The sequence below is a fragment of the Lysobacter sp. Root983 genome (assembly GCF_001429345.1).
GTDB lineage: Bacteria > Pseudomonadota > Gammaproteobacteria > Xanthomonadales > Xanthomonadaceae > Lysobacter.
In genome coordinates this window covers 57,489-286,976 of the sequence record NZ_LMJO01000012.1, presented here as the reverse complement: position 1 = coordinate 286,976, position 229,488 = coordinate 57,489, and the positions used below count along the sequence as shown (strand labels likewise).

Genomic DNA, 229,488 nt, shown 5'->3' with positions numbered 1-229,488 from the left:
TCGGCAAGGTCCAGTGCAGGCCCTCGGCCATATAGCGCATGCAGAAGAACAGGGTCAGCGCGAACACGCCCCAGCGGATGCCGTGCAGGAAGTCGCGCGCGCCCGGAATGATCTCCGGCGCCATGCCCATCGGCGCCAGCGCGTGCGGGATGAAGGTCAGGAAGGCGAACAGCAGCACGCCCAGGCCCAAGGCCAGCCATAGCGCCTGACGGAACAGCGCGCCGATTTCGCCGCGGCGGCCGGCGCCGTCGAGCTGCGACACCGACGGCGGCACCGACAGCAGGGTGCCGATCGGAATCATCATCGGCAGCCACCACAGCGCGGTGCCGATGGTGACCGACGCGAGCGTGGTCGTGCTGTGGTGCCCGGCCAGGACGTTGTCGATGAAGCCGATCAGGCCGGTGGACACGTGGCCGGCGACCAGCGGCGCGGCGAGCAGGGCGGTGGTGCGGATTTCGCCCGACAATCCGGGGCGCACGGAAGAGGAAAGAGACGACATGACGCGGAACCAGAACCACGACTTCGGCCGCGCAACCGCAAAGGGCGCTGGCGCCGGGCCATAGCAGCCCGCTATCTTACGCGCTCGCCCATGAACGGCCTGGGAGCCGCGAGCGATCGGACCTATGAGCGAAGCCCAAGACCACCCCACGCCGACCCACTGCGAAAACTGCGCGGCGCCACTGCAGGGTCACTACTGCCACCAGTGCGGGCAGTCGATCGTCAATCCGCTGCGCCATGCCGGGCATGCGCTGGAGGAAGTGTTCGAGTCGTTCTGGCATCTCGACGGCCGCATCTTCCGCACCGTGCGCGACCTGCTGTCGCCGGGCCGGGTCGCGCTCAATTACCTGCGCGGTCATCGCGTGCGCTACGTGCCGCCGCTGCGGCTGTTCGTGATCCTGAGCGTGCTGACCTTCTTCATCGCCCAGTTCACGGTGCATTTCGGCGAGGACGATGGCGGCAGCTACAAGGGCAACGGCCCTATGGTCATCGACGGCAAGAAGGTACGCCTGGGCCGCACCGGCGAACGCATCGAGAACGCGCGCAGCGTGTCCGAAGTCGAGAGCGAACGCGCGCAGGCCCTGAAGGAACTCGAAAAGGCGCGCGCCGCGATCCCGGTCGGCCTGCCTGGCGGCGCGCAGGTCGGCATCGCCGCCGGCATCAAGCAGGTCAACGCGATCGCCGACAAGCGCGTGGCCGAACTGCGCGAGCGCGCACGGCCTGACGCCGCCGCCGAGGCCGCCGGCATCGTCGCGCCCTCCCGAGAGGAAGAGAACGCCGCGCTCCCGGCCACGATCGAGAACGCCGACTCGCTGGCCGAGCTGGAAGCCCTGCGCGACGAAAGGCTCAAGCCGCTGCAGGCCGAACGCGCCGGCATCGCCGCCGGCAACGCCACGGCGCTGGCGCGCAACGCCAACGCGATCCGCGATATCAACCGCCGTGCCGGCTGCCGCGCCGCGCAGTTGCAGATCGACCACGCCGTCGACACCGAGGGCGCGCTCAAGCGCAAGGCCGCGACCGACGCGCAAACCTATGGCGACGGCGAATGCAACGAAGGCCTGACCTTCTTCGGCAACGCGCCCTGGGACGCGGAAACCAATCCGGTGGTGATGGCCGGCGCGCCGGAGTTCTTCAACCGCTGGCTCAACAAGCAGATCGGCCGCGGCTACGCCAACTTCAAGCGCGCCACCCAGGACCCCTCGCTGTACGAGCATGCCGCGCTGAGCGCGGTGCCCTCGGCGCTGTTCCTGCTGGTGCCGATGTTCGCGCTGCTGCTCAAGCTGACCTACCTGGGCTCGGGCCGCGGTTACCTGGAGCACCTGGTGGTGGCCTTGTACAGCCACGCCTACCTGTGTCTGAGCCTGCTGGCGATGTTCCTGATGTTCGGCCTGGACGCCTGGATCTCGCCGCATTGGTCCGGCTTCGGCTGGGTCGCCGGCATCGTCGAGGCCGGGCTCTGGCTGTGGATGCCGATCTATCTGCTGCTGATGCAAAAACGCGTGTACGGCAACGGCTGGTTGGTGACCCTGCTGCGCTATCTGGTGGTCGGCGGCTGCTACTTCTTCATGCTGGCGTTCGCGGTGGGCTTCCTGATGATCGCCAGCCTGGTGCGCATGTGAGCGCGGGCGTGGTCTACGAGGTCAACCTCGATCTCGACGCGGCCATCGCCGACGACTACCGCGCCTGGCTGGGGCCGCATACGCGCGAGATCCTGGCCCTGCCCGGCTTTCTCGACGCGCGCATCCACACCCAGCTGGACCCGCCGGCCGAGCCCGGACGGGTGCGCCTGAGCGTGCGCTACCGGCTCGATCGCCAGGAATCGCTGGATGCCTATGTGCGCGATCACGCGCCGCGCATGCGAGCCGACGCAGTGGCGCGGTTCGGCGATCGGTTCAGCGCGACGCGGCGGGTGTTGAGCGAGGATTAAGCGCGGCGCGCGGGCTGGAGCGCGCGAGTACGCACGCAGAACGTCTGCCTTCCCTACTCCCGCTTGCGGGAGAAGGCGCCCGCCAGGGCGGATGAGGGCAGCGCATGCGGTTGCAGTTGCACACGCCCCCCTTCCTCCGCTCGCGGGAGACGGTGCCCGCCAGGGCGGATGAGGGCAGCGCACATGGTTGCATGTTGCACACGCCCCCTTCTCCCGCTTGCGGGAGAAGGTGCCCGCCAGGGCGGATGAGGGCAGCGCATGTGGTTGCAGTTGCACACGCCCCCCTTCTCCCGCTTGCGGGAGAAGGTGCCCGCCAGGGCGGATGAGGGCAGCGCATGTGGTTGCAGCTGCGCACGCGCCTCGGCCCACACCCCAACCCACACCCCGGCCCGCACAGCGGTCGCGCGTTCGCTGCAGCGCGAGCCCATGGCTCGCAAGCGCGGCCCCTCACCCCATGAATGGAAGAGGGACTTGAAGACGGGAGAGGGCTACAGCCCTACTGCCCCAGCTTGTGCCAGAACCACCCCTCGCGCTCGTCCCAACGCGTCGCCAGCAGTTCCCGCCGCAGCGCGTCGCGCGCCTGCGGGGGCGTGCGCTGCACCAGCACCGCCAGGTCCTTGCGCTGCTGCGCACTGAGCTCGCGCAGCACGCGCAGCATCGGCTCGTGCTGCTCCGGCGGCAGCTGCGCCAGCAGGGGCTGCAACGCCGCGTAGTCGAGGCCCAGGCTCGGCCCCAGCAGCCAGCCGCGCTGCAGGCTGCCGTCGAGCGCGTCGTAGCGCGCGCGCAAGGCCTGTTGTTGCTCCGGCGGCAGCGCCGCATAGCGAGCGGCCGCGGCCTGGGCCAGCGCGCGCTCGTCCGCGGGCAGGGCCAGCCAGGCGGCGTAGCGTTCGCGCGCGTTTGCGCGTTCGCGCGCGGGCAGCGCGCTCCAGCGCGCGGCACGGGTGGCGAAGGCGGCGCGTTGCTCGGCGTTCCAGGCCGCCCATTGCGCCGCGTTGGCCTGCAGGCGCGCGCGCGCGTCGGCGGGCAGGCGCTGAGCGAGTTTTTCGTACTCCGGCGGCAAGCTCTGCGCCGCGACCGCGCCCAGCAGCAGGCTCAGGCCCAGGAGGGCAACGGCGCGCAGACAGGCGCGCGGGCGGGCCGCGTCAGCCCGGGACATCGGCGCTCTCCGTTTCGGATTCGGTCGAGGTTTCCGCGCCCGGCGCGGTCGCCGCGTCGGACTCGGCGGGGACCGGCTCGGCGTTCTCGCCGGGCAGGCCCTCGGGGCCGGCGCGCTCGCGCGCAGCCAGCCAACTGTGGAAGGCGAGCTCGCGCGCACCGGCCTCGCCCTCGGGATCGGCCAGCAGGGCGAAGTCGCGGTCGCCGATCAGGCCGGCTTCGTGGCTGTAGCGCGCGGCGGGGGCCTCGGCCTCGGGCAGGGCCTCCACCTGGATGGGCGGGCCGCCCAGCCAGTCGGCGACACCGCCCAGCGGCCACCACCAAGTCGCCGCGAACGCGAGCGCGCACAGCGCCAGCAAGGTCCACAGCAGGGCCATGAGCCAGCGCGGCCGTCGCCCGGCAGCGACGACGGGCGCGTCGCCGCGCTGGCCCTCGGCCGCGACCGGCGCGCCGCGCAAGGCGGCTTCGCGCGCCGCGGTCAGCCGCGTCAGCCGTTCCGGCGGCAGGGTCTTGATGCGGCGATGGATCTGCTCGCGCAGCTGCTGCCAGGCCGCCGGATCGGCGCTGCCGTCGGCGTGGTGCGGCAGCGCGCGCTGCAGGGCCAGGCGGTAGGTCGGCTGGGCCACGCCCAGGGCCGCGGCCGCGTCGGGCTCGGACAGCCCGGCCGCCAGGCGCAGCAGCAGGGCCGCGCGCGGGCCATGGCCGAGTTCGCCGAGGCGGTCGGTGGCGTCCAAGGGGATCGCGACGCGGGTGCGCTGGTGCAGCCCGGGCTGGGCCAGCAGCTGCGACCAGAAGCGGCGCGGCCAGTCGGCCATGGGCGCGGCCTCGATGCCGGCGCGGAAGGCCTGCATCGCCGCCGCCAGGGCCGCGTCGCCGGCGCCGGCGTCGCCCGCCTGCAGCTCGGCCAGGACCGCGCCGCGGCGCTCGACGCCGCGCAGAAATGCGGCCAGCGCGGCCGGCGCGTCGTTCGTGTGCCCGGCGGGACCGGAGGGTGTGGAGCCCGTTGCGGCGGGGCTCATCGCGTACGCATCAGCATGGCCGCATCATAGCGAGGCGGCCGTCGCATAAAACCGCTTGACACGGCGCCAATACCTGCTCCGCGAAGCAGGACGCGGCCTGCAGGAAAAAACGGTTGTGCACAGCGGTAACGGAACCGTCATGGGGCTGAGGAAGAACCCCCAAAAGCCCTGCATTACAACGATGTTTCACGATCAAGCCTTTGATTATCAAAGAGATATACGCATTGGCGATTTTTTCACCAACCTGGCTGCAGAGCTTATTCCAGCGTCATCGCGCAGCCCTGCCGACACGGCATGCACAGATTTATCCACAGCTCGTGTGGATAAGGGTGAATTTTCTTTAAGCACCGCCACTTGCGTGCGCTTTGTCACGGCGGGGGCAGCAATAGGTCGCAACTGCGTCGGCGCCGATTCGCGACCGCGCTCGCTAGACTGAGCGCATGTCCGACGGCTCCGCTCAGTCACTTACACACGTCTGGCGGGTCGCCCTGCCCGTGCCCCTGCCGCGCCTGTTCGATTACCGCCCCGCCGACGGCCTCGAGGCGACGCCTGCCGACGTCGGCATGCGGGTGCGCGTGCCCTTCGGTAGCCGCGAGCTGGTCGGGGTGGTCGCCGACACCGGCGCCGCCGACGCCAGCGCGCCGGAACCCAAATCCGCGCTGAGCCGGCTCGACCCGCAGCCGCTGTTCCACGGCGAGCTGCTGGAGTCGCTGCGCTGGCTGGCCCGCTACACCCATGCCCCGCTGGGCGAAGTGTTCGCGACCGCGCTGCCGGCGCCGCTGCGCCACGGCGAACCGTTGGCCGACACCCACGCCTGGGCCTGGCGGCTCACCGAGACCGGGGCGACCGCGCGGCCGGGCCTGCGCGCGGGCCGCCCGCGCCGCCTCGCCGACCGCCTCGCGGCCGGCCCCTGCGACGAGGACGCGCTGGAACTGGTCGACGCCGCCCACGATCCCGACTGGCGCGCCGCCGCGCGCGCGCTGGCCAAGCGCGGCCTGGCCGAGCGCATCGCGGTGCCGGCCAACACCCTGGCCGCCGCGCCCCAGCCCGGCCCCGCCCTCAACGACGAACAGCAGGCCGCCGTCGACGCCATCCTGGGGGTGCGCGACGGCTTCGCGCCGCTGCTGCTGGACGGCGTCACCGGCAGCGGCAAGACCGAGGTTTATCTGCGCGCGATCGCCGACTGCCTGGCGCGCGGCCGCCAAGCCTTGGTGTTGGTGCCGGAGATCGGCCTGACCCCGCAGACCCTGGCGCGCTTCCGCGCGCGTCTGGGCGTGCCGGTGCATGCGCTGCATTCCGGCCTGGGCGACGGCGAACGCGCGCGCACCTGGGCCGCCTGCCTGCGCGGCGAGGCGCGGGTGATCGTGGGCACGCGCTCGGCGATTTTCCTGCCCCTGCCCGAGGCCGGCCTGATCGTGATCGACGAGGAGCACGACGGCAGCTTCAAGCAGCTCGACGGCATCCGTTACCACGCCCGCGACTTCGCCCTGGTGCGCGCCAAGGCGCTGAACGTGCCGGTGCTGCTGGGCAGCGCGACGCCGTCGCTGGAATCGCTGCGCAACGCCCAGGCCGGCCGCTACGCGCACCTGCGCCTACTGCAACGCGCCGGCGACGCCAAGCCGCCGCGGGTGCGCGTGGTCGACGTGCGCAAGCGCCCGCTCGAGGCCGGCCTATCGCCGGAATTGATCGACACCATCGCGCGCGCGCTCGACGCCGACGGCCAGGTGCTGGTGTTCAAGAACCGCCGCGGCTACGCGCCGGTGCTGATCTGCCACGACTGCGGCTGGAGCGCGCACTGCCACCGTTGCAGCACGCCGACTTCGCCCACGCCGATGACCGTGCACGCGGCCGGACGCCGCCTGCAATGCCACCACTGCGGCGCGCGGCGACCGGCGCCCAACGCCTGCCCGGACTGCGGCGGGCTGGCGCTGCAATCGCAGGGCGCCGGCACCGAGCGCATCGAGGAGGCCTTGGCCGCGCGCTTCCCGGACGTACCGGTGCTGCGCATCGATCGCGGGACCACCCAGCGCCGCGACGCCCTGGAGCAGCACCTGGCCGAGTTCGGCACCGCGCGCGGCATCCTGGTCGGCACCCAGATGCTGGCCAAGGGCCACGACCTGCCGCACCTGACCCTGGTCGCGGTGGTCGGCATCGACGAAGGCTTGTTCAGCGCCGACTTCCGCGCGCCGGAAAAGCTCGCGCAGCTGCTGATCCAGGTCGCCGGCCGCGCCGGCCGCGCGCACAAGCCCGGCGAAGTGGTGCTGCAGACCCATCATCCCGAGCACCCGCTGCTGAGCACCCTGCTGGCCGGCGGCTATGCCGCCTTCGCCGAGCTGGAACTGGCGCAGCGCGAACTGGCCGGGTTCCCGCCTTACGCGCACATGGCCTTGCTGCGCGCCGAGGCCAAGGAAACCGAGATCGCCAACGCCTTCCTGCAGGCCGCGCGCATGGCACTGCGCGAGGTCGGCGACGACAGCCTCGAACTCAACGGCCCGGTGCCGGCGCCGATGCCGCGCCGGGCCGGCTATCAGCGCGCGCAGTTGATCCTGTCGGCGCCGGAGCGGCGCGCGCTGCACGCCGCGCTGGATCGCGCGCTGCCGACGATCCACGCCCTGCCCGAGGCGCGCAAGGTGCGCTGGTCCTTGGACGTGGACCCGGCGGACTTGTACTGAGACGGCCGCGCTGTCGGCCTCAGGCTGGCAGCGGAAAGTCCAGGCGCAGGCCGGTGCCGTGGGGGCCGGACTCGATCCGCAGCTCGCCGCCCAAACGCTGCGCGCGCAAGCGCATGCTGGCCACGCCGGCGCCGCCGTCGGCGGCCTTCGGCGCGGATGCGATGCCTTCGCCGTCGTCGTCGATGCGCAGCTGCAGGCGGTCGTCGACGCGGCGCAGCTGCACCTCCACGCGTCGCGCGCGGCTGTGCTTGAACACGTTGGTCAACGCTTCCTGCAACAGCCGCAGCAGGTCCAGGCTGCGCGCGCTGCCCAGCTCGATCCCATCCAGCCCATCCAACTGCCAGCGGCTGTCGATGTCGGCCGTCTCCAGCAATCGGCCCAGGCGATGCCGCAGCGGCGCCAGTTGCGCGCTCAGATCGGCGTGTTCGCGCGCGGTGCTGTCGATCACCAGGCGCAGGTCGTCGCGCAGGTCCTTGAGGGTAGCGATCACCGCCGCCTTGGGCATGTCGTCCGGCGCCTGCTGCAACTGCGCGATCGCGCCGACCAGGGTGCCGCCAAACCCGTCGTGCAGATCGCGCACCAGTTGCAGGCGCTCGCCGGCGCGGCTGTGCGCAAGCTCCAGCGCGTGCTGGCGCGACAGCGTGGTCGCCAGCTCGGACGTCGCCGTATCGACCTCGCGCTTGAGCTCCAGGTTGAAGCCTTCCACGCGCCGCATCGCGCTCACGAAGCGATAGGACAGCACGAAGCCGATGCCGACCAGGGTCAGTACCGAGGTCAGGCTGAGCCAGTAGGTGGTGCCCTGCACCCAGCCGAAGAACAGCGCGAAATCGCGGAACGAGACCAGCACCGGCAGCAGCAGACAAGCCGCCAGCACCAGCGCGTCGGGGCGCCGGCTGCGCCAGGCCTGGATCAGGAACCAGCCGATGCTGATGTAGTAGAACAAGCCGCCCAGCGCGAACCACAGGTTGCGATGGTGGCCCATCCAGGTCGGCGCCAGCGCGGCCACCAGCAGCGCCAGCGCCGACAGCGCGGCCAGCACGCGCTCCAGGCGCGGATGGCGGCGCTCGCAGTAGCGCAGCAGGAACAGCGCGTAGCAGGCGCCGGCGGCCACGTAGAACGCGGCGTTGAAGGCCTGCCAGGCATCGGTGCCGGACAGCGGCCAAATCTCGGTGGCGATGTGGTTGTAGGCGTACAGCGAGCCGGTCAGTTCGGTCAGGGCGAACCAGCCGTACACGCTGTCCTTGCGCCGCAGCAGCCACATCAGCAGGAACACCCCGCCCAGCACCACCGCCATGGCCAGGTTGATCAGCTTGATGTCGTAACGCAGGAAACGCTCGCTGCGATAACGCTGCTGCAGGGTCTGCGGATCGCCGACCCGCACCGGCCCGGCGCCGGGTTGGTAGGCCGACAGGCCGGACACGCGCAGCCACACGACGTTGTCGCCGGCGCGCAGCAGCGAAGGCGGCAGCAGCACGTAGTGAGGCGTGTTCCAGGTACGCGACAGCGGTTCGAGCAGGTGCGGATCGCGCGCCACCGCTTCGCCGTTGACGTAGATCGCGCCGCTCAGGCTCATGTAGTCGGCCAGCAGCGCGGTCGGCCGCCGCGGATCGTCCTGTTGCCAATGCAGGCGGTACCAGACCACGCCGTCGTGGCCAGGCCAGCGCTGCTGCCACAAGTCCAGCAATCGCACCGGCGTCCAGCCCGAGGCCGGCGGCGCGGCGGCGTTCCAATCCGAACGCACCGCCTCGCCGCGATCGAGCAACCGCACGCCGGCCTCGTCGGCCGCGCGCGTCGACAGCGGCGCCAGCGCCAGAGCCAATACGATCAGCAGCCAGCCCGCGCACGCGCGCGCGCTGTCCGCGCCGGCGCGCCACGGCTTCAGTTGAGCAATCCCAGCGCGCGCGCCTCGAACACCGCCGCCGTGCGCGAACCCACCGCGAGTTTGCGGTAGATGTTCTTGGTGTGGCATTCGATGGTGAGCTTGGACAGCGCCACCAGTTGGGCGATCTCGCGGTTGCTGAAGCCTTGCGCGACCAGACGCAGGATTTCGCGCTCGCGCTCGGACAAGTGCGCCGCGAGCTCGGGTTGCGGCGGCACCGGCGGCGCGGCGCGCGCCGGCGCCTGCTGCACCAGCGCCAGGATCCTGCGCGCGATCAAGGGGTCGATAGGCGCGCCGCCGCGCTGCAGGCTGTGCAGGCACAAGCGCAACTCGTCGTCGTCGCGGTCCTTGAGCAGGTAGCCGATCGCGCCGGCCTGCACCGCCGCCAGTATCGTTTCTTCCTCGGCATAGGCCGACACGATCACCGCCGCGGTCTGCGGCCGCTGCGCGCTCATCCACGCGATCAACTCGATGCCGCTGCCGTCGGGCAATTGCACGTCGACCAGGGCCAGGGCGTAGCGATCCTGTTGCAGCCGCGCATGCGCCTGCGCCAGATCGGCAGCGGTGTCGATGCGCGCCTGCGGACCGGCCAAGGCGCGCATCAGGCCGAGCATGCGCGTGCGTGCGGCAGCCTCGTCCTCGACGATCAGCACCGTACTCAGATCGATGGGCTGCGGTTCCATGCTCTGTCTCGCGCGAGCGGGCGTAACGACCGCGTCAGTGTAGCGCCCGCGCGCGCGCGCGGGACCGGACGGCGCCGCCGTACCGCGGCGCATGCGCGCGGCACGGGCCGCGCTTCAGTGCGGCAAGGCGTCGAGCACCGCCGCACGCAGCGCCGCGACGTCGCCGGCGTCGACCTGGCGCCAACCGCCCATGCGCGAGTCCAGGCCACAGGCCGCGGTCGCGATCACCGGCACGCCGCTGGCCAGCGCGCTCAACAAGGCGCGCGGTTGATGCTCGACCCAGGCGGGCAACGCGACCGCATCGGCTTCGAGCAACCCCTGTCGGTACGAGGCGACACGACGCAGGCTCGCGCGTCCCGGGTCCAGACCGCGCTCGCTATCGCCGGGCGGGAGCAGGATCTCGACCTCCTGATCGCCCAACGCGGCCAACAATTCGAGGATGCCCTTGCGCGCCAACGGCGACGCCGGGAAGAACACGCGCGCGCGGCCGCTGCGGGGCAAGCGCGCATCGACGGGCAAAGCCTCAGGCAGGGCCCAGGCCAGCGGCTGCGCGCGCGCGCCGGCCAGATCGAGAATCTGCGCGTGCGGGCTCCACCAGGCCTCCGCCGCCAGCAAGCCGTTCCACTCGGCCTCGATCAGCGCCGGATCGGCGCGGAAATCGCGCAGCGACAGCACCTGCGGATGCCGCTGCGAGGCGCGATCGAGTTCGGCCTGCAGGGTGCGCATCGGCAGCGCGCTCATCATCACCGCGTAGCGGCGGCCGGCCAGTTCGCCTTCGCGCCACAGGAAGGGCAGCAGGCTCTGCGGCAGCACCAGGTCCAGATCGTTGGGCCGCAACTGCCGCGCCAGATCGCGCGCATGCGCGCGCAACTGCGCCAGGCGCACCTGCGGCAGGGCCTGGCCGCGCCAGCGGCCATAGCGCCAGGCCAGCGATTGCAGCACGCGCCGCGGCAGCGCCTGAGCCGGAAAGCGACGGCCGCCCGGACCGAACACGCGGTCGCCGTCGCCACGCTGCTCCTTCAGCGCGGCGCGGAACTCGGGCCAGGCGTCCTCCATCCACCACAGCCGACGCAGTCCGTCCGCGCTGGGGCCGGTGTGCCGATGGCATTCGTGCTGTTCGCAACTGCCGCAGTCGTTGCTGGCTTCGGGCGGACGCCGCGGCGATACCGCCAGCGGCCAGCCGTGCTCGCTCGCGTTGCGATGGCCGCGAATGCGCAGCCGCAAGCGCTGCGCATCCATGCTCACCTCCAGCCGCCAGGCGAACGGCGCGCGCAGGCGCAGGTCCAGGTAGTTCCAGAACACGGTGGCGTCGCGATCCTGCTCGGCCAGCGAGCCGGGCAGCACGCGCGAATGACGATGACGCTCGACGATCTCCAGCCCGGCGCGCACCGCGCCGTCGTAGAGCGCATTGCTGAGCTGGCACAGGCCGCCGCCCACCGCGGGAATCACGCAGCCCTCGCGCAGTTCGCGGCCGACCGCATAGCCGCGGCGGCGGGTGGCGCGGCCGACCTGCTTCCAGAAACCGAAGGTGGCGCCGGCCGCCACTTCCACGCCGTGCAACCGCTTCAGCGCCAGACGCAGGTTCTGCAATTTGCCGGCGACCAGCAGCGGATCGGCCTCGTCCAGCGGCCACAGCGGGCTTTCGAATTCGGCCAGCACCGGCGCGGCGCGCAATGCGTCGGCGCGCGCGTGCCGGCGCGGGCGCTGCCGATCCAAGGCGTCGCGCCACCAGCGCAGCCCGCGCAGGCCCCAGGCCTTGCACTCGAACACGACCGCCTGCCGCCGTGTCGGCAAGGCGGTGCCGGCCGTCTCGATCGCTGCGACATTCATGCTGCTTTCGGTCCCCTGTCGAAACTCAAGCGATCGCCGTACGACCGCCGCATCCGTAGCGCAAGCGATCGCTAGCCGCCGGCCTTGCCTGTGCCGGACTTCGTGCCCGCCTTGGCGACGCTCGGTTTTCCTGCGCCCGACTTGGCGACGGCCGGCTTCGCGCCGCCCTTGGGCTTCTCGCGGACCCATACGATTTTGTTGTCGCGGCGCACCTCGAACAAGCCGATGGCCTCGATCAAGTCGCTGAGCTTGCGATAGCCGTAGTTGCGCGAATCGAACGAGGCCTGGTTGCCGATCTGTTGTCCGACCGCCGCCAGCGGCGACCAGCCGTCGTCGCCGTTGACCGCATCGACGGCGCTGCGCAGCATCTGCAGCAGCTTGGTGTCGCCTCGCAGCTCCTTGGCGCTGCGTAGCGGCGTGGTCGCGAGCTCGGCCGCCGGCACGTCGGTGCCCGCCGGTTGACCCAGCGCTTCGACATAGGTGAACTTGGAGCAGGCGTTGACGAAAGGCTCGGGCGTTTTCTTCTCACCGAAGCCGTAGACCTTGACGCCATCGGTGAGCAAACGCATCACCAGCGGCGTGAAATCGGCATCGCTGGACACGATCGCGAAGCCGTCCAGATTGCGCGCGTACAGCAGGTCCATGGCATCGATCACCATCGCCATGTCCGAGGCGTTCTTGCCCTTGCTGTAGGCGAACTGCTGGATCGGCCGGATCGCGTACTCGTGCAATACCGCTTCCCAACTCTGTAGATTGGAACTCTTCCAGTTGCCATAAGCGCGGCGCACGTTGGCGGCGCCGTAGCGCGCCACCTCCGCCAGAATCACATCGATCTTGGCGGCCGGCGCGTTGTCCGCGTCGATCAGTAGCGCGATACGCTTTTCTTCCGTGGCGACGGCCATGCTATCGGTCTCCGAGGCCGCGGCCGGCCCCTTGCCGCCAGCCTAGCGCAACCGCACCTGCGGCGCGTGTCAGAAGATAGGCCGGCTTCATCACCGCCCCGCCGCGATAGGCGAGAATGGCGGCGAATCCGACGACCAAAGAAACCCACCCATGACCAGCCAACTCGAACACCTGCGGACGCTGTCCTCGGTGGTCGCCGACACCGGCGACATCGAGGCGATCGCGCGCTTCCGCCCGCTCGACGCCACCACCAACCCCTCCCTGCTGCTGAAGGCGGCCTCGCTGCCGGCGTACGCGCCGCTGATCGACGCCGCGCTCGCCCGCAGCCGCTACGAATTCAGCGACGACCGCATCGCCGACGCCAGCGACCGCCTGGCCGTGGCCATCGGCGGCGAGATCCTCAAACTGATTCCCGGCCGCGTCTCCACCGAAGTCGACGCGCGCCTGAGCTTCGACACCGAGGCCACCCTGGCCAAGGCGCGCCGGCTGGTCCAGCTGTACGCCGAGGCCGGCATCCACCGCGACCGCCTGCTGATCAAGATCGCCTCGACCTGGGAAGGCATCCGCGCCGCCGAGCAGCTCGAACGCGAAGGCATCCACTGCAACCTCACCCTGCTGTTCTCCTTCGCCCAGGCCATCGCCTGCGCCGAGGCCGGCGTCTATCTGATTTCGCCCTTCGTCGGCCGCATCCTCGACTGGCATCTGGCCAACGGCATGAGCCCGCCGGCCACGCCGCAGGACGATCCCGGCGTGCAGTCGGTGACCCAGATCTGGCGCTACTACAAGGCCCTGGGCTACAAGACCGTGGTCATGGGCGCGAGCTTCCGCAACGTCGGCCAGGTGTTGGCGCTGGCCGGCTGCGACCGCCTGACGATCTCGCCGGACCTGCTGGGCGAACTCGAAAAGCGCGACGGCGAGGTGCCGCGCGCCCTCATCGACGACGGCGAACGCTACGAAGGCCCGCGCCCGATGAGCGAGGCCGAGTTCCGCTGGCTGCACAACCAGGATGCGATGGCCACCGACAAGCTCGCCGACGGCATCCGTCGCTTCGCCGCCGACCAGCACACCCTGGAAGACCTGCTGCGGCAGCGTCTGGAAGACTGAGGACGCGCGCATGAGCCATGAACCTCCGGGAGGCGGCAAGCGCGTCGCCCATATCGTGATCGTGGGCGGCGGCTTCGGCGGCCTGTGGACCACGCGCGCGTTGGCCTCGGCCGACGTGCGCATCACCCTGATCGACCGCCGCAACCACCACCTGTTCCAGCCGCTGCTGTACCAGGTGGCCACCGCCGGCCTGTCCTCGCCCGACATCGCCGCGCCGCTGCGCCACATCCTGCGCGGCCAACGCAACGTCGAGGTGCGGCTGGGCGAGGTCGTCGGCCTGGATGCGGCCGCGCGCGAGGTCGAACTCGCCGACGGCGACCGCATCGGCTACGACATGCTGCTGCTCGCCAGCGGCGCCTCCCATGCTTATTTCGGCCACGACGACTGGGCGCAGGACGCGCCCGGCCTGAAGACCCTGGACGACGCCCTGCACATCCGGCGTCGCCTGTTGCTCGCGTTCGAACGCGCCGAGGCCGCGCAGGACGAAGCCGAACGCGCGGCCTGGCTGAGTTTCGCCGTGGTCGGCGGCGGCCCCACCGGCGTCGAACTGGCCGGCACCCTGGCCGAGATCGCGCGCAAGACCCTGCGCCGCGAGTTCCGCCGCATCGACCCGGCCCAGGCCAAGGTGCGTCTGATCGAAGCCGGCCCGCGCGTGCTGTCCAGCTTTCCCGAGGAACTGTCGGAGAAGGCGCGCAAGCAGCTGCAGAAGCTCGGCGTCGAAGTCGTCACCGGCACGCCGGTCAACGCGATCGACGAGCACGGCTACACCCTGGGCAACACCGTCGTGCCCGCGCGCACGGTGATCTGGGCCGCCGGCGTGGCCGCGTCCAAGCTGGGCGCCTTGCTGGATGCGCCGCGCGACCGCGCCGGCCGGGTCCAGGTGCGGCCCGACCTCAGCGTGCCCGGCCATCCGGAGATCTTCGTCGCCGGCGACCTGGCCAGCGTGCAGCAGGACGGCAAGCCGGTGCCCGGCGTCGCGCCCGCGGCCAAGCAGATGGGCGCGTACGTCGCGCGCGCGATCCTCGACCGCCTCGCAGGCCGGCCGACCGCACCGTTCCGCTACAAGGACTACGGCAACCTGGCCACGATCGGGCGCATGGCGGCGGTGGTCGACGTGCACGGCTTCAAACTCTCGGGCCTGCTGGCCTGGTGGTTCTGGCTGGCCGCGCACGTGTTCTTCCTGATCGGCTTCCGCAACCGCGTGATCGTGCTGATCAACTGGGCCTGGGCGTATTGGAGCTATCAGCGCCACGCCCGCATCATCCTCGGCGATCGCGACGACTAGCCGCGGCGCGGCGGACGCGCGCCGCGTCCGCCGCGCACTCGGATTCGAGGATCAGTCCACGCGCGCGGCCGCCGGCCGCGCGCACCGACGATGCGTTAGCATCGCCCGGACCGAGGCCCGCCTCCTCTCATCGCAGGGACGCCATGAGCGACGCACCGCACCCCAACGCCATCGCGGACCGGCCGCGCGCTAGCGCGCTCGCCCCCCTGCTGCTGGCGCTGGCCGCCTGCTCCCCCGGCGACGCACCCAGCGCGCCCGCCAGCGCGGCGCGCGCGCCGTTCGCGGACGCGGCCAAAGCCCAGGCAGCGCCCGCCAGCGCCGACGCGGTCGAGGAGTTCCTGCAGCAGGTCCGCGTCGAAAGCGACGCCGCCGACGCCCGCGACAAGCAGCAAGGCAACATGGGCTACACCGGCCGTCTGGCCGAAGCCATCGCCAGCGAAGTCGCCTATGCCGAAAAAGGCGGCGCCGCACGCCGCTTCGTGGTCGCCAACCGGCTATGGGCGCTGGCGCCGGCGACTTCGGAGCGACTGCATCGCAGCGCCGACGAACTGCTGCCAGACCAGCCGCTGATCGTCTATGAGCTGGCCTTGCACTACACCCGCAACGACGACTGCCCGCGCGCGCTGCCGCTATGGAAGCGACTGAAGACCGTTGGCGCGTTGCCGCCGCAGGCGACCTTCCTGTACGCCTACTGCCAACTCGCCACCGGCGACGAGCGCGGCGCCTACGACCTGGTGCAGGCCTCCAAGGTGCGCGAGTCGCATGTCGGCGCCGAGAAAATGTCCTACGCCGTGTTCGGCGGCACCGACTACCTGACGCTGCACGACGAGGACTACCGCAAAGCCGAAGCCGGCGACCGCGTCGCTCTGGACCGCGCGCTGGCGCGCGCCTTCGACTGGCGCAGCGACTGGTGGAACTACGGACAGAACGCGGCCGCGCGCGACGCGCTGCACGACCTGATGGCGCGCCTGTGGTCCGCGCAGAAGCGCGAACGCGCCGAATGGGACTGCCTGTGGCCGCTGTTGATCGACAGCGAGCGCAAACTCGGCGTCGCCGACCTCGATCGCTGCCAGCTCCTGGTCGGCGCGCACTCCTATCCGGCGAGTTCGGCGCTGGGCCGGATCGTGCTCGGGCGTCTGGCCGCGGACGCGGAGGACGAACTCGACTTCTCGGCGTTCCACGCCCGCCACGCCGCGACCCTGCGCGAACGCGCCTACAGCAGCGCCGGCGATTTCGAGGCCCTGCGCGTGCTGGCCTTCCTGCAGCAGAGCGTCGGCGACGAAGCCGGCCTGGCGCAGACGGACGAACTGGGCTGGAAACGCTACCGCGACGAAACCTTCGCGCGCAGCCGCATCGAACATGCCCACCCCGCCCCGGGGCAAACGCCGGACGCCGCGTTCCGCGCCATGCTGCAACAGGCGATGCGCGACTTTCCGCAGGTGCCGCGCTTCATCCTGATCGATGCGGTCTACCGGCATCCGGATGGGGAACTGCCGGTCGCGGATCTGAGCCGTCTGCTGCAGGCCGAAACCCGCGACCTCAACCTCAGTCAGGGCCAGGCCGGCGTCCGCTCGTCCACGCAGTTGCTGTCGATGTACCGCCGCCTGGGACAGGCCTTGAACGCGACGCCCTGAGGCGGCGCCCAAAACGAAACGGCCCGGTTTCCCGGGCCGTTTTGGTTGCGTTGGCTACCGCGGATCAGGCCGCGAACAGCGCCCGCATCTTCTTCAGCGCGTTGGCTTCGATCTGGCGGATGCGCTCGGCGCTGACGCCATATTCGTCGGCCAGTTCCTGCAGCGTGATCTTGCTGTCGGCGTCCAGCCAGCGGCGCTTGACGATGTCGCGCGAACGCTCGTCCAGGCCCGACAGGCCTTCGCGCAGCAGAGCGAGCTGGTTGTCTTCCTCGTCCTCGCGCTCGTAGCTCTGCGACGGGTCCTCGTCGTGCGCGCGCAGGTACGCGGCCGGCGACGGCGGCGCGTGGTCGTCGTCCTCGTCGGCCGGCGCATCGAAACCGACGTCGCGGCCGGACAGGCGCGACTCCATCTCCAGCACTTCGCGCTCGGAGACGTTGAGGTCCTTGGCGACCTGGCTGACTTCCTCGGCGTTCATCCAACCCAGGCGCTTCTTGCTCTTGCGCAGGTTGAAGAACAGCTTGCGCTGCGCCTTGGTCGTGGCGACCTTGACGATGCGCCAGTTCTTGAGGATGAACTCGTGCATCTCGGCGCGGATCCAATGGACCGCGAACGAGACCAGGCGCACGCCCTGTTCCGGGTCGAAGCGCTTCACCGCCTTCATCAGGCCGATGTTGCCTTCCTGGATCAGGTCGCCGATCTGCAGGCCGTAACCGTTATAGCCACGGGCGACGTGCACCACGAAGCGCAGGTGCGAATGCACCAGCTCGCGGGCGGCGTCGAGGTCTTCTTCGTCGCGGAAGCGGCGCGCCAAGTCCTGCTCGTCCTCGGCGGTCAGCACCGGGATGCGGTGCACCGCGCCGATATACGCGTCCAGCGAACCGAGCGCGCTGGGCACAGGCAGGTTGTTGGCGACTAGGGCGTTCGAGAGGGGGATCTGGGTCATGGCAGCCATCTTAGCAGTCGGGGTCTATGACTGCTAAAGACCCCGGAAGTTCCGCAGTGTTGCGTGGATAGAACGAACGCCGATCCGGTCCGGGCCCGGCACCAAGCCGCCCCCTTTCCTGGAAAGACAAGAAATTAACATTTAAAATCAATTACTTATGAAAACACATTCCGGGTGTCCAAGGACTGAACCGAGCGGCCCGGCCGCAACCGCACGGTCATCGCGCCCCTGTAAACGACGTGGGGCCGCACTAGGCGGCCCCAAGCCCTGACCTTCGGCAGGGGGCCGGCGCCGCTTCGGCGCCACGGTTTCAGAGCCGCAGGCTCAGGCCACCGCCAGCGCGCCCGCCGCAAGGCGCTTGGCCGCGCGCCGCGTTCGCCCAGCGCCTCCCCGAAAACGCAGCGGCCTCAAGATCGGCCGCCCCCCCAGCCCGCGCGAGCGATGCGCGACAGCGCCGTGCGCAGCCGCCGCCAACCGTGTTCCCACAGGCCGCTCAGCGCGCGCTTCGTGGGCGGCCGCGCATTCGCCGCCACCTGCTTGGCCAGCACATGCAGGCTACCGGTCGCGAGCTGGAGCATGGTGATCCTGGCGCCGGTCGCGGCTTCGATCCGTGCGACCGCCCGCATCGCCAACAGGGAATGGCCGCCCAGCTCGAAGAAGTTGTCGTGGCGGCCGACCCGCTCCACGCCGATCAGCGCCTGCCAGATGGCGGCGATCGTCTGTTCGATCTCGCCGCGCGGCGGCTCGAAACCGGAACCGGCCTGCGCGGCTTCGGGCGCCGGCAGGGCGGCGCGGTCGAGCTTGCCGTTGGGCGCCAAGGGCAGGCTCGACAGGCACTGGATGTGGCTGGGCAGCATGTACTCGGGCAGCGCCTCGCGCAGATGCGCACGCAGCGCGTTCGCGTCCGGCGCGTCCGCCGTCGGGACCACATAGGCCACCAGCCGCGGATCGTCCACGGCGTCCTTGCGCACCACCACGACCGCATGCGCCACCTGCGGATGGCTGAGCAGCCGGGCTTCGATCTCTCCGGGCTCGATGCGATGCCCACGCAGCTTGACCTGGAAGTCCAGCCGACCCAGATGCTCGAGCAGGCCGTCGGCGCACCAGCGCCCGCGGTCGCCGGTTCGATACAGGCGCGCGCCGACCCGGCTGTCGAAGGGATCGTCCACGAATCGTTGCGCGGTCAGCTCGGGGCGGTCGTGATAACCCAGGCTGAGCCCGGCGCCGCCGATGTAGATCTCGCCCGCCACGTCGAGCGGGCACGGACGCAGATGGGCATCGAGCACGTGAATGCTGGTATTGGCGATGGGACCGCCGATCGACATGGCGCGCTCGGGCCTGACCTGCCAGCAGGTCGACCACACCGTGGTCTCGGTCGGGCCATACAGGTTCCAGGTTTCCGCGCCGCGCGCGAGCAAGGCCAGCGACAGATCGTCGGCCAGGGCTTCGCCGCCGACCAGAATCTTGAAGCGGGCGTCGCCCTGCCAGCCGGCCTCGATCAGCATCCGCCAGGTCGCCGGCGTGGCCTGCATCACGGTGGCCTGGCTGGATTCCAACAGGGCGCGCAGGGCGACGCCGTCGGATGCGATCTCGCGGCTGGCGATGACCACCTCCGCGCCGACGCACAAGGGCAGCAGCAACTCCAGCGCGGCGATGTCGAAACTCAGGGTGGTGACCGCCATCAGGCGGTTGGACGCGCTCAGCCCAGGCGCCGACGCCATGCTGGCGAGAAAGTTCTCCAGCGCGCGATGCGGCACCACCACGCCCTTGGGCGTTCCGGTCGAACCGGAGGTGTAGATCACGTAGGCGGGGTCTTGCGCGCGCGCGTCGCGCTGCGGGTCCGCGCTCCATTCGATGTCGGCCCCGTCGTCCGACTCGGCGATCAAGTCGGCCAGATCCAGCCCGCGCTCCGGGGGCAGGATCGCCTGCCATCGTTCCGCGGCGCCCACCATCAGATCCAGGCCCGCGTCGCCGGCCATATAGGCCAGACGCGACCACGGATACTCGGGGTCGAGCGGCACATAGGCGGCGCCCGCCCGCAGGATCGCCAGCAGCGTCACCACCATCCCGGTGCCGCGCGGCAGGCAGACGCCGACCCGCGAGCCGCGCGCCACGCCGCGCGCGCGCAACCGATGCGCGGCGCGGTGCACCCGCGCGCAGAGCTCGCGATAGCTCAAGCGTTCGTCGCCGTAGCGCAGTGCCGGCGCATCGGGGCGATGGGCCATGCGCGCGGCCAGTTGGTCCACGACCCGACCGTCCTGCCCCAGCGGGCGAGCGGTCGCATTGCCGTCGATTACGAGCCGCCGATATTCCTCGCCTGGCAGCACGTCGAGGGTGGCGATGTCGTCGTCGCCGCCGGCTTCCAAGGCCGACACCAAGGCGGCGATCGCGGTGGACGCATAGGCGGCGATGCGCGCCGGATCGGCGCCGGCGATGCATTGGGCGGTGAGGACGAAGCCGTCGCCGCACTGGTCGACCGTCAGCGAGATCGGATAGTTGGTGCGTTCCTCGTCGGACAGCAGGGTGATGCCGGACAGGCGCGGATCGCGAGCGGCGCCGCTACCGGCGTGGAAATGCCCCGCGTCGCCATGGCGGTAGTTGAGCAGGGAGTTGAACAGCGGCGCAGGCGCCGGCACGGCGCTGCACGATCGCGCCAGCACCAGCGAGGCGTGTTCGTGTTCCAGCAACTCCGCCAACTGCGCATGCACCGCCGCGACGGTCCGGCGCACGCTGCCCTGCGTCAGTCTGACCCGCAGCGGCAAGGTATTCATCAACAGGCCCACGCATCCGTTGGTCTCGTCGCCGGTGGCGAGGCGGCCGGAAAGCACGGTGCCGAACACGACGTCGTCGCGGCCGTCGCAGCGCGCGAGCACCATCGCCCAGGCCACATGGAACAGCACGGCCGCACTGACGCCCGCCGCGCGCGCCGACGCGGACAACCGCGCGCACATCGCCGGGTCCAGCCGGATCCGGCTTTCCGTCGCCTGGTGGCCATCGTTGCGGACATCGACCAGGCCGAACGGGGTCGTGGGTTCACACAGGTCGCCGAGCTCGCGTTCGAAATAGGCTTTCGCGCCGGCCTGGTCGCGCGACAAGGTCTGGCCGACGAAAGTGCGGAACGACGGCACCGGCCCGGACAGGCGCTCCGGCGCGCCCGCCAGGATCGCCGCGACTTCGTCCCACAGCACATCCTCGGACACGTTGTCGTTGATGATGTGGTGCGACAGCAAGGCGAGCGTGCAGCCCTCGCCCTTCGCATCGCCCAGCATCACCGCGGAGAACAGCGGCGCCTGGTCCAGGGCCATGCGTCGCATCAGCGGATCGGTGCACGCCAGCAGGCGCGCGCGGCCATCGCGCCGACCGCGCAGCTTGAGCACCGGCAGCTGCGCGCGCCGCAATACCACCTGCACCGGTCGCGACAGGCCGCGCCAGAGTATCGCCGTGCGGAACGCATCGTGGCGATCGATGACCTGTTGCAGCGCGGCCAGGAACCGCTGCGCGCGCGCTCTCGAATCGAAGCCGAGCAAGCGTCGCGACAGATAGGCATCGCCCTGCTGCTGCAAACGGTGATGGAACAGCATCCCCTCCTGCAGCGGCAGCAGCGGATAGATGTTCTGGATGTTGCCCGCCCCGCCCGGCACCTCGGCCGCGATCCGCGCCAGTTCCCGCGCATCGAGATCGAGCAAGGGAAACATCTCCGGGGTGATGACGATCGCGTCTTCCGGCACGTGCGACACGGGCAGCGCGACGACGGCGGGTGGCCGCGTGGCGGTCATCGCGGCGCACAGGCCCGCGAGCGTGGGATGGGCGAACACCATGTGCGCGTCCACCGTCCACCCGTGTTGGCGCAGCCGGTGCAGCATCGCGACCAGTAGCAGCGAATGGCCGCCGAGTTCGAAGAAGTGGTCGTCGCGGCCGACCTGCTCCAGACCCAGCAGCGACCGCCAGAGGCCGGCGACCTCCTGCTCGAGCTCGCCGCGCGGCGCATCGAAGGCCTGCTGGGCGAGGGACGCGCGCGACGGCGCCGGCAGCCGCGCGCGATCGATCTTGCCGCTGGCCAGCATCGGCAGCCGCGCAAGCAGCACGAAGGCGGAGGGCAGCATGTGCCCGGGCAAGCGCAGCCGCAGCGCCACACGCAGCGCGTCGGCCTTCAGATCCGCGCCCGAGGCATAGGCCACCAGCCGCGGCTCGCCGCGCGCATCCTCGCGCAGCACCACCGCGCAGTCCACGACCCCGTCGATCGCGGCCAAGGCCGACTCCACCTCTCCCAGTTCGATCCGATAGCCGCGCACCTTCACCTGCGTGTCGGTGCGGCCGATGAAGTCGAAGTTGCCGTCCGCGCGCTGGCGCACCCGGTCGCCGGTGCGGAACATGCGCGCGCCGGGACGCGAGGGATGCTCGATGAAGCGCTCGGCCGTCAGCCGCGGCTGGTTGCGGTAGCCGCGCGCCACGCCCGCGCCGCCCACGTGCAATTCGCCGACCGCTCCCGGCGGCACCTGCCGTTGCTGCGCGTCCAGCACTTCGCACCAGACGCGGTCGATCGGTCGGCCGATCGGCACCGCCGCATCGCCCGCCAGCTCGGCGGGGACTTCGTAGTGGGTCGCGTCGATGGTGGTCTCGGTCGGCCCGTAAAAGTTGCCCAGCCGCGCGCCGGGCGCGATCTCGCGCAACCGGCGCGCCAGTTCCGCGGTCAGCGCGTCGCCGCCGCAGGCCACGTAACGCAAGCTGGCCGGGGCCAGCGAGGGCTCGCCGAGCAGGCCGCGCAGAAGCGAGGGCACGCAGTTCAACAAGCTCACTTGCCGCCCCGCGATCAAGGCGGCTAGGTAGGGCATGTCCAATTGCCGCGAGGGATGGGCCAGCACCAGCGCGGCGCCGCTTTGCAGGGGCGCGAAGAATTCCACCAGCGTGGCATCGAAACTGATCGAATTGCACTGCAGGATGCGGTCGTCGGGAACGATGGCGACGACCTCGCGCAACCATGCCGCATGACTGGCCAGTCCCCGGTGCAGCAACTCCACGCCCTTGGGCGGCCCGGTCGAGCCGGAGGTATAGATAACGTAGGCGAGTTGTTCTTCCGCTATCTCGATGTCCAGATCGCTCGCCGCCCACTGCGACAGCGCATCCCAGGCCGTATCCACGCATACGCATTCGACGCCATGGCTATTCGCAGGCAGTCGCTCGCGCAGCCACGACTGGGTCAGGACCACGGGCGCGGCGGTGTCGGCGAGCATGAACGCCAGCCGGTCCGCCGGGTAGTTGGGATCCAGCGGTACGAACGCGCCCCCCGCCTTCAGGACCGCCAACAGCGCCACGGGCAGATCCAGCGAGCGCTCCATCAGAACGCCGACGCAGACCTCCTCCCGGACGCCCAACGCGCGCAGGTGCCGGGCCAGGCTATTGGCGCGGGCGTTGAGTTCGGCGTAGCGCAGCGATTGTTCGCCGCAGAGCGCGGCGACTGCATCCGGCGAACACGCGGCCTGACGCTCGATCGGTCCGTGCACAGGATCGAAGCGCATTCTTTCACGCGCGAGCGCGACCTGTACTGTCGCCAACATGAGCCCGATGCCCCCTTCGTCGCACGCGGGACAGAGGAGACGATGGCGATCCGCCCACGGCGAGGCCTGTTAGATCGGTCACGCCCAACCACCCGAGACGGCGACTCAATAAGCCTAACGACGGCCTTCGGGGAATCCGGTCAAATCGTCAGGCGAGACTCGGCGTGTTGCCGGTTGCGCCACCGGCAAAGCAGGTGGGGCCGCTCTCGGCGGCCCCAGACCCTGGCCCTCGGCAGGCGGCCAGCCCCTAGGGACCGGCGCGCCCTTTGCTCAGACCTTCCACGGCAGGACGTTCCAGAACCACAGGCCCCAGGCCGCCGCCAGGAACACCAGCAGGGCCAGGCTGTGGCGGAGCTTGCGCCAGAAGCCGAAGTCCGGCGCGCGCCAGGCCGACCACAGCCGCATCAGGCTGAGCAGGCTCAGCGCCAGCGGCAGCAGCGCCGACCACAGGGCCAAGCGCAGCAGCGGCGCGGGATAGCTGAAGACGGCGTCGTTGCCGGCCGCAGCGATCTGGGCGAAGGCCACGCCGAACAGCACCGCGAACAGCAGCCAGGCCACGGCGGTCCAGGCCAGCAGGCGCGCGCTGCCCTGCCCGGCCGCCTTGCGATCGGCGGCCGGACGCTTGCGCCGCAGCCAGGCGCCGGTCAGCACGCCCAACGCGGCCAGCACCGCCAAGCCCAGCGCCACGTACAACAGATTGGGATCGTTGAAGGCGCCGACCCGGTCGAGCACGTCGTGGCCGTAGGGCGAGACGAAGCCGACCACCGCCCCGCCCTCGCGCAGGAACGCGAGCCGGCCGGGGCCGTCGACCGCGCGGAACACGTCCGGCTTCTCCAGCACCCAGCGCGAAGTCTCGCCGCCCGCGCTCAGGGTCAGATAGCCCTCGTCGGTGACGCCGACCTCGGCATTGGACGCGGTCAACAGCTTTTCGAACGCGCGGTAGTTGCGGCGCTCGCCCTGGTACTTGCCCGCGTAGGGCTGGGCCAGCTTGGCCGCGTCCTTGGACAGTGCCGGCAAGGGCCCGGGCCGCGCGCGTTCGAAGTAGCGCTGCAGCAGCAGCGCGGGCAGCTCCGCGGCCAGGCGCACGCCGGTGTCGGTGTTGGTGGACACGAACACGCCGAAACCCAGCTCCGGCACCGCGACCATATTGGAGTGGAAGTACAGGGTGGCGCCGCCGTGCTCCAGGCTGTGCACCTGTCCGTACTGGCGACGGAAATAGCCGTAGGCGAAGCCGGTCGCATCCGGCGCGGTGCGGAACAGCGGCGCGCCCTCCAGCTTGGCGAAAGCCGCCGCCGGCACGATGCGCTGGCCGTCGAGTTCGCCGCGGTTGAGCAGCATGCGCAGGTAGCGCGCCATGTCGGCGGCATCGCTGGACACCGCGCCGGCCGGGCCGACCTGGGCGATGTACTCGAAGCCCTCGGTCTTGTAGCCGCCCTGGCTGCGCAGGTGGCCGTCGGACCACAGGCCCTTGAAGGCCGGCCCGGCGTTGCGCGGATCCTGCGCGCCCAGCGGCTCGCGGAAGGTGGTGCGGTGCATGCCCATGGGCTGGAACAGGTCGCGCTCGATCAGGCTCTCGAACGGCACCCCGGCCACGCGCGACAGCACCAGACCCAGCAGGGTCACGCTGTAGTTGGAATAGACCGCGTGCTGGCCGGCCTCGCGCACGCGCTGCGGGCGATGGCGCAGCACGTAGTCGTGCAGGCTGAGCGCGGCCTTGGGCTCCTTGGCGAACAGGTGGCCGAACGCGGAGTCCTCGTAGCCGGCGGTGTGGGTGAGCAGGTGGCGCACCAGCACCGGGCGGTAGCCGTCGTCGGGCAGCTTGAGCTCGTCGGGCAGATAGTCGTTAACCGGCGCGTCCAGCTTGAGCTTGCCGGCCTCGATCAGCTTCAGCGCTTCCAGATAGGTGAAGGTCTTGGACACCGAGCCGATCCGGAACAGGCTGGCCTCGGCGGTGACCGGCCGCGCCGGGTTCTGCCCGGCCAGGCCATAGCCCTTCAACAGCAGCGGGCCCTGCGCATCGACCACCGCCACGGTGACGCCGGCGATGCCGTAGCGACGGCGGTAGGCATCGACGACGCCGTCGACATAGGCGGCGACGTCCTGCGCGTCCAGGCGCGCGGGCGCGACCTCGGCGGACGCCGTTGGCGGCGCCGGCGTTGGCGCGGGATCGGCATGGGCAATGCCGATGCCGACGACCAGCGCGGCGGTGGCGAGCAGATGGGTGCAGCGCGGGAACCTCATGCTTGTTCTCCGGTATCGATCGATGGATAAGGTTTTGGGATTGGCCGCAAACGTCCGTACAGCAACAGCCACAGCCCCCAGCTCAGCAGCGGCAGCACGTACACCGCCAGCAGCACGTAGGACAGGCCGCGATAGCCTTGTGCGATCAGCGCCACCAGGCCCACGTGGTCGGCCAGGAAGATCGAACCGGCCAACAAGGCCGTCGCGATCAAACCGCGTCCGCCGCGCGACAGATCGCTACCGCGACGCGCATGCCAGGCGGTGGCGACGCGTTCGTTGATGGCGTGAACGGCGCCCGCGCCGCTCTCCAGCAGAGCGGACAAGATCATCAGCTGGAACAGGCTGTGAAACAGCGGCCAGCGCAATCGTTGCAGCAGGAAATCGGAAGGCAGCGCTTCGTCGGCGATCTGCGGGTAGTAGGCGATCATGCAGACGAAGAACGCGATCGCCGGCAGCATCGCCAACGGCCCGGCGATCAACCCCGCCACCGCCGCTTCGCGACGGCTACGGAAGTGGCGCACGATCGGCAGGATCACCACCGCGCCGATGATGTTGTAGCCGGCGTAGGTCAGACCGTTCAGCGCCCAGTCCTCGGCGGCCGGGGCGCTGGCGAAATTGGCCGCGATGCGATCGCCGAAGCGCGATAACGCGAGCAGCAGAAACAGCGCGTAGATGCCGTAGAGGAAGAACGACACCCACTTGAACAAGCGCTCCACGGCGTCGTTGCCGAAGCTGACCACCGCGGCGATGGCCAGCATCAGGCCGAGGGTGCCCAGCAGCGGCGGCCACCCGAACATGGCCTGGCCGATGGCCCCGGCGGCGGCGCCGAACACCGCCAACAACACGATCAGCAGCGCCAGATAGGCGAGTTCGAACAGGCCCCAGAACGGCCCCAGCAAGGCGCGGAAGAAACTGCGGTAGTCGTAGGTGCGCGCGGCATAGGCGAACGCGAACGTCGCCATGCAGATCGCGCTCCACAATGCCATCGCCAACAGCATGCCGGCGATGCCGCCCCAGGGGCCGCCGGGCAGGAAGAACTCCGCCAACTCGCGCCCGGTAGCGTAGCCGCCGCCTATGACCACCGCCTTGAAAGCGAAGCCGGGCAGCAGATAGCGCTGGAACCACGACGCACGCGCGGTGTCGGTCATCGCCGGCCTAGCCCGAACGTGCGAGGCAGGAATGCACCAGCGCCTGCAAGGCGGGGCCGCCGCGGATCGGATCGGCCACCGGCAGACCCAGCCGCAGGCTCTCGCTGGCGATCAGCGCCTGCGCGGCGGCATCGTCCAGATGCGCGGTGTTGAGGCTGATGCCGGCGCAGCGGATCGCCGGATTGGTGCGTCGGCCCAGCAACAGATTGAGTTCGATGGTCTCCTCGATCGACGGCAGCGCATAGCCCGGGTAGCCGAGCACCTCGCGCCGCCCCGGCTCGTGGCAAACCACGATCGCGTCGGGCTGGCTGCCGTGCAGCAAGGCCAACGCCACGCCCGCATAGGCCGGATGCGACAGCGAGCCCTGTCCTTCGATCACGTCCCAATGCGCGGGATCGGCGTCGGGACTGAGCCACTCGGCGGCGCCGGCGGCGAAGTCCGACACCACCGCATCCATCGGCAGGCCGCGTCCGGCGATCAGGATGCCGGTCTGGCCGCTGGCGCGGAAATCGGCGTCGACGCCCAGCGCGCGCATCGCCCGCGCCAGGCTCAGCGCGGTGTACTTCTTGCCCAGCGCGCAGTCGGTGCCGACGGTGAGCAGGCGCTGGCCGCCGCGCTTGCGGCCGCTGGCCACCGGCAGGCCCCGTGGCGGCTCGCGCACGTCGATCAGGCGCCGCCCATGCCGCGAGGCCTGTTCGCGCAAGGCCGGGATATCGGCCAGGCGCGCGTGCATGCCGGCGACCAGGTCCAAGCCCTGCGCCAGCGCCTCCAGCAACGCCGGTAACCAGTGCGCGGGGATCACGCCGCCGACATTGGCCACGCCGATCACCATCGCGCGCGCACCGGCCGCGCGCGCCTGCGCCGGCGTGAGCGCGCTCATGCCCAGGCTGACGCCGCCGGGCAAGGCGTACTCGCCCAGACAGCGCTCGCTGGCCCAATCGCGCAGGCCGAACGCGGTCTTGGCGTACGCCGGCGCGGCGGTATCGCCGAGAAACAGCAGATAGGGCTGCGGCAGATCCAGCATCGGCAGGGCATCGTTCGAACAGGCGTTAGCTAGCGACATGCGGGCATTCCGTTGCGAGACATTCCACGGGAGCGTGCCGCGCGGCGACGCGCGGCACCGGTGCGGGCGGGCTCAGAACCAGACATCGAATTCCAGGCCCACGGTGCGCGGTTGCAGGCGGACGGCCTGCCATTCGCGCAGGTCGCCGGTGATACCGTTGAAGACCGGCGATATCGCGCTGTAGTCGCGGTTGTCGGTCAGGTTGCGCACGTACAGGCGCAGGGTCCAGCGGCCCTTGGACACATCGGCGTTGAGATTGAGTTGGCCGCTGCTGGCCAGGCTCACCGCCTGCGGATTGCTGTCGACGTTGCTCTTGCGCTCGCCGAGCCAGTGGTAGCTGCCGCCGACGTGGCCGGACATGCCCGCGGGCAATGCGAAGTTGTAGTCGGCGGTCGCGGCCATCGTCCATTTGGGAATGCCGGGCAATCGGTCCCCGGCCGCACCGCCCAGTGAATCGGCCTGGTCGCGGAGCTTCGCATCGGTATAGGACGCGTTGAAGCCGACCAGCAAGTTGGGAGTAAGCTTGAACGCAGACGTCAGCTCAATGCCCTCACTGCGCGCGCTTCCGGCGTTGGCGAAATAGCTCAGCCCATTAGGCGTCGACGCCGAGAGCTGCATGTCCTCCCAGTCGATCCGATACGCGGCCAGATCGATCGACGCACGCCCATCCAGCAACAGGGATTTCCAACCCAGTTCGTAGTTCACTAGGCTGTCGGCGTCCACAGTCGGCGGAACGCCCGGCAAGGCGATATTGGGCCCACCCGGCCGATAGCCGCTGGCTACGCGCAGGTACAGCATGTCGTCGTCGCTCAGATGCCAGCGCGAACCAAGCAAGTAGGTGACGACCTCCTCGGACGAGGCGCCCGGCGTGACCCCGACGTCGGCCAGGCTGCCGGCGCTGATGATTTGCTTGAAGCTCTGATCGTTGCTCGCATAGCGCAGGCCGGCGGTGACGTCGAAGCGCTCGCTGAACTTGTAGGTCAGATTGCCGAACAGTGCGTGCTCGCGATAGCTCGACGGCAGGTCGGCGACCAGCAACGGGTCCAAGGCGGTTGGTACGCCGGCCAGGGATTCGGAGCTCGCGCTTTGATGATTGGTGGAACGCTCGTGGGTATAGAACGCGCCCAACAGCCACTCCACCGGCCCCTCGGACTTGGACGCCAGGCGGAATTCCTGGGTCCATTTCTTCAGCCCCAGCGTCAGCGGGAAGACCGACCGTCCCTCGGGCTCGCCAAGAATTGCCGGAATGACCGGGCCGTAGGTCTTGCTCAGATCGTTGACCTGGAGCAAATCGGTTTTGGAGTAGCTGGTGGCCGACACGAAGTCCGCCCATTGCAGATCCCAGTTGAGCGTGGCGGCGAGATAATCCACCTGCTTCTCGAAACGCTCGCGCACCGGCTTGCCGGTGGCATCGCGGCCGAAGCTGGGCTGCAGGGTCAGGGCATCGAGCGTGACCAGACTGTTGTCGTCGGCATCGATGCGCTGATGCAGCGCGGTCACCTTCAAACGCACATCGTCGTTGGGCTGCCACAGCACAGACGCCAACCCGCTGCGTTGGTGCGTGTCGTTGATGCCCTGGCGACCGCTGAAGTGGTTATCGACCCAGCCGGGGGTGAATTCGTTGGCGAACGACGCGCGCAAGGCGAGCTTGCCGGGAATCAACGGCGCATTGACGCTGGCCCGCGCGTTCCAGCCGGTGCCGTCGGCGCCCTTGACGTTGGACACGCCCACGCCGGCACGGCCCTCGTGGGCGTCCAGATCGGGATCCTTGAGCACGTACTTGAGCAAGCCGCCCATCGCGCTGGCGCCGTACAGCGTGCCTTGCGGGCCGCGCAGCACTTCCACGCGCTCGATGTCGTAGGGCAGCAGATCGAGCAGGAAGGCGCCCGAACGCGCGAGGTTGCCGCTGGAGCCCAGCGGGGTATCGTCGATGTAGGCCGCGACCACCGCGCTCGGGCCCAAGGTAGGAATGCCGCGCAACGACACGCTGGTCTGCCCGGGCGTGCCGCCGTCGTCGATAGTCATCGCCGGCAGGTAGCCGTTGAGGTCGGACAGCTGGGTGACGTGCTGGCTCTCCAGTTGCTGCTCGCCCACCACGCTGATCGCCGCCGGCACCTTGCGCTCGTCCTCGACGCGCTTCTGCGCGGTGACGGTGACGGTTTCCAAGGTCGCCGAGGGTTTGCGCTGGTCCGGTTCGGCGGCGGCGTCCTGCGCCAGGGCGATGCCCGGCGCCGCGGATAAGGCCAGGGCGATGCACCAGCCCAGGGCATTGGGGTCGAGACGACGGCGATCTTGGTTGTGCATGAGTTCCCCCCCGGGAATGGAATGCGACTGCGGATGAAACACGGATGTTGCGGATCGATCGCTCAACGCCAGACCTGGCCGAGCAAGCGACGGAAATTGCCGCCGAGCACGGCTTCGATGTCGGCGTCGGCGTAGCCGCGCTTGATCAGCGCTTCGGTCAGCTCGTAGATCTTGGTCGGGCGGTCGAAGCCCTCGATATCGATGCGCTCGCGGAAGCCGTAGCTGGCCTTGTAAGCCGCGCGCAGTGCCTTGAGCTGGTCGGCCGGCATGGCGTCGTAGCCGTACAGGTCGGCGTCGGAGCCGATGCCCACATGCTCGATGCCTACCAACTTGGCGACGTGGTCGATGTGATCGACGATGCCGTCGATGGTGGTCGGCTCCTTGGCGCCGACGAACATGCGCACGCCGGTGATGCCCATCACGCCGCCTTTGGCCGCGAGCTTGCGGATCGCCTCGTCGGTCTTCAGACGCGGATGGTCGTTGAGCGCGCGGCAATTGGAATGGGTGATCGCGATCGGCCCCTTGGCCAGCTCGATCGCATCCAGGGTGGTGCGCGCGCCGCAGTGCGACACGTCGACCAGTACGCCGACGCGCTCCATCTCCTGCACGATCGCCACGCCGTAATCGCTGAGGCCGCCGTCCTCGCGCTCGGTGCTGCCCGAACCGATCAGGGTCTGGGAGTTGTAGGTCAGCTGGGCACAGCGCAGGCCCAGGCCGTGGAAGAACTTGACGTCGTCCTTGCTGCGGAACTGCTCGGCGTTCTGCACGCCGGCGATCACCGCGATCTTGCCGTCGCGCTTGGCGCGGTCCAGGTCGACGGCGCGGTCGACCAGCAGGAACAGGTCGCTGTGGCGGGCCAGGAATCCGTGCCAGCCCGCCAGGTACTCGGCCACGCGCTCGCGCGCATCGGCGCCCTCCAGGCCCCAGGCGTTGTGGAACACGTCGATGCCGCTGGCGCGGAAATCGGCGATCTCGGCTTCGCTGAGCGTGCGCGTATAGACGTCGGGCCGCAGGTCCAGGCGCAGCGGCGCCAGCATGTCGATCACCAGCGCGCGTTCGACGACGGCACGGGCGCGCGCCGAGTAACGCCCGGGATCGGCGCGACGCGGCCGCTTCGCAGCGGCGGCGCCGCGCAAATTCAGGGCCAGGGCGGCGCCGGCCGACGCCAGCAGCAGCGCGCGCCGGCTCAGGCGCGGGGACAGATCGTCGCTCATGCGATGGACTCCGTGGAGATCGGGGATAGGCGGGACGCGACGCCGTCGCCCCAGACGGACGCCGGGCAATGGATGCGCCCGTCGCGGTAGAACACCGCCTCGGCGCGGTCCTGGGCGATGAAGCTGGGGCCGTCGAGATCGACGTAGTCGCAGCGCTGCGCGAGCACGAACGCGGGCGCCGCCGCCCAACTGCTGCCGAGCATGTTGCCGACCATGGTCTTCAGGCCCAGCGCGCGCGCGCGCTCGACCATCAGCAGGGCTTCGGTGAGGCCGCCGCATTTGTCCAGCTTGATGTTGACCACGCGATAGCGGCCGACCAACGCCTCGATGTCGTCCAGGCCCTGCACGCTTTCGTCGGCGATCAGTTCCAGGCCGCTGTCCAGCGCGTCCAAGTCGGCGTCGCTGCCGCGCGCGAACGGCTGCTCGAGCAAACGCACGCCTTGCTCATGCAACACCGCGATCAGCGGCGCGATGCTGTCCAGGCGATAGCCCTGATTGGCATCCACCGCCAAGGTCGCATCGGGTCGGGCCGCGCGGGCGGCGCGCACGCGCGCGCAATCGGCATCGGCGTCGCCGTCCAACTTGAGTTTCAGCACCCGCGCTTGCGCATACGCGCGCGCACCGGCGGCCACGGTGGCGGGGTCGTCCGCGCCCAGGGTGAACATCGTGGTCAGCGGCTGCGGCGCGTCGATGCCGGCCAGCGCCCACACCGGCCGGCCGCTCAACTGCGCCTCCAGTTCCCACAGCGCGCAATCGATCGCGTTGCGCGCGCCGCCCGGCGGCAGCAGTGCGCGCAAGGCCTCGCGATCGATGCCGGACTCGATCGCCTCGCGTTGCGCAAGCACACTCGCCTGCATCGTGGGCGGGTCGTCGCCGAAGTAATAGACGCCGCTGGCCTCGCCGCGGCCGCGACAGCCGTCCTGCTGCAACTGCGCGACCAGGGCCGGCATCGCCGCGAAGGCGTGACCGGCGATGCGCAGCGGCGTGCGCAGCGGCAGTGGTTCGATCGCGAGCTGCAGGCGGCGGGACGGTTGAGGCATGCGCGCTGCGGCTCCGGTGGCGGTTACAACCACGCGGACCGTGGTTATTTTCTATATTGGAAAGCTATTTTTTCCATTTCGTCAAGTTCCGCCCAGAACCGCTCGTCGACACAGGCTTGCGCCGACCGCCAAAACCCAAATATGATTGAGTACGCACTCAATTACTGCCCGACCATGGCCCGCCCCAAAAGCGAAGACAAGCGCAACGCCATCCTCGCCGCCGCGATCCAGGTGATCGCCGAGCTGGGCGCGAGCGCGCCGACGGCGAAGATCGCCCAGCGCGCGGGCGTGGCCGAGGGCACCTTGTTCACGTACTTCAGCACCAAGGACGAGCTGTTCAATCAGCTCTATCTGGAGATCAAGACCGAGATGCACGAGGCGATGCTGTCGACCTATCCGCGCGACGCCGCGCTGAAGGAACGCGCGCGCCACATCTTCACCGGCTACGTGGCCTGGGGCGTGCGCCATCCGGCCAAGCGCAAGACCATCGCCCAATTGGGCGTGAGCGAGCGCGTGACCGCCGAGAGCCGCGCCGAGGGCATGCGCATGTTCGCCGAGTTCGGCGCCCTGCTCGACGAGAGCATCGCCGCCGGCGCGCTGCGCGATCTGCCGCAGCAGTTCGTGGCTTCGATCATGGCGGCTTTGGCCGACACCACGATGGAATTCGTGGGACGCGAGCCCGAGCGCGCCCAGCGCTACACCGACTCCGGTTTCGAAGCGTTCTGGAACGCGATCACCCACTGAAACGCGGCGGCGACGCCGTGTTCGCTTGCTCGATTTAATGAGTGATTAAGCACTCACAAACAGCCCATCCACCTCACCGCCCAGGTCCCCGCCCATGTCCTCCCAAGTCTGGTTAGTCACCGGTAGTTCCCGCGGCCTCGGCCGTCAGATCGTCGAAGCCGCGCTTGCCGCCGGCGAACGCGTGGTCGCCACCGCACGCGATCCCGACACCCTCGCCGACCTGGTCGCGCGCTACCCTGGGCAAGTGCGCGCGGTCGCGCTGGACGTCACCGATGCGATCGCCGCGCGCGCGGCGGTGCAGACGGCGATCGACGTCTACGGCCGCCTCGACGTGCTGGTCAACAATGCCGGCTACGGCGAGCTGGCGCCGTTCGAACAAACCGACGAAGCCGCGTTCCGCGCCCAGATCGACACCAACTTCTACGGCGTGGTCAACCTGACCCGCGCCGCCCTGCCGGTGATGCGTTCGCAGCGCGGCGGCCGCATCCTGCAGATCTCCTCGGTCGGCGGCCGCATCGGCGCGCCCGGCCTCAGCGCCTACCAGGCCGCGAAGTGGGCGGTCGGCGGCTTCAGCGAGGCCTTGAGCCAGGAAGTCGCGCCCTTCGGCGTGCGCATCAGCGTGCTCGAACCCGGCGGCATGCGCACCGGCTGGGGCGAGATCGCCGGCCGCAACCTGCCCGAGATCTGGCCCGACTACCGGCCCTCGGTCGGCGCCTTGGCCGAGCTGCTGAGCCAGTACCTGGGCAACGAGAACGGCGATCCGGCCAAGGTCGCGCTGGCGGTGCTCACGGTCGCGCGCATGGAGGATCCGCCGCTGCACCTGCTGCTGGGCAGCGATGCGCTGCACTTCGTCGACGCCGCCGAAACCGCGCGCACGGCGCAGGCGCAACGCTGGCGCGAGTTGAGCGTGTCCATCGATCATGGCGCGCCGGCGATCCCGTCGCTGCCGCAAGCCTGAGGGCGCCGTCATGAACGTGTTGATCTTCGGCGCCACCGGCATGGTCGGCCAGGGCGTGCTGCGCGAATGCCTGCTCGCCGACGACGTGAGCCGGGTGACTACGGTCGGGCGCAGCGCCAGCGGCCGGCGCGATCCGAAACTGCAGGAAATCGTGCACGCGAATCTGTACGACTACCGCGCGATCGAAGACCGCCTGCACGGCTACGACGCCTGCTACTTCTGCCTGGGCGTGTCCGCCGGCGGCATGAACGAGGCCGACTACAGCCGCATCACCTACGAGCTCACCCTGGCGGCCGCGCAAACCCTGGCGCGCCTGAATCCGGACATGCGCTTCGTCTACGTCTCCGGTGCCGGCACCGACAGCAGCGAGCGCGGCCGCAGCATGTGGGCGCGGGTCAAGGGACGCACCGAGAACGCGCTGCGGCGCCTGCCGTTTCAGGCGGTGTATCTGTTCCGGCCCGGCGTGATTCAGCCGCTGCACGGCGCGCGTTCGAGCACGCCGGCCTACCGCTGGTTCTACGCCCTGACCCGGCCGCTGCTGTCGCCGCTGCGCGCGCTGCTGCCGAACCAGATCCTCAGCACCGAGAGCATCGGCCTGGCCATGCTGGAGGCCGCGCGCCACGGCGCGCCGAAAGCGGTGCTGGAAGCGCGCGATATCCGCGCCCTGGCCGAGCGGGCGCACGCGCATGGCTAGGCGCGGACCGCATTCGCGCCGGCGCGGCATGCGCGGCGGCCTGGGCGGACACGCGCTGCGCTGGAGCGCGACGATGCCGGCGCTGGGCCTGATCGGCGCGATGCTGGGCGCGCTGCTGCGCTAGCGCCGCCAGCCCAGCACCAACACGCCCGCGCCGACCATCGCGATGCCCAGCCACTCGCGCGGACTCGGCCGCTCGCCCAGGAACACGACCGCGAATACCGCGACCAGCAGCAGGCTGAGCTTGTCCACCGGCGCGACCTGCGAGGCCTGACCGATCTGCAAGGCGCGGAAATAGCACAGCCAGGAAGCGCCGGTGGCCAGGCCCGACAGGATCAGAAAGGTCCAGGTCTTGGCCGACAGCTGGCTGGGATCGCTCCACTTGCCGGCATAGACGACGAACATCGTCAGCGCCAGCACGATCACCCAGGTGCGGATGAGGGTGGCGTAGTCCGAATCCACGCCGCGCAAACCGAGCTTGGCGAAGATCGCGGTCAGCGCGGCGAATGCCGCCGAGCCCAAGGCCCACAAGAACCAGGTCGGTAAGGTGTTCATGCGCGGCCTCGCGGCGAGCGGTCTCGTCCCGATTCTGCGCCCGTCGCGACGAACGCGCAGCGGCTCAGGCGGGTCGCCCGCAACGCCCGAACAGATCCAGCTTGGGGTCGTAGACCGAGCTGCGCACCTGCATCAGGCCCAGCACCGAATGGAACAGGTTGTCGTGGCTGGCCGGTTGCCCGGCCTCGCGACGCAGGCAGGCGGTGTCGATGCCGCGGCTGGCGGCGAAGCCCGGCGACAGCCACATCACCATCGGCACGTGCAGTTGGGTCTTCGGCGCGATCGCGTAAGGCACGCCATGCAGGAACAGGCCGTTCTCGCCCAGCGATTCGCCGTGATCGGACACATAGATCATCGCGGTGTCGCGCCCGCTCATCTCGGACAGCTGGCGGATGGTGCGGGCCAGGAAATCGTCGGTGCCCAGCACCGCGTTGTCGTAGGCGTTGACGATCTCGGCCAGGCTGCACTGGCCCAGGTCCGAGGTCTCGCACACCGGCGTGAATTTCTTCAGCCGCTGCGGATAGCGCTTGTAGTAGGCCGGGCCGTGGTTGCCCAACTGATGCAGCACCACCACCGCATCGCCTGGGCGCTTGGCCAACTCGGCGTCCAGGCCCTGCAGCATGACTTCGTCCATGCAGCCTTCGGCATTGCAGTACGGCGTTTGCGTACCGTGTTCGAAGGACTCGAAGGCCAGACCGTCGCAGACGCCCTTGCAACCGGTCTGGTTGTCGCGCCACAGGGTCTTCAGGCCGGCGTATTCGAGCACGTGCAGCAGGGACTGCGAATGCTTGATCCGGTCCTTGTCGTAATGGCCGCGCCCCCAGGGCGAGAACATGCACGGCACCGAGACCTCGGTGGCCGACCCGCAGGCGGTGACGTCGGGGAAATTGATCGGGCCGATCTTGGCCAGTTCGGGCGTGGTCTGGCGCGCGTAACCGTTCAAGCCCCAGTTCTGCGCGCGCACGGTCTCGCCGACCACGATCACCAGCAGACGCGGCTTCGCGCCGACGGGCCGGCCCACGAGCTTGGCGTCCTGGCCGACCGGTTCGCGCGCGCGGTTGCCGCCGCTGCGGTCCTCGAACGCGACCCGCGCCAGCGACATCACATAATTGCCCGGCGTGATCAGGTGCCGCACCTCGCGGTGGTTGCGCATCAACGACGACAGGTTCTGGAACGACAGCAGCGCCGCGCCGCAGGCGATCGCGAGCGCGCCGACCACGCAGGCGACGCGGATCAGCGCCGCGCGCTTGAACGAGCGCGGCTTCAGGCGCACGCGCCAGACCATCAGGGACGGCAGCACGCCGTACAGGAGCAGCGACGGCAGCAACCGCCAGGAGATCAGCTCGCTCGACTCCTTGGTGTCGGTGTGCAGGATGTTGCGGATCATGTCGGTGTCCAGGTACACCGTGTACTGGCTCATGTAGCGCACCGCCATCGCGGTGGTCAGCAGCAGCACGATCAGCACCGGCTTGGCGATCGGCCGGTACAGTACCAGGCACAGCAGCAGCATGTTCAGCGCCGCGACCATCGCGAACAGACTCAAGGCGGTCAGCCAGCCGCCGGGCCCATGCAACACGCCGGTCTGGGCCACGGCGGTGAAGAAAGAGCCGTTGCAGAACACGGTGAAGAACAGGCTGGCGATCAGCGCCAGCGTTTCCAGGCTCAGCTGCGGGCGATAGGTCAGCAGCGCGCTGGTGCGATCGGGCTGGGCGACCTGCGGCCGCGCGATCGCGCTCATGCGAGGTCCTGCCGGCGGGCGGCGGGCGAGCCGGCGGCGATGTCCGCGGCGTAATCGAAGGCCGCGACGTCGGCGCGCTCGCGCGCTCCGGCCCGTCCCCAGAACAGGCGGTACATGCCCAGCGCGCTCATCCAGCAGATCGTCACGGTCCACAGATCGTGCGAAAGGAAGTGCGCGCCGCGCAGCTGCTGGGAAACGCCGAACAGCAAGCCCGTGCCCACGCCGATCGCCAGGCCCAGCCAACGCAGCCGCGGACGCACCGCCAGGAAGAAGAAGTACAGCGCCATCCAGGCGTAGCCGCCGCTGGCATGGCCGGCCGGAAAGCAGACCCCGCGCGACAGGCCGATCGGGCGCAGCCCGAGCAGGCCGATGTAGGGCCGGTCGCCACCGTAGCGCAGCAGGTCCCAGGGGCAATCCATGTTCGTCCAGGACTTGATCCAGGCCACCACCGCCGTCGCCAACAGGGTCGACAGCACCAGATACGCCAGCGGCTTGCGCAGCGGCGCCAGATCCGTGCGCAAGCGCGCCACCAGCCAGGCCACGACGACCGCCAGCCAGGCCGCGGTGCTGAGGTCGCGACCGCCGATATGGATCAGGGTCTGGGTGGCGAACGCGTTCTTCAGCGCCCAGCGATGGCCCTGCCAGGCGTACAGGCGGTCCGCCAGCCAGACGTCGCCGTGCAGCAGCATCAGGCCGACGGCGAGGATCGCGAAGGCCAATAGGGGCAGCCAGAAGTGGCTGAAATAGAAGGACTCGTCGCGCGCGGCGGCGCCCGCGATGCGGTCCAGGCCGGGATGGTGGGCCGGCCAGGACGGGCCGCTGTGCATGCTGTGCTTGGGTGCCGCGGGAGATTTCATCGAATGCGGCCGGTCCGAGCCGGCACGAAGTGGAAGCTGCGGCGATGATCGGAACGCGCGTGTCGGAGAGCGGTAGGAGCCGAATTCGGGCTTCGTTAAAAGCCGACTCCGCGGCGGCCCGCAGCTAAACGCCGGCTGACCGCGGGCGCCGCGCCGGGCGCGCGGGCGTAGGAGTATCGTTTCCGCCGTTCCTACGTCGTTCCGACGTGGCGGCGCGAATACTGGTCAGTCGGGCGCGCCTGGCGACTGGCGGGCAGGGAGAATCCGGACGTATGCGTGTGTTGGTGGTGGAAGACAACCGGAGCCTGGTGGCGAACCTGTTCGAATACTTCGAGGCGCGCGGCTACACCCTGGACGCCGCGCCCGACGGCGCCACCGGCCTGCATCTGGCCGTGACCCAGCGCTACGACGCGATCGTGCTGGACTGGATGCTGCCGCGCCTGGACGGCCATGGCGTGCTGCGTGCCTTGCGCGACGCCGGCAACGAAGTGCCGGTGCTGATGCTGACCGCACGCGACGAACTGCCCGACAAGATCGCCGGCTTCCGCGCCGGCGCCGACGACTACCTGACCAAGCCGTTCGCGCTGCCGGAGCTGGAAGTGCGCCTGGAGGCGCTGATCGCGCGCGCCAGCGGACGCGGGCGCAGCCGCGTGCTGCAGATCGCCGACCTGCGTTACGACCTGACCACACTGGAGGTCAGCCGCGGCGGCCGCGCCCTGCACCTGTATCCGGCCTGCCGCAAGCTGCTGGAGGTGCTGATGCAATCCAGTCCGGCCGCGGTCACGCGCGAACGCCTGGAGCACGCGCTGTGGGGCGATAGCCCGCCCGACGGCGACATGCTGCGCTCGCATATCTACGAACTGCGTCGCAGCGTCGACGGGCCCTACCCGAACAAGCTGATCCAGACCCTGCCGCGGGTCGGCTACCGCCTGGCCGAAGTCGCCGCCGCGGACATGATCGAGGGCGCCCATGGCGGATAAGCGAAGCAGCCTGCGCCGGCGCATCCTGCTGGGCCTGCTCGCCTTCACCGCGCTGCTGACGGTGGCGGTGGTCGCGCAGGGCATCATCGTCAACGAGCATGTCGAGCGCCTGGTCTGGCAGACCCTGCTGGAATCCGAGCTCGACCATTTCGGCGAACGCAGCCGCGTCGACCCGAACTACCACTGGACCGACACCGCCAGCATCAAGCTCTACGACAGTCGCGAATCCGCGCGGGTGCCGGTCGAATTGCGCGGGCTGCCGCCCGGGGTGCACGACGAGGTGCTGGTCGGCGGCGTGGAGCACGTTGCGCTGGTGCGCGATATCGACGGCCGCCGGGTCGTGCTGTCGCTGGACATCAGCGACCTGGAGGCGCGCGAGTTCGACATGACGCTGACCATCGCCGGCGCGGCGATCACGACCCTGGTGATGCTGTCGCTGCTGATCGCGCTGGGCGTGGATCGGCTGATGCAGCCCTTGAGCACCTTGGCCGAGCGCATCGCGCGCCTGCGCCCCGATCAGTCCGGCCAACGCATCGACGTGCCGCACGCGGCCAGCGCCGAGCTGGTGGTGATCGCCGACTCGCTCAACGACTACCTGCAGCGCAACGAACGCTTCGTCGAACGCGAACGCGCCTTCATCGACAGCGCCAGCCACGAGCTGCGCACCCCGATCGCGGTGATCGTGGGCGCCACCGAGCTGGCCCTGGATCAGCCCGACCTGCCCGCGCCCGTACGCCATCAGCTAGGCCGCATCCGCCGCACCTCGCAGGACGTGGAGCGGCTAATCTCGCTGCTGCTGGCCCTGGCCAAGGATCCCGCGCGCCTGGCCCGCGCCAGCGACCGCGTCGCCCTGGACCAGTTGCTGCCGGAGATCGTCGACGACCATCGCCAGCTCACCCGCGACAAGCACCTGCGCCTGACCCTGGCGCCGTTGCCGGCCTGCGAGATCGTCGCGCCGCTGCCCATCGTGCAGGCCGCGATCGGCAACCTGCTGCGCAACGCGATCGAACACAGCGACCGCGGCGAAATCCTGATCCGGCTGCAGGCGCCGGCCACGGTGATCATCGACGACCCCGGCCACGGCATGAGCCCGGAAGAAATCAGCGCGATCTATGCGCGCATCGCGCGCGGCGGCGGCGACCGCGACGGCGGCGGCATCGGCCTGGACCTGATCTCGCGCCTGTGCGAACACCTGGGCTGGACCCTGAGCTTCGAGTCCGACGTCGGTCGCGGCACCCGCACTACCCTGGTGCTGGGCGGCCAAGGCGACGCGACCCGCGCCTGAGCGACGCGACGCGCGTCAGCGCGCCTGCGGCGCGATCGGACGCACCATGCGCGCGAGCAGATGATCGAGGATGCCCTCGGGTTGCAGGCAACGCCCGGTGTGCACGGGCGACATCTGGATGATGGAACTGCGCCGCGCGGTCAGCCAGTGGAAGCGCGCGCGCGCCGGCAGTTCGCCGATCGGCCCGGAGCCCGGACCGCCGCGGCAAATGCGTTCGATCGCGGCCAGGTGCGCGCGCAGCGATTCCAGATCCAGGTTCGGGTCCAGCGCCAGCACGCGCGCTTCGTCCAGCTCGATCCCGGCCTGGAGCAGGCTGGCGCCCGGGCACGACACCAGCACGCCGGCATTGACGAACTCGCCGCGCTCCACGCGCGGCACCACCCGCACCACGGCGTAGTCATAGGTAGCGCGATTGGGCACGCACGGCCTCCTCGACGAAACCGGCGCGCTCGGCGACCCGGCGTTGGAGATAGTCGGCATAGCCGCGACGCAGGGCGTCGGCATCGGCGAAGCCGGGTTCGTCGCCCAACCAGGCATCGGGCAGCAGGCCGACGACGCGCTCGATCAGCGCCGGCGTGAGCTGCGGCGCGAGCTCGGCGTCGGCGGCACGCAACTCGCGCGCCAGCGGCAGCAGCACGTGGTCCTGCACCTGCGCGAACGTACCCGCGCTGGCGCGTTGCGCGCTGTCCCAGTCATGGTGGAAATACAGCGCGGCGCCGTGGTCGATCAGATGCAGGCGGCGATGCCAGATCAGCAGATTGGTGTTGCGGGCGGTGCGGTCGACATTGCTCAGGTAGGCGTCGAACCAGACCACGCGCGAGGCCAACGCCGCATCGGGCTGGTCCACCAGCGGGTCGTAATTGACCGCGCCGGGCAGGTAGTCGAGCGCCAGGTTGAGGCCGGCGCTTTCGCGGATCAGGTGCTGGATCTCGGGATCGGGCTCGGTGCGCGCCAGTTCTGGGTCGAGCTCGGCCAGCACGATCTCCGGCATCGGCAGACCGAGCGCGCGCGCGAGCTCGCCGCCGATCAACTCGGCGATCAAGGCCTTGCGGCCCTGGCCGGCGCCGCGGAACTTGAGCACGTACAGGCCGTCGTCGTCGCCCTCGACCACGGCCGGCAGCGAACCGCCTTCGCGCAGCGGCGTGACATAGCGGGTGGCGGAAACGGTTCTCAAGGTCGCGCGAGGTTCGATCGGCCGCGGGCGGCGGCGTGGGCCGCCCACATTAGGTGGCGCGCGCGGAAAATCAAAGCGCCCTGCGCGCGGGCCCGGCTCAGGCCGCGTCGCGCAGGCTGCGGGCCGCCACCAAGTCCTCGACCAGCGCATCCACGCGCGCTTCCGCGTCGGCGATCGATGCGGCCAGACGCGCGTCGGCGAACTCGTCGTACTCGATCGCCACGCCGTGCGCGTCGACGATGCCCAGATAGCCGAACGCGGTGCGCACGCTGGCTTCGCCGTGGTTGAGATGGCCCAGGCGTTCGCCGTCGTAGCCGTAGTCGCCGCGCGAGCCCAGCAGCACCAGGGTCTTGCCGGCTTCGGCCAACAGCGGCCAGTAGGGCTCGGCGCCGCGGCTGCGGTCGAAGCCGAAGGTGCGGCCGACCCGCACCACGTTGTCGATGTAGGCCTTGAACTGGGCCGGGACGTTGAAGTTGTACATGGGCAGGCCGACCGCGATCACGTCGGCGGCGATCAGCTCATCGACCAGGGCGTCGCTCTCGGCCAGGGTCTCGCGCATCCACGGCTCGCGCTGGGCGGCTGGGGTGAACGCGGCATGGATCCAGGCCCCGCTGACCGGCGCCGGCGGCGACTGGCCGACATCGCGATAGACCACCGGATCCTGCGGCCGCAGCGCCTGCCAGCGCCGCACGAAGCGCGCGCTGAGGCGGCGCGTGTGCGAACCGTGGGCGTGGGTGTCGGAACCGTGGGGACGGGCACTGGCATCGAGGTGGAGCAATCGGGTCATGGTGGCAGTCTCGGAGTGGCGCCGGAATGCATGAGCGATCCTCATCAATAAGCATCGCGATTCCCGGCTTTGGCGCCCATTTGACGCGCACTATTGCAGGACGACAAACTCCGATTCCTCAGGCATCAGATGAATTTTTCGCATCCATGAACCCCCGTCGCCTGCCCCCGCTGGGCGCCCTGCGCGCATTCGAGGCCGCCGCGCGCCTGGCCAGCTTCAAGCGCGCCGCCGACGAGCTCGCGGTCACCCCGACCGCGATCAGCCATCAGATCCGCCTGCTCGAGGAATACCTGGGCGTGCGCCTGTTCGAACGCCGCACCCGCCAGGTCGCGCTGACCGCCGATGCCCTGCGCCTGTACCCGGTGCTGCGCGAAGGCTTCGACGCCTTCGCGGCCGCGATCGCGGCGATCGCCGCGCGCCGCGCCCGTCGCGCGATCACCCTGTCGGCGACGGTGTCGTTCACCGCCAAGTGGCTGGTGCCGCGCGTGGCGGCGTTCCGCGCCGCCTACCCGGAATTCGATCTGCGCCTGCACGCGTCCGACGATCCGGTCGACCTGCTGGCCGGCGTCGCCGACGCGGCGATCCGCTACGGCCAAGGCCCCTACCCCGGCCTGGTCTGCCTGCCGCTGATCGAGGACCGTTTCGCACCGGTGTGCAGCCCGCGCCTGGGGCTGCACGCGCCGCAGGACCTGCGCGCCCTGCCCTTGCTGCATGTGGAATGGCGGCATCCCGCCGCGCGCACGCCGAGTTGGCGCGGCTGGTGCGAACGCGCGGGCCTGCAAGGCGTCGCGGTCGACGCCGGCCTGCGCTTCACCGACGACAGCCACGCCATCCAGGCCGCGATCGCCGGTCAGGGCGTGGCCCTGCTGAGTCTGTCCCTGGTCGCCGACGACCTGGCCAGCGGCCTGTTGGTGCAGCCGTTCGGGCCCACGCTGGAAGGCTATCGCCACAACCTGGTCTACGCCGACAACGGGCCGCCCAGCGCCGAGGTCGCGGCGCTGCGCGACTGGCTGCTGGCGCAGATCGCGGGCGAGACCGGCTAACGCGCGGCCAGCTGGTAACGCCGCTCCTGGGTCAGGCCGCCGTAGCCGTAGGCGGCGGCGCGGGCGTCGATCACGTGGATGTAGGAAGTCGGGTGCAGGTTGCCGATCAGTTCCTCCATGCGCGCATACACCTGAGCCAGGTAACGCGCCTTCTCGGCCTTGGTGTTGGTCTCGTCGGTGATGCTGATATCCAGCTGGAACGCGTTGCGGCCGGAGTCGCTGAGCGGATGGCCGTCGATGATCCACTGCGCGGGATCGAGGTACTGCAGGGTCAGCGCGATCAGCTCGCGCGGCTTGCCCAGCACCTCGACGGTGAGGTCGGCGATCGCGGCCGCGACCGCACGCGTGAGCGCGGCGTCGGGCTGTCCGGAAATCAGCAGGGCGATGTGCGGCATGGGCTTGTTCCTGTGGCGGGTGTGGGATCACACTAGCGCCGCCGCTATTATCGGAATAGCGGGATTATTGAATGTCATCCATCGGATATTCCGATGGATGGTGCCTCGTTGGGAGCCGCCGCATTGCGCAGCCTGGACCTGGAACAGCTCCGCTCCTTCGTCGCCGTGGTCGACGCGCGCAGCATTTCCGGCGGCGCCGCGGTGGTGTTCCGCTCGCAATCGGCGATCAGCGAGCAACTGCAGAAACTCGAAGCCGTGGCCGGCGCGCCCCTGCTGCTGCGCTCGCGCGCCGGCGTGCGCCCGACCCCGGCCGGCGAACGCCTGCTCGCGCATGCGCGCCAACTGCTGGCGATAGGCGAACTGGCCCTGCGCGACGTGCAGGACCACGCGCCCGCCACCGAAGTGCGCCTGGCGATCAGCGACTACTTCCGCCCGTCCGAGGTCGCCGCGCTGCTGCGCCATGTCGCGCGCGCCTGCCCGCAGTTGCGCCTGCAGGTGACGGTGGGCCAGAGCGCGGCCCTGGTCGAAGGCCATGCCCGGCGCGACTACGATCTGGCCCTGGTGATGGAGATCAAACCCGGCCGCGCCGGCGGTCGCGCGCTGCGCCGCGAAGCGCTGTCCTGGCTGGCGGCGCCGCATTTCCGTCCGCGCCCGGGCGAACCGCTGGCGCTGGTGCTGTTGCCGGACAGCTGCGCCGTGCATCGCAGCGCGGTGCGCGCACTCGAACAGCGCGGCATCGCCCACACCGTCGCGCACACCTGCAGCGGCGTGGCCGGTCTGCAGTCGGCGATCGCGGCCGGGCTGGGCGTGGGCTGCCTCAACGCCTCGGCCATCGTCGACGGCCTGGTGCCGGCGCCACGCGCGCTGCGCTTACCGGCCCTGCCGCCGGTCGCGTTCCGCCTGCTGGCGCCGCCGCGCGGCGCGCCGGCCGCCCTGCTCGAAGCCGACGCGGTGCTGCGCGCCCACTTCCGCTGAGCGCGGCGGGTGCGGCGTTTTGCCGCATCGGCAGCGCGAGGCGCGCTGCCTAGCATGGTCGGCTTCCGCGCTTCAGGAACGCCACCGCATGCCTCGCGTCGCCCACCCAGCCCTGCTCGCCCTCGCGATCGGCCTCGCCCTGCCCGCGCATGCCGAGGACGGCGATGCGCCGACCCTGCCCCGGGTCGAAGTGCATGGCGTGGCCGCGCGGCCGGACACGGTGGACGACATCGAACGCGCCCGACGCCGGCTGGACGAGCGCCCCGGCGCGACCGCGCTGGTCGATGCCGAGCGCTATCGCGAAGGCCGCGTCGGCACCCTCAGCGATGCGCTGTCCTACGCGCCCGGCGTGTTCGTGCAACCGCGCTTCGGCGCCGACGAAGCGCGGCTGTCGATTCGCGGTTCCGGCCTGCAGCGCAGCTTCCACGGCCGCGGCCTGGAACTGCTGCAGGACGGCAGCCCGCTCAACCTCGCCGATGGCGGCTACGACTTCCAGGCGGTGGAGCCGCTGTCGGCGCGCTACATCGAGATCCATCGCGGCGCCAACGCGCTCGAGTACGGCGCGGCGACGTTGGGCGGCGCGATCAACTTCGTCTCGCCCACAGGCTATGACGCGCCACCGATCGTGCTGCGCGCCGAGACCGGCAGCGACGGCTATCGCCGCGGCCAGGTCGCGGTGGCCGGCGTATCCGGGCGCGCCGACGGCTACCTCAGCCTCAGCGGCGTGCATCAGGACGGTTATCGCGACCACGCCCGGCAGGAGAACTACCGGCTGTTCGGCAACGCCGGCTGGCGCATCAACGACGAGCTGGATGCACGCGTCTACCTCACCCATGTCGATACGCGCTCGCAACTGCCCGGCAACCTGACCCTGGCCGAAGCGCGGCGCGATCCGCGACTGGCCGCGCCCGCCAACCTCGCCCTGGACCAGCGTCGCGACTATCGCCTGGACCGGCTCGGCGCACGCCTGGCCTGGACACCGTCGCAAGGCCGCAGCCTCAGCGTGTCGGTCTACTACGCCGACAAGGCGCTGGACCATCCGATCTTCCAGGTACTGCGGCAGCGCTCGCAGGATTACGGCCTGGACCTGCGCTGGCGCGCCGAAGGCGAGCTCGCGGGCCGCCGCAACCTGTTCGTGGCCGGCTTGGGCTGGGCGCAGGGCGATACCGACGACGATCGCTACTTCAATCTGAGTGGACGAGCGGGTGCGCGCAGCAACCGCTTCGACCAGCGCGCCCGCAATCGCCGCCTGTACATCGAAAACCAGACCTGGCTGGATCCGCGCTGGGTGCTGGCGCTGGGCGTGCAGGCCATGGACGCGCAGCGGCGTTCGCGCGATCGCTACATCAGCGGCGGCCGCGACGAGAGTTTCGATGTCGACTACGACGGCCTCAGCCCCAAGCTCGGCCTGCGCTATCTGATCGACGAGCGCGCGCAGGTCTACGCCAACCTCAGCCGCAGCCTGGAGCCGCCCAGCTTCGGCGAGCTCACCGGCGGCCCGGGCGTGAGTCAGGTCGATCGTCAACGCGCAAGCTCGGCCGAACTCGGCCTGCGTCTGCAGCGCGAGGCGCTGTCGCTGGACGCGGCGTTGTACCGCGCCCGCGTCGACGGCGAATTGCTGTCCTTGAACGACGAGGCCGGCAATCCGCTGGGCACGATCAACGCCGACCGCACCCTGCATCAGGGCCTGGAACTGGGCCTGAGCTGGCGCCCGCATCCGACCTGGCTGCTGTCGACCCACTACCTCTATAACGACTTCCGTTTCGACGCCGATCCGGTTTACGGCAACCGCCGCCTGGCCGGCATTCCGCGCCAACAGCTGCGCACGCAATTGCGCTGGTCCGCCCATGAGCGCCTCTATCTCGAGCCCAACCTGGAATGGGTTCCGCAAGGCGCTTACGTCGATCACGCCAACAGCTATCGCGCGCCCGGTTACACCCTGCTCGGCCTGCGCGTCGGCGGCCAGATCGACGGCGCCTGGCGTTGGTTCCTCGACGCCCGCAATCTGCAGGACCGGCGCTGGATCGCCAGCACCAACGTGATCGCCGACGCGCGCGGCCAGGACGGACGCAACTTCCTGCCGGGCGACGGCCGCTCGTTCTACGTCGGCCTGGAATGGCGCCCGCAATGACGGGCCACTCAGCTACCTCGGGAGAATCGCATGCACGCATTGCTCGCCTTCGTCGGCGCCTGGCTGATCCTATGGGGCGCCTTGCTGGCGCTGTTGATCGCACGCGGCCGCGTCGGCGCCGCGCGCACGCTGACCCTGCTGGACCGGATCGAGGTGGCGTTGTGAGGCGCTGGGGTCTGGCGCTGGCGGCGCTGCTCGCCGCCGGCTTGCTCATCGGCTGGGTCGGCGAAGGCCAGCCCGTGGGCGCGCTGCGCGTCGCCGACGCCTGGTCGCGCGCGACGCCGCCCGGCGCCGGTGTCGCGGTCGGTTTCATGCGCGTGATCAATGCGGGCAAACGCGACGACCGCCTGCTCGAGGTGAGCAGCGACGCGGCCGAGCGCGTTGAGATCCACGAAGTCAGCCACGATGGCGGCGTGATGCGCATGCGCCAGCTACGCGACGGCCTGCCGCTGCCGGCGGGCGCGACGGTGCGGCTGCAGCCGGGCGGCTACCACCTGATGTTCATCGCCCCGAAACGTCCGTTCAAGCAAGGCGACACGGTGAGCGCGCGACTGCGCTTCGAACATGCGGGCAGCGCGACGGTGCGTTTCCAGGTGCGCGCGCTGGGGGCTAAGACGCACGACGGTCCTTGAAGATTTTTTCGCTGGTAGGGTGGGAGGACACAACCAAAGCAAATCCCCCCTAGCCCCCCTTTTCAAAGGGGGGAATCGCTTGCGTTGTTTCGTGGGGCCGCGTGGCGGGGCCTTAGAGTCGGGCCTGGTCGTCCTACGTTGCTGCTCTGTTCGTCGCAGTTGGCACGACGAGCGCAGAAGGGTTTTAGCTGGTGGGGCGGAAGGGCACAGCCAAAGCAAATCCCCCCTAGCCCCCCTTTTTCAAAGGGGGGAATCGTTTGCGTTGTTTCGTGGGGCCGCCTGGCGGGGCCTTAGAGTCGGGTCCTGGTCGTCCTACGTTGCTGCTCTGTTCGTCGCAGTTGGCACGACGAGCGCAGAAGGGTTTTCGCTGGCAGGGCGGAAGGGCACAGCCAAAGCAAATCCCCCCTAGCCCCCCTTTTTCAAAGGGGGGAATCGCTGCGTTGTTTCGTGGGGCAGCGTGGCGGGGCTTTCGAATCGGGGCCTGATCGTCTTACGTCGATGCGCTGTTCGCCGCCGTTGGAACGAACCTAAGGCGATAGCCGCGCGCCCTCGAATACCCCAAAAGCGACCGCTCTAATCCCCCCCTTTGAAAAAGGGGGGCTAGGGGGGATTTGCTGTTACCGCACCCATCCAAGCCCCACCCTCAAAGCCGCTCACGCACCGGCCGCTTCGCCAGCCGCCGTTGCAAGGTGCGCCGGTCCACCCCCAGCACCCGCGCCGCCGCGGACACGTTGCCGCCGCATTCGGCCAACACCCGCTGCACATGCTCCCAGCCCTGACGCCGCAGCGATGGCGCCTCGGCGGGCGGCGGCGCCTGCTCGGGCGCGTGCTCGAACGCGCGCGCCAACGCGTCGATGTCGAAGGGCTTGGGCAGATAGTTCCAGGCGCCGCGTCGCATCGCATCGACCGCGGTGGCGATGCTGGCGTAGCCGGTGGCGAGCACGATGCGCGCGTGTGGACAGCATTCGCGCAGGGCCTGGATCAGCAGCAGGCCGTTGTCGGCGCCCAGCTTCAGATCCAGCAGCACGCCGTCGGGCCTGAAGGCCTCGGCCGCTCGCAACGCCGTGCCCGCGTCGTGGGCGAGGCAGGTATCGACCTCGCAGCGCTGCAGATGCCGCACCAGGATGCGGCAGAACGCCGCATCGTCGTCGATGACCAGCAAGCGCGCGGGCAGACTCAAGCGCATTCCTCCGCCGGATCCAGCAGCGGCAGCTCGATCTCGGTGATGCAACCGCCGCCCACGCGCGCGATCCGGCGCACCCGGCCGCGACTGCGCTCGATGCTGGCGTTGGAAATCAGCAGACCCAGCCCCAAGCCCGGTCCATGGCGGTCGATCGAAACCGCGTCGGTGGCGCGCTCGGGACCGTGGCCGCGATCGGCGATGGCGATGCGCAGCCAGTCGCCGTCGCATTGCGTGCTCACTTCGATGCGCGCCGGCGCGCCCGCGGCCTCGTTGGCGTCGGCGGCGTTGTTGAGCAGATTGAGCAAGGCCTGCGGCAGGCCCGGATCCACGCGCAGGCGCCGCCCGCCCGCATCCAGCGCCGTCGTCACCTCGACGCCGGGGCGCAGCAGCAGCCAGCGCTCCAGGCCGTCGCGCACGAACGCGTCGGCGTCCTCGATGGTGGCCTCGCCCAGGGCGCCGCGTCGCGCCAGCGCGGCCAAGGCGCGCACGTGCTCGCGACAGTGAGTGAGCTGGTCGCGCATGCTGGCCAGGTCCTCGGTGCTGGGCGCCTGCGGATGCCGCGACCAGTCGTCCAACAGCAGGCCCATCGTGGTCAGCGGGGTATTGAGTTCGTGCGCGGTGCCCGCGGCCAGCGAGCCCAAGGCCAGTAGCGATTCGTCTCGCATCGCGCGTTCGCGCGCGGCCGCCAGGCGCCGACGCTGATCGCGCACGATCGCCATGAAGCGTCCCAGCACCACCGCCATGATCGCGGCGCTGAGCAGGAAGTTCACCCACATGCCGGTCACGTGCAGGCCGAACCCGTCCTCGCCATGCGCGTGCGGCAGCGGCTGATGGTGGCCGAGCAGCCAGGTGTAAAGCGCGGCGGTCAGCACGGTCAGGCCGATCATCGGCCCGATCTCCAGCGCGATCGCGGCCAACGCCACCGGCACCAGGTACAGCGACACGAAAGGGTTGGCCGGGCCGCCGGACCAGTACAGCAAGGCGGTCAGCGCCAGGGTATCGATCAGCAGTTGCAGCGCGAGCGCACGCGCGCCGCCTTCGCCATGCCGCCTCAGCCAAAGATGGCTGGCCAGATTGAACGCCAGCAAGCCCAGCGATATGCCCAGCAGCGGCGCCACCGGCAGGGCCAGGCCCAGGCGTTGAACCACGAACGCGATCGCCAGACACTGACCGGCCACGGCCAGATAGCGCAGGTAGACCAGGATTTGGATCACAGCGGGACTTGGATCACGGCGAGGCGGCGATCACGGCCGGATGCGCGCTAGCGGGATGCGCAGGATACGGCACCGTGGCCCGCGGCGGCCCCGACGACGCGCACGCAGCGGTTGCGGCACAGGGGGTTGTCGTAGAACCCGCTGCGTCCGCCAGCCCGACGCCGTCGCCGGCCGGCTGTAAAACCCGGCCGTAGCGGCCGGTCCAACGCTTCCGCGACCGGGCCCGCGATCGGGCCTGGTCTGCTTGCTCCGCGAGCGGCCGCCGTGAGCGACGTCCGCCGCCGCGTATCCCTATCGGTACGCGCTCGTCGATCGATGGGCTGGCTCCGCGGCCGTGGATCGACGTGCGACGGGAACCGACGAGTATCCCTGTCGCACGCCTCGCGAAGCGCGCTCATAAGCACACTAGAGCAGCATCAGCTCGGATCGCTCCTTGGTGGCGCCGTCGACGAAATAGAGCTTCTTGCCCGAATCGACTCGGTCTTCGACTACTTGGTACAGGCGCAAGGCCTGGCGGATCGCGGCCGTCTTGCTGACGCCCTTGCGCACGCACAGATCCTCCAGGAACTGCATCTCGGTCCCGGCGAGATTCAGCGTCATCCTACGTCTGGTTTCCTTCATATCGCACCTCGAATGGAAAGTTGATTACGAATGGAGCAAACGACGCGCTTTCGCTTTGTAGTTGTCGCGCGTCGAATCACTTGCAGCGATCCTTGTTGTTGTTTGACGTTCCTGTCGGTGTTGCTTGTAGCCGCTGTGTAGCCATCCCATGGTTCGCGCCGTACCGGCCGCATCCACCGGGCGCCACGGCCGGTCCTGGCCGTGTTGCCCTTCCGAAAACCCGGCCGCTAGGGGGCGGTCGGGTCGCGGTATCGCTGCATTCGCATTCGGTGAGCTAGCGCCGAATACAACGCAATATCGTCAATAACTCCCCACTAGGTTAAGAAACCAGCCTTTGTGGTCGTAATCGAAGTCGGTCAGGTCGTCGCTGAACTCGGTGAAGTTGTAGCCGACGCCGACGCGGAAGTTCCGGCCCACGTCGCGGTCCACGCCCAGCAGGACGCCCTGGCGGTCGCCGCCGTCCTTCACGCCCAACCAGCGGTACTCGGCCAGGCCGTGCCAGACCTCATCGAGTTCGTAACGAACCTGAACGGCACCGAAGGTCGCCGAGGAATCGGCCCACTCGCCTTGCAGACGTCCGTAACGCACGCTGCCCTCACGGCGCGCCAGCTTGCCGGCGAACTCCCAGTGATGGTCCGGGTTGTAGACGCCTTCCAGCGCCAGCACCTGGCTGCGCTGGTCGTAGCTGGCCACATTGGGGCCCACCTGCGGCAGCGAGGACACGTCGTAGAGGTAGGTGTACTTGCCCAGTAGCGCCCAGCGCGTGCTGTCGTAGGGGCGCCAGGCGAAGCCGGCATTGCCCTCGACGAACTTGGCCCCGGCCTCGGCGTTCAGCTGATCCTTGGTCTCCGAATAATTGAAACGGCCGGCGACGCGGAAGCTCTCGTTGAACTTGTGCAGGTAGCGGTTGGTGGTCACCCACTGCTCGCGGCGCTCGGCCCCGGTATCGCGGCGCCATTCCAGCTTGCTCTGCCACTGGGTGTCGACCGAGCTGCGCCCGCCGTTCAGGCTGATCGCGCGGCGGTCGACCTGGCCCAGGTTGAGCTCGCGGTCCAGGGTCGCGTTCTGCAGGGTGAAGCCCAGGTTCCAGCCCTCGCCGGGATAGAAATCCATGCCGAAGGTGTGGGCCAGGCCGGACTCGTCGGGCTGCTTCAGGAACTGGCTTTCGTTGAACATGTTGACCTGGTTCGACAGGCGCCAGCGCTGGCCCAGGGTCCAGCCGCCGTTGACGCGGTCGCCGAACAAGGGGTCGTAGTCGCTGCGGTCGGTCGAATAGGTGTAGCTGCCGTAGACCGTGTGCTCCGGATTGATGCGGTACTCGGCGTCGATCTTGGCCGCGTCGCCGCGGTCGCCGGTGGTCAGCTCCGCGCCGATGCTGGACAGGTCGCCGAACAGGTACTTCGCGCCCAGCGAGTAGGCGTTGTTGTCGGCGTACTTGCCGCCGTCGTCGTCCAGGGTGAGCTGGGCGGTGCCGAACAGCTCCAGCTGGGTGCCGATGCGCTGCTTGTACTGCAGCGCGGCGAGCGTGCCCACGGCGTCGCCGCTCAGGCGCTGCTCGTCGACGCGACGCAGTTCGGCGCTGAGGGTGGCATCGTCGTTGAGCCGCCACTCGCCGGTGAGCTGGGCCTGGGTCAGCGACTCCGGCCCGCGCTCGGCGATCGAGTAGCGGCCGAACAGACGCACCGCCGGACCGAGCTGGCCCTGGAACTCGGCGCCGCGTTCCTCGATGTCCTCGCCCGTGCTCAGGCGCGAGATCGAATAGCCGTCGCTGACCCGACGCCACCAGGCGCCGACCGTCCAGTCGTCCTGGCTCCAGCCCAGTTCCTTGAAGTTGACCCGCGCCTCGACCGACTTGGCCTCGCCCGAATGCGCGCCCAGGCCGGAGGTGATCTCGGTGAAGCTCAGGCCGCCGTTGTCGGAACGGAAGATCGGTGCGCTGTTGGCTTCGGTGCGGCTCTGCTCGAGCTTGAGGTAGGTGCCGCGACCGGCTTGCAGGGTCAGATCGGCGCCGCGCAGCGAATAATCTTCGCCGGCGCGGTTCTCGTCGACATAGGTCGCGCCGACGGCGACGTGCTCGCCGAACCAGTGCTTGCCGCGGAAGCCGAGGGTGAGCTCGTCGGCATCGAAACCGCTGGGCACGAATTCGTAGTCGACCAGCAGCATCTGCGCATAGCTGTCCAGCGGCGTGTCGCGGGTCAGGGTGCGCACGTTCTCGCGCGTGACCTGGGCCAGCGGACGCGAGAGCAGCAGTCGGCCCTGCAGCTCGTCGATCTCGTAATCGGCGCCGCGCACCAGCTCGACCCGGTTCTCGACCCGGCCGGTGGTGAGGTCGCGAATTTCCAGCACGACCTTGTCCGAGCCCGGCAGCACGTCGGTGTGCTTGAGGTAATACAGGCTGCCGCCGGTGCCGACGAACTCGCTGTGCCCGGGCGCGGACTGCGCCTGCGAGCCGAACGCACGCAACTCGGTGCCGGGTTCGCCGACCTCGGTGGTGCGGCGGCTGCGCCAGGACACGGCACCGCCGTACAGCGAACGGCTGTACTGGCCGTACTCGGTGCCGGTGATGCCGGTGTTGAAGTTACCCCACAGCGCCTGGTTCTTGTCCCAGTCCACGCGCAGATAGAGCCGGCCCTGCGTGTCGACGTCGCGATAGGTGGTCGAATCGTCGCCGTAGACCGGGTAGTACTGGTCCGGATCCAGGCGGCGGAACACGTCCTGCGGATCGGCGTCCCAGAAGCCGTTGAACAGCTCGCTGACTTCGCGTTCCTGGGTGTCCGCCTGCGCGGTCACCAGATACTTGCCCTTGATCTTGCCCTTCAGATAGAACGCGAGGCGGCCCTCGAGCAGGAAGCCGTCGTCGAAGCGATCGTCGGCGGCCAGCGGCTCGATCGAGCCGGACACGCTGGTCTTGGACGCGGTCAGGTCCGCCAGCGCGACCGCGAACATGTAGCGGCCGGTGACGTCGATATCCAGTTCCTGGTGCGAGGCCTTGCCCGCACCGCCGCCGACTTCGACGTCGAAGCGATGCTTGCCGACCGGCACCAGGTACTCGGCCACCATCTTGCGCTCGAGATCGATCGGATGGCTCTGGCCGTTGATCTTGAGCGTGTAGCCGGTGGGGATGTTGCGGCCCTGGATGCGGATGCGCGAGCCGTACACCGCGATGTTCTGCTGGCGCAGGCTGTTCTCGCCGAACACGCCGTCCAGCAGACTGCGCTGTTCGGCTTCCTCGGCATCGAAGCTGCTGCCCAGTTTCTTCTCGACCGAATCGCGCAACAGTTGCAGGCCGCGCTCGGCTTCTTCCGGGCGCACCAGCTGGAAGCGGCGCGGATAGGTCTCGTCGTAGCTGCCATCGGCGCCATGCGCGCGCACGATGTAGATCAGTTCGTCGCCGGTGCGCAGTTCCAGCCCGGACGGCAAGGCGCCGTCCCAGGTCGCCTCACTGACCGAAGCGGTCGGCAGTTCGACGGTGGCCAGCGGCGTCACCAGGTCGCTGTCGCTGGCGCGGTAGATCAGCACCTGCGCGCGCTGGATGAAGGCCGCGTAATTGCTGTAGGCGTAGAAGCGCACCGGCTTGACCACGCGGGTGCCGTCGTAGGCCAGCAGCGAGGGCGCGGAGACGTTGAACTGCGGCTGGCCGAGATTGGGATCCTCGGTCGCCCAGACCACGCCGCCGCCGGGCAGCTGCAGGGACCACTTGCCGATCGCGACCGCCTGGCCGGGCGCCAAGGCGTCCTTCCAGGTCGAGCGCGAGTCCTCCACCTCCACCGACACGCGACGGTCCGGCTGCAGGGTCTGCGAGCTGGAACCGTCGGTGGTGCCCTGGGTGACCGGCTGCCGCTCGCCGCGCGTGCGCAGCTCGAACAGCATGCCGTCTTCGCTGCGGCAACCTTGGTCGCCGCAATCCAGACTGGCCGCCTTCGCCGGTTCCGGCGCCTTCGCTTCCTGTGCGGAAGCGACCGACGCCAGGCCGGCGAGGATGCCGATGAGGGTGTAATCGAGCAGTTTCATCTTCATGGCATCCCCCTTCACTTCTCGGTATCGCCGGCAGGGGCGGCCGGATCGTTGCTGAGATCGACGCGGAACGTGCGCCGCAGCTCCGGACTGATCTTGGCTGCGATAGCGTCGTAGACCGCCTTGGCGCGGCGCATGCCGAGGGCGACGTTGTAGTCGTCCGAAGCGCGCTTGTCGGTGTGACCGGTGATGACGATCCGGGTCGAGCGCATCTGCTCGATCGCGACAGCCATCTTGTCGATCAGCGGCAGGTACTGCGGCTTGATCGTGCTGCGGTCGGTGTCGAACAGGACCTCGCCCAACAGCGGCCACTCGGCGAAGCCGACCACGATCGACTCCGGCCGCTCGGCCTCGGTGCGCACGCTGACCGTCAGCGCCTTGAACTGCTCGGGCGTCAACATGTCTTCCAGCGCCTTGCGCACCGCCAGCGCACGATCCATCGCCAGGGTCTCGTACTCGCCCTGGGCGACGATCACGACTTCGCCGCTGCCGTACTCGCGCACCTTCTCGGCCATCTTCTCCACCGCGGGCAGGTACTGCGGCGTGACCGCCGCACTGCCCGGGGCGAAGAAGACCTCCCCTATCCGCATCTCGACCTGCTCCTTGGCGCCCGGGATCTCGCCCGGGGGCAGGCGCACGCCGAAGTCGAAGCGCACCGGCAGGCCCGGAGTCACACGGCGCACCACCGGGTTGTCGGTGGTGAACACGCTGCCCGGAGGCAGGGTGGCCGGATCGACCTTGAGGATGAAGTTGCGCCCGCGCTCCCACGGCCCGCCGGCCACGCCCTCGAGGTGGTAGCGACCGAACTGATCGGTTTCGATCAGCAGGCCTTCCACTGACGCGACTCGCACGCCCGGGATGCCACGTTCGTCGACACCGGCATTGCTGACGATGTAGTCGACCCGATAGCCGCCCTCGACCTGGGCCACGCGGCGCTCGACCTTGGGATCGGCACCGGTCAGACCCTTGGCGGCGTCGCCGCTGCGCTCGACGCGGCTGTTGCCTGCCTTGTCCATGCGCACCGTCAAGCCCTCGGCGGTGGTCAGCGCGAAGCCGTCGTCGAAGTCCAGCGCGTTGAGCGTCTGGCTGATCACCACGCGGTGCGCGGCGATCGGATCGGCGTCGGACTGACGGGCGGAGATCGTGCCCAGCTCGATGCCATGCAGCAGCGGCGAGCTCGCGTCGGCTTCCGGCGCAGGGCCGGTACCGCGATCGACCGTGGTCGAGTTGGCGACGTAGGCGCCCGGGGCGAAACCGCCCTGGATGCGGATGCCGCTGAGCCCGGCCGGATCCTGCCAGCCGTCCTGGTCGCGGTCGTCGAACACGGTGCCGATGATCAGAGACTCATCCAGCAGCGGATCGGCGACCAGTTGCACCTGCGCGGTGGCCACGTTCGAGCGCACGCCGTTGTCCTCGGCGAACACGCTGTTGACGTGCACGCCCGGCCGCACGCCGGCGCCGACCTTCAGCAGGTACACCAGGGTGGCGCGCCCGCCCGCGACGATGTCGACCTGATCGACCCGCACCGGGAAGGTACCCACCAGGCGACCGGCACCGTCGGTGTCGGCGACCTGCAGGCTGTTGGCGACGTAGCTGAAGCCGGCCGGCGGCGTATCGATCACCGTGACATCGGTCGCGTCGACCCGACCTGTGTTCTCGATCGTCACCGTGTAGCGGACCAGGTCGCCGATCTTCACGTCGCGCGGATTGGCCTGCTTGCTCACGCGCAGGGTGGTCGCCAGCGGCTCCACGGTCACGACCGCGGTGCTGGTGGCGGTAACCGTGGCAGTCTGGCTGGTCGAGGCGTGGGTGCCGGTGGCGACCACGACGTTGTCCAGGGTGCCGCCCGCGTTGGCTTCGGCCTCGGTGATGGTGTGCGTGTAGCTGTTGCAGGTGGCCATGGCCCCCGGCGTCAGCGTGGTCGGCGCACACGTCAGCGTGGTCGGCGTGCCGTTCTCGTAGGTGTCCAGCGCGGTCAGGTTGGTCAGGGTGACATTGCCGGTATTGGTGACCGTCACCGCGTAGGTGATCACGTCGCCGGCATTGCCCGTCCCGACCGTACCCAGGTCGGTGGTCAGCGTCGCGGTCTTGGTCGCGGCGATGGCCGGACGGCCCTGGATCACGACCGTGAACGTCGGGTTGCACTCCGGCGCGGTCGAACCCACCGGGCAGGCGCCCGGCGTGCTGGTGGTGACCACGGCGGCGTTGAACACGCTACCCGCGTCGACGTCGGCCTGGGTCACGCGGTAGGTACCGGTCAGCACGCAGGTGCCGGCCGGCGCCACGCTGGCGCATGTGACGGTGTTCGGCACGATCTTGCTGTCCGTCACCACCACATCGGTCAGGGTCACGTTGCCCGTATTGGTCGTCGTCACGGTGTAGGTCAGGGTGTCGCCCGCGCTCACCGCACCGTTGCGGTCCTCGTCGGCGTTGCCGGTCATGGCCTTGACCGAGTTCAGCGCAGGCGTCTGGATCACCGGCACGGTCACGGTCGGGTTGCACTCCGGCGCGGTCGAGCCCGGCGGGCAGGTGCCCGGCGTGCTGGTGGTGACCACGGCGGCGTTGACCACGTTGCCGGCATTCGCGTCGGCCAAGGTGACCCGGTACGTGCCGGTCAGCACGCAGGTGTTACCCGGCACGACGCTGGCGCAGGTGATCGAAGCCGGGGTGATCTTGTTATCGGTCACCACCACATCGGCCAGGCTCACGTTGCCCGTGTTGGTCATCGTCACGCTGTAGGTCAGCGTGTCGCCCACCGTCACCGTGCCGCTGCCGTCTTCGTCGGCGTTGGTCGTCATGGCCTTGGTCGAGGTCAGCTGCGCCGTGTCACGGTCGGGTTGCACTCCGCCGCGGTCGAGCCGACCGGGCACACACCCGGGGTGGTCGTGGTGATCACGGCCGCATTGACCACGTTGCCGGCATCGGCATCGGTCTGGGTCACGCGATAGGTACCGGTCAGCACGCAGGTGCCGGCCGGCGCCACGCTGGCGCAGGTGATGGTGTTCGGCGTGATCTTGCTATCCGTCACCACCACATCGGCCAGGGTCACGTTGCCCGTGTTGGTCGTCGTCACGCTGTAGGTCAGCGTGTCGCCCACCGTCACCGTGCCGCTGCCGTCTTCGTCGGCATTGGCCGTCATGGCCTTGACCGAGGTCAGCGCAGGCGTCTGGGTCACAACCACCGTCACGGTCGGGTTGCACTCCGCCGCGGTCGAGCCGACCGGGCACACACCCGGGGTGGTCGTGGTGATCACGGCCGCATTGACCACGTTGCCGGCATCGGCATCGGTCTGGGTCACGCGTATGCCGTCTTCGTCGGCATTGGCCGTCATGGCCTTGACCGAGGTCAGCGCAGGCGTCTGGGTCACAACCACCGTCACGGTCGGGTTGCACTCCGGCGCGGTCGAGCCCACCGGGCAGGCGCCCGGCGTGGTCGTGGTGATCACGGCCGCATTGACCACGTTGCCAGCATCGGCATCGGTCTGGGTCACGCGATAGGTACCGGTCAGCACACAGGTGCCGGCCGGCGCCACGCTGGCGCAGGTGATGGTGTTCGGGGTGATCTTGTTATCGGTCACCACCACATCGGCCAAGCTCACATTGCCCGTGTTGGTCATCGTCACGGCATAGGTCAGCGTGTCGCCCACCGTCACCGTGCCGCTGCCGTCTTCGTCGGCGTTGGCCGTCATGGCCTTGACCGAGGTCAGCGCAGGCGTCTGCGTCGCGTTCACCGTCACCTGATCGGTCGGCGACGTCGTGCCGTCCGCCGTCGCGCTGGCGATGTTGGTCACGCTGCCGCTGTTCAGATCGGCCAGGGTCACCGTGTACGTCGCCGTACAGGTCACCGACTCACTCGGATCCAGTTCGCCGTCCAGGTTGCCGACCGTCGTCACCGCCGGGCAGCTCACCGTCGTCTTGTCGTCCGCCACCGTCACCGGGCCCGTCAGCGACACGTTGCCGCTGTTGGTCACCAGGTAGCTGTAGCTGATCGTGTCGCCCACGGCGGCGTAGTTCGCCGTTGTAGTGGTCTTATCGATCGTCAGCCTCGGATCCGGCGCCAGCGGCGTCGTCGTCGTGTCCGGCGGACTCGTCACAGGCGGCTGGCCGCCCGGCGGGGTGCCGGTCGCCGTCGCGCTGTTGTTCGACGTACCCGCGTTCAGGGCAACCTGGTCACCTGCCGCGACTGGGGCCCCTTATCGATCGTCAGCCTCGGATCCGGCGCCAGCGGCGTCGTCGTCGTGTCCGGCGGACTCGTCACAGGCGGCTGGCCGCCCGGCGGGGTGCCGGTCGCCGTCGCGCTGTTGTTCGACGTACCCGCGTTCACTTCGGCCTGCGTGATCGTGTGCGTGCCCGTGCACGTCGCCACCTCGGTCGGCGCCAGCGTCGTCACGTCGCAGGTCGCAGGAGCGTCCAGCTGCGCGTCGGTCACCGACACATTCGTCAGCGTCACGTTGCCCGTGTTCGTCACCGTGAACGTGTACGGGATCGTGCTGCCCGCCGTCGCACCCGTAGGCGCACCGGCGACCTTATCGATCGTCAGCCTCGGATCCGGGATCACGGTGCCGTCGCCGCGCTCGCGTTCGTGCAGATACGACACATTCGTCAGCGTCACGTTGCCCGTGTTCGTCACCGTGAACGTGTACGGGATCGTGCTGCCCGCCGTCGCACCCGTAGGCGCACCGGCGACCTTATCGATCGTCAGCGAAGGCGCAGGCGCGAAGGTATTGGTGATCGTACAAGTGGCGGCATCGCCCAGCGCCAAGGTGATCTGGTTGCCACCGGTGACGGTGGCGCCCGTGCACACCCAGCTCGAAGCGGTGTAACCCGCGGGGCCACCGGCTTCCGTCAGGAGGTAGTTGCCCGGATTGACCTGGGCATTGGTGACGGTCGCCGCGCCTTCGGTGCCGGTGATCGTGGTCGGACCGGTTGCCGTCAGTGTCCAGTTGGTGTCGATGGCGGTGCCGCCACCGGTGTTCACCACGGTCTTCTGCAGGGTCAGCGTCGCGGGAACCGGCGTGTTGGAATACGTACACGTGGTCGCAGTGGCGCTGGCGCCGATCGTGAGGCTACGACCGGTGGCGCCGCTGGCCAGGGTGCTGCCGCCGGCGCAAGCCACGGTAGTGGTGTATCCGGCCGCGGTGGCACCGCCGCCGAAGGTTTCGGCCGGCAGGGTGGCGACGTCGCCCGCGAACACGGTCACAGCCGTGCCGGTGGTGTTGGTCGGCGCGGTCGCGCTGAAGGTCGGGTTGGCGGTGCCGCCGGTGGTGGTGGCCGAGGCGGTGTGGCCGCTCACGCTGCCCGCCGCCCAGCTCTTGGCCAGGTTCAGCTGCTGGGCGATGCGCGCATTGGTGTAGGTACAGGTGACCGCACTGCCCGGCATGGTGATGGTGCGGCTCAGGCCGGTCCCGGTCACTGTCACCGGGTTGCTGCTGGCGTCCGTACACACCAGGGTGGTGGTGTAGTTGGTGGCGGCGCCCGTGGTGAAGGCTTCGGCCAGGGTTACCGTGGAGCCGGTGGTCGCCTGCGCGGTCGCATTGGTGGTGGTCGACGGCGCGGTCGACGTGCCACCAGTGGCGCCGGTCACGCTGGCGCCGCTGACGGTCAGGCTGACCGCATTGCCGGCGAGCGCGTTGGTCCAGGTCTTGGACAGCGTCACGCCGAAGNCCACCAGTGGCGCCGGTCACGCTGGCGCCGCTGACGGTCAGGCTGACCGCATTGCCGGCGAGCGCGTTGGTCCAGGTCTTGGACAGCGTCACGCCGAAGTTGTTCGGCGTATTGGTGTAGGTACAGGTGGTCGCCGTGGCGCTGGCGCCGATCGTGAGGGTACGACCGGTGGCGCCGCTGGCCAGGGTGCTGCCGCCGGCGCAGGCCACGGTGCTGGTGTAGGTGGATGCAGTCGCGCCGCCGCCGAAGGTTTCAGCCGGCAGGGTGACGACGTCGCCCGCGAACACGGTCACGGCCGTGCCGGTGGTGTTGGTCGGCGCGGTCGCGCTGAAGGTCGGGTTGTTGGTACCGCCAGTGGTGGTGGCCGACGCGGTGTGGCCGCTCACGCTGCCCGCTGCCCAGCTCTTGGCCAGGTTCAGCTGCTGGGCGATACGCGCATTGGTGTAGGTACAGGTGACCGCGCTGCCCGGCATGGTGATGGTGCGGCTCAGGCCGGTCCCGGTCACGGTCACCGGGTTGCTGCTCGCATCCGTACACACCAGGGTGGTGGTGTAGTTGGTGGCGGCGCCCGTGGTGAAGGCTTCGGCCAGGGTCACCGTGGAGCCGGCGGTCGCCTGCGCGGTCGCATTGGTGGTGGTCGACGGCGCGGTCGACGTGCCACCAGTGGCGCCGGTCACGCTGGCGCCGCTGACGGTCAGGCTGACCGNGGTCGCCTGCGCGGTCGCATTGGTGGTGGTCGACGGCGCGGTCGACGTGCCACCAGTGGCGCCGGTCACGCTGGCGCCGCTGACGGTCAGGCTGACCGCATTGCCGGCGAGCGCGTTGGTCCAGGTCTTGGACAGCGTCACGCCGAAATTGTTCGGCGTATTGGTGTAGGTACAGGTGGTCGCGGTGGCGCTGGCGCCGATCGTGAGGGTACGACCGGTGGCGCCGCTGGCCAGGGTGCTACCGCCGGCGCAAGCCACGGTGCTGGTGTAGGTGGATGCGGTGGCACCGCCGCCGAAGGTTTCGGCCGGCAGGGTGACGACGTCGCCCGCGAACACGGTCACGGCCGTGCCGGTGGCGTTGGTCGGCGCGGTCGCGCTGAAGGTCGGGTTGTTCGTGCCGCCGGTGGTGGTGGCCGAGGCGGTGTGGCCGCTCACGCTGCCCGCCGCCCAGCTCTTGGCCAGGTTCAACTGCTGCGCGATGCGCGCATTGGTGTAGGTACAGGTGACCGCACTATCGGCGGGCATGGTGATGGTGCGGCTCAGACCGGTGCCGGTCACGGTGACCGGGGCGCTGTCGAGCGCGCGGACGCAGGCCAGGGTGGTGGTGTAGTTGGTCGCGGCGCCGGTGGTGAAGGCTTCGGTCAGCGTGACGGTGACGCCACCGCCGGCGGTGGCCGTGGCGTTGGTGGTGGTGGACGGCGCGGTGGAGGAACCCGCGACGGCGCCGGTGGCGCCGGTGATGGTGAGGCTGACCGCGTCGCCGGCGAGCGCGTTGGTCCAGGCCTTGGTCAGGGTGATGTTGCGCTGGATCGGATCGCTGTCGGTCGCGGTGCAGACGCCGGTGGTGCTGTTGAAGTTGGCCGCGCCATTGGTGCTGGTGCACAGCGTGCCTGGGTTCTGCACGCCGGTGGGCGGCGTGACCGTGGCGGTGTTGACGGCGTTCTGAGCCAACGCGGGCAGCGAGACCGCCCCCAGCAGCAGGAGCAGCAGCGACTTGCGAAAGCAGCGACCGACTACCGTCAGCGCTCGATTGATGTCTGCAGCCACGTTGCACTCCCCCTGAACCATTTCAGCCTCGTACCCACCGCCAACACCCCCGAGCGGCCATCCGAGCCATCGAGCTGCGCCAGTTCCCTTAATGGGATTTTTTTGTCCCAATCAGGATTGTATAGGCAATTACCATGCCAATAAGAAAACGGTCCCAGTCCCGGATCCGTTTTATTTCGGGCGTTCTTTCACAATTTTTAGGACCTTCAGCGTCACTTTGTGACTCAAAACGTCCTTAACAGCGCAGGTACCGAACGGCTTCCGCCCCCGCCGCAGCGGTAAAGACTTGGCCAAAACCGGCGCACATCGGTTGCAGCAGCGGACCTGGCACATCGGTGGTGCGGCTACCGATGTCCGGGGCGCTGGGCTTCGGCTGGGCGGGGGCGGCACATCTAAGCCACCAAATCTTTCTCCTGCTCAGCCCAATCGCGCCGCATCCGGACCGGGTCCGTTGATATGGATCGCGGAAGCGCGGCCACAGAGGACATCGCGGGGCACGCCCGCTACAGGGACAGGGCCACGATCGGGGCGGACGCCTGGCGCGAACAGGCACACTTAATGCCCACTGGAGGCTCTAAATTGATGGCTTTTGGCTGCGTACAGAGGCTCGACCATGCGCCTGGGCTCTCCATCCGCGCACACGCAATGCACGCAAGCACTTGAGATTGCGAGGCACAAGACGAACAATGTGAAGACCGTGTTCCAAATCGGAAAATCACGGTCCAGCAACAAGTTAGGCTGACTTTTTGCACCAGTCTTGTGTATTTTTCACAAGCTGAACCTTTTGCCCGTCCCGACGCGGCGTTTGCGTCTCCCGCTTCGATTCAAGGCAATTGGTACCGTTTCCATGCTTGCGGAGACCCACATCCCATGAAGTCGTCTCACCCGACCATCGGCGGCCTGTTGCGTTCGCTGCGCGCGCGCAACAAATGGACGTTGAAGCAGATGAGCGAACGCTCCGGGATTCCGTTATCCACCCTGTCCAAGATCGAGCACGACCGTCTGTCGCTGACCTACGACCGCCTGCAGCAGCTCAGCGAGCGCTTGAACATCCGCATGTCGGAACTGTTCGCCGAAAGCGAGGACGCCAGCGTGCCGGCGGTGACCGCACGCCGCAGCATCGGCCGGGTCAGCGATGCGGTGCGCATCGACTCCAAGAACTACGAATACTTCTATCTATGCCCGGAACTGCGCCGCAAGCGCATGGTGCCGAGCGTGGCGAACCTGCGCGCGCGTAGCCTGGAAGAGTTCGGCCCGTTCCTGCGCCATGCCGGCGAGGAGTTCATCTACGTCCTCAAGGGCACGGTGGTGCTGCACACCGAGTTCTACGATCCGCTGACCCTGGAGGAAGGCGAGTCGGTCTACATCGACTCCAACATGGGTCACGCGTATGTGATCGGGCCCGATTCCGACGCCGCCACGGTGATGGCGGTGGCCGCGACCGACGACGATCAGAGCGTCATCGAAGCCCTGATGGCGACGAACGACTAGACCCGAGGCGGGTGCGGAGCCGCCCGGATCCCGGCCGCGCTTGCCGCCGGACCCGGTTTATTGACGGAATGCACAATTTAGCCTCACATATTTGTCGAAACGGCTTGCAATTCTCCGATCTGGACAATTAGTCTTGCGGTGAGAATTATGCGTGCCGATTGCAATCGGCACGGGCATGGTCGGGCGCTCGCAAGCGTAGCGAACGACACATCCAGGCCACGCGGCCTAGCTGAGCGGAATTCGTGGCACTTCCTAGGTGCCGCCGCTGCAGTAAGACGCGAGCCTCGCCACCGGTATCGACGCTGAGTAGCTGTCTTTTGAGCCCCGGCCTAGGTCGGGGCGATTTTTTTGCGGCGCGGCGAGGCGATCAGAGCGCGCTGCGCGGCGGCAACGACCAGTCGATCGCGGCCAGGCCCTGCCGGCTCAGGTAGTCGTTGACGGCCGAGAAATGCCCGCAGCCCATGAAGCCGCGATGGGCCGACAGCGGCGAGGGGTGCGGCGCCTTGAGCACGCGATGGCGGCGCGCGTCGATCACCTTGCCCTTGGCCTGGGCGTAGCTGCCCCAGAGCAGGAACACCAGCCCCTCGCGTTCGCGGTTGAGGGTATCCACGACGTGGTCGGTGAAGCCTTCCCAGCCCTTGCCCTGATGGCTGCCGGCGCGGCTCTCCTCGACCGTCAGCACCGCGTTGAGCAGCAGCACGCCCTGGCGTGCCCACGCCATCAGGTAACCGTGGTCGGGACGCGCCAGGCCCAGGTCGCGGTGGATTTCCTTGTAGATGTTCTCCAGCGACGGCGGAACCGTCACGCCCGGCTGCACCGAGAAGCACAGGCCGTGGGCCTGGCCCGGCCCGTGGTACGGATCCTGGCCGAGCACGACCACCTTGACCTGATCGAACGGGGTGGCGTCGAAAGCGGCGAAGATCTGCGGGCCCGGCGGATAGATGCGGGCGCCGGCCGCCTTGCGTTCGCGCAGGAACGCCGACAGCGCGCGCATGTCCTCGCGCTCGAACCAATCGCCGACGCGCGCTTTCCACGACGGCTCCAGCTTGACCCGCTCGCCGCTGTCGCCGTTCATGAGGATGCGCGCTCGGGCAGTCGTGCCAGGCGCAGCTGGAACAAGGTCTTGGTGACCAGCAGGCGCTCTTCGATCGGCTTGAGCACCAGGTCGTTGGCGCCGGCGCGCAGCAGCTCGCTCTGGTTGTGGCGGTTGGCGTCGCCGGTCATCACCAGCACCGGCAGACGGCGCTTGCCGTACTTGAAGTCCTGGCGCAGGCGCTCGAGCAGGTCGTTGCCGCTGAGCGCGCCTTTCAGATAGACGTCGGTCAGCACCAGATCGGCGCCGACGTCCTCGGCGCCGCGGTGGGTTTCCAGATACTCCAGCGCTTCTTCGACGCCGATGAAATGCAGCACCTGCAGGCCGTGGCGTTCGAGCATGCGCTTGGTCGCCACCGCGACCACGCGGCTGTCCTCGACGTAGAGCACGCGCGCGCCCGGGATCGGCTCGGGCTGCACGTAGCCGCGAATGAAGGCCGCGAGCGCGCTGTGACCCAATGCCTTGTCGAAATAGTCGGTGACGTCCTCGGTGAAGCTGCGCGACTCCAGATGGGCCTGGGCATCGCCCGAAACCACGATCACCGGCACGTAGGCCTGGCCGCCGGCTTCGCGCACGCTGCGCGCCAGGCCGATGCCATCGCCATCGGGCAACACCAGCGAGGTCGTCACCAGATCGACCGCGCCGCCGTCCAGCGCCGCGCGCGCCTCGGCGATGCTGCCGCAGGGCACGACCTCGACATTGGGCAGCTCGCGCGCGAGCACGTCGCCGATGAGCTTGCGCACCAGTTTGGAACCGTCGACCACCATCACCCGGGGGGCGGCGTTGTCGAAATGGCGTAGATCGTGGCTATGCATGCGGGACGGATCGGGTCGCTATCGACGACGGCGCAAGGGAGTCCGAGTTTAGGCGCGAACGGCTACGGATTCCGAGTCTCGCGTTCCGTCCCGGCCAGATCGTCTACGGCGACCGCGCCGCTCAGGTGTCGGTGGGCCGGGTCTGGCGCAGGTAATGCCCGGTCACCAGCCCCGCGCCCAACCAGCCCAGCACCGCCGCGCCGACGACGATCGCCGCGGCGTAGCGCAGATCGAAGCCGTGCAGGGCGAATGCGCTGCCGTAGCTGCGCGCGAGTTCGGCCAGCGGCTCGCGCAGGGCGAAGTCGGCGGCGGTCAGCAGGGCCAAGGCCAGCGCGCCCGCGGCCAGGCCGTAGCACGCGCCCAGGTACAGGAACGGGCGCCGGATGAATCCGTCGGTCGCGCCCAGCAGTTGCAGCACGCCGATCTCCTCGCGCCGCGACTGGATGTCCAGCCGCACGGTGTTGCCGACCACCAGCAGCGTGCCCAGACCCAGCAGCGCCGCCAGCACCCAGGCCAGGCGGCTGCCGAAGCGCAGCCAGCCGTCCAGACGCTGTCGCCACCCGGCATCGTGCTGGACCAGATCGGCGTCGGGCAGGGCCTTGAGCGATTCGGCCAGCAGCAGCTCGTCGCCCCTGGGGGTGATCAGCAGCAGGCTGGGCAGCGGATTGCCTTCCAGAGTGCCGATCGCCTCGCCCAGGCCGCTCTTTTCGCGCAGCTCGGCCAGGCCTTGTTCGGGCGTACGCAATTCGATCGCGGCGATGTCGCGACGCGCGCGCAATTCGTCGGCGAGCGCGCTGGCGCGTTCGGCGGCGAGACCGGGCTTGAGGAACAGCGCGATCTGGCGCGATTGCTCGACGTCGCCGGTGAAGCGTTCGATGTTGGCCAGCGCCGCCCACAGGCCCAGCGGCAGGGCCAGCGCCACCGCCATCACGCCGACGGTGAGCGCGGTCGACCAGGGCTTGCGCAGCATGCGGCCCAGGCTGGCGACCAGACTGTAGACGTGGTGATCGACCCAGGTGCCCAGGCGCGAACGCGAATCGGAGGGCGCGGCGGCTTTGGCGTTCATTCGGCCAGATCCTCCGGCGAGATGTCGTCGACCAGGCGCCCCTGATTCAAGACCAGCACGCGCTTGCGCATGCGCTTGACCAGGCTGAGGTCGTGGCTGGCGACGAGCACGCTGGTGCCGCGCTCGGGCAGCGAGGCGAACAGGGCCAGGATCTCGGCCGACAGGGTCGGGTCGAGGTTGCCGGTGGGTTCGTCGGCCACCAGCAGACGCGGTTCGCCGACGATCGCGCGGGCGATGCCGACGCGCTGTTGCTCGCCGGCCGACAGCTCGCCCGGCAGCGCACGCTCGCGCGTGGCCAGGCCGACCTTTTCCAGCACCGCGCGCACGCGCTTGGCGATATCGCCGCGGCGCAGGCCGCGTAGCAGCAGCGGCAGGCCGACGTTGTCGGCGACGCTGCGATCGGCGAGCAGGCGATGGTCCTGGTAGACCACGCCGATGTCGCGCCGGTGCAGGGCGACGCGGCGGCCGCGCACCTTGAGCAGGTTCTTCTCGCCGAACAGCACCGCGCCGCGGCTGGGCCGCTCGCTGAGGTGGATCAGCTTCAGCAGCGTGCTCTTGCCGGCGCCGGAATGGCCGGTCACGAACAGCATCTCGCCGGGGGCTACCTCGAAGCTGACTTCGCTCAGCGCCTCGTGGCCGCTGCTGTAGCGTTTACTGACGTTGTCGAAGCGCAGTACGGTCATGGCGGAAGTATCGCAGATGCGCGATTCGCGAGAACACATCACGTTTCCCGGCGCGGGCTTGCACTAGCGTGGCCCTGCGGTCGGCAGGGACGACTCGGTCGCAACGGCGGGGTCGTCGACGCCCCGCTCCACGACCTTCCCGGCTCACTGCGGGCGCGACGCGCCGGTCGGCCAGCCGCAACGGTCGCCGGCGCAACGCCGGCGCGCGCACCGTTCCCGCAGCACTCGCTTCAGGCCCGGCAGCGCCCTGACGTCGTGCAACAAGGAAGGCACCACGATCGACCACCGTCGCCGGCCAGTCGATACCGGCTGGCGTTCGGTTCCGGCTTTCATTCTTAAGGAGAAGAATATGCAAACCACCCGGCTACAAATCGCGTTCGCCCTGGCCCTGGCCTTGGGCTTGCACAGCCAGAGCGCCCGCGCCGAGCAGTACGACCCGCCGCTCAACATCGGCACCATCGGTTGCCCGGCCGGCTCCACCGGCTACGGCAACGCCCGCTTCATCGTCTTCCCGTCCTGGGGCAGCGCGCCGCCGAACTGGCGCCTGACGATCTGGTGCAGCGCCGCCGGCGCCGGCCGCCGCACCCACTTCGAACCGGGCGGCGGCGGTGTGTTCGCGCCCTGGCCCAACCTGGGCGGCGCCTTCGGGGTCGGCTGGCCGCCGCCGCCGAACTACGGCAATCAATTCCAGTTGCTCGACGTCGACAGCGATGGCGATCTGGACGTGTTCCAGCTGCTGGAAACCGCGCCCAACACCTGGACCGTGTTCCTCAACCGGGCGCTCTGAAACCGGGCGCACCGAGCCCGCTTAGGTCATCGCGACCGATCGCGGCACGCTCGGACGCAACGAAAACGGGCGCCCCAGGGCGCCCGTATCGTTCGACGGCACGGGCCTGCGGCCCGTCCGCCTCAGTGCTGCGAGCGCGGCGCGCGCGTGACCAGCGACTTCAGGCCGCGGCCGATGCGGCTGAGCAAACCGCCGGGCTTGGCCTCGCCCTCGCCCGCCGGAGCCGGTTTGGCGGGGCCGGACTTCGCCGCCGGTGCCGCCTTGGTCGCGGCGACCGGGGCGGTCTGGGCCGTCGCGCCCTCGGCGCCCTCGATGCGGCGACCGCCGCGACGGCGACGCCGCTTGCGCGGCGCGTGCTCGCCCTCGACCGCCGCCGGAGCGGTGGCGACCGCAGCGGCCTCGGTTTCCGGACGCGGCTTGCGCTCGGGACGCGGCGGACGCGGTGCGGCGCCCTCGGCCGCGGGTGCGGCGGCGCCGGCTTCGCGACGCGGACGCTCGCTGCGCGAACCTTCGCGGCGCGGGCCTCCCTCGCGACGGCCACCGTCGCGCGAACCGCCGCTGCGGCTGCCGCTGCGACCGCCGCCACGGCGTTCTTCGTCGGCGGCGCGCTGCTCGCGCGCTTCCTTGAAGATCGCGCCGATGCTTTCGTTCTCCTCGCCTTCCTCGCCCGCCGGCACTTCGCGCGGCTTGCGCGGCAGCGCGACCAGCAGGTCGGCGTCGACCGTGGCCACCGGCAGCTTCTGCTCGATGTAGCTTTCGATGTCCGGCAGGCTCATCGCGTAGCGCTCGCAGGCGAAGCTGATCGCGTCGCCCTCGGCGCCCAGGCGCGCGGTGCGGCCGATGCGGTGGACGTAGTCCTCGGCATCGAACGGCAGGTCGTAGTTGTAGACGTGGCTGACGCCGTCGATGTGCAGGCCGCGGGCGGCCACGTCGGTGGCGACCAGGATCTCGAGCTGGCCCTTCTGGAACTTGTTGAGCAGCGACTCGCGCTTCTTCTGCGGCACGTCGCCGGACAGCACGCCGACCCGGTAGCCGCCGCGCTCCAGCGAACGCGCCACGCGCTCGACCCAGACCTTGGTGTTGACGAACACCATGGTGCGCGCGCCCTCGGAGCGCGACAGCAGGCCCAGCAGCAGCGGGATCTTTTCCTCGTCGGACGGGAAGTACACCTTCTGGCGCACCTTGGCCGCGGTGATGAACTCGGTCTCGACGACGATCTTCTCGGGCTCGTTCATGTGCTCGTAGGCCAGCTCGAGCACGCGGTGGCTCAAGGTGGCCGAGAACAGCAAGGTCTGGCGCTCGGTGCGGATCGGCATGCGACGCAGCAGGAAGCGGATGTCCTTGATGAAGCCCAGGTCGAACATGCGGTCGGCTTCGTCGAGCACGCACATTTCGCAGGCGTGCAGCGACACCACCTTGTGCTGCTTGACGTAGTCGATCAGGCGGCCGGGCGTGGCGATGATGACGTCGGCGCCCTTCTGCAGCAGCTCGCGCTGCTTGTCGTAGTCGACGCCGCCGTAGACCAGGGCGAACTTCAGGCCCAGCTCGGAACCGAACTTGACCGCGTCCTTATGGATCTGGATCGCCAGTTCGCGGGTCGGGGCCAGGATCAGCGCGCGCGGATCCTCGGGCTTGCGCTCGGCCAGGGCCGGGCTGGTCAACAGGCGGTTGATGACGGTGACCAGGAAGGCCAGCGTCTTGCCGGTACCGGTCTGGGCCTGGCCGGCGACATCGCGCCCGGTCAGCGTGATCGGCAGGGTCAGCGCCTGGATCGGCGTGCAGCGCGAGAAGCCGGCGGCTTCGAGGCCGGCGAGCAGGCTGGGATGCAGTTCGAACGAGGAAAACGTGATATCGGTTAAAGGCTTGTCGCTCATGCGTCTTAAGGGTCCGCGCGCAGAACTGCGCTTGCGTGGGTGGCGTCGGCGAAGCAGACTGCCGGGGCCGGGCAGACCCCATGGCCGACCCGACGTTCTGCCTCTGGAAGAGGCCGTGGCGCAGCCCTTGAAGGTGCCGCGAAACGCCCCAGTTTACAGTAAGCCCCCGCCCGGCACGGCCCGCCCGGGGATACCATTCAATATGAGCCCGTTCCGTACGGGCGCGTACCCCCGCAGGAGATCATCCCCGTGAGCGAAAAAGTTCTGCATGCTGGCGATTCCGACTTCGATGCCACCGTGCTGCAGTCGTCCGAACCCGTCCTGGTCGACTTCTGGGCCCCCTGGTGCGGCCCCTGCAAGGCGATCGGGCCGATCGTCGAACAGCTCGCCGACCAGTACGAAGGCAAGGCCAAGGTCGTGAAGGTCGACGTGCAGGAGTTCCCGTCGCTGGGGGTTCGCTACAACGTGCGCAGCATCCCGATGCTGCTGATGTTCAAGGACGGCCAGGTCCATTCCAGCCAGCTCGGCGCCCCGCCGAACATCAAGTCGCTGCTGACCCAGATGATCGACAAGGCGATCTGATCGCCCCCGCCTACGCCCGCCCACGCCGGGCGTAGGTCGCCGGCTCGCCCGGCAACGTGAACGGCAGGCCCCATAACGCTTGCCGCCGCGCAACAGCAGTGCTAGTTTCGCAGCACCCGGCGCCGAACCGTAGCACTGGCAGCGCCGCACCCCTTCTCGCAAAACCATCATCCACCCACGTCCCCGACGTCCCGCTCGCTGCCTGCGAGCGCTCGCCCTTAGCGAGGAATCCCTGCTTGTCCGATAACACCCCCGACGCTGGCGATATCGCCGAAAAGCGCGTGCGTAAGCCGCGTGTCGCCAAAGCCGACGCCGCTCCTGCAGCCGCCAGCCCGTCCGCTCCCGCTCCTGCGCCCAGCGCACCGCCGGCCGCTCCGGCGCCCGCGCCGGCCGCCCCCGCCGCTTCTGCCCCCTACTCTGGCGACTCCGCACCGGCCTCGTCCGGCGCAGATGGCGCGCCGCAGGGCGGCAACGACGGCGGCAACGCCCAACGCGGCGAAGGCGGCTACAACAACGACCGCGGCGGCAACAACAACCGCCGCGACCGCTTCCGCAACCGCCGCGACCGCGATCGCGACCGTGGCGGCCGTCCGCGCGACGAAGGCATGTCCAACGACGGCGGCAACGGCGAGAACTTCGTCCCGCGTCCGCACCCGCAGGTGCCGGAAGGCTTCCCGCAGTACTCCCTGGGCGACCTCAAGCGCATGCCGGCGCCCAAGCTGCTCGAAATCGCCGACCAGCTGAGCATTCAGGAAGGCGTGGCCCGCGCCCGCAAGCAGGACGTGATTTTCGCCCTGCTCAAGGTGCTGACCCGCCACGGCGAAGGCGTCGCCGCCGACGGCGTGCTGGAAATCCTGCCCGACGGCTTCGGCTTCCTGCGCGCGGCCGAGGCCAGCTACCTGGCCGGCCCGGACGACACCTATATCTCGCCCAGCCAGATCCGCCGCTTCAACCTGCGCACCGGCGACCACCTGTCCGGCCGCATCCGCTTCCCCAAGGACGGCGAACGCTATTTCGCCCTGTCCATCGTCGACACCATCAACGGCGAGCCGCTGGAAGCGTCCAAGAACAAGGTCCTGTTCGAGAACCTGACCCCGCTGTTCCCGCGCCGCAAGTTCCGCCTCGAGCGCGGCGATGGTTCGACCGAAGACATCACCGGCCGCATCCTCGACCTGATGGCGCCGCAGGGTAAGGGCCAGCGCGCCCTGATCGTGTCGCCGCCCAAGGCCGGTAAGACCATGCTGATGCAGCAGGTCGCCACCGCGATCACCCACAACCACCCTGACGTGCACCTGATCGTGCTGCTGGTGGACGAGCGTCCGGAAGAAGTGACCGAAATGCAGCGCACCGTGCGCGGCGAAGTGGTCTCCTCGACCTTCGACGAACCCGCCGGCCGCCACGTCCAGGTCGCCGAGATGGTGATCGAGCGCGCCAAGCGCCTGGTCGAACACAAGAAGGACGTGGTGATCCTGCTCGACTCGATCACCCGCCTGGCCCGCGCCTACAACAACGTCGTGCCCAGCTCGGGCAAGGTCCTGACCGGCGGCGTCGACGCCAACGCCCTGCACCGCCCGAAGCGCTTCTTCGGCGCCGCGCGCAACGTCGAGGAAGGCGGCTCGCTGACCATCATCGCCACCGCCTTGATCGACACCGGCAGCAAGATGGACGAGGTGATCTATGAAGAGTTCAAGGGCACCGGCAACTCGGAAGTGCACCTGGACCGCCGCATCGCCGAAAAGCGCGTCTACCCCGCGATCAACATCAACCGCTCCGGCACCCGCCGCGAGGATCTGCTGATCGAGCCGGAACTGCTGCAGAAGATCTGGATCCTGCGCAAGCTGCTGCACGGCATGGACGAGATCGGCGCGATGGAATTCCTGCTGGACAAGATGAAGACCACCAAGTCCAACGACGAGTTCTTCAGTTCGATGAAGCGCTGAGGCGCGACCCGAACCGTCAACGAAACGCCCCGCACCGCGGGGCGTTTTCGTTTCTGCCGCCAGCCCTCAAAGAAAACGGCCCCGCGTGTGCGGGGCCGTCGTCGTATTGCCCGATCGTCGCGCTTACAGCCCGCGACCGCCGCCCTGCGTGGTCTGCTGCGCGGTGGTTTCGCCGGCCGCCATGTTGCGCGCGGCGAGCTGGCTGCTCACTTCCAGGCTTTGGCTGGAGCCAGCCGCGACGTCGATCGAGACCATGCGCCGGTTGGCCGAGGCCGGATCGCCCTGGACCGCGAACAGCTTGCTGCCGTCCTTGCTGGCGAACAGGTGATCGACCTGGGTCAGGCCGCCGTCGCGGGTGGCCGGCACCAGCGCGGCGGCCAGGTTCTGCTGCTGTTGCGGGTTGAGCTTGACCTGCGCGGGATCGACGCCCTTGAGCTTGTCCAGCATGTCCTTGTACATGCCGTTCAAAGCGTTCGCGCCGCTGGTCAGCACGCCGGCCACGCGCAGGCCTTCATCGACCGCGCCGCCGACCTTGTTGGTATTGCGGTTGGCCGCTTCCTGCTGGGCCGCGGGCAACAGGTAGGTGCCGCGCTCGCGGTCGCCGTCGCGATCGCGCACGTAGCGTTTGACGTCCTGCAGCTCCAGTTCCAGGAACTCCTTGGACGAACCCTTGGCGGCTTTGGCCAGATCGACCGCCTGTTGCGCGCTCAGGCGCTCCAGACCCTGGCCGGAGGCGAGGATGTCGACCAGCGACTCGGGCTGCACCTTCTGCTTGAGGAAGGCCAGGAAGCGCTCGCGCGTTTCCGGGTTTTCGCCCATCGCATCGAGCACGCGGGTGGCGGTGGACAGGGCGTTGCCGGCGTCGGTGGGCATGCCCGAGATCTGGCGCATCACGCCGCTGATCGCCTTGCGCGGCTCCAGGCCTTCGGCGAACGGGAAGCGTTCGCGGAACTCGTCCCAGCGTGGCGCGAGGATCTCTTCGCGGATGTGCTTGATCAATTGATACGCGCCGGCGGCGAAGGCGACGATGGCCACGCCCACCGGGGCGACGCCGATCAGGCCGCCGACCAGGCCGGAGTTGCGTGCGCCCAGCAGCAGCGCGGTCTGGCCGACGTCGCCGGCCAGCTTGAAGCCGTTGCCGAGCAGGTCGAACGCGGCGTCGACGCGGCGGTCGGTGTCCAGCGGCTTGCGGGTGATCGGATCGCGGCCGTTGAACACGCGCTCGGCGTCCTGGCCGATGGCCTTGGCGTCGTTGGCCACGCCCTTGATCGCGCTGTAGCGCTCCAGGATCTTGGCCGCCTCGCGTTCGCGCCCGGTGCTGGTGGCGAACTGCAGCACCGCCGCCATCGCCACCGCGTCCACCGGCTGTCCGGCCTGGCTGGCGGCGGTGCCGGCCTTGATCGCGGCTTCCAGCGCGGCCAAGGTCTGGGCCACGTCGGCGTGCCCACCGCTTTGGGCGAGCTGCTGGAGCTCGGCCAGCGGCTTATCGACGGGCGCGTCGGGGCTGGCGTCGCGTTGCGCCGACCAGCTCTTGGCGTAACCGACCAGCGAGGTCTGCAGGGTGGCCGGCAATTCCACCGCGTAACCGTGGAACGGCGGCGAGACGCGGCCGTCGGCGCGGGTCTCGCCGGGGTACAGCTTCCAGGTCAGGGCGGTCTGGGCGAGCGCGCCGCCAGGCCCCGAGACCGAGGCCACCGTGGCTTCGAGGGTGTCCTCGTCCACGACCTGGCCGTTGCGCTGCAAGGCGTCGGCGACGACCGCACGCAGCACGGTATCGCGCGACCATTCGTCGTCGGCGGGCAGCAGCGCCGTGTAGTTGAGGGCGCGGTCCTGCGGCGCACCCTGTCCCGCGTACCAACGACGGGCCACCGTGGCGTTGCCGCCGCGTGTGCCGCTGTCGTCCGAAATCGAATCGACTACTGCATTCATTAGCACTTACTCCTTGTCCGGTGAACTAGCTCCTGGTGAACCAACCCTCGGGCACTCCGGCCCAGGGTCGAAGCTGAATCATGCGCCCGTCGAATGACCGGGGCAATTCGGGGGCGTGTGGTAGGCGCCCGGGCGGTCCAGGCGGGTTCGCCGCATCCGGCCGATCCGGTCCGGAAAGGAAAACGCCCGCGGGGCGGGGCGACGTCGGGCCTGGCGCCGGCCTGGGCCGGCGTATCGGGGCGTGGCCGCCCTACTCGTCGACGCTGCTGAGGTCGGATTCGGCGTGCTGCCAGCCGGCGGCGGTGCGGCGCATCAGCACGCGGCCGCGGCGGCGGATGTCGTCGCGATCCACGCCCTCGACCCAGAGCACGGCCTGATCGCCGTGCTGGCGGCCGCGCGCGATCCGCGCCTGCAGCGGCTCGCCGTCGCGCAGGGACTTCAGCAATTCCTTGACCGTGCCGGCATCGTCCTCGGGGAAGCGCCAGCGCGCGTCCTCGCCGCCCATGCGGCGCAGGGCGGCGACGTCGCCCTTGGCCAGGGCCTCCAGCCAGGCGTTGTAGGCCGCGCCGGGCGCGCCGCCGCCGGCCGGCAAGGCGCTGCCGGGCGCGGGCGCGATCGGCGTGTCGAAGCGCAGATCGAAATCGTAGGGCGTGCCGAGGAAATCGCCCTCGGCCAGCTGCCAGCGGCCGGCGATGCGCACGGCCTCGTTGCGTTGCAGAGCGAGTTCGCCGTAGCCGCCGCTGTTGAAGCCTTCGGGCGAATAGAACAAACCGCATTCGCTGCCGTCGGCGGCGATGCACAGGCGCACGTAACCGCCCGCGGGCGCCTGTTCGCGCACCGCGTCCATGGCGTCGAACGCGGCGGCGACCGCGGCCGCGTCCAGCGGCTTGGCGCTGAGGAACACCAGGGTGCGGCGCTCCTCGGTCTGATCGGACGGCTCCTCGATCACCGCGATCGCATGCGCCAGGCTCAGGCGTGCATCGCCATAGCGGAAATAACCGGAGCCGGTCTGGGCCTCGGCGGTGCCGGCGGCGATCCATCCGGCCGTCAGCGCGAGCGCGCGCAGGCGGCGACGCAAGGCGTGCGTGGCGCTCATCGAGGCTGTCCTTTGCGGCCGTCCCAATTAGGCGCACGTAATAGCACGGCGGCGGCGGACAGCGCGGCGATCGCGGCGGCGGCGGTGAGCTGCGCGCATGCGATTGCTCGTACTCGAAGACCAAGCCGATCCGCGCGCAACCGTCGCCGGCCGCCTGCGCGCGCATGGGCATGCGGTGGACGAGGTTGCGGATCTGGCGCCCGCGGAGTCCTTCGTGCGCTCCCACGCCTACGACGCCTTCGTGCTCAATCGCGGACTGCCCGATGGCGATGCGCTGACCGTGCTGCGGCAATGACGCGAGCGCGGTATCGCCACCCCGGCGCTGTTCCTGATCGCGCGCGATGGGGCGGCATGGTGCATTGCGTGACCTAGCAGCAGCCCGCGGCACGCTAAGGCGCGGGTCCGCGCGCCGTTGGCCTGCCGCGACTGGCGGGGTTGATCGGTCGCGGAGCAGGGGATTGAAAATCCCCGTGTCGCGTAGCCGCCACCGCCGCGTGAACAACGGCCGCCGGGCGCACTGCCCGGCGGCCGCAATGGCTTACAGCGCGACGCCCTTCACTTCGCTGGCCAGCTTGATTGCACTGGCCAAGGGCACCACGTCGCCGGCATCGACATCGGACACGCCGATGCGCTGATTGCCGGCATCGCTTTGCAGCCAGGCCGGTTCGCGGCGCGCGCCGCGCACTTCGGTGCGCCACTGGCCCGGACGGGTCTCGCGCATGCCCGGGGCCTGGAACTCCACCGGCATGCTCACGGTGAGATCGCGCGCGCTGGGATGGTCGGTGTGCAACTGCACGTTGAACTGCCAGCTGCGCGCGGCGCGCGCGGTGGCCTGCTCCAGCGCCGCCACGCCCTTGGCCAGGGCCTTGTCGCTGCCGTAGACGTTGAGCAGGCTGGTCTGCACCGGCGCCGCTTCGAGCACGCGACCGTCCGCGGACAGGCGCAGGTACAGCAGCACCACACCGCCCACGCGTGCGCGCGCCAGTCCTTCGGGATAGGACGGCGCCACGATCTTGCGGCTGCTGATCGTGACGGCGGCCGGCGGCGCATCGGGCAGTACGCCGTAGCCGGTGGCCGGGAAGGTCACGTTGTCGACGGTGACCGCGTAGCGCTCCTCGCCGAGTTGGCGCGCGGCCAGGGTCACGCGCATGCGCGCCTTGGCGGTGACCGGCTTGCCCTGCACCAGCACCGGCTCGAAGCGCCAGGCGCGCACCTGGCGTTCCAGGCTGGTCTTGACGTCGTCGGGCAGCGGGGTCTCGCTGCGGTAGTCGATCAGGGCGCCGCTGGGGTCGATCGCGATCTCGCTGTCGACGCGCGTGGTCATGATCGAGTCCACCGGCGGTTTGGGCGGTGCCGGTGGGGATTGGGCCCAGGCCGAGGCGGCCAGGCTCAGGACGGACAGCGCGAGCGCGGTCCGCCGGAGGGAGTTTCCTTGCATCGTGTAGCTCCTGTGGATGTAGCGTGGATGCGTCGCGGCCCAGGCTCCTGCCCGTGGCGGCCGCGCGCCTTGCGAGCTTAGCAATGCCTGGGCGGCCTCTAGCGCATCGGGTTCACCGTTTCGCCGCAAGAACGCACGGACGCGAGCCTGCTGCGACGCGCCATCGCGGCGCGCCGATTGGACCGCTGGAGCGGAAGCTGTTTCCCGTCCACGCGCCACCACCGCGTCCGCCGCGGTCGGTAAGATGAAGGCGTCGCGGATGGCGGCGATCTGGCGGGCGACGAGGGTGATGCATGCATAGCGGCGGTCTGGAACTTGCGCTGGTCTTCCTGCTGGCCGCGGTGATCGCGGTGCCGGTGTTCCGCAAGTTCGGACTGGGCGCGGTGCTGGGCTACCTGGCCGCCGGCGTGGTGCTGGGCCCCTACGGGGTCAAGGTGATCCGCAACGCCGAACCGGTGCTGGCCGCGTCGGAAATCGGCGTGGTGATGATGTTGTTCGTGATCGGCCTGGAGCTGTCGCCCTCGCGTCTGCGGGTGATGCGCAAGCCGGTGTTCGGCGCCGGCGGCCTGCAGGTGCTGCTCAGCGGCCTGGCCCTGGGCGCGATCGCGATGTTCGGCGGCGGCCTGGGCTGGAAGGCGGCGGTGGTGGTGGGCGTGGGCCTGGCCCTGTCCTCGACCGCGGTCTGCCTGCAGCTGATGTCCGAGCGCAAGGAACTGACCAGCGACTACGGCCGGCTCGCGTTCGCGATCCTGCTGTTCCAGGACCTGGCCGCGATCCCGCTGCTGGCGGCGATTCCGCTGCTGGGCAAGGCCGCGTCGGTCCAGGGCGGCGGCATGGAATGGGTCGCGATCGCCAAGGCGGTCGGCGCGATCGGTGCGGTGATTTTCGGCGGCCGCGTGTTGCTGCGGCACGTGTTCCGGATCGTCGCGCGCACCCAGATGCCGGAAGTGTTCACCGGCGCGGCGCTGTTGACCGTGCTGGGCGCGGCCTGGGTGATGCAGATCGCCGGCCTGTCCGCGGGCCTGGGCGCCTTCATCGCCGGCGTGCTGCTGGCCGATTCGGAATTCCGCCACGAGCTCGAATCGCAGATCGACCCGTTCAAGGGCTTGCTGCTGGGCCTGTTCTTCATGGCCGTGGGCATGAGCATCGACCTGCAGCGCGTGGTCTCCGAGCCGGCGATGATCGCGGCGATGGTGGCGGTGCTGATGCTGGTCAAGTTCGCCCTGCTATTCGGCGTCGGCCTGCACCCGGGCGGCCTGGACCGTCGCGAATCGGTGCAACTGGCCGCGGTGATGTCGCTAGGCGGCGAGTTCGCCTTCATCGTGTTCAACGAAGCGGTCAACGCCGGTCTGCTCGACGACCCCTCGCGCGACCGTTTGATCGCCGCGGTCGGCGTGTCGATGGCGTTGACGCCGTTGCTGCTGATCGCGATCTCGCGCGCCTTGTCGGCCGCGCCCAAGGCCAAGCCCAAGCGCGAGTTCGACCAGATTCCCGACAACCACCCCAAGGTCCTGATCGCGGGCATGGGCCGCTTCGGCCAGATCGTGGCGCGCCTGCTGCTGGCCCACAAAGTGCCGTTCATCGCGATCGAGAACAGCGCCGACCAGGTCGACTTCATGCGCCGCTTCGGCAACATGGTCTATTACGGCGACCCGGCGCGCCCCGAGCTGCTGCGTTCTGCCGGCGCCGCCCAGGTCGATGTGTTCGTGATCGCCATCGACGACCACGACGGCAACATCCGCACCGTGCGCACCCTGCGCCGTCTGTACCCGCGCGCCAAGGTGTTCGCGCGCGCGCGCGATCGCCGGCATGCCTGGCAGCTGATGGACCTGGGCGCCGAACCGATCCGCGAGACCTTCCATTCCAGCCTCAAGCTGGGCGAACACGTGCTGACCTCATTGGGCGTGGCGCCGGAAGTCGCGCGCGACCACACCGAGCGTTTCCGCGAACACGACGAGCGCATGCTCAACGCCCAGTACCTGGTCCACGACGACGAGGCCGCGCTGCTGCAATCGGCCAAGGACGCGCGCAAGGAGCTGGAGGAACTGTTCGAAGCCGACCAGGGCGAAGGCCTCCTGGGCGAGATCACCGCCGACGCCGACGCGGCCGCGCAGCGGTCGTTGCACTAGGCGAGCATAAAAACGACATCGTCCCGACCTCGGGGCGATGTGCTTGCGGCTCGATCCTTCAGCTTAGGCGCCGGGACAAACCAGCTCGGTAGTTCGCGCTTCGCAGTGGTACTCGCCGCCGCCTACCGATACGCAGCCGCCGCCGCCAGGCTGGGAAAAGCAATTCCCCCAAGGGTCGTCTCCAACGCCGCCGAACTCGCCACCGCCATCAATACCGCCGCCACCTCCCCCTGTGCTTGCCAGGGCAGCAGCGTCCGCTGTGCGATTAGCCCGATCTTTCAATGTCTCGCCGCAAGTCTTAGGCCCCATTTCGGTCAAAATTGCCTGCGGCAAATGGGGGTATTTGATGTAGACCGAAACGGGCCCCTCTACATCCTTGAATAAGTCCCCAAACTTCTCCACCTCCTCCGCAACGGCACGCCAAGTACGCTCCCCGCTCAAACTTTGCCAGGCTGAAACACTAATCGTGGCGGGCACCTGAGCCCGGGCATATACACAGGCACCGGCAATAGCTGCTAACGAAACAAAGAACAACAACATTCCCCCACGCGCTTTCATAACCTCTCCTTGACTGGATGGAAGTCTCCCATTTACGGGGTGCGGGTACTGCTTACTGCCACTTCATCTCGGAAAGGCGCTTTATAGTCTCGTTCAAACCCGGACGAACATCCGGCTTCAACGGCGGCAGCCCGCGCGCGGCTCTCCAAGCATTCGCATTCACTACGATCTGATATCCCAATGCATCCGTTGCCGTGATCTGCATCGGGCTGTTCTGGCTGGGAATCGCTGAAAATCCAGGCATCCAGTCGCCCCTTAGATAGGCCGCACGACGATAGGCAGCTGCCAACGTGTGCTCGCCCTGATTCTCTGAGACGCTTGCTAGCGCGTGCAGGGCATATACCGAGCCCATCATGGCACCGTGATTCAATACGGCCTTGGCATCGGCCCGACTCGCTGCATTTAGATGCGCGACATGTTCCGCATCCAACAGGTCTTGCACGGACTTGGGGACGAGATCTTTCGGCATAACGATGTTTCCGTCGCGAGCGCTCATCGCCAGTCGTTGCTCTTGCGTTGGAAACATATTGCGGTTCAACCAATCCGCCTGTTCCTGCGTTTCCACGCCCAAGAACACATCGCCAACCTTGATGCTTTCGCTCGATTGCCGTTTGTCGAAGACGTAGTGCTGCTTCGCCCAGCGCGCCACCTGATCGCTGCCTGCGGAACTATTGTTCGCTGGCTCCCGGAAAACGGAGGCTGGATTTTCCCAAGGGCTAAGCCCCGCATTCGGCCGGACGCCACCGACTTGTCGCAGCGCCAGGAAGCCACCCGCCGCCAGCGCAAACATGGCAATAACCAAGATCGCCTTCTTTCCCACCGCCACTCACTCCATGTGGTTGCAATGGCGCGCTTTGCTCCGCCATTGCTTGCGTTTGTACAAGCAAAAAAGCGAGCGCGTCAACGCTCGCTTTTAGAAGCTCACAGTCCTTACACCTTCAATCCACTTTCTTGCAGTGGGAGGCGCTCAACGCTCGCGCAGGAAACGCGCCATCGACACGCCGTTGCCCGGTGCGGGCGGGGCGAATTCGGCCGCGATGTCGACGAAGCCGCGCATCACCGCGATCTCGCGCGGGGTGCGGTTGAGGGCATCGCGCAGGTCCGGATCGGCGCCCGCGCGCAGCAGGCGCTGGACCACGCGCAGCAGACCGTGCAACGCGGCCAGATGCAGCGGGCCGAAGCCGCGCGGGTCCTGGGCGTCGAGCGCGGCGTCGTGATCCAGCAGCAGATCGAGGCCGGCGACCAGCACTTCCTCGTCGGCGGCGGTGCCCGGCTCGGCGCGCGCGCCCAGCAGTAGCAGCAGCGGGGTGGCGCCGGCGGCGGATTCGTCGGCGTCGACGCCGGCCAGCAGCAAGGTGTCGAACAGCGCCACCAGGCGGCTGCGCTCGCGCGCGGTGAAGCCGTACATCGCCGCGCAATGCAGGGCCATGCGCCCTTGTGCGTCTTGCGCGTGGACGTCGGCGCCGGCGGCGAGCAGGCGCGCGGCCAGATCGGTCAGGCCCAGCGCGCAAGCCACCATCAACACGGTCAGGCCGCCCGGCAGGCGCTGTTCCAGCGAAGCACCGGCCGAGACCAGGCGATCGACGATGTCGCCGTGGCGCATGCTGACCGCGGCCGAGAGCGGGGTCGCGCCGGAATGCGCGGGCAGCTGCGGATCGGCGCCGCGCGCCAGTAGCAGGTCGACGACGGCGCGATGGCCGCCGCCGGCCGCGCGCAGCAGCGCGCTACAGCCCTGGCGATCGAGCGCGTCCACTGCCAGGCCGAGGTCGAGCAGGCGACGCACCGCATCGGCATCGCCGACGATCGCGGCGGCCGGCACGTCGTAGGCCTGCAGCGGGCGCTTGGGCAGCGGCCAGCCGCGCCAATCCAGCCAGTCGGCGAGGTCGCGGCGGCCGGACGACAGCGCCACGCCCAGCGGGGTCTGGCCGTCGGCGGCCAGCAGATCGGGCGAAGCGCCCTGCGCGACCAGGCGCTTGAGCATGGTCTCGCGACCGAGCGCGGCGGCCAGGTGCAGCGCGCTCATGCCGTGGCTGTCGCGGGTATCCAGGGCCACGCCGATCGCGACCAGGCGATCGACCAGACGGGTCCAGCCCAGACGCACCGACAGCGCGAGGGTCGGGTCGCCGTTGCGCGAATGCGCGAACGGATCGGCGCCGCGTTCGATCAGGTCCAGCGCGAACTGCTCCAGCCCGCGCGCGGCCTGTTCGGCGCTGGCGCAGGCGGCGAGAAAGCGCGCCAGACCGCCGGCGCCGGCCGGCGAAACGCCGCGCCGCAGCAGCGCCTGCAAGGCCGGCACCGCGGTTGGGCCGCGGCCCAGCAGGGCGAACATCGGGGTGTCGCCGTGGGCGTCGCGGGTTTCGGCGTCGGCGCCTTGCGACAGCAGCCAGGCGATGCGCTCGGGCGAAAGTGCGTTGTCTTCGTCGTGCAGCTGCGCGCCCAACTCGGCCGGCGTGAGCAGCTTGGCCAGGCCGCCCAGCTCGGCGGCGCGGCCTTCGCGCAGGCCGTCGCGCAGCAGGCTGGCGGGCATGCGGTCGGGCAACGGCGCGTCGCCGCCGTCGTCGTCGCTGACCGCGGCCGGCAAGGGATAGGCGCGATCCAGCGCGGCCACCAGCGACCAGCGGCCGGCCTCGGCGGCGCGATCCACCGCGCGCTTCCCGATCGCGTCGCGCTGTTCCGGGTCCACGCCCAGGTCGAGCAGGCGCTGCACCAGTTGCGGCGTGGCGTTGTCGGCCATGCAGGCCAGGGCCAGCGCGTTGCGGCCCTCGGCGTCGGTCATCGCCGCCTCGGCGGCGCCGCCGCGCGGCAGGTGTTCGAGCAGGCGGTCGAGCACGCCCAGGCGCGCGCCACGCGCGGCTTCCAGCAGTGGTGTACGGCTGCGCGCGTCGATCGCGTTCGGATCGGCGCCCGCGGCCAACAGCACGGTCACGATATCCAGATGGCCGGCGTAGGCGGCTTCATGCAGGGCGCTACGGCCGTGCGCGTCGCGCGCGTCGATCTTGGCCTTCTGCTTGAGCAGCAGACTAACGCCGGCCGGGTCGTCTTCCTCGGTGCCGGCCGCGGCCAACAGCACGGGCTGACCGCCGGCGGGCTCGGGACGCGCGCCGCGTTCGAGCAGGAATTTGGCCAGGCGCCAATTGCCGCTCGCGCAGGCTACGCCCAGCGGCGATTGGCCGTCGCGGTTGAGCGGATCGAGCTCGGCCTGGGCGTCGCGCAACAGCGCGGCCACGCCGGGGTCGGAGCTGCGCGCGGCGTGATGCAGCGGGGTGTTGCCGTCGCCGTCGGCCAGACGCGGGTCGGCGCCATTGGCCAGCAGGGTCATGACCGCGTCGGGGCGGCCGTGCCAGCTGTCGCGGGTGGCGGCCAGCAACGGCGTCATGCCGGCGGTGGCGGCGTTGAGGTCGACTCCGTGGGCGATCAGCGCGCGCAACAGGCGCAAGTCCGGCAGCACCGCGGCCAGCACCGCCAGGCTGCGCTGGTCGCGTTCGTCGGTGGGCGGCGCGGCGTTGACGTCGGCGCCCAGCTCGATCAGTTCCAACGCGCGTTCGACCCGGCCGCCGCGCGCGGCCGCGTACAGCGCCGGCTCCAGCGGCTCGCCGCTGAGCAGCGGGGCCTGGGCGAGATCCAGCGGCTCGTCGTCGGCGACGAAATCCAGCCCCGGCAGCGGGTCGGCCGGTTCGATCCCCTGCAGCAGCCAGTGCAGCAGCGGCGAGCCCAACGCCAGCGCGATCGCCAGACCCCAGCGCCCGCCCTGCGATAGCAGGTCCGGCCAGGCCAGCGCCACCACCGCCGCGGCCAGCGCCGAGACGATCGCGGCCACGCCCAGCCCGCGCCAGGCCCCGAGTTCGAGTTCGCTCAGCGCCTGCCAGTACTCGCGCAGGCCACCGCCGTCGCGTTCGAGTTCATGCCACAGCGGCCAGACCCGCCACAGGCCCAGCAGAGCGATGCCGCCGACCATGCTCAGACCCAGCGCCGCCATCAGCGAGCCGGTCTGCAGCAGCGAGGACAGCGGCCAGGCCACGACCAGGGCCAGGGCGGCCACGCCCGCGCCCCACAACAGCACCAGGGTGCCGCCATCGCGCAGCCAGACCGGGCGCGGCTGCTCGGCGTCGTCGCGCCAGAACCGCGCCGCCAGCGCGTAGGCCGGCTGCGCGAGGGTGCCGGCCAGCGCGGCGACGACGCCGCCAAAGCCGGTCAGCAGCGCCAATACCAGCCCCGCCGCCGCGGTCGCGGCCAGCCGCAGCCGGGCGTGCTTGGGGTCGGACCAGGGACTGCGGCGCTCAGGCATCGGACCGCACTTCGTCGTGTCGCGGCGGGAACTGGATATGGAACCCACGACTGGCCAGGTTCTCGCGCACCACCGCGCTGTCGCCCCGGGCCAGCTGGCGCTCGGGCGTCAACGCCACCTCAAGCACGAACTGCAGCGCCCCCAACTGGGCGCGCAGCGGTTCCGGCACGCGCTCGAAGTCGTCGCGCGCGGCCAGGAAGACGTAGGTTTCGTCCTTGCGAAGGCTCTTGTAGACGTAGGCTTGCATGCGCTGGACGGCTCGGCTCCCGGTCGGATTTTCGGTGCGGGTTTATGTGACGCACAGCATACCTGCCCATCCGCGTCACGCGAACTCTGACGTTCAGCGTCAGGCGCGGGAGCGGCTGCTAGCGGGCGGGCTGGCGTGACGGGGCTCACGGCCGGGTGATGGCCTAGCCGGGCGCTTGGGCGACCCGGCCCCTCCCCTTTCAAGCCAACCGCGCCGCCGGCCCCTCAGCTCTCTAGCGCCCCCTCCAGCCCGCCCGTCGCCGCGGCTGTGGTGACGCCTGCTGCCGCCGTTGCCGTTGCTGTTGCTGTTGCTGTTGCTGTTGCTGTTGCTGTTGCTGTTGCTGCGGCATTGAAGTCCAAAAGCAGCGCACTCACACGACCAACCGTAGACCCGAAGGGCGGCGCGCAGGACGCGCGCCGTTTTTCGAATGGACAGGGATGTCCATTCGAAAAATCCCGGCGAAAGCCCCGAACTCGCAGGGGCTCGCAGGGGAGGGTTGGTCACGCTAGCCCTTCTCTTTGGTTACTTTCTCTTGGGCTAGCAAGAGAAAGTGACCCGCATGCGCAGCAGGCGGAAGCCGTTGACCTTCGAGCCGAAGCGGACGAAGCAACAGCAAAAGCAAATCCTCCCCAACCCTCCTTTTTCAAAGGAGGGAGCTAGGAGCATGAGCTTGCTAGTGTTCAGCCGTGCACGAACCTGCGGTTCGTAAGCCGCGGGGCTTCACCCTCTTCGAAGGACGGAGCCAGAAGCGAGAGAAAGCAACTCGCATGCGCAACAGGCGAAAGCCGATGATGAGTCAGCGCCCACCCCGCGCACCAGTCGGATGCAGCAGGCCATAAACAAGCCAAGGACTCAGTGATACCCCGCATCCGCCGCGATCTTACCCTTGAACACGCTATACGACCAATACGTATAGCCCAGGATCGCCGGCAACAACACCACCAGCCCCACCAAGACGAAGCCCTGTGACGAAGGCGGCGACGCCGCCTCCCAGATCGTCAAACCCGGCGGCACGATGTTCGGCCAAATACCCAGCACCAATCCCGCGAAACCGAGCACGAAGAAACACAGCGTCAACACGAACGGCGCCACATCGCGCCCCTCGCGCATCGCCGCGCGCCACAGCGCGAACGCATTGGCCAACACCAGCAGCGGCACCGGCGACAACCACAGGAAATTCGCGCCCTCGAACCAGCGCGCCATGATCCGCGAGTCCAGGAACGGCAACCACGCGCTGACCAGCCCCATGAACACCACCACCACCAGCACCAACGGCCGCGTGAGCGTGCGCGCGACCTCCTGCATGCGCCCCTCGGTCTTGAGGATCAGCCAGGTCGAACCCAGCAACGCATAACCGAACACCACCGCCGCGCCGGTCAGCATCGAAAACGGACTGAACCACTCGAACGCACCGCCGATGTACTTGCCGCCCTGCAGCGGCATGCCCTCCACCAGCGCGCCCAGGATCACGCCTTGCGCGAATGCGCACAGCAGCGACCCCAGCGCGAACGCCGCGCCCCAGGCCGGCTTGGCGCGCTGCGCCTTGAAACGAAACTCGAACGCCACGCCGCGGAACACCAGCGCGATCAGCATCAGCAACACCGGCAGATACAACGCCGACAGCACCACCGCGTAGGCCTTCGGAAACGCCGCCAGCAAACCCGCGCCGCCCAGCACCAGCCAGGTCTCGTTGCCGTCCCAGATCGGCGCGGCGGTGTTCATCATGTGATCGAGCTGGCCCTCGTCCTCGGCGAACGGCGCCAGGATGCCCAGGCCGAGCACGAAGCCGTCCAGCAGCACGTACATCAGCACGCCGAAACCGATCACGCCGAACCATACGATTGGCAGCCAGTATTCCATCGTCCACCACCTTCTGCGTCGCTCCCGCCGCGGCGGGACTTCATGAAGCGCGCATGCTGCGCGCTGGCGATCACGCTTTGCTTTCGGACGGCTCGTCCGGCACCGACAACGGCCGCGCCGGGGTCTTCTCGCCCTGGCCTTGGCGCGGCGCGGGCTCGTGTGGATGCGGCCCCTTGCGAATCAACTTGACCAGATAACCGATGCCTGCGCCGAACACGGTCAGGTAGACCACCGCGAATACGATCAACGAGGTCAACACGCTGCCCGCATTGATCGCGCTGACCGCATCGGCCGTGCGCAACAAGCCGTAGATCACGTACGGCTGGCGCCCGATCTCGACCACGTACCAGCCGGCCAGGATCGCCACGAAGCCGCTCAGGGTCATCGCGCGCCAGCCGTTCAAGACCCAGCGCCCGAAACCGCGCCCTTCGTAGAGCTGCTTGCGCTTCCACGCCCACAGCGAGGCCAGCACCAGCAGCAGCATGGCCACGCCCAGGCCGACCATGATGCGGAAGGCGTAGAACACCGGCTTCACCGGCGGACGTTCCTCCGGCGGCACCGACTTCAACGGCTGGATCTCGCCGTCCAGGGTGTGGGTGAGGATCAGGCTGCCGAGTTTAGGGATCGCGATTTCGTAGTCGTTGCGCTCGGCACGCTCGTTGGGCACCGCGAACAGCACCAGCGGCACGCCCTCGCCCTGGGGCTTGGCCTCCCAATGCGCTTCCATCGCCGCGACCTTGATCGGCTGATGCTCGCGCGCGTTGAGGCCGTGCAGATCGCCCACGTAGACCTGGGTCGGCACCGTGATCGCGGCGAACACCACCGCCGCCTTCAACATGCGCTTGGCGGCATCGACGTGCACGCCGCGGCGCAGATAACCCGCGCTGACGCCGCCGATCAGGAAGCAGGTGGTGATGAACGCCGCCAGCACCATGTGCGCGAGGCGGTAGGGGAAGGACGGATTGAAAACGATCGCCCACCAGCTGGCGGGTTCGAACACGCCCTCGACGATCTTGTAACCGGCCGGCGTCTGCATCCAGCTGTTGGCCGAGATGATCCAGAACGTGGAGATCAAGGTGCCCAGCGCGACCATGCAGGTCGCAAGGAAATGCATCTTCTCCTCGACCCGATTCCAGCCGAACAGCATCACGCCCAGGAAGGTCGCTTCCAGGAAAAAGGCGGTGAGCACTTCGTAGGACAGCAGCGGGCCGAGGATATTGCCGGCTTGTTCGCTCAGCACGGCCCAATTGGTGCCGAACTGGAAGCTCATGACGATGCCGGACACCACGCCCATGCCGAAGGACACGGCGAAGATCTTGGTCCAGAAGAAGAACAGGTCGCGCCAGACGGTGTCGCGCGTGCGCAGCCAGCGCCATTCCAGGAACGCGAGCCAGCTCGCCAATCCGATCGTGAAGGCCGGGAACAGGATGTGGAACGAAATCACGAACCCGAACTGGATACGCGACAGCATCAAAGCATCCACGGCACGACTCCTGTCATGTCCCGCAATTGCAACGGGGCTTCAGATTCGCAGGGCCATTGTGCGCCGCGTCATCGGGCCGGTAAAGCACCGTGACGCATGGCCCAATCACGCAAACCATTGAGGCTGCTAACCTGCGTCAATTTGCCCACCCTAGACTTCCAACCAGGTCCGCCGATGCGCCTAGTTCCGAACGCTCTGACCCTGTCGCTGGCCGTGCTGTTGCTGGCCCCCAGCGTCCATGCCCAAACGCCGATCACGCTCGCCCAGACCATGGCCGATCCCGACTGGATCGGGCCGCCGGTCGAACAGGCCTGGTGGGCCTGGGATGGGCAGCGCGTGCAGTACCAGCTCAAACGCGAGGGCGCGACGGTACGGGACACCTGGCAGCAAGGCACCGGCGCGAACGCGGTGGCTGCCAAGATCGACGGCGCCGCGCGTGCCGATCTCGACGCCGCGCAGCCGGTCTACGACGCGCAGCGCGCGCGCATGGCCTATGTACGCAACGGCGATGTGTTCGTGCGCGATCTGCGCAGCGGCGCGCTGACCCAGGTCACGCGCAGCAACGACAAGGAATCGCGCCCGCAGTGGAGCCACGACGGCCAGCTCGTGTTCCGCGTCGACAACAATTGGTATGCGTGGCGCGCGGGCCAGGGCGTGAGCCAGGCGGCGCAGCTCAAGGCCGAGAACGACCCGGCCAAGCCGCCCAAGGCCGACGACTTGCGCGAGCGTCAGCTGGCGACCATCCGCACGCTCAAGGACGATCGCGACAAGCGCGAAGCCGCGCGCGAACAGGACGAAGCCTGGCGGCGCGCCGATAATAGCCGCGCGCCGGCGCCTGTCTATCTGGGCAGCGATGTCGAGATCTCCGACAGCGCGCTGTCGCCCGATGGCCGCTGGATGCTCGCGGTCACTCAGGCCAAGGGCGCCGACGCCGGCCAGGGCGGCAAGATGCCCAAGTACGTGACCGAATCGGGTTACGAGGAATTCGAGGAAGTGCGCACCCGCGTCGGCCGCAACGCGCCGCTGCCGCAGAAGCTGTGGCTGATCGACGTGGCCGCCGGCAAGTCCACCGAACTCAAGTTCGACGGCCTGCCCGGCATCGGTGAGGACCCGCTCGCGGCGATGCGCAAGGCCGCGAAGAAGGACCCGCTCAAGGGCGACCGCGCGGTGCGCATCGAGACCGACGGCGACGGCAGCGGCCCGGCGATCCGCTGGAGCGACGACGGCCGCCAGGTCGCGGTGCTGGTGCGCGCGATCGACAACAAGGACCGCTGGCTGACCACGGTGGATCTGGCCCAGGCCGCGCTGGTGGTGCGCAACCGCGGCAACGACCCGGCCTGGGTCGGCTGGAACACCAGCGACTTCGGTTGGCTGCCGGCTACCGGCAACGGCGCGGCCGCGTTGTGGTGGGTCTCCGAACAGAGCGGCTACGCCCATCTTTATGTAGGCGAAGGCAACGGCGCCGGACGCGCGCTCACCTCCGGGCGCTGGGAAGTGTCCTCGCCGCAAGTAAGCGCCGACGGCCGCAGCTTCTACTTCGTCTGCAACCGCAAGTGGCCCGGCGACTACGAAGTCTGTGCGGTCGACCGCAGCGGCGGCGCGGTGCGCGAAGTCACCGCCCTGAACGGCATCGAGGATTTCACCCTCTCGCCCGACGGCAAGCGCCTGCTGCTGCGCTACTCGTCCAGCTACATGCCCGCGCAGCTGGCGGTGATCGGCAGCGACGGCGAGGGACTGACCCGGCTCACCGACACCCGCAAGCCCGAATTCAAGAACCGTGAGTGGATCCAGCCCGAGTACGTGCAGGTGCCGTCCAAGCACGGCGCCGGCACGATCTGGGGCAAGTTCTACGGGCCGAAGAACTACGAGCCGGGCAGGAAGTACCCGATCGTGATGTTCGTGCACGGCGCCGGCTATCTGCAGAACGTCACCGAGCGTTACCCGAACTACTTCCGCGAACAGATGTTCCATAACCTGCTGGTGCAGCAGGGCTATGTGGTGCTGGACCTGGACTACCGCGCCAGCGCCGGCCTGGGCCGCGACTGGCGCACCGCGATCTACCGCCAGATGGGCCATCCGGAGCTCGAGGACTACCTGGACGGCCGCGACTGGCTGATCGCGAACAAGCAGGGCGACGGCGATCGCGCCGGTATCTACGGCGGCTCCTACGGCGGCTTCATGACCTTCATGGCGCTGTTCCGCGAACCCGGCAAGTTCAAGGCCGGCGCCGCGCTGCGCCCGGTCACCGACTGGTCGCAGTACAACCACGAGTACACCTCCAACATTCTCAACACGCCCGAGCTGGATCCGGAGGCCTACAAGAAGTCCTCGCCGATCGAGTACGCGCAAGGCTTGCAGGATCACCTGCTGATCGCGCACGGCATGATCGACGACAACGTGTTCTTCAAGGACTCGGTGATGCTGTCGCAGCGCCTGATCGAGCTGCGCAAGGACAAGTGGGAACTGGCGCCCTACCCGATGGAGCGCCACGGCTTCACCCATCCGGACAGCTGGTACGACGAGTACCGGCGTATTTACGAGTTGTTCGAACGCAATCTCAAGTAAGACGGCATACGGAGCGCACGGCCAACACTGTGCGCTCCGGCCGGCCGGTGCCGAGTACCGGCTCTCGTACGGCAGGCGCGAAATCGATATCGTCGCCACCATGATCGATACCGACGCCATCCCATCCCGCTCATCCTCCTGGCGCGCCGGCCGTAGCGCGGCCTGGGCCGCGCTTGCGGGCGCGTGGGCCGCGCTGTGCCTGTCGCTGCCGCGATTGGGCTATGCGCTGCTGGACGAACCGGTACGCCGGCAAGCGCTCGCGCTGATGGACATGCCCGGCCGGGCCGTGGCGCGGTTGCTTTCGCTGTCCGCATGGCCGCCCTGGCTGACGCTGGCGCTGAGCGCCTTCGTCGCAGTCGCGGCCCTGGCCTTGGTTTGGCTGCTGGTGCTGCACTGGCTCGATCGCGATGAAGCTGCGCGCGCCTCGCTGCGCTGGTGCCTGCGTACCTTGCCGATGCTGGTGCTGTGGATCCTGGGGCTGGCGGCCGTGCTCGGGGTGGCGATGCTGTTGTCGATGCTCCTGCACACCGATGACCTCTTGGCCATCTTGCTGCTGCCCATTGCTTACATGTTGTCCTTCCCGCTGTTTTGTCTGCGCCGCGACATCATCGCGCGCGCAGCGCCGCCGCTGGCCTGGCGACCCGGTTGGCCCGGGTGGCCGGTGATCGGCGCGGCCATAGCCTGCGGCTTTCTGGCGGCCATGGCCATGCACGCCGAGGCGGCCTTGGTATCGGCATTGCCGGCCTTGGACTGGCCGGCAGCGCTGGTCGGCTGGTTGCTGCAATCGGTCGTGCTGACGGTCGGGGTACTGCTGTGGTTGCGGCATACGCGCTGGGCGCGGATGCCGGCGAACCTGCGCGACGCGCTGCGCTGGGTCCGTCTGCGGCGCGGGTTCGCGGTGCAGTGGCTGGTCGCGGGCCTGCTCGTGTTCGTCCTCGCGCCGCCGCTGCTCGCCGTCGCTTTGGACGCGACCTTCTTTCTTCCCTCGATCGCACATATGCTCGACACGCATCTGGTCGCCCGGCCCAGCGCCTTTACGGCCTGGGCCTGGTTCGGCGACGCGATAATGCAATATTGGTGGAGCGTCCTGGGCCTGCTGGTCCCATGGCTGGTCTTGGTCGCCAGCGCGCGCAGCCTGATGCAGGTCGAAAACGCAGCCGCCGCGCAGACCAATGCGGATAGCGCGGTGCTAGCATCGCCCGCGATCCGGAAAGAATCGCCATGAAGAACCGTCTGTTCCGCTGCGCGCTCAGCGCTCTGTTGCTTCCCGCCTTGGCCATCGCCCAGGACGGTCGCGCCGCCAAGCCCGGCTACCAGGAGCAGATCGCGCTGCGCAACTTCACCACCTCGCTGATGCGCGAGGCCATCGTCGCCGAGTGTCGCGCCAAGGGCTATGCCGGCATCGATCAGCTGCAGACGGCTTACTTGCAATGGCGCACGCCGCGCGAAGTCTCCATCGCCACCGGACAGGTCGCCGCGCTCACTCGCTACCCGGACCTGGGCGGCAGCGCCGCCGCGCAGCGCAGCAACTTCCGCAAGCAGTTCGACAAAAGCCTGAAGCCGGGCATCGAGGCCAATCCCGCCGAGGCCTGTTCGGCGGCGCTGTCGACCTTCATCAGCGGCCTGCCGATTCCGTTCAGCGGCGACACCCGCACCTCGCAGGAGCTGCGCTTCGACATCTACAAGCAGGCCATCGTGGCCGGCAGCGCGGCCAACGGCTGCCCGGAGTTCGACAGCATCGAAGGCAGCGTGCTGGAAACCGCCAAGGCCGGCACCGGCGCCACCGAGCGCTGGCTGCTCAAGGGCTGCGGCACCCAGATCGCGCTGACGGTCAAGCACCAGCCCGCGGCCAACGGCGGTTCCGACTTCGTCATCTCGGTCGCGCCCACCGCCCAGCCCTGAGCCGTACCGCGCCGGGCGCTTCGCCGGGCGGTGTCGAGCGCGCGCACGCGGCCCGGTAGAATGCGCGCCATGAGCGATTTCGACCGCGTACGCGACTATCTCACCGGCCTGCAGGACCGCATCTGCGCCGCCATCGAACAGGCCGACGGCGGCGCGCGCTTCGTCGAGGACGTCTGGCAACGCGCCGAGGGCGGCGGCGGACGCACCCGCATCCTGCGCGGCGGCAAGGTGTTCGAACAGGCAGGGATCGGCTTCTCCGACGTCGCCGGCACCCAACTGCCGCCGTCGGCGACCGCGGCGCGCCCGGAACTGGCCGGCGCGTCCTGGCGCGCGGTCGGGGTGTCGCTGGTGTTCCACCCGCACAACCCCTACCTGCCCACCACCCACGCCAACGTGCGCCACTTCCGCGCGGTGCGCGACGGCGAAACCGTGGCCTGGTGGTTCGGCGGCGGCTTCGACCTGACCCCGTTCTATCCCTTCGACGAAGACGTGCAGCACTGGCACCGCACCGCGCAGGCGCTGTGCGCGCCCTACGGTGAGCAGCGCTATCCCGCGCACAAGCGCTGGTGCGACGAATACTTCTTCCTCAAGCACCGCAACGAAACGCGCGGCGTCGGCGGCCTGTTCTTCGACGACCTGCACGAGGACTTCGAGCGCGACTTCGCCTATCAGCGCGCGGTCGGCGACGGTTTCCTCGACGCCTACCTGCCCCTGGTCGAGCGCCGCCGCGACACGCCCTACGGCGACCGCGAGCGCCAGTTCCAGCTCTATCGGCGCGGCCGCTACGTCGAATTCAATCTGGTCCTGGACCGCGGCACCCTGTTCGGCCTGCAGTCGGGCGGGCGCACCGAGTCGATCCTGATGAGCCTGCCGCCGCTGGTGCGCTGGGAGTACGGCTACGCGCCGGAGCCGGACAGCGCCGAGGCGCGCCTGGCGCAGTACCTGGTGCCGCGCGACTGGCTTTGAAGCTTCTCGCTCTTCACCGCGGCGGCGCGTGCCCCTTCTCGCGACTCAAAATCGTGATGTGGCCATTGGTCTCCAGCATCGCCAGGCCGATCTCGTCGACCTCGGCGCAGTCGTTCTCGCGCATGGCCTTATGGAAATCGGCGCGGCTGACCAGTTCGCGCCGCAATACCTCGCGGTAGACGTGGCCGTCGCGCGCCAGCACCACCGGCACGCCTTCCAACGCGCGTTCGAAGCGATCGCTGCGCGAGGTCAGGTAGCCGACGCCCCAGTTCAACAGCATCAGCGTCGCGGCCAGGATCAGGCCGCCGCCGACGGTGGTGTCGGTGCCCAGCAGCGCGTTCTGCACCGCGTTGCCCAGCAGCACGATCAGCAGCATGTCGAACGAGGTGAACTGCCCCATCGTGCGCTTGCCCGACAGACGGATCATCGCCAGCAGCACGAAGTAGACGACGCAGGCGCGCAGTACGTATTGCCACCACGGCATCGACAGATCGAAGGCGTCGGACATGGAGGAGGCTCCTGCTGGGCGATGGCGTTGGCGGGGATTGTGGCCGGTCCGCGTGCGCAACGCGTATGGCCCGCGCGCGGACCGGGGCCGGCGACATGCACGACCGCGGGCAAGGCGCGACGCGGTCGGCGCCGGCCATCGGCTCGCATGCGGGGCGCCGCGGTTCTGACGGCACAAATAAAAAGCCCCGCAGGCAGGGGGGGCCGGCGGGGCTGGTGGAGCGGGACCTGGGGAGGGGCCTTCGCTCCGGGATCACTCCAGGGGAGGGAGAGATCAGCGACAGACGTTGCATCTGTCGCGACCTATATGACCACCTGGCACATGGATAGTTCGTGAAGATCGAAGTTAATAATTTGTTGGATTCAGGACCGATTCATTCTGCCAAACCCAGCAACGACGGGCTTTCCCGATTATTAATGCGCTTCGTCCCAATTATCACCGACCCCGCTGTCGACGACGAGCGGCACCTTTAGTTCGGCCGCCCCGGACATCATCGCCCCGGCCTGGGCGAGCAGGGTGTCCACGAACCCGGCCTGGACCTCGAACACCAGTTCGTCGTGCACCTGCAGGATCATCCGGGCCTGGCCGCCCTGCCCGGCCAGCCAGGCGTCGATGGCGATCATGGCGCGCTTGATGATGTCGGCGGCGGTGCCCTGCATGGGCGCGTTGATCGCGGCGCGCTCGGCGCCCGCGCGCAGGCCCTGGTTGGAGGCCTTGATGTTCTCCAGGTACAGGCGACGGCCGAATACGGTCTCGACGTAGCCCCGCTCGCGCGCGTCCTGGCGGGTGCGCTCCATGAAGTCGCGCACGCCGGGGTAGCGGCTGAAGTAGAGCGCGATGTAATCCTGGGCCTCGCCGCGGCCGATGCCGAGCTGGCGCGCCAGGCCGAACGCGCTCATGCCGTACATCAGGCCGAAGTTGATCGCCTTGGCGGCGCGGCGCTCGTTGCCGCTGACCTCGTCCATGGCCTTGCCGAACACTTCCGCGGCGGTGGCGCGGTGGATGTCGGCGCCGGACGCGAACGCGCGCAGCAGGCCCTCGTCCTCGGACAGGTGGGCCATGATCCGCAGCTCGATCTGCGAATAGTCGCAGGCCACCAGCTTGCAGCCCGCCGGCGCGACGAAGGCGCGGCGGATGCGGCGGCCGTCCTCGGTGCGGATCGGAATGTTCTGCAGGTTGGGATCGCTGGAGGCCAGGCGCCCGGTCGCGGCGCCGGCCTGGTGGTAGCTGGTATGGACGCGGCCGGTGTCGGGATTGACGATCTCCGACAGCTTGTCGGTGTAGGTGCTGCGCAGCTTGGCCAGGCCGCGGTACTCCAGGATGATGCGCGGCAGCTCGTGCTGGTCGGCGATCGCCTCCAGCGCTTCCTCGTTGGTGCTGGGCTGGCCGGTGGGCGTCTTGATCAGCGCCGGCAGCTTGAGCTCGTCGAACAGCAGCGCCTGCAGCTGCTTGGGCGAATCCAGGTTGAAGGTGCGCCCGGCCAGCTCGGTGGCCTTCTGCTGGGCCGCGAGCATGCGCTTGCCCAAGTCCTGCGACTGCCGGCGCAGCTCGTCTGCGTCGATCATCACGCCGTTGGCCTCGATGCGCTCCAGCACCGGCACCAGCGGGATCTCGATCTCGCGGTAGACGCGCTCCAGCGCCGGCTCGGCCGCGAGCTTGGGGCCCAGCACGCGGTGAAGGCGCAGGGTCACGTCGGCGTCCTCGGCGGCGTAGCGGGTGGCGTCGTCCAGGGCGACCTGCGAGAACGAGATCGCCTTGGCGCCCTTGCCGGTCACGTCCGAGTACTTGATGGTGTCGTAGCCCAGGTAACGCTTGGCCAGCGAATCCATGTCGTGGCGGCTGCCGGTGGCGTTGTAGACGAAGCTCTCCAGCATGGTGTCGTCGGCGTAACCGGCCACCTCGACGCCGTGGCGGCGCAGCACGTGCAGGTCGTACTTGCCGTGCTGGCCCAGCTTGCGCCGGGCCGGATCGGCGAACACCGGGCGCAGCGCGCCCAACACCGCGTCCATGGCCAGCTGCGCCGGCACGCCCGGATAGTCGTGGCCCAGCGGGATGTACCAGGCGCGGCCGGGTTCGACCGCGAAACTCAGGCCGACCAGGCGCGCGCGCATCGGATCCAGCGAATCGGTCTCGCAGTCGAAAGCGAACTCCTGCGAGTTCTGCAGGGCCGCGACCAGGGCTTGCAGTTGCGCCGGCTCGACCACCGTCTCGTACTCGCCCTTGGCCGCCAGCGCGGCATCGGGCGCTTCGGCGGGCGCGGACGAGCGCGCGTGGCCGGCCGCGGTGGCGCGCAGGCCGGCGCGGTCGGCGGCAAGTTCGTTGTCGGCGTTGCCGGTGGCGCCCTCGAGCTCGCGCAGCGCCTGTTTGAAGCCATAGCGCGCGTACAGCCGGCGCAGGTCCTCGGCGTGGCGCTCGCGCAGCGCCAGCTCGGTCGGGCCGCGCTCCAGGCCCACGTCGGTCTTGATCGTGGCCAGCTGGCGGTTCAGCGGCAGCCGCGCCAGCGCCGCGCGCAGGTTCTCGCCGATCTTGCCCTTGATCTGATCGGCATGCGCGATCACGCCGTCCAGGCTGTCGTACTCGGCCAGCCACTTGGCCGCGGTCTTGGGGCCGCACTTCTCGACCCCGGGGATGTTGTCGACGCTGTCGCCCATCAGCGACAGCAGGTCGATGACCTGGTTCGGACGCACGCCGAACTTGGCGATCACGCTGTCGTCGGAGTCCATGCGGCTGCCGGTCATGGTGTTGACCAGGGCCACGCCCGGGCGCACCAGCTGAGCGAAGTCCTTATCGCCGGTGGAGATGGTGACGTCGATGCCGTCGCCGGCGGCGCGCAGCGCCAGGGTGCCGATCACGTCGTCGGCCTCGACGCCGTCGATGCGCAGGATCGGAATGCCCAGCGCCTCGACGATCTCGCACATCGGCAGCACCTGCGCGCGCAGATCCTCTGGCATCGGCGGGCGATTGGCCTTGTACTGCGGGTCCAGATCGTCGCGGAAGGTCTTGCCGGGCGCGTCGACCACGAAGGCCACGTAGTCCGGGCGTTCGTTCAAGGTCGCGCGCAACATGTTGACCACGCCGAACAGCGCGCCGGTGGGTTCGCCCGCGTCGTTGCTCAGCGGCGGCAACGCATGGAAGGCACGGTAGAGATAGCTGGAGCCATCGATCAGGACGAGTCGTTTCATGCCCCGGATTCTACGCCGGCCGGTCGCGCCTGCCGCGAATGCGGAGGCTGGGGTCGGAAAGCAGCGCGGAAATCCTCGCTTCGTGGCGATTCGGATTGCATCCCACAACCCCGGCCTCCTCCGGAAGGCCGCCCGCGTAACTTAAGCGGGCTCTTGTTCCGCTGCTTCGATGCGGCCGCTTCACGGCGGGCGGGGGTATCCTGAGGGCCTGGATTCCGGAGAACCGCCATGCGCACCCTCACCGCATCGCTCGCCCTGCTGCTGCTCGCTCCCCTGGCCGGCTGCGCCACGATGGGCGGCGGCGACCCCACCGCCGACCTCAGCAACCCCGAGGTCACCCGCCGCGCCACCCCCGACGGCGACAACGTCGAGGAATACCGCGTCGCCGGCCAGCTGCGCGTAGTCAAGATCACGCCGCTGCGCGGACCGGTCTATTACCTGGTCGACAGCGACGGCGACGGCACCCTGGACAGCAGCAAGGGCGAGGGTCCGATCTCGCCGGTGCAGTACAAGCTGTTCAGCTGGTAAGCACGGCGGCCCCATGTCCGGACATGACATCCGCATCCTCAGCGGCGAAGACGAACTGCGCGCGATCTGGCCGCTGGTGTCGCAGCTGCGCCCGGAGTTCGACGAAGCGCGCTTCCTCGCCCAGATCCAACGCCAGATCGCCCAGGGCTGCCGCGTCACGGTGCTGTTCGACGACGGCGGCGCGCCGCGCGCGTTCGCGTGCTGGCGGGTGATGGAGATGCTGGCGGTCGGCCTGCACGTCTACGTCGACGACCTGGTCACCGACCAGACCGTGCGCAGCCGCGGTTACGGCAAGGCCATGCTGGACTGGCTCAAGGCCGAGGCGCTGCGCCTGGGCTGCGCGCGCCTGCAGTTGGATTCGGGCACTCAGCGCCGCGACGCGCATGCGTTCTATCTGCGCGAAGGCCTGCGCATCGAAGCCTTTCATTTCGGGATCGCGCTGGGCGAGTAGCCGGCGCGGCGATGCGGTTCGCGGCGTTCATCGCATCCCATGGCGTGGCGTTTCCGGGCCTGCGTGGCTCCACGGCGCGCGCCTAGCTCAAGCCGATTGCAAGTTGGCTGGGCGCGATCGCCGCGCTCGGCGGCGGCGCGCAACGCGTTAGCGCGCGCATGCGCACGCGCGGCTGCCGTTCGTCGCCGCATTGGCGCCGATCTGCGACAGCGCGCACAAACGACTTTGCCGAAACAGTGATTTCGGCGCACGCGCCCGCGTTAAATCTAGGCGCCGGCGTGGAATCGCTCGCGCCGGTCCGGCCTTGAAGGCCGGTTCCGATGCTCAACATGGAGGTTCATCGATGCTTAGTCTGAAGCCGCGCAGCCTGTCTGCGCTGATCGCCCTTGCGCTGATCGCACCGGCCGCCAATGCGGCCCCCACCTGTCCCGCCAACGTCCTCGCCCAGCCGAAGACCAATCAGCTGTACGTGCTGTATCCCACCGTCACCACGCCGTTCCCGTCGATCGGCCCGTCCACCTCGGCGGCGCCGTTCAACGTCGCCGACCTGGACCCGGTGGTGGGCAGCACCACGACGCTGCGCAATCGCATCACCGATTTCATCGTCGACGATTACTGCGAGTTCAACGTCAAGATCAATCCGGTCACCGCGCTGCCCAGCCCGACGGAACCGCGCTGGCAGATCGTGGCGGTCGGCTCCGACACCGCCGGCAGCCTGTTCGGCCAGGCCCAGGCCGTGGACACCAACGACGCCGACCCGCAGGACTACGCGCGCGTGTGGGCCAAATCCTTCAAGGACACCTACGGCGCCGCCGGCCAGCCGCTCAACGGCATCGGCTCCACCCTGGAGCGCTGGTCCACCGCGATCGGCACCACCACCTCGCACGAAGCCGCGCACAACTACGGCGCCGCGCACGGTCACTCCGCGCCACGACCGACCGAGGACGCGCAGAACTGGCACATCATGGCGACCGGCTCGACCGGCCTGACCGGCGAGATGCGGGCCGCGCGCAATCGCCACTTCAGCGACACCGAGTACGAGATCCTGGGCCACAACGTCGGTCTCAACACCAAGACCCTGCACAACTGGGACTTCGTCAATCCCAACAACACCAACGCCAACAAGATGCGCATCAAGCTGCTCAGCACCAGCAACAGCTTGAGCATCAACTGGTGGTACAACGGCTCGGAAAGCCCCTGGCAGAACCCGACGGTGACCTACACCGGCGGCACCCAGAACTTCCAGGGCAACGTCTACTACGTGCACAACCTGGACTTCGTCACCGCCAAGCCCTGGAGCGGGCCGACCGCGGGCGTGGTGATGCCGGCCGCGCCGTTCCATACCGGCGCCAGCTTCGCCGGCAGCGCCAGCGTGATCGTGTTCGACGTGCAGTTGTTCAACGGCGCCACCCTGTTGCCGCTGGCGCCGCGCCTGGCCGGCTACGACGCCGGCGACATCGACGTCGCCAGCGGCGCGTTCAATCTGAACTTCTTCAACACCAACCCCGCCGCGGGCGCGCTGGAGTTGTCGGAGGTGCAGATCTTCCGTTCGCCGCGCATGCTGGATATCTCGGCGATGATGCGCGACGGCCGCCCGGTCGACGTGCGCGGGCAACCGGTGGAGTTCCACTCCAGCAGCATCATCCGCAAGCAGATCGTGGCCGACCGCCTGCAGATCCCGCTGGGCAAGCTCACCGATCCGCGCACCGTGGACATCGTCTACAAGCCCGAGGACTGCCCGCAAGGCGCCAAGGGCGCGTCCAGGCAGGGACCCGGCGACCATGCCAGCGGCGAGATCAAGTATTGCCACAAGGGCAACGCGCTGAGCCTGTTCCCGAACACCTACACCTACCTGGTCGCGAACGTGATCCAGCCCAATGCGACCTATTGGGATCCGCGTCTGCGCAAGTTCGTGCAGGGGCCGCAGCAGAACACCATCTACTACCAGGTGGGCGGCGTGGTGCCGGACCTCAACCGCAACGGCCAGGACGATCTGATCGACATCCGCACCGGCGTGTCCAAGGACGAGGACCGCAACGGCGTTCCGGACGACGCCAGGCCGGAGCAGTGAGGGTTTGAAGCGCTAGTTTCATCGTCGATGCGCCGGGCTAGGGCCCGGCGCATCGCATCTAGCTCAAGCGGGTTGCAGGTTGGCGTAGGCCAGCACCAGCCATTTGCTGCCGGCGTCGTCGAAGTTGATCTGCACGCGCGCGTGCGCGCCGCTGCCCTCGTAGTCGGTCACGGTGCCGACGCCGAAACTGGCGTGGCGCACCTGCGCGCCCAGCTTGACCGGCGGCGCTTCGATCGCGGCGTGGCCGTAGTCGCGGCGCGGCTGGTTGCCGAACACCGGCCGCGAGACCTGCACCTTGGGCCGGACCTCGTGCAGCAGCGACGGCGGGATCTCGCGCAGGAAGCGCGAGGGCACCCCGTACATGTCCATGCCGTGGATGCGCCGGGTCTCGGCGTAGCTGAGCACCAGCTTCTGACGCGCGCGGGTGATGCCCACGTAGGCCAGGCGGCGCTCCTCTTCCAGGCGTCCGGACTCCTCGGTGGAACGGTTGCTGGGAAACAGGCCCTCTTCCAGGCCGCCCAGGAACACCAGCGGGAATTCCAAGCCCTTGGCGCTGTGCAGGGTCATCAGCTGCACGCCGTCGTCGCCGGCCTGGGCCTGGCCTTCGCCGGCCTCGAGCGCGGCGTAGCTGAGGAAGGCGATCAGCTCCGGCATGGCCGCGGCGTCGTCTTCGTCGCTGCGGGTGAAGCGCGAGGCCACCGAGACCAGTTCGTCCAGGTTGTCGGTGCGCGAATCAAGCTGGCCGCGCGATTCGTTGGCGTAGTGCTCGCGCAGGCCCGAGCGCTGCAGGACGTGATCGATCTTCTCCGGCAGCGGCATCGACACCAGCTCGGCTTCGAGCTCGTCGATCAGCTTGACGAAACCGGCCAGCGCGTTGCGCGCGCGCGCGGCCAGCAGGCTCTCGCCGGCCATCCAGCGCGCGGCCACCCACAGCGGCGCGCCGTCGGCGCGCGCGCGCTTGCGCACTTCGTCCAGGGTGCGTTCGCCGATGCCGCGCGTGGGCGTGTTGACCGCGCGCTCGAAGGCGGCGTCGTCGGCGCGGTTGGCGACCAGCCGCAGATAAGCCAGGGTGTCCTTGATCTCGGCGCGCTCGAAGAAGCGCTGGCCGCCGTAGACGCGGTAAGGCACCTGTTCGGACAGCAAGGCTTCTTCGTAGGCGCGCGACTGCGCGTTGCTGCGATAGAGGATGGCGACGTCGCCGTGGCTGCCGCCGTCGCGCACCCACTGGCGCAGGCGCTCGACCACGAAGCGGGCCTCGTCCATTTCGTTGTAGGCCGCGTACAGATCGATCGGCTCGCCCTGGCCGGTGTCGGTCCACAGCTTCTTGCCCAGGCGGTCCGGGTTGTGCGCGATCACCGCGTTGGCGGCTTCCAGGATGTTGGCGCTGGAGCGGTAGTTCTGCTCCAGGCGGATGGTCTGGGCGCCGGGGAAATCGCGCAGGAAGCGCTGCACGTTCTCGACCTTGGCGCCGCGCCAGCCGTAGATGGCCTGGTCGTCGTCGCCGACCACGAACACGCGGCCGCTGTCGCCGGCCAGCACGCGCACGAAGGCGTACTGGATGGCGTTGGTGTCCTGGAACTCGTCGACCAGGATCTCGCGGAAGCGGTGGCGGTAGTGCGCCAGCAGGGCCGGGTTGTCGCGCAGCAGTTCATGCGCGCGCAGCAGCAGCTCGGCGAAGTCGACCAGACCGGCGCGCTCGCAGCGTTCCTGGTAGGCCTCGTAGGCGCGCCGCATCGCGTCGGCCCAGGGATCGGCGGCCGGCTGGATGTGCTCGGGGCGGCGGCCTTCGTCCTTCTGGGCGTTGATCCACCAGGCGATCTGGCGCGGCGGGAAACGCGCCTCGTCCAGTTCCAGCGACTGCACCACGCGCTTGACCAGGCGCAGCTGGTCGTCGCTGTCCAGGACCTGGAAGCCTTCCGGCAGCTTGGCGTCCTGCCAGTGCAGGCGCAGCAGGCGATGGGCCAGGCCGTGGAAGGTGCCGATCCACATGCCGCGCGCGCCGTTGCGCAGCTGCAGCTCGACGCGGTTGCGCATCTCGCCGGCGGCCTTGTTGGTGAAGGTGACCGCGAGGATGCCGTGGGTGGGCACGCCGAAGACTTCGTTGAGCCAGGCGATGCGGTGGGTGAGGACGCGGGTTTTGCCCGAGCCGGCGCCGGCCAGGACCAGATAGTGGCCGGGGGCGGCCGATACGGCTTCGCGTTGAGCGGGATTGAGTGCGTCGAGCAGGTGCGATACGTCCATCGTCGTATTGTAGCGGCCGCACCCGCGGGAACCTTGCTCGGGCCTGGATATCCAATGCGCATGCGCCTCATGCCCTGTCTGCTGCTGACCGTCTGCGCGCTGGCCCTGGCCGGCCCGCCCGCGCGCGCCGACGACGACGCGGGCGTCGCGCGCACCCTGCGCAGCGGCGGCGGCAATGCGCTGCAGGTACGCGTGGAGGGCGTGGCCGACCCGGAACGCGCGGCCTTGCTGCAAGCCTGGGTCGCCGAATGCGCGGACGCGGCCCTGACCGCGTTCGGGCGCTACCCGCTGCGCACGGCGCAGGTGCGGGTGCGCGAGATCGACAGCCGCGATTCCAGTCCCGTGCCTTGGGGCCAGACCCGGCGCGGCGATGGCGTGGCGGTGCTGCTGTTCGTGCGCCGCGACGCCAGCCTGGCCCAGCTGCGCGCCGACTGGACCGCGGTGCACGAGCTGTCGCACCTGTTTCATCCTTATCTGGGCCGCGAGGGCCGCTGGATGGCCGAAGGCCTGGCCAGCTATTACCAGAACGTGTTGCGCGCGCGTGCGGGCCTGCTCAGCCAGGACCAGGCCTGGCGCGCGCTGGACGCCGGTTTCGGCCGCGGCCGTCGGCTCGGCCCTGGCCCCGCCCTGGCCGAATTGGGGCGCGGCGGGACCATGCGCGTGTATTGGGCCGGCGCGGCGTATTGGCTGGAAGCGGACCTGGCCCTGCGCCGCGAGCGCGGACTGGACCTGGACACGGTGCTGTCGCGCTACGCCCGCTGTTGTCTGGACGCGACCGCGGACGACATGGATGCGGTATCGCCACAGGACTTCGCGGCCGAGTTGGATCGCCTGGGCGGCGACGGCGTGTTCGCGCGGCTGTACCGGCGCTATGCGCGTTCGCGCGAGTTTCCGGATCTGAGCGCGGCCTACGCCGCGTTGGGCCTGGAGCCCGATGGCGGCAGCGGACTGGGCTATTCGCCGCGCGCCGATGCGCAAAAATTGCGCACTGCGATCATGGGCCCACGCGCGCGCAACGCGGCGCCTTGAACGCATCGACCCGGTTCGGCGCATGGGTGCGTCCGGCCCCGCCGAGGCCTGGATACCGATGATAGATTGCGACGGTGACGCGTTAGGCCATGGAATCGGCAGAGACGCCGCTGGCTGCCGGTACCCACCACTCGCATAGCGGCATCGGACAAGGAGTCTTACAGATGCACAAGATCTTGTTAGGCGCGACGATCGCGCTGATCGGCCTGGGAATGAGCTCCAGCGCGAACGCGTGGCCGCCGCCGACCGACACCTGCAACGCCTCCAACGCGGGTGCGCAAACCGCCACCCAGTTCGGTTCCGGCTACATCGTCTGGGAATGCGACGGCAGCCAGTGGAATTTCATGCTGCAGTACGTCTGCGACTGGAACGGCAACAACTGCATACCGCTCTGATCCCGGGCGCCGGACGCAGAGGCGAGCGCCTCTGCGTCTTCCATCCCGTCGCGCGCCTCTAAAAGCGCCCGACAGGCTCAGTGCGCCGGCTTGGCCTTGGGCGCGTGCGCCATCAGCTTGTCGGTCATCGCGATGCCGATCGCCGAGACGATGAAGACCATGTGGATGATGGTCTGCCACATCACGCCGGTCGAGGTCGAGGTGGTGCACTTGGCCACCACGTCCTTCATGCCGGCGGCAACCGCGTCGGCGGCCGCACGACTGGCGTTGATCGCCTCCAGCGTGTTGCACATCGGCAGGCCCAGGTCGCCTGCGGCGATGAAGGTCTTGAGCAGGTGGATCGAGGAGATGCCGATGATCGCCATCGCCAGCTTGACCTTGAGCACCGAGGCGTTGACGTGGCTCAGCCACTCCGGCTGGTCCGGGTGCCCTTCCAGACGCAGGCGCGAAACGAAGGTTTCGTAGCCGCCGACGATCACCATCACCAGCAGGTTGGAGATCATCACCACGTCGATCAGGCCCAGCACGATCAGCATGATCCCCTGCTCGTTCAGGGTGTTGGCGCCGTGGATCAGGTGCCACAGTTCCTTGATGAACAAGAACACGTAGACGCCTTGGGCGACGATCAGGCCCAGGTACAACGGCAGCTGCAGCCAGCGCGAGCTGAAGATCAGCGCGGGCAGCGGATTGAGGCGTTCGGTACGCTCGACGGTCATGCGAGGGCCTGGCGGGCTGGTGTCAAAGGTCGTCCAGGGTAACGGCGCGCCCATGACCGCGCCAAGTCGGCGCCTGAACGAAGCGCGCCGCTTCAGGGCCCACGCGGCCGGAACGCGGCGTTCCCCGCCGGCCGGGACCGCCGCCCGGCGCTGCGCTTACACTCGCCCTTCGTCCCCGCTCGGCCCGCCCATGATCGACCTGTATTACTGGCCCACGCCCAACGGCCACAAGATCACCCTGTTGTTGGAAGAAGCCGGGCTGGACTACCGCATCCGCCCGGTCGACATCGGCGCCGGCGACCAGTTCAAGCCCGAATTCCTGGCGATTTCGCCCAACAACCGCATGCCCGCGATCGTCGACCACGCGCCCGCGGACGGCGGCGCGCCGATCAGCGTGTTCGAGTCCGGCGCGATCCTGCATTACCTGGCCGCCAAGATCGGCACATACCTGCCCGCCGAACCGCGCGGCCGGGTCGAGGTCGACGAGTGGCTGTTCTGGCAGGTCGGCGGCTACGGCCCCATGCTGGGTCAGAACCATCACTTCAACCGCTACGCGCCGGACAAGATTCCCTACGCGATCGAACGCTACGAGCGCGAAACCCAGCGCCTGTACGGCGTGCTCGACCGCCGCCTGGCCGGGCGCGAGTACATCGCCGGCGACGCCCTCAGCATCGCCGATTTCGCCTGCCACCCCTGGGCGCATGCGCACGCCTGGCACTACATCGACCTGGCCGACTATCCCCAGGTCCAGCGCTGGCACGACGCCCTCGCCGCCCGCCCCGCGTTCCAGCGCGCGTATGCGTTGGAGCAAACCTACCGCCCGTCTCGCGAGATGACCGACGAGGCGCGCAAACACCTGTTCGGAACCCCGGCCCGCACCGCATGAACACTCCCTTCGCCCGCCGCGGCCTCGCCGCCTGCCTGTTGCTCGCCATGTCGCTCACCGCCATCCCCGCGCTATCGCAGAACGCTCCCGAAAAACTCACGCTGGAAGCCCTGGCCGGCGACGCCCCGCTGTCGGGCCCCAGCCTGACCAAGCCGCGCATCGCGCCCGACGGCAGCCGGGTCGGCTTCCTGCGCGGCAAGGAGCGCGACAAGAACCGCCTGGACCTGTGGGCCTACGACATCGCCAGCGGCAAATCCAAGCTGCTGGTCGATTCCGACGACGTGCTGCCGGGCGCGGAAGTGCTCAGCGACGCCGAGAAGGCGCGCCGCGAGCGCCAGCGCATCGCCGCGCTGTCGGGGATCGTCGATTACCAGTGGTCGCCCGACGCCAAGACCCTGCTGTTCCCGCTCGGCGGCGAGCTCTACCTCTACGACCTGAGCAAGACCGGCAAGGCCGCGGTGCGCAAGCTCACCCATGGCGAAGGTTTCGCCACCGATCCCAAGCTCTCGCCCAAGGGCGGTTACGTGAGTTTCGTGCGCGACCGCAACCTGTGGGTGATCGACCTGGCCGACGGCAAGGCCACCCAGCTGACCCGCGACGGCAGCGACACGATCGGCAACGGCATCGCCGAGTTCGTCGCCGACGAGGAAATGGACCGCCACACCGGCTACTGGTGGGCGCCGGACGATTCGGCGATCGCGTTCGCGCGCATCGACGAAAGCCCGGTGCCGGTGCAGAAGCGCTACGAGGTCTATCCCGACCGCACCGACGTGGTCGAGCAGCGCTATCCGGCCGCGGGCGACCGCAACGTGCTGATCCAGCTGGGCGTGATCGCGCCCAGCGGCGGCGCTGCGCGCTGGGTGGACCTGGGCAAGAACCCCGACATTTATCTGGCCCGCGTCGACTGGCGCGATCCGCGGCACCTGACTTTCCAGCGCCAATCGCGCGATCAGCACCTGCTGGAACTGATCGAAGCCGACCTGGACAGCGGCAAGCAACGCACCCTGGCGAGCGAACGCGCCAAGACCTGGGTGCCGCTCAACAACGATCTGCATTTCCTCAAGGACGGCCGCATCCTGTGGAACAGCGAGCGCAGCGGCTACGAGCACCTCTACCTGCTGTCCGCCGACGGCCGCAAGGCCACCGCGCTGACCTCGGGCGACTGGCCGGTGGACAGCGTGCTGGCGGTGGACGAGGACGCCGGCCAGGTCTACTTCGCCGCCGGCAAGGACTCGCCGCTGGACGTGCAGATCTACCGCGTGGCCCTGAGCGGCGGCGCGATCGAACGCCTGTCCAAGACCGACGGCATCCACAGCGCCAGCTTCGCCCGCAACGCCAGCGTCTATGTCGACAACTGGTCCAACCCGCTGACCCCGCCGCAGTTGGAGTTGTACCGCAACGACGGCAGCCGCATCGCCGCGCTGATCGACAACGATCCCGCCGACGCCAAGCATCCCTATGCGCGCTACCGCCAGGCCCATCGCGAAATCGAGTTCGGCAGCCTGACCGCGGCCGACGGCAAGACCCGACTGCAATACAGCGTGCTCAAGCCCAGCGGCTTCGACCCGGCCAAGCGCTATCCGGTGGTGGTCAACGTCTACGGCGGTCCGGCCGCGCAGACGGTCAAGCGCACCTGGGCGCCCGACTTCAACCAGTACCTGGCCCAGCACGGCTATGTGGTGTTCTCGATCGACAACCGCGGCACGCCGCGCCGCGGCGCGGCCTTCGGCGGCGCGCTGTACGCCAAGCAGGGCACGGTGGAAGTCGCCGATCAGCTCAAGGGCGTGGCCTGGCTGAAGTCGCAGCCCTGGGTGGACGGCGAACGCATCGGCGTCTACGGCTGGTCCAACGGCGGCTATATGACCCTGATGCTGCTGGCCAAGGCCAGCGATGCCTACGCCTGCGGCGTGGCCGGCGCGCCGGTCACCGACTGGGCGCTGTACGACAGTCACTACACCGAGCGCTACATGGGCTTGCCCGACCAGAACGTCGCCGGCTATCGCGAAGCGCGCGTGCTCGAGCACATCGACGGGCTGAAGTCGCCGCTGCTGCTGATCCACGGCATGGCCGACGACAACGTGCTGTTCAGCAATTCCACCGTGCTGATGAGCGCGCTGCAGCAACGCGGCCAGCCCTTCGAACTGATGACCTACCCCGGCGCCAAACACGGCCTCAAGGGCAAGGACAATCTGCATCGGATGCGCATCACCGAAAACTTCTTCGCGCGCTGTCTGAAGCCGTGATCGCGGCCGCGCTACGCGCCTGGCGCGGGCCGCTGAGCGCGGCGGCCCTGCTGGCCTGCGCCGTCGCCCAGGCGCAGGCGCCGACGCTGGGCGCGAGCGAGTCGCAGGCGCGCGCGCTGATCCAGGCGCGCCTGGTCGCCTCGCCTTACAAGATGTCCGAGCGCGCGCGCAGCGGCCGCATCCGTTACGCGCTCGCGTTCGAGCCCGCCCTGGTCTGGCCCTGGCCGGCCACCGGCGAACAACGCGTGCGCGTGCGCGATGCCGCCGCCGCGACCGCGCTGATCGACGTCTGCGCCGACTGCGGCGACGAAGCGGCGCCCGACCCGGCCGAACTGCGACGCTATCTCGCGCCCAACGCCTGGATCGACAGCGACCAGCGCAGCGTGCGTGCGTTCGCACGCCAGCACGCGCGCGGCCAGGGCGTCGAACGCCGTATGCAATCGCTGGTCAAGGCCGTGCAGCAGCACATGAACGGCCCTATCGCTTACCGCGATTATCTCAGCGCCTCGCAGGCGCTGGCCTCGCGCGGCGGCGACTGCACCGAGTTCGCCGTGCTGCTGGCCGCGCTAGGGCGCGCGCAGGGCATCCCGACCCGCGTCGCCTACGGCGTCGCGTACGCCAGCCGCTTCACCGGCCAAAGCCATGTGTTCGGTCCGCACGTGTGGGTGCAGGCCTGGGACGGACGGCGCTGGATCAGCTACGACGCCGGCCTGGGCCGTTTCGACAGCGGCCATATCGCCCTGCGCATCGGCGACGGCCTGCCCGAGGACGGCACCGGCGTGCTGGCGGCGATCGGGCGTCTCAAGGTGATCGAAGCCAGCGGCGTGATCGAAGGCGCGCGCTGAGCGCGGCATTCAACGCTCGGGGCGCGCGACGCTCTCGTCGTCGAGATCGGCCAACGCCGAAGCGCTATCCAGATGGGCGGCATCGCGCATCGGCAGTTCGGGCAGGTCGCTGTCGTCGACCCATTGCGCGTCTTGCGGATCGCTGACGCCGCCGCCGGTGATGGTGACGAAATCGAGCTCGGTCGACTCGCATTCGACGGCGTCGGCGGCCGGCAGCAAAGGCGTGGCGGCGACCGGCGTGGCGGCGGGCTCGGTCGCGGCCGGCGCCAACAGCGACGGCGGATCGGCCGCGAACGCGCCGCCCGACACCAGGGTCGCGGCGATCGCGAGGCCGAAACCGGCGCCGCGGCGCGCGGGCGCCGGCCTGGGCACCCCGTAGGACACGCAGATCGGCCCGGAGGCGGCCTGCAGCAAGGCGCGTCGCTCCGCCTCGCTCAAGCCGTCCAGGGCATGCACCTGGGTCTTGCAGTGGCCGCAGTAGCCGTTCAAGCGGCGCAGTTCGTCGATGCCGAGCGGACAAGGCTGGTCGATCTTGGGTACCAGGGCCATGGCGAGCGTTCCTGCGAGGGTGGGATACCGTCGTTAACGGCTAACGCGTGGAATCGGGGTTTGCGTTGGGTTCAACGGCGCCGGCGCGATCGAGCGCGGCCATCCCGTCGTCCAGCGAAGCGGCCTCGCGCATCGGCAATTCGGGCAGGTCGCTGTCGTCGACCCAGTGCGCGTCGGCCGGGTCGTTGACCCCGCCCACCATTTCGATTCTCTCGATGCTCGTGACCTCAGCCTCATCGGCGCAGTCCTTCGTCTCGTCCTGCGGCACCAGCAACACCGGCGGTCCCTTCACGGGCGAGATCAGCGACGTAGGCGAGCCGGCGGCGAACGCGCCGCTCGAGACCAGGGTCGCCGCGATCGCGATACCGAAGCCCGCGCTGCGCCGGGTCGCACGCGGGCGTTCGGCGCGGTAGGCCACGCAGATCGGCCCGTCGGCGGTGCTCAGCAACGCACGCCGTTCGCCATCGCTCAAGGCATCCAGGCGATGCACCTGCTTGTCGCAGCGCCCGCAATGCCCGTCCAGCCGGCGTTGCTCGTCGATCCCCAACGGACACGGCGAGTCGATCTTCGGTACCTGAGCCATGGCGCCCCCTTGTTTGCGTTTTACCACGGCGTCCGCGCGTGCGCGCACCGCCTTGGCGCAGGGCCCGGGACTGCGGATACTGCGTCCATACGCACTAGGGAACGCCCGCATGTCCATCGCTCCGCCGCCCCTGCCCAAGCGCGACTGGGCGCAACGCAATCGTCTGTGGCTGCTGCCGCTGCTGGCGGTGCTGTGCCTGGTGGTACCGCTGGCCATCGCCGGCGGCGTGTTCTCGATGATCATGAAGGACATGAAATCCCACCCTGCCTACGTCGAAGCGGTGACGCGGGCGCGCAACGATCCCCAGGTCGCCGCCGCGTTGGGCAAGCCGATCGAGACCGGCATGTTCGTGATGGGTAGCGTCAGCGGCAAGGACGAAGGCCATGCCTATCTCGAAATCCCCCTGGTCGGCGCCAAGGCCGAAGCCAAGCTGACGGTGGCGGCGCTCAACGAGGGCAAGGGCTGGGAGTACGCGACCATGCTGGTGCGGCTGGCGGACGGACGCGAGATTTCGCTGATCCCGACCACCGCGCCGGCCCTGGACGAGTCGTCCGACCCGCCCTGCTGCGACCGGCCTGCGTCCGATGCCGACGATTCCGAGGCTTCCGGCGACGTCGACGACGCCTGATTCGCGGTACGTGACCTACGGCGCATGCCCGCGCCGGGCTTGGGGCCTATGGTCGGCGGACCTCCCACCGGCCCTCCATCGCCCATGAAGACCCTCGCTCTCGCGATTTCCCTGGCGCTGCTCGCGCCGACCGCCGCGCTCGCCGCGCAGGCGGCCGCCAAACCCGCCGCTGCCGCCACCAAGCCGGTACCGGCCTGGGTCACCACCAGCAACGGCTACGCCCAGATCCTGCTCAAGGCGCAAGGCGAGTTCGCGCCGGAGCAGATGTCGTTCTTCGGCGTGCCCGGCTTCGACGAGCGCGTCGCCGACCTCAAGCCCGACACCGGCGCGCGCTACCGCGCCACCATCGCCAAGGCGCGCGACGAACTGCGCGGCAAGCTCCAGCTCGAGCGCAACCCGGACGTGCGCCAGGACCTGGAGATCATGATCGCCGCCGCCGATCAGAGCATCGCCGGCAGCGAGCTCAACGAACGCCTGACCCTGCCGTGGAACGACGCCCCGCAGATGGTGTTCCAGGGCATGCAGGGCCTGCTGTCCGACCAGACCCCGCCGGAGCGTCGCGCACGCGCGCTGGCGCGCCTGAAGAACTACGTCGGCCAGGGCGCCGATGCCACGCCGATCACCGTGCTCGCGCGCCAGCGCTACGAAGAGCGCGCGACCGATGCCGCCAAGCTGCGTCCGACCAAGCTTGAGGTCGAACAGGCCCTGGGCAACGTCGAGACCTACGCGGCCGGCATCCGCAAGCTGTTCGAGAAGTACAAGATCGCCGACGCCGAGCCGGCGCTGAAGGCGATGGAGCAGCAATTCAAGGATTACGCGACCTGGGCGCGCGCCACGGTGCTGCCGCAGGCGCGCACCGACAACCGCCTGCCGCCCGAGCTGTACGCATTCGGGCTCAAGCAGTACGGCATCGACGTCGACCCGCAGCTGCTGATCCGCCGCGCCCAGGTCGAGTTCATGGAAACCCGCGCGGCGATGCGCCAGCTCGCGCCGCTGGTCGCCCAGGCCAAGGGCATCACCGGCATCGACAGCCACGACTACGTCGCCGTCATCAACGCGCTGAAGAAGAACAGCATCCCCAACGATCAGTTGGAAGCGCGCTACCGCACCGTGATCGACGCGATCGATCCGATCATCCGCAAGGAAAAGATCGTCGACGTGCCGCAGCGCCCGATGGTGATGCGCCTGGGCAGCGAGGCCGAATCGGCGGCGCAGCCGGCGCCGCACTTCCTGCCGGCGCCGCTGATCGGCAACACCGGCCAGCAGGGCCAGTTCGTATTGCCGATCGCCGTTCCGAACCCCGACGGCAGCACCCTGCACTACGACGATTTCAACTTCGACTCCGTTGCCTGGACCCTGTCGGCGCACGAGGGCCGCCCCGGCCACGAACTGCAGTTCACCGCCATGGTCGAACGCGGCATCTCGCTGGCGCGCACCATGTTCGCGTTCAACTCGGTCAACGTCGAAGGCTGGGCGCTGTACGCCGAAGCCGAGATGGTGCCGTACGAGCCGTTGGACGGCCAGCTGATCGCGCTGCAGTTCCGCCTGATGCGCGCCGCGCGCGCGATGCTGGACCCCATGCTCAACCTGGGCCTGACCGACCGCGAAAGCGCGGGCAAGGTGCTGCGCGAGCAGGTCGGCCTGTCGCCGGCGATGACCAAGCAGGAACTGGACCGCTACACCTTCAACGCACCCGGTCAGGCCGGCAGCTACTTCTACGGCTACAGCCGCATCCTCGAGCTGCGCATGGAAACCGAACTGGCGCTGGGCGACAAGTTCGACCGCCTGGCGTTCAACAACTTCCTGCTCGACCAGGGCCTGCTGCCGCCGGACCAGCTGGCCAAGGCGGTGCGCGAGAACTTCGTGCCGGCGCAACGCAAGCGCTGATCGGTCGCGATGCGCAGGCCGCGGGAGCCCGTCTCCCGCGGCCTGTTTTTTTCAGGGCCGCGCGCGCTCGGCGGCCGGCGCCAGGATATGCAGGCGCGCCGACGCGGTGCGCGCGTGGCTGGCCTTGCCGTACATCAGTTCCACCCGCGCCGGCGCGGCCAGATAGTCGCCGCCGTTGCCGGCCAGCGCGAAGTAATGCAGCTCGTGGCGCCCGGCCGGCAGGTACTCGGCGTAGAAGCGCGGACTGCGCGCGTCCAGCCGGCGCGTGTTGAACCAGTAAGTGCCCGGATCGGACACGCGCTTGAGGTCCAGGCCGGCGACGCCGTTCAAGCTCAGATCGGTGGGACGCAGACCACCGGGCGCGTCGTCGGTGATGGCGACGAAGTGGCGCGTCGCGCCGTTGTGCACGACCAGACTGATGCGCAGCCAGTCTCCGACGCGCACCTCGGTCTTCGCGACCGGGATCCAGCGTCCGTCGCGCAGCACCGCGTAGCTGCGTTCGATCGCCAGCCCGATCGCGCTAGCCTGGGCGTGGCGCGCGTCTTCGCGATAATCGACTTCGGCGAAATAGGCCACCGGTGCGGCGCCCGGCCGTCCCGGTTCGATCCGCAGCGTACCGGCCGCCGCCGCTTGCGGCCGCCATTGCGTCTGTGCGTCGCCGGGTGCCAGGCGAAGTTCGCTGCGTTCGGCGCCCAATGCGACCTGGGCCGCGTAGGGCTCGCTGGCCTTGGCGACGGCATCGTCGCGCAAGGCCGCCAGGCAGACCGCGCCGCTCTGGGTATCGATGCGTTCCTCGCCGCTTGCGTACAGGTCGGTGAGGCCGGCGATCAGTTCCCGGCGCGCGCTCGCGTTGGCCAGGTCCGGGTACTCGCGCAACAGATCGATCAGCGCGCACTGCTCGCGCAAGTCGGAACTCATCCAGCGCTCGTAATCCGTGCCCGCCGACAGCACCCGCGACGGCCCGCGCGCGGGCGCGCGCGCCAGCAGCTCTTTCACCCCTAAACGCGCGCGTTCGTCGCCCAGCTGCGCCGAGCCGCGCGTCAGCGCGATCTGCGCCGGCAGGGACAGGCGCTGCCACTGCTTCCAGAAGGGCGTCAGCGCATCGGCGTCGGCCACGCCCTGCGCGCCCAGCGCGAGCGCCGCGCGGTTCAACGACTCGATCTGTTCCTCGGTACGCGCGTCCAGCGCCCGCACCGCGGCATGGCTGCGCAGGAAACCGGCGGCGCGGTCGCGCAAGGTCGCAGGCACCGGCTGGCCCAGGCTATGCAGCAGCTGCAGGGCCTCGGCGGTGTAAGCGGTCAGCGCGATCTGCGGCTGCTCGCGCGGATCGCGTTGGAAATCCAAGCCGTAGTCGTTGCCATCGTCGGTGAAGTAGCGAAAACCGCCGTCGTCCCTCTGGAACACCGCGGCGTTGTCCAACGCCTCGCGCACCGCCGCTTTGGCGCCCGGCCACTGCGCACCGCCGTCGCGTTGCAAGGCCAGTGCGGCCGCGACCGCGCGGCTGAGAATCTGCTCCCAGCAGCGATGCGGATAGTCGCGCAGGTCCGCGGTCCAGCGATCCACCAGGGCGCCGCTGCCGCGCTGCAAGCTCAACTGCAATGTCGGATCCAACGCGCTGGCGGGCAGCGCGGGCAATGCCAGGGTCATGATGCCCTCGCCTAGCCAACCGGCTTGCCGGCGCCGCGCCGCGATGTAGGGCGAGGCGACCTCGATCGGCGCCGCGACCGCGTCGCGATCGGCGCCGGCCTCTACCGCGGCGGTGGCGAGCATGCTGCCGACGGCGTCGGCGAGGAGCTCGCTGGAATACCCGGTCTGCCCGCGTGGCGCCAGTTCCAGCTTGCCTTCGCTGCGCGTGGCCGCGCTGCCCTCGGTCTGCAGTACGGTACGCACGTCGATCGCGCGTTCGCCGCTCTGGCGTGCGTTCGCGGCCAGACGCGCGCGATCGCCCGGATACAGGCGCGTAGGCGTCTGCAAGCGCACCTCCAGCGGCAGCCCGACCTCGAGCGTGGCCTCGCTCATGCCGAAATCCTCGTCGGCGCCATTGCTCCAGGCCACCGCGCGCCAGCGGGCCAGGTTGTCGGGCAGCTTCAGTTGGATCCGGCGCGTCTCGCCGGCTGCCAGACGCAGCCCCGGCATCCATGCGGCGGTATCGGCGAACTGTGTGCGCACGCGCGCCAGCGCCGCCAGACCATGCCGGGCGTCGCGCGGCCGCGCGGGCGCGTCGAGTCGTCCCACTCCCCCGTAGAAAATGTCCTTCAGATCGATGCGCGAACCGGTCACCTCGATCCGGTCCAGCGTCGTCCCGGTTTCGACGTCGGCGCGCTTGATGCGCGATGCGGTGACTTCGATGCGATCCAGGGCGATCGCATCGCCGTCGACCGTGGTTCCCGGCCACGGCAGTTGCAATCGCCACGGCCCACGGACCCAGCCCTGGAAGGAGCTATCGCGCAGTCTGCCGTGGTGGCCGACCCCACCCAGCCATTGCTGGCCCTGGGGATCGAACAAGGCCCACTCCTCGCCCGCCAGGGCGCGCAAGGCATCGTCCAGCACCGTCAAAGTCACCTCGCGTGCCTGGCCGCTGCGGTTGCGCACCAGCAACGTCACCGTATCGCCGGGGCGAGCGGAGACCGCGTCGAAGCGCAGCTCCAGCGGTGGCGCCGACGGTGCGGGCGCCGGCAGTTCGATCCGCAGCTCGGCATGGCTGCGCGCCGGCGGGCGGCGGTAGCCGTCCGCATCCAAAGGTTCGGAAGCCGGCGTCGCATCGAGCACGTAGGCCGACACGTCCACGCCCTCCCGCGCCCGATCGCCCAGCTCGATATCGAAGCTTACCGCCGGTTCGGTCACCATTTTGATGCGATGTCCGATCAAGCGGTCCGCATCGCGCGTCAGCAGCAGCACCTGCGCTCGCGCATACGGCTGCATCAGTTGCACACGCGCCGTCGTATCGCCCGCCTCGGGGTTCCGCAGCAGTCGCAAACTGGGTTCTTTAGGCGCTCCTTCGGCGCCGCTCCATCCGCTCCATACGTAACGGGTGAGTGTCGCCGGCGCCGCCGTGCCGCTGCGCGCAAGCAGACGGTACTCGCCGGATTTCGCATGCGGAAAGTCGCAAGGCGTCAGCCTGCGCACCGCCAGCACGCAGCGCTGCAGCACCGTCGCGTCGTCATCGGCGTGTCGCACCTCGACTTCGACCGAGGCATCGGCGATTTCGCGTCCCTCGGCATCGATCACCACCGCTTCCAGCTGCGGCGTCCGATCGCGCTCCAGCGCCCAGGCCGGCTCGGTGCGCAGCCCGACGTAGCGCGGATAACGCGCATAGCGCGCCTGCACCGCATTGCTGGAGGTACCGTCGCGCTCGCTGGGAATCACCCCGGCGATGACTTGCAGACGGCCGAACGCGGGCAGTTTGTCGGTGTCCGGATCCCTGAGCGTGAACGCGACCGGCAGGCTCAGGCGCAGCTGCCCTTCACCGTTGGTGCGCCCCAGCTCGCCGCGATCTCCCTGCAAGGGAATCCCGCTCTCCGCGGCGGGGGTACGCACGTCGACAAACTCGTAGTCGCGGTACTGCGGGTAGGCCTGATCGAGCGGCAAGCCGGTCAGCATGCCGGACACTTCCGCGACTTTCGCGGCCACGGCCGGACCGCCCGAATAGAAGCCCGCGCTCAGGTCGATCTCGAAACGGTCGCCATCGCGCAGCAACCGATCCGGCGCGCTGGCTTGCGCCCACAGGTCCTGGCCTCGGTAGGTGCCGACGAAGAAACAGGTGCCCTGGGTGTCGCCGCGCTCGGCAATGCCGATGCAGTAGCTATCGTCCGGCAGATGCGCCGGGAGTACGAGTTCGCCCTGCAAGGCGCCGCTGTCGTCGGCGACGACGTCCCATTCCAGCACGTTCCTTTCAAACGGGCCGACCAGGCCCAGGCGCTGCGACAAGCCGCGCGCGCCGCTCTTCATGCGCGTGCCGTGCAACTCGCGCTGCCAAATCCGATAGCGCACGGTCTCGCCGGCGCGATACAGCGGCTTGTCGGCGACCCCCCAGAATCGACGCGCGTAGGGGCGGCCCAGCTCAAACTGCCAATCGTTCTCGCCCAGCGGCAATACGGCACGCGCCGCGCGCTGGCCACGGCCGTCCGTGGCGCGCAACCACCATGCCGCGGGCGCCTGGTTGCGGGAGTGCCGGCCCGGCTCCGGCAGGGCCAGGTCCGGCGGCAGCTGCAGCGCGACCGTGCCGTCGACGGCGGTGATTCCACGGGCCACTACCCGCGGCGGCACGGCGTCGGCATCGCGCAGCAACAGCTCGACCGTCGCCCCGGCGACGGCGCCGCCTCCGTTCCAATCGCTGGCCCAGGCAAGTACCTCGCGGCGGCCGGCGACGACGAACAGATCGAACGCGGGCGCGGCGAATTCCAGCGCCTCGTTCGGCTTGACCCACCATTGCAACCAGCCGTCGCCGTCCAGGACCTGGGCGACGACCGCAGGCGGCTTGACCGCGGCCGGCGCCAGCGAGCTCATGGATACCGTCGCGATTTCTGCGCGGGGCCGATCCGACAGGCCGATCACCTCGGTTTTGAGGCGCTCCACGCCGACGGCGTGCAGCAAGGCAGGCGGGTGCCGACCATCGGCGATCAATCCGCGTTCGTGCGCCGATCGCAGCGCAGGCCGGTAATCGCGCGTGCGGATTCGCAAAGTCACCGGCGCCACCGCGCTGCCGTCGGCCATGGACCGCAATGCATCGTCCAGAATCAGGCTGCGTTCGACTTGGGCCGCGTCGACGCTCAGGTCCAAAGCCTGACTCGGCGCGCGCTTGGGGCCGTCCTTGTCCGGCCCGAAACGCGGTTCGGAGTAACTGTGAAGATCGTAGGGCCGATTGAGGACCTTCACTTCAGCCGGCAGCTTGGCCGCCCATGCCGCCGCGTCCTCGCGCAAACGGTGCGAGAACACCATCTGCACTTTTTCGCCAGGCAAGCATTCGATCGCGAGCGCACCGTCGACCGGAACGACCTTGTGGGTCGCGTCGCGCCCGTCGCACACCACGCCGCGCAGGCGAAAGCGCTCATTGACGACCAGGTCGGCCAGCTTGCCGGAAGCGATGCTCCGCAACGGACCCTCGCTGCCGCGCAGGCCCGGACGTTGCGACAGCACTACGCGTGCGTCCGGCCGCGCAACGGTCGACAGATCAAAGGCGAAACGCGAGCCGGCCTGCCACGCCCACGACGGCGGCAGAGACTTCAATGCGGGCAGCGGCATATCGCGCCCATCCACCGTCAGCGTCAGAACATCGGCGACCTGCGCCATGGTGCTCTTGGCGCTGGTGGACAATTCGATCGTGGGGACGCCGTTTTTCCAGTCCCTCACCTCAGCCGACAAGTCCGGCCGCAGGTATTCCAGCTTCAAGGTCTGGGCGGGAACGGCGGCGCCGTCGCCGGTACGCAGGCCTGCGCCTAGCCGTATCGCGTACTCGGTGGCGGTCGCCGGATGACGACCCTCGCCGTAGCGGCATAGGATCCTGAGGTCGTCGCTCCATGCGCACTGCAAGGGCAACGCGGGCTCGATGCGAATCTGGTCGGCGGCGATGCTGTTGTCCCAGACCCGCATCGGGCGGTCGAACGCGATGGTCAGGGAGTCGAGATTCATGTCGGCTTCGACCTGAACGCCCTGTGCGGTCGCGGCCTGCGCCGGCGCCGTCAGCGCCATCGCGCACAGCGCCGCCGTCAGCCATCCCTTGAGCTCATCGCATGCACGCATGACCGTCCCCCAGTCCTTTCGGCATCATGAACAGCAACGTCCGAACTTGCCAACCGGGGTTGCGGCGACGAACACCCTCAATAGTTCAAGGTGAGCGTCAGCACATGCAAGGCGAACACGAAGCCGACCAGGAGCGTGCAGGCCAGCGCGATCAGGCTGGCGCCCAGGCGATGCCAGCGGTCGCGCGGCGCGCGCCAGACCTGGATCGCGTTGGCGATCGCGAGCGCGGCGATCGGCAGCGACAGCAGGGCCAGGCACTGGGCGAGGCGGATCCAGCCGTCCAGGCCGCCGTCGAGCAGGGCGATGTCGGCGTCGGCGCGCGCCAGCAGCCATAGCCACATACCGGCCATGGCCAGGTTCGAAAGCAGGCCCAGCCGCGTCGCCAGGCGCAGACGGCGCGCGCGGCGATCCAGGACCAGGCGCCGGCCGTAGTGACGCCGCACCAGGGCCGCCACCGGCCACAGCGACAGCATCAGCGCGTGCAGCGCCAACACGGCCAATAACAAGGGCAGCGACCAGCCCGCCGAACGCCAGGCCGGCACCGGCTGCAGCCACACCGCCGGCGGATGCGCGTCGCTGGCGACCGCGACCACCCGGCCGCGATCCAGCTTCGCCGCCAACAGCGCGTCGCCGTCGATCTCGCGCCAGACGTAGGGTCGCACCTCGCGCCAACGCCGCGGCTTGTCGTCCGCGCCGCGCAGCGACGAGACCGTGAGGCTGCCGTCGGGGTGCAGCGCTATCTTGGTCTGCGACAGGTAACGCGCGAGCACGAAGACGTTGTCGAACGAGGCGCGGCTACTTTCGTAACGGCCGACCAGTTGGCGGCCGTGGGTCGCGGCGCTGGCCAGGGTCGGCTCGGGTTTGCCCGCGCGCGGGAAATAACGCTGCTTGAAACCGCGCACCACTTCGCGGCGCAGCGCCGCCGCGCTCGCGGTGGGCCCGTCCACCGATACGAACAGGCCGACCTGCGACTGCGGGAACAGCAGCAAGCTGCTTTGGAAAGCCTCGGTCGCGCCGTCGTGGCCAATCGTGAGCACGCCGTTGTGATCGTTGCGGAAATAGCCCAGCGCCATCGCGTTCAAGGCCGGGAACGCGCGATACGCCGGCGCGTGCATGCGACGCGCGGTGTCGGGCTGCAGCAGCACCGCCTCGCCCAATCGGCCTTCGCCCAGCTGCATCAGCATGAAGCGCGCCATGTCCTCGGCCGAGGCCGACAGGCCGCCGGCCGGCGCCGGATTGACCAGTTCGAACGCGTGCGGCGGCGCGCCGCGTCCGTCGCGGTAGGCGCCGGCCAGGTCCGCCGCCAGCGCCTTGGGCAGCGGCTGGCGGAAGCTGGCGCGGTACATACCCAGGGGCCGCAGTATTTCGGCCTCGATGTAATCCTCGTAGCGCTGACGGGTCACTCGCTCGACCACATAACCGGCCAGCGCGGCGCCGTAGTTGGAATAGGCCGGCACTTCGCCGGGCGCGAACACGCGCTCGGGCTGCACCGACTTGAGATAGCGCGCGTTGCCGCGCAGGGTGCGGACGTCGGCCGCGAACAGATGCTTCAGCGATTCCTCGAAACCGGCGGTGTGCGTCATCAGCTGGCGCATGGTCGCCGGCCGGCCGCGATAGGGAGGAATCTTGAAATCCAGGTAGCGGTTGAGGTCGGCGTCCAGGTCGATGCGGCCGCGTTCGACCTGCTGCATCACCGCGGTCCAGGTGAACAGTTTGGACACCGAGCCCGGGCGGAACAGGGTGCGCGCCGGATCGACCGGGGTGCGGCGCGCGACATCGGCGTAGCCGTAGCCCTTGCTCAACAGCAGGCGACCGTCCTTGACCACGGACAGGGTCACGCCGGCGATGTCGCTGCGTGCGAGCGCGCTGCCGATCACGCCGTCGAAGTAGGCCAGGGCGTCGGCGGCCTCCAGTTGCGGCGCGGCATCGGCTTGCAGCGCGATCGCGGCGCCGGGCGCGAACGCGGCCGGATCCGGCAGGAACTCGGGCAAGGCGATCGCCGGCGCCTCGTCCTGGACGGGCGTGACCGCGAGCGCCGCGGCGCCGTCTTGGGCGGCGGCCGGATCGGCGCTGGCGGGCTCGGGCGCGGCCGGCGGCGCGAGCGGAATCACGTCGGTACTGGAGCTGCGACTGGGCGCCACCCCGGGACGCGGGGTCTCCTGCTCGAACACCACCGCGGCGGGATCGGCCGCGGCCGGCACCGGCTCGTCGGGTGCGGACGCGTCCGCTGGCGGCGGCGCGACGCCGGTCTGCGGCGACGCGGCGGGCGCGGCGGCGGCCGGCGGGGCCGCCAGCGCCGGCGGCGGCCGCAGCCCGGCGGTCGCCAACACCAGCACCAGCGAACACAGGCCGACCCGGCCCATCAGCGACTGCAGCGATTTGGACACCACGACTCCCCCTGTGCGGCCGACGCGATCGGCGGCGCGCCACATCCTAAGCGCCAGGACCCGTCGCGACCGGGATTGCGGTAGGATTTTGCCATTACGGACAAACGTTTTCTAAAAAGGACCGCTCCATGATCGCTTGGCAGGCCTCTCGTCTAGGCCCTAAAGTTCGACCATGACCTCGAACACACGCGCAGTGCGCCCCAAGCGTGACCCGAAAGGCAGCGTCTCCGGCATCGCCTCGCAACCGGGCGACACGCTGCGCGCCTTGCGTACCCAGCGCGGCTGGACCTTGTCGGAACTCAGCGATCGCACCGGACTGCCGATCTCGACCCTGTCCAAGGTCGAGAACAACCGCATGTCGCTGACCTACGACAAGCTGACCCGCATCAGCCGCGGGCTGGAGATCGATATCGCCGACCTGTTCGGCTCGTCATCGCAAGCCGCGGCGCCGCAGCAGGTGCCGACCGGACGGCGCAGCATCACCCGCGCCAACGAAGGTTATGCGATCGACACCGACAACTACGGCCAGCGTTTTCCGGCCTCGGAGCTGCGCCAGAAGCGCTTCACCCCGATCGTGGCCGAGATCCGTGCGCGTTCGCTGCAGGAGTTCGGCGAACTGATCCGCCACCCGGGCGAGGAATTCGCGCTGGTGCTGGAAGGTTCGCTGGAGCTGCACACCGATCTGTATGCGCCCGCGCGTCTGGAAGTGGGCGACTCGATTTATTTCGACAGCAACATGGGCCACGCCTATATCGCGGTCGGCGATGCGACCTGCCGGGTGCTGTCGGTGTGCACCGAATCCGAACCGCCCGAAAGCCTGCGCGCGAGCTATCAGGCCGGCGCGAACTCCGCGCGCGGCGCGACCGCTCCCGCCGCAAGCCGCCCCGCCCCGCCCCGGCGCCGCGCCGCCGGCTGAACCGGCGCGCTCGCGCACGCCGCCACAAGCCGATTCGCGCTGGAAAACAGCGCCGGATCGCGCGCGCACCGGCGTTGCGTCGGGACGCTTTCTTGATCGGAAAACAGCCGCCGTAGCGTAAATCCGCGCCGCGCCCCCCCTACCTGCCAGGGCGCGACCGCCTCCGCAAAAACGCCGACGCGGCCGGGTTCAGCTCACCCGCGACAGCATGCGGCGATGGCCGATCAGGCGCGCCCAGCGCGCGCCGATGTCGCTCATGCACACGTAGGCCGCTTCGCCGGCCAGGCGCAACAGCATGCGCGGGCCCAGCTGCAGTCGCGGTTCGGCCGCGCACAGCTCCCAATCGAAACCCAGCTGACGGGCGAACAGGGCGCAGCGCGCGAGGTGATAGCGGCTGCTGAGCAAGGTCACGCGCGAGCGCATGCCATCGCCCAGCAGATGGCGGGCGTTGCGCAGGTTCTGCAGGGTGTCGCGCGATTCGGCTTCCAGGCGCAAGGGCGCATCCGGCGACAAACCGCGCGCGAACAGGCCGCCGCGCGCGACCTCGGCTTCGCTGGGCTCGTCCGGCGCGCCGCCGCCCAACAGCACCACGCTGGCCGGCGGACGCGCGCGCCACAGCGACACCGCGCGGTCCAGGCGCGCTTCGAAATCGCGGTCGATGCGCCCGCGCGGCGCGTGCTTGCCGAACAGCAGCACGCATTCGCCGCGCTCGGGCTGGCAAGGCGCGTTGCGCGCCACCCGCAGCACGTGCACGAAGTAGCCGACATAGACCAGGCCCGCGCTCAGGGCGCATACCGTGGCGGCGACCGCGCAGGCGTGCAGCACGTCGCGATCGCCGAACAAGGCAAGGCGGTGGGCGGTACGGCTGGACATGCGCGCAGGCGGACGGAATGGCGGTGGGATGCGCAGTCTACGCCTGCGCCAGCGCCGCGCCGCATGCCGCGGGCCCGCCCTGGCGCAAGCGACAGCAAGCTGAACGCCGCGGCCTAATCGCTCCACGCCGCGCTGGCTATACTCCGGCCTCGTCTCGCCCGGAGTCCTGCGTGTCGCTTGAGTCGTTGCCGCCCCCGCCCATGCCCGCGCTGGCGATCCGCGCGTACACCGCGACCACCGCCCTGGGCCGCGGCCGCGAGGCCCAGGCCCAGGCCCTGCGCGAACGCCGCGGCGGCCTGCGCCGCAACGACTTCGGCCACGACCCGCTGGACTGCTGGATCGGCCGCGTCGACGGCCTGGAAAGCCTGGCGCTGCCGGCCGAGCTGGCCGACTGGGACTGCCGCAACAACCGCCTGGCCTGGCTGGCGCTGAACCAGGACGGCCTGCCCGAGGCCCTGACCGCGCTGGTCGCGCGCCGCGGCGCCGAGCGCGTGGCGCTGGTGCTGGGCACCTCCACGGCCAGCATCGGCGCCACCGAGGAAGCCTATACGCGCCTGGTCGACGGCCGCTTTCCGGCCGACCTCGCGCGCGGCGAAATCCATCAGCCGCATTCCCTGGGCGGCTTCGTGCAACGCGCGACCGGCCTGCGCGGCCCCTGCGTGACCGTGGCCACCGCCTGCTCGTCCAGCGCCAAGGTATTCGCTCAAGCCGCACGGCTGATCGCCGCCGGTTACGCCGACGCTGCCCTGGTCGGCGGCGTCGATACCTTGTGCGGCAGCGTGCTGTTCGGATTCAACTCGCTGCAGTTGGTCGCCAGCGAACCCTGCAAGCCGTTCGATGCCGCGCGCGTGGGTCTGTCGCTGGGCGAGGCGGGCGGTTACGCCCTGATCGAACGTATCGACGGCGATGATGCCGGCGCGCTGCAACTGCGCGGCTATGGCGAATCCAGCGACGCCCACCACATGTCCGCGCCGCACCCGCAAGGCCTGGGCGCGCAGCTGGCGATGCGCGACGCGCTCGCGCGCGCGGGCATCGACGCGGCCCAGGTCGGCTATCTCAATCTGCACGGCACCGCCACGCCGGCCAACGATCAGGCCGAGGCGATCGCGGTGGCCGCGCTGTTCCCCGACGGCCTGCACGCCAGCTCGACCAAGGGCTGGACCGGCCACACCCTGGGCGCGGCCGGCATCGTCGAATCGACGGTCGCGCTGCTCGCGCTGGAGCGCGGCGAGCTGCCCGGCATTCTCAATAGCACCGCGCCCGACCCGGTGTGCGGTCCGCAGATCCGTTTCGACAATGCGCACAAGCCGATCCGTTACGCGATGAACAATTCCTTCGGTTTCGGCGGCAACAACTGCTCGCTGGTGTTCGGACGCGCATGACCGCCATCGCCTACATCGAAGGCATCGCCTATTGGAGCCGCGGCCTGCCCTCGTGGACCGCCGCGCGCGACTACGCCGGCGGCGCCGAGGCGATCGCCGACGCGCCCGTGCGGCCTTCGCCGCAGTTGCTGCCGGCCAACGAGCGCCGGCGCGCGCCGGAAACCGTGGCGGTGGCGCTGGAAGTCGCGCTTGCGGCCTGCCAGGCGGCGGGACGCGACCCGGCCACGCTGGCCTCGGTGTTCGCGTCCGCGCACGGCGACCTGGCGATCACCGACTACATGTGCGCGACCCTGGCCGAGGATCCGCGCGCGATCTCGCCCACGCGCTTCCACAACTCGGTGCACAACGCCGCGGCCGGCTACTGGACCATCGGCGCCGGCTGCATGCGCGCCGCGACCGCGATCGGCGCCGGACAGGCCAGCTTCGCCCAAGGCCTGATCGAGGCGCTGGCGCAGTTGGGCGACAACGCCGAGGCGGTGTTGCTGGTCGGCTACGACGGCGAAGCCGGCGGCGCGCTGGCCACGGTCGCGCCCAGCACCGGCCTGATCGGCGGCGCGCTGGTGCTGTCGCGCACGCCGCGCGCGGGCACGGTGGGCGTGCGCGCGCGGCTGCGCGACGGCGCGGCCGACGCCGGCGGCGCCCTCACGCAGCGCTCGCAGGGCAATGCGATGGCGGCGATGCTGCCTTTGTTCGATGCGCTCGCCGACGCCAGCGCGCAGGTGCGCCTGGCCGCGGGCGCCGATCGCGTGCTGGAACTGGAGCTTGCGCATGACTGAGCCCGGGCGCCCGGAACGCGACAACGTCGCGGTGGTGATCCCCGCGCTCAACGAATCCTTGCGCATCCGCGAGACCGTGATCGGCGCGCTCGCGCACTGCCCGAACGTGATCGTGATCGACGACGGCTCCGACGACGGCACCGCCGAGTGCATCGCCGACTTGCCGGCGACGGTGCTGCGCCACCCGCGGCGCATGGGCAAGGGCGCGAGCCTGCGCGACGGCTTCCGCGAGGCGCTGCGACGCGGCTACGCCGGCGTGCTGACCCTGGACGGCGATGGCCAGCACGACCCCGCCGATCTGCCGCGCTTGCTGGCCAGCGCGCAGCGCCACCCCGGCTGCATCGTGATTGGCGCGCGTTTGCGCAAGCGCGCCTCGGCGCCGGTGTACCGGCGCCTGGCCAACGAGTTCGGCGACTGGGGCATCGGCTGGGGCTGCGGTTACCGCATCGCCGACAGCCAGAGCGGCCAACGCTATTACCCGGCGGCGGTGTGCGCGCTGGACGAGGTGCCCGGCGAGGACTTCGTGTTCGAGGCGCAGATCCTGATCTCGGCCGCGCGCCGGCTCGGCACCGGCGTGGTCTCGGTGCCGATCGAATCGCGCTATCAGCAGGCCAACGACGAGGTGCGGTTCCGCAAGAGCCACTTCCGCCCGCTGCGCGATCTGTACCGCATCACCTCGCACGTGGTGGCGCAGGTCTGGGGCCATGGCGACGTGATGGAGGAGTACCGGCGCACGCGCGCGGCCGCGCCGGTGATCGACGACCCCAGCGGCGAATTCGCCGGCGCCCGCGAACGCGACCTGCCCGCCGAACCGCGCTGAACGCGCGAGCCACGCACGACACCGGAAGCCGCGCCGATGACCCATACCCTGCTGCTGCAACTGCTGGTGATCCTGGTGGTGGCGCGCGCCTGCGGCGCGGTGCTGAAGCGCTTCGGCCAGCCCGCGGTGGTCGGCGAGATGGCCGCCGGTTTCGTGCTCGGCCCGGTGGTGTTCGGCGCGGTGCTGCCGGAAGCGCACGCGGCCTTGTTCGCGCCGGCCTCGCTGCCGGCGCTGGGCTCGCTGTCGACCTTGGGCCTGGTGTTGTTCATGTTCATCGTCGGCGCCGAGCTGCGCGCGCCCGACGGCGTGCGCGCGCAATTGCGCGAGGCCGGCGCGGTCGGTTTGTTCGGCGTGCTGCTGCCGGTGGTCCTGGGCATCGCGGTGTCGCCCTGGCTGCATCCGCTGGCGCCGGCCGGCGTCGGCTTCTGGCCGTTCGCGCTGTTCATGGCCGCGGCGATGTCGATCACCGCCTTCCCGGTGATGGCGCGCATCCTCAAGGACCGCGGCCTCAGCCAGACCCGCCTGGGCCGGCTGGCGCTGGGCTCGGCCGCGATCGCCGACGTGTTCGCCTGGATCGTGCTGGCGCTGGTGGTGGCCCTGGTCGGCAGCGGCGAAGGCGCCTGGGGCTTCGCCAAGATCTGCATCGGCCTGCTGGCGCTGCTGGGCCTAGCCTTCGGCGTGCTCAAGCCCGCCTACGCGGCCCTGCTGCGCCGCTACGCGCCCGATGGCCATCCCTCGGTGGCGATGCTGGCCGCGCTGGTGATCGGCCTGCTCGCCTGCGCCGCGCTGACCGAATGGCTGGGCCTGCACGCGGTGTTCGGCGCCTTCGTGTTCGGCGCCTGCCTGCCGCGCGACGACCGCCTGCTGCGCACCCTGACCGAGCGCCTGGAATACGCGGCGGTGGTGATCCTGATGCCGATCTTCTTCGCCCTGGCCGGTCTCAACACCCGCGCCGAGGCCTTCGTCGGCGCCGGCCTGGGCGCGTTGGCGCTGATCCTGGTGGTGGCGGTGGCCGGCAAGATCGCCGGCGGCGCGCTGGGCGCGCGCATCGCCGGCTACGGCTGGCGCGACAGCCTGGCCACGGGCGCGCTGATGAACGCGCGCGGGCTGATGGAGCTGATCGTGATGAAGGTCGGCCTGGACGCGGGCCTGATCGGGCCGGAGCTGTTCACCATGCTGCTGGCGATGGCGATCGCGACCACGGTGATGACCTCGCCGCTGCTGAGCCTGTTCGCCGGCCGCGCGGCGCTGCCCGACGCGCCACGCGCACAAGGCACGCGGCGCTAGGACGCGCGCGACTCAGTTGCGCGGCGGCACCGGCGGCAGCGGCGCGCTCGGGCCGGGATCGCCGAGCGGCGGCGGATTGGCGACCCAGATCGCCACGCCGTGGCCGTACTTCTGGCGCGGCGTGATGTCGATGCCGACGCCGCCGGAACTGAAGCTGCGACCGCCGTAACGGCCGCCACCGGCGCCGACGCTGACCCCGCCGCCGCCGTAGCCGTCCTCGGTGCCCTGGAACAGCACGCCGTTGGCGCCGAGCTTGGCGGCCTCGGTGCGCAGCTTGCCGATCACCGAGTTCATCTTGTTCTGTTCGCCGTAGGTGAACGCACCGCTGTTGCTCTGCAGCGTGGCGATCTGCTCGTAACCGCCCGGCGGCGGCGCGAAGTACACGCGCACCTGAGCCGGATCGATCGGCGGCCGCGGCGAGCCGACCAGGACGTGCGAACTGGCGCAGGCGGCCAGCATCGGAATCAGCAGGGCGATAGCGAGACGACGGCGCATGGCGCGACTCCGCGGGTGGACAGTTGCGGCCATGCTACCCCCGACCCCGGGAGGTGGGGTGACGGCGCGCCGAACGGGCGTCGCGGGCCGACGGGTGGGGTGATGGGGGCGGGTGCGACGACGACGGGAGTGCACGGCTTCGATCGGCTGTCGTCGCGGGCGGAGGAGAACCAAGTCACTGGATCCCCGCCTTCGCGGGGATGACGGATCGAAACCATGCGGGTGGCCGTAGCCCTTCCAGTATCCCGAATCCCGAATCCCGAATCCCGATTCCCGATTCCCGATTCCCGGCCCCTAACCCATGCCGCCGTTGATCCCGATCACCTGGCCGTTGATGTAGCCGGCCGCGTCCGAGCACAGAAAGCCGACCAGGGCCGCGACCTCGTCCGGGCGGCCGGCGCGGCCGGCCGGCACCAGCTGGCGCAGGGTCTCGGGCGGAAACGCGTCGGCGGCCATGCGGCCTTCGATCACGCCCGGCGCGACCACGTTGACGGTGATCCCGCGCGAGGCCATTTCGCGCGCCAGCGACATCGAGGCACCGTGCAGGCCAGCCTTGGCCGCGGCGTAGTTGGTCTGGCCGCGATTGCCCAGCACCGCCGCCACCGACGACACACTCACGATCCGGCCCCAGCGCGTGCGCGCCATCGGCAGCAGCAGCGGCTGGGTCACGTGGAAGAAGCCGTGCAGCGAAATGTCGATCACGCGCTTCCACTGCGCATCGCTCATGCCGGCCATCGGCGCATCGTCGTGCACGCCGGCGTTGTTGACCACGACCTGGATCGGGCCGTCGGCCAGCAGTCCCTCGATCGCCGCGCGCGCGGCCTCGCCGTCGGCGACGTCGAAGGCCACCGCTTGGGCGCTGCCGCCGGCTTCGCGGATCGCCGCGACCGTGGCCTGGGCGCGTTCGGGATTGGCGTTGGCGTGCACGATCACGTGCAGGCCGTCAGCGCCCAGGCGCGCGCAGATCGCCGCGCCGAGATCGCCGCTGCCGCCGGTGACCAGGGCGCGACGGGCGGTGGAGGACGACTGGCTCATGCGCAGGGCTCGCGGCGGCGGAAACCGCGATTGTCCCCGCAGCGCGGCTGCGGCGAAAGCGCCCTGCGCGGACACGGTGGCGTGCGCGCTCGCGTCGCGACCGGGCGCGGCGGCCGGGTGCGCGCCGGCTCAGTACGGCGCGAAACCTTCCGGATACGGCGGATCGCCGTCGTCGCCGTTGCTGTTGGCGGTCTGCGCCAGGGTCTGGGTGACGATCGCGCCGGTATCGCTGCAAGCCAACTGCTGGCTGCCTTCCCACACCGCCCAGTCCTCGCCGTTGCCGTCCAGCACCACGATCCAGAACTGCAGCGTGCGCTGCGCGTAAGGCTCCATCCGCATCGAGGGCGGATCCACGAAACTCAGCGTGACCGCGCCGCTGTCGTCCTGACTCTCGTTCCAGCCGTTGAACACCATCGACTGGCCGTGCACCAGTTGGAACAGGTCGGTCCAGGTATCCGGCGCCATGCCCTCGACGTAGGGGCGGTCGGTGCGCTCGATCCAGTTCAGGCGCGCGTTGTCGCGCTCCTGCAGGGCGATGCGCAGGGTGAAGCGATGGCCGAACTGGCCGTCGGCCTGGTACGGCTCCACGCTCAGCAATTCGAACTCGAGGCTCATGGCGGTTCTCCGGTAGCGGCGGCGCGAACCCGCGCGACATCTACCTGGAACGCGCCGCCGCCGGCGCTGTGAACGCTCAGTCCGGGCGCAGCATCACCGCGGCGCGGCCGCGGGCGAGCACGACGCCGTCGTGACGCAGGTCGAACTCGTACTGCCAGCTGTCGCCGCCGTCGACCAGCTTGCGCGCCTGCGCCTCGATCGCGCCGGGCAGATCGTCGATGCGCGCCACGCGCAGTTCGACGCCGCGCAAGGCCACCAGAAAGCCGGGGCGTGCCGCGCCGCCGGACGCGCGCGCGAGCAGGCCGCCATGCACCGCCATCGCCTGCGCGCCGTACTCGCACAGGTGCAGCGCGCGCAGACGGCCGTGGCTGCGCAGCGGATGCGCGGGATCGCGATGCCCGTGGCTGCGCAGACGAATGGCGTCGGCGTCCCAGTCCAGCACCTCCTCCCACAGGCACATCGTGCCCTGGTGCGGAATCAGCGCGGCGATGTCCTCACGGCTGCGCATCGGCGCGCTCCCGCATGCTCGCCGGCTCGCGCACGATCAACAGCGCGAGCACGAAGTTGAAGGCCACGCCCAGCGCGACCGTGGCGCCGATCGCGCGCAGCACCGGAATCGACGAGGACGCCAACAGCGCGAACACCAGCAAAGTGGTCAAGCTGCAGACGATCACCGCGTGCAGGGTGCGCAGCTGCTCGGCGTAGTCGTCGCCGGCGTGGTCGAAGAACAGCGCGTAATCCAGGCCCAGGCCGGCGGCCAGGATCAGCGCGACCAGATGGAACAGATTGAGCTCGATGCCCAGCCCGCGCAGCACCGCCAGAATCAACAGCGTGGTCAGCGCCATCGGCGCCAGCACCCGCAGCACCCGCCGCGGCGAGCGCAGCGCGATCCATACCGTGAGCGTCAGCAGCACCGCCGCCAGGCCCAGGGCCAGCAACACGCGCCCGCGGTAGGCGGCGACCAGCGACTCGGAGGCCTGCTTGAGATCCAGCAGCTGGGCGCCGTGCGCGCTGGCCACGCGCGCGACCGCGGCTGGGTCTTTCAATCCGTTCAGCGAGACCAGCGCGGTGGCGTGGCCGGGCCGCTGCAGCAGCAGGCCGGCGACGCTGGCCGCCAGCGGCGTGCCGTCCAGATCGGCCGCGATCAGCGGCGGCGCGCTGCGGGCGGCGGCGACGTCGGCGGCGAAACCGGCGAAGGCATCGGCGCGGAACGGGCTGTCGGCGACCGCCGAGGCTAGCGCCGCATCCAGCGTGGCCGCGCCCGGCAATTTGATCTGGCGGGCGCGCTGGGTGGCCGCGCTGGGCAGATAGCGCGCAGCCAGGTCGTAGCCGGCGATCGCGCCCTGCGCGCGCAAGGTTTGCAGCGCCGGCAGCAGGCGTTCGGACGCGCGCAGCGCAGCCTCGGCATCGCCGGCCTCCAACGCGATCACGTAACGCACGTCGGGCGCGCCCAGCTCGCCGCGCAGTTGCGCGTCGCGCGCGAGCGCGTCGGCCGGCACCGGGGTGAGCTTGGCCAGATCGTTCTGCCAGAACGCGCCCGGCGCCAGCCAGGCCACGCCCAGCGCGAGCGCGGCCAGCGCCAGCATCGCCGGCACGCGCAGACGCGGTAGCCGCGCCAGCGCCGCCCAGGCGCGCGCCAGCCAGGCCGAATCGGCGGCGTCGCGCGGCGAGGGATCGATCAGCGCCGGCAGCAGGAAGCGCGTGGTCAGCGCGGCCGTGCCCAGGCCGACGATGGTGAACACCGCCAACTGCTTGAGCCCGTCCACGCCCGAGACCAGGAAGGTCAGATAGGCGATGCAGGTCGAGGCCACGCCGGTGCCCAGGGTCGGCCACAGCGCGCGCGCGCTGGCCCAGGGCGACAGGCCCGGCCGCTGATGGCTGAACAGATGGATCGGATAGTCCTGAGCGACGCCGATCAAGGTGAAACCGAACGCGACGGTGATGCCGTGCACGCCATCGAACATCAGCGCGACCGCGCCCAGGCCGGCCAGACCGGCGCTGGCCAGCGGCAGGCCGCCCAGCAGCGGCGCTTTCCAGCTGCGATAGGCCAGCCACAGCAGCAGCACGAACACCAGGCTGTCGATGGTGCCGATCAGGCTGGCCTCGCGCGCGGTGCGGCCGCCGATCTCGACCGAGAACGCGCCCGGCCCGCTCAGGGTGAGCTGCGCCTTGGACGCGCCGCGCGCCTGCGCGAACGCGGCGCGGATCGCGTCCACCGCGGCCTGCTGGCCGGTGGGATCGAAGCCCGCCGCGCGCGTTTCCAGCGCCAGCAGCGCTTCGCGCCCGGCGCGGTCGAACCAGACCCCATGCAAGCGCTGCGGCGCGTTCGCCGGCTGCCAGGCCTCGGCCAGCTTCAGGGTTTCCAGGGTGGGATCGTTCGGCAGCAGCGGCTCCAGCATCGCCGAGGCCGGCGAGCCCAGATCCTGCACGCGCGCCTGCAGCTCTTCGCCCAGATAGGCGGCGTCGAAAGCCTGGCTGTCCAAGGTCGGCGACAACAGGTAGCGGTACGGGCGCAGGCGTTCGGGGATCGCGTCCAGGCCGAGGTCGGCGCCGTTGGCGACCAGCTTGAATTCCGGTTTGGTCGCGAGCGCCGCGCGCATCGCCTGCGACTGCGTCGCCAGCGTTTGCGGCGTGTCGCCCGACAGCGCCACCAACAGCAGACGCGAGCCCGGGCCTTCGCCGAGTTCGTCGATCAACAGCTTCTGCGCGGGCGTGCGCGCGCTGGGCATGAAGCGGCGCAGATCGCCGCTGAGCTCCAGGTGCCCGCTGATCGCCCAGCCCGCGAGCGCCAGCGCGGCCAGCCACAGCAGCGCGAGGGCGAGACGACGCGCCGGCGTCATCGCTGGGCGGCGCCGTGGCCGCGGCACAGCGCCGCGAATTGGCTGGCGTCGGTGACGTTGGCCGCTTCGCGCGCCGCGCCGGCCAGCAAGGTGCGCTGCAGTTCGATGCCGCCGCTGGCGTCCGAACGCGCGGGGCGCGCTTCGATGCAACGCAGCTCGGCGCCGCGCCCGCGCAGGGTGATGCCCTGCAGCTTGGCCGCGACCGCGCTGCTGCGCGGCGTGAGCGTCATGGTCCACTGCTGGCGCGTGCCTTCGGCGGCGACCAGGTACTGCTGCTCCAGGCGTTTGCGGTCGCCGGCCAGCAGGGCGCCGAAGCTGGCCTGCAGGCCGGCCAGTTCCGGCGCGCGCGCCAGCGAGAACGTGCGCGCGGCCTTGCCGGCGCGCTGGATCTTCACTTCGCCGGCGCGGATGGTGGTGGTCTCGGCATAGGGCGCGCGCACCTCGCGCACCAGGGTGTCGTCCTCCAGGCGCTGGTACTCGCCGCTCAGGCGCAGCGGCGCCTTGAGCAGGGCCGAGCCGCGGATCTCGACGAAGGCGGTGCGCATCGACGCCGGCTGGGCCAGGCGCGCCAGGATCCAGTCCGGGTCCACCGCCGCGCCGGGCGCGCTGCCCGCGACCGGCTCAGGCGGAGCGGCGCTCAGCGAGCCGGCGGCGCAAGCCAGCGCCAGCGCCCAGGCCCAGCGGCGCGGCCGGATCGTCGGGTGCGCTGCCTTCGTGGGCGCCGCTGTCTTGCGCTGTGCTGTCTTGAACCGCGTCATCGGCATGCCAGAAGTCGTAGAAGTTGAACCAGTTGTAGGGGGCGTCGCAGGCGTGGTGCTGCAGGCGCGCGGCATAGCGTTCGACCATCGTCGCCAGCACCCGCGCCCGATCCTGGCGCGCGATCGCCGATCCGTCGCTGAACGGCTCGAACACCAGATCGTAGCGGGCGCCGCCGCGGTACACGCCGAACGCCAGCAGCACCGGCGCCCTCAGGGTCGCGGCGACCAGCCAGGGCGCCAGCGGAAACGGCGCCGGCGCGCCCAGGAACGGCGTGCGCAGCCAGGGCTCGCCGGGGCGCGCGCGATCGACCAGCAAGGCCACCAGCGCGCCTTCGTCCAGGGCCTGCTTCACCGCCAGCACGATCGCCGGGCCGTCCTGGCCGGCGTCGATCACGCCGGCGGCGATGCGCGGATCCAGCGAATCCAGCAACTGGGTCATGGCCGGGTTGTGCGACTTGTCGAACACCACCCGCACCTGCACCTCCGGCGCGCTGCGCGCGAGCACGCGCAGGGCCTCGAAGCTGCCCAGGTGGGAACCGAAGATCAGCGCGCCGCCGCGCGCGTGCTGGGCGCGCAGCTCCTCCAGCCCGCTCACCCGCACATCGAAGTAATGCATCTGCCCGCCGAGCATGAACAAGCGGTCGAGGATGGTCGCGGCGAAGGTGTGGATGTGGCGGGCCACGTCCCACAGGCCCGGCGCGCGATTCAGCGCGCGCGCCAGATAAGCGCGCGAGGCGCGCCGCTCGGGGCCGCGCACCAGCACGAAGTAGACGGTGATCGGGTACAGGCACAGCCGCGCCAGGCCGCGTCCGCCGTGGCGGGCGATCGCGCGCAGCACGCGCAGGGCGAAGGGGCTACCTCCCTCGGGGCGCTGCTTCCAGTGCTCGCCGCTCATGCCGGCGCGTCCGCGACCACTTCGCCGCTGGCCAGCAGGGTGTCGCCGCGCAGCACCCGGAAACGCCAGCGCGGCGCGGCGCCGTCCAGCTCGATGCGCGCGGTCTGTTCGGGCAACAGCGGCTGGGCGAACTTCACCTGCGGCAGGCGCAGCCCGTTCAGCGGGCCGTGCCCGGCTTCGATCGCGTCCAGCACCCGGTCCAGCACGACCACGCCCGGCACGACCGGCCGGCCGGGGAAATGCCCGGGCAGGCTGGGGTGGTCGGCGGCAATGCGGAATTCCATGCGGGAGGCGTTCGGCGGTGGTCCGGCGACAGGATAAGCCACGGCCGGTGACGCCATGCCGATCCTGGCGTCAGTCGAACAGGCTGCGCCAGAACGCCGGGCCCAAACCGCCCATGCGGCGCAGGAAATCCCAGAAATTGCGGTAGGGCCGGTCCTGGAACACGCGCTTGCGGAACTGGTACTCGCCGATGAAGAAGCCGCCGACGATGCCGTAGTTGAGCAGGTTGGCGAACAGCGACCACTGGTCCTGGCTGATCGCGATCGGCGGGGTCTGGCCCAGCCGCGCGAGCACGCCGCCGGGCACGGCGATCATCGCCAGCGCGGCGTTGGCCAGCGCCAGCCCGCCCAGCAGCCAGGCCCAGATCGCGGTGAGCTGGCGCGAGTAGCGGTAAACATCGGCCCGCAACTGGCTGGGCGTGCAGCCGTCCAGGGCGGCGACGATGCGGGTGATCAGGCCCTCGCGCGGCGCGCGCAGGCTGCGCGCGAACCACCACGACAGGGCGCCGGTGAACAGCACCGGCGGGGTCAGCAGCAACAGCTGCGGATAGATCGTGTGGGCGATCGCGGCCAAGCCGGCCACGATCGCCGCGAACAGCAGCCAGGCGCCCACGCGCAGGTGCAGCAGGGCCTCGATCTGCACGATCAGGGCCAGGTCGATCAGGGCGATCGCCGCCGGCCAGCCGCCGCCGTCGTGGCTGGCCCAGTGCGCCAGCAGGGGGTAGGCGATCGCCAGCAGCAGCCGCAGCACGGCGCCGGTCATGGCTGGACGGTCCGTGCGCGCGAGCGGCGGCCGGGCGCGGGCGCGCTCAGGCGGCCCGGCTTTGTTCGATGTGGGCCGACAGCGCGCGCAGCGAACCGAAGATGCGGCGGTTTTCCTCGCTGTCCGAGCGCAATTGGAAGCCGTACTGCTTGGACACCGCCAGGGCCAGCTCCAGGGCATCGATCGAGTCCAGGCCCAGTCCGTCGCCGAACAGCGCCGCCTCGGGGTCGATTTGGGCCGGATCGACATCCTCCAGGTTCAGGCTTTCGACCAGGAGCTGCGCGAGTTCGCGTTCGGCGGGGTTCTGTTCGGACATCGGGTCGATCCAACGGCGGGCGGCAAGGTGCGCCACGATCCGGCATCGGGCGGCCGCGCGCAACCGTCCCCAGGTCCGGTCCGACCCGGACAGCGATCACGAACGGCGAGCTATCATTCTCCGATGAGCTCAACCATCCCCGCGCCCGGCCCCGCCGACGCCCCGCCGGACGCAAACCTGAACAGCCCCGCCTCCACCTCGGAACTCAGCCCCGACGTCCTGGTCATCGGCGGCGGCCCCGCCGGCACCACCGCCGCGACCCTGCTCGCGCGCAAGGGCTGGAAGGTGCTGCTGCTGGAGAAGGACGCGCACCCGCGCTTCCACATCGGCGAATCGCTGCTGCCGATGAATCTGCCCATCCTCGAGCGCCTGGGCGTGCTCGAACAGGTCAAGGCCATCGGCACCCACAAGCCGGGCGCCGAGTTCCCGATCGACGAGCGCAACTACAACACCTTCCGCTTCGAGCGCGCGCTGGATCCCAAGTTCGGCTACGCCTACCAGGTCAAGCGCGAGGAATTCGACCAGCTGCTGTTCCGCAACGCCCAGGCCAACGGCGTGGACGCGCGCGAGCGGGTCAAGGTCGAGAAGGTGGAGTTCGGCGCCGACGGGCGTCCGTCGCTGGTGCACGCGCGCGACGCCGACGGCGCCGCCTTGACCGTGCGGCCGCGCTACGTGGTCGACGGCAGCGGCCGCGACGCGTTCTTCGGCAGCCAGCTCAAGCTCAAGAAGAAAAACCCGCTGCACCAGTCGGCGGCGATCTTCAGCCATTTCACCGGCGTCGAACGCCGCGACGGCGAGGACGCCGGCAACATCACCGTGCAGCGTTTCTCGCACGGCTGGATGTGGCTGATCCCGCTGCAGAAGGACGTGATGAGCGTCGGCGCGGTGTGCTTCCCCGAATACCTCAAGCAGCGCCGCGGCGAGACCGAGGCGTTCCTGATGAAGACCCTGGAGTCCGAGCCGCAGGTGTGGGCGCGCATGCAGGGCGCCCAGCGCGTCGGCGCGGTCCACGTCACCGGCAACTACTCCTACACCTGCAGCCGGATGACCGGGCCGGGCTGGGTCATGGTCGGCGACGCCTACGCCTTCGTCGATCCGGTGTTCTCCTCCGGCGTCTACCTGGGCATGAACAGCGGCGAGCAGGCGGCCGAGGTGGTCGACGGCGCGCTGCGCGATCCCGCGCGCGAGGCCGAACTGCAACGCGCGATGGTCAAGCGCCTCAAGCGCGGCCTCAAGCACTTCCAGTGGTTCATCTACCGCTTCACCACGCCTGTGATGCGCGCGCTGTTCAGCGCGCCGCGCAACTATTGGCAGGTCGAACAGGCGGTGATCTCGATGCTGGCCGGCGACGTGTTCGACAACCCGGCGGTGTTGCGCCGCCTGCGCATGTTCCGCTTCATCTATGCGATGACCGCGATCCGCATGGCGCCGCAGGCGCTGCGCGGCTGGTTGCGGCGCAAGCGCCAGGTCGGCGTCGATTTCCGCGGCGACACGCTGCAGCAGGGCAACCCGTGAGCGCGGCCGCGACCCTGGTGGCCGCCACGCCGCGCTACAGCGTCGACTACACCGACGCCACGCCCGCGCAGGCGCTGGCCGGCGACGACGTGCTGGCGGTGTTCGGCTTCGGCGCGAACGCCCCGCATCACGACGACCCGCGCTATCTGCGCGTGGCCCTGGAGCCTTACGGCGAGGCCAAGCTGGAAGTCTGGCGCGGTTCGGCGCCGGTGGCCTGCGGCCGCGACGGCGACCTGGCCTGGTCGGAGGACGGCGCGCTGCAGTTCGGCGCGCTGGAACTGGACGAACCGCCGGGCCTGCACGTCAACGACGGCATCGCCGCGGTCGCCGAGACCATCTACGCGCGCATGGTCGAATTCACCCGCGCGCGCGGTTACCCGCACCTGTTGCGGATCTGGAACTACCTCGACGGCATCACCGTCGGCCAGGGCGACGCCGAGCGCTACCGCGTGTTCTGCGTCGGCCGCGCCGCCGGTCTGGGCGATTTCGAACCGGGCCAGCTGCCGGCCGCGACCGCGATCGGCAAGGTCAGCGAGGCCGGCGCAAGCCGCCGCCTGCTGGTGTACTGGCTGGCCTCGCGCACGCCCGGCACGCCGCTGGAGAACCCGCGCCAGATCAGCGCCTACCGCTACCCGCGCCAATACGGCCCGCAGCCGCCCAGCTTCGCGCGCGCGATGCTGCCGCCGCTGGGCAGCGCGATGCCGCTGCTGCTGTCGGGCACCGCGGCCATCGTCGGCCACGAGTCGCGCCACATCGACTCGGTCGACACCCAGCTCGACGAGACCCTGGCCAACTTCGACAGCCTGATCGCCGCCGCGCGCGCGCAACGGCCGTCGCTGCCGGCGCGCTTCGGCGCCGGCGCGCGCCTGAAGGTCTACGTGCGCGACCGCGAGGAAGTGCCGGCGGTGATGGCGGCGATGGACGCGCGCCTGCCCGGCATCCAGCGCATCGTGCTGCAGGCGGCGGTCTGCCGGCGCGAACTGCGCGTGGAAATCGACGGCGTCCACGACCTCTGAGCGTCGCCGGCGCGAAGCGTGGGGTGCGGTGAGCCAACGGCGAACCGCCCCAGCGTGCCCTCACGCCACCCGCGTCGCCGCCCACACCCGCCAGGGGTGCCGAAAGACACCCCCTCCAGCCCTTGAATCGCCGCGATTCGGCAGCATCATGGTCGCGAGCGCATCCGCGCCCGCATGGGAGAACGCACGATGGGATTGATCAGCCTGATTTGGGGCATCCTCGCGATGATCTGGATGGTGATCGCCCTGATTCCGCTGCTGGGCTGGGGCAATTGGCTGCTGATCCCGTTCGCGGCGGTCGGCGCCATCATCGCCGCGATCGGCATCCTGTTCACGCGCGAGCAGAACCGCGGCCGCGCCAAGACCGGCCTGGTGCTCAACGCCATCGTGATCGTGGTCGGCGTGATCCGCCTGTCGATGGGCGGCGGCATCATCTGAGTTCGCACGTAGCACCGTGATCCGCACAGGGTGGTTTCGCAGCCGCCCTGTGTGATGCCGCGACGGCTTCAGCTTTGGGGTAGGAGCGGCGTAAGCCGCGACCACGTCGTAGCCGAAGGAGCGCGGTCGCGGCTTACGCCGCTCCTACCCCCGCAACCGTCTTCGGCCGCGCCGCCAGCAGCGCCTGTGTATGCGCATGCTTGGGCGCGCGCAACACCTCGGCGGTGGCGCCGGTTTCAACGATGCGGCCGGCCTCGAGCACGGCGATGCGCTCGCACACCGCGGCCGCCGCGGCCAGGTCGTGGGTGACGAACAGCAGGGCCAGGCCGCGTTCGCGCTTGAGCTGCGCCAACAGGGCCAGGATCGCGCCGCGGTGGTGCGCGTCCAGCGCCGATACCGCCTCGTCGCAGACCAGCAGGTCGGGATCGGTCGCCAGCGCGCGCGCGATCGCGATGCGCTGGCGTTGGCCGCCGGAGAACTGGTGCGGATAGCGATCCAACATCGCCGCCTCCAGCCCGACCGCCTGCAACAACTCGCCGGCACGCGCGCGACGCGCGGCCGCGTCGCCGCGCGCGTGGATGCGCAGCGGCTCGGCCACGATCTCGGCCACGCGCATGCGCGGGTCCAGCGAGGCATAGGGGTCCTGGAACACCACGCCGGTGCGTGCGCGCAGCTGGCGCAAGGCGCGCGGCGACGCAGCGCTCAGATCGATGCCGTCCAGCAGCACGCGGCCCCGCGCACCGCGCAAGAGCCGCAACAAGACGCGGCCCAGCGTGCTCTTGCCGCTGCCGCTTTCGCCGACCAGGGCCAGGCCCTCGCCGCGACGCAGCTCGATCGACGCCTCGTCCAAGGCGGGGCGCGGCGCGCGCGGATAACGCATGCCCAGGCCCTCGCCGCGCAGCAGCACCGGCGCATCCGCGGCCAAGGGGTCGGCCGGAGCGGGCGCGATCGCATCGGCGGCCAGCAGCTCGCGCGTGTAGGCGTGCTGCGGCGAGGCGAACACCGTGGCGGTATCGCCACGCTCCACCGCCTGCCCGCGCTGCAGCACCACCAGGCGCTGCGCGTAGGCGCCCACCAGCGGCAGATCGTGGCTGATCAGCAGCAAGGCCAGACCGTCCTCGCGCCGCAGCGCGTCGAGCAGGTCGAGGATCTCGCGCGCGATGCGCGCATCCAGGGCCGAGGTCGGTTCGTCGGCGATCAACAGCCGCGGCCGCGTCGCCAACGCCAGCGCGATCGCGATGCGTTGGCGCTGGCCGCCGGAGAACTGGTGCGGATAGCGGCGCAAGGCCGCGTCCGGATCGGGCAGTTGCACGCGCGCCAGCAAGGCGCGCGCCTCATCCTGGGCGGCGTCGCGCGCCAGGCCGCGCACCCGTCGCAGCGTTTCCAGCAGCTGGCTGCCGACGCTGCGCAGCGGATGCAGCGCCGCCAACGGATCCTGCGGCACCCAGCCCAACACCCGCCCGCGCAGCGCCGCATGCGCGCGCGAACCCAGCGCGACCGTCTCGCCGTCCACGCTCAGCCGGCCCTCGGCGCGCAGGCCCGGCGGCAGCAGGCCGAGCAGGGACAAGGCGCTCAGACTTTTGCCGCTGCCGCTTTCGCCGACCACGCCCAGGCACTGCCCGGCCTGCAGTTCCAGGTCCAAGGGCCCCAGCAAGCGACGCGCGCCCGCGTCCACGACCAACCCGTGCAGCGCCAGGGTCGCGCTCATGCGGCCGCGGACTCGTGTTCGCCGCGCACGTCCAGCCAATCGCGCAGGCCGTCGCCGAGGAACTGGAAGGTGGCCAGGGTCGCGACCAGGAAGCCGGCCGGAAACAGCAGGGTCCAGGGCGCGCTGTCGAGTTCCTGCACGCCTTCCGACAGCAAGGTGCCCCAGCTGGCCGAGGGTTCGTCCACCGACAGGCCGAGAAAACCGAGGAAGCTCTCGACCAGGATCGCCTGCGGCAGGATCAGGCCCAGATACACGAACGCCAGCGGCAGCAGGTTGGGCAGCACGTGCCAGCGCAGGCGCTGGCCGAACGCGGCGCCGGCGGCCTGGGCGGCCAACACGAACGGCGCCTCGCGCAGGCGCGCGGCCTCCGCGCGCATCACCCGCGCCAGGTCGATCCAGACATAGCCGCCGATCGCCGCCAGCAGCAAGCCCAGCGAGCGCTCGAACAGGGTCAGCAGCAGGATCACCACCAACAGGAACGGCAGCGCCGAGAACACGTCCAGCACGCGCAGCAGGGCGCGCTCGACGCGGCCGCCGGCGAGCCCGGCGATGGCGCCGTAGCCCAGGCCGATCGCCAGCGCGACCACGCTGGCGAGCAGGCCGATGGTCAGCGACAGACGTCCGCCGGCCAGGCTGCGCGCGTACACATCGCGGCCGATCGCGTCGGTGCCGAACCAGTGCCCGGCCGTACCGGGCGCGACCGACAGCGCCTCCCAATCGGGCGTATGCGGGTCGTAGGCGCTCAGCCACGGGCCCAGCCAGCACAGCGCGGCCAACGCGGCCAGCGCGATCAGGCAGGCGCGGGCCACGGGCGGGAGGGGTCGCAGGGATCGCATGCGCGCATCCTAACGGGCACATGCCACCTGGGCATATGCAGATGACGCATCGCCTTTTCCGTCGTGGCGGCCTTTGCGGCCTTATTCCCTACATGGCGAATAGGAAATGCTGACGATGAAGGCGAAATACGCACTGCGCGCGATGTGCGCGCTGGCGCGCGCCGACGACGGCCGGCTGCAAGCCCGGGCGATCGCCGAACACAGCCGCACGCCGGAAAAATTCCTGGAATCGATCCTGGTCGACCTGCGCGAGGCCGGCTTCATCCACAGCCGCCGCGGCCAGAAGGGCGGGCACGCGCTCGCGCGTCCGGCCGAGCAGATCCGGGTCGGCGATCTGATCCGCGCCATCGACGGGCCGCTGGCGCCGGTGCGCTGCGCCAGCGTCAGCGCTTACCGCGCCTGCGCCGACTGCCCGGACCCGGCCCAATGCGAACTGCGCGCGCTGATGCGCGAGGCGCGCGATGCGCTGTCGCGGGTGCTGGACGGCTGCAGCCTGGGCGAGCTCGCGCGCGGCCAAGGCGCCGCGTTGCTGGCCGGAGACGCGGCATGAACGCGGCCCGGCGCAAATCGCGCGGACAGGCCGCGGGCGATACGCCCGTGGGCGAGTTCGAACCCGCGGTCAACATCGTCAACCTCAGCGACAGCGAATTCGCGGTGCTGACCGCGCTGCGCGAGATCGGTTACGGTCAGGTGGAAGTGGTGGTGCACGGCTCGCGGATCGTGCAGATCACGCGCAGCGAGCGCGTGCGGGTGGAAGAGCCGCGGAGCCGGCCGCTGTGAGCGCGTCGCCACGCCGGCCCGCGTGCCGCTGTCGACGCCCGCTCCCGGCTTCGACGGACTGAGGCCTTACGCCGCGCACGCCCTACTCTCTCTCCCACCTACTCTTTCCAAGGAACCCGCCATGCCCCATCGACATCGGCGACCTGGCACCGCGACCGCCTCCTCCGCACGCCTGTTGGGCGCGCTGGCCTGCGCGCTGGCCCTGCCCGCGCAGGCGCAGTCCTCCGGCGTCAGCGTCGAAGACCTGGCGCGCCGCCTGCAGGCGATCGAACAACGCCTGGGCACCGCGCCCGCCGACGCCGGCACCGCCGCGGTCGATCCGGCCGACCTCGACCAGCGCCTGCGCGTGATCGAACGCAAGCTGGAACTGCAGGCCGAAGCCGAAAGCGCGCGCGTGGCCTCCACGCCCGTGGTGACGCTGAGCGCGGCCAAGGGCCTGTCGGTGAAATCGGCACCGCCCGGCGATCTCGAAATCAAGTTCCGCGGCCTGATCCAGGCCGACGGCCGTTTCTTCATCGACGACCAGCGCGCGCCGCAGAACGACACCTTCCTGTTCCGCCGCGTCGAACCCACCATCGAAGGCACCTGGGGTTCGCTGTTCGCGTTCCGCCTCGGCGCCCAGCTGGCCGGCGACAGCGCCACCGTCAACGACGCCTATGTCGACGTGCGCTTCAGCCCGCGCGCGACCGTGCGCGTGGGCCGCTACAAGGTGCCGCTGGGCCTGGAGCGCCTGCAGTCCAGCAGCGCCGGCGCGATGGTCGAAGGCGGTTTCGCCAGCGAACTGGCGCCGGTGCGCGACCTGGGCGTGCAGCTGCAAGGCGAATTCGCCGACGGCGCGCTCAGCTATGCGGTGGGCGCCTTCAACGGCGCGCCCGACGGCCGCGACGGCGCCACCACCAATCCCGATAACGAATTCGAGCTGATCGGCCGCGTGTTCGTGGAACCGTGGAAGAACAGCGGCACTGCGCTGTCCGGCCTGGGTTTCGGCGTCGGCGCCAGCCAGGGCGACAAGCGCGGCACCGGCAACAATTTCCTGCCGCGCTACCGCACGCCCGGACAGGCGCAGTTCTTCAACTACCGCAGCACCGTGGTCGCCGACGGCGAACACACGCGCTGGTCGCCGCAGGCCTACTACTACCGCAACCGCCTGGGCCTGCTCGGCGAATACATCCGCTCGCGCCAGGAACTGCTGCTGCCGGCCAGCGGCGCGCGCGCCGCGCTCGATCACGAGGCTTGGCAGCTCACCGCCGGCTGGGTGCTCACCGGCGAGGACGCCAGCTACAAGGGCGTGGTCAAGCCCAGTCAGCCGTTCACGCCCGGCGGCGCCGGTTGGGGCGCGTTCGAACTGGTCGCGCGTTACGGCCGTCTCGATATCGACGACGACGCCTTCCCGCGCTACGCCGATCCGGCCGCGGTCGCGTCCGAAGCCAGCAGCTGGGGCCTGGGCCTGAACTGGTATCTGACCAGCAACTTCAAGCTGGTCGCCAACTACACCCAGACCGACTTCGAGGGCGGCGCGCCGGCCGGCGCCGATCGCGAAGACGAAAAGGCTTTCTTCACGCGGGCGCAATTCTCCTTCTGAGCATGCTCCTCACCGGCGCTTAGACCGCGCCCGTCACGACGCAAAGAGACCCCCACATGAAAACCTTACTCTCCTCCCTCGTCGTCGCCCTGTCCCTGGTCGCCGGCTCGGCTGTGGCCAAGGACGTGGAACTGCTCAACGTCTCCTACGACCCGACGCGCGAGTTCTACGCCGAGGTCAACACCGCCTTCGCCGCGCAGTGGAAACAAGACACCGGCGAGACCCTGAAGATCCGCGCTTCGCACGGCGGTTCGGGCAAGCAGGCGCGCTCGGTGATCGACGGCCTGGAAGCCGACGTGGTCACCCTGGCGCTGGCCGCCGACATCGACGCCATCGCCACCAACGGCAAGCTGCTGCCGGCCAACTGGCAGTCGCGTTTGCCGCACCAGAGCTCGCCCTACACCTCGACCATCGTGTTCCTGGTGCGCAAAGGCAATCCCAAGGGCGTGCGCGACTGGGGCGACCTGGTCAAGCCGGGCGTGGCGGTGATCACGCCCAACCCCAAGACCTCCGGCGGCGCGCGCTGGAACTATCTGGCGGCCTGGGCCTGGGCCTCGCAGCAGTACCGCGACGGCGGCAAGGTCGTCGATTACCTCACCCGCTTGTTCAAGAACGTGCCCGTGCTGGACACCGGCGCACGCGGCGCCACCACCACCTTCGTCGAGCGCGGCATCGGCGACGTGCTGCTGGCCTGGGAGAACGAAGCCCTGCTGACCCTGGACGAGCCCGGCAACCGCGGCAAGTACGAAATCGTCGTGCCCAGCCTGAGCATCAAGGCCGAACCGCCGGTGGCCTGGGTCGACAAGAACGTGGCCAAGCACGGCACACGCAAGCAGGCCGAGGCCTATCTGCGTTTCCTCTACACACCGCAAGGCCAGCGCCTGGCCGCCAAGCACCACTACCGCCCGGCCGAGCCGGACAAGGTGCCGGCCGCCGAGCTGAGCCAGTTCGCCCAGGTCAAGCAGGTGACCATCGACGGCGCCTTCGGCGGTTGGAAGAAGGCGCAGGCGGAGCATTTCGCCGACGGCGGGTTCTTCGATCGGATTTATCAGCCGAAGTGAGGGTTGGTGGATGGCATGCCGCGCTGGGCCATTGGACCCAGCGCGGATCGATGACCAGTGGTGCGGTGAAGTGAGGCGCGATGGTTGCGAAGCCAGTCGAACCGGATACGGACGAATGCATCCGACCTATCGCATCTCCGTCACCGTCATTCCCGCGAAAGCGGGCTCCGCTTTCGCGGGAATGACGAGCAAGAAAGAGCAGACGCAAACACGCATACCGAAGCAGACGAAGACACGCCACCCATGAGCACCATCGCCCTCCCACCCCTAACCGCCTCGCGCTGGCGACGCCCCTTGCCGGGCTTCGGCCTCAGCATCGGCCTGGGCCTGGCCTGGCTGAGCCTGGTGGTGCTGCTGCCGCTGGCAGCGCTGACCATCCGCGCCGCCGGACTGGGCGCGGAAGGCTGGCTGCGCGCGGTGCAGGACCCGCGCGTGCAGGCCGCGCTCAAGCTCAGTTTCGGCGCCGCGTTCGCGGCCTCGGTGCTGGCCTTGTTCGCCGGCGCGCTGATCGCCTGGGTGCTGGTGCGTTATCGCTTCCCGGGCCGGCGGCTGCTCGACGCCCTGGTCGATCTGCCGTTCGCGCTGCCGACCGCGGTGGCCGGTATCGCCCTGACCGCGATCTATTCCTCCAACGGTTGGGTCGGGCGCTGGCTGGAACCGGCCGGCTTCAAGATCGCCTATGCGCCGGCCGGCATCGTGATCGCGCTGGTGTTCATCGGCCTGCCGTTCGCGGTGCGCACGGTGCAGCCGGTGCTGGAAGCGCTGGGGCGCGAACAGGAAGAGGCCGCCGCCTCGCTGGGCGCCTCGCGCCTGACCACGCTGCGCCGGGTGATCCTGCCCGAACTGCTGCCGGCGCTGCTGACCGGTTTCTCGCTCGCGTTCGCGCGCGGGCTGGGCGAATACGGCTCGGTGATCTTCATCGCCGGCAACCTGCCCTACAAGACCGAAATCGCGCCGCTGCTGATCACGATCCGCCTGGAGGAGTACGACTACAACGGCGCGATCGCGATCGCCGCGCTGTTGCTGGCCGCATCCTTCGTCTGTCTGCTGGCGATCAACGCGATTCCGTCGCTGTTCGCGCACGAACGCCGGGAGCGCCGCCATGGCCCGTGAGCGCGACGACCTGCAAGAACCCGCGTGGCTGCGCTGGACTCTGATCCTGTCGGCGGTGTTGGTGATGGCGCTGCTGGTGGTGATGCCGCTGCTGATGGTGTTGGGCGCGGCCTTCGCCAAGGGCGTCGGCGTCTGGTTCGCCGCGCTCAAGGAACCCGATGCGGTCGCCGCGCTCAAGCTGACCCTGTTCACCGCCGCGATCGTGATTCCGCTCAACGCGGTGTTCGGCGTGTTCACGGCCTGGGCGGTCACCCGCTTCGAGTTCACCGGCAAGCGCGTGCTGCTGGCCCTGATCGACTTGCCGTTCGCGGTCTCGCCGGTGGTGGCGGGCCTGTGCCTGGTGCTGCTGTTCGGCTCGCACGGCTGGTTCGCCGAGCTGCTGGCGCAGTACGACATCAAGATCCTGTTCGCGCGCCCCGGCATCGTGCTGGCGACGCTGTTCATCACCTTCCCTTTCGTGGTGCGCGAGCTGATCCCGCTGATGCAGCAGCAGGGCGCCGACGAGGAGCTGGCCGCGCGCTCGCTGGGCGCCGGCGCCTGGACCATGTTCCGCCGCGTGACCCTGCCCAACATCAAATGGGGCCTGCTGTACGGCGTGCTGCTGTGCGGCGCGCGCGCGATGGGCGAGTTCGGCGCGGTGTCGGTGGTGTCCGGCCACATTCGCGGCCTGACCAACACCCTGCCGCTGCACATCGAGATCCTCTACAACGAATTCGACAGCACCGCGGCCTTCGCGGCCGCGTCGCTGCTGGCCGGCCTGGCCCTGGTCACGCTGGTGATCAAGTTCTGGCTGGAAGCGCGTCACGGCGACGCCCTGGCGCAATCACACAGGCGGCATTGATATGAATCTTGCGAGAGTGAACGATCCCGCGCTGTGGCGCTCGGCCGACCTGGACACGGCCCTGCCGGTCGAGGCCGTACCCTCGACACCGGCCTTGGGTCATGATGGCCGCAGAACGGTTCAGGGCAAGGGTATGGACCTGCATATCCAAGGCATCAGCAAGCAGTACGCGAACGTCGCCGCGTTGGACGCGGTCGACCTCGATATCGCGTCCGGCGAGCTGGTCGCCTTGCTGGGTCCGTCCGGCTCCGGCAAGACCACCCTGCTGCGCGTCATCGCCGGCCTGCTCCACCCAGACCGCGGTCGCCTGCTGTTCGGCGACGAGGACGCGACGCGACTGAGCCTGCGCGAACGCAACGTCGGCTTCGTGTTCCAGCACTACGCGCTGTTCAAGCACATGACCGTGGCCGAGAACGTCGCCTTCGGCCTGCGCAGCCGTCCGCGCAGCCGGCGACCTGACAAGGCCACGATCGCGCGCCGGGTGCAGGAACTGCTGAGCCTGATCCAATTGCCGGACCTGGGCGGTCGCTACCCGGAGCAATTGTCGGGCGGCCAGAAGCAGCGCGTCGCGCTGGCGCGCGCGCTGGCGATCGATCCCACCGTGCTGCTGCTGGACGAACCCTTCGGCGCGCTCGACGCCAAGGTCCGGGTCGAGCTGCGGCGCTGGCTGCGGCGCCTGCACGAGCAGACCGGGCAGACCACGCTGTTCGTCACCCACGACCAGGAAGAAGCGCTGGAGCTGGCCGACCGCGTCGTCGTGCTGCGCGACGGCCGCATCGAGCAGGTCGGCACGCCCGAGCAGATCTACCGCGAGCCGGCGTCGGCCTACGTGTTCGATTTCATCGGTCGCGCCAACACCCTGGAAGGCCGGGTCGAGCGCGGCCAGTTCGCGATCGACGGCCACGCCCTGCGACTGCCGGCCGACGGCGTCGCCGACGGCGCGGCCAAGCTGTATCTGCGTCCGCACGACCTGGCCCTGACCGTCGCCGGCGACGGGCTGTCCGCGCGCGTCCTCGCGGTGCACCGACTGGCCGACCGGATCACCGTGGAGCTGCAGTTGGACGGGCAGGCGCGCGCGCTGGAACTGGACCTGGTGGCGACGCCGGATGCGGTGGTGCCTACGATCGGCGGGACGGTCGGGGTGCGGCCGCTGCGGTATCGGGTGTATTCGGCATAAGTAGTGCTGCGGCTTTTCCCTTCTCCCACCGGGAGAAGGTGGCCCTAGGGCCGGATGGGTCCGGGATGAGGTTGGAGCTACATGCTCGCGCCGGACGCTCACCCCAACCCATACCCCGGCCCTCACGCCGAAGGGAGAGGGGCTAAAGGCAGCGCCGCCTTGCCGCCTATGACAAAACGTCCCACCCGTGCCCTCAGCAGCCGGCCCGCGCGCAGCCGGGAGTAAACTAGCGCCCATGAGCTATCCCTACGTACGCCCGCGGCGGATGCGCCGCGACGAGTTCTCGCGCCGCCTGATGCGCGAGACGGTCCTCACCGCGAACGACCTGATCTATCCGGTGTTCGTGCACGAACTGCAGGGCCGCGCCGCGGTCGCCTCGATGCCCGGCATCGAGCGTCTGTCGATCGACGAGCTGCTGCGCGTGGCCGAACAGGCCAGCGAACTGCGCGTGCCGGCCCTGGCCCTGTTCCCGGTCACCGCGCCGGACGCCAAATCGCTGACCGCCGAGGATGCCTGGCGCGACGACGGCCTGTGCCAGCGCGCGGTGCGCGCGCTCAAGCAGCGCTTCCCGGAACTGGGCGTGATCACCGACGTCGCCCTGGACCCTTACACCACCCACGGCCAGGACGGGCTGATCGACGACAGCGGTTACGTCATGAACGACGAGACCGTGGAGGCCCTGGTCAAGCAGGCGCTGTCGCACGCGGTCGCCGGCGCCGACGTGGTCGCGCCCAGCGACATGATGGACGGCCGCATCGGCCGGATCCGCGAAGCGCTGGAGCTCGACGGCCACATCCACACCCGCATCATGGCCTACAGCGCCAAGTACGCGTCCAGCTTCTACGGCCCGTTCCGCGACGCGGTCGGCAGCGCGGGCGCGCTGGGCAAAGGCAACAAGTACACCTACCAGATGGACCCGGCCAACAGCGACGAAGCCATGCGCGAGATCGCGCTCGACCTCGACGAAGGCGCCGACATGATCATGGTCAAGCCGGGCATGCCCTACCTGGACATCGTGCGCCGCGCCAAGGACGAGTTCGGCGCGCCCACCTTCGTCTACCAGGTCAGCGGCGAGTACGCGATGCTGCGCGCGGCGATCCAGAACGGCTGGCTGGACGAGCGCGGCTGCGTGCTGGAAGCGCTGACCTCGATCAAGCGCGCCGGCGCCGACGGCATCCTCACCTACTTCGCGCTGGATGCGGCGCGCTGGTTGCGCGAGGCGAAATAACCGGCGCGGACCGCGATGCGGTTCGCTGCGCTGGCCGCATCCTACGGTGACGGCCGCGAGGCTCGATGAGCCTCGCGGCCGCTTGCATCAGTAGGCCCTGAACGTACAGAACTTCACTATCGTCGCGCTGGAATCGATATTACTGAGCTGCGCTTCGCAGCCCTCTCTGGTCGACGCACTGATGGGCGTAAATACTTCGATGTAGCCCCCAGTGACCGAGTTGTATTGCCAGGATCGAACGGTGGCCTCCCACACGCCTTCCAGAGGCTGCAACGGGGGCAAGGACGGGCGAGGCCCGCCAACCTGAGTGGCATTGAGCGGCAAGGCAACGACCAACAACAACGAAGAAAGCAGCAGGCTTGCTTTGCGATCCATACGCATGGTGAATTCCTTTTTTTCGCTACGTCATGTAGCTCGCGCAGATAAGCAAGCCGCGTTGCGTGCTGTCACGGGCTTTCGGATGCCCGGCGACTCGGAACAGACCGACGGAATTTATCGATAATTAAGAGAAAAGCGCTGAAAAGCAGGCTTTTCTTGCATTCACCGCCAAACCCTTATCGATAACATTCAGCGCATCGATCTCGAGCACCCTTGCGCCGCATGGCTTCGCAGGGCGCGGTGAATCGACGGTGAATCACATCGCCGCAACGCACCAAAGGCCCATACCAACCGTGATCGCTGGCAGTTCCAACGACTAGAACTCGACCAGTCGAAACGGCCCCGCATACTCGCCGGTCAGCATGGATGCGAGGGAAATCGCATCGTCGAGCGTTTCGCCTTCGTGCGAAGCGGTGAGCATGAAGTACTCGCGCTCGACGCAGCACTCGTCGATCCAGTCCTCCAGGTGCGCGGCGCTCACTCCTACGACGCCCACGTAGACCACGCCCTCGTCGATCCATTCCTGGACCATCACGTTCAGTTCGGGCCGATAACCGCTCAAGGAATGCAACACGATCTTCTTCTCACCGCTCATGGCGCGACGCAACCGCCTTGCCCCGTCGCCGCCGGCGCCTTCATGCGATAGAGGTCCAGCTTGCCGGCCTTCGGCGATTTAGCGCTGCCGGTGACCAACAGCTCGCCGGGCTTGTTCCAGTCGATCGCCGGGCCCAGGGTGGTGCCGTCCTCGCCGTTGAACGACAGCGCCAGCGGCGTGGCGGCGGCGTACTTGGCGCCGTCGCACTGGGCCAGGTAGAGCCGGATCGGCTGTTGCTCCACGTCTTGCGAGCGCGCGAACACGATCGCGCGACCGTCGCCCAGCCAGGCCGCATCGAATTCGTCGGCGGCGGTGTTCACGCCCGCCACCGGCTTGGGATCGACGTAGGCCTTGCCGTTCCAGGTCGCGACGAACAGATCGTGGCGCCCGGCGCCGCCGAAACTGTCGCTGGCGAACAGCAGGTGGCGGCCGTCGCGGCTGGGCGTGGGCGCCCACTCGTCGCCGCGGCCGTTCACGCCCGCGCCCAGGTGTTCGGCGGGCCCGATGCCGCCGTCGGCGAGCACCGGCGCGCGGTACAGGTCGTCGCCGCCGCGGCCGCCGGGGCGGTTGGAAAAGAAGTACAGCCAACGGCCGTCGGCGCTGAAGGCCGGATCGAATTCCTTGGCGCCGGTGTTCAGGGATAGCGGCGTGGGGTCCTGCCAGCGCCCCTGTTTCAGGTGCGCCTGCCACAGATCCCAGCCGCCCGCGCCGCCAGGACGGTCGGTGCTGCCCCAGACGATGCGCTGCCCGTCGGGACTCACGCTGGCGCGCACCTCCGAGTGCGGGGTGGACACCACGCCCATGCCCTCGATGCCGAACTCCGACAGAAAGCCCGATGCGGGCATGGCCAGCAGCAGGCCGGAGAGTAGACTGAGGCCAGACCAGGCCGCGGCGCGCCGCATAGTGCGTCTCCCTTGAGTATTCCCTATCAGCATCACCAACGAGGCTGCCCATGTCCATTCCACGTTTTGCGGTGATCGGCCACCCGGTGGCGCACTCGCTGTCGCCGCGGATCCACGCCGCATTCGGACGTCAGCTCGGGATCGCCCTGGAGTACGTCGCCATCGACGCCGCACCGGAGCAGTTCGACGCCTTGCTGGCCGAGTTCGCCGCCGAGGGCGGCCTGGGCGCCAACATCACCCTGCCGCACAAGACCCGCGCGGCCGGCATCTGCAGCCACTTGAGCGAACGCGCGCGCCGCGCCGGCGCCGCCAACACGCTGATCCGCAGCGCCACCGGCTGGGAAGGCGACAACACCGATGGCGTCGGCCTGGTGCGCGATCTCACCGAGCGCCACGGCCTGGACCTGCGCGAACGCCGCACCCTGCTGATCGGCGCCGGCGGCGCCGCGCGCGGCGTAGCGCCGGCCCTGCTCGACGCCGGCATCGGCGACCTCTACATCGTCAACCGCACCCCGGAGCGCGCCGACGCCCTGGCCGACGCGCTGGGCCAGCCCGGCCGTGTGCATCCGCGTTATCTCAAGGACGCGGTCGCGCTGGGCGCCTTCGACCTGATCGTCAACGCGACCTCCGCCGCGCGCGACGCGCAGCTGCCGTCGCTGCCGATGGGCCTGGTCACCCAGCGCACCGCGGCGGTGGACCTGAGCTACGGCGAAGTCGCGATCCCATTCCTGGCCTGGGCCAAGGCGGCCGGCGCCCACGACCGCATCGACGGCCTGGGCATGCTGGTCGAACAGGCGGCGGAGAGCTTCGAACGCTGGCATCGCGTGCGTCCGGAAACCGACCCCGTGTACGCCGCCCTGCGCGAGCGCGACGACGCCCTGGTCACCGCCGACTGATCCGCCGCGCACGGCGTGCGGCTGCGTTGCGCGGCCGTGTCGACGTGCGGGCACGCAACGGGAACGCCGATGGATTCCAGTGCTCTGTTCGCCATGCTGCTAGGCCCCGTGCTGTACGCCACGCCGCATCTGCTGGTGTGCGCGGTCGGCCTGGTGCTGTGCCTGATGCGTCGCCCCGCGTTGGGCGCGGCCGGCACCTACGCCTGCGCGGGCTTCGGCTTGTTCATCTTCGGCTCGCTGCTGGGCTTGGGCGGCCATGCCTGGCTGTTGTGGATGCGCCAGAACGGCGATCCCTCGGCGGCCTCCATCGCGATGAGCATGGGCATGTTCAGTGCGTTCGCGACCCTGCTGCACACGATCGCGATGGGGCTGCTGATCGCCGCGATCCTGGTGCGGCGGCCGGCGCGGGCGGCCTGAGCGCGGCCGAACACGCCGCATCCGATTGAAGCCATGTCGACCGCCAGCCACCACGACGCGACGCATCCGCACACCGTCTATCACTTCGCCGATCCGGCCGATTGGGCGCGCGCGCAGGACACCGGCGCGTACCGCAACCCAGGCCTGCAGCGCGAAGGCTTCCTGCACTGCGCTACCGCTGCGCAACTGGCGGGCGTGATCGAACGCCATCAGCGCGGACGCGGCGCTTTGGTCCTCTTGCACCTCGATGCGGTCGCACTCGGCGACGCCTTGCGCTACGACCTCAGCCCTCGCAGCGGCGAAGCCTATCCGCATGTCTACGGACCGATCCCGCTGACGGCGGTGCGCACGGCCGAACCGTTCCAGGCACCGCAGTGAGCGCGCTGAGCTGCCGCGGCGGCTGCGCGGCTTGCTGCACCGCGCCCTCGATCGCCTCGCCCATTCCCGGCATGCCGCACGGCAAACCCGCCGGCATGCCCTGCGTGCAGTTGGACGATCAGCTGCGCTGCCGTTTGTTCGGCCGGCCCGAACGCCCGGCGTTCTGCGCCTCGCTGCGGCCGTCGGCCGACATGTGCGGCGCCAGTCGCAGCGAAGCGATGGCGCTGCTGTCGGCCCTGGAGCTCGCCACCCAACCCGACGCGGCGGCGCCGCCTTCTGTGGGAGCGACCTAAGTCGCGATCGAACTCCACCTGGATTCGACGATTCGCTTGCGCGTCTGGCTCCAATGGCGACTTAGGTCGATTCCACAGGGGCCGGCGACGCGAACGCGGAGTACGAGCGCGGCACCGAAGTGGCGCGGCCGTTACAACAAGCCGTCGCGCTTCACCGCCAGGTACTTCTCCACCAGCGACGCGGCGAGCTGATCGCAGGACACGTCCAGCACCATCACGCCGTGGTTGCGCAGGGCGTCGTGGGCGGCGGCGCGCTGTTCCAGGTATTGCGCGGTGGCGCCGGCGCGGATCGCGTCGCGCAGGTCGTGGACCTCGCCGGCCAAGGCGGTGTCCAGCGAATCCTCGCGCAGGGACGCCACGCACACCAGATGGCGCTTGCGCAGCATCTGCACCGCGGTCAGCACGTCGTCCATGTCTTCGTCGCGCAGGTTGGTGACCAGCATCACCAGCGAGCGTCGGCGCTGGCGCAGCGACAGCTCGGTGGCGGCGGCGAGGAAGTCGGTGGCGATGGGCTGCGGCTGCAGCGCGTAGCTCGCGCGCAGCAGGCTGTCGATCGCGCCCACGCCGCGACGCGGCGGCACCCAGGCCGAGGCGCCGCCGCTGGCGAGCAGGCCGACCGCATCGCCCTGGCGCAGCGCCAGATAGGCCACCACCAGCGCGGCGTCGAGCACGCGATCGAAATGCGAGAACTCGCCGTCGCGCGCGAGCAGGCGTCGGCCGGTGTCCAGCATCAGCACCAGTTGCTGGTTGCGCTCGTCCTGGTACTCGCGCGAGATCAGGCGGCGCGCGCGCGCGGTCGCCTTCCAGTCGATCTGGCGCAGGCTGTCGCCGACGCGGTACTCGCGCATCTGATGGAAGTCGGTGCCTTCGCCGCGACGGCGCTTGAGGTGCGCGCCGACCAGGCGCGAGGCCTGTTCGGCGCTGAACATCGCGAACTTGGCCAGCGGCGCGAAATTGGGGAACACGCGTACCGGCTGCGCGGCGCCGGCCACGCGCGAGTGCCACCACAGCCGCCACGGCGAATGCAGGCGCAACTGCACGCCTTCGAAGGCGAAATCGCCGCGCGCGTTGGCGCGCAGGCGGTAGTCGATGCTGCTGCTCTCGCCGCGGCGCAGGGTCAGGCGACGCGGCAGGCCCTGCATGGACCAGCCGCCCGGATGCAGGTCGAACACGTCCAGCGGTTGCTGGCGCGCATCGCCGTGCAGGGTCAGGCCGACCTCGCGCTCCAGGCCGATCGGCCAGGTATCGGGCATGTGCCGCTGCACGTGCGGGGTCGCCACCAGGGTCACACGCCAGGCATCGAACAAGGCGATCGCGGCCAGCGCCGCACCGGCGATCCACCAGGCGCGCGTCGGCGCCCAGCCGATGCTCGCGACCAGGCCGAACGCGCCCCACAGCACCAGCAGCGCCAGCAAGGCCGGCGCCGGCCGCGGCAGACTGCGCGCGGGCGTGGCGGGAACCGGGGCGACGACGGCGCTCATTGCCGCGGCGCTTCGACCTTGGCCAGCAAGGCGTGCAGCACGTCGTCGGGCGACTGGCCCTCGATCTGCATTTCCGGCGACAGCGCGATGCGGTGGCGCAGGGCCGGCTTGGCGATCTCGCGCACGTCGTCGGGAGTGACGAAGTCGCGGCCCGACAGCACCGCCTGCGCACGCGCCGCGCGCACCAGCGCCAGGCTGCCGCGCGGGCCGGCGCCCAGCGCGATGCCCGCCCACTCGCGGGTGGCCGCGGCGATGCGCACGGCGTAGTCGATCACCGCGTCGTCGACCGTGATCAGGGAGGTGCCGTGCTGCATGGCCACGATCTCCTCCGGCCCGAGCACGCGCTGCACCTGCGAGAGATCGAAGTCCGAGGCGCTGCGGCCCTGGCTGACCGCGGTCACCATGCGCTTCTCATCCGCGCGGCTGGGGTAGCCGATCAACACCTTGAGCAGGAAACGATCGAGCTGCGCTTCCGGCAACGGGTAGGTGCCTTCCTGCTCGACCGGGTTCTGCGTGGCCAGGGTCAGGAACGGCGGCGCCAGCTCGAAGCTGTGGCCTTCGATGGTGACCTGCAGTTCCTGCATCGCCTCCAGCAGCGCCGACTGGGTCTTGGCCGGGGCGCGATTGATTTCGTCGGCCAGCAGCAGGTTGGTGAACACCGGGCCGCGGCGGATGTTGAAGCTTTCGGTCTTGGGGTCGTAGACCGCGTGGCCGCTGATGTCGCTGGGCATCAGGTCGGGCGTGAACTGCACGCGCGCGTAGCCGCAGTCCAGCGCCTTGGACAGGGCGCGCACCAGCAATGTCTTGCCCAGGCCGGGCACGCCCTCGATCAGGGCGTGGCCGCCGGCGAGCAGGGCGATCAGGATCTGATCCAGCGCCTCGGCCTGGCCGATGAAGGCCTTGCCGACCTCGTCGCGCACGGCGGCGGCGCGTTGCGCCAGTTCGGTACCGGTGATCGGTGCGGGCACGTTCGCGGGCGTGGTCATAGCGAGTTTCTCAGTCGGATCAAAGTGGCGATGCGGGAACGGAACGCGGCGTGATCGCGCGCGACCGGCGTGGCCAACGCTTCGCGGATTTCCGCGGGCGTGAGCTTGAAACGTTCGGCCAACAGGGCCGCCTGCGGCTCGCCGTCGAGCGCGGCGGCCTGCGGATCGCGGCGGCGCAGGCGCAGCAGGAAGGCATTGCGCACGGCCGCGTGCAGCAGATGGCCGTAGCCGTAGCGGTAGACATGCTCGCCGCTGGCCAGCACGTGTTCGAGCAAGGATCGGCGCTCGCTGGCCGGCGACGGCAGCAGTGGCCCGAAGCGCTGCGCGCGCCGCCACAGCCACAGCAGCAGGGCCAACAGCATCGGGCCCCAGGCCATCCAGCTGCGGGTCAGTAGGGTCATCCACAGGGACGGCACATCGGCCGCGTAGATCAGGTGCACGGTGCCGCCGCTGCGATAGTTCGGCGCCAGCAGCTGGCGCAGCAGGGCGATGTGCGGTGCGTCCTTGATCGCTTCCTCGTGCTCCTCGCCGGCGGCGTTGACCGCGAAGTCGAGGTCGGCGATCACGTCGACGCTGCCGCGCCCCTGCGGCAGGCGCGCGAACACATACCCGGTGTCGTCCGCGCCCCAGGCGCGCAGCGGCACCGGCGCGCGCTCCATCAACAGGAAGCGCCGGCCTTGGCAGAACTCGACGTGCGAATCCTGGTGCTCGACGTACATCGCCACGCAGTCGGTCTCGCGCTGCGGGAAGAACTTCACGCCCAGCTCGGTCAGCACCGGGATCGACGCGGCCGCGCTGAGCTCGCCCAGCGGCGGCGTCCGCACGATCAGGTGGCCGCCGCCATGCACCCAGGCCAACAGGGCCTTGGCGTCCGACGCCGACAGCTGGCGCGGATCGCGCAGCAACAGCACGGTGTCGCGCGCGCCCAGCGGGTACCGATCCGGCTGCAGGCGCTGGCGCGAGAGCGCCTTCACCCCATCCTTCTTCAGGGCCAGCTTGAGCACGTACAGCGGATTGCTGGCGGCCTCGCCGCTGCGCGGCAGATCGATCCATTCCTCAACCCGCTCGTGGGCGCGCCACCACCAATAGCCCAGGCCCGCCAACAGCAGGACCACCAGCGCGGTCGCCAACGCAGTGCGCAGATTCATGCGGCCCACCCGAAACGTTGGCTGAGCGTGCGCAGCAAGGCGTCGAACTCATCGAGCGCGGGCAGACGCTGGGCATAGGCCGCGTACTGCCAGGTGCGCACGGCGCTGGCGAAGACTTCGCGGTCCTCGGCCAGCGGCATCTTGCGCGAGGCGCGCAGGCATTCGGCCTCGGTCGCGCCGGGCACCAGCACGACCTGGGCGCGCGCGACCATGGCTTCGACGCTGGCGCGATACAGCAGGGCCAGGGCGTCGCGCTGCCGGCCGGACTGCCACAGCCGGCGCGCGGCGGTGGGGATGTCGTCGGGCAGCGGTTCCACCTCGATCACCACGCCGGTCTGTACCGGCTTGGGTTCGCGCTCCTCGGCGCGCGCGCTGTCGCGCAGCCAACGCAGCCAACGCGGCGCGGTCACCAGGATCAGCACCACCAGCGTACCGAGCAGCAGCCACAGGCCGTACTTGCCGATCAGCGCCAGGACCACGCCCAGGCCTTCCAGCGCCGGCGGCGACTTGGGTTCGCGGGGCTTGTCCGGGTTGCGCGCTTTCCAGGTGGTGACCTTGCGCTTGGGCGTGACCGTCGGATCCCGATAGGCCTGATCGACCGCCTCGCGCAAGTCGGCCTCCTCGGCGCGGGCGTCGCCGAACACCTCGTCCAAGGTCGGCGGCGCCTGCGCTTCCTTGGCGGCGACGGCCTTCTGCAGTGCCTCCTCGCCGTCCTCGGACGCCTCGACATCGTCCGACCCCACCGGATCGCGCAAAGGCGCGCCGATCGAAGCCGCATCCGCGGCCTCGACGAATTCCTCGTTCGACTCGTCCGCCGCCTCTTCGTCGACGGCCTCTTCGTCGACGGCCGCGTCGTCCATCGCGGCGGCCTCGGCCGACGGCGCCCTCGGCGCGCTGGGCGCGGCCTGCTGCGCCGAAGCGTCCGGCAACACGCCCAAGCCGAAACACAGCGCCAGCAGCAGCGGCGCGCTGGCGGCGCTCAGGCGCGCGCGCAGGCGCCGGAACACGATCTCGATGTCCCAGGCCTCGATCTCGGTGCGGCGGTTGAGATACAGGCCGAAACCGGCGCCGACGTAGAAGGGCTCGATCAGACAGGTCGCGGCCCAGGCCAGTATGTTGCCGGCCAGCTGCACCCAGGTCGCTTCCGCCAACAGCGCCTGCCAGATGCTCTGCGCGGATTCGGACAGGTATTCGGCGGGAATGAACATCGCCGCGCCGGCCGCGATGCCCAGGTACAGCGCGCCTTCGAAATGGAAGCAGACCAGGGTCAGCAGCGCGGCCACGCCGTACACCGGCGCGCCCAGGGCGCTGCGGCGCTGGCGCGCCTCGGCGCCGCGCCCGCCTTCCAGCAGATCCACCGGCAGGTACAGCGAGCGCGCCGGACTGAGCCGACGCCAGGTCAGATAAGGCAGGGCCCAGCGCGCGCCCCAACGCAGCTGCGCGCGCACGGTCTGGCCGGTGCTGGGCACGTCGCCGAACACCGCCCGCGACAGCACGTACAGCGGGATTCGGTCGAACACCGGCTTGAGCCACCACATCAGCAGCGCGGCCAGCCACAGCATGTCCAGCGCCCAGGCCGCGGCGTTGAGCGCGACGAACAGCGGCAGGGTCAGCAGCAGGTAGGGCTTCCAGATCGCGACGGCATGCCGACGCGTGAGCGCGGTGCCCAACTCGACCGCTTCCCAGGCCGTGCGCGGACGCAACGCGACGGTGAGCGACTCGATCTTCATGACTCGATCCGGTCCTCGATCGCGACGTTCTGGTTGCGGCCGCCGAACCACAGCCAGCCGCCGACCGCCGCCCACAGCAGCGCGCCCACGCCGTATTTGATCGCCGCCGGTATGGTCGCGATCGACGACCAGAACGCTTCCACGAACGCGGCGAACACCAGCATCGCCAATACGCCCACGCAGATCTTGGCGCCGCGCTTGCCGCCTTCGATCAGGGCGTCGATGCGCCGGCGCTGGCCGGGCGCGACCAGGTTCAAGCCCAGGCGCAGGCCGGCGCCGCCGGCGATCCAGATCGCGGTGAGCTCCGGCGCCGAGTGCCCGGCGACGAAGCGCCAGAACGGATCGCCGTGACCGACCGCCTGCAGATGGCCGGCCACTCCGCCGATCACCACGCCGTTCATGATCAGCACCGCGATCGAGCCCAGGCCGAACAGGAAGCCGCTGGCGAAGGTGCGAAAGCCGATGCTGACGTTGTTGAGGATGTAGTAGCCGAACATCGCCAGATCGGTCTCGGCGCCGCGGCCGAGCTTCTGCAGCGGGCTGTTGGGGTCGTACATGTGCTCGAACTCGGCCAGCTGCTCCGGCGGAAACAGCGCACTGGCCAGCTCGGGCTGGATCTGGATCGCCACGAACATGGTGATCAGCGGCAGCCAGAACAGGGCCGCGGCGGCGGCCATGCAGCCGCGCTCGGCGCGCACCAGGCGCGGGAAGCCGGCGAACAGGAATTCCAGCGCGCGCCGCCAACGCGGCCGCGGCGCGCGGTACAGCAGGCCGTGACCGCGCTGCATCAGATCCTGCAGGCGATCGGTGACCGCCGCGCTGTAACCGCGACGGCGCGCCAGCGCGAGCTGCTGGCACAGGCGGCGATAGCGCGCCGGCACTTCGTAGTCGGGCAGGCCTTGCCAGCTGCGGCGATCGGCGCGCGCGCGCTTGGCGCTGTCGCCGCGCGCGTCCAGCCACGCCTCCAACTGGTTCCATTCGGCCTGGTGGCGCTCGACGAAACGTTCCTGCTTGACCACGGAGACCTGACTCATCTGCGCCCCAGCAGCCAGTTGGCGATGCCGTAGACCCGCGCGACCGCGGTTTCGCCGCGCGCGCCGGTCAAGGGCTGCACCAGGTCGGCCAGTTCGATCTGGCGCGCGGCGGCCAGGCGCGGCGCGCGTTCGGCGAAGGCGACCATGGCCGCCTGTTCGTAAGGCAGCAGCGGCACCGCCGGCGCGCTCGCCGCCCCGGCCGGCGCGGCCGCCGCTTCGTGGCGGCGCGCCTCGTGCACGACCAGGGTGCCGGCGACCATGTCGCCCAGGCGCCGGCCGTAAGGATCGGCGTAGCTCGCGATCAGGCCGAAGGCGTAGCCGAACGGCAGCATGTCGACCACCCGCAGCAGGTTGCGCACGAACGATTGCATCCAGCCCACCGGCGCGCCGTTTTCGGCGACCACGCGCAGCCCCAGCGCGCGCTTGCCCGGCGTGCGGCCGTCCCACATCGCCTCGAAGGCGACGTGGTAGAACCACAGCAGCACGAACATCAGCACCAGATAAAACCCCATGCCGCCCTTGCCGAGCAGGCCGAACGCCAGCGAGCCGACGAACAGCAAGGCCAGGCGGATGCAGAAATCGATGGTCCAGGCCAGCGCGCGCGGCACCGGCCCGGCCGCGGGCAGTCGCAGGGCGACGCCTTCGGGCGTCACCACTTCGCGGTAGGTATCCAGCATCACAGCGGCGCGGCGCCTGCGGGCGGCGTCGGTCGCGTCGGGCAGCGCGCGGCCTGTGTTCGGTGCAACTCGTCCATGCGGTTTCCGGCTTCTCCCCTGCGACGACTGTAAACGCGGCCCAGGGCCGTGCCTAGCCCGCGTCCGCCATGCCCAGGTAACGATCCTTCAGGCGCACGTAGTGCTGGGCGCTGTATTGCAGCTGTTCGATCTCGCGCTCACTCAACTTGCGCGCTAAACGTGCCGGATTGCCCAGCCACAGCTCGCCCTCGCCGACCGTCTTGCCGGGCGCGATCACCGCGCCCGCGCCGACGAAGCCGAAACGCTGCACGGTCGCGCCGTCGAGGATCTTGGCGCCCATGCCGATCAGGGCGAATTCCTCGATCCGGCAGGCGTGCACGATCGCGCCGTGGCCGATGGTGACGTCGTTGGCGATCAGGGTGGGCAGCCCGCCCGGACGCGTGAACGGCCCCTCGTGGGTGACGTGGACGATGGTGCCGTCCTGGATGTTGGTGCGCGCGCCGATGCGGATGAAGTTCACATCGCCGCGCACCACGCAGCCGGGCCAGATCGACACATCGTCGCCCAGGGCGACCTGGCCGATGACGGTGGCGGCGGGATCGACGTAGACGCGCTCGCCGAGTTCGGGGGTGTGCTCAAGATAGGGACGCAGGCTCATGCCCGGATTGTAAGCCGCGCGCGCCGACGCCATGGCCACGGCTGGGCGCAAGCGCGGTCGTTTCAACGCTTGCCGTCGCGCGATGCCGGCTGCGCGTGCGGGCGAACACGCACGCATCGATGGCCATGGCGGCGCAGGCCGACCTGGCCGCGCGCGCGTCCGTTCCGGCACGCATCGGCGCCGGCGCTCGCGCGCCCGGCCGATCCCGGCACCGTGCCGGCCCCGGCGCCAAGGACGGCCGCGTCGCCCCCCACGCCTGGCCTGTTCCGCCCCACCGGCGACGCCCCCTGGCGCCCCCGGCGCGACTACACTGCGGCGTATGGACATCACCGCCGACACCACCCCCAGCGAACTGGCCGCCACCCGCGAGCGTCTGCGCTCGGCCTGGCGCGCGCGCAAGCCCGACTACGCCCAGCGCCGCGCCGATCTGCTACGCCTGCGCGACGCGTTCCGGGCCCGGGTGGCGGAGATGGACGCGGCGATCCAGGCCGATTTCGGCCACCGCTCCAGCCACGAGAACCTGCTGTCGGAGGCCATGATCACCCTGGCCGAGATCGACCACGCGATCGGCCGCCTGCGCCGCTGGATGCGCCCGCGCCGGGCCGCGGTGGGCTGGCGTTTCTGGCCCGCGCGCGCCGAGATCCGGCCCGAGCCGGTCGGCGTGGTCGGCATCCTGTCGCCGTGGAACTACCCGGTGAACCTGGCCCTGGTGCCGCTGGTGTCGGCGATCGCGGCGGGCAACCACGTCTATCTGAAGCCCTCCGAACACACCCCGCGCACCAGCGCCTACCTGCGCGAGCTGCTGGCCGAGGTGTTCCCGGCCGACCGCGTCGCGGTGGCGATGGGCGGCGCCGAAGTCGGCGCCGCGTTCTCGGCCCTGCCCTTCGACCACCTGTTGTTCACCGGCTCGACCGCGGTCGGGCGCAAGGTCATGGCCGCGGCCGCGCCCAACCTGACCCCGGTCACCCTGGAGCTAGGCGGCAAGGCGCCGGCGGTGATCTGCGACGATTTCCCGATCGAACTGGCGGCCTCGCGCATCGCCAGCGGCAAATGGTTCAACGCCGGCCAGACCTGCATCGGCGTGGACTACGTGCTGGTCGACGCGGCCCGCCGCGACGCCCTGGTCGCCGCGCTGCAGGCCGAACTGCGCAGGCGCTACGGCCAACTGGACGCGCCCCAGGACTACACCCGCATCATCAACGACAGCCAGTACGCGCGCCTGCGCGGCTACCTCGACGACGCGCGCGCACGCGGCCTGCAGGTGATCGAACCCTTCGCGATCGATCCGGACACCGCCGCGCGCGAACGCCTGTTCGCGCCGACCCTGGTGATCGAACCCGGCGCCGACGCCCAGGTCATGCAGCACGAGATCTTCGGCCCGATCCTGCCGGTGCTGTCCTACCGCAACCTGGACGAAGCGATCGCGCGCATCAACGCCCTGGACCGGCCGCTGGCGCTGTACCCGTTCGGCTACGACCGCGCCCAGGTCGAGCGCATTCTCGGCCAGACCCTGGCCGGCGGCGTCACCGTCAACGACACCCTGCTGCACTTCGGCGCCCACGACCTGCCCTTCGGCGGCATCGGCCCCAGCGGCATCGGCGCGATCCACGGCCGCAACGGCTTCGACACCTTCAGCAAGCTGCTGCCAGTGTTCCGCCAGCGCCGCATGGCCGCCAGCGACTGGCTCAAGCCTCCGTACACCGGAAAGATCGACCGCCTGATCCGCTTGCTGTCCAAGTGAGCCGGCGCCGGCGCGCAAGCCCGGCACAGGCCAAAACGCGGCGGCCGTGGTTACACTCGCGGCCATGAAAATCGTCAGCTGGAACGTCAACTCGCTCAACGTGCGCATGCCGCACCTGGAAACCTGGCTGGGCCTGCGCGCGCCGGACGTGGTCGCGCTGCAGGAAACCAAGCTGGAGGACCACCGCTTCCCCGACACCGAGCTGTCGGCGCTGGGCTACCGCAGCGTGTTCGCGGGGCAGAAGACCTACAACGGCGTGGCCATTCTCTCGCGCGAACCGGCGCAAGACGTGCAGATCGGCGTGCCCGGCCTGGACGACGAACAAAAGCGCGTGATCGCGGCCACCGTCGGCGACGTGCGCATCGTCAACCTGTACGTGGTCAACGGCCAGGACGTGGGCACCGACAAGTACGCCTACAAGCTGCGCTGGCTGGACGCGGTGCACGCCTGGCTGGCCGAGGAACTGCGCGCGCATCCGCAGCTGGTGGTGCTGGGCGATTTCAACATCGCCCCCGACGAGCGCGATGTGTACGACCCGGCAGTGTGGAACGAGACGCACATACTCACCTCCACCGCCGAACGCGACGCCCTGCAGCGCCTGTACGCGCTGGGCCTGCACGACAGCTACCGCATGCACCACGATGCCGCCGGCGAATTCAGCTGGTGGGACTACCGCCAGGCGGCGTTCCGCCGCAACCTCGGCCTGCGCATCGACCTGACCCTGATTTCCGACGCCTTGCGCGCTCGCTGCACCGGCGCCGGCATCGACCGCGAACCCCGCACTTGGGAGCGCCCCAGCGATCACGCGCCGGCTTGGGTGGAGTTGGGCTGAGCGAGGCTGAAGTAAGCCTGGAGCAATGAGAAACGAGCGAGACCGCCGCGGTCCTTCGACGTAGACGCAAGCGGGCTCAAGCCCGCAGTCGAATCTCCGACCGCCACATCGGGTTAAAGCTCCGCGCGCAGCAAGATCAGGCAGACGCCGTTGCAGTTGCCCCGGCATTGGAATCCATTGCAACGCACTCGCCGATCAGCCGTAGACCCGAAGGGCGGCGCGCAGGACGCGCGCCGTTTTTCGATAGGACAAGGATGTCCTATCGAAAAATCCCGGCGCACGCNCACTCGCCGATCAGCCGTAGACCCGAAGGGCGGCGCGCAGGACGCGCGCCGTTTTTCGATAGGACAAGGATGTCCTATCGAAAAATCCCGGCGCACGCACCGAACTCGCAAGGGAGGGTTGGTCACGCTAGCCCTTCTCTTTGGTTACGTTCTCTTGGGCTAGCAAGAGAAAGTGACCCGCATGCGCAGCAGGCGGAAGCCTTTGACCTTCGGTCAGAAACAACGAAAGCAAAGCAACAGCAAATCCTCCCCAACCCTCCTTTTTCAAAGGAGGGGGCTAAGTGCAAGAGCCTACTGGCGTTCAGCGACGCACGAGCCTGTGGCTAGTAAGCAACACGGCTCCACGTCCGCCCGGCCCACAAAAAAAAGCCCGGCATCGCCGGGCTTTTTCGTCGAACGTGGAGCGGATCAGCGCACGCGGCCGCGTCGGAACAAATTGACGATGCCCAACAGCACGATCGCGCCCACCAGCGAAAGCAGCAGCCCGTTGAGGCTGAAATTGCCGTCGTTGATGTCGCCCGCGCCCAGACCCAGCAAACCGCCCAGCCAACCACCGAGGAAGGCGCCGACGATGCCGACGATCACGTTCAGGAAAATGCCCTGCTGGCCGTCGGTTTTCATGATCATGCTTGCGAGCCAACCGATAACGCCGCCTACGACCAACCAAATAATGATGCCCATCATGATGCTGTCTCCTGTCCGTTCCAATGACGCCCGATACGCATTCGCACCGACGAATACGCAGCCTCTGCCGCCTCGGGACGCAGGCAGTCTGGGCGTGGCTTCGTGACGGAGATGTCAGCGCAGACCCGGTGAGCTTCACGCAACGTAGACAAGCCGCGCGCGAATTCACAGCACTGACTCAGCCGGCGTCGCCCTGCAGCAATCGCAGCAGGCGATCGCGCGGCAGCTTGCCGGTTTCGTTGCGCGGCAAGGCCTCGACGATGCGCAGCGGGCGCGGCAGAAAGACCGGATCGATGCTCGCGCGCAGCGCGTGCAGGATGCCGGCTTCGTCCAGGGTGGGCGCGACCGCGAGCGCCGCGATCCGGCGCACCGCGCCCTCGGCGGCGTCGAGTTGGAACACCACGCCGTCCTCCACGCCCTCGATCGCGAGCAGCTTGCGGGTGAGATCGCCCAGCGAGGCGCGCTTGCCGGCGATCTCCAGCAGATCCGCGCTGCGCCCGCGCAACACGAAGCGGCCGTCGGCGCCGACTTCCATCAGATCGGCCAGCACCACCGGCTCGGGCAGATGCGGGGCGTACACCGCGGTGCCGTCGGGCTGCGGCGACACGCGCACGCCCGGCAGCGGCGTCCAGGCCAGCTCGTGGGCAGTGCGGCGGCGCGCGATCACGCAGGTTTCGGTGGAACCGAACACTTCGCGCACCTCGCAGCCGTAGCGTGTTTCCGCGGCTAGGGCCAGATCCTGCGCCAGCGGCGCGGTGGCCGAAACGATGCCGGCCAGCGGCGGCAGCACGATGCCGGATTCGACCAGCGCGCGCAGATGCACGGGCGTGGTCACCAGCAAGGGCGGCGCCGGTGCGTCGGCCAGGGCCTGGGCGACATCGCTGGGGAAGAAGGGCCGCGCCGCATGCACCGCGATCGGCCCCAGCAGCGGCAGCAGCACCGACATCTCCATGCCGTACATATGCTGCGGCGGCACGGTCGCGACCAGCGGGGTGACCCGGTTCGGCGCGAGCAGGTCGGCCAGCGCGGCCAGATTCTGTGCGGTGCTGGCGCGGAACGCGCGCCAGGTCTTGGGATTGGGTTTGGGCTGGCCGGTGCTGCCGGAAGTGAAACCGATCGCGACCAGCGCGTCGTTCGCTATCGTCGGCGGCGCGCCCTCGGCCTGCGCCAGGGTCTCGGGCAGGCGCCAGTACTGCGGCGGCGGCGGATCCAGGGCGATGTCGCCCAGGCAATAACTGTCGGCGTGCTGGGCGAGCGCGTCGCCGATCACTGCCGGCGCGCGCGAGGACGGCAGCAGCGTGGTCTGCCCGCGCAGCGCGGCCGCGCAGAACGCGACCAGGAAGCGGTAGCGGTCCTCGCACAGATTGATCGCATAGCGCGCCGCCGGCAGCGCCGCGGCCAGCGCGCGCACCTCGCGTTCGAAACGCGACTGCGCGATCGCATCGTCGTGCGCGTACGCGAGCAGGCGCGCCTGCGCGCCGGCCACTAAGGCGACGCGCTCGCCGCCCGGTACCGCATCGTGATCAACAACTGCTGACATCGTTCGCCATTGGTTACTCCGGCCGCGCGCGCATGACCCGACGCCGACGGCATCGGCCGCCTTCCCCTGAGCGCCGGCCCTGCGGCCGCGGCATCGATCGCGGCCAGCGCCGCGTCCCCTGCTTTAGCTTACGCTGGCGCGCCGGCGTTCCGCCAAACGGCTCGTTCATGTCCCTGAGTTCGCCATGACTTCGCCCGATCCGCCTCCCATGCCGCGCTGGACCTGGCAGCCGCACACGCCCGGTCGCGCCGCCGAGGCGCAGGCGCGCCATTGGCTGGCCGCGCAATTGGGTACCAGCGCGCAGACCCTGCCGCTGGTCCGCGACGGCCGCCAGCGCCCCACTTTGCAACCGCCATACCAGGGCTGGGACTGCAACTGGAGCCACAGCGGCGACAGCCTGCTGATCGCCTTGACCGGGCAGGGCCGGGTCGGAGTCGATCTGGAACGGCTGCGCGCGCGGCCGCGCGCGCTGGCGGTGTCCGAACGCTACTTCACCGCCGCCGAGACCGCCTGGCTGGACGCCCAGGCCGAGCGCGACCGCGCCTTCCTGCGCCTGTGGTGCGCCAAGGAAGCGGTGCTCAAGGCGCACGGTCACGGGCTGTCCTTCGGCCTGCACCGGCTGCGCTTCGAGGAGCGCGCGGGCGCGCTGCGCCTGGTCGACAGCGACCCCGAATTGGGTGCGCCCGAGGAGTGGCGGCTGCAGGAACTGGCGCCCGCCGCGGGTTACGTCGGCGCGCTGGCCTGGCGCCCGCGCCCGGGCGCGCCCGCGGATTCGATCGGCGACCCGCGCTGAGCCCATCGCCGCCATCGGCGATACTGTCGCCAATGAACGCACCCGCTCCCCTTCCGCCCGGGCTCCGTCGCGAGCTCGAATCGGGCCTGTCCGCGCTGGCCCTGGATCCGGCCCTGGCCGCGCCGCTGCTGGACTACCTGGCCCTGCTCGCGCGCTGGAACCGCACCTACAACCTCACCGCCGTGCGCGACCCGCAGGAGATGGTGACCAAGCACCTGCTCGACTCGCTGGCCATGCATCGCTACGTCGATGCGATCGCCCAGCGCGGCGGCGCCTTGGCCGATCTGGGCACCGGCGCCGGCCTGCCCGGGATCCCGTTGGCGATCGTCAAGCCGGGTCTGCGCGTGACCCTGGTGGAGAGCGCCGGCAAGAAGGCGCGCTTCATGCGCGAAGCCTTGCGCACCCTGGGCCTGAAGGACGCGCGCGTGGCCGAGTCGCGGATCGAGGCCTTCGACGAGCCCGGCGCCTACGACGCGATCACCGCGCGCGCGTTGGCGACCCTGCCGCTGATCCTGGAACTGGGCGGCCACCTGCTCAAGCCCGAGGGCGTGCTGCTGGCGATGAAGGGCGCCCACCCGGTCGACGAAATCGCCGCGCTGCCCGAGGGCTGGCGCGTGCGCGCCTCGCATCCGCTGGCCGTGCCTGGGCTGGACGCCGAGCGCCACCTGGTCGTGGTCGCCCGCGCCGGGGCCGGTCCCGATCCGGACACGAGCCCGGACGCGGACCCAATTCCCGCATGACGGAGCGCGAACGCGCCCCGTCCGGGCATAATCCCCAGTCCGACCGGCGCCCGGCGCCGAGCGGCCACTTTTCACAGCCCGTATAGCCAGGGGACGAGCCGCATGGCCCGCATCATCGCCGTCGCCAATCAGAAAGGCGGGGTCGGCAAGACCACCACCGCGGTCAACCTGGCCGCCGCGCTCGCGCGCACGCCCAAGCGCGTGCTGCTGGTCGATCTGGACCCGCAGGGCAACGCCACGATGGGCAGCGGCATCGACAAGCGCACGATCGAGGACTCGATCTGCGATGTGATGCTGGGCGAAGCCGACGCCGCTTCGATCCTGCTGCGCGCGCCGGAAGACTTCGACCTGCTGCCGGCCAACATCGAGCTGACCGCGGCCGAAATCCGCCTGATGGGCGAGGACGCGCGCGAGCAGCGTCTGAAGACCGCGCTGGCGCCGCTGCGCGCCAATTACGACTACATCCTGATCGACTGCCCGCCGGCGCTGTCGCTGCTCACGCTCAACGCGCTGACCGCGGCCGATTCGATCATCGTGCCGATGCAGTGCGAGTACTACGCGCTGGAAGGCATCAGCGCCCTGCTCGACACCATCAACGCGCTCAAGGCCAAGCTCAATCCGGACCTGGAGATCGAAGGCGTGCTGCGCACCATGTTCGACGTGCGCAACAACCTGGCCAACGCGGTCTCGGCCGAGCTGACCAACCACTTCGGCGACCGCGTGTTCCGCACCATCGTGCCGCGCAACGTGCGCCTGGCCGAGGCGCCCAGCCACGGTCAGAGCATCGTCGGCTACGACAAGGCCAGCCGCGGCGGCATCGCCTATCTGGGCCTGGCCGGCGAAGTGCTGCGCCGCCAGCGCGAGCGCGAGCAGGCCGCCAAGACGGCGCAACGCGACCACAAGGAGACCGTGGCATGAGTGCGGCGAAGAAGCGCGGCCTCGGCCGCGGGCTGGAAGCCCTGCTCGGCCCGAAGGCGGCCGCCGAGGCACCGATCCTGGAAGCCACCGAATCCGACGTGATGCGCAAGCTGCCGGTGGACGCGCTGATCGCCGGCAAGTACCAGCCGCGCAAGACCTGGGACCACGACAAGCTGGCCGAGCTGGCCGAGTCGATCAAGGCCCAGGGCGTGATCCAGCCGATCGTGGTGCGCGACATCGGCGGCAAGCGCTACGAAATCATCGCCGGCGAACGCCGCTGGCGCGCGACCCAACTGGCCGGGCTGACCGAAATTCCGGTGGTGATCCGCGAAGTCGACGACCGCACCGTGGTCGCGATGGCGCTGATCGAGAACATCCAGCGCGAGGACCTCAACCCGCTGGAAGAGGCCAACGCGCTGCAGCGCCTGATCGACGAATTCGACCTCACCCACGCCCAGGCCGCCGAAGCGGTGGGCCGTTCGCGGGTGGCGGTGTCCAACCTGCTGCGCCTGCTGGAACTGCCGGCCGAGATCCGGGTGCTGGTCGAGACCCGCGCCCTGGACATGGGCCACGCGCGCGCCCTGCTGACCCTGGCCCCGCAAGCCGCGATCGCGCTGGCGCGCCAGGCCGCCGAACTGGGCTGGTCGGTGCGCGACGTCGAACACCGCGTGCAGCAGCTGGCCGCCGGCAAGGTCCCGACCACGGGCAAGCCCAAACCGGCCAAGGCCAAGCCGCAGGCCGACATCGCCACGCTCGAGCGCGAGCTGTCGGAATCGCTCAACACCCAGGTCAACGTGCTGCACGGCCGCGGCGGCAAGGGCCGCCTGGTGATCCATTACAGCGACCTGGACTCGCTGGACGGCGTGCTGGAAAAGCTGCGCGGCAAGGTCGAATGACGGATACGCAATGACGGACGCGCCGCGGCGCGGACCAGCCTCAGGGGGAGGCGGGGATGACGGACAAGAAGGCCGAGGTGGTCAGCCTCAGCGGTAGCCCGATCTACCACTACGATCAGGCGCCCGGGTGGGAACCGGTCCAGGGCGAGATCTGCCTGGAGCGGATTTCCGATCACATCGAAGCCCATCTGGGCCCGATCGGCAGCGTCTTCCACGAGCTGGTCTCGGACCTGGTCCACATCGACGTGCATTTCCTGTCGGCCAACGACGCCTACCCCTATACCCGGCTGGTGACCTCCGGCATGAGCGATCTGGCGATGACGGTGCCCGCCGGCTCCGACGCGCCGCGCCATCTGGAACTGATCGCGACCCTGCCGGCGGACTGGCGGCTGGATCAGGAATCGATGCAGGACGAACGCTGGTACTGGCCGGTGCGGCTGCTGAAGATGCTCGCGCGCTTTCCGCACAAGCAGCGCACCTGGCTGGGCTGGGGCCATTCCATCGCCAACGGCGATCCGCCCGAAGCCTACGCCGCCAACACGCGCCTGGATTCGGCGATCCTGCTGCCCTCGGTCACCGTGCCGGACGGCTTCCACCGCCTGCGCATCGACGAGGACAAGGAGATCCACTTCCTCGCCGTGGTGCCGCTGTACCCGGAGGAACGCGAACTCAAGCTGCGCAAGGGCACCGACGGCCTGCTGGACAAGTTCGCCGATCTCGACGACCTCATCGCCCCGAGCCGGCGCAACGTCGCCAAAAAGCGCTTCGGTCTGTTCTGACGCGCAGGCGCGATAAGCTCGGGCTTCACGGCCGCCACGTTCCACCGCTTTAATCAACCGTACCCCACCGAAGGAGATGCATATGAAACGGATAGCCCTCGCGGCCCTGCTGCTGGCCCCGTCCCTGGCGTTCGCCCAAGCCGGCGCGAACTGCCCCACCCTCAACAACGCCGACCTGGCCTGGACCCAGCGCCAGGGCGACGACTACACCCTGTGCTACCTGGAGCTGCCTTCGGCGGTCGCCGCCGGCAAGGGCCTGGGCGTGTACCTGGGTACGCGCAGCTTCAAGCCCGAAAAGAACAACCGCGCCGAGAAGGGCACGGTCGGCACCCAGCAGGTGGTCTGGTACAAGAAGGCCAGCGCCACGCGTCCGTTCTCGCGCGAGGCGATCGTCGCGCTGCCGGGCGACAAGCCCAAGAGCAAGGTCCGGGTCTACGTCTGGATCGACGCGGCCAGCCAGGCCGAGCTCAACGAGGCTTTCGGCCTGGCCAAGCAGCTCGCGGTGAAGTGATCGCGCGCGGCGCGGCGGACTCCGGCGCAGGCGCGGAGTCTGCTGCGCTTCAGGCGCGGGCGGCCAAGCTGTCGCCCGCGCTGCGTCCAGGACGCGTGCGGCCGCCGATGCGCGCACGCGATTCCGACACGGGTTCGCGGACGCTGTCGAAACGGTAACCTCCGCCCGCGCATGCTTTCCGCCTCCGAACCCGTCACCATCGCCCCATGACCATCCTCGTCACCGGCGCCGCCGGTTTCATCGGCAGCTACGTCTGCCGCGCCCTGCGCGCCCGCGGCCAGGCCGTGGTCGGGCTGGACAACTACAACGACTACTACGACCCGCAGCTCAAGCGCGACCGCGTCGCCGCGCTGTGCGCGGACGTCGACATCCGCGTCCTCGACCTGGGCGACCGCGACGGCCTGGCCGCCTTGTTCGACGAGGTCGCGCCGACCCAGGTGATCCACCTGGCCGCGCAGGCCGGCGTGCGCTACTCGCTCACCCATCCGCACGCCTACGTCGACAGCAACCTGGCCGGCTTCGTGAACCTGTTGGAGCTGTGCCGCCACCGCGGCGTGCAGCATCTGGTCTACGCCAGCTCGTCCTCGGTCTACGGCGATTCGGCGGTGGCGCCGTTCTCGGAAGACCAGCGCGTGGACCGGCCGCGTTCGCTGTACGCGGCCACCAAGGCCGCCAACGAGCTGATGGCGCACACCTACGCCCACCTCTACGGCCTGCACGCCACCGGCCTGCGCTTCTTCACCGTCTACGGCCCCTGGGGCCGCCCCGACATGGCGCCGCTGCTGTTCTCGCGCGCGGTGCTGGCGGGGCGCCCGATCGAGGTCTTCAACCACGGCCGCATGCGCCGCGACTTCACCTGGATCGACGACATCGTCGCCGGCGTGCTCGGCGCGCTCGCGCATCCGGCCCAGGACGATCCGCCGCACCGGGTGTTCAACCTGGGCAACCACACCCCGGTCGAGCTGGAGCATTTCATCGGCGTGATCGAGGCCGCGGCCGGCCAGGCGGCCGAAAAGGTCTACAAGCCGATGCAGCCGGGCGACATGGTCGAGACGATGGCCGATACTGCGCGCGCCAAGGCGGCGTTCGGGTTCGAGCCGACCACCTCGATCGAGACCGGACTGCCGCAGGTGGTCGCCTGGTGCCGGGACTATTTCGGCGCCAGGGCCTGAACCCTCGCGGCGGCCCCCCACCAGGACGCTTGCGCTCCCGCGCAGGCGCCGTACGCTCTTTCCACCCCTCCGCGCGAGGGGTTCGCACCGCCAATCCCGGCTCCGGTGAGCCGCGACGAGTCCGTTAGATGACCGCAAGCCACACGCCGCACCTGTCCGTCGTCGTTCCCGTGTTCAACGAGCAGGACAACGTCGCCCCGCTGATCCACGAGATCACCGCCGCGCTGCGCGGCCGCGCGCCCGAGGACGGCGGCGATTTCGAGATCGTCTACGTCGACGACCGTTCGCGCGACGGCACCCTGGACGCGCTGCGCGCGCTGAAGGCGCAGGTGCCCGAGCTGCGCGTGGTCCATCACATCACCCAGAGCGGCCAGAGCACCGCCATCCGCAACGGCGTCAAGGCCGCGCGCGGGCGCTGGATCGCCACCCTGGACGGCGACGGCCAGAACGACCCGGCCGACATTCCCAAGCTGCTGGCCAAGCGCGCCGAATCGGCGCCCGATATCAAGCTGTTCGCGGGCTGGCGGGTGAACCGTCAGGACTCGGGCAGCAAGCGCTGGGCCTCGAAGTGGGCCAACGCGATCCGCAGCCGCATGCTGCGCGACGACACCCCCGACACCGGCTGCGGCATCAAGCTGTTCGAGCGCGAGGCCTTCCTCGATCTGCCGCACTTCAACCACATGCACCGTTACCTGCCGGCGCTGATGCAGCGCGCGGGTTGGAAGACGGTGAGCGTGCCGGTCAACCACCGCGCGCGCTCCACCGGCGTGTCCAAGTACAACAATCTCAACCGCGCGTTGGTCGGCATCAGCGACCTGCGCGGCGTCGCCTGGCTGATCAAGCGCGGCAAGGTCACCGCCACCGAAGAGGTCTGAGCCGCATGGACTTCATGAATTCGCCGATCGAATGGCTGGCCTGGACCGGCCTGCACATGTCGCCGTGGAAGCTGATCGGCCTGACCGGCGCCTTGATGTTCGGCGGCCGCTGGCTGGTGCAGTTCGTGGCCAGCAAGCGCCACGGCAAGCCGGTGATTCCGCGCGCGTTCTGGTACATGAGCCTGGTCGGCAGCGCGATGACATTGAGCTACTTCGTGTTCTCGCAGAAGCAGGACTCGGTGGGCGTGATCCAGAACCTGTTCCCGGCCTTCACCGCCGCCTACAGCCTGTACCTGGACATCAAGCACCGCGGCTGGCACCGGGATCGCGCCGGGCACTGAGCTCGGAGAGTCCCAGCGGCGCAGTGCGCCTACGGCTTACCGCACCGTACCCGTGCGGCCGTAGGTTGCGATGACAACCGCACCATCGCGCGCCCTCAGTCGTAGTGTTCGATCTCGTCCGGCATCCGGACCCAGGCGTGCCGGCGGACCTCGTAGACCGAATGGCGCGGCGGCGGAAACCCCGGATCGGCGAAGGCGCCCACCGCGACCGAGATCGAGTCCGGCATCGACTGCGGCTCCCAGTACACGGTCGAGCCGCAGGCGGGGCAGAAGTGGAAGCGGGCCGTGGTGCCGCTGTCGCCGGTGCGCTCGAAACGCCCGGACTCGCCCTCCAGCCGCCGCACCCGCTCGCGCGGGTAGCGCGCCTGCACCGCGAACACGCTGCCGGTACGGCGCTGGCACTCCAGGCAGTGGCAGACCGAGATCCGCACCGGCTCGCCCTCGCAGGCCACGCGCAGCTGACCGCAGGAACAGGTGGCTAGACGGATCATGGGCGCCTCGGGTCGGTCTGGGAGGGGGCTACGGCGCAAAGATACCGCGACGGCCGGCCCGGACGCCCCTGCCCGGCGCCCAAGTGCTTGTCTGGGCTCGAATTTGCCGGCATAATGCGCGGCTCGCTGTGTCCGACCCACCCTTAGGGGCAGGTCCGAGCGGTTCCGGAAGCGCGATTTCGGCCGCCTCGATCGGCTGAGGTTTCCACCCGTATCGCGCGCTGTCCGCGGATTTCCGCGCCGACGGCGGGGCCGCCGCCTCCCTGGCCAAGGGAAGCATCCAATCCTTTCGAGGTGCACATGTCCCGCGTATGCCAAGTTACGGGCAAGCGAACGACGACCGGCAACAACGTCTCGCACGCCATGAACAAAACCCGCCGCCGCTTCCTCCCCAACCTGCACGAGCGCCGCTTCTGGGTCGCCAGTGAGAACCGTTGGGTCAAGCTGCGTGTTTCCGCCAACGCCATGCGCACCATCGACAAGAACGGCATCGACGCCGTTCTGGCCGATCTCCGCGCCCGCGGCGAAAAGATCTGAGGACCTGAATCATGGCTTCCAAGCGCGACAAGATCCGTCTGATCTCTTCGGCCAACACCGGTCACTTCTACACGACCGACAAGAACAAGAAGAACACCCCGAACAAGATGGAGGTCAAGAAGTACGACCCCGTCGTTCGCAAGCACGTGATTTATAAGGAAGGCAAGATCAAGTGACCTTTCGGCCCGTTCGCGCAGCGCGCGAACGGCCTTGCCGGAAGGTCATCCCCGCGCAGGCGGGGATCCAGGCCTCCGAGAAACCCGCCCGCAAGGCGGGTTTCTTTTTGTCCGCGATTTGAGTTCCTCGCAGCATTTAGGCCAGAGAACCCTCTCGCTGAAGTCGCTGGAGGTTCGGCTACGCCGACGTAAAGCGGCGCCCGCTTTCGCGGGAATGACAACATAAAGCGGTACCACCGCGCCGCAATGAGCCTTCGACGAGCCGCCTCTTTTTAGCCCCTCTCCCGCTCGCGGGAGAGGGGTTGGGGTGAGGGCCGCGCCTACGACTTTCGTAGCCCCCCAGCCTGCCCCGCCCCCACCGCCGTACACTCGACTGTCCGAACGCAGAGGGGCCCTGCGGTGATCCCAGGCTGGATATTGCTGCTGGTGTCGGCCGGCTACGTCGGCCTGCTGTTCGCGGTCGCCTACTACGGCGACCAGCGCACCGCGCGTACCCCGAAGCTGCGCTGGCTGCGTCCGGCCGTGTACTCGCTGGCGCTGGCGGTGTACTGCTCGTCCTGGACCTTCTACGGCGCGGTCGGCACCGCCGCGCGCACCGGCCTGGGCTTCCTGCCGATCTATCTGGGCCCGCTGCTGATGCTGGCCTTCGGCTGGCGCATCCTCGAACGCCTGGTGCTGATCTCCGGCGAGCACCGCATCGTCTCGATCGCCGACTTCCTGTCCTCGCGCTACGGCCGCGCGCCCGGCCTGGCCGCGTTGGTGGCGGCGGTCGCGCTGACCGCCGCGGTGCCCTACGTCGCCCTGCAGTTCAAGGCGGTGGCGATGAGCGTGGAGGTGCTGGCCGGCGTGCCCTCCGACGCCAGCCTGCTCGCCGACCCGGCCTTCTATGTCGCGCTGATGCTGGCGGTGTTCGCGATCCTGTTCGGCACCCGCCAGATCGACGCCACCGAACACCACCACGGCATGGTGTTGGCGGTGGCCCTGGAATCGCTGGTCAAGCTGGTCGCCTTCGTCGCCATCGGCGTGTTCGCGCTCGCCCACCTGCCCGGCGACGGCAACCTCGCCGCGCGCGTGGGCCAGGCCGCGCGCGTGGTCACCGCGCCCGGCCTGCCGCCGGGCTTCGTCGCCCAGACCTTGCTGGCCTTCGCCGCGATCCTGTGCCTGCCGCGCCAGTTCCACGTCGCCGTGGTGGAGTGCCAGGACCCGAACGACCTGCGCCCCGCGCGCTGGCTGTTCGGCGGCTACCTCGCTCTGATCAGCCTGCTGGTGGTGCCGATCACCTTGACCGGCCAGGCCGTGCTGGGCGGCACTTCGGTATCGCCGGACACCTACGTGCTGGCCCTGCCGCTGGCGCTGAAGCAGGAAACCCTGGCGCTGATGGTCTACATCGGCGGTTTCTCGGCCGCGACCGGCATGGTGATCGTGGCCAGCGTCGCCCTAGCCACCATGGTCAGCAACGACCTGGTCGTGCCGCTGCTGCTGCGCAGCGGCGCCCTGCGCGAAACCCAGGGCATCGACCGCCAAGTGCTGTGGGTGCGGCGCGCGACCATCCTGGTGCTGGCGATGATGGCCTACGCCTACCATCGCGCCTCGATCGGCGCCGACAGCCTGGCCCAGCACGGCCTGCTCGCGTTCGCGGCGGTCGCGCAGTTCGCGCCGGCGCTGATCGGCGGCCTGTACTGGCGCGGCGCCAGTCGCGCCGGCGCGTTCGCGGGCCTGCTCGCGGGCGCGCTGCTGTGGCTCTACACCCTGCTGCTGCCTGCGCTCGCGCGCGTGGGCTGGCTCGACACCGCCTGGATCGAACACGGCCCGCTGGGCGTGTCCTGGCTGCGTCCGGAGCAGTTGTTCGGGCTCACCGGCTGGGACGCACTCACTCACGGCACCTTCTGGTCGCTGCTGTTCAACATCGGCTTCTTCCTGTTCGTTTCGGTGCGCCAGCGTCCGCGCCTGCAGGACCAACTGCTGGCCGCGACCTATCTGGATCCTTACGTGCAGCGCCCCGCGCTGGGCCCGGGCGGCTGGGCCGGCAGCGTGCGCAGCGGCGAACTGCTGACCCTGGCCGAACGCATCGTCGGCGAGCGCCACGCGCGGCGCGCGTTCGAGGAATACGCGCAGGCGCAGGGCCGCACCTGGCTGCCCGACCAACCCGCCGACCGCGCGCTGGCGCAATTCACCGAACGCCTGCTGGCCTCGGCGATCGGCGCCGCCTCCGCGCGCCTCACCCTGACCAGCGCCTTGCGCGGTTCGGGCATGGAGTTGGGCGAGGTCGTGGCCTTGCTCGACGAGGCCAATCAGGAACTGCGCTTCAACCGCCAGGTGCTGTCGACCACGCTGGAGAACATCAGCCAGGGCGTGAGCGTGGTCGACCGCGACATGCGCCTGGTGGCCTGGAACCGCCGCTATCAGGAATTGTTCGACTACCCCGACGGCATGCTCTACGTCGGCCGCCCGGTCAGCGACCTGATCCGCTGGAACGCCGAGCGCGGCGAGATGGGCGCCGGCGACATCGACGCGCAAGTGCGGCGCCGTCTCGCCCACCTGCGCGCGGGCGCCTCGCACGTGTTCGAGCGCGTGCGCGCCAACGGCCAGGTGATCGAGATGGTCGGCCGCCCGCTGCTGGGCGGCGGCTACGTCACCAGCTACAGCGACGTCACCGACTACAAGCGCGCCGAGCAGGCCCTGCGCGAAGCCAACGAGAACCTCGAGCAGCGCGTCGAACAACGCACCCAGGAAGCCGAGGCCGCGCAGCAATCCAAGACCCGCTTCCTGGCTGCGGTCAGCCACGACGTACTGCAGCCTTTGAACGCCGCGCGCCTGTTCACCACCGCGTTGCGCGAGACCACCGATGCCGACGAGCAGAGCCGCCTGGCCGAACGCGTCGATGCCTCGCTGCGCGCGGCCGAGGATCTGCTGGACGGCCTGCTCGACATCTCGCGCCTGGACGCCGGCGCCCTGCGCCCGGAACCCACCGACTTCGACGCCGGCGAACTGCTGCGCGAACTGGCTGCGCAATACGCGCCCAGCGCGACCGGCCGCGGGCTGCAGCTGCGCGTGCGCGTGCCGCTGGAGGAAATGCCGGTGCGCAGCGATCGCCGCCTGCTGCGGCGCGCGCTGCAGAACTTCATCGCCAACGCCTTCCGTTACACCCGCGAGGGCGGCGTGCTGATGGCCGCGCGCGCGCGCCAGGGCCAAGTCGAACTGCAGGTCTGGGATACCGGCCCCGGCATACCCGAGCATCACCTCGAGCAGATCTTCGACGAGTTCCGGCGCTTCGATCAGCCCGGCGTCGGCGGCGAGCGCGGCCTGGGCCTGGGCCTGTCGATCTGCCAACGCATCGCGCGCACCCTCGACCATCCGCTGCGCGTGCGCTCGCGCGTGGGGCGCGGCAGCGTGTTCTCGATCGCCGTGCCCTGCGGGCGCACCGCGCGCGCGCGCATCGCCGCCGCGCCGGCCATCGCCGACTCGCTGTCCGGCCTGCGCGTGCTGTGCGTCGACAACGACCTGGAGATCCTGGACGGCATGCGCACCCTGCTCAGCCGCTGGCAGGCCACCGCGCTGATCGCGGCCACGGTCGACGAGGCCTTGGCCCTGATGGATCAGAAACCCGATGTCGCGTTGGTCGACTTCCACCTGCACGACCGGCTCGACGGCCTGGGCGTGGTCGATGCCTTGCGCGCGCGCGCCGGACGTACCCTGCCGGCGGCGCTGCTCACCGGCGACGGCAGCGATGCGCTCAAGCTGGCCGCGCGCGAACGCGGTTGCCACGTGCTCACCAAGCCGATCAAGCCAGCTTCGCTGCGCGCGTTCCTGGCCGCGCAGCGGCAGACCGTATCGACTTGAGGGCGCGCCGCAGCGAATCGAATCCGCGCATCAGGGTGGCTGCGTCTGCGTGCAGACCGTGGCTTCGCAGTAACGCCGCAATGCCGGCAACGCGATTTCCCAGTAGTAGTTGATGTGCCCGTACACGGCGTAGTTGCCCAGGTTGCTCAAGGTCAGGTCCACGCGCGTGGCGCCGCCCGAGGGAGCCAGCGCGAAGCGCAGCACGACATGGTGCTCAAGCAGATCGGGAAACACCCGCCGCGACAGCGAACTCCAGTGAGTGTATTGCAGCAGGCGCGGCGGCTCGAAGGCCTGGACCACACCTCGATTTTCGAAACGCAGGCGGCCGTGTAGCAGGCCGCGGAAGACCACCGGACCGCCTGGTGTCCAGTCGGTCCGCACCGCGAACTCCTCGTCCGACATCCAGGCTTCGAGCGCATGCGCTTCGGTCAGGGCAGCCCAGACCACGGCCTGCGGCGCCTGGATCAGGATGGATTTCTCGACCAGCTGAGGGTAGTCGCGTTCCGATGCGACGCTCATGTGCGTGCCTGGTTCGCGAACGAGTGCATCAACCATCACTCCAAGTGACCGCAAGCTCTGTAGGCGTGATCGAAAGGGTCAAGCCCAGCGGGAACTGCGAGCCCTCATCGCGCGTGAGGTCCAGCTCGACCAGGTCGCGGCTCTCGGCTCGGACGCTGAACGCATGGCTCGCGAACGCGGCCACCATGCGCTCGGCGTCGGCAGGCGACCAATACGTCGATACCGCCGCGAACAATCGGCGCAAGGCGATCCGGTTGTCGGGACGTCGATCGGAGGGATAGCGGAGCGTGACGTTCGCCGCCAGATCGACGCAACCCGCGTATTCCACGCTCAGCACGCCGCCATCGGCCATGCGCCAAGACACTTCGTGTCCGTCAGCGCTCACTCGACCGCCGGGATGGCGCGCCGCCCGCTCGGCCAACCGCTTGACCTGGTAGCCCCGGTCGAAACTGCAATCGTCGTCGCCCGCGTGCAGCAACGGGCTCGCGCAGAGGGCGAGCAGCGCGCACAGCATCGATAGCTTGCGGGATCTCACACAGGCTCCGTTACGCATGGCGACTGCCCGGCCGAACTTCGGTATTTCAATCGTACAAGAGCCGCATCGCGCTTGCGCCGCCTGGGCTTTCGTTTGCTGGAAACGCGCCCGCGTTTCTCGCTCCCCATACGATTCATTTTACGACCCTCGGTGAACGGCTGTCGATAAGAAACGCGCGCAAATTCATGCGATCGATAAAGTTTCCGCACGCGAATCGCGCGTCCGGATTTCCAGAGCGATGCCCCTTGAACAGGCCCGAATCCAGCGCCTACCGACAGCGCACTTCCACGCATCCCCTACCTCTGGGCTATTGGAGGGGCACCGTCACCGTGTCGGGCATGCCGCTTGCGGTGCGCCTGCTGATCGAATCGTCGGGCGACGGCATCGCCATCACTGCGGATTTTCCGCAACAAGGACGCGGCGGTTTCGTCTTTACCGAAGCCCAGTACCTGCTGGGCCTGCTCAGTTTCAATAGCCGCTCGCTAGGCCGGTACCGTGGTCAACTGAGCGTGGATGGCAGCCGTATCGATGGCGAGTTTCTGTTTCAGGACCAGCGCCGACCGATGCGCCTGGAGGCGGGCGACGTGGCGCCGACGGCGCCGCTGCGGCCGCAAACGCCGCAACCGCCCTTCGACTACGCCATCGAAGCGATCCGCGTCGCCAACCGCCGCGCCGGCATACAGCTGGCCGGAACCTTGACGATGCCGCGCGCGGGCACCCTGCGGGCGATGGCGCTGCTGATCAACGGATCCGGCGCGTTGGACCGCGACGAAACCGTGTTCGGCCACAAACCTTTCTGGGTGCTGGCCGACCATCTGAGCCGGTGCGGCTACGCCGTGCTGCGGCTGGACGACCGCGGCGTCGGCGAATCCGGCGGCGAGCGGTCGGCGATCACGCTGACCGACGAGGCGCAGGACATGGCCGCTGCATTCGACTTCCTGCTGGCAAGACAGAAGCTGCGATCCGCGCCGGTCGGCCTGATCGGCCACAGCATGGGCGGCGCGATCGGCCAATGGCTCGCGGCGGAGCGCGAGGAGACGGCGTTCCTGATTTCGATGGGCGGCCCCGGACTGCCGATGGGCGAGGTACTGGCGCTACGTGAGGGCGAGGCCCTGCGACGCAGCGGCACGACGACCGACGTCGTCGAGCGTCATATCGCGTTCGCTCGCGCGCTGTTCCGCGAACTCGCCGATATGCCGGCGGATGCGGCGATCGACGCCGAGCGCATCGTCGCCATCGCCCATGCGCACGGCGCCGACGCGACCGCGCAGGCGAATGCCGGCGACTGGCTGGCGCGCTACAACCAAGTCTGGTTCCGCTCTGCGCTGCGCTTCGACCCGGCGCGAACGCTGGCGCGCATTTCGGCGCCGGTGCTGGCGCTCAATGGGGAACGCGACGTGCAGGTCCCCGCAAGGACCAATCTGGAGGCGATCGGTCGGACGCTCGGCGCCACCCAACATCGCGACTGCACCCTGCGGGAACTGCCGGGACTGAATCATCTGTTCCAGTCCTGCATCAGCGGCGAGGCCTACGAGTATCCGATCATCGAGGAGACCTTTTCGCCGCTGGCGCTGGCGACGATAAGCGATTGGCTGGACCGGCGGTTCGCGCCGATCGACGCCGCCGCGGCTTGATCGCGATCGAGTCCGGCGGAGGCGTCCCGCGCCTGCGCCGCGATGGACACTTCGCTACTCGCCCTCTTCGGCCGGCAGCACGATCGCGCCCGGGTCCAAGGCCAGACGTCCGGCGATCAGCACCGCCTGAGTACGGTTGTTGGCGCCCAGCTTGCGCAGGATCGCGGTCACGTGCGCCTTCACGGTCGCTTCGGACACGCCCAGCTCGTAGCCGATCTGTTTGTTGAGCAAGCCCGCGCCCAGCATTTGCAGCACGCGGAATTGTTGCGGCGTCAGATCGCGCAGGCGCTGCGCGGCGTCGTGTTCGTCATCGGCGGCGGCCGGCGCCGACAAGGCCGCGGCCGGCGCCCAGCGATCGCCGGCGAGCACGCTGGCGATCGCCTCGCCCAGGGTGGCCGCATCGGCCGACTTGGGGATGAAGCCGACCGCGCCGTGATCCAGCGCGCGTCGCATCACCGCCGGCTCCTCGCGCGCCGACACCACCACGATCGGCAACTGCGGGTGCAATGCGCGCAGATGCACGAGAGCGCTGAATCCCTGCGCACCGGGCATGTTGAGATCCAGCAGGAGCAGGTCGGCGTCGGACTCCGCTTCGACCAGCGCATACAGCGCATCCACGCTGTCGGCCTCGCGCAGCGACGCATCGGGCAGCACCCGCGCCACCGCGCCGCGCAGGGCTTCGCGGAACAGCGGGTGGTCGTCGGCGATCAGCAGGGTAGCCATGGCTGCGCTCCTGGGTAGGGGTTTTCCTGCGCTACGACGCGGCATCTACCGTCTGTCGCGATAGGTGCCGCGAACGGTTCAATACCTGCATGTTGCCGTATCGAAAAGACCTGAAACGACCCGCTCGTCGTTTGCGCGGCGCGATGACCGCCGCGGAACAGCGCCTTTGGTTGCGTTTGCGGCGACGGCAGATCGAGGGTGTTCGGTTCTATCGGCAAAAGCCGCTCGCGATCTATGTGGTGGACTTCTACGCCGCCGCCGCGATGTTGGTGGTGGAGGTCGATGGAGGGCAGCATTTCGAGCCGGAGGCGTTGGCGGCCGACCGGATACGCGAGGAGGCGCGGGCGGCGATGGGCTTGCGGGTGCTGCGATTCGATAACCGGCAGGTGCTGTTGGAGACCGAGGAGGTGATGGCTGCGATTTGGGCGGCGGTCAGTGAGCGAATGCGTTGACCGCGGGTGGCGGGAAAGCAAATCCCCCCAGCCCCCCTTTTTCAAAGGGGGGAAAGGCAAAGGCGGATTCGGCAGCAATGCGATGTGCGCGAAACCGCGCGAGGCAACGAACAGCGACGCACCAGATCCCCCCCTTTGAAAAAGGGGGGTTAGGGGGGATTTGCTGTTGCCCCTCCCCCTCACTTCCCCAACCTGTCGTTGACCAAACTCTCCACCACCGACGGGTCCGCCAAGGTGCTGGTGTCGCCGAGCTGGTCCGGCGCGTTCTCGGCGATCTTGCGCAGGATGCGGCGCATGATCTTGCCCGAGCGGGTCTTGGGCAGGCCGGGCGCCCACTGCAGGTGATCGGGGGTCGCGATCGGGCCGATTTCCTTGCGCACCCACGCGACCAGTTCCTTGCGCAGGTCCTCGCTGGTCGCTTCGCCGGCGATCAGGGTCACATAGGCGTAGATGCCCTGGCCCTTGAGGTCGTGCGGGAAGCCGACCACCGCCGCCTCGGCGACCTTGGGGTGCAGCACCAGCGCGCTCTCGACCTCGGCGGTGCCGATGCGGTGGCCGCTGACGTTGATCACGTCGTCGACGCGCCCGGTGATCCAGTAGTAGCCGTCGGCGTCGCGGCGGCAGCCGTCGCCGGTGAAATAGCTGCCGGGATAGGTCTTGAAGTAGGTCTCGATGAAGCGCGCGTGGTCGCCGTAGACGGTGCGCATCTGGCCCGGCCAGGAATCCAGCAGCACCAGGTTGCCCTCGGCCGCGCCTTCGAGCACGGCGCCGTTGGCGTCGACCAGGGCCGGCTGCACGCCGAAGAAGGGCTTGGTCGCCGAACCGGGCTTGAGGTCGATCGCACCGGCCAGCGGCGTGATCAGGATGCCGCCGGTCTCGGTCTGCCACCAGGTGTCGACGATGGGACAGCGCGAATCGCCGACGACTTCGTGGTACCAGCGCCAGGCCTCGGGATTGATCGGCTCGCCCACCGAACCCAGCAGGCGCAGCGACTTGCGCGAGGTGCGCGCGACCGGCTCGTCGCCGTCGCGCATCAGGGCGCGGATCGCGGTCGGCGCGGTGTAGAAGATCGTGACCTGGTGCTTGTCGATCACGTCCCAGAAACGCGACACGTTCGGATAGTTGGGCACGCCCTCGAACACCAGCGCGGTCGCGCCGTTGGCGAGCGGGCCGTAGACGATGTAGCTGTGGCCGGTGACCCAGCCGACGTCGGCGGTGCACCAGTAGATGTCGTCCTCGCGCAGGTCGAACACCGCCTCATGGGTATAGCTGGCGTAGACCAGATAACCGCCGGTGGTATGCAGCACGCCCTTGGGTTTGCCGGTACTGCCGGAGGTGTAGAGGATGAACAGCGGATCTTCCGCGCTCATGCGCTCGGGCTCGCAGATCTCGGGCTGGCCGTGGACCACCGCGTCGTACCAGCGGTCGCGCGGCATCTGCATGTCGACCGCGGCGCCGGTATGGCGCACCACCAGCACGGTTTCGACCGAATTGGTGCCCGGCATCTTCAGCGCGGCGTCGACGTTGGCCTTGAGCGGGATCTTCTTGCCGCCACGCAGGCCCTCGTCGGCGGTGATGATGAGCTTGCTGCTGCAGTCGGCGACGCGGTCGGCGATGGAATTGGGCGCGAAGCCGCCGAACACCACCGAGTGGATCGCGCCGACGCGCGCGCAGGCCAGCATCGCGACCACGGCCTCCGGGATCATCGGCAGGTAGATGGTGATGCGATCGCCCTTGCGCACGCCCAGCGCACGCAGGGCGTTGGCGAGGCGGCAGACCCGCGCGTGCAGCTCGCGGTAGGTCACGTGTTCGGCCGGCAGGTTCGGATCGTCGTGCTCGAACAGCAGCGCGGTCTTGTCGCCGCGCGTGGCCAGGTGGCGGTCCAGGCAATTGACGCTGGCGTTGAGCTCGCCGTCCTCGTACCAGCGGATGCGGAAATCGTCGAGGGCGTAGTTGACGTCCTTGATCTTGGTCGGCGGCGTGTACCAGTCCAGACGCTGCGCGACCCGGGCCCAGAACGCCTCGGGCTGCTGCACCGATTCGGCGTACAGGCGCTCGTAGTCTTCCCGCGTGATCCGCGCCTGGGCGGCGAAGTCCGCGACAACGGGATAGACGGTGGCGGATTGGTTCATGGGGCGCTCCGGCGGTTGGACGTGGGACGGGTCAGTGTGGACGGGGTGTGGGCCGACTAAGGTTCGCGCGCAGGCGTGGGCGAACCTCCAGTGTGCCGCATCCGCCACGATAGCCGCCGTGACCGTGGTTTAGACCATGGTCGTATGTGCCATCTGAACACGGCTTTTTACGACCAATGGCGAATGGCCCCTCCCCGGCCTGGCGCGCAGGCTGGCCGCAGTCGCGCGTCCTGCGCGGCATTCCTCGGGAGGGAATCATGTCCATTCGCATCGCATCGCCGGCGGGGAGCGCGATCCGGCGGCGCCCGCTGGCCGCGGCATTGCTGGTCGCACTGTCGTTGCCCGGTATGGCCTACGCCCAGACGGCGAAGGAAAAGGAGCTGGAGGCGCGCGTCGCCCAGCTCGAAGCCATGGTCCAGCAGCTGGTCTCGCAACAGCAGCAGCAACAAAGCCAGATCGCCGAGGTCAAGACCGCTCAGGCCAGCGCGCCGGCGGCACCGGCCGCGGCGCCCGGCAAGCCCGCGCTGCAGACCGCGGCGATCACGCCCGGCGCCAATCCGGGCACCCGCTTCAGCTACGGCGGCTTCATCAAGCTCGACGCCTCGGTCACCCAGACCAACGACGGCGACATCGCCGACGGCTCGGTCGGACGCCTGTTCTACGTGCCCAAGGCGATCCCGGTCGGCGGCGGCCGCACCCGCGAGGGCGGCACCGACACCGACATGGGCGCGAACTTCTCGCGCTTCTGGTTCGCGGCCGACACCGACCTGGACAGCGGCGACAAGCTCAAGGCCTACCTGGAGTTCGACCTGTTCGGCGGCGGCACCACCGCCTTCACCGGCAACGAGATCGCCACCAACACCTACGCGCTCACCCTGCGCCAGGCCTACGTGACCTGGAACAACTGGCTGGCCGGCCAGGCCTGGTCCAACTTCCAGGACACCGCGGCCTTGCCGGACACCGTCGACTTCCTCGGCCCCACCGAGGGCACGGTGTTCGTGCGCCAGGCCCAGTTGCGCTACACCAAGGGCCCGTGGTCGTTCTCGATCGAGAACCCGGAGACCGTGTACACGCCGTTCCGCGGCAACATGGCCCAGGTCGCCGGCGACGACGGCACGATGCCGGACATCACCGCGCGCTACACCGCCAAGGGCGACTGGGGCCACTTCGGCGTCGGCCTGCTCGCGCGCCAGCTCAAGTACCAGAACGGCCCGGCCAACGACAGCAGCACCGGCTACGGCGCCAGCGTCTCGGGCAAGTTCAACCTCGGCAAGAGCGACGACCTGCGCTACATGGTCACCGCCGGCAGCGGCATCGGCCGCTATGTCGGTCTGGCGCTCAACAACGACGCGGTGCTCGACGCCAACGGCGATCTGGAGAACATCGACCTGATCAGCGGCTTCGTCGGCTGGCGCCACGTGTTCAGCCCGAAGCTGCGCAGCAACGTGTTCTATTCGCGCGCGCAGTACGACAACGAGACCGCGCTGACCGGCCTGGGCATCACCAAGTCGGCGCAGTCGGCGCATATCAACCTGATCTATTCTCCCTTGCCCAAGCTCGACGTCGGCGCGGAGCTGATCTGGGGCAAGCGCGAACTCGAGAACGGCGACTCCGGCGAACTCAACCGCCTGCAGACGCACGTCAAGTACAGCTTCTAACCTCTAGGGGAACGCATCATGTCCAGCGTCACCGCTACCGCATCGCCCGGCTCCGGCGAACTCACCAAAGGCCACCGAAAAGTAATTTTCGCGTCCAGCCTGGGCACCGTGTTCGAGTGGTACGACTTCTATCTGTACGGTTCGCTCGCCGTCATCATCGGCAAGCAGTTCTTCGGCGGCCTCAACGACACCAGCCAGTTCATCTTCGCCTTGCTGGCCTTCGCCGCAGGCTTCGCGGTGCGTCCGTTCGGCGCGCTGGTGTTCGGCCGCCTCGGCGACATGATCGGGCGCAAGTACACCTTCCTGGTCACCATCGTAATCATGGGTCTGGCGACCTTCCTGGTCGGCATCCTGCCCAGCTACGCGACCATGGGCATCGCCGCGCCGATCATCCTGATCACGCTGCGCCTGGCCCAAGGCCTGGCGCTGGGCGGCGAGTACGGCGGTGCGGCGACCTACGTGGCCGAGCATGCGCCCAACGGCAAGCGCGGCCTGTACACCAGCTTCATCCAGACCACCGCGACCCTGGGCCTGTTCCTGTCGTTGCTGGTGATCTGGAGCTGCCGCAACTACCTGGGCAAGGAAGCGTTCGAAGAATGGGGCTGGCGCATTCCGTTCCTGGTCTCGGTGGTGCTGCTGGGCGTGTCGGTGTGGATCCGCATGCAGCTGGCCGAATCGCCGCTGTTCCAGCAGATGAAAGCCGAGGGCAAGACCTCCAAGGCGCCGATCACCGAGAGCTTCTTCTCCAAGAACGGCAAGATCGCCCTGCTCGCCCTGCTCGGCGCCACCGCCGGCCAGGCCGTGGTCTGGTACGGCGGCCAGTTCTACTCGCTGTTCTTCCTGACCAAGACCCTGGGCCTGGACCCGAACCGCGCCGACATCCTGATCGCGATCGCGTTGGCGCTGGCCACCGGCGGCTTCATCTTCTTCGGCTGGCTGTCGGACAAGATCGGACGCAAGAAGATCGTGCTCGCGGGCTGTTTGATCGCCGCCGTCACCTACTTCCCGGTGTTCAAAGCCCTGACCCACAACGTCAATCCGGCGTTGGAGTCGGCGGTGGCGAAGTCGCCGGTCACGGTGAGCGCCGACCCGGAGCGCTGCGCGTTCCAGTTCGACCCGGTCGGCAAGGCGACGTTCAAGCAATCCTGCGACATCATCAAGGCGGCGCTGGCCAAGAAGGGCATCCCCTACATCAACGCCCCGGCCGCGGCCGGCAGCGTGGCCACGGTGTCGATCGGCGGCGCCAACCTGAGCAGCTTCGAAGGCGAGGCGCTGGGCAAGGACGAGTTCAAGGCCCAGTCCGACGCGTTCGGCAAGCAGTTGACCGAAGCGCTCAAGACCGCCGGCTACCCGGACAAGGCCGACCCGGCCCAGGTCAATACCCCGGTCGTGGTGGCGCTGCTGACCTTCCTGGTGCTGCTGGTGACCATGGTCTACGGACCGATCGCGGCCTGGCTGGTCGAGCTGTTCCCGACCCGCATCCGCTACACCTCGATGTCGCTGCCTTACCACATCGGCAACGGCTGGTTCGGCGGCTTCCTGCCGTTCACCGCCTTCGCCATCGTGGCGGCCACCGGCAACATCTACAGCGGCTTGTGGTATCCGATCATCATCGCCTCGATGACGGTGGTGATCGGCGCGCTGTTCCTGCCCGAAACCAAGAACGTCGATATCCGCGACTGAGGTCGCCCCCGAACGACCCCACGTCGTATGCGGTAAGGACAACGCCGGCGCAAGCCGGCGTTGTTCTTTGCGACGCCGCCATCGTCGGTCCGCGCGTTCGCGCCGCACCCTTCCGCCGCATGGCGGCTTGGCGCATATTCGCCGCGCGCTTATGCTCCTGGTCCATCGATGCTTACGATGACTGGCAGCCCTTGACGCATGAGCGACCGCGACAAATCCGCACGCAAGGCCCAGCTCAAGGCCTGGAAACAGGCGCAGCGTCAGCGCGCCCAAGCCGAGTTCCCGTTGCCGGACGCGCGCCTGCGCCTGTTTTTCGACGAGGTCGAACGCCTGCGCGCGCGACACGGTTGCTTCCACGATACGCGGCATGCGATGCAATGCATCGATGCGATGGCGCTGAGCGACGAGGAGGCGAACGCCCTGCTCGATTGGTGCCAGGCTTACGGCGGCCACTGCGATTGCGAGATCGCGGCCAACACCCACCAACACTGGCTGGAGTCGCGCGACCGCGCGGCCGCGGCCGATACCGGAGCCTGACATGAAACCGGCGATCCGCCCTTACGACCCGTCCACCGAGTTCTACATCTCCGAGCAATGCCACATCGTCGAGCTGTCCAACAGCGCCGACGATGCCGAGGTGTCGATTGCGCGCGCTAGGGTCGCGCCGGGCGTGACCACGCGCTGGCATCGCCTGCGCGGCACCACCGAGCGCTATGTGATCGCCGAGGGCCACGGGCGCGCCGAGATCGGCGACCTGCCGCCGCAGGAGGTCGGACCGGGCGACGTGGTGCTGATTCCGCCCGACTGCCGCCAACGCATCGCCAACCTGGGCCACGGCGATCTGGTGTTCCTGGCGGTCTGTTCGCCGCGCTTCCGGCCCGAGGCCTACGAGGACATCGACGAAGCGCCGCTGCCCTGCAGCTTCGATGACGCCTAGCGTCGCGCGCCGCGCGGCGCGCGGTCGGCCTTGATCGCGAAACGCCCGCTGTCCGCGAACGCGGCCTCGATGGTGCGCGCCAGGCGCGCGCCGTAGCGGCCGTCGGGATCGAGGTCGGGGTCGTAGATGGTCAGCTCCAGTCCCACCGCTTTCGGGCTGGCCAGCAATGGCGTCAGCAAGGCGCGCAGTTGTCCGAAACTCAGGCCGCGCTCGTTGGGCGAATCCACTGCCGGCATCACCCGCGCATCCAGCACGTCGGCGTCGACGTGGATCCAGTAGCCCTGGGTGTCGGCCGCCTCCAGGCGGGCGCGCGCCTCGGCGCCGGCCGCGTGCGCGTCGCGGCGGATGGTGTCGACGCCGAGCGTGTGGATGCCGGATGCGTCGTAGGACTCGGTCGCCGCGAACTCGCTGTCCGCCGGCGTGCGCGATAGGCCCAGCTGGACCACGTCGGACTCGCGCAGATAGGGCGAGCGGCCGTCGATATCGGTCAGCGCCGCCGGCCCGTGCCCGGTCGCCAGGCCCAGGTCCAGGCCGGCGGCGGTGTAGATGCCCCGGTAGCGCTTGCGGTCGCGCGCGTAGGAATAGTCGTCGTGCGCATCGACGAAGGCCAGGCCGTAGCGACCGCGGCGCTTGAGCGCCAGGCTGGAGCCCAACAGCACGCTGCAGTCGCCGCCCAGCACCAGCACGAACTCGTCGCGGCCCAGCAAGGGTTCCAGGCGGTCGGCCAGCGTGCGCGAGTACGCAGCCAACGCGGTGCCGTTGCGGAAGCCGACCGCGTGGTCGGGATCGGGCGAGTACGCGGGCGCGTCGACGCGGCCACCCTCGCGCGCGCCCAGGCGCGCGACCAGGCCGGTGTCGCGCAGGGCCGCGGCGAGTTTGCGCGCACCCGGTTCGACGCCCGGTGCGGGCGGCCGCAGGCCGAGATTGCTGGGCGCGTCGATGACGACGATGCGGGTCATGGGCGCGGCCTTGGCGGTGGGGTTCGAGGCAGCGTCGGCGGAGGCGGTGGGCGCGCAGGCGCCGGTGGCCACGCCCATGCTGGCGGCGAGCAGACCGGTTTCGAGGCAGCGGCGCGCGAGGCGCAGATTCCGGCCCATGACGCATAACCCTTGAAATATGTTTTGACGGTTATATGCGCGCAAGCATAACCTGTCAATATCGCTTAGCAGGTTACGCATGCGCATCGAACACCACGCGTTCAAGCCCGCCGACCTGGTCGCCGGCCACCTCGCGCTCGACCTGGTCAATACGGTCACCGCGCGCGACACGCAGCCGCGCGACTGGCTGGACGACTACGACGCGCTGCTGCGCTGGGCGCGTCAATCCGGCCACTACGCGCGCACCGACCTGGCCCAACTGGAAGACCTGAGCCAGGCCGATCCGGCCAAGGCGGCGGCCGCGCTGGGCCGCTGCAAGACCTTGCGCGAAGCCCTGTGCGCGATCCTGTACGCGCTCTCGCAAGATGCCGCGCCTCCCGCCGAGAATCTGGCGGTGCTGGACAAGGCGCGCCTGGCCGCGTCGGCGGCGGCCCGCCTGGTCGCGCGTCAGGGCCGTCTGCAGGCGGAGTGGTCGGTCGAGCGCTCGGGCCCGGATCTGATCGCGCACACGGTGGTCGCGCATGCGATCGATCTGCTCAAGGATGCCCAGCTCGACCGCCTGCGCATCTGCGACGGCCACGACTGCGGCTGGGTCTTCATCGACACGTCCAAGAACGGGCGCCGGCGCTGGTGCGACATGGCCACCTGCGGCAACGTGGCCAAGGCGCGCCGGCATCAACAGCGCGGTGCTACCGCGCGGTGAATGGCGCAAGACGAGGCGCATGCGCGTCAGCGCCGCGCGACGATGCCGATGCTAGGGTGCGCAGATTCCGGAGTACGCCATGGCCCCGATCCGCACCGCTCTGCTGTCCATCGCGATCCTGATCGGCGTCTGCCCGGCCGCGGCCCTGGCCGCCGACGACATCGACTTCGTGCGCGGCTGTTGGGCCACGCGCGCGACACCGGGCGGCTCGGTCGACGGTTTCCTGCGCCTGCTGCCCGATCGCGAGATCGAAGGCGCGCTTAGCGGCCACGCGATGAGCGCTTACGGCGATCCGCCCGTGTCGCGTCTGGATCTGATGTTCGCGCGCGACGGCAGCACGCTGGGGCTGCGTCGGCCGGTGCCGAACTACCAGGCGCTGGACGCGCGCCTGCTCAGCCACTATGCGCGCGTGCCGCAGGTGGGCGCCGCGCTGCTGAGCGGCCCGGGCCACGTCGCCGCGTATGCGCAGGATGGCGCGAAGGAGTGGATCGTGGTCAAAGCCCGCGACGAGCGCCTGTCGATCCAACGCGTCGACGGCGACGGGCGCGTGGTCGAGACCTACTTCGACGGCGAACGCGACGGCTGCGATTGAGCCGCGCGGGCAGCGGATCTATTGCGGCGGCGACGCCAGCTCGCGCGCGTCCAGCGTGCCGTCGCGGTTGCGGTCCTGCTTGCGGAAGGTTTCGGCGAGCTGGGCGCGGTGCTGCTCGCGGGTAAGCGCGGTACCGCCGCGACGACCAGGCGGGAACTCGTTGGGATCGAGCACGCCGTTGCGGTCCTTGTCCATCGCGTCGAAGCCGTAACTCAGCCAGTCCTGGTACTCGAGCAGCGACACCTTGCCGTCGCCGTCGGTGTCCATGCGCGAGAGGTAGTCGCCGGTGGAACGCACCTGGGCCGCAGCGAGGGCGGGCAGCAGCGCGAGCAGACAGGGCGCGAGGGCTGGAAGCAGCGGACGACGCATGCGCGGGAAACCGGATCGGGATGCTGCGCAGCCTGACCTGCGGGCGCGGCGCAGACAAGTCCGGTAACGCGCGGCGTGGGGCACGATTCAGCCGGCGACGCCCCGTCCGGCCCGGGGGCCGGCCGCACGTGGGCGATAACAGGGAATCGCCCGGGGGGAGCTGATCGAATCGCTTACGGCAACACGCAGCAGCCGCCGGTACGGTAGCCGCCGTACTTGCAGCCCGGCTTGGTCGGGCAGCCGGTGTCGGGATCGGTGCCGAACGCCTGTGCGGCACCGAAGCCCAGCGTGCCGACGATCGCGATCGCGAACACGACCGCCTGCAGACGCTTGTTCAGGTTCTTCATCGTTCTCTCCATTGCGATGATCCAACCGCGACATGCCGTTCCGTGGCGCGCAACGCGGTCAGGATGGTGGGCACCTGCTCCTTGGTATCGAGTTTCCCGACATGCGAATAGACGACGCGGCCGTCGCGGTCGACCACGACCAGCAGCGGCACCAGATTGACTTTGAACAAGGCGCGGATCTTCGGCGTCGACAAGGCGACCGGAAAGCCGAAGCCGCGCGCGCGCAGATAAGCGCCCAGGCCGGGCGCGTCCGGGCGCGCAACGCCCAGCATCTGTACCTGCTTGGGATCTAGCCGCTGCAAGCCGCGCGCAAGGTCGAGAATCGCGGGCACCGAGGCCTCGCAAACCGGGCAGCTGGGATCGAAGAAATACAGCACCTGGCGCTCGCCGACGGCACGACCGAGCACGACGGAAGGACCGGAGAGGGTGGTGGCGTCGGCGCTGGGCAGCCAGGTGCCGACCTGCGGCCGGACGCCTTCGTCGATCAGTGCGGCGTAGTCGCGGCGCAGCTGGCGATTCTGCACGCCCAGCACCACGACCAATGCGCAGGCCAGCGCCAAGGCGACATAGGCATAGCTCTCCCTGCGCATACACGCACCTCCCTGTGGCTTACGCCTGCGTATCGCGCGCATGCCGCGCCGATCGCGTCCTGCATCGAAGCTAACACCGCCGACGCGAGCGCCGCAACCGAACGCGTCACAGTGAGACTTCGGTGTGAAGATGCGGCGGCGCGCGGCGCGCAAACAAAAGCCCGCGCATCGCTGCGCGGGCTTCAGGGCGTGCTGCGGCGCGGCAGGATCAGGCGCGCGCGGGCGCCAGTGCGTAACCCTTGAGGCGTGCGGAGAACGCCTCCAGGGCCTGGATGCCGCTGGCCTCGGCCTCGGCGCACCAAGCGTGCAGTTTCTGCAGCGTGGCCTGGGCATCGTGCGAACGATCGTCCAGCACCTGCGCCAGGCGCTGGCGGAAATCGGCCAGGGTGGCCATGCGCGGACGCTCGGCGACCCAGTTCTGCAGACGCTCGCGCGCGTCGCCGTCGAGCCAGCGGCCGCCGTCGGCCAGGCCCTTGCGCAGCTTGCGCGGCAGCGCGCGCATGCGGTCGCCGGCGTTGCCGGCTTCTTCGCGCAGCGCCGGCAGGGTGACGCTGCGGTAGTAATCGGTCATGGCCTGGAAGCGGATCGCGAGCAGGGCTTTGAGGGTTTCGGCGTCCGGCATGGCGATGTTCGGGCGCACATCCAGCGACGGCGCCACCCGCAGCACCTTGGCCAGGCGCAGCTTTTCCAAGCCGCGGATCGCGAACCAGCCGATGTCGAACTCCCACTTGCGCAGGGCGAACTTGGCCGAGCTTGGGAAAGCGTGGTGGTTGTTGTGCAGCTCTTCGCCGCCGATCCAGAAACCCCACGGGGTCAGGTTGGTCGCGGTATCGGCGGTTTCGAAGTTGCGATAGCCCCACCAATGGCCGAGGCCGTTGACCACGCCGGCGGCCCAGAACGGAATCCACAGCATCTGCAGCGCCCAGATCGCCACGCCGGCGAAGCCGAACAGGGCGAAGCTGATCAGCAGCAATAGGGTGGGGCCCTTGGTTGCGTGCGGGGTGTAGAGCTTGCGTTCGATCCAGTCGTCGGGGCAGCCCTTGCCGTACTTCTCGATGTCCTCGCGCTCGCCGCGCGCGGCGCGGTAGAGCTCGACGCCGCGCCACATCACCGTGTCGATGCCCTTGAACTGCGGGCTGTGCGGGTCTTCCTCGGTCTCGCACTTGGCGTGGTGCTTGCGATGGATCGCGGCCCACTCCTTGGTGATCATCGAGGTGGTCAGCCAGGTCCAGAAGCGGAACAGGTGCGCCAACGCCGGATGGAAGTCGACCGAGCGGTGCGCCATCGAGCGGTGCAGGTACAGCGTCACCGACATGATGGTGAGCTGGGTGACCACCAGGAAATAGACGACGAGTTCCCAGAAGCTGGCCTGGATCAGGCCGCCGGCGAGGAAATCGAGCAAGGAAGCGAGCATGGGTGGAACTCCGGGGCGGATCTGAAATCGACGACCGGCCCGCGTGCGGGCCGGAGGAGGAGGCGCCGCGAAGCACGCTCCCGCGCGGGATGATGCCACCCCTACCGTACCGTTCGCGCCGGTACGGGCTGGTTCTGTGATGGGGGTCGCCGGGTCTGGGCGCAAGACGGAAGCGGGCTGCTCGAGGCACCGGTTTCAGTCGGCGTAGGGGCTCGCGGCAGCGCCACCGCCCTTGGCCGCGGGTGGCTGGATGGCGAATGCCCGCCATCTCCGGCCATTAGTGCGTGAACATGCCGCCATTTTTAATTAGCTGCCGCGCCCTTCCGATTCGCCGGCCGGCGACTGCGGCGGCGGGTCGGCGTCGCTCTCGGAGCCGGCCGACGCCGCCAGCGCCGCCTCGATCCGCCGCCGCGCGCGCGCCTGCTGGTCGCGGCCGTAGCGGCGCAGCGCCTTGCGATCGTCCGGCGCGAACGGCGAGTCGCGGCCGCAGTGGCCCAGCAACAAAGCCAGGTCCTGGGCCACGCCCAGGCGCTCGGCGATGCGCCGGTCCAGATCGGGGGCGCGCACCGTCAGCCCGGCGGTTTTCAGCGCGCGCCGCTGCTGCGACAGGCGGCGGGCGTGCCGGCGCCAGCGATGCCAAGCCTCGTCATCGCCCCGCTCGCGGGCGCGCACGCCGGCACGATCCATGCGCGCGCGGCTGGCGGCGACCGCCTGCTGCAGCGGCTCGGCCTGCAGCCGCGGCCAATCCAAGGCGGCGGCGCCCGCGCGCAGCACCGCCAGCAGCGCCCGGCGGCCACCGAGCTCGGGGTCGGCGGCCAGGGCCTGTCGCGCGTGTTCGGCACGCGCGCTCGCGGCCGCCCGCCGGGCGCGGCGCAGCAGCCGCAGGGCGTCCGGGTCCGGGCTGCGCGCGAGCAGCCTGTCCAGGGTTTCGACCAGGGCATGGGCGTCGCGCAGCGACGACAGGCCGCGATTGAGACGGCGCAGTTCGCGATCGATCAGAGGCCTGCCCGGCCCCAAGGCGGCGTCGCCCAGGGCCAGGACCGCACGCGCGCGGCGCAGGCTCTTGCGCGCCTGATGCACGCCTTCGTGCAGCTGCCCGCCGCGACGCGCGAGCTGGGCCGCGGCGGCGTCGAGCTCGCGCAGCGCGTAGTCCCGCAGCGCGTTCGCGACGGCGGCGCTGTCTGTGGCGGGATCGGGCACGCGAGCTCCGGTGACGACCGCGACGCTGGCGGTCCGCCGCGACGATAGTACGCTTGCGCCATGCCCGAACTGCCCGAAGTCGAAACCACCCGCCGCGGCCTGGCGCCGCACCTGGAAGGCCGCGAAGTGGTCGCCGCGATCCTGCGCCGGCCCGACCTGCGCTGGCCGATCCCGCACGAGATCGAAACCGACCTGCCCGGCCAGCGCATCGCCGCGGTGCGCCGGCGCGCCAAGTACCTGCTGCTGGACACCGCGATCGGCAGCGCCCTGCTGCACCTGGGCATGTCCGGCAGCCTGCGCGTGCTGCCGTCGGACACGCCGGTGCGCGCGCACGACCACGTCGACCTGCTGCTGGATTCCGACCGCGTGCTGCGCTTCAACGACCCGCGCCGGTTCGGCTGCCTGCTCTGGCAGCGCCCGGGCGAGACCCATGAATTGTTGCGCGCGCTCGGCCCGGAACCGCTGTCGGACGACTTCCACGGCGACTATCTGTTCGAGCTCAGCCGCGGCCGCAAGGCACCGGTGAAGACCTTCCTCATGGACCAGAGCGTGGTGGTCGGGGTCGGCAACATTTATGTCGCCGAGGCCCTGTTCGCGGCCGGAGTATCCCCGCTGCGCGCGGCCGGCAAGGTCTCGCGCGAGCGCTACGGCGAACTGGCCGGCGCCATCAAGACCATCCTGGGCTACGCGATCCAGCGCGGCGGCACCACCCTGCGCGACTTCATCAGCCCCGACGGCGCGCCGGGCTACTTCGAACAGGAGCTGGCCGCCTACGGCCGCGGCGGCGAGCCCTGCCCGCGCTGCGGCCGGGCCCTGAAACAGGCCTCGGTGGGCCAGCGCACGACGGTCTGGTGCGGGCACTGCCAGCGTTGACTGGGTACAGCCTTCTAGGCAATTTTGATGCCAACCGGCGAATGCGCCGGCCTAAGATGAACACGTTATAGTCGCGCCTTGCCCCGGGGAACACGATGGCCGAAAGCGCTGACATCACCCTATTGCTGGATGCCGCACGCGAGGGCGACCGGGGGGCGCTCGACCGCGTCCTGGCGACCCTGTACCAGGAACTGCACACCATGGCGCGGCGCCAACTCGCCGGCCAGCACGGGCAGACCCTGGACGCGACCGCCCTGGTGCACGAGGCCTACCTCAAGCTGGTCGGACGCCGCGAGGCCCAGTTCGACGACCGCGCCCATTTCTTCGCCTACGCCGCCTCGGCCATGCGCAGCGTGGTCGTGGACTACGCCCGCCAGCGCCTGGCGCAAAAGCGCGGCGGCGACCTGCACCGGGTCACCGAACTGCCCGACGACGTCGAAGGCGGCCTGCGCCTGGACGAGGAAACGCTGGGCCTGGACACCGCGCTGACCAAGCTGGCCGCGGTCGATCAGCGCCTGGCCCACGTGGTGGAGCTGCGCTACTTCGCCGGGCTGTCGGAACTGGAGATCGCCGCGCTGCTGCAGCGCTCCGAACGCAGCATCCGCCGCGACTGGCAGAAAGCCCGCCTGTTCCTGCTGGCGTCGCTCAAAGACAGCTGAGCATCGCCGCCCGTGGACGCCGAGCGATGGCAACGGCTGTCCCCCCTGCTCGACGCCCTGTTCGAGCTTGAACCGCAGGCGCGCGCGGCGCGCCTGAGCGAACTGCGCGATGAAGACCCGGCGCTCGCCGACGAACTGCAGACCCTGATCGCGCTGGAGGAAGGTCACGAAGACTTCCTGGCCGAGCCCTTGGTCGCACCGCCAGCCGGTGCGCGCGCCGGCAGCACCGTCGGCCCCTACCGTTTGGAAAGCCTGCTCGGCGAAGGCGGCATGGGCCAGGTCTGGCTGGCCTCGCGCGCCGACGGCCTCTATCAACGCCGCGTCGCGCTGAAGTTGCTGCGCCCCGGCTTGGCCGACACCAACCTGCGTATCCGCTTCACCCGCGAACGCCAGATCCTGGCGCGCCTCGCGCATCCGCACATCGCGCGCCTGCTCGACGCCGGCATCAGCACCGACGGCCTGCCGTACCTGGCGCTGGAATACGTCGAAGGCGAGCCGATCACCGACTACTGCCGCAACCAGTCCACGCCCTTGGACAAGCGGCTGCACATGTTCCAGCAGATCTGCGACGCGGTCAGCCACGCCCACGCCAACCTGATCGTGCACCGCGACCTCAAGCCGTCCAACATCATGGTCACGCCGGGCGGCGACGTGCGCCTGCTCGATTTCGGCATCGCCAAACTGCTCGACACCGACGTGCCGATACCGGAGCAGACCCGCACCGGCGTGCGCGCCTTCACCCTGCACTACGCCGCGCCGGAACAGGTGCGCGGCGAGCCGGTCACCACCATGACCGACGTCTACTCGCTGGGCGTGGTGCTGTACGAACTGCTGACCGAGACCAAACCCTACCGGCTCAAGCGCCAGACCGACGCCGAGTGGGAAGAGGCGATCCTGGCCGCCGATCCGCTGCGCCCCTCGCAGACCGTGTTGCGCAACGCCGAGAGCACCGGCGAGGAAGGCCCGCCGCCGGACAGCGCGGCGCTGCGCCGGCACGCGCGCCAGCTCGCCGGCGATCTCGACAACATCGTGCTCAAGACCCTGTCGAAGCGGCCCGAGCAACGCTATCCCTCGGTCGAAGCGCTGGCGCTGGATCTGCAGCGCTTCGAAGCCGGGCGCCCGGTACAGGCGCGCGCGCAAAGCCTGGGCTATCGCTTCCACAAGTACGTGCAGCGCCATCGCTGGGCGCTGGCCACCGCGACCCTGGTGACCGTGGTGCTGGGCGCGGCGCTGGCGATCGTGGCCTGGCAGGCCCGCCAGGCGGTGCGCGAAGCCAGCCGCGCGCAAGCGATGCAGGATTTCATGGTCGGCCTGTTCGAGAACGCGCGCGGCACGCCCGAAGGCGAGGCCCTGGACCTGCGCGGCCTGCTCGACGCCTCGGTCGCACGCGGCAACCGCGAACTCGCGCGCCAGCCGCGCGCGCGCGCCGAACTGCTGGGCGTGGTCGCGCGCCTGCGCACGGGCTTGGGCGACTACAACGAAGCCAAGACCCTGCTGGATCGTCAGGCCAACATCATCGATCTCACCGACGACATCCCCGCCAGCCTGCGCCTGGAATCGCTGACCCAGCGCGGCCAGGTACTGCGCCTGCTCGGCGAATCGCGCACCTGCATCGAACTGATGCAACCCTGGCTGGACAACGCGCGCCGCGAACAGGCGCAACTGCCGACGCAGGCCAGCGAGTTCTATTCCCAACTCGGCCGCTGCCGCCGCATCAACGGCGAGCGTCAGGGCGCGCGCCAGCTGTTCGAACGCTCCCTCGCGCTGCGTCGCGAAGTGCTGCACAACGACGTCGGCGAAGTCGAAAACCTGATGGACCTGGCCGGCCTGCAGGCCGATGTCGGCGAGACCCGCGCCGCACTGGAAGCTTTCGAGCGCGCGCGCACCCAACTGCGTCATAGCGGCGGCGAAAAACATCCGCTGCTGGTCGAGATCGGTTGGAACATCGCCGCGCGCCAACGCGACCTGGGCATGACCGATGCCTCAGAACGCGAAGCCGCCAACGCGCTGGCGATCGCGCTGGAGGTCAACGGCAGCCAGCACCCGACCACCTTGGCCGCGCGCCGCCAGCTGGCCGCGATCCACGTCGACCAGGGCCGCTTCGCCCTGGCCGAAGACGAATTCCGCGAGATCCGCGACCTGCTGACCTCGCGCCTGGGCGCCGATCACACCGACCTCAGCGCCACCTACAACAGCCTGGGGGTTATCGCCTGGGAACGCGGCCGATTGCCCGAAGCGGTGCACGCCCTGCGCCGCGCGATCGAGATCGCGCGCAAACACGGCGACACCGGCCGCCTGGCCGGCACCTTGTTCAACCTGGCGATGGTGCTGCACGAACAGGGCCGCGATCGCGAAGCACTGGCCCTGCTGCTGGAATCGCGCCGCCTGCGCGACGCACGCTACGGCGTCGACCACCCTCTGCTCGGCGACACCGACCGCCTTGAAGGCGAAGTGCGACTGTCGCTGGGCGAACGCGACCGCGGCATGGCCCTGCTAGGCGAAGCCGTGCGCCAGACCCGCAGCGGCTATGGCAGCGCGCATTCGCATACCCGCCGCGCCGAACTCAGCCTGGCCTACGTCCAGGCCTTGGCCGGCGACGCCAACGCGCTCGCGCAACTGGATGCGCTATCGGCGCTGCCGAACTCGGACGCCGAACTACGCAAGATCGGCTGGCTGGCCCAGGCCTACGCTTCACGCGTGCGCTGCATCGGCCCGGCTCGCGCGCAGGCGCGCGAACGCCTCGACGTGCTGCATCGCACTTTGGCTACGCAACGGCCGGATGGGAGCACGATCGGGCGGGAGATCGATGGGATTCGGGCGAATTGCGCGGGCTAGTCGGCGCGCCATGCCACGGAATGCGAGCGGCTTGCGATTGAAAACTGTCTGATCCGAGTTCGCGCTGGCGTTTGGCTAGAGCCTGAGCACGGTCTGCTCCTCTTCCCGGCTGGTCCCGAGACTAAGGCGCGGCCGCCAGTCAGAACTGCACTCTGACCCCTATTCCGCACTCCAATCGCTAAGTCCGAACAAACATCTCGATGTCGTCGATGGCGTCTGCAATCCTTGCCGCGATTTCCGGCTCCGATGCACGGGCACTTAAGGCCGCCAATACTTTCTCTTTGTCGAGCACATTGCGAATACGCGCAACATGCCCCAAGCAAGTAGCTGCGACGCCACTAATCTGAGGATCACTGTCCGCAAGATAACTTAAGCAAGTTTCTTGGACCCAGCGCCAATCCTCATCGTAGAAAGAGATAGACACCAGCGCTCGGCAAACTCGACTAGCATCTTGGGAAGCTAGCGCCTCAGCAACTTCGCGCCTAGAAATCGATGCGACCTCATCGTATTTATTCATCATCTCTATCCCGCTCCACCCAGAACGCTTCCGCGCCTATCCACCATGCCGGCTTGGCTCAATGCATTTGCCTATCCGTATGAAGCTGACCCCATGGACGGACATGGACATGGAAGGTTCCCGGCACATAACTGAACTCTTAGCCCAGCTCGTTCTTATTGTTGAGGTAGCTTTGGATGGCACTGCCGACATTCTGGACATTGGCCAGCTGGCTCTTGGCGTCGTACCAGTAGTTGTGATCGCGCACGCACGGATGGCTGACGCTGCGCAGTTTGTTGATCGGGTCGTAGGTTTAGCCGTGGCAGCTTCTGACTCGGCAGCCAGCTTTCGCGTTAATAATCCGGGTAGCTTGAAGGAATGATGTTGACCTCGACCCTTCTGTTCAGGCTTCTGCCCTCCTCTGTCTCATTGCTACCGATTGGCATTGCAGAACCATGCCCCTTAGGCGCTTTCAAATTCGTTCTCGGCACCCCATGAGCTACTAGCCATTCGTACACGACTTGAGCACGGCGCAGCGATAGCTCGTCGCATTCAGCCCCTAAACACTCTGCGTTATCAGTAAAGCCCAACACTTCAGCGTGAAGCATTGGAGCTTCCTTGAACGCATTTACGTCTGTTTGCAGGCGTTTTACTTGATCGGCTGCGGGCTCCATCGCTGCATGTTCGAAGCTCTCTCCCACATTAGGATGGCCACTCCTAAACTTCACTCCGCTCAGCTCAGCGGAAGCCAATACCGGCCTATCGGTAGATAGCGCACAACTAGTGCTGCTCAGCAGTAGCAGGCCAAGAAGATACAAGGGCAGACCACGTTGATGCTCATTCCTACTAATCATCTGCAGCTCCCTTCGGTTGATCCTTGGCAGGCAGCGTCTGGAGCACGGGTTAGAGTGGGCTTCTAGAAAGTCGACTCTAGCCCTGTTTCGCACGATCAGATGCAAGTGGATGTCCATGTTTCTGCCCACTCCGGTCTGACTCTTATTCCTGTTCGAAGCCGGGAACGAGATCAGCGAATACCGTCGCTATTTGCTCAGGACTCAAACCGGCCGCGAGTCCTAGCTCAACCAAAAATTCACCAGCAAGATCAGACAGTCCTGTATTCGCGTTTAGTGCAGTCCAGACCAATCGGTTCAGCGCCACCGGTCGTCCACCTTCACTTAACGAAGGATCCTGATCTATCCGTCTTGAGAACACATTGAGTTGAATTGCATAGGACTCCTCTTTCCCGTTCAAAAAATTTTGCGCAGCCGCCACACCATCTCTTTGCGTGGCGTCCAGCGAGTCCCACAATAGCCTGCAAAATGCAATAGCAGCTTGAGGCACAAGGCTAGTGTTTTCGTCGAAATAGCCCGTACTGAGCACAGCATCAATATGCTCATATAAGTCGGAGCTAGTAACAATATTAGAGCTCATTGACTGTTATCTTATGGAAAAGCATGCCACGGAATGCGCGCGGCTTGCGATTGAAAACTGTCTGATCCGAGTTAGCGCTGGCGTTTGGCTAGAGCCTGAGCGCGGTCAGCTCCTCTTCCCGCCTGGCCCGAGACCAAGGCGCGGCCGTCAGTCAGAACTGCACTCTGAGCCCTGTTCGCGACCGCCGCACGGCCGTTATTCATTCGGAAGAGAAACATCTAAGCCAAACATGCCGTCACCGGACCAATGCCAGGGTTTTGGCAAAGCATCAAAGTGCACATGAAGCCAAGTATCCAAGCGCACTCCAATTTCGCAGCGCGAAATCTTGAGATCATCGATTGCAACAATCAATTCACCCCCAGCACGGGCATATGAAATCTTGGCCCGATCATGCAATTTGAACCACGGATTCTTTAGTGGATCCAGCCATACCGACGTCCTCGCTTGGGCCTCCTCGATCGGAGTGCACTTAAGCGTGCCCGTCTTATCGTGCGCCGTTACGAACGCAATAATTTCAGATCCGGAGGATTTGCGGGCTTCCACAACCTCCTTGTCGATATCGAAAGTGACATCGCCGTTTGAATACGCAAGATTTTTCTTCAAATTGGTGGCCACGCTTACTTCTGGCTCTCGAACACAACCAACAGTAGAAGTAGCAAGGCATGCCGCGAAGAGAATTGACTTAATCATGGCTTCAGTGCCTCCGTGGCTTCTTTTTCTGTGAGAGGCCCTAGGCGATTCAGCATTTGCCCGACGGCCGCCCCCTTATTCGAAAAGTCACGAGAAGCTCCGCCAATCGCGTGCGCCGTGAAATCTTCGCTCATTAGTGAAGAATAGGAATGTCCAGTTTCTTCGCGAAAGTCGCCTAGCGATTGCCCCCGCAGACTCGCTGCGGAGGTGACGTGAACAAGATCTACCGAAACAAGGGACAGAGTAGGCTTTTTTGAAAGTCGACCCTACCCCCTTGCTTCCCGTACAGCTCACATGAAGTCAGGGACCTGCCCAAAGCATTCCCTGAGATGTTCCAGATTGACGGACAGTGCCAAGCTCAATCTGCACCTTAAAGCAGTGCTCCCATATGGTATGCGTCCGGAAACTGCGGCTCAAACCCTCCGCCTGAGAATGGCGCCTGTACAGTGAGAGATCCAGGGTACTCGCCGGCCGCGACCATAATCTCTTTCGCTTGAGAGCTCCTTAGAACGATCCCCGACTCAATCAAGTATTTTTCATCCTCATGCAAGAGTAAATTAACTCCCTCAATTTCGAATGACTCAACACCGACCATTACTCCTTCCAGTTTAGACTGCTTGGCGCCCTCACAAATATTTATATTTATTGTTCCAAATTCTTGCCAGTTCTCTACTTGTGTACTCGATGCCGTTATCTCGACAACCAAGCCAGACCTTAAGAATAACTGCAAGAACCAAACGCTTTCGAGAGACTGTCCGTTTGGTACGCGATAGGAAACAACAGACTCTCCGGCAAGCTCCTGAGCAATTCGTTCACGAGTCACGCCTTCGATCTGGGCTAAAAATTTGAACTTCCCGTTCCGGAGCGTTTCAATCGTAGTGAAGGGTTTCATGTGGCTTATCTCCATTAGCGGGAATATCGATACTCTTACCACCAGAGCTATTTACTGGCCTGCCAAAAACTCCGTTCTCACCGACCATACTTCCTGGAGGGGCTTTGTCACCGGGTGCCCAGGGACGAACCCCGCCTGTAAGCGTCTATAGATCTTTCTCATAATCTCCTTGACCGCCGTGCTCGGGCGCCGGTGTTCCGCTGGTTGTGGTCGATGGTCGCGATCAGACTGCCGCCCAGGTAGACGTTCTCGTGGGTGGTCTGTGCGCCAGCGGTGGTTTGCGTGTAGCCGAACAGGTACTGCCCGGGCTGGCTGTACTGGAACAGGCGCACCGTGCCGTCGGCCTGCATGGTCTGCACGCGACGGCCCAGGCCGTCGTAGGCGTAGCTCTCCTTACCGGTCACGGCACGCAGGCGGTTGCCGTAACTGAACTCGTAGCCCTGCCCGTTCTTGTTGTTGAGATTGCCCTGGACGTCGTAGCCCAGGCCGGTGACGGTGGCGCCGCCGGCGTTCTGAACATTGGTCAGGCGGTTCTTGGCGTCGTACCAATAGGTGTGCTCGCGCACGCCCGGATGGCTGACTGCGCAGGTTGTCGATCGGGTCGTAGGCGTAGTGGAGGTAGCGGTTGCCCCTCAACTAGTTGATGTCCTTGTTTCTCATCGATCGGGGCGTAGGCGAACTGGCTGGTCGTTACTGGGAGTTTCCGTCGGATAAGTTACGCTTTTCGCTTACTTTGAAAACTCTTCGTCGCAGTTCGGTTGCCCCCGCTAGCAACGATGTGCTCAGTAAAATGAAAGGGATCATGCCAGGCGTTATAGAAGCAAAAGCCGAGCCCCCAAGAAGAGGGGGGAACAAGAACGCAGCAACACTAAGAGCTGACACTAAAATTCTCGAAGGATAGAGACACCACGCAAGGATAATGGCGACAAAGCATGCCCCATAGCCAACTCTAATGAACAAGAAATCTTGGGTGTCTAAGTACCAAGCATAGCGAAGCTCAAACAGGAAGAAATGTATTATTAGAGATACGGCGGAAACCGTAAAGAAAAAAAATAATATTATTTTATTCATCACTTTGCCCTGGCATCACGAATGATTTCTTGATGATTCTTCTGCCAAATATCAGTAAGCGGCTTGTCCCAGACCCATTTTAAAGCATCCATCTGTGGAAGCGCATCGCCTTCGCCATAGCTCCTGAGCGTGATTTTACCACCAGCGTCGATCGCACCGAATTTCATTACAAACCCTTCCTCCATGCTGTGCTGCCCGTCTATCGTATAGTTCACTGTAATGTCGGTAAAGCGCGAATGATCGGGGGATGGTATTAAGTACGACCTGACCAAGTTTGTGCTGCCATCAAAAGCCATAAAAGGAAGATGGCCTACATTGTTGACGGTACCCATCGGCGAAGCCCTACCGTCGGCGCCTGGCGTCGGATTATTCGCTATTGCATTTCCGACGGCCTTGCTGTCGGTTAGTGTTGTCGGCGTGACGATGTTGTAATTATGACTGATCATAGAGTTTCCAAAGCCCACGGCCCCAACATTATTCGGGAGATTTACGCTAGGCACGGAATTATCAACAGGACGTATCCAGATGCGGCCTTCTTTGATGGCCGCCTCGCGACCATCTGGATCGGTGAACTTATATGGATTATTTGCGGCGTAGTTGTAGCGGTTGAAGCTCCAGCCGTTCTTCGTATCAGCAGCAACCGGATCAACGCTGAGGAATCGCCCCAACGTCGGATCGTAATACCGCTGCTGCATATACGTCAGCCCGGTCGCCCCATCCATCACGTGGCCGGTGTAACCGATGCCGTTGACCGTCTTGTTGATCGGGCTGCCGTAAGGCTCGTAGTTCGTGCGTTCGATCAACGCACCGCTGGTGTTGGTCGTCGCCACCGGGCTGCCTAGCGCGTCGGTGTGGTGGTACTTGGTCGCGATGACCGTGTTGCTCGGCCAGTTGTGGTCGATGGTCGCGATCAGGCTGCCGGCCAGATAGACGTTCTCGTGGGTGGTCTGCGCGCCGGCGGTGGTTTGCGTGTAGCCGAACAGGTACTGCCCGGCCTGGCTGTACTGGAACAGGCGCACCGTGCCGTCGGCCTGCATGGTCTGCACGCGACGGCCCAGGCCGTCGTAGGCGTAGCTCTCTTTACCCGTCACTGCACGCAGGCGGTTGCCGTAGCTGAACTCGTAGCCCTGCCCATTCTTGTTGTTGAGATTACCCTGGACGTCGTAGCCCAGGCCGGTGACGGTGGCGCCGCCGGCGTTCTGAACATTGGTCAGGCGGTTCTTGGCGTCGTACCAGTAGGTGTGCTCGCGCACGCCCGGATGGCTGACGCTGCGCAGGTTGTCGATCGGGTCGTAGGCGTAGTTGATGTAGTGCGTGCTGCCGCCGAACATTGCCGAGCCGGCCGACGTCAGGCGATCCAGGCCGTCGTAACTTAGGTAGCGGTTGAAGTTGGCACCCTGGCCGTTGTCGACGATCTGCGTTGTGTTCCCATTCTTGTCGTAGGTGTAGGTGTAACCGGCTACACCTATGTCGCTGACCGTATCCGGCAGCTGACGGGCGTTCTGCGACATGGTGTGAACCACGCCGTTGCCGTAGGTGAACTGCTTGATCGCGCCGTTGGGGTAGTAGCTGACGCCGGAGGCGTAGGTGCCCTGGGTGGTGCTGGTGGGCGTGGTGGCCACCTGCGTCGGCTGGCCCAGTCCGTTGGGCGCATAGGTCACCGTCAGACCCGTCGGATAGGTCTGCACCGACAAGTGGCCATTGGGGTCGTAGCCGTAGCCCAGGGACCAGGCGTACCAGCCGGGCTGGCTGATGCTGTCGCCCTGGCCGTCGAGCAGGCGCCGCTTGTTGTAGTGGTAGGCGTTCACCCACGGCCAGGTGCTGTTGTAGCCGTTGTAGGTGGTGATGGTGGCCGGCAGGCCGTCCGGGGTGTAAGTCCAGGTCTGATTGCCCAGGCCGTCGGGGAAACTGAGCTGGGCGAGGCGGTTGCGCGCGTCGTAGCTGCGGGTGACGGTGCGGCCGGCGTTATAGGCCGCCACGTGGTCGCAGTCGACGGTGTTCAAACCCGACAGGCCTGCGGCCGACCAGTTCATGTTGTCGTTGTTGTCGTAGCCCATGACCGTCGAACCGGTCTCGGGTTCGTCGGTGCGACACAGGCGATTGGCGCCGTCGTAGTAGTACTTGCGCAGCGCCTGCACGGGCTGGCTGGCGTAGGTGCCCGAGCGCAGCACCGACTTGGGCCGCAGGAAATAGGCCGGGTCGCGATCGATGACGGTGGTGACCCCGGCCGGCTGGATGATCTCGATCGGATAGTCGGTGGTCGGCTGGTCCCAGGCCGCGTAACGGGTGCGTGTCTGCTGGCCGCGCGGGTCGGTGACCACGATGTCGCCGCCCGTCGAATAGGCGGTGGTGGTGGTGAGCTTGCCCAGCTCGGAGTCCTGCTCGAGCTTGGTCACGCGGCCGAGCGCGTCGTACTGCGTCCAGGTGCCGGTATCGATCGCCCAATTGCCGTCCGCGTACGGATTGCGCGGATACGAGGCGAAGGTCTGCCGGCCTTCGTGATCGTAAGCGCTCAGGGTGATGCGATAGGTCTGGTCGTTATTGGTGACGTCGCGCTCGTACTGCACGACCGGGCGCCATAGGGCGTCGTAGAAGGTCTGCTTCTCGTAGTTGCCCTGGACGGTGGACTGGCGCCAATGGCCGGCGGGGATGCCCATCTCGGCTTGATTCACCTGCACGAACGCACGGGTGAGCGTGTTCCAGTTGACGCTGTCGCCGACGGGATAGGCGATCGAGGACACGCGGCCCATGGCGTCGTAGCCATAGCTGGTCTTGTAGCCGTTCTCGTCGGCCACCCAGTCGATCCAACCGCTGTCGTTGACCTGGGCGGTCTGCGTACTGCCCGAGGGCGATTCGGGCGTGGCCGGGTGCTGGATGGTCTGCGGAATGCCGCGCTTCCAGTTCGACAGGGTAGTGATGTTGCTGTTGGCGTCCTTGACCGTGGCGACGGTACCGTCGGGGTTGTAGGTCAGGGTCTGCTTGCGGATACCGAACGTATAGAAATCCGTGGGCAAGGCGGTGACGGGGTCATACGTGGCCGAGGTAGGAATCGTGCTGCCGCTGGATACCGAGGCGATCTGGCCCAGCACCCACTTTGACAGGTTGTCGTGGAATGTAGTGGCGTCGGTGCGCGCATAGCCTTGGCCGATGTTGCTCGAACGCGTCACCGTCTTCGGGCGAGCGAACTCATCGAATGCGTTGACTGCGTTGCTGTAGCTCACGCCATCCTGGCTGATGGTGGTGCGGGTAACAGGCTGAATCCGCGCCCCCATTCTTTCCTGGGTCAGGCTCAAACCGATTTTCGACGAGAAGGCCTGCGTTGCCAGCTCATCGTCGGGAACATAGTCGTTCAAGGTCGTACGCAGCGTCACGCCGGCCGCGTCCAGTTCCCTGGTCTCGATTAAGTAACCTTCGTTCTTCTCATAGGCAACGCCGAAGCGTTGGCGCAACTTTCTGCCGTCCGGCAACGTCGTTGTATTCCACTTCGATGTCAGTCCCGGGCAATCCGGCGACGCGGGAACGCATCGGTTTCCGATGCACTGAGGCGTTTCCGGTGTTCGCCCGCAGAAGCCGAGCGGCCAGACCCTTCCGTACTCGTACTGCGTGACCAGCGCAGAAACACCTGGGCCAGACACGGTCGAGTTAGTCAGGGAGAAGTTCTCGAAATAGTTGGGCACCAACAGCCTGTCATGCCCCGTTTCACCGCTGCCCAAGGTGGTCGGCGCGCTGGCAACCCGCACGAAGGTCTTGTAGGAGGAGATGGCCGTTGCGTAGCTGTCGGAGTGGCCGTCTTTGATAGCCTGATTATAGATATCAGGATCCGTCAGGGTCATTTCCTGCACATGAGTGCTGGAGGTGCCTGTGGAGTTGCGAACAATGTCCAATGTGCAGCGGAACGGCACATGGACCCGATAGTGCCGGTTCAAGTCGAAAACGAACTTGCCTTGGGCACCACTGGGGTGCGTGACCACGTACTCATAGTGACCGTTGCCCATCGTCGACGAATCGCAGGTGGGCTTGAAGTCGTTGACTTCCAGCATGTCCGGATCGTCGTAATTGGCGCGCAACTCGCCCGAGCTGCCATAGCTCCAGCGCGAGCCGTCGGGCTGCGTGACCTGATACAGGCCAACGCCGACATAGGTATAAGCCCAGGACTTCCCGGCAGCGGTGGCCGTTACGATCTTGTCCCCTTGATAGGCGAGGGAAATCGCGCGACCGTCACTGCTGGTGATGCCCGTAAGCTTGTCTCCGGAGTAGGCGTAGTTAACCCAGTTTCCGAACCTGTCTTCGATACGAGTCGCGAGTAGATAGACACGCTTACGCGGCAGGACATACTCGAACCCGTTAGCCTTGCGAAGACTGCGCATTGAGCGTTCCACCGCCCAATCGAATCGATACTTCACGCCATCCGGCGTCAGAAGCATGAAGCCCTCTCCCGCGTAGCCGTTCTGTAGCGCAGACAGGCAACTCAGGCGCCCCAGGTCACGGGTGGTCCATGGATAAACGACCCCATCAGCAGGGGCTTTGTAAGTGCTTGGCACCCACTTGAGCAGGTTCTGCTCCCCTCTGCCCGGGAGATACAGGTGATAGCCACTCCACACCTCATCGGACGTGAAGTTCGTATGGTTGATGTACGGCTCGGAGGGGATCGAGCACCGCGAGAACCGCTGAGGCGACGTAGGGTTTGCAACGGTCCAACCCCAAGCGCTGGCGAATGTGCCCTCGATGTAGGGAACCTCGACTTCCCAGTTGCCGAAGCCCCCGAGGTAATTACGGCCAAACCGATCTTCAACGACATGGCGTCGCCCCAACCGAACCGGCAGCGAATTGTTCCCGGGGAGGTCGATGTCGACCGTGCGGAAGTACGTGGAGCCGTCGTAGCCGCTGATGTTCTCCCCGAACATGCCGGAGCTCAGTGCGGACACCTCCTGCGAAGCCTTGATCGCCTGGTCGTACTCCTGCCATGGCGCAGCTTCCTGTGCCATGACCATAGAACCGGCGGCGCACAAGAATAGCGCTAGGATACCGCGCAGCAGGAACGACATGGCGCGATTTCCAATGGCAATAGACGGCGCGACAGAGTGAAACGAAACGGCGGCGGCAGCGACCGCGCCTATCCGGTCAGAACGGGATTGCATATCGTGGATACTCTCGCCGAGCAGGCCGGCGTGGACTCTTGCGCTTGAACTCAAGCCGGCGCGACCGGCTCCCCTAACGATAGTCTGAAGGCTAGAACAGAGCGCTCGCAAACATTGCGACGACACGATCGGACGAGCGCGCGTTTCGAGTGACGAAGTTGCGCAACTCGCGTGGAAAATATGCCTTACAGATGTGCCGCCGACCTTTCATACGGCTGACGCACAGCCCTACAACGGCAACGACGCCTGCAACGGCTCGATCGTCCCCTCGCCGCGCATCACCCGCTTGTACTCCGCGCGCGAGACCGAGACGTAGCGGTCGTTGCCGCCGATTTCGACCTGGGGACCGTCCAGCACCGCGCGGCCGCGTTCGTCCACGCGCACGGTCATGGTGGCCTTCTTGCCGCTGTGGCAGATGGTCTTGATCTCGGTCAGCTCGTCGGCCCAGGCCAGCAGGTACTGGCTGCCTTCGAACAGTTCGCCGCGGAAATCGGTGCGCAGGCCGTAGCACAGCACCGGGATGCGCAGTTGGTCGACCACTTCGCTGAGCTGCCAGACCTGCGAGCGGGTCATGAACTGGGCTTCGTCGACCAGCACGCAATGCAGCGCGCCGTGGGCGGCGATGTCGGCGCGGATCAGCGCCTCCAGGTCCTGGTCGTGGCCGAAGCCGATGCCGTCGGCCTTCAAGCCGATACGCGAGGCCACGGTGCCGCTGCCGGCGCGGTGGTCCAGGCGCGGGGTCAGGATCGCCACGCGCATGCCGCGTTCGCGGTAGTTGTGCGCGGACTGCAGCAGGGTGGTGGTCTTACCGGCGTTCATCGCCGAGTAGTAGAAATAGAGCTTGGCCATGCGCCTAGTGTAGGCATCCGCGGCGCAAGTTCCGAGATTGCGCGGTGGGGCGGTGGCGTGCTTGTGGGAGGGGCGTAGGGATCTTTCCTGCTGCTGGGGGTAGTTCGGTGAGCGCAGAGCAAATCCCCCTAACCCCCTTTTTCAAAGGGGGGAACCGAGGGCAAGGGAGAGGTGACGCAGGGGTCGATCGTGGCCGTGCCTTCCCCCCTCTGGAAAAGCCGGGGTCAAGGGGGCTGGCTCTTAACGAGCCCTCAATCCGCTGGCGTCTCGACCTTCTTGGCCTCGCCGACCTCGACCTGGCCGGTCAGGGTGCGCAGTAGCAGGCCCTGGTCCTTCCAGTAGGCGTCGGTGCGGGTGCGGTGCGGGCCGTAGAACTCGCCGGGGCTGACCCCGCGCATGGCCTGGGTCGAGGCCGCACTGCCGCCTCCGCCGGCCCAGATGTCGGGCCGGCCCAGGCTCACCTCCAGGCGCGCGGTCTGGGCGCCGACGCGGCTGCCGGTTTGATTGCGGGCGAAGTGGCGGATGTGCGAGTTGATCCGCGGCAGCGCGGTCGTATCGCCATAGCGGGCGTAGTAGCTCTCGCCCTGCACGGCGACAGCCACCTGCTGCTCCGGCGTCAGCGATTCCCAGATCTTCTCGCGCATCGCCAGCAGTGCGGGATTGTCGCCGCGCTCGGCCGCCAGGTCGGCCCAGACGTAGGCCAGCACGCGGTCGGACGGCGCGCCTTCGCCGAACCAATACATCATGCTCAGAAAGTGCTGCGAGTACTTGTCGGCGTAACGCGCGGCGTGCCGGAACTGCTTGATCGCTTCGTCGTAGCGGCCGTTGTCGTAAGCCCAGATGCCGTGCCAGCGATGCAGTTCGTTCGGATGCCCCGCCGATTGCAGGATCGCGGCTTGGTAGATATCGAGATTGGTGGCGCGCTCGCGCTCCTGCGCGACCGGCGCGGCCGCGGCGACCAGGGGCAGAAGGCAGAACAACAACAAGGGGCGGACTTTCATCTACGGCTCCTTGTGGATAGGGGCTCGCGACGCAGCGATGACAAGACGGACGGCGATCTCGCCGCAGTGTATCGCCACCGCCGGGCTGACGTTCCGACGGATTGCGTACCTTTCGCGGTGCGCCGGCCTCGACCGCGCCCTGGGCGAGCTGGCGGTCCTGTTCCTTCCAGTGGGTGTTAAGCCGCTGTAGGTCGCGTTGTTTGCCGTAGAGCCCAGCGTGGCCGCTGCGGCATGGGCGGCCGGCGCCGACCGCGAAGGCGCCGTGGACCGGTGCGTCATTGATAGTCACGGGCTGATTGCGGTAGTCGCCGCGGCTGCGTCTGTGCCGGCAGGTTCGACAGCGGCGCCGAGGCAAATCCCTGCCTGCCACGCGCTTTTCGCGCTGCCGCGCCGACTCACGGTCGGCGCGGCGGCGGAACGGTTTACGGCGTGGGCTTAGGCGCCGGTTCCTCGGGCACTTCCGGCACCGGCGCGTCGACCTGCGGACGGGTTTCCGGAATGCGCGAATCGACCTTGGGCGGCTCGCCTTCGCGTACCACTTCGACGTCGCCGACATCGACGCGGCCGATCGCCGGCTTCATCCACACGTTGTCCTGCCAGGCCCAGTACTTCTTGGCGTCCCAGTAGCGCTCGTCGTAGAACTTCGAACCCGGGATCGACTGTTCGCCGGCCGGGCCGGGCACCAGGATCTGCAGGTTGCCGGTAAAGCCGGTGCGGCTGCCGGTGACGTTGCGGCGGCCGGTGCGCAGCTGGAATTCGTAGCGCGGCTTGGCCGCCTCGTCGCCGAAGCGGGCGTACACGCCCTGGCCTTCGCTGGTCGCGCGTTCGCGTTCGGCCGGGCTCAGCGCGTTCCAGTAGCGCTCGCGCAGACCCAGGAAGCCGGCATAGCCGCGCTCGGCCGCCAGGTCCATCCAGGCATAGGCCAGCGCGCGGTCCTGCGGCGCGCCTTCGCCGTTCCAGTACATCTCGGCGACCATGCCTTGCGAGGGCTTGTCGGCGAAGAAGCTGGCGCGACGGAAATAACGCAACGCGTCGTCGAAACGCTTCTCCTTGTACGCGTCCATGCCGAGCATGCGGTACTTCAGGTCGGGATGGTGGGTCAGGAAGCCCGCGGTGATGAGCAACGGGTCTTCGACCGGGTCCGGCGGCGGCGCGGCCTTCTTCTCGGCCGCGATGGCCCCCAGGGACAGCGGCAGCAGGGCCAACAGCAGGATCGTCTTACGCATCACATCAATTCCTTTTTACGGTCTGGGGGTCCAGGGGACGGGCCTAGGGAAACCAGGGTAGCCGGTCTCGGCGGCCCAAGCGGGTAAACTCATGGGCTAGATAGACCGGCCCACCGGCCGAAAGATGACAACGATGCACGGCCTCAATCCCCCCCAACGCGCCGCCGTCCTGCACACCGACGGCCCCCTGCTCGTGCTCGCCGGCGCGGGCAGCGGCAAGACGCGCGTGATCGTCGAGAAGATCGCCCACCTGATCGCCTCCGGGCGGATGCCGGCCAAGCGCATCGCGGCGATCACCTTCACCAACAAGGCCGCCAAGGAAATGAAGGAGCGCGTCGCCAAGCGCATCAAGGGCGACGCCGCGGAAGGCCTGACCATCTGCACCTTCCACGCCCTGGGCCTGCGCTTCCTGCAGATCGACCACGCCAAGGCCGGGCTACGGCGCGGCTTCAGCGTGTTCGACAGCGACGACTCCGCCGCCCAGATCAAGGACCTGCTGCCGCCCGGCAGCAAGCCCGACGTGCTGGACAACATGCGCAACCTGATCTCGCGCGCCAAGAACGCCGGCCTCTCGCCCGAGGAGGCGCTGAACCTGGCCGCCAGCCCGCGCGAGATGGAAGCCGCGCTGCTGTACCAGCGCTACCAGCAGCGCCTGAGCACCTTCAACGCGGTCGACTTCGACGATCTGATCCGCCTGCCGGTGCAGATGCTGGAAGCCGACGAAGACCTGCAGCTGGCCTGGCGCGAGCGCATCGGCTACCTGCTGGTGGACGAGTGCCAGGACACCAACGACGCCCAGTACCGCCTGCTCAAGTGCCTGGCAGGCACGCGCGGCCTGTTCACCTGCGTGGGCGACGACGACCAGTCGATCTATGCCTGGCGCGGCGCCAATCCCGACAACCTGCTGGAGTTGGGCAAGGACTATCCGACCCTGGAGATCGTCAAGCTGGAGCAGAACTACCGCTGCAGCAACCGCGTGCTGCGCGCGGCCAACACCCTGATCGCGAACAATCCGCACGAGCACCCCAAGACGCTGTGGAGCGAGCAGGCCGACGGCGAGCGGATCCGGGTCTGGGAATGCCGCGACAGCGCCCACGAGGCCGAGAAGGTCGCCAGCGAGATCCACTTCCTGGCCCAGAAGCACAGCGCGCCGTGGAGCGACTTCTGCATCCTGTTCCGCGGCAACCATCAAAGCCGCGCGCTGGAAAAAGCGCTGCAGTTGCTGCGCGTGCCCTACCACCTCAGCGGCGGCACCGCGTTCCTGGAGCGCCACGAGGTCAAGGATGCGCTGTCCTGGCTGCGCCTGATCGCCAATCCCGACGACGATGCCGCGTTCCTGCGCGCGGTCACCTCGCCCAAGCGCGAAGTCGGCGCGACCACGCTGGCCAAGCTCGCCGAGCTGGCTCAGCAGGCGCACATGCCGATGTCGCGCGCGGCCGAGTCGGTGGGCGCGCTCAAGCAGCTGCCGCCGCGCGCGGCCAACGCGCTGGACGGTTTCGTCAACATCGTGCGTTCGCTGCGCGGCGAAGCCCAGCGCATCAGCCCGGCCGAACTGGTGCGCGTGCTGGGCGAGCGCAGCGGCCTGCTCGCATCCATCCGCGCCCAATGCAAGGACGAGGCCAGCTTCCAGCGTCGCAAGCAGAACCTGGAAGAACTGTCGGACTGGTTCGACGGTGGCAAAGGCGCCGGCCCGGGCGAACTGGCCGCGCAGCTCGCGCTGCTGTCGCACGCCGACAAGGGCGAGGCCGGCAACCAGGTGCGCCTGATGAGCCTGCATGGCGCCAAGGGCCTGGAATTCCGCTACGTGTTCATCGTCGGCGTCGAGGAAGGCAATCTGCCACACGAGGCCAGCATCGAGGAAGGCCGCCTCGACGAGGAACGTCGCCTGATGTACGTGGGCATCACCCGCGCCAAGGAAGCCCTGTACCTGTCGCACTCGCGCGAGACCCAGCGCTGGGGCGATCGCATCCGCCTGCAGCCCAGCCGCTTCATCGAAGAACTGCCGGTGGGCGAACTGCAGCGCGACGGCGCCGACCCGGTCGCCGACGCGGCGCGCAAGCAGGAGCGCGCCAGCGCCGGCTTCGCCGCGATCAAGGCGCTGTTGGAAGGCTGAGCCGCGCAAGATCGAGCATCACCATGACCGACGATCGCAACGCGCTGCGCATCCGCGACATCGCACCCGGCGACCACGCCGCGGTGCTGGCGCTGAATCTGGAATCGGAGGCGCTGCTGAGCCCGATGGACGGCGCGCGCCTGCTCGAGCTGCTGCAGGAAACGGCCTACCATCGCGTGCTGGTCGACGACGGCGATCGCGTGCTCGCCTTCCTGCTCGCGTTTCGCGAGGGCTGCGGCTACGACAGCCCGAACTACCGCTGGTTCCAGGCTCACTACCCGCATTTTCTGTACATCGATCGGATCGCGGTGTCTTCGACGCAGCAGGGGCGCGGACTGGGCGCGGTGCTGTATCGCGACCTGTTCGCGTTCGCGCGCGCCAGCGGCATCGACGCGGTCGCCTGCGAGTTCTACAGCCAGCCCCTGAACGAGGGCTCCAGTCGTTTCCACGCCAAATTCGGTTTCAGCGAAGTCGGCACGCAGTGGGTGGCCGAGGGCCGCAAACAGGTTTCGCTGCAGATCGCCGCGCTCTAGCGGCGCGCATGGGATTGCGCCGCAATCACGGTTGCGGGATGGTGCGAATCCCTGCCCCGGTTTGGACACGAGCATGCCTGTTCCCGCCGTCTTGTCGCGTAGCGCTCTCGTTATCGCCCTGCTCGCCGCCAGTCCGGCCTGGAGCGGCGAACGCCCCGAGTTCCTGAAGTCCCCCGACCCCGCCGCCGCCAGCCTGCCGTTCTCCGAAGCGGTACGCAGCGGCGACCTGCTGTTCCTGTCCGGTCAGATCGGCACCGCCGCCGGCAAGAACGAACTCGTCCCCGGCGGCATCGCCGCCGAATCCGACCGCACCCTGCAACGCATCCAGGAAGTCCTGGAACGCCACGGCGCCTCGATGCGCGACGTGATCAGGTGCACCGTGTTCCTGGCCGACATCAAGGAATGGCCGGCCTTCAACGAGGTCTATCGCCGCCACTTCCAGGCCCCGTACCCGGCGCGCAGCGCGTTGGCCGCATCCGGCTTGGCGATGAACGCCCGCGTCGAAGTGGAATGCATCGCGCAAGCGCCCAAGCGCTGACGTTGCGCCGCTAGCTAGCCAGCAGCTCACGAGCACACGAACGGCATCGCCGCAACTGCAATCGCTGTTGCCGTTGCCGTTGCCGTTGCCGTTGCCGTTGCATTGAAATCCAAAAGCACCGTACTCACACAAACAGCCGTAGACCCGCAGGGCGGCGCGAAAGACGCGCGCCGTTTTTCGAATCGACAGGGACGTCCATTCGAAAAATCCCGGCGCCAGCTCCGAACCCGCAGGGGAGGTTTGGTCACGCTAGCCCTTCTCTTTGGTTACGTTTGACCGAAGGGAATCCAGGCGGACTCTTGGGCTAGCAAGAGAAAGTGACCTGCATGCATAGCAGGCGGGAGCTTTTGACCTTTGTCCAGAAGAAGCAACAGCAAAGCAACAGCAAATCCTCCCCAACCCTCCTTTTCCAAAGGAGGGAGCTAAGAGCAAGAGCTTGCTAGTGTTCAGCCGCGCGCGAACCTGCGGTTCGTAAGCTGCGCGGCTTCACCCTTTTCCAAAGGAGAGAGCCAAGAGCAAGAGAAAGTGACCCGCATGCGCAGCAGGCGGAAGCCTTTGACCTTCGTCAAGAAGAAGCGACAGCAAAGCAGAAGCAAATCCTCCCCAGCCCTCCTTTGATAAAGGAGGGAGCTAGGAGCAAGAGCCTGCTGCGTTCAGCCGTGCACGAACCTGCTGTTCGTAAGCCGCACGGCTTCACCCTTTTCCAAAGGAGGGAGCCAGGAGCAAGAGAAAGTGACCATTCCCGATGGAGGAAGCCCACGCCCAAAGAACAAGAGCGGCCAACCGCCCCACGCATGGCCCAGCGCGCACCTCGGCTACACTTCAGCCCTTTCCAAGCCCCGGATCGCGCATGCACACCCGCGCCCTCACCCTCTCCGTCCTCGCCTGCGCCCTCGCCCTGGGCGCCTGCAAGCGCACCGAACCCGCCGCCGAATCCGCCAAATCGGCCGAGCCTGCAGCGGCCGCCGCGCCGGCTGACGCCGCTGCCAGCGCCGCACCCACGACGCCGGCCGGCCCCGGTGCCGACGACAACCTCAACGCCGTGCTCTGGGTGCAGACCTCGGCCGAGTACCGCGCCGCTACCGAAACCGTCTACCGCGCCGCCGCCGACAAGCTGGACGTCGCGCTGAAGCAGAAGAACTGGGACGCCCTGGTACCGGACGAACGCGGCAACGCCGCCACCGGCCTGGCGCCGGCCGTGGTCATGGACGTGGACGAGACCGTGTTGGACAACTCGCCCTACCAGGCGCGCCTGGTCCGCGACGGCAAGCAATACGACGAAGTCAGCTGGGACGCCTGGGTCGCCGAGAAGAAGGCCAAGCCGCTGCCGGGCGTGGTCGACTTCGCCAAGGCCGCCAACGCCAAAGGCGTGACCGTGCTGTATCTGTCCAACCGCGCCGAGCACCTGCAGGCCGCCACCCTGGCCAACCTGCGCGCGGTCGGCATGCCGGTGAAGGACGACAGCGTCTTCCTCGGTCTGGGCACCTTCGTCGAAGGCTGCGAGCAGAACGGCAGCGAGAAGAATTGCCGGCGCAAGCTGGCCGGGCAGAAGTACCGCGTGCTGATGCAGTTCGGCGACCAGCTCGGCGACTTCGTGCAGGTGGTGGCCAACACTCCGGACGGCCGCAACCAGCTGCTGGAGCAGTACCACGACTGGTTCGGCGAGCGTTGGTGGATGCTGCCCAACCCGACCTACGGTTCCTGGGAGCCGGCGCTGTTCAACAACGCCTGGGACCAGCCCAGCGAGGCGCGTCGGGCCAGCAAGCGCGCGGCGCTGAACGTCGCGCCCTGAGGCCACGGCGCCGGCTTTGGCGCATCGCAGCATGGTGTCGCCATTTAAAATCAATGTTTTAGCTGACTTAATTTCAGGTGTTGCATTAACTTCGCGGGCGACGTAGTCTGCTCCCGTCCGGCCTCGGCCGGAGCCATGCCACAACTCGAAATCCCGGCCTCGGCCGGTTTATAAGGAGGCCCAGCGCCTCCTTTTTTTATGCGCGACGTCCGCGAGGCGGACCCGGGACGCTCCGGCTTGGTCGCCACGAAGACAGACGATCGGCGAAATAGTCGCGCCATTGGCCGCCATTGGCCGCTTTTAGTCGAGTGCAGGCGCCGACCTTGCGCAATCCGTCGGCAATGCCTGTGTCGCCTGCGCGGACCAGGATCCGGAACCGACTTGGCTTGTGGCCGACCCCGGCGCCGGCCAAGATGCCGCTTGCGACTGGGGAGCCGCCTCATGCCACCGATTCGACGCGCCTTGGCCGCGTTGCTGCTGATCGTCGTCGCCTGCGGCGGCTGCGATCGCGCGCCGCTGAGCGACCACGACGCGCCGCCCAAGCTGCCCGCCGAAGCGGTGCAGCAACTGGTGCGCGACCTGCGCCGCAACGATCTGGCCAGCTATGCGCGCCATGCGGTGCCGCCGGCCCTGCACGACCGCCTCGAAACCGCCTGGCGCGAAGGCCGCACCACCTGGCCGCTGACCGAGCTGCCGCTGGAGGATCGCCTGCCCGGCTTCCTGCAGGCCCTGGCCGCGCCCGGCGCGGAGAAGAAGCTGCAGGCCGTCTACCAGCGCCAGTTCGCCGGCGCTCACGCCGAACTGCGCTCCGCCGCCGCCACCCTGGGCCTGTTCGCGACCCAGTACGTGCGCAGCGAAGGCGACTACAGCACCGAGGAACGCGACCACTACGCCCAGCTGATCGGCGCGATCAGCGCCTGGGGCCAGCGCGCGCCGCTGGGCGATCCCAAGCGCGCGCGCGTCGCGATCGCGCAGCTGGCCGCGGCCGCGCGCCAGACCGGCCTGACCGGCGCCGACGCGCTGCGCCTGACCGGCATGGACCGCAGCCTGGAACGGCTGGGCCCGTTCTTCGGCCGCTTCAAGCAGACCCTGGTCGGCTACGGGCTGGACATCGACGCCAGCCTGGACCGGGTCGAGGCGACCCTGGCCGAACAGACCGGCGAGCGAGCACGCGTGCGCATCCGCTACACCATGGCCGACCAACCGATCGACGCCTATGTGCGGGTCGAACGCCACGACGGCCGCTGGTACCTCAGCGACGTGCTGCGCCACGCCGAGGCCGAGGCCAGCCGCACCGCCAGCGCGCGCAGCGCCCAGCCGCACGCGCCCGTCGCCAAGACCGCGCCCTAGGTCGCGCGCGGCCAGCGCGCGCATGGCGATGCCCGCGTCGCGCGACGCCGTCGCGTCCCCGCGAGCAGCCCCAATCCGAATGGGCATAATGGCGCCGATGCCGAAACAAACGCCCCTGCCTTTCCCCAACGCCGAGCTGGCCCGTCCGGACGGCGCCACGCCCAGCGCGACCACCGCCGACGACAGTCTGGTCGAGCCCGGAGCCGACCCGGCGACCGCGCCTGAGCCCAGCGAAGCCGACATCTTCACCGCCGAAGCCGGCACGTTGGCCGACGTAAGCGCGGACGCCGCAGCGCCAGAGCACGCCCCGGCAGAGGCCGAGCGGCCGCCGGCCGCCGAAATCGCAGCCGCCGAGCACGACCCGGACCAGCCCGAGCTGCCGATCCCGCCGCCGCCTCCGCCGCCGGTCGAGGCGCGCGCGCTACCGCCGGCGCGCCGCCCCTGGTGGGCCAAGCTGCTGGGCCGCCTGATGGCGCCGTGGGTGCAGCTGACCATCGAGCCCAAGTCGCCGTCCGAGCATGTGGCCGAGGAATGGAACGGCCGCCCGGTCTGCTACGTGCTCGAGGACTATGGCCTGTCCAATGCGCTGATCCTGGAGCGCGCCTGCCGCGAGAGCGGACTGCCCTCGCCGCTGCAACCGCTGCCGGGCGATCCGCTCGGCCGCAAACGCGCCTATGTCGCGCTGTCGCGCCGCAACGCCGGCGGCACCCTGGCGCCGCTGCAATCCCTGGGCGAATCGCTGGGCGCGGCCACGCCGCAACCGCCGCCGGCCAAGACCCACTCCGGCTCGCTCGCGCGCCTGCTCGATGCGCACCGCGCCGATCCGGAACTGGACGTGCAGCTGGTGCCGGTGTCGATCTTCGTCGGTCGCGCGCCCGATCGCAGCACGGGCTGGTTCTCGGTGCTGTTCTCGGAAAACTGGACCCTGGTCGGCCGCTTCCGCCGCCTGCTCGCGATCCTGCTCAACGGCCGTCACACCCTGGTGCGGTTTTCGCCGCCGGTCTCGCTGCGCGGCATCGTCGGCGAAGGCCTGCCGGCCGAACGCACGGTGCGCAAACTCTCGCGCGTGCTGCGCACCCACTTCCGCCGCATCCGCGCCGCGGTCATCGGCCCGGATCTGTCGACCCGGCGCCTGCTGGTCGATCAGGTGCTCGCGTCCGAGCCGGTCAAGGACGCGATCGCCGACCAGGCCCGACGCGACAACAGCTCGCCGGTCGACGCCTGGAAGAAAGCGCATGCGATCGCCTATGAGATCGCGGCCGACTATTCGCACCCGGTGGTGCGCTCGGCCAGCTTCCTGCTCACTCCGGTCTGGAACCGCATCTACCGCGGCGTGCTGGTCCACCACCTGGACAAGCTCAAGCAGGAAGCGCCCGGCTTCGAAGTGGTCTACGTGCCCTGCCATCGCAGCCACATGGACTATCTGCTGCTGAGCTACCTGCTCTACACCAAGGGCATCGTGCCGCCGCATATCGCCGCCGGCGCCAATCTCAACCTGCCCGTGGTCGGCACCATCCTGCGCAAGGGCGGCGCGTTCTTCCTGCGCCGCAGCATCCGCGGCAGCGCGCTGTATTCGGCGGTGTTCTCCGAGTACGTGGCGCAGCTGGTCGCGGGCGGCTATTCGATCGAGTACTTCATCGAAGGCGGGCGCTCGCGCACCGGCCGACTGCTGCCGCCCAAGGGCGGCATGATCGTGATGACCGTGCGCGGCTTCCTGCGCCAGCCCACCCGGCCGGTGCTGTTCCAGCCGGTCTACATCGGCTACGAGAAGCTGATGGAAGGCAACAGCTACCTCGACGAGCTGTCCGGCAAGCCCAAGGAAAAGGAATCGATCTGGCAGCTGCTGTGGGGCATCCCCAAGGTGCTGCGCTCCAACTACGGCCAGGTGGTGGTGAACTTCGGCGAGCCGATCCGGCTCAACGACGTGCTCGCCGAGCACGCGCCGGAATGGGACGGCCGACCGGTCGGCGAGGACGACAAACCGCAGTGGCTGTCGGACACCGTCGCCGCGCTGGCCGAACGCATCCAGGTCAACGTCAACCGCGCCGCCGACGTCAATCCGATCAACCTGCTGGCGCTGGCGCTGCTGTCCACGCCCAAGCACGCCATGGGCGAGGCCGACCTGCTGGCCCAGATCGCGCTGTCCAAGACCCTGCTGGCCGAGCTGCCGTATTCCGACCGCGTCACCGTCACCCCGCACACGCCGCAGGAAATCGTCGCCCACGGCGAAGAGATCAACGTGCTCGAGCGCATCGCCCATCCGCTGGGCGACGTGTTGGGCGTGGACGGCGAAGACAAAGCGGTGCTGCTGAGCTACTTCCGCAACAATGTGCTGCACCTGTTCACCGGCGCGTCGTGGATCGCGTGCTGCTTCCAGCACAACCGCCGCATGAGCCTGGCCGGCGTGCTGCGCCTGGGCCGCAGCGTGTACCCGTTCCTGCAGGCCGAACTGTTCCTGCCCTGGACCGAGGACGAATTCGCCCAGCGCCTGACGCTGACGGTCGAGGTGTTCATCCGCGAAGGCCTGCTGGAACGCGTGAGCGACGACGACGGCGGCATCCTGGCGCGCAACGCCGGCCAGACCGACGAAGTGTTCCGCCTGCGCGCGATCGGCCACTCGCTGCAACAGGCCTTCGAGCGCTACTACATCGCCATTTCGGTGCTGGTGAAGAACGGCCCGGGCACGATGTCGGCGGGCGAACTGGAAAGCCAGTGCCAGCTCGCCGCGCAGCGCCTGTCGCTGCTGTACGCGCCGGCCGCGCCGGAGTTCTTCGACAAGACCCTGTTCCGCGGCTTCATCCAGAAGCTGCGCGAGCTCAAGCTGGTCTGGCCCGACAGCAACGGCAAGCTCGCCTTCGACGCGCGCCTGGACGCCTGGGCCAAGGACGCCAAGGTCATCCTCGGCCGCGAGCTGCGCCACACCATCGAGAAGATCAGCCCCGAGATGGCCAAGCCGGCCGAAGCGCCGGCGCCGGCCGCCGCGGCGGAGTAAGGCGCCGGATACGCGGGCGACGACCGGATTCGCGATCGTCGCCGGCGCGGCGCGCCCTCAGGGATGAGCCGCCTTCGCCTCGGGCAGGCCGACTTCCAGCGTCAGCGACGCGTTGTGGCTTTCCCACAAGGTCGGATCGATCTTCTCGTGGAGGGTCACGAACAGCAGGTACAGGCCCGCCTGGCTCGGACGGAACGCGATCTCGCCGGCGGCGTCGGCGCGCAGGTTGCTGTCGCGCACGTTTTCCACGTCGTACAGATCGCCGTCGCGGTGGGTGACGTAGTGCTCGTTGTCCGCCACCACCACCATGCGCGCGTTCGGCACCGGCTTGCCGTCGCGCAGCACGCGCAGGCGTAGCTCGCCGCCCAGCATGAGACGGTTGGGCGAGGACAAGGGGATGATCTCCACGCCGGCGTTCGACGGACGCGGCGTGTACGCGGGCTCGCCCTTGGCAAGATAAGTGTCCGCGCTGCTGAAGTATTTCAGCGACGTGGCCGCGCCCTGTTTGCGCGCGATGTCGTCGGAGAAATAGAGCTTGCCGTCCGCGGTTTCCACGGCCTTGTACGTCGGCCCCGGACGCACGCCGGTGCTGATCCGGTAGGTACCGTCGTGCGCCAGGGTCGGCTCCAGATAGACCGCACCGCGGGTTTTCGCGCTGGCCTTGATCGCCGCCTGCGTGCCGTCCGGCGCGGTGATCGAGAAGTTCGGCGAGTCCATCGCGAAGTCGGCCTGGAACGGAAACTCCGTGAAGGCCGATTCCACCTGCACGCGTGGGTTGAGCACGTTGAACTGGTTGGGCTTGAGGAAGGGCACGTGCGCGGCGGCGGACGCGGTCGCCAGGCACAGGGCCAGGCCACCGAGGGCGGTCTTCAATCGGGTCATGGGGGATCCGGAATGGGGAGGGAATCGCGCCGACGATTCTAGACGCTGGTCGGCCCAAGCCCGGTGCGCGCTTGCTAGGATGCGACGTCGTCCGCCAGGAAGGATCCGATGAGCGTTTCCACCGCCAGCCCGGTCGCCGAGCGCGCGCCCGCGCAGCGCACCTGGTTGGAAATTCCGCTGCTCTCCGCGCGCCTGCTGTGGCGGCACTGGCCGGCGTTGGCGTTCTGGTTCTTCGCCCAGCGGGTCTGCTACGACCTGCTAATGAACCTGGCGGTCAAGCTGGGCGAACGCTCGGTGCTGATGTCCTTCGCCGCGCTGTCAGTGCTGATCGTGACCCAGTTGGTGGGCACCATCTTCATGTTCCAGTCGCTGCGCCCGTCGCTGCCGATGCTGGCCCACGGAGCGGTCACGCCGGACACCAAGGCGGTGCGCAAGCAATGGATCACCGCGCTGGCGATCGCGCTGCTGCCGTTCTTCGCCTACTACGTGGGTTGGGGATTGCTGGAAGGCCTGCGCCGCTACTTCGCCACCGCCTACCTCTTCAGCGTATGGGAACGCGAGGATCTGCTGCACGTGCTCAGCCTGAAGGGCCTGTGGATCGCGCTCGCGATCGCCTGGGCGGTGCGTTGGTTCAGCCAGCGCCGCGCCAAGGCCACCGGCCATGCCTCGTGGACCGTACTGGCGACGGTGTGCGAGGCCTACTGGGTGTTCGTGGGCGTGGCCGCGATCGGCCAGGCGATCCAGACCGGCAAGGACTGGTGGCACGAACGCGCGGTGTACGTGGCGGTGGGCGAATGGTGGGAAAGCCCGACCGCGCTGTTCCAACTGTTGGCGCCGGCCAAGCGCGCCTTGGCGCCGCTGTGGGATTTCCTGACCACCGCCGCCGGCGCGGTGGCGCTGCCGCTGATCTGGTTGGCGATCACCGCGATCGTGTACGGCATCGATCTGCGCAAGGCCCAGCGCCTGGACCAGGCGGATGCGCCACTGGAGCGCGCGGTCGCGCGCTTCAAGTCCATGCATTTCACCTTGCGCATGCTCGCCGACAAGGCCAGCGCGGGCTGGACCAGCAAGGGCGTGCCGGTGGTCAACAGCCTGCGCCTGGTGCTGCGCGCGGGCCTGCCGGCGCTGCTGACGCTGTGCGTGTGCTGGCAGCTGCTGGCGTATCTGGATTCGTGGTCGTGGCGCTGGATGCAGCAACTGGTCGGCCCCAAGGACCCGGCCTGGCAAAGCGTCGAGGGCCAGATCTACGCGGTGTTCCTCAACACGCCGCTGTCGTTCCGCACCTCGCTGCTGACCGACGTGTTGCGCGTGGTGCTGCTGGCGGCGACCTTCGATCGCGCGATCGCGCGCTTGCCGCGCGCGGGCTGAGACGATCGCTCACGGACTTCGCGCCGCGCTCTTACAACGAAAAATCGAGATAACGCCCGTCGGCTTTCTTGGTGTTCTTGAACTCGATGCGCGCGCTCAGCGCGTCCGGGCGCTGACCGCGCGGCAGCACGAATGCGTGCTGGAACGCGAACGGCTGCGCCGGCACCGCGATCACGCGCTTGAACGCGTCGTCGTAACCGCTGCCGCAGGTCTCCGGCAGGCGCGGCCCGGACAGGCGCGGCAGCGCGGCGCCGCCGGTGTCCCAGCGCCGCCCCTGGGCATCCACGATCGCGCCGCGGCATAGGTCGAGATCGCTGATCTTGGTGTCGGGATCGGGGATCACCTCGTAACGCAGCAGCAGCACCTCGGCATCCTTGCGCAGCGGCCCGCGCAGGCGCGGATCGCCGGCGATCATCGACTCGGCGGAGATCAACTTCCAGCGCGCGCCGGCGAAGGCGGTCCAATCGCCCTTGGCCGCAGTCACCGCCACGCTGGGATTGCGTTCGCGATACTGCCGCAGCGCATCGCGATAGGGCAGCCACAACGCCAGCGCGCCCAGCACGGCGGTGCCGAGCAGCCAGCCCGCGTTGCCTCGCCACCAGCCGGTCGCGGGGGCAGCGTTCGTCGTCGTCGGTGTGGCGTTCACAGGCGCAGGTCCAATACGGGTTTGGCGTCGGCGATCAGCTTGCCGGCGGTGGTTTTATCCAAGCCCAAGTCGACATCGACCAGACTGTCGCCCCCCACCGGCAAACCGTTGCCCCAATACAGCTGCAGGTGCGCGCCCTCGATCTGCTCCGGCGGCAGCTCGAAGAACCACGCGCCTTCCTCGGCCAGGCCCGGCGCCAGTTCGCGCTCGCTGAGGTTGAAGCCCTTGAGCTTGGGGCGTTCCTTGTTGGAAGCGACGTAAACCAATCCGTCGCGGGTGCGCAGCTGCGCGGTCAGGTAACCCGGACGCTGCAGCGCTTCGACCTTGGCCAGCACCGACAGCCACACGCCGGGGCTGCGCAGGGTGCGGTCCTCGGAATCGCCGTAGTCGCCCTTGAGCAGATAGGCATGGGCGACCTTGAGCCGGCCGACCTCGACCGCGAAATTGCGCCCGACCGCGCGCGCGGCCGGCGCCGATTGCAGCAGGGGCGCGTCGCGCTGTTCGTAATCGGACTGCCCCTTGCGCAGCGCGACCACCGCGACCAGCGCCAGCGCGATCCACAGCGCGTCGCGCCAACGCCAACGCAGCAGGGGCCGGCGCGGCGCGGCGGCGGGCTGCGACGCGCTCACGGCGCCACCCGCCGGTCGCGCAGGTCCTGCACGGGCAGATCAAGTTTGGCCAAGGGGTCGCCCTGCACCCAGGCGCCCTCGTCGTTGAGATGGGCCTTGGCCTTGTAGTCGCGCGCGAACAGGCCGAAGGTCTGGCGCGACGCGTAGACGTAATCCGGCGGCAGCTTCCAGACCAAATCCACGCGCTGAGTCATGCGCGGATGCAGATCGGCGATCACGCTGTGGTCGTCGGCCATCAGCAGATTGTCGGCCTGCACCGGCTCGCGCTGGGCCGATACCAGGATCAGGTCCTTGTGCGGATAACCGAAGCCGCCGAAGCTGCGTCCGGTGCGGTTCTCGATATCGGCCTGCAAAACCAGATAGAGCTGGTTCGGTTCGACCTGCCCACCCGGACGGTAGCGCGCCACCCAGGCGCGCAGCGGCGTCACCGCCATCGCGCCGGATTGCACGCGCTGGCCGGCCGAGTACTGCGGCAGGGGCTTGGTCTGGCTCTTGGCCCGCTTGAATCCGCCCAGTGCGAAAGTGACGACCAGCGCCACCGCGGCGAGGGCGGCGGCGGCTTGCCACCACGGGTTGCGCGCCGCGCCGATCAGTTCGTCCTTGTTCGCCATGCAATAGCCCGTTGCGAGTGCACGCACCGTAGCACAGGGCTAGCGACCGGCTGCAGCCACGCACGTCACCAAATGCGCACGACGGCCGCCATGCGCGCACGGCGCCGGCGGCGGCTTTCGCGAGCGGCGCCTAGGCCGGTTCGTCGGGAATCAAGGCGCTTTCCAGACGCGCGATGCAGTCCTTCAACCATAGCTTGCGCTTCTTCAAACGCTTGACCGTGAGTTCGTCGGCATCGGTGTCCTGGGCCAGGCGATCGATGGCCGCGTCCAGGTCGCGATGTTCCAGCCGTAGCTCGGCCAGCTTGCGTGCTATTTCGGCGGGATCGTCGCTTTCGATCATGCGCTGAGCTTAACGCGCGGCGATGGCGTCGCCATATGTCCGTCGCTCATCGCCTTACGCGCCGCCCTCCGCGCGCCGCATCGGATGCGTAAAACCGCCACACCCGTAGCACCCGAGCGGCACGCGGCCGACGCCTGTCCGCCGACTGAATAGTAAAAATTTCGTTCATATTTAGTTAGAAGATCGTTTGCCTATCCTGCAACCGCGGATCGCCCGCGCACCTAAGGAGAGGTCGATGGATCGGTTTTCGAATCGCTGGGTTCTGATATCCGCTTTCGCGTTGCTCGCCTGCGCCTCGCCGCTGGCCCTGGCCAAGAACGTGGTCATCCAGGGCGAGCGCGGCACCCGCTGGTGTTGTCCGGACGGCAAGAAGGGCCCGGACTGCAAGCAATTCCCGGCCGGCGTTCCGCTGGGCGCCGACTGCAAGCTCAATATCGTGATCGCCCCCGACCCCAGCATCACCCCGACCCAGGCGCCCGTGCGCGACAGCCACGAGCTGACGCTGAAGCCGGTGGCGGAGAAGAGCACGGCCCCGGTTCGCAGCAAGGAAGTACCCGCGCGCAAATGATCGCTCCCGCCGACCGCCCCGCAGAACGGGCGGCGGCTTTCGGCGGCAGGCGTCGGTTTTGCCGCCACGACGGCGCGGTCCACCGCGCCGTTCGTTTGGGCGCGGACCGGTCGCGGCCCAGGCTCGGATCGCAGCCGCCCCATGGCTGCCCGTAGAATGGACGGTCTGATGAGCACGATCCTGCCCCTAGCCGAACCCCAGCGCCACGTCCGCGCCGACCAGCGCCGCGGCCACGAACATCAGCGCCTGGGCAAACGCCTGCGCCACCAGGTCGGCCGCGCGATCGCCGATTTCGGCATGATCGAGGACGGCGACAAGGTCATGGTCTGCCTGTCCGGCGGCAAGGACAGCTACACCCTGCTGGACATCCTGCTGCAGTTGCAGAAGAAGGCGCCGGTCCGGTTCGAACTGGTGGCGGTGAACCTGGACCAGAAGCAGCCCGATTTCCCCGAGCACGTGCTGCCGGCCTACCTGGAATCGGTGGGCGTGCCTTACAAGATCCTCGAGCAGGACACCTACTCGGTGGTGACCCGGGTGGTGCCCGAAGGCAAGACCATGTGCTCGCTGTGCTCGCGCCTGCGTCGCGGCGCCCTGTACACCTACGCCGAGCAGGAAGGCTTCACCAAGATCGCGCTGGGCCACCACCGCGACGACCTGGTCGCGACCTTCTTCCTCAACCTGTTCTTCCACGCCAAGCTCAGCGGCATGCCGCCCAAGCTGCTGTCCGACGACGGCAAGCACGTGGTGATCCGTCCGCTGGCTTACGTGCGCGAGGACGACATCGCGCAATACGCCGCGGCGCGCGAATTTCCGATCATCCCTTGCAATCTGTGCGGCTCGCAGGAGAACCTGCAACGCAAGCAGGTCAAGAAGATGATGGACGCCTGGGAACGCGACACCCCGGGCCGGATCGAGACCATCGCCCGCGCCCTGGGCGATATCCGCCCTTCGCAACTGTCCGATCCCAAGCTGTTCGATTTTCTCGCCCTGGGCCGCCTCGGCCAGTTGCCGCTGCCGGACGCGCATGCATGGCTGGCCGGCGAACCGCACGAACAGGAAACGGGCACCGAGCCTGCGGCCATGTAAGACCCGGCCGCGGCTCCGCCCCGTTCCCCTTCCTCACTTTTCGGGACTTCGATGTTCTTTCGCAATCTGACGCTGTTCCGCTTCCCGACCACCACCAAACTCGACGAACTCGAAGCCGGCCTGGAGGAGTGCAAACTCAAGCCGGTCGGCCCGCTGGAGTTGTCCTCGCGCGGCTTCATATCGCCGTTCGGGCGCGACGCCGAGGCCATGTCCAACCGCATCCAGGACGCGATCTGGGTCAGCGTCGGCGGCGAGGACCGGCTGTTGCCGGGCTCGGTGGTCAACGACATGCTGGCCAAGAAGCTGGCCGAGATCGAGCAGAAGGAAGGCCGCAAGCCCGGCAGCCGGACCCGCAAGCGGCTCAAGGACGAGTTGATCGTCGACCTGCTGCCGCGCGCCTTCATCAAGCCCAGCCGCACTGACGCCCTGCTCGATCTGGAGCACGGCATCGTCGTGGTCGACACCTCCAGCCGCAAGAGCGGCGAGAACGTGGTCAGCGAGATCCGGCGCGCGCTCGGCAGTTTCCCGGCCCTGCCCTTGAACGCCGAAGTCGCGCCGCGCTCGATCCTGACCGGCTGGCTCGCCGGCGAACCGCTGCCCGAAGGCCTGACCCTGGGCGAGGAATGCGAGCTGCGCGACCCGATGGAACAGGGCGCGGTGGTCAAATGCCAACGCATGGAGCTGCAGGGCGACGAGATCAACAAGCATCTGGAAACCGGCAAGCAGGTCACGCGCCTGGCGCTGAACCTGGACGACCATGTGTCGTTCGTGCTCGGCGAAGACCTGGTGATCCGCAAGTTCAAGCTGCTCGACGGCGCGGTGGACACCCTGGAGAACACCGAGCGCGACGACCTGCGCGCCGAACTCGACGCGCGCTTCGCGCTGATGAGCGGCGAGGTCAAGCGGCTGTTCAACGTGCTGGAGCCTGCGTTGAAGTTGAGCAAGGCCGAGGCTTGATGGGTTGAGCCTGTGGTGAGGCCGGCCCGCGCGCTGGACTTCCGCCGCAGGCGCTGCCCTCATCCGCCCTACGGGCACCTTCTCCCGCCAGCGGGAGAAGGGACTGCAAACCTCGCATCGCGCTTACGCATTCCAGCACGCTTACGCCTTCCATCGCGCCTACGCGTTAGCCCCTCTCCCGCTCGCGGGAGAGGGGTTGGGGTGAGGGCCGCGCCCCGCCCCGCAACCGTCATCCCCGCGCGCTATCCTCTTCGCATGGCGGACTTCCACCCATGACCAGCCTGCTGCGCCTGCTCACCGGCCAGTCGCGACCGGTCGCGCGCGGCGTCGAGCGCGAAACGATCACCGTCGTGCTCGACGACGGCCGCAGCGTCGAACTGTTGCGCGTGCGCGATCCGCGCGCGCGCCGACTCAAGCTCAGCGTCGACGAACGCGGCGCGCGCCTGACCTTGCCGATGCGGGCCAGCGATCGCGCCGGCGAGCGCTTCGTGCGCGAGCACGGCGCCTGGCTGGCCGCGCAGTTGGACAGTACCCGCAGCGAGCACGCCGCGCTGCAGCCGCATGTGGATGCGCAACTGCCGCTGCGCGGCGAGCTGCGGCCGCTGCGCTGGAGCGTCGGCCGCTACCTGCGCATCGCCGAGGACGCCGACGGCGCCATCGCCATCGTCGCGCCCGAGGCGGTCGCACCGGCCGCGCTGCGCCGCGCGCTACGCGATTTCTACGAAGCCCAGGCGCGCGCCGACATCGGCCGCTGGCTGCCGAAGTATCTGCAGGGCCTGCCGCGCGCGCCCGCGCGCATCCGCCTGCGGGTGATGTCCTCGCAATGGGGCTCGCTGTCGCCCGACGGCGCGCTGTCGCTGGATCTGGCGCTGGTGCTGGCGCCGCCGGCCGCGTTCGAATACGTGTTGGTGCACGAGCTGTGCCACTTGATCCATGCCGATCACTCGCGCGCGTTCTGGCGCGAAGTCGAAGCGCGCTGTCCGCGCTGGCGCGACCAACGCGAGTATTTCCGCGCCGAGGGCCGTCCCCTGAAGGCGGCGTTGAACGCGCTGTGCGGCAAGACCTGACCGCCCCGGCGCTGGGGTAGGAGCGGCGTAAGCCGCGACCGCGCAGCTGCGGCCACGACGCAGGTCGCGGCTCGCGCTGCGCCCATTCCATATCGCGAGGCCTCGCTCTCTGTGGGAGCGGCGTAAGCCGCGATCGGTAGCTTGCGTCGCTTCGAACTGGGTCGCGGGCGGCCGAAATCGCGGCTTACGCCGCTCCCACAGGAAGCAGGCCGCGCCTTAAAGCGGCCGGGTCAGGAAATCGCCGATCGCGGCGGCGACCGCGGCGGGGTCTTCCATGTGCAGATGATGCCCGCCGGGCACGGCCACGCTTTCGCCGTGACGCAGCAGCGCGATGCGCGCGTTGCGCAGCTCGGCATTGAAGTACTGGAACGCGGGCTCGACGTAGATCACTCGCGTCGGGCACGCGATGGACGCGATCACGTCGCCGACCTGGGCTTCGGTCATGCGCACCGCGGTGGCCAGGGTCAGGCGCGGATCGCTGCGCCAGACGTAGCCGCCGGCCGCATCGTCGGCGTAGCGGCCGGCCGGCACCGGCGCGATGCCGCGCTCCACCAGCAGCCGCGCTACCGGTTCGCTGAGGCCGTTGGCCTGCATGCGCGCGCGCACCGCGGTGGCGACGTCGCCGAACACCCGCAGCTGCTTGCCCGACAGCGCGGCCTGATCGGCGAAAGCCTCGCGCAGACGCGCGGCGGTGCGGGTTTCGGCTTCGGACAAGCCGCCCAGGGCCTCGATCAGTTGCAGGCGCTCGATCCGTCGCGGCGCTGCGGCGGCCATCAAGCTGGCGGTCGCGCCGCCCATCGAATGACCGAGCAGGGCGAAACGGTCCCAGCCCAGCGCGTCGGCGACCGCGAACGCGGCACGCGCGGCGGCGATCAGGGTGTATTCGGCGGCCGGCGGCAGGTGCGCGCTGACGCCGTGCCCGGGCAGATCCGGCGCGACCAGGTCGAAACCGGCCAGATGCGGCGCCAGCGGCACGAAACTGGCCGCGTTGTCGAGCCAGCCGTGCAGGGCGAGCAGGCGCGGCGCGCCGTGCACGTTGTTGCGCAAGCCGCCGAGGCGGCCGAACGGCGTGTCGACGACGAACTCGCGCAGCGCCGGCGCGGCCGGATTGCCGTCGCCGCTCACGTCCAGCGCTCCAACTGCTCGCGCGCGATCGTCGCCAGCGCGGCCGCATGCGCGGGGCTGTCGTTGAGGCAGGGGATGTAGCGCAGCTCGCCGCCGCGATGGGCGAACTCCTCGGCCAGCATCATCGCCACCTCTTCCAGCGTCTCCAGGCAGTCCACCGCGAAACCCGGCGCGACCACGTCGACGCGGCGCACGCCGCGCGCGGCCAGCGCTTCCAACGTGGTGGTGGTGGCCGGCTCCAGCCAGCGCTCGCGCCCGAAGCGCGACTGGTAACTCAGGGTCCAGGCGTCGTCGGCCAGGCCCAGCGCCTGCGCGATCGCGCGCGCGCTGGCCTCGCATTGCTGCGGATAGGGATCGCCCTGGTCGGCCAGACGCTGGGGCAGGCCGTGGAAGGAGAACAGCAGGTGCTCGCCGGCGCCTTTGGCCTCGCGGTGGGCGCGCACCGAGTCGGCCACCGCGGCGACCCAGTCCGGGCTGCGGTAGTAGTCCTCGACCATGCGCGTGGTCGGGCCTTCGCCGCGCGCGATCACGTCGGCCACCGAGGCCGATGTCGAAGTCGAGTACTGCGGATACAGCGGCAGCACCAGCAGCCGGCGCACGCCGTCGGCGCGCAGCTGCTGCAGGCTGCGGCGCAGCGAGGGCTCGCCATAGCGCATCGCATCGAGCACGCGCACCTGCGGCAATTCGCGCTGCAATGCGCGCGCCAGGCGGCGGGTGTACACGGCCAGCGGCGAACCGCCGTCCTCGCCGGGGATCCAGATGCTGGCGTACTTGTGCGCGACCCGCGACGAGCGCAGCGGCAGGATCGCGAAGTGCAGCAAGGGGCACCACAGCCAACGAGTCAGGCTGACCACGCGGCGGTCGTGCAGGAACTCGGCCAGATAACGGCGCACCGCGGCGGCGGTCGGCGCCTGCGGCGTACCGAGATTGACCAGCAGCACGGCGGTGTCGGGCGCGGCTCCGGAAACGGAGTCGACGTGGGTGTCGGAGGTCGCGGGGGCGATGCTGGCGTCGGCGGGCATGCCTATAGGATGACAGCACCGGCGCGGCCGGGCAGCATGCGCGGGTCGCGTCGACCGCTGGCGACGGTTCCGTGGCGATTCATCGCCGCGTCACTAGCCTGAACCCTGGCGCGCTCGCGCGGTCGAACGCTGCGTCCGTCCGCCTTCCCCGCATTCCCCCGCCGGAGTCCGTCCATGTCCCGTCCGTCGCGTCTCGCCGTCCTCGTGCTCAGCCTGAGCTTCGCCGCATCCGCCGTCGCCGGCCCCGATGAGGACGCCCGTGCGCGCAACGCGGTACGCGTGCTCGGCGACATCCAGCAGATTCCGGAGTCGGCGATTCCCGACAAGCTGTTCGACGAGGCGCGCGCGATAGTCGTGGTGCCCGACACGCTCAAGATCGGCCTGGTGGTGGGCGGCCGCCGCGGCCATGGTCTGGTCTCGGTCAAGAATCCCGACGGCACCTGGTCCAACCCCAGCTTCGTCAAGCTCACCGGCGGCAGCGTCGGCTTCCAGGCCGGCGTGCAGTCCTCCGACATCGTGCTGGTGTTCCGCGGCGAGCGCGGCCTGGATTCGATCGTCAACGGCAAGGTCACCCTGGGCGCCGATGCCGGCGTCGCCGCCGGTCCGGTCGGGCGCAGCGCCGCGGCCGCCACCGACGGCCAGCTCAAGGCCGAGATCTGGTCCTGGTCGCGCGCGCGCGGCCTGTTCGCGGGCGTGGCGCTGGACGGCGCGGTGCTGCAGATCGACGACCAGGCCAACCAGGTCGTGTACGGCAACGGCACCACCCCGCGCATGATCTTCGAAGGCCGTTCGGCGCAGGCACCGTCGGAGGCGGTGGTCGATTTCCGCGACCGCCTGGAGGAAGCCAGCGCGACCGCGCGCGCCAACCGTCAGGAAGAACCGCG

The 229,488-nt window shown here is 69.0% G+C and carries 196 protein-coding genes and 2 pseudogenes (2 of these 198 running past the window's edge); 94 read left to right on the top strand and 104 right to left on the bottom strand.

The genetic code is table 11. The features are described 5' to 3' along the window. On the bottom strand, positions 1–499 hold the start of the coding sequence (locus ASE43_RS08625) for an MATE family efflux transporter (protein WP_057160177.1). Its footprint begins 908 nt before the window's first position; 499 of the gene's 1,407 nt are visible here — the first part of the coding sequence; the start codon lies at positions 497–499; the stop codon falls past the left edge of the window. Positions 500–623: 124 nt separating this feature from the next. On the opposite strand from ASE43_RS08625, the gene ASE43_RS08620 reads away from it, so the two are divergent. Beyond that, positions 624–2,117: a DUF3667 domain-containing protein gene (locus tag ASE43_RS08620; protein ID WP_057160176.1), complete on the top strand. Its 1,494-nt coding sequence runs from the start codon at positions 624–626 to the stop codon at positions 2,115–2,117. Next, positions 2,114–2,425 carry a DUF4286 family protein gene (locus tag ASE43_RS22135; protein ID WP_057160175.1) on the top strand — a complete coding sequence of 104 codons (312 nt, stop codon included), beginning with the start codon at positions 2,114–2,116 and terminating at the stop codon, positions 2,423–2,425. Before ASE43_RS08620 ends, ASE43_RS22135 begins: the two co-directional genes overlap by 4 nt. Before the next feature lie 496 nt (positions 2,426–2,921). Here the strand turns inward: ASE43_RS22135 and ASE43_RS08610 are convergent, their stop codons facing one another. Together ASE43_RS08610 and ASE43_RS08605 are read right to left on the bottom strand one after the other, a co-directional pair. After that, on the bottom strand, positions 2,922–3,581 hold the full coding sequence (locus ASE43_RS08610; protein WP_057160174.1) for a DUF3106 domain-containing protein: 660 nt from the start codon (positions 3,579–3,581) through the stop codon (positions 2,922–2,924). Continuing rightward, on the bottom strand, positions 3,568–4,599 hold the full coding sequence (locus ASE43_RS08605; RefSeq protein WP_057160173.1) for a hypothetical protein: 1,032 nt from the start codon (positions 4,597–4,599) through the stop codon (positions 3,568–3,570). The genes ASE43_RS08610 and ASE43_RS08605 overlap by 14 nt, the downstream gene beginning before the upstream one ends. A 440-nt stretch (positions 4,600–5,039) precedes the next feature. Here ASE43_RS08605 and ASE43_RS08600 point away from each other — a divergent pair, with 440 nt between their 5' ends. Next, on the top strand, positions 5,040–7,271 hold the full coding sequence (locus tag ASE43_RS08600; protein WP_057160172.1) for a primosomal protein N': 2,232 nt from the start codon (positions 5,040–5,042) through the stop codon (positions 7,269–7,271). 19 nt (positions 7,272–7,290) lie between these two features. Here ASE43_RS08600 and ASE43_RS08595 read toward each other — a convergent pair whose 3' ends face one another. From ASE43_RS08595 to ASE43_RS08580, 4 genes are all read right to left on the bottom strand, one after another. Continuing rightward, positions 7,291–9,090, bottom strand: coding sequence for a 7TM diverse intracellular signaling domain-containing protein (locus tag ASE43_RS08595; RefSeq protein WP_057160171.1), 1,800 nt, complete (start codon positions 9,088–9,090; stop codon positions 7,291–7,293). Between the two features lie 59 nt (positions 9,091–9,149). Next, a complete protein-coding gene (locus tag ASE43_RS08590; RefSeq protein WP_057160170.1) occupies positions 9,150–9,833 on the bottom strand; it encodes a response regulator transcription factor in 684 nt (227 codons plus the stop codon). Between the two features lie 114 nt (positions 9,834–9,947). Beyond that, complete coding sequence (locus ASE43_RS08585; RefSeq protein WP_057160169.1) at positions 9,948–11,663, bottom strand: VanW family protein; 1,716 nt, start codon at positions 11,661–11,663, stop codon at positions 9,948–9,950. Positions 11,664–11,734: 71 nt separating this feature from the next. After that, on the bottom strand, positions 11,735–12,565 hold the full coding sequence (locus tag ASE43_RS08580; protein ID WP_057160168.1) for an NYN domain-containing protein: 831 nt from the start codon (positions 12,563–12,565) through the stop codon (positions 11,735–11,737). Between the two features lie 151 nt (positions 12,566–12,716). Here ASE43_RS08580 and tal point away from each other — a divergent pair, with 151 nt between their 5' ends. From tal to ASE43_RS08565, 3 genes are all read left to right on the top strand, one after another. Beyond that, the gene (gene tal / locus ASE43_RS08575) at positions 12,717–13,670 is read left to right on the top strand and encodes a transaldolase (protein WP_056177946.1); all 954 of its coding nucleotides are present in this window, start codon (positions 12,717–12,719) and stop codon (positions 13,668–13,670) included. A gap of 10 nt (positions 13,671–13,680) precedes the next feature. Then, positions 13,681–14,955, top strand: a complete 1,275-nt coding sequence (locus tag ASE43_RS08570; RefSeq protein ID WP_057160167.1) for an NAD(P)/FAD-dependent oxidoreductase — start codon at positions 13,681–13,683, stop codon at positions 14,953–14,955. A 143-nt stretch (positions 14,956–15,098) separates the two neighbouring features. Next, positions 15,099–16,589, top strand: coding sequence for a hypothetical protein (locus tag ASE43_RS08565; protein ID WP_057160166.1), 1,491 nt, complete (start codon positions 15,099–15,101; stop codon positions 16,587–16,589). 64 nt (positions 16,590–16,653) lie between these two features. Here the strand turns inward: ASE43_RS08565 and rpoH are convergent, their stop codons facing one another. From rpoH to ASE43_RS08525, 8 genes are all read right to left on the bottom strand, one after another. Next, a complete protein-coding gene (gene rpoH, locus ASE43_RS08560) occupies positions 16,654–17,532 on the bottom strand; it encodes an RNA polymerase sigma factor RpoH (RefSeq protein WP_056177941.1) in 879 nt (292 codons plus the stop codon). Between the two features lie 407 nt (positions 17,533–17,939). Beyond that, a complete protein-coding gene (locus ASE43_RS08555) occupies positions 17,940–23,048 on the bottom strand; it encodes a non-ribosomal peptide synthetase (protein WP_057160165.1) in 5,109 nt (1,702 codons plus the stop codon). 309 nt (positions 23,049–23,357) lie between these two features. Next, positions 23,358–25,328, bottom strand: a complete 1,971-nt coding sequence (locus tag ASE43_RS08550; protein WP_057160164.1) for a serine hydrolase domain-containing protein — start codon at positions 25,326–25,328, stop codon at positions 23,358–23,360. Further along, on the bottom strand, positions 25,325–26,476 hold the full coding sequence (locus tag ASE43_RS08545; RefSeq protein ID WP_057160163.1) for a hypothetical protein: 1,152 nt from the start codon (positions 26,474–26,476) through the stop codon (positions 25,325–25,327). Before ASE43_RS08545 ends, ASE43_RS08550 begins: the two co-directional genes overlap by 4 nt. Before the next feature lie 7 nt (positions 26,477–26,483). Then, complete coding sequence (locus ASE43_RS08540) at positions 26,484–27,539, bottom strand: DUF1611 domain-containing protein (RefSeq protein WP_082607187.1); 1,056 nt, start codon at positions 27,537–27,539, stop codon at positions 26,484–26,486. Positions 27,540–27,611: 72 nt separating this feature from the next. Then, entirely contained in the window at positions 27,612–29,843 is a 2,232-nt protein-coding gene (locus ASE43_RS08535; protein WP_057160161.1) for a TonB-dependent receptor, read from the bottom strand. 62 nt (positions 29,844–29,905) lie between these two features. Beyond that, positions 29,906–31,057 carry a membrane dipeptidase gene (locus ASE43_RS08530; protein ID WP_057160160.1) on the bottom strand — a complete coding sequence of 384 codons (1,152 nt, stop codon included), beginning with the start codon at positions 31,055–31,057 and terminating at the stop codon, positions 29,906–29,908. Continuing rightward, positions 31,054–32,097 carry a dipeptide epimerase gene (locus ASE43_RS08525; RefSeq protein WP_057160159.1) on the bottom strand — a complete coding sequence of 348 codons (1,044 nt, stop codon included), beginning with the start codon at positions 32,095–32,097 and terminating at the stop codon, positions 31,054–31,056. Before ASE43_RS08525 ends, ASE43_RS08530 begins: the two co-directional genes overlap by 4 nt. Positions 32,098–32,238: 141 nt before the next feature. Here ASE43_RS08525 and ASE43_RS08520 point away from each other — a divergent pair, with 141 nt between their 5' ends. The 4 genes from ASE43_RS08520 (at position 32,239) to ASE43_RS22820 (ending at position 34,617) form a co-directional block, all read left to right on the top strand. Next, a complete protein-coding gene (locus tag ASE43_RS08520; RefSeq protein ID WP_235568678.1) occupies positions 32,239–32,841 on the top strand; it encodes a TetR/AcrR family transcriptional regulator in 603 nt (200 codons plus the stop codon). Positions 32,842–32,935: 94 nt separating this feature from the next. Beyond that, positions 32,936–33,799 (top strand): SDR family NAD(P)-dependent oxidoreductase, encoded by an 864-nt coding sequence (locus ASE43_RS08515; RefSeq protein WP_056177921.1) that lies wholly within the window; start codon positions 32,936–32,938, stop codon positions 33,797–33,799. Between the two features lie 10 nt (positions 33,800–33,809). After that, positions 33,810–34,493, top strand: coding sequence for an NAD(P)H-binding protein (locus ASE43_RS08510; RefSeq protein WP_057160158.1), 684 nt, complete (start codon positions 33,810–33,812; stop codon positions 34,491–34,493). Beyond that, positions 34,486–34,617 carry a hypothetical protein gene (locus ASE43_RS22820; protein ID WP_255356373.1) on the top strand — a complete coding sequence of 44 codons (132 nt, stop codon included), beginning with the start codon at positions 34,486–34,488 and terminating at the stop codon, positions 34,615–34,617. Before ASE43_RS08510 ends, ASE43_RS22820 begins: the two co-directional genes overlap by 8 nt. Here the strand turns inward: ASE43_RS22820 and ASE43_RS08505 are convergent. The 3 genes from ASE43_RS08505 to ASE43_RS08495 all read right to left on the bottom strand — a co-directional run bounded on the left by ASE43_RS08505 (position 34,614) and on the right by ASE43_RS08495 (position 37,643). Next, positions 34,614–35,048 carry an EamA family transporter gene (locus ASE43_RS08505; RefSeq protein WP_057160157.1) on the bottom strand — a complete coding sequence of 145 codons (435 nt, stop codon included), beginning with the start codon at positions 35,046–35,048 and terminating at the stop codon, positions 34,614–34,616. The two genes, ASE43_RS22820 and ASE43_RS08505, sit on opposite strands and share 4 nt — an antisense overlap. A gap of 64 nt (positions 35,049–35,112) precedes the next feature. Continuing rightward, on the bottom strand, positions 35,113–36,786 hold the full coding sequence (locus ASE43_RS08500) for a phosphoethanolamine--lipid A transferase (RefSeq protein WP_057160156.1): 1,674 nt from the start codon (positions 36,784–36,786) through the stop codon (positions 35,113–35,115). After that, a complete protein-coding gene (locus ASE43_RS08495; RefSeq protein ID WP_235568677.1) occupies positions 36,783–37,643 on the bottom strand; it encodes a phosphatase PAP2 family protein in 861 nt (286 codons plus the stop codon). The genes ASE43_RS08500 and ASE43_RS08495 overlap by 4 nt, the downstream gene beginning before the upstream one ends. Before the next feature lie 272 nt (positions 37,644–37,915). Here ASE43_RS08495 and ASE43_RS08490 point away from each other — a divergent pair, with 272 nt between their 5' ends. Both ASE43_RS08490 and ASE43_RS08485 read left to right on the top strand, forming a co-directional pair. Beyond that, entirely contained in the window at positions 37,916–38,623 is a 708-nt protein-coding gene (locus ASE43_RS08490) for a response regulator transcription factor (RefSeq protein WP_056177913.1), read from the top strand. After that, a complete protein-coding gene (locus ASE43_RS08485; RefSeq protein WP_056177911.1) occupies positions 38,613–39,908 on the top strand; it encodes a HAMP domain-containing sensor histidine kinase in 1,296 nt (431 codons plus the stop codon). Before ASE43_RS08490 ends, ASE43_RS08485 begins: the two co-directional genes overlap by 11 nt. Before the next feature lie 15 nt (positions 39,909–39,923). Here the strand turns inward: ASE43_RS08485 and ASE43_RS08480 are convergent, their stop codons facing one another. The 3 genes from ASE43_RS08480 to ASE43_RS08470 all read right to left on the bottom strand — a co-directional run bounded on the left by ASE43_RS08480 (position 39,924) and on the right by ASE43_RS08470 (position 41,869). Further along, positions 39,924–40,328, bottom strand: a complete 405-nt coding sequence (locus ASE43_RS08480) for a DUF3037 domain-containing protein (RefSeq protein ID WP_057160155.1) — start codon at positions 40,326–40,328, stop codon at positions 39,924–39,926. Beyond that, positions 40,306–41,082, bottom strand: a complete 777-nt coding sequence (locus ASE43_RS08475; RefSeq protein ID WP_056177908.1) for a HipA family kinase — start codon at positions 41,080–41,082, stop codon at positions 40,306–40,308. Before ASE43_RS08475 ends, ASE43_RS08480 begins: the two co-directional genes overlap by 23 nt. Before the next feature lie 97 nt (positions 41,083–41,179). After that, positions 41,180–41,869, bottom strand: coding sequence for an NAD(P)H-dependent oxidoreductase (locus tag ASE43_RS08470; protein ID WP_057160154.1), 690 nt, complete (start codon positions 41,867–41,869; stop codon positions 41,180–41,182). 146 nt (positions 41,870–42,015) lie between these two features. On the opposite strand from ASE43_RS08470, the gene gcvA reads away from it, so the two are divergent. Beyond that, positions 42,016–42,912: a transcriptional regulator GcvA gene (gcvA, locus tag ASE43_RS08465; RefSeq protein ID WP_057160153.1), complete on the top strand. Its 897-nt coding sequence runs from the start codon at positions 42,016–42,018 to the stop codon at positions 42,910–42,912. On the opposite strand, the gene ASE43_RS08460 is transcribed toward gcvA, so the two are convergent. Further along, positions 42,909–43,307, bottom strand: coding sequence for a tautomerase family protein (locus tag ASE43_RS08460; protein ID WP_056177901.1), 399 nt, complete (start codon positions 43,305–43,307; stop codon positions 42,909–42,911). The genes gcvA and ASE43_RS08460 overlap by 4 nt on opposite strands. Positions 43,308–43,400: 93 nt before the next feature. On the opposite strand from ASE43_RS08460, the gene ASE43_RS08455 reads away from it, so the two are divergent. From ASE43_RS08455 to ASE43_RS08445, 4 genes are all read left to right on the top strand, one after another. Next, positions 43,401–44,282, top strand: a complete 882-nt coding sequence (locus ASE43_RS08455) for a LysR substrate-binding domain-containing protein (protein ID WP_057163478.1) — start codon at positions 43,401–43,403, stop codon at positions 44,280–44,282. Between the two features lie 88 nt (positions 44,283–44,370). After that, complete coding sequence (locus ASE43_RS08450; protein ID WP_057160151.1) at positions 44,371–46,413, top strand: TonB-dependent receptor; 2,043 nt, start codon at positions 44,371–44,373, stop codon at positions 46,411–46,413. 30 nt (positions 46,414–46,443) lie between these two features. Next, a complete protein-coding gene (locus ASE43_RS22815) occupies positions 46,444–46,578 on the top strand; it encodes a hypothetical protein (protein WP_255356371.1) in 135 nt (44 codons plus the stop codon). Beyond that, complete coding sequence (locus ASE43_RS08445) at positions 46,575–47,045, top strand: copper chaperone PCu(A)C (RefSeq protein ID WP_057160150.1); 471 nt, start codon at positions 46,575–46,577, stop codon at positions 47,043–47,045. Before ASE43_RS22815 ends, ASE43_RS08445 begins: the two co-directional genes overlap by 4 nt. Positions 47,046–47,688: 643 nt before the next feature. On the opposite strand, the gene ASE43_RS08440 is transcribed toward ASE43_RS08445, so the two are convergent. The 7 genes and pseudogenes from ASE43_RS08440 to ASE43_RS22545 all read right to left on the bottom strand — a co-directional run. Next, positions 47,689–48,225 carry a response regulator gene (locus ASE43_RS08440; protein ID WP_235568676.1) on the bottom strand — a complete coding sequence of 179 codons (537 nt, stop codon included), beginning with the start codon at positions 48,223–48,225 and terminating at the stop codon, positions 47,689–47,691. Continuing rightward, positions 48,222–49,442, bottom strand: coding sequence for an ATP-binding protein (locus tag ASE43_RS08435; protein ID WP_057160148.1), 1,221 nt, complete (start codon positions 49,440–49,442; stop codon positions 48,222–48,224). Before ASE43_RS08435 ends, ASE43_RS08440 begins: the two co-directional genes overlap by 4 nt. Positions 49,443–49,847: 405 nt before the next feature. Beyond that, positions 49,848–50,042 (bottom strand): hypothetical protein, encoded by a 195-nt coding sequence (locus ASE43_RS08430; RefSeq protein WP_200943987.1) that lies wholly within the window; start codon positions 50,040–50,042, stop codon positions 49,848–49,850. A 321-nt stretch (positions 50,043–50,363) separates the two neighbouring features. Then, positions 50,364–54,080: a hypothetical protein gene (locus ASE43_RS08425; RefSeq protein ID WP_057160147.1), complete on the bottom strand. Its 3,717-nt coding sequence runs from the start codon at positions 54,078–54,080 to the stop codon at positions 50,364–50,366. An 11-nt stretch (positions 54,081–54,091) separates the two neighbouring features. Continuing rightward, positions 54,092–56,920 (bottom strand): OmpA family protein, encoded by a 2,829-nt coding sequence (locus ASE43_RS08420; RefSeq protein WP_157499780.1) that lies wholly within the window; start codon positions 56,918–56,920, stop codon positions 54,092–54,094. Continuing rightward, positions 56,890–58,170 carry a hypothetical protein gene (locus tag ASE43_RS08415; RefSeq protein ID WP_157499778.1) on the bottom strand — a complete coding sequence of 427 codons (1,281 nt, stop codon included), beginning with the start codon at positions 58,168–58,170 and terminating at the stop codon, positions 56,890–56,892. The genes ASE43_RS08420 and ASE43_RS08415 overlap by 31 nt, the downstream gene beginning before the upstream one ends. Positions 58,171–60,447: 2,277 nt before the next feature. Next, positions 60,448–61,494: pseudogene (locus ASE43_RS22545) on the bottom strand (hypothetical protein); the annotation flags it as partial. Between the two features lie 870 nt (positions 61,495–62,364). Here ASE43_RS22545 and ASE43_RS08400 point away from each other — a divergent pair. After that, positions 62,365–62,985, top strand: a complete 621-nt coding sequence (locus ASE43_RS08400) for an XRE family transcriptional regulator (RefSeq protein ID WP_056177885.1) — start codon at positions 62,365–62,367, stop codon at positions 62,983–62,985. A 367-nt stretch (positions 62,986–63,352) separates the two neighbouring features. Here the strand turns inward: ASE43_RS08400 and ung are convergent, their stop codons facing one another. From ung to ftsE, 4 genes are all read right to left on the bottom strand, one after another. Further along, entirely contained in the window at positions 63,353–64,060 is a 708-nt protein-coding gene (gene ung, locus ASE43_RS08395; protein ID WP_057160142.1) for a uracil-DNA glycosylase, read from the bottom strand. Continuing rightward, positions 64,057–64,893, bottom strand: a complete 837-nt coding sequence (locus ASE43_RS08390) for a response regulator (RefSeq protein WP_056177881.1) — start codon at positions 64,891–64,893, stop codon at positions 64,057–64,059. Before ASE43_RS08390 ends, ung begins: the two co-directional genes overlap by 4 nt. Positions 64,894–65,014: 121 nt before the next feature. Next, positions 65,015–65,959: a permease-like cell division protein FtsX gene (gene ftsX / locus ASE43_RS08385; RefSeq protein ID WP_057160141.1), complete on the bottom strand. Its 945-nt coding sequence runs from the start codon at positions 65,957–65,959 to the stop codon at positions 65,015–65,017. Further along, positions 65,956–66,642 (bottom strand): cell division ATP-binding protein FtsE, encoded by a 687-nt coding sequence (ftsE, locus tag ASE43_RS08380; protein ID WP_057160140.1) that lies wholly within the window; start codon positions 66,640–66,642, stop codon positions 65,956–65,958. The genes ftsX and ftsE overlap by 4 nt, the downstream gene beginning before the upstream one ends. A 349-nt stretch (positions 66,643–66,991) precedes the next feature. Between ftsE and ASE43_RS08375 the strand changes: the two genes are divergently transcribed. Further along, positions 66,992–67,429 (top strand): hypothetical protein, encoded by a 438-nt coding sequence (locus ASE43_RS08375; RefSeq protein ID WP_057160139.1) that lies wholly within the window; start codon positions 66,992–66,994, stop codon positions 67,427–67,429. Positions 67,430–67,551: 122 nt separating this feature from the next. On the opposite strand, the gene rhlB is transcribed toward ASE43_RS08375, so the two are convergent. After that, complete coding sequence (gene rhlB, locus ASE43_RS08370; protein WP_057160138.1) at positions 67,552–69,303, bottom strand: ATP-dependent RNA helicase RhlB; 1,752 nt, start codon at positions 69,301–69,303, stop codon at positions 67,552–67,554. A 249-nt stretch (positions 69,304–69,552) separates the two neighbouring features. On the opposite strand from rhlB, the gene trxA reads away from it, so the two are divergent. Continuing rightward, a complete protein-coding gene (trxA, locus tag ASE43_RS08365) occupies positions 69,553–69,885 on the top strand; it encodes a thioredoxin (protein ID WP_056177872.1) in 333 nt (110 codons plus the stop codon). 236 nt (positions 69,886–70,121) lie between these two features. After that, positions 70,122–71,825, top strand: a complete 1,704-nt coding sequence (rho, locus tag ASE43_RS08360) for a transcription termination factor Rho (RefSeq protein WP_056177870.1) — start codon at positions 70,122–70,124, stop codon at positions 71,823–71,825. 123 nt (positions 71,826–71,948) lie between these two features. On the opposite strand, the gene ASE43_RS08355 is transcribed toward rho, so the two are convergent. Both ASE43_RS08355 and ASE43_RS08350 read right to left on the bottom strand, forming a co-directional pair. After that, positions 71,949–73,754, bottom strand: a complete 1,806-nt coding sequence (locus ASE43_RS08355; RefSeq protein WP_057160137.1) for an XVIPCD domain-containing protein — start codon at positions 73,752–73,754, stop codon at positions 71,949–71,951. Between the two features lie 250 nt (positions 73,755–74,004). Next, positions 74,005–74,850, bottom strand: a complete 846-nt coding sequence (locus tag ASE43_RS08350) for a hypothetical protein (RefSeq protein ID WP_057160136.1) — start codon at positions 74,848–74,850, stop codon at positions 74,005–74,007. Positions 74,851–74,947: 97 nt separating this feature from the next. Between ASE43_RS08350 and ASE43_RS08345 the strand changes: the two genes are divergently transcribed. Next, positions 74,948–75,145 carry a hypothetical protein gene (locus ASE43_RS08345; RefSeq protein WP_057160135.1) on the top strand — a complete coding sequence of 66 codons (198 nt, stop codon included), beginning with the start codon at positions 74,948–74,950 and terminating at the stop codon, positions 75,143–75,145. Between the two features lie 243 nt (positions 75,146–75,388). Here the strand turns inward: ASE43_RS08345 and ASE43_RS08340 are convergent, their stop codons facing one another. After that, positions 75,389–76,288, bottom strand: coding sequence for a hypothetical protein (locus tag ASE43_RS08340; RefSeq protein WP_157499772.1), 900 nt, complete (start codon positions 76,286–76,288; stop codon positions 75,389–75,391). 293 nt (positions 76,289–76,581) lie between these two features. Between ASE43_RS08340 and ASE43_RS08335 the strand changes: the two genes are divergently transcribed. Continuing rightward, positions 76,582–78,417: a monovalent cation:proton antiporter-2 (CPA2) family protein gene (locus ASE43_RS08335; protein ID WP_056177861.1), complete on the top strand. Its 1,836-nt coding sequence runs from the start codon at positions 76,582–76,584 to the stop codon at positions 78,415–78,417. A 63-nt stretch (positions 78,418–78,480) separates the two neighbouring features. On the opposite strand, the gene ASE43_RS21805 is transcribed toward ASE43_RS08335, so the two are convergent. From ASE43_RS21805 to ASE43_RS08310, 6 genes are all read right to left on the bottom strand, one after another. After that, positions 78,481–78,975, bottom strand: coding sequence for a hypothetical protein (locus ASE43_RS21805; RefSeq protein WP_157499770.1), 495 nt, complete (start codon positions 78,973–78,975; stop codon positions 78,481–78,483). A gap of 52 nt (positions 78,976–79,027) precedes the next feature. Further along, a complete protein-coding gene (locus tag ASE43_RS08330; RefSeq protein ID WP_157489501.1) occupies positions 79,028–79,795 on the bottom strand; it encodes a hypothetical protein in 768 nt (255 codons plus the stop codon). A 147-nt stretch (positions 79,796–79,942) separates the two neighbouring features. Further along, positions 79,943–83,260, bottom strand: coding sequence for an ankyrin repeat domain-containing protein (locus ASE43_RS08325; protein ID WP_057160132.1), 3,318 nt, complete (start codon positions 83,258–83,260; stop codon positions 79,943–79,945). After that, positions 83,253–83,507: a YcgL domain-containing protein gene (locus tag ASE43_RS08320; protein WP_056177855.1), complete on the bottom strand. Its 255-nt coding sequence runs from the start codon at positions 83,505–83,507 to the stop codon at positions 83,253–83,255. The genes ASE43_RS08325 and ASE43_RS08320 overlap by 8 nt, the downstream gene beginning before the upstream one ends. Before the next feature lie 852 nt (positions 83,508–84,359). Continuing rightward, positions 84,360–85,367 (bottom strand): cytochrome d ubiquinol oxidase subunit II, encoded by a 1,008-nt coding sequence (gene cydB / locus ASE43_RS08315; protein ID WP_056177853.1) that lies wholly within the window; start codon positions 85,365–85,367, stop codon positions 84,360–84,362. A 70-nt stretch (positions 85,368–85,437) separates the two neighbouring features. After that, entirely contained in the window at positions 85,438–86,850 is a 1,413-nt protein-coding gene (locus ASE43_RS08310; RefSeq protein ID WP_057160131.1) for a cytochrome ubiquinol oxidase subunit I, read from the bottom strand. Between the two features lie 174 nt (positions 86,851–87,024). Here ASE43_RS08310 and ASE43_RS08305 point away from each other — a divergent pair, with 174 nt between their 5' ends. The 4 genes from ASE43_RS08305 (at position 87,025) to hemF (ending at position 92,283) form a co-directional block, all read left to right on the top strand. Further along, positions 87,025–89,415 (top strand): S9 family peptidase, encoded by a 2,391-nt coding sequence (locus ASE43_RS08305; protein WP_057160130.1) that lies wholly within the window; start codon positions 87,025–87,027, stop codon positions 89,413–89,415. A 100-nt stretch (positions 89,416–89,515) separates the two neighbouring features. Next, positions 89,516–90,640, top strand: coding sequence for a hypothetical protein (locus ASE43_RS08300; protein WP_057160129.1), 1,125 nt, complete (start codon positions 89,516–89,518; stop codon positions 90,638–90,640). After that, positions 90,637–91,317: a hypothetical protein gene (locus ASE43_RS08295; protein WP_057160128.1), complete on the top strand. Its 681-nt coding sequence runs from the start codon at positions 90,637–90,639 to the stop codon at positions 91,315–91,317. The genes ASE43_RS08300 and ASE43_RS08295 overlap by 4 nt, the downstream gene beginning before the upstream one ends. Before the next feature lie 69 nt (positions 91,318–91,386). Beyond that, positions 91,387–92,283 carry an oxygen-dependent coproporphyrinogen oxidase gene (gene hemF / locus ASE43_RS08290; RefSeq protein ID WP_056177843.1) on the top strand — a complete coding sequence of 299 codons (897 nt, stop codon included), beginning with the start codon at positions 91,387–91,389 and terminating at the stop codon, positions 92,281–92,283. 13 nt (positions 92,284–92,296) lie between these two features. On the opposite strand, the gene ASE43_RS08285 is transcribed toward hemF, so the two are convergent. Then, the gene (locus ASE43_RS08285; RefSeq protein ID WP_056177841.1) at positions 92,297–92,791 is read right to left on the bottom strand and encodes a YetF domain-containing protein; all 495 of its coding nucleotides are present in this window, start codon (positions 92,789–92,791) and stop codon (positions 92,297–92,299) included. A 413-nt stretch (positions 92,792–93,204) separates the two neighbouring features. Then, positions 93,205–95,973, bottom strand: coding sequence for a DNA polymerase I (polA, locus tag ASE43_RS08280; protein ID WP_056177839.1), 2,769 nt, complete (start codon positions 95,971–95,973; stop codon positions 93,205–93,207). 228 nt (positions 95,974–96,201) lie between these two features. Between polA and ASE43_RS08275 the strand changes: the two genes are divergently transcribed. The 3 genes from ASE43_RS08275 (at position 96,202) to ASE43_RS08265 (ending at position 99,023) form a co-directional block, all read left to right on the top strand. Beyond that, positions 96,202–96,501: a DUF2782 domain-containing protein gene (locus ASE43_RS08275; protein ID WP_056177837.1), complete on the top strand. Its 300-nt coding sequence runs from the start codon at positions 96,202–96,204 to the stop codon at positions 96,499–96,501. Positions 96,502–96,514: 13 nt separating this feature from the next. After that, the gene (locus ASE43_RS08270; protein WP_056177835.1) at positions 96,515–96,952 is read left to right on the top strand and encodes a GNAT family N-acetyltransferase; all 438 of its coding nucleotides are present in this window, start codon (positions 96,515–96,517) and stop codon (positions 96,950–96,952) included. Between the two features lie 343 nt (positions 96,953–97,295). Then, on the top strand, positions 97,296–99,023 hold the full coding sequence (locus ASE43_RS08265) for a hypothetical protein (protein ID WP_057160127.1): 1,728 nt from the start codon (positions 97,296–97,298) through the stop codon (positions 99,021–99,023). 63 nt (positions 99,024–99,086) lie between these two features. On the opposite strand, the gene uvrD is transcribed toward ASE43_RS08265, so the two are convergent. Next, positions 99,087–101,264 carry a DNA helicase II gene (gene uvrD / locus ASE43_RS08260; RefSeq protein WP_056177831.1) on the bottom strand — a complete coding sequence of 726 codons (2,178 nt, stop codon included), beginning with the start codon at positions 101,262–101,264 and terminating at the stop codon, positions 99,087–99,089. A 54-nt stretch (positions 101,265–101,318) separates the two neighbouring features. Between uvrD and ASE43_RS08255 the strand changes: the two genes are divergently transcribed. Continuing rightward, entirely contained in the window at positions 101,319–102,293 is a 975-nt protein-coding gene (locus tag ASE43_RS08255; RefSeq protein WP_057160126.1) for a hypothetical protein, read from the top strand. A 164-nt stretch (positions 102,294–102,457) separates the two neighbouring features. Then, on the top strand, positions 102,458–102,688 hold the full coding sequence (locus ASE43_RS08250) for a hypothetical protein (RefSeq protein WP_056177826.1): 231 nt from the start codon (positions 102,458–102,460) through the stop codon (positions 102,686–102,688). A gap of 77 nt (positions 102,689–102,765) precedes the next feature. On the opposite strand, the gene ASE43_RS08245 is transcribed toward ASE43_RS08250, so the two are convergent. Next, positions 102,766–103,404 (bottom strand): TIGR00645 family protein, encoded by a 639-nt coding sequence (locus tag ASE43_RS08245; protein ID WP_056177824.1) that lies wholly within the window; start codon positions 103,402–103,404, stop codon positions 102,766–102,768. Between the two features lie 190 nt (positions 103,405–103,594). Between ASE43_RS08245 and ASE43_RS08240 the strand changes: the two genes are divergently transcribed. The 3 genes from ASE43_RS08240 to ASE43_RS08230 are packed head-to-tail and all read left to right on the top strand — an operon-like array spanning position 103,595 to position 107,378. Continuing rightward, complete coding sequence (locus ASE43_RS08240; protein ID WP_056177823.1) at positions 103,595–104,290, top strand: glutathione S-transferase N-terminal domain-containing protein; 696 nt, start codon at positions 103,595–103,597, stop codon at positions 104,288–104,290. Between the two features lie 47 nt (positions 104,291–104,337). After that, a complete protein-coding gene (locus ASE43_RS08235; RefSeq protein ID WP_057160631.1) occupies positions 104,338–106,533 on the top strand; it encodes a S9 family peptidase in 2,196 nt (731 codons plus the stop codon). After that, complete coding sequence (locus tag ASE43_RS08230) at positions 106,530–107,378, top strand: transglutaminase-like domain-containing protein (RefSeq protein WP_057160125.1); 849 nt, start codon at positions 106,530–106,532, stop codon at positions 107,376–107,378. Before ASE43_RS08235 ends, ASE43_RS08230 begins: the two co-directional genes overlap by 4 nt. Before the next feature lie 9 nt (positions 107,379–107,387). Here ASE43_RS08230 and ASE43_RS08225 read toward each other — a convergent pair whose 3' ends face one another. Further along, positions 107,388–107,927, bottom strand: coding sequence for a hypothetical protein (locus tag ASE43_RS08225; protein ID WP_057160124.1), 540 nt, complete (start codon positions 107,925–107,927; stop codon positions 107,388–107,390). 40 nt (positions 107,928–107,967) lie between these two features. Further along, entirely contained in the window at positions 107,968–108,510 is a 543-nt protein-coding gene (locus ASE43_RS08220) for a hypothetical protein (RefSeq protein ID WP_157499768.1), read from the bottom strand. A 109-nt stretch (positions 108,511–108,619) separates the two neighbouring features. On the opposite strand from ASE43_RS08220, the gene ASE43_RS08215 reads away from it, so the two are divergent. Next, positions 108,620–109,138, top strand: coding sequence for a cytochrome c oxidase assembly factor Coa1 family protein (locus ASE43_RS08215; RefSeq protein ID WP_057160122.1), 519 nt, complete (start codon positions 108,620–108,622; stop codon positions 109,136–109,138). A gap of 84 nt (positions 109,139–109,222) precedes the next feature. Continuing rightward, positions 109,223–111,025, top strand: coding sequence for a DUF885 domain-containing protein (locus ASE43_RS08210; RefSeq protein ID WP_056177813.1), 1,803 nt, complete (start codon positions 109,223–109,225; stop codon positions 111,023–111,025). A gap of 51 nt (positions 111,026–111,076) precedes the next feature. Here ASE43_RS08210 and ASE43_RS08205 read toward each other — a convergent pair whose 3' ends face one another. Then, positions 111,077–116,764 (bottom strand): alpha-2-macroglobulin family protein, encoded by a 5,688-nt coding sequence (locus ASE43_RS08205; protein ID WP_157499766.1) that lies wholly within the window; start codon positions 116,762–116,764, stop codon positions 111,077–111,079. Between the two features lie 77 nt (positions 116,765–116,841). Continuing rightward, a complete protein-coding gene (locus tag ASE43_RS08200) occupies positions 116,842–119,151 on the bottom strand; it encodes a serine hydrolase domain-containing protein (protein WP_157499764.1) in 2,310 nt (769 codons plus the stop codon). A gap of 172 nt (positions 119,152–119,323) precedes the next feature. On the opposite strand from ASE43_RS08200, the gene ASE43_RS08195 reads away from it, so the two are divergent. Beyond that, the gene (locus ASE43_RS08195; RefSeq protein ID WP_082576430.1) at positions 119,324–120,067 is read left to right on the top strand and encodes an XRE family transcriptional regulator; all 744 of its coding nucleotides are present in this window, start codon (positions 119,324–119,326) and stop codon (positions 120,065–120,067) included. Between the two features lie 189 nt (positions 120,068–120,256). Here ASE43_RS08195 and ASE43_RS08190 read toward each other — a convergent pair whose 3' ends face one another. Further along, positions 120,257–120,940: a YdcF family protein gene (locus tag ASE43_RS08190; RefSeq protein WP_056177808.1), complete on the bottom strand. Its 684-nt coding sequence runs from the start codon at positions 120,938–120,940 to the stop codon at positions 120,257–120,259. 200 nt (positions 120,941–121,140) lie between these two features. Here ASE43_RS08190 and ASE43_RS08185 point away from each other — a divergent pair, with 200 nt between their 5' ends. Genes ASE43_RS08185 through ASE43_RS08170 form a run of 4 tightly spaced genes read left to right on the top strand, consistent with a single transcriptional unit; the run spans position 121,141 to position 125,205 of the window. Continuing rightward, complete coding sequence (locus tag ASE43_RS08185) at positions 121,141–122,322, top strand: beta-ketoacyl-[acyl-carrier-protein] synthase family protein (RefSeq protein WP_057160119.1); 1,182 nt, start codon at positions 121,141–121,143, stop codon at positions 122,320–122,322. Continuing rightward, entirely contained in the window at positions 122,319–123,098 is a 780-nt protein-coding gene (locus ASE43_RS08180; protein ID WP_057160118.1) for a beta-ketoacyl synthase chain length factor, read from the top strand. Before ASE43_RS08185 ends, ASE43_RS08180 begins: the two co-directional genes overlap by 4 nt. Then, positions 123,091–123,918: a glycosyltransferase family 2 protein gene (locus ASE43_RS08175; protein WP_057160117.1), complete on the top strand. Its 828-nt coding sequence runs from the start codon at positions 123,091–123,093 to the stop codon at positions 123,916–123,918. The genes ASE43_RS08180 and ASE43_RS08175 overlap by 8 nt, the downstream gene beginning before the upstream one ends. 36 nt (positions 123,919–123,954) lie before the next feature. Continuing rightward, entirely contained in the window at positions 123,955–125,205 is a 1,251-nt protein-coding gene (locus tag ASE43_RS08170) for a cation:proton antiporter (protein WP_056177801.1), read from the top strand. A gap of 12 nt (positions 125,206–125,217) precedes the next feature. Here the strand turns inward: ASE43_RS08170 and ASE43_RS08165 are convergent, their stop codons facing one another. The 10 genes from ASE43_RS08165 to ASE43_RS08120 all read right to left on the bottom strand — a co-directional run bounded on the left by ASE43_RS08165 (position 125,218) and on the right by ASE43_RS08120 (position 133,203). Continuing rightward, entirely contained in the window at positions 125,218–125,700 is a 483-nt protein-coding gene (locus ASE43_RS08165) for a hypothetical protein (RefSeq protein ID WP_200943984.1), read from the bottom strand. A gap of 294 nt (positions 125,701–125,994) precedes the next feature. Continuing rightward, positions 125,995–126,735 carry a 3-oxoacyl-ACP reductase FabG gene (fabG, locus tag ASE43_RS08160; RefSeq protein WP_057160116.1) on the bottom strand — a complete coding sequence of 247 codons (741 nt, stop codon included), beginning with the start codon at positions 126,733–126,735 and terminating at the stop codon, positions 125,995–125,997. 129 nt (positions 126,736–126,864) lie between these two features. Then, a complete protein-coding gene (locus tag ASE43_RS08155) occupies positions 126,865–127,350 on the bottom strand; it encodes a hypothetical protein (RefSeq protein WP_057160115.1) in 486 nt (161 codons plus the stop codon). Positions 127,351–127,426: 76 nt separating this feature from the next. Beyond that, positions 127,427–127,858, bottom strand: a complete 432-nt coding sequence (locus tag ASE43_RS08150) for a hypothetical protein (RefSeq protein WP_057160114.1) — start codon at positions 127,856–127,858, stop codon at positions 127,427–127,429. Then, positions 127,845–130,190 (bottom strand): MMPL family transporter, encoded by a 2,346-nt coding sequence (locus tag ASE43_RS08145; RefSeq protein ID WP_057160113.1) that lies wholly within the window; start codon positions 130,188–130,190, stop codon positions 127,845–127,847. The genes ASE43_RS08150 and ASE43_RS08145 overlap by 14 nt, the downstream gene beginning before the upstream one ends. Next, complete coding sequence (locus tag ASE43_RS08140) at positions 130,187–130,831, bottom strand: LolA-related protein (protein WP_057160630.1); 645 nt, start codon at positions 130,829–130,831, stop codon at positions 130,187–130,189. Before ASE43_RS08140 ends, ASE43_RS08145 begins: the two co-directional genes overlap by 4 nt. Continuing rightward, positions 130,812–131,843, bottom strand: a complete 1,032-nt coding sequence (locus ASE43_RS08135; RefSeq protein WP_057160112.1) for an acyltransferase — start codon at positions 131,841–131,843, stop codon at positions 130,812–130,814. Before ASE43_RS08135 ends, ASE43_RS08140 begins: the two co-directional genes overlap by 20 nt. Beyond that, the gene (locus tag ASE43_RS08130) at positions 131,840–132,127 is read right to left on the bottom strand and encodes a dehydratase (protein WP_057160111.1); all 288 of its coding nucleotides are present in this window, start codon (positions 132,125–132,127) and stop codon (positions 131,840–131,842) included. Before ASE43_RS08130 ends, ASE43_RS08135 begins: the two co-directional genes overlap by 4 nt. A 70-nt stretch (positions 132,128–132,197) precedes the next feature. Next, positions 132,198–132,887 carry a hypothetical protein gene (locus ASE43_RS08125; protein WP_057160110.1) on the bottom strand — a complete coding sequence of 230 codons (690 nt, stop codon included), beginning with the start codon at positions 132,885–132,887 and terminating at the stop codon, positions 132,198–132,200. A 46-nt stretch (positions 132,888–132,933) separates the two neighbouring features. Next, the gene (locus ASE43_RS08120) at positions 132,934–133,203 is read right to left on the bottom strand and encodes a phosphopantetheine-binding protein (RefSeq protein ID WP_056177784.1); all 270 of its coding nucleotides are present in this window, start codon (positions 133,201–133,203) and stop codon (positions 132,934–132,936) included. Positions 133,204–133,326: 123 nt separating this feature from the next. On the opposite strand from ASE43_RS08120, the gene ASE43_RS08115 reads away from it, so the two are divergent. The 3 genes from ASE43_RS08115 (at position 133,327) to ASE43_RS08105 (ending at position 136,172) form a co-directional block, all read left to right on the top strand. After that, positions 133,327–134,718, top strand: coding sequence for an NAD(P)/FAD-dependent oxidoreductase (locus ASE43_RS08115; RefSeq protein ID WP_082607176.1), 1,392 nt, complete (start codon positions 133,327–133,329; stop codon positions 134,716–134,718). Further along, complete coding sequence (locus ASE43_RS08110; protein WP_056177782.1) at positions 134,715–135,734, top strand: hypothetical protein; 1,020 nt, start codon at positions 134,715–134,717, stop codon at positions 135,732–135,734. Before ASE43_RS08115 ends, ASE43_RS08110 begins: the two co-directional genes overlap by 4 nt. A 189-nt stretch (positions 135,735–135,923) precedes the next feature. Beyond that, positions 135,924–136,172 carry a hypothetical protein gene (locus ASE43_RS08105; protein ID WP_056177780.1) on the top strand — a complete coding sequence of 83 codons (249 nt, stop codon included), beginning with the start codon at positions 135,924–135,926 and terminating at the stop codon, positions 136,170–136,172. A 133-nt stretch (positions 136,173–136,305) separates the two neighbouring features. Here the strand turns inward: ASE43_RS08105 and ASE43_RS08100 are convergent, their stop codons facing one another. Together ASE43_RS08100 and ASE43_RS08095 are read right to left on the bottom strand one after the other, a co-directional pair. Beyond that, the gene (locus ASE43_RS08100; protein WP_057160109.1) at positions 136,306–137,880 is read right to left on the bottom strand and encodes an ABC transporter ATP-binding protein; all 1,575 of its coding nucleotides are present in this window, start codon (positions 137,878–137,880) and stop codon (positions 136,306–136,308) included. After that, positions 137,877–138,716, bottom strand: coding sequence for an ABC transporter permease (locus ASE43_RS08095; RefSeq protein ID WP_057160108.1), 840 nt, complete (start codon positions 138,714–138,716; stop codon positions 137,877–137,879). Before ASE43_RS08095 ends, ASE43_RS08100 begins: the two co-directional genes overlap by 4 nt. A 115-nt stretch (positions 138,717–138,831) precedes the next feature. Here ASE43_RS08095 and ASE43_RS08090 point away from each other — a divergent pair, with 115 nt between their 5' ends. The 8 genes and pseudogenes from ASE43_RS08090 to hemB all read left to right on the top strand — a co-directional run bounded on the left by ASE43_RS08090 (position 138,832) and on the right by hemB (position 146,498). After that, entirely contained in the window at positions 138,832–139,266 is a 435-nt protein-coding gene (locus tag ASE43_RS08090; RefSeq protein WP_200943983.1) for an Rrf2 family transcriptional regulator, read from the top strand. Continuing rightward, positions 139,263–139,496 carry a DUF2292 domain-containing protein gene (locus tag ASE43_RS08085; protein WP_056177772.1) on the top strand — a complete coding sequence of 78 codons (234 nt, stop codon included), beginning with the start codon at positions 139,263–139,265 and terminating at the stop codon, positions 139,494–139,496. The genes ASE43_RS08090 and ASE43_RS08085 overlap by 4 nt, the downstream gene beginning before the upstream one ends. A 121-nt stretch (positions 139,497–139,617) precedes the next feature. After that, on the top strand, positions 139,618–141,078 hold the full coding sequence (locus tag ASE43_RS08080) for a porin (protein ID WP_056177770.1): 1,461 nt from the start codon (positions 139,618–139,620) through the stop codon (positions 141,076–141,078). A gap of 56 nt (positions 141,079–141,134) precedes the next feature. Continuing rightward, positions 141,135–142,139, top strand: coding sequence for a sulfate ABC transporter substrate-binding protein (locus tag ASE43_RS08075; protein ID WP_057160107.1), 1,005 nt, complete (start codon positions 141,135–141,137; stop codon positions 142,137–142,139). A gap of 243 nt (positions 142,140–142,382) precedes the next feature. After that, on the top strand, positions 142,383–143,252 hold the full coding sequence (cysT, locus tag ASE43_RS08070; RefSeq protein WP_057160106.1) for a sulfate ABC transporter permease subunit CysT: 870 nt from the start codon (positions 142,383–142,385) through the stop codon (positions 143,250–143,252). After that, positions 143,242–144,093 carry a sulfate ABC transporter permease subunit CysW gene (cysW, locus tag ASE43_RS08065; protein ID WP_057160105.1) on the top strand — a complete coding sequence of 284 codons (852 nt, stop codon included), beginning with the start codon at positions 143,242–143,244 and terminating at the stop codon, positions 144,091–144,093. Before cysT ends, cysW begins: the two co-directional genes overlap by 11 nt. Before the next feature lie 133 nt (positions 144,094–144,226). After that, positions 144,227–145,063, top strand: a pseudogene (locus tag ASE43_RS08060) (sulfate/molybdate ABC transporter ATP-binding protein); the annotation flags it as partial. 442 nt (positions 145,064–145,505) lie between these two features. After that, complete coding sequence (gene hemB / locus ASE43_RS08055; protein WP_056177761.1) at positions 145,506–146,498, top strand: porphobilinogen synthase; 993 nt, start codon at positions 145,506–145,508, stop codon at positions 146,496–146,498. 87 nt (positions 146,499–146,585) lie between these two features. On the opposite strand, the gene ASE43_RS08050 is transcribed toward hemB, so the two are convergent. The 3 genes from ASE43_RS08050 to ASE43_RS08040 form a co-directional block, all read right to left on the bottom strand. After that, a complete protein-coding gene (locus tag ASE43_RS08050; protein WP_057164379.1) occupies positions 146,586–146,879 on the bottom strand; it encodes a hypothetical protein in 294 nt (97 codons plus the stop codon). 313 nt (positions 146,880–147,192) lie between these two features. Then, positions 147,193–147,471, bottom strand: a complete 279-nt coding sequence (locus ASE43_RS08045; protein ID WP_056179823.1) for a hypothetical protein — start codon at positions 147,469–147,471, stop codon at positions 147,193–147,195. After that, a complete protein-coding gene (locus ASE43_RS08040) occupies positions 147,468–148,373 on the bottom strand; it encodes a PD40 domain-containing protein (RefSeq protein ID WP_057160103.1) in 906 nt (301 codons plus the stop codon). Before ASE43_RS08040 ends, ASE43_RS08045 begins: the two co-directional genes overlap by 4 nt. A 50-nt stretch (positions 148,374–148,423) precedes the next feature. On the opposite strand from ASE43_RS08040, the gene aroE reads away from it, so the two are divergent. From aroE to ASE43_RS08020, 4 genes are all read left to right on the top strand, one after another. Beyond that, positions 148,424–149,269: a shikimate dehydrogenase gene (aroE, locus tag ASE43_RS08035; RefSeq protein ID WP_056177755.1), complete on the top strand. Its 846-nt coding sequence runs from the start codon at positions 148,424–148,426 to the stop codon at positions 149,267–149,269. 69 nt (positions 149,270–149,338) lie between these two features. Further along, a complete protein-coding gene (locus ASE43_RS08030) occupies positions 149,339–149,686 on the top strand; it encodes a hypothetical protein (protein ID WP_056177753.1) in 348 nt (115 codons plus the stop codon). A gap of 33 nt (positions 149,687–149,719) precedes the next feature. Further along, complete coding sequence (locus tag ASE43_RS08025) at positions 149,720–150,064, top strand: DUF952 domain-containing protein (protein ID WP_057160102.1); 345 nt, start codon at positions 149,720–149,722, stop codon at positions 150,062–150,064. A 5-nt stretch (positions 150,065–150,069) separates the two neighbouring features. Further along, entirely contained in the window at positions 150,070–150,357 is a 288-nt protein-coding gene (locus tag ASE43_RS08020; RefSeq protein WP_235568711.1) for a YkgJ family cysteine cluster protein, read from the top strand. A gap of 131 nt (positions 150,358–150,488) precedes the next feature. Here the strand turns inward: ASE43_RS08020 and ASE43_RS08015 are convergent, their stop codons facing one another. The 7 genes from ASE43_RS08015 to ASE43_RS07985 form a co-directional block, all read right to left on the bottom strand. After that, a complete protein-coding gene (locus ASE43_RS08015) occupies positions 150,489–151,838 on the bottom strand; it encodes a DUF58 domain-containing protein (RefSeq protein WP_057160100.1) in 1,350 nt (449 codons plus the stop codon). Further along, entirely contained in the window at positions 151,835–152,824 is a 990-nt protein-coding gene (locus ASE43_RS08010) for a MoxR family ATPase (protein WP_056177744.1), read from the bottom strand. Before ASE43_RS08010 ends, ASE43_RS08015 begins: the two co-directional genes overlap by 4 nt. After that, complete coding sequence (locus ASE43_RS08005; protein ID WP_057160099.1) at positions 152,821–153,972, bottom strand: DUF4350 domain-containing protein; 1,152 nt, start codon at positions 153,970–153,972, stop codon at positions 152,821–152,823. Before ASE43_RS08005 ends, ASE43_RS08010 begins: the two co-directional genes overlap by 4 nt. After that, on the bottom strand, positions 153,969–155,702 hold the full coding sequence (locus ASE43_RS08000; protein ID WP_057160098.1) for a hypothetical protein: 1,734 nt from the start codon (positions 155,700–155,702) through the stop codon (positions 153,969–153,971). Before ASE43_RS08000 ends, ASE43_RS08005 begins: the two co-directional genes overlap by 4 nt. After that, positions 155,699–156,736: a stage II sporulation protein M gene (locus ASE43_RS07995; RefSeq protein WP_057160097.1), complete on the bottom strand. Its 1,038-nt coding sequence runs from the start codon at positions 156,734–156,736 to the stop codon at positions 155,699–155,701. Before ASE43_RS07995 ends, ASE43_RS08000 begins: the two co-directional genes overlap by 4 nt. After that, complete coding sequence (locus ASE43_RS07990; protein WP_057160096.1) at positions 156,733–157,413, bottom strand: RDD family protein; 681 nt, start codon at positions 157,411–157,413, stop codon at positions 156,733–156,735. The genes ASE43_RS07995 and ASE43_RS07990 overlap by 4 nt, the downstream gene beginning before the upstream one ends. Positions 157,414–157,543: 130 nt before the next feature. Beyond that, positions 157,544–158,089 carry a gamma carbonic anhydrase family protein gene (locus tag ASE43_RS07985; RefSeq protein ID WP_056179821.1) on the bottom strand — a complete coding sequence of 182 codons (546 nt, stop codon included), beginning with the start codon at positions 158,087–158,089 and terminating at the stop codon, positions 157,544–157,546. 319 nt (positions 158,090–158,408) lie between these two features. On the opposite strand from ASE43_RS07985, the gene ASE43_RS07980 reads away from it, so the two are divergent. Then, positions 158,409–159,830 (top strand): coniferyl aldehyde dehydrogenase, encoded by a 1,422-nt coding sequence (locus tag ASE43_RS07980; protein ID WP_056179818.1) that lies wholly within the window; start codon positions 158,409–158,411, stop codon positions 159,828–159,830. Positions 159,831–159,894: 64 nt separating this feature from the next. Continuing rightward, complete coding sequence (gene xth / locus ASE43_RS07975; protein ID WP_057160095.1) at positions 159,895–160,662, top strand: exodeoxyribonuclease III; 768 nt, start codon at positions 159,895–159,897, stop codon at positions 160,660–160,662. Positions 160,663–161,354: 692 nt separating this feature from the next. Here xth and ASE43_RS07970 read toward each other — a convergent pair. Together ASE43_RS07970 and ASE43_RS07965 are read right to left on the bottom strand one after the other, a co-directional pair. Continuing rightward, positions 161,355–161,627, bottom strand: a complete 273-nt coding sequence (locus tag ASE43_RS07970) for a GlsB/YeaQ/YmgE family stress response membrane protein (protein WP_056179815.1) — start codon at positions 161,625–161,627, stop codon at positions 161,355–161,357. Positions 161,628–161,808: 181 nt separating this feature from the next. After that, positions 161,809–163,170: an AMP-binding protein gene (locus ASE43_RS07965; protein ID WP_056177731.1), complete on the bottom strand. Its 1,362-nt coding sequence runs from the start codon at positions 163,168–163,170 to the stop codon at positions 161,809–161,811. Between the two features lie 184 nt (positions 163,171–163,354). On the opposite strand from ASE43_RS07965, the gene ASE43_RS07960 reads away from it, so the two are divergent. The 9 genes from ASE43_RS07960 to ASE43_RS07920 all read left to right on the top strand — a co-directional run bounded on the left by ASE43_RS07960 (position 163,355) and on the right by ASE43_RS07920 (position 170,195). Next, positions 163,355–163,963 (top strand): 4'-phosphopantetheinyl transferase superfamily protein, encoded by a 609-nt coding sequence (locus tag ASE43_RS07960; RefSeq protein ID WP_057160094.1) that lies wholly within the window; start codon positions 163,355–163,357, stop codon positions 163,961–163,963. A gap of 32 nt (positions 163,964–163,995) precedes the next feature. Continuing rightward, positions 163,996–164,703 carry a 16S rRNA (guanine(527)-N(7))-methyltransferase RsmG gene (rsmG, locus tag ASE43_RS07955; protein WP_057160093.1) on the top strand — a complete coding sequence of 236 codons (708 nt, stop codon included), beginning with the start codon at positions 163,996–163,998 and terminating at the stop codon, positions 164,701–164,703. A 102-nt stretch (positions 164,704–164,805) separates the two neighbouring features. Continuing rightward, positions 164,806–165,621, top strand: coding sequence for an AAA family ATPase (locus ASE43_RS07950; protein WP_057160092.1), 816 nt, complete (start codon positions 164,806–164,808; stop codon positions 165,619–165,621). Further along, complete coding sequence (locus tag ASE43_RS07945) at positions 165,618–166,517, top strand: ParB/RepB/Spo0J family partition protein (protein WP_056177723.1); 900 nt, start codon at positions 165,618–165,620, stop codon at positions 166,515–166,517. The genes ASE43_RS07950 and ASE43_RS07945 overlap by 4 nt, the downstream gene beginning before the upstream one ends. Before the next feature lie 56 nt (positions 166,518–166,573). Further along, positions 166,574–167,296: a suppressor of fused domain protein gene (locus ASE43_RS07940; RefSeq protein WP_057160091.1), complete on the top strand. Its 723-nt coding sequence runs from the start codon at positions 166,574–166,576 to the stop codon at positions 167,294–167,296. 82 nt (positions 167,297–167,378) lie between these two features. Continuing rightward, on the top strand, positions 167,379–167,807 hold the full coding sequence (locus ASE43_RS07935) for a hypothetical protein (RefSeq protein ID WP_056177719.1): 429 nt from the start codon (positions 167,379–167,381) through the stop codon (positions 167,805–167,807). A 206-nt stretch (positions 167,808–168,013) separates the two neighbouring features. Beyond that, entirely contained in the window at positions 168,014–168,979 is a 966-nt protein-coding gene (locus tag ASE43_RS07930) for an NAD-dependent epimerase/dehydratase family protein (RefSeq protein ID WP_056177717.1), read from the top strand. Positions 168,980–169,107: 128 nt separating this feature from the next. Further along, positions 169,108–169,854: a glycosyltransferase family 2 protein gene (locus ASE43_RS07925; protein ID WP_057160090.1), complete on the top strand. Its 747-nt coding sequence runs from the start codon at positions 169,108–169,110 to the stop codon at positions 169,852–169,854. 5 nt (positions 169,855–169,859) lie between these two features. Beyond that, positions 169,860–170,195: a lipid-A-disaccharide synthase N-terminal domain-containing protein gene (locus ASE43_RS07920; protein WP_056177713.1), complete on the top strand. Its 336-nt coding sequence runs from the start codon at positions 169,860–169,862 to the stop codon at positions 170,193–170,195. Positions 170,196–170,290: 95 nt separating this feature from the next. Here ASE43_RS07920 and ASE43_RS07915 read toward each other — a convergent pair whose 3' ends face one another. After that, entirely contained in the window at positions 170,291–170,686 is a 396-nt protein-coding gene (locus tag ASE43_RS07915) for a GFA family protein (protein ID WP_056177712.1), read from the bottom strand. Positions 170,687–170,986: 300 nt separating this feature from the next. Between ASE43_RS07915 and rpmB the strand changes: the two genes are divergently transcribed. The 3 genes from rpmB (at position 170,987) to ASE43_RS07900 (ending at position 175,239) form a co-directional block, all read left to right on the top strand. Next, positions 170,987–171,223, top strand: coding sequence for a 50S ribosomal protein L28 (gene rpmB / locus ASE43_RS07910; RefSeq protein WP_056177711.1), 237 nt, complete (start codon positions 170,987–170,989; stop codon positions 171,221–171,223). 11 nt (positions 171,224–171,234) lie between these two features. Then, complete coding sequence (gene rpmG / locus ASE43_RS07905; RefSeq protein WP_036168663.1) at positions 171,235–171,399, top strand: 50S ribosomal protein L33; 165 nt, start codon at positions 171,235–171,237, stop codon at positions 171,397–171,399. Between the two features lie 399 nt (positions 171,400–171,798). Beyond that, on the top strand, positions 171,799–175,239 hold the full coding sequence (locus ASE43_RS07900) for a PAS domain-containing hybrid sensor histidine kinase/response regulator (protein WP_057160089.1): 3,441 nt from the start codon (positions 171,799–171,801) through the stop codon (positions 175,237–175,239). A 30-nt stretch (positions 175,240–175,269) separates the two neighbouring features. Here the strand turns inward: ASE43_RS07900 and ASE43_RS07895 are convergent, their stop codons facing one another. Both ASE43_RS07895 and ASE43_RS07890 read right to left on the bottom strand, forming a co-directional pair. Further along, positions 175,270–175,758 carry an SRPBCC domain-containing protein gene (locus ASE43_RS07895; protein ID WP_057160088.1) on the bottom strand — a complete coding sequence of 163 codons (489 nt, stop codon included), beginning with the start codon at positions 175,756–175,758 and terminating at the stop codon, positions 175,270–175,272. A 28-nt stretch (positions 175,759–175,786) separates the two neighbouring features. Further along, positions 175,787–176,293 (bottom strand): hypothetical protein, encoded by a 507-nt coding sequence (locus ASE43_RS07890; protein WP_157499762.1) that lies wholly within the window; start codon positions 176,291–176,293, stop codon positions 175,787–175,789. Between the two features lie 245 nt (positions 176,294–176,538). Between ASE43_RS07890 and ASE43_RS07885 the strand changes: the two genes are divergently transcribed. Then, entirely contained in the window at positions 176,539–177,927 is a 1,389-nt protein-coding gene (locus ASE43_RS07885; RefSeq protein ID WP_162258771.1) for an alpha/beta fold hydrolase, read from the top strand. 54 nt (positions 177,928–177,981) lie between these two features. On the opposite strand, the gene ASE43_RS07880 is transcribed toward ASE43_RS07885, so the two are convergent. Then, positions 177,982–178,650, bottom strand: a complete 669-nt coding sequence (locus tag ASE43_RS07880; RefSeq protein ID WP_056177704.1) for a response regulator transcription factor — start codon at positions 178,648–178,650, stop codon at positions 177,982–177,984. Between the two features lie 89 nt (positions 178,651–178,739). On the opposite strand from ASE43_RS07880, the gene ASE43_RS07875 reads away from it, so the two are divergent. After that, positions 178,740–179,102 (top strand): endonuclease domain-containing protein, encoded by a 363-nt coding sequence (locus tag ASE43_RS07875; RefSeq protein ID WP_057160085.1) that lies wholly within the window; start codon positions 178,740–178,742, stop codon positions 179,100–179,102. A gap of 179 nt (positions 179,103–179,281) precedes the next feature. On the opposite strand, the gene acs is transcribed toward ASE43_RS07875, so the two are convergent. Next, entirely contained in the window at positions 179,282–181,234 is a 1,953-nt protein-coding gene (acs, locus tag ASE43_RS07870) for an acetate--CoA ligase (RefSeq protein WP_057160084.1), read from the bottom strand. Positions 181,235–181,491: 257 nt separating this feature from the next. Here acs and ASE43_RS07865 point away from each other — a divergent pair, with 257 nt between their 5' ends. The 4 genes from ASE43_RS07865 (at position 181,492) to ASE43_RS07850 (ending at position 185,512) form a co-directional block, all read left to right on the top strand. Then, positions 181,492–182,892, top strand: a complete 1,401-nt coding sequence (locus ASE43_RS07865) for a DcaP family trimeric outer membrane transporter (RefSeq protein ID WP_056177697.1) — start codon at positions 181,492–181,494, stop codon at positions 182,890–182,892. 18 nt (positions 182,893–182,910) lie between these two features. Continuing rightward, on the top strand, positions 182,911–184,575 hold the full coding sequence (locus ASE43_RS07860; protein WP_056177695.1) for an MFS transporter: 1,665 nt from the start codon (positions 182,911–182,913) through the stop codon (positions 184,573–184,575). Between the two features lie 198 nt (positions 184,576–184,773). Continuing rightward, positions 184,774–185,112 carry a DUF2695 domain-containing protein gene (locus ASE43_RS07855; RefSeq protein WP_057160083.1) on the top strand — a complete coding sequence of 113 codons (339 nt, stop codon included), beginning with the start codon at positions 184,774–184,776 and terminating at the stop codon, positions 185,110–185,112. Between the two features lies 1 nt (position 185,113). Then, complete coding sequence (locus tag ASE43_RS07850; protein WP_057160082.1) at positions 185,114–185,512, top strand: cupin domain-containing protein; 399 nt, start codon at positions 185,114–185,116, stop codon at positions 185,510–185,512. On the opposite strand, the gene ASE43_RS07845 is transcribed toward ASE43_RS07850, so the two are convergent. Beyond that, positions 185,509–186,609, bottom strand: coding sequence for an arginase family protein (locus tag ASE43_RS07845; protein ID WP_200956247.1), 1,101 nt, complete (start codon positions 186,607–186,609; stop codon positions 185,509–185,511). The two genes, ASE43_RS07850 and ASE43_RS07845, sit on opposite strands and share 4 nt — an antisense overlap. Positions 186,610–186,688: 79 nt before the next feature. On the opposite strand from ASE43_RS07845, the gene ASE43_RS07840 reads away from it, so the two are divergent. Continuing rightward, complete coding sequence (locus ASE43_RS07840; protein WP_057160081.1) at positions 186,689–187,312, top strand: CGNR zinc finger domain-containing protein; 624 nt, start codon at positions 186,689–186,691, stop codon at positions 187,310–187,312. Positions 187,313–187,391: 79 nt separating this feature from the next. Continuing rightward, entirely contained in the window at positions 187,392–187,904 is a 513-nt protein-coding gene (locus ASE43_RS07835; RefSeq protein WP_057160080.1) for a hypothetical protein, read from the top strand. Positions 187,905–187,922: 18 nt separating this feature from the next. Here ASE43_RS07835 and ASE43_RS07830 read toward each other — a convergent pair whose 3' ends face one another. The 5 genes from ASE43_RS07830 to ASE43_RS07815 all read right to left on the bottom strand — a co-directional run bounded on the left by ASE43_RS07830 (position 187,923) and on the right by ASE43_RS07815 (position 191,824). Then, positions 187,923–188,273 carry an EF-hand domain-containing protein gene (locus ASE43_RS07830; protein WP_056177682.1) on the bottom strand — a complete coding sequence of 117 codons (351 nt, stop codon included), beginning with the start codon at positions 188,271–188,273 and terminating at the stop codon, positions 187,923–187,925. 173 nt (positions 188,274–188,446) lie between these two features. Further along, positions 188,447–188,620, bottom strand: a complete 174-nt coding sequence (locus ASE43_RS21800) for a hypothetical protein (RefSeq protein WP_157489505.1) — start codon at positions 188,618–188,620, stop codon at positions 188,447–188,449. Next, a complete protein-coding gene (locus ASE43_RS22130; RefSeq protein ID WP_057160079.1) occupies positions 188,617–189,210 on the bottom strand; it encodes a redoxin family protein in 594 nt (197 codons plus the stop codon). The genes ASE43_RS21800 and ASE43_RS22130 overlap by 4 nt, the downstream gene beginning before the upstream one ends. A gap of 208 nt (positions 189,211–189,418) precedes the next feature. Then, positions 189,419–190,624: a fatty acid desaturase gene (locus ASE43_RS07820; protein ID WP_056177678.1), complete on the bottom strand. Its 1,206-nt coding sequence runs from the start codon at positions 190,622–190,624 to the stop codon at positions 189,419–189,421. Between the two features lie 306 nt (positions 190,625–190,930). Beyond that, the gene (locus ASE43_RS07815) at positions 190,931–191,824 is read right to left on the bottom strand and encodes a CHAD domain-containing protein (protein WP_162258770.1); all 894 of its coding nucleotides are present in this window, start codon (positions 191,822–191,824) and stop codon (positions 190,931–190,933) included. 60 nt (positions 191,825–191,884) lie between these two features. Here ASE43_RS07815 and mutM point away from each other — a divergent pair, with 60 nt between their 5' ends. The 3 genes from mutM (at position 191,885) to ASE43_RS07800 (ending at position 196,191) form a co-directional block, all read left to right on the top strand. Then, positions 191,885–192,697, top strand: coding sequence for a bifunctional DNA-formamidopyrimidine glycosylase/DNA-(apurinic or apyrimidinic site) lyase (mutM, locus tag ASE43_RS07810; protein WP_056177674.1), 813 nt, complete (start codon positions 191,885–191,887; stop codon positions 192,695–192,697). 95 nt (positions 192,698–192,792) lie between these two features. Then, positions 192,793–193,356: an ECF-type sigma factor gene (locus tag ASE43_RS07805; protein WP_056177672.1), complete on the top strand. Its 564-nt coding sequence runs from the start codon at positions 192,793–192,795 to the stop codon at positions 193,354–193,356. Between the two features lie 12 nt (positions 193,357–193,368). Further along, positions 193,369–196,191, top strand: coding sequence for a serine/threonine-protein kinase (locus ASE43_RS07800; protein ID WP_057160077.1), 2,823 nt, complete (start codon positions 193,369–193,371; stop codon positions 196,189–196,191). 178 nt (positions 196,192–196,369) lie between these two features. On the opposite strand, the gene ASE43_RS21790 is transcribed toward ASE43_RS07800, so the two are convergent. The 10 genes from ASE43_RS21790 to ASE43_RS07775 form a co-directional block, all read right to left on the bottom strand. Continuing rightward, complete coding sequence (locus ASE43_RS21790) at positions 196,370–196,708, bottom strand: hypothetical protein (RefSeq protein WP_157489508.1); 339 nt, start codon at positions 196,706–196,708, stop codon at positions 196,370–196,372. A gap of 332 nt (positions 196,709–197,040) precedes the next feature. After that, positions 197,041–197,388, bottom strand: a complete 348-nt coding sequence (locus ASE43_RS22330; RefSeq protein WP_200956246.1) for an OmpA family protein — start codon at positions 197,386–197,388, stop codon at positions 197,041–197,043. 295 nt (positions 197,389–197,683) lie between these two features. Beyond that, a complete protein-coding gene (locus ASE43_RS21785; protein WP_157489509.1) occupies positions 197,684–198,118 on the bottom strand; it encodes a hypothetical protein in 435 nt (144 codons plus the stop codon). Positions 198,119–198,313: 195 nt separating this feature from the next. Beyond that, positions 198,314–198,733: a hypothetical protein gene (locus tag ASE43_RS21780; protein ID WP_157499757.1), complete on the bottom strand. Its 420-nt coding sequence runs from the start codon at positions 198,731–198,733 to the stop codon at positions 198,314–198,316. A 445-nt stretch (positions 198,734–199,178) separates the two neighbouring features. After that, the gene (locus ASE43_RS21775; protein ID WP_157499755.1) at positions 199,179–199,700 is read right to left on the bottom strand and encodes a hypothetical protein; all 522 of its coding nucleotides are present in this window, start codon (positions 199,698–199,700) and stop codon (positions 199,179–199,181) included. 158 nt (positions 199,701–199,858) lie between these two features. Next, positions 199,859–200,266 carry a hypothetical protein gene (locus tag ASE43_RS07795; protein ID WP_057160076.1) on the bottom strand — a complete coding sequence of 136 codons (408 nt, stop codon included), beginning with the start codon at positions 200,264–200,266 and terminating at the stop codon, positions 199,859–199,861. Positions 200,267–200,770: 504 nt separating this feature from the next. Beyond that, positions 200,771–205,816 carry an RHS repeat-associated core domain-containing protein gene (locus ASE43_RS22540; protein WP_235568674.1) on the bottom strand — a complete coding sequence of 1,682 codons (5,046 nt, stop codon included), beginning with the start codon at positions 205,814–205,816 and terminating at the stop codon, positions 200,771–200,773. A gap of 321 nt (positions 205,817–206,137) precedes the next feature. Further along, positions 206,138–206,758: a thymidine kinase gene (locus ASE43_RS07785; RefSeq protein WP_057160074.1), complete on the bottom strand. Its 621-nt coding sequence runs from the start codon at positions 206,756–206,758 to the stop codon at positions 206,138–206,140. Positions 206,759–207,009: 251 nt separating this feature from the next. Beyond that, complete coding sequence (locus ASE43_RS07780) at positions 207,010–207,759, bottom strand: hypothetical protein (RefSeq protein WP_157499753.1); 750 nt, start codon at positions 207,757–207,759, stop codon at positions 207,010–207,012. 422 nt (positions 207,760–208,181) lie between these two features. Then, positions 208,182–208,985: a sel1 repeat family protein gene (locus tag ASE43_RS07775; protein WP_057160072.1), complete on the bottom strand. Its 804-nt coding sequence runs from the start codon at positions 208,983–208,985 to the stop codon at positions 208,182–208,184. Positions 208,986–209,118: 133 nt separating this feature from the next. Here ASE43_RS07775 and ASE43_RS07770 point away from each other — a divergent pair, with 133 nt between their 5' ends. From ASE43_RS07770 to plsB, 6 genes are all read left to right on the top strand, one after another. After that, on the top strand, positions 209,119–211,098 hold the full coding sequence (locus tag ASE43_RS07770) for a UvrD-helicase domain-containing protein (RefSeq protein WP_057160071.1): 1,980 nt from the start codon (positions 209,119–209,121) through the stop codon (positions 211,096–211,098). Between the two features lie 23 nt (positions 211,099–211,121). After that, a complete protein-coding gene (locus ASE43_RS07765) occupies positions 211,122–211,631 on the top strand; it encodes a GNAT family N-acetyltransferase (protein ID WP_057160070.1) in 510 nt (169 codons plus the stop codon). Between the two features lie 73 nt (positions 211,632–211,704). Continuing rightward, positions 211,705–212,169, top strand: coding sequence for a Rid family hydrolase (locus ASE43_RS07760; RefSeq protein ID WP_082607171.1), 465 nt, complete (start codon positions 211,705–211,707; stop codon positions 212,167–212,169). A gap of 850 nt (positions 212,170–213,019) precedes the next feature. Continuing rightward, positions 213,020–213,961, top strand: a complete 942-nt coding sequence (locus ASE43_RS07755; RefSeq protein WP_057160069.1) for a 5'-nucleotidase, lipoprotein e(P4) family — start codon at positions 213,020–213,022, stop codon at positions 213,959–213,961. Between the two features lie 441 nt (positions 213,962–214,402). Continuing rightward, a complete protein-coding gene (locus ASE43_RS07750; protein WP_057160068.1) occupies positions 214,403–215,311 on the top strand; it encodes a hypothetical protein in 909 nt (302 codons plus the stop codon). Positions 215,312–215,399: 88 nt separating this feature from the next. Continuing rightward, the gene (gene plsB / locus ASE43_RS07745; protein WP_057160067.1) at positions 215,400–218,303 is read left to right on the top strand and encodes a glycerol-3-phosphate 1-O-acyltransferase PlsB; all 2,904 of its coding nucleotides are present in this window, start codon (positions 215,400–215,402) and stop codon (positions 218,301–218,303) included. Positions 218,304–218,360: 57 nt separating this feature from the next. On the opposite strand, the gene ASE43_RS07740 is transcribed toward plsB, so the two are convergent. After that, positions 218,361–219,185 carry a DUF4198 domain-containing protein gene (locus ASE43_RS07740; protein ID WP_157499751.1) on the bottom strand — a complete coding sequence of 275 codons (825 nt, stop codon included), beginning with the start codon at positions 219,183–219,185 and terminating at the stop codon, positions 218,361–218,363. Positions 219,186–219,293: 108 nt separating this feature from the next. Between ASE43_RS07740 and ASE43_RS07735 the strand changes: the two genes are divergently transcribed. Beyond that, positions 219,294–220,553, top strand: a complete 1,260-nt coding sequence (locus tag ASE43_RS07735; protein WP_056177645.1) for a hypothetical protein — start codon at positions 219,294–219,296, stop codon at positions 220,551–220,553. 31 nt (positions 220,554–220,584) lie between these two features. Here the strand turns inward: ASE43_RS07735 and ASE43_RS07730 are convergent, their stop codons facing one another. From ASE43_RS07730 to ASE43_RS07715, 4 genes are all read right to left on the bottom strand, one after another. Further along, positions 220,585–221,199 (bottom strand): hypothetical protein, encoded by a 615-nt coding sequence (locus ASE43_RS07730; RefSeq protein ID WP_057160066.1) that lies wholly within the window; start codon positions 221,197–221,199, stop codon positions 220,585–220,587. Beyond that, entirely contained in the window at positions 221,196–221,828 is a 633-nt protein-coding gene (locus ASE43_RS07725; RefSeq protein WP_057160065.1) for a hypothetical protein, read from the bottom strand. The genes ASE43_RS07730 and ASE43_RS07725 overlap by 4 nt, the downstream gene beginning before the upstream one ends. Continuing rightward, positions 221,825–222,439, bottom strand: a complete 615-nt coding sequence (locus tag ASE43_RS07720; protein WP_057160064.1) for a hypothetical protein — start codon at positions 222,437–222,439, stop codon at positions 221,825–221,827. The genes ASE43_RS07725 and ASE43_RS07720 overlap by 4 nt, the downstream gene beginning before the upstream one ends. A 130-nt stretch (positions 222,440–222,569) precedes the next feature. Then, entirely contained in the window at positions 222,570–222,776 is a 207-nt protein-coding gene (locus ASE43_RS07715; protein ID WP_056179808.1) for a DUF465 domain-containing protein, read from the bottom strand. Positions 222,777–223,014: 238 nt separating this feature from the next. Here ASE43_RS07715 and ASE43_RS07710 point away from each other — a divergent pair, with 238 nt between their 5' ends. From ASE43_RS07710 to ASE43_RS07695, 4 genes are all read left to right on the top strand, one after another. After that, entirely contained in the window at positions 223,015–223,347 is a 333-nt protein-coding gene (locus ASE43_RS07710) for a hypothetical protein (protein ID WP_057160063.1), read from the top strand. Between the two features lie 156 nt (positions 223,348–223,503). Continuing rightward, positions 223,504–224,433, top strand: a complete 930-nt coding sequence (gene ttcA / locus ASE43_RS07705) for a tRNA 2-thiocytidine(32) synthetase TtcA (protein WP_056177635.1) — start codon at positions 223,504–223,506, stop codon at positions 224,431–224,433. A 51-nt stretch (positions 224,434–224,484) separates the two neighbouring features. Beyond that, positions 224,485–225,390, top strand: coding sequence for a recombination-associated protein RdgC (locus ASE43_RS07700; protein ID WP_056177633.1), 906 nt, complete (start codon positions 224,485–224,487; stop codon positions 225,388–225,390). A gap of 272 nt (positions 225,391–225,662) precedes the next feature. Then, complete coding sequence (locus ASE43_RS07695) at positions 225,663–226,457, top strand: SprT family zinc-dependent metalloprotease (RefSeq protein ID WP_057160062.1); 795 nt, start codon at positions 225,663–225,665, stop codon at positions 226,455–226,457. 216 nt (positions 226,458–226,673) lie between these two features. Here the strand turns inward: ASE43_RS07695 and ASE43_RS07690 are convergent, their stop codons facing one another. Beyond that, the gene (locus tag ASE43_RS07690; RefSeq protein WP_057160625.1) at positions 226,674–227,549 is read right to left on the bottom strand and encodes an alpha/beta hydrolase; all 876 of its coding nucleotides are present in this window, start codon (positions 227,547–227,549) and stop codon (positions 226,674–226,676) included. 29 nt (positions 227,550–227,578) lie between these two features. Continuing rightward, positions 227,579–228,604 carry a ferrochelatase gene (gene hemH / locus ASE43_RS07685; protein ID WP_082607170.1) on the bottom strand — a complete coding sequence of 342 codons (1,026 nt, stop codon included), beginning with the start codon at positions 228,602–228,604 and terminating at the stop codon, positions 227,579–227,581. Between the two features lie 174 nt (positions 228,605–228,778). Here hemH and ASE43_RS07680 point away from each other — a divergent pair, with 174 nt between their 5' ends. Next, positions 228,779–229,488 carry the 5' portion of a lipid-binding SYLF domain-containing protein gene (locus ASE43_RS07680; RefSeq protein WP_082607169.1) on the top strand. The gene runs 133 nt beyond the window's last position, so only the first 710 of its 843 coding nucleotides appear in the window; it begins with the start codon at positions 228,779–228,781; the stop codon falls past the right edge of the window.

What these genes read in the sequence shown, in the direction of transcription:
- ASE43_RS08620 (WP_057160176.1), top strand. Translation starts at nt 624, where the DNA reads ATGAGCGAAGCCCAAGACCACCCCACGCCGACCCACTGCGAAAACTGC.
- ASE43_RS08610 (WP_057160174.1), bottom strand. Translation starts at nt 3,581, where the DNA reads ATGTCCCGGGCTGACGCGGCCCGCCCGCGCGCCTGTCTGCGCGCCGTT.
- ASE43_RS08605 (WP_057160173.1), bottom strand. Translation starts at nt 4,599, where the DNA reads ATGAGCCCCGCCGCAACGGGCTCCACACCCTCCGGTCCCGCCGGGCAC.
- ASE43_RS08600 (WP_057160172.1), top strand. Translation starts at nt 5,040, where the DNA reads ATGTCCGACGGCTCCGCTCAGTCACTTACACACGTCTGGCGGGTCGCC.
- ASE43_RS08590 (WP_057160170.1), bottom strand. Translation starts at nt 9,833, where the DNA reads ATGGAACCGCAGCCCATCGATCTGAGTACGGTGCTGATCGTCGAGGAC.
- ASE43_RS08585 (WP_057160169.1), bottom strand. Translation starts at nt 11,663, where the DNA reads ATGAATGTCGCAGCGATCGAGACGGCCGGCACCGCCTTGCCGACACGG.
- ASE43_RS08580 (WP_057160168.1), bottom strand. Translation starts at nt 12,565, where the DNA reads ATGGCCGTCGCCACGGAAGAAAAGCGTATCGCGCTACTGATCGACGCG.
- tal (WP_056177946.1), top strand. Translation starts at nt 12,717, where the DNA reads ATGACCAGCCAACTCGAACACCTGCGGACGCTGTCCTCGGTGGTCGCC.
- ASE43_RS08570 (WP_057160167.1), top strand. Translation starts at nt 13,681, where the DNA reads ATGAGCCATGAACCTCCGGGAGGCGGCAAGCGCGTCGCCCATATCGTG.
- ASE43_RS08565 (WP_057160166.1), top strand. Translation starts at nt 15,099, where the DNA reads ATGAGCGACGCACCGCACCCCAACGCCATCGCGGACCGGCCGCGCGCT.
- rpoH (WP_056177941.1), bottom strand. Translation starts at nt 17,532, where the DNA reads ATGACCCAGATCCCCCTCTCGAACGCCCTAGTCGCCAACAACCTGCCT.
- ASE43_RS08555 (WP_057160165.1), bottom strand. Translation starts at nt 23,048, where the DNA reads ATGCGCTTCGATCCTGTGCACGGACCGATCGAGCGTCAGGCCGCGTGT.
- ASE43_RS08550 (WP_057160164.1), bottom strand. Translation starts at nt 25,328, where the DNA reads ATGAGGTTCCCGCGCTGCACCCATCTGCTCGCCACCGCCGCGCTGGTC.
- ASE43_RS08545 (WP_057160163.1), bottom strand. Translation starts at nt 26,476, where the DNA reads ATGACCGACACCGCGCGTGCGTCGTGGTTCCAGCGCTATCTGCTGCCC.
- ASE43_RS08540 (WP_082607187.1), bottom strand. Translation starts at nt 27,539, where the DNA reads ATGTCGCTAGCTAACGCCTGTTCGAACGATGCCCTGCCGATGCTGGAT.
- ASE43_RS08535 (WP_057160161.1), bottom strand. Translation starts at nt 29,843, where the DNA reads ATGCACAACCAAGATCGCCGTCGTCTCGACCCCAATGCCCTGGGCTGG.
- ASE43_RS08530 (WP_057160160.1), bottom strand. Translation starts at nt 31,057, where the DNA reads ATGAGCGACGATCTGTCCCCGCGCCTGAGCCGGCGCGCGCTGCTGCTG.
- ASE43_RS08525 (WP_057160159.1), bottom strand. Translation starts at nt 32,097, where the DNA reads ATGCCTCAACCGTCCCGCCGCCTGCAGCTCGCGATCGAACCACTGCCG.
- ASE43_RS08520 (WP_235568678.1), top strand. Translation starts at nt 32,239, where the DNA reads ATGATTGAGTACGCACTCAATTACTGCCCGACCATGGCCCGCCCCAAA.
- ASE43_RS08515 (WP_056177921.1), top strand. Translation starts at nt 32,936, where the DNA reads ATGTCCTCCCAAGTCTGGTTAGTCACCGGTAGTTCCCGCGGCCTCGGC.
- ASE43_RS08510 (WP_057160158.1), top strand. Translation starts at nt 33,810, where the DNA reads ATGAACGTGTTGATCTTCGGCGCCACCGGCATGGTCGGCCAGGGCGTG.
- ASE43_RS22820 (WP_255356373.1), top strand. Translation starts at nt 34,486, where the DNA reads ATGGCTAGGCGCGGACCGCATTCGCGCCGGCGCGGCATGCGCGGCGGC.
- ASE43_RS08505 (WP_057160157.1), bottom strand. Translation starts at nt 35,048, where the DNA reads ATGAACACCTTACCGACCTGGTTCTTGTGGGCCTTGGGCTCGGCGGCA.
- ASE43_RS08500 (WP_057160156.1), bottom strand. Translation starts at nt 36,786, where the DNA reads ATGAGCGCGATCGCGCGGCCGCAGGTCGCCCAGCCCGATCGCACCAGC.
- ASE43_RS08495 (WP_235568677.1), bottom strand. Translation starts at nt 37,643, where the DNA reads ATGAAATCTCCCGCGGCACCCAAGCACAGCATGCACAGCGGCCCGTCC.
- ASE43_RS08490 (WP_056177913.1), top strand. Translation starts at nt 37,916, where the DNA reads ATGCGTGTGTTGGTGGTGGAAGACAACCGGAGCCTGGTGGCGAACCTG.
- ASE43_RS08485 (WP_056177911.1), top strand. Translation starts at nt 38,613, where the DNA reads ATGGCGGATAAGCGAAGCAGCCTGCGCCGGCGCATCCTGCTGGGCCTG.
- ASE43_RS08470 (WP_057160154.1), bottom strand. Translation starts at nt 41,869, where the DNA reads ATGACCCGATTGCTCCACCTCGATGCCAGTGCCCGTCCCCACGGTTCC.
- gcvA (WP_057160153.1), top strand. Translation starts at nt 42,016, where the DNA reads ATGAACCCCCGTCGCCTGCCCCCGCTGGGCGCCCTGCGCGCATTCGAG.
- ASE43_RS08460 (WP_056177901.1), bottom strand. Translation starts at nt 43,307, where the DNA reads ATGCCGCACATCGCCCTGCTGATTTCCGGACAGCCCGACGCCGCGCTC.
- ASE43_RS08455 (WP_057163478.1), top strand. Translation starts at nt 43,401, where the DNA reads ATGGATGGTGCCTCGTTGGGAGCCGCCGCATTGCGCAGCCTGGACCTG.
- ASE43_RS08450 (WP_057160151.1), top strand. Translation starts at nt 44,371, where the DNA reads ATGCCTCGCGTCGCCCACCCAGCCCTGCTCGCCCTCGCGATCGGCCTC.
- ASE43_RS22815 (WP_255356371.1), top strand. Translation starts at nt 46,444, where the DNA reads ATGCACGCATTGCTCGCCTTCGTCGGCGCCTGGCTGATCCTATGGGGC.
- ASE43_RS08430 (WP_200943987.1), bottom strand. Translation starts at nt 50,042, where the DNA reads ATGACGCTGAATCTCGCCGGGACCGAGATGCAGTTCCTGGAGGATCTG.
- ASE43_RS08425 (WP_057160147.1), bottom strand. Translation starts at nt 54,080, where the DNA reads ATGAAGATGAAACTGCTCGATTACACCCTCATCGGCATCCTCGCCGGC.
- ASE43_RS08400 (WP_056177885.1), top strand. Translation starts at nt 62,365, where the DNA reads ATGAAGTCGTCTCACCCGACCATCGGCGGCCTGTTGCGTTCGCTGCGC.
- ung (WP_057160142.1), bottom strand. Translation starts at nt 64,060, where the DNA reads ATGAACGGCGACAGCGGCGAGCGGGTCAAGCTGGAGCCGTCGTGGAAA.
- ASE43_RS08390 (WP_056177881.1), bottom strand. Translation starts at nt 64,893, where the DNA reads ATGCATAGCCACGATCTACGCCATTTCGACAACGCCGCCCCCCGGGTG.
- ftsX (WP_057160141.1), bottom strand. Translation starts at nt 65,959, where the DNA reads ATGAACGCCAAAGCCGCCGCGCCCTCCGATTCGCGTTCGCGCCTGGGC.
- ftsE (WP_057160140.1), bottom strand. Translation starts at nt 66,642, where the DNA reads ATGACCGTACTGCGCTTCGACAACGTCAGTAAACGCTACAGCAGCGGC.
- ASE43_RS08375 (WP_057160139.1), top strand. Translation starts at nt 66,992, where the DNA reads ATGCAAACCACCCGGCTACAAATCGCGTTCGCCCTGGCCCTGGCCTTG.
- rhlB (WP_057160138.1), bottom strand. Translation starts at nt 69,303, where the DNA reads ATGAGCGACAAGCCTTTAACCGATATCACGTTTTCCTCGTTCGAACTG.
- ASE43_RS08355 (WP_057160137.1), bottom strand. Translation starts at nt 73,754, where the DNA reads ATGAATGCAGTAGTCGATTCGATTTCGGACGACAGCGGCACACGCGGC.
- ASE43_RS08350 (WP_057160136.1), bottom strand. Translation starts at nt 74,850, where the DNA reads ATGAGCGCCACGCACGCCTTGCGTCGCCGCCTGCGCGCGCTCGCGCTG.
- ASE43_RS08345 (WP_057160135.1), top strand. Translation starts at nt 74,948, where the DNA reads ATGCGATTGCTCGTACTCGAAGACCAAGCCGATCCGCGCGCAACCGTC.
- ASE43_RS08340 (WP_157499772.1), bottom strand. Translation starts at nt 76,288, where the DNA reads ATGCAAGGAAACTCCCTCCGGCGGACCGCGCTCGCGCTGTCCGTCCTG.
- ASE43_RS08335 (WP_056177861.1), top strand. Translation starts at nt 76,582, where the DNA reads ATGCATAGCGGCGGTCTGGAACTTGCGCTGGTCTTCCTGCTGGCCGCG.
- ASE43_RS21805 (WP_157499770.1), bottom strand. Translation starts at nt 78,975, where the DNA reads ATGAAAGCGCGTGGGGGAATGTTGTTGTTCTTTGTTTCGTTAGCAGCT.
- ASE43_RS08325 (WP_057160132.1), bottom strand. Translation starts at nt 83,260, where the DNA reads ATGCCTGAGCGCCGCAGTCCCTGGTCCGACCCCAAGCACGCCCGGCTG.
- ASE43_RS08320 (WP_056177855.1), bottom strand. Translation starts at nt 83,507, where the DNA reads ATGCAAGCCTACGTCTACAAGAGCCTTCGCAAGGACGAAACCTACGTC.
- cydB (WP_056177853.1), bottom strand. Translation starts at nt 85,367, where the DNA reads ATGGAATACTGGCTGCCAATCGTATGGTTCGGCGTGATCGGTTTCGGC.
- ASE43_RS08305 (WP_057160130.1), top strand. Translation starts at nt 87,025, where the DNA reads ATGCGCCTAGTTCCGAACGCTCTGACCCTGTCGCTGGCCGTGCTGTTG.
- ASE43_RS08300 (WP_057160129.1), top strand. Translation starts at nt 89,516, where the DNA reads ATGATCGATACCGACGCCATCCCATCCCGCTCATCCTCCTGGCGCGCC.
- ASE43_RS08295 (WP_057160128.1), top strand. Translation starts at nt 90,637, where the DNA reads ATGAAGAACCGTCTGTTCCGCTGCGCGCTCAGCGCTCTGTTGCTTCCC.
- hemF (WP_056177843.1), top strand. Translation starts at nt 91,387, where the DNA reads ATGAGCGATTTCGACCGCGTACGCGACTATCTCACCGGCCTGCAGGAC.
- ASE43_RS08285 (WP_056177841.1), bottom strand. Translation starts at nt 92,791, where the DNA reads ATGTCCGACGCCTTCGATCTGTCGATGCCGTGGTGGCAATACGTACTG.
- polA (WP_056177839.1), bottom strand. Translation starts at nt 95,973, where the DNA reads ATGAAACGACTCGTCCTGATCGATGGCTCCAGCTATCTCTACCGTGCC.
- ASE43_RS08275 (WP_056177837.1), top strand. Translation starts at nt 96,202, where the DNA reads ATGCGCACCCTCACCGCATCGCTCGCCCTGCTGCTGCTCGCTCCCCTG.
- ASE43_RS08270 (WP_056177835.1), top strand. Translation starts at nt 96,515, where the DNA reads ATGTCCGGACATGACATCCGCATCCTCAGCGGCGAAGACGAACTGCGC.
- ASE43_RS08265 (WP_057160127.1), top strand. Translation starts at nt 97,296, where the DNA reads ATGCTTAGTCTGAAGCCGCGCAGCCTGTCTGCGCTGATCGCCCTTGCG.
- uvrD (WP_056177831.1), bottom strand. Translation starts at nt 101,264, where the DNA reads ATGGACGTATCGCACCTGCTCGACGCACTCAATCCCGCTCAACGCGAA.
- ASE43_RS08255 (WP_057160126.1), top strand. Translation starts at nt 101,319, where the DNA reads ATGCGCATGCGCCTCATGCCCTGTCTGCTGCTGACCGTCTGCGCGCTG.
- ASE43_RS08250 (WP_056177826.1), top strand. Translation starts at nt 102,458, where the DNA reads ATGCACAAGATCTTGTTAGGCGCGACGATCGCGCTGATCGGCCTGGGA.
- ASE43_RS08245 (WP_056177824.1), bottom strand. Translation starts at nt 103,404, where the DNA reads ATGACCGTCGAGCGTACCGAACGCCTCAATCCGCTGCCCGCGCTGATC.
- ASE43_RS08240 (WP_056177823.1), top strand. Translation starts at nt 103,595, where the DNA reads ATGATCGACCTGTATTACTGGCCCACGCCCAACGGCCACAAGATCACC.
- ASE43_RS08235 (WP_057160631.1), top strand. Translation starts at nt 104,338, where the DNA reads ATGTCGCTCACCGCCATCCCCGCGCTATCGCAGAACGCTCCCGAAAAA.
- ASE43_RS08225 (WP_057160124.1), bottom strand. Translation starts at nt 107,927, where the DNA reads ATGGCCCTGGTACCCAAGATCGACCAGCCTTGTCCGCTCGGCATCGAC.
- ASE43_RS08220 (WP_157499768.1), bottom strand. Translation starts at nt 108,510, where the DNA reads ATGGCTCAGGTACCGAAGATCGACTCGCCGTGTCCGTTGGGGATCGAC.
- ASE43_RS08215 (WP_057160122.1), top strand. Translation starts at nt 108,620, where the DNA reads ATGTCCATCGCTCCGCCGCCCCTGCCCAAGCGCGACTGGGCGCAACGC.
- ASE43_RS08210 (WP_056177813.1), top strand. Translation starts at nt 109,223, where the DNA reads ATGAAGACCCTCGCTCTCGCGATTTCCCTGGCGCTGCTCGCGCCGACC.
- ASE43_RS08205 (WP_157499766.1), bottom strand. Translation starts at nt 116,764, where the DNA reads ATGCGTGCATGCGATGAGCTCAAGGGATGGCTGACGGCGGCGCTGTGC.
- ASE43_RS08195 (WP_082576430.1), top strand. Translation starts at nt 119,324, where the DNA reads ATGACCTCGAACACACGCGCAGTGCGCCCCAAGCGTGACCCGAAAGGC.
- ASE43_RS08190 (WP_056177808.1), bottom strand. Translation starts at nt 120,940, where the DNA reads ATGTCCAGCCGTACCGCCCACCGCCTTGCCTTGTTCGGCGATCGCGAC.
- ASE43_RS08185 (WP_057160119.1), top strand. Translation starts at nt 121,141, where the DNA reads ATGCCCGCGCTGGCGATCCGCGCGTACACCGCGACCACCGCCCTGGGC.
- ASE43_RS08180 (WP_057160118.1), top strand. Translation starts at nt 122,319, where the DNA reads ATGACCGCCATCGCCTACATCGAAGGCATCGCCTATTGGAGCCGCGGC.
- ASE43_RS08175 (WP_057160117.1), top strand. Translation starts at nt 123,091, where the DNA reads ATGACTGAGCCCGGGCGCCCGGAACGCGACAACGTCGCGGTGGTGATC.
- ASE43_RS08170 (WP_056177801.1), top strand. Translation starts at nt 123,955, where the DNA reads ATGACCCATACCCTGCTGCTGCAACTGCTGGTGATCCTGGTGGTGGCG.
- ASE43_RS08165 (WP_200943984.1), bottom strand. Translation starts at nt 125,700, where the DNA reads ATGCGCCGTCGTCTCGCTATCGCCCTGCTGATTCCGATGCTGGCCGCC.
- fabG (WP_057160116.1), bottom strand. Translation starts at nt 126,735, where the DNA reads ATGAGCCAGTCGTCCTCCACCGCCCGTCGCGCCCTGGTCACCGGCGGC.
- ASE43_RS08155 (WP_057160115.1), bottom strand. Translation starts at nt 127,350, where the DNA reads ATGAGCCTCGAGTTCGAATTGCTGAGCGTGGAGCCGTACCAGGCCGAC.
- ASE43_RS08150 (WP_057160114.1), bottom strand. Translation starts at nt 127,858, where the DNA reads ATGCGCAGCCGTGAGGACATCGCCGCGCTGATTCCGCACCAGGGCACG.
- ASE43_RS08145 (WP_057160113.1), bottom strand. Translation starts at nt 130,190, where the DNA reads ATGACGCCGGCGCGTCGTCTCGCCCTCGCGCTGCTGTGGCTGGCCGCG.
- ASE43_RS08135 (WP_057160112.1), bottom strand. Translation starts at nt 131,843, where the DNA reads ATGAGCGGCGAGCACTGGAAGCAGCGCCCCGAGGGAGGTAGCCCCTTC.
- ASE43_RS08130 (WP_057160111.1), bottom strand. Translation starts at nt 132,127, where the DNA reads ATGGAATTCCGCATTGCCGCCGACCACCCCAGCCTGCCCGGGCATTTC.
- ASE43_RS08125 (WP_057160110.1), bottom strand. Translation starts at nt 132,887, where the DNA reads ATGACCGGCGCCGTGCTGCGGCTGCTGCTGGCGATCGCCTACCCCCTG.
- ASE43_RS08120 (WP_056177784.1), bottom strand. Translation starts at nt 133,203, where the DNA reads ATGTCCGAACAGAACCCCGCCGAACGCGAACTCGCGCAGCTCCTGGTC.
- ASE43_RS08115 (WP_082607176.1), top strand. Translation starts at nt 133,327, where the DNA reads ATGAGCTCAACCATCCCCGCGCCCGGCCCCGCCGACGCCCCGCCGGAC.
- ASE43_RS08105 (WP_056177780.1), top strand. Translation starts at nt 135,924, where the DNA reads ATGGGATTGATCAGCCTGATTTGGGGCATCCTCGCGATGATCTGGATG.
- ASE43_RS08100 (WP_057160109.1), bottom strand. Translation starts at nt 137,880, where the DNA reads ATGAGCGCGACCCTGGCGCTGCACGGGTTGGTCGTGGACGCGGGCGCG.
- ASE43_RS08095 (WP_057160108.1), bottom strand. Translation starts at nt 138,716, where the DNA reads ATGCGATCCCTGCGACCCCTCCCGCCCGTGGCCCGCGCCTGCCTGATC.
- ASE43_RS08090 (WP_200943983.1), top strand. Translation starts at nt 138,832, where the DNA reads ATGAAGGCGAAATACGCACTGCGCGCGATGTGCGCGCTGGCGCGCGCC.
- ASE43_RS08085 (WP_056177772.1), top strand. Translation starts at nt 139,263, where the DNA reads ATGAACGCGGCCCGGCGCAAATCGCGCGGACAGGCCGCGGGCGATACG.
- ASE43_RS08080 (WP_056177770.1), top strand. Translation starts at nt 139,618, where the DNA reads ATGCCCCATCGACATCGGCGACCTGGCACCGCGACCGCCTCCTCCGCA.
- ASE43_RS08075 (WP_057160107.1), top strand. Translation starts at nt 141,135, where the DNA reads ATGAAAACCTTACTCTCCTCCCTCGTCGTCGCCCTGTCCCTGGTCGCC.
- cysT (WP_057160106.1), top strand. Translation starts at nt 142,383, where the DNA reads ATGAGCACCATCGCCCTCCCACCCCTAACCGCCTCGCGCTGGCGACGC.
- cysW (WP_057160105.1), top strand. Translation starts at nt 143,242, where the DNA reads ATGGCCCGTGAGCGCGACGACCTGCAAGAACCCGCGTGGCTGCGCTGG.
- hemB (WP_056177761.1), top strand. Translation starts at nt 145,506, where the DNA reads ATGAGCTATCCCTACGTACGCCCGCGGCGGATGCGCCGCGACGAGTTC.
- ASE43_RS08050 (WP_057164379.1), bottom strand. Translation starts at nt 146,879, where the DNA reads ATGCGTATGGATCGCAAAGCAAGCCTGCTGCTTTCTTCGTTGTTGTTG.
- ASE43_RS08045 (WP_056179823.1), bottom strand. Translation starts at nt 147,471, where the DNA reads ATGAGCGGTGAGAAGAAGATCGTGTTGCATTCCTTGAGCGGTTATCGG.
- ASE43_RS08040 (WP_057160103.1), bottom strand. Translation starts at nt 148,373, where the DNA reads ATGCGGCGCGCCGCGGCCTGGTCTGGCCTCAGTCTACTCTCCGGCCTG.
- aroE (WP_056177755.1), top strand. Translation starts at nt 148,424, where the DNA reads ATGTCCATTCCACGTTTTGCGGTGATCGGCCACCCGGTGGCGCACTCG.
- ASE43_RS08030 (WP_056177753.1), top strand. Translation starts at nt 149,339, where the DNA reads ATGGATTCCAGTGCTCTGTTCGCCATGCTGCTAGGCCCCGTGCTGTAC.
- ASE43_RS08025 (WP_057160102.1), top strand. Translation starts at nt 149,720, where the DNA reads ATGTCGACCGCCAGCCACCACGACGCGACGCATCCGCACACCGTCTAT.
- ASE43_RS08015 (WP_057160100.1), bottom strand. Translation starts at nt 151,838, where the DNA reads ATGAGCGCCGTCGTCGCCCCGGTTCCCGCCACGCCCGCGCGCAGTCTG.
- ASE43_RS08010 (WP_056177744.1), bottom strand. Translation starts at nt 152,824, where the DNA reads ATGACCACGCCCGCGAACGTGCCCGCACCGATCACCGGTACCGAACTG.
- ASE43_RS08005 (WP_057160099.1), bottom strand. Translation starts at nt 153,972, where the DNA reads ATGAATCTGCGCACTGCGTTGGCGACCGCGCTGGTGGTCCTGCTGTTG.
- ASE43_RS08000 (WP_057160098.1), bottom strand. Translation starts at nt 155,702, where the DNA reads ATGAAGATCGAGTCGCTCACCGTCGCGTTGCGTCCGCGCACGGCCTGG.
- ASE43_RS07995 (WP_057160097.1), bottom strand. Translation starts at nt 156,736, where the DNA reads ATGAGTCAGGTCTCCGTGGTCAAGCAGGAACGTTTCGTCGAGCGCCAC.
- ASE43_RS07990 (WP_057160096.1), bottom strand. Translation starts at nt 157,413, where the DNA reads ATGCTGGATACCTACCGCGAAGTGGTGACGCCCGAAGGCGTCGCCCTG.
- ASE43_RS07985 (WP_056179821.1), bottom strand. Translation starts at nt 158,089, where the DNA reads ATGAGCCTGCGTCCCTATCTTGAGCACACCCCCGAACTCGGCGAGCGC.
- ASE43_RS07980 (WP_056179818.1), top strand. Translation starts at nt 158,409, where the DNA reads ATGGACATCACCGCCGACACCACCCCCAGCGAACTGGCCGCCACCCGC.
- xth (WP_057160095.1), top strand. Translation starts at nt 159,895, where the DNA reads ATGAAAATCGTCAGCTGGAACGTCAACTCGCTCAACGTGCGCATGCCG.
- ASE43_RS07970 (WP_056179815.1), bottom strand. Translation starts at nt 161,627, where the DNA reads ATGGGCATCATTATTTGGTTGGTCGTAGGCGGCGTTATCGGTTGGCTC.
- ASE43_RS07965 (WP_056177731.1), bottom strand. Translation starts at nt 163,170, where the DNA reads ATGTCAGCAGTTGTTGATCACGATGCGGTACCGGGCGGCGAGCGCGTC.
- ASE43_RS07960 (WP_057160094.1), top strand. Translation starts at nt 163,355, where the DNA reads ATGACTTCGCCCGATCCGCCTCCCATGCCGCGCTGGACCTGGCAGCCG.
- rsmG (WP_057160093.1), top strand. Translation starts at nt 163,996, where the DNA reads ATGAACGCACCCGCTCCCCTTCCGCCCGGGCTCCGTCGCGAGCTCGAA.
- ASE43_RS07950 (WP_057160092.1), top strand. Translation starts at nt 164,806, where the DNA reads ATGGCCCGCATCATCGCCGTCGCCAATCAGAAAGGCGGGGTCGGCAAG.
- ASE43_RS07945 (WP_056177723.1), top strand. Translation starts at nt 165,618, where the DNA reads ATGAGTGCGGCGAAGAAGCGCGGCCTCGGCCGCGGGCTGGAAGCCCTG.
- ASE43_RS07940 (WP_057160091.1), top strand. Translation starts at nt 166,574, where the DNA reads ATGACGGACAAGAAGGCCGAGGTGGTCAGCCTCAGCGGTAGCCCGATC.
- ASE43_RS07935 (WP_056177719.1), top strand. Translation starts at nt 167,379, where the DNA reads ATGAAACGGATAGCCCTCGCGGCCCTGCTGCTGGCCCCGTCCCTGGCG.
- ASE43_RS07930 (WP_056177717.1), top strand. Translation starts at nt 168,014, where the DNA reads ATGACCATCCTCGTCACCGGCGCCGCCGGTTTCATCGGCAGCTACGTC.
- ASE43_RS07925 (WP_057160090.1), top strand. Translation starts at nt 169,108, where the DNA reads ATGACCGCAAGCCACACGCCGCACCTGTCCGTCGTCGTTCCCGTGTTC.
- ASE43_RS07920 (WP_056177713.1), top strand. Translation starts at nt 169,860, where the DNA reads ATGGACTTCATGAATTCGCCGATCGAATGGCTGGCCTGGACCGGCCTG.
- ASE43_RS07915 (WP_056177712.1), bottom strand. Translation starts at nt 170,686, where the DNA reads ATGATCCGTCTAGCCACCTGTTCCTGCGGTCAGCTGCGCGTGGCCTGC.
- rpmB (WP_056177711.1), top strand. Translation starts at nt 170,987, where the DNA reads ATGTCCCGCGTATGCCAAGTTACGGGCAAGCGAACGACGACCGGCAAC.
- rpmG (WP_036168663.1), top strand. Translation starts at nt 171,235, where the DNA reads ATGGCTTCCAAGCGCGACAAGATCCGTCTGATCTCTTCGGCCAACACC.
- ASE43_RS07895 (WP_057160088.1), bottom strand. Translation starts at nt 175,758, where the DNA reads ATGAGCGTCGCATCGGAACGCGACTACCCTCAGCTGGTCGAGAAATCC.
- ASE43_RS07880 (WP_056177704.1), bottom strand. Translation starts at nt 178,650, where the DNA reads ATGGCTACCCTGCTGATCGCCGACGACCACCCGCTGTTCCGCGAAGCC.
- ASE43_RS07875 (WP_057160085.1), top strand. Translation starts at nt 178,740, where the DNA reads ATGTTGCCGTATCGAAAAGACCTGAAACGACCCGCTCGTCGTTTGCGC.
- acs (WP_057160084.1), bottom strand. Translation starts at nt 181,234, where the DNA reads ATGAACCAATCCGCCACCGTCTATCCCGTTGTCGCGGACTTCGCCGCC.
- ASE43_RS07865 (WP_056177697.1), top strand. Translation starts at nt 181,492, where the DNA reads ATGTCCATTCGCATCGCATCGCCGGCGGGGAGCGCGATCCGGCGGCGC.
- ASE43_RS07860 (WP_056177695.1), top strand. Translation starts at nt 182,911, where the DNA reads ATGTCCAGCGTCACCGCTACCGCATCGCCCGGCTCCGGCGAACTCACC.
- ASE43_RS07855 (WP_057160083.1), top strand. Translation starts at nt 184,774, where the DNA reads ATGAGCGACCGCGACAAATCCGCACGCAAGGCCCAGCTCAAGGCCTGG.
- ASE43_RS07850 (WP_057160082.1), top strand. Translation starts at nt 185,114, where the DNA reads ATGAAACCGGCGATCCGCCCTTACGACCCGTCCACCGAGTTCTACATC.
- ASE43_RS07845 (WP_200956247.1), bottom strand. Translation starts at nt 186,609, where the DNA reads ATGGGCCGGAATCTGCGCCTCGCGCGCCGCTGCCTCGAAACCGGTCTG.
- ASE43_RS07840 (WP_057160081.1), top strand. Translation starts at nt 186,689, where the DNA reads ATGCGCATCGAACACCACGCGTTCAAGCCCGCCGACCTGGTCGCCGGC.
- ASE43_RS07835 (WP_057160080.1), top strand. Translation starts at nt 187,392, where the DNA reads ATGGCCCCGATCCGCACCGCTCTGCTGTCCATCGCGATCCTGATCGGC.
- ASE43_RS07830 (WP_056177682.1), bottom strand. Translation starts at nt 188,273, where the DNA reads ATGCGTCGTCCGCTGCTTCCAGCCCTCGCGCCCTGTCTGCTCGCGCTG.
- ASE43_RS21800 (WP_157489505.1), bottom strand. Translation starts at nt 188,620, where the DNA reads ATGAAGAACCTGAACAAGCGTCTGCAGGCGGTCGTGTTCGCGATCGCG.
- ASE43_RS22130 (WP_057160079.1), bottom strand. Translation starts at nt 189,210, where the DNA reads ATGCGCAGGGAGAGCTATGCCTATGTCGCCTTGGCGCTGGCCTGCGCA.
- ASE43_RS07820 (WP_056177678.1), bottom strand. Translation starts at nt 190,624, where the DNA reads ATGCTCGCTTCCTTGCTCGATTTCCTCGCCGGCGGCCTGATCCAGGCC.
- mutM (WP_056177674.1), top strand. Translation starts at nt 191,885, where the DNA reads ATGCCCGAACTGCCCGAAGTCGAAACCACCCGCCGCGGCCTGGCGCCG.
- ASE43_RS07805 (WP_056177672.1), top strand. Translation starts at nt 192,793, where the DNA reads ATGGCCGAAAGCGCTGACATCACCCTATTGCTGGATGCCGCACGCGAG.
- ASE43_RS21790 (WP_157489508.1), bottom strand. Translation starts at nt 196,708, where the DNA reads ATGAATAAATACGATGAGGTCGCATCGATTTCTAGGCGCGAAGTTGCT.
- ASE43_RS21785 (WP_157489509.1), bottom strand. Translation starts at nt 198,118, where the DNA reads ATGAGCTCTAATATTGTTACTAGCTCCGACTTATATGAGCATATTGAT.
- ASE43_RS21775 (WP_157499755.1), bottom strand. Translation starts at nt 199,700, where the DNA reads ATGAAACCCTTCACTACGATTGAAACGCTCCGGAACGGGAAGTTCAAA.
- ASE43_RS22540 (WP_235568674.1), bottom strand. Translation starts at nt 205,816, where the DNA reads ATGTCGTTCCTGCTGCGCGGTATCCTAGCGCTATTCTTGTGCGCCGCC.
- ASE43_RS07785 (WP_057160074.1), bottom strand. Translation starts at nt 206,758, where the DNA reads ATGGCCAAGCTCTATTTCTACTACTCGGCGATGAACGCCGGTAAGACC.
- ASE43_RS07780 (WP_157499753.1), bottom strand. Translation starts at nt 207,759, where the DNA reads ATGAAAGTCCGCCCCTTGTTGTTGTTCTGCCTTCTGCCCCTGGTCGCC.
- ASE43_RS07775 (WP_057160072.1), bottom strand. Translation starts at nt 208,985, where the DNA reads ATGCGTAAGACGATCCTGCTGTTGGCCCTGCTGCCGCTGTCCCTGGGG.
- ASE43_RS07770 (WP_057160071.1), top strand. Translation starts at nt 209,119, where the DNA reads ATGCACGGCCTCAATCCCCCCCAACGCGCCGCCGTCCTGCACACCGAC.
- ASE43_RS07765 (WP_057160070.1), top strand. Translation starts at nt 211,122, where the DNA reads ATGACCGACGATCGCAACGCGCTGCGCATCCGCGACATCGCACCCGGC.
- ASE43_RS07760 (WP_082607171.1), top strand. Translation starts at nt 211,705, where the DNA reads ATGCCTGTTCCCGCCGTCTTGTCGCGTAGCGCTCTCGTTATCGCCCTG.
- ASE43_RS07755 (WP_057160069.1), top strand. Translation starts at nt 213,020, where the DNA reads ATGCACACCCGCGCCCTCACCCTCTCCGTCCTCGCCTGCGCCCTCGCC.
- ASE43_RS07750 (WP_057160068.1), top strand. Translation starts at nt 214,403, where the DNA reads ATGCCACCGATTCGACGCGCCTTGGCCGCGTTGCTGCTGATCGTCGTC.
- plsB (WP_057160067.1), top strand. Translation starts at nt 215,400, where the DNA reads ATGGCGCCGATGCCGAAACAAACGCCCCTGCCTTTCCCCAACGCCGAG.
- ASE43_RS07740 (WP_157499751.1), bottom strand. Translation starts at nt 219,185, where the DNA reads ATGACCCGATTGAAGACCGCCCTCGGTGGCCTGGCCCTGTGCCTGGCG.
- ASE43_RS07735 (WP_056177645.1), top strand. Translation starts at nt 219,294, where the DNA reads ATGAGCGTTTCCACCGCCAGCCCGGTCGCCGAGCGCGCGCCCGCGCAG.
- ASE43_RS07720 (WP_057160064.1), bottom strand. Translation starts at nt 222,439, where the DNA reads ATGGCGAACAAGGACGAACTGATCGGCGCGGCGCGCAACCCGTGGTGG.
- ASE43_RS07710 (WP_057160063.1), top strand. Translation starts at nt 223,015, where the DNA reads ATGGATCGGTTTTCGAATCGCTGGGTTCTGATATCCGCTTTCGCGTTG.
- ttcA (WP_056177635.1), top strand. Translation starts at nt 223,504, where the DNA reads ATGGACGGTCTGATGAGCACGATCCTGCCCCTAGCCGAACCCCAGCGC.
- ASE43_RS07700 (WP_056177633.1), top strand. Translation starts at nt 224,485, where the DNA reads ATGTTCTTTCGCAATCTGACGCTGTTCCGCTTCCCGACCACCACCAAA.
- ASE43_RS07695 (WP_057160062.1), top strand. Translation starts at nt 225,663, where the DNA reads ATGACCAGCCTGCTGCGCCTGCTCACCGGCCAGTCGCGACCGGTCGCG.
- hemH (WP_082607170.1), bottom strand. Translation starts at nt 228,604, where the DNA reads ATGCCCGCCGACGCCAGCATCGCCCCCGCGACCTCCGACACCCACGTC.